This is a genomic window from Variovorax sp. W2I14, assembly GCF_050435205.1.
In the GTDB taxonomy this organism is placed as follows: Bacteria; Pseudomonadota; Gammaproteobacteria; order Burkholderiales; family Burkholderiaceae_C; genus Variovorax; species Variovorax paradoxus_C.
This window is the reverse complement of sequence record NZ_JBNDJX010000001.1, coordinates 282,617-506,306: the sequence shown is the minus strand read 5'-3', so window position 1 is coordinate 506,306 and position 223,690 is coordinate 282,617. Positions and strand designations below refer to the sequence as shown.

General features: G+C 67.6%; 208 protein-coding genes and 3 pseudogenes (1 of these 211 only partly in view). 86 read left to right on the top strand and 125 right to left on the bottom strand.

The window, feature by feature from the left end; translation table 11 throughout:
• Positions 1–25: 25 nt before the first annotated feature.
• Complete coding sequence (locus QF040_RS02395; protein ID WP_429609674.1) at positions 26–397, top strand: VOC family protein; 372 nt, start codon at positions 26–28, stop codon at positions 395–397.
• A gap of 158 nt (positions 398–555) precedes the next feature.
• Here the strand turns inward: QF040_RS02395 and QF040_RS02390 are convergent, their stop codons facing one another.
• Positions 556–1,260 (bottom strand): Crp/Fnr family transcriptional regulator, encoded by a 705-nt coding sequence (locus QF040_RS02390; RefSeq protein WP_429609673.1) that lies wholly within the window; start codon positions 1,258–1,260, stop codon positions 556–558.
• 163 nt (positions 1,261–1,423) lie between these two features.
• On the opposite strand from QF040_RS02390, the gene QF040_RS02385 reads away from it, so the two are divergent.
• The 6 genes from QF040_RS02385 (at position 1,424) to QF040_RS02360 (ending at position 8,334) form a co-directional block, all read left to right on the top strand.
• A complete protein-coding gene (locus QF040_RS02385; RefSeq protein WP_429609672.1) occupies positions 1,424–2,767 on the top strand; it encodes an ABC transporter substrate-binding protein in 1,344 nt (447 codons plus the stop codon).
• 16 nt (positions 2,768–2,783) lie between these two features.
• Positions 2,784–3,809 (top strand): AraC family transcriptional regulator, encoded by a 1,026-nt coding sequence (locus tag QF040_RS02380; protein WP_429609670.1) that lies wholly within the window; start codon positions 2,784–2,786, stop codon positions 3,807–3,809.
• Between the two features lie 128 nt (positions 3,810–3,937).
• A complete protein-coding gene (locus QF040_RS02375) occupies positions 3,938–5,641 on the top strand; it encodes an AMP-binding protein (protein ID WP_429609668.1) in 1,704 nt (567 codons plus the stop codon).
• A 14-nt stretch (positions 5,642–5,655) separates the two neighbouring features.
• Positions 5,656–6,807: an acyl-CoA dehydrogenase family protein gene (locus QF040_RS02370; RefSeq protein ID WP_429609666.1), complete on the top strand. Its 1,152-nt coding sequence runs from the start codon at positions 5,656–5,658 to the stop codon at positions 6,805–6,807.
• 61 nt (positions 6,808–6,868) lie between these two features.
• On the top strand, positions 6,869–8,116 hold the full coding sequence (locus QF040_RS02365; RefSeq protein WP_429609664.1) for a lipase family protein: 1,248 nt from the start codon (positions 6,869–6,871) through the stop codon (positions 8,114–8,116).
• A 68-nt stretch (positions 8,117–8,184) separates the two neighbouring features.
• On the top strand, positions 8,185–8,334 hold the full coding sequence (locus QF040_RS02360) for a hypothetical protein (RefSeq protein ID WP_429609663.1): 150 nt from the start codon (positions 8,185–8,187) through the stop codon (positions 8,332–8,334).
• Here the strand turns inward: QF040_RS02360 and QF040_RS02355 are convergent.
• The gene (locus QF040_RS02355; protein WP_429609662.1) at positions 8,331–9,005 is read right to left on the bottom strand and encodes a TetR/AcrR family transcriptional regulator; all 675 of its coding nucleotides are present in this window, start codon (positions 9,003–9,005) and stop codon (positions 8,331–8,333) included. The genes QF040_RS02360 and QF040_RS02355 overlap by 4 nt on opposite strands.
• A gap of 257 nt (positions 9,006–9,262) precedes the next feature.
• Between QF040_RS02355 and QF040_RS02350 the strand changes: the two genes are divergently transcribed.
• From QF040_RS02350 to QF040_RS02320, 7 genes are all read left to right on the top strand, one after another.
• Entirely contained in the window at positions 9,263–10,213 is a 951-nt protein-coding gene (locus QF040_RS02350; protein WP_429609660.1) for an aminotransferase class III-fold pyridoxal phosphate-dependent enzyme, read from the top strand.
• Complete coding sequence (locus QF040_RS02345; protein WP_429609659.1) at positions 10,153–10,551, top strand: hypothetical protein; 399 nt, start codon at positions 10,153–10,155, stop codon at positions 10,549–10,551. The genes QF040_RS02350 and QF040_RS02345 overlap by 61 nt, the downstream gene beginning before the upstream one ends.
• 22 nt (positions 10,552–10,573) lie before the next feature.
• The gene (locus QF040_RS02340; RefSeq protein WP_429609658.1) at positions 10,574–12,388 is read left to right on the top strand and encodes a flavin-containing monooxygenase; all 1,815 of its coding nucleotides are present in this window, start codon (positions 10,574–10,576) and stop codon (positions 12,386–12,388) included.
• A gap of 100 nt (positions 12,389–12,488) precedes the next feature.
• On the top strand, positions 12,489–12,875 hold the full coding sequence (locus tag QF040_RS02335) for a RidA family protein (protein ID WP_429609657.1): 387 nt from the start codon (positions 12,489–12,491) through the stop codon (positions 12,873–12,875).
• A 36-nt stretch (positions 12,876–12,911) separates the two neighbouring features.
• Positions 12,912–13,787 (top strand): MOSC domain-containing protein, encoded by an 876-nt coding sequence (locus QF040_RS02330; protein WP_429609655.1) that lies wholly within the window; start codon positions 12,912–12,914, stop codon positions 13,785–13,787.
• Positions 13,756–14,769, top strand: coding sequence for a PDR/VanB family oxidoreductase (locus tag QF040_RS02325; RefSeq protein ID WP_429609654.1), 1,014 nt, complete (start codon positions 13,756–13,758; stop codon positions 14,767–14,769). The genes QF040_RS02330 and QF040_RS02325 overlap by 32 nt, the downstream gene beginning before the upstream one ends.
• Positions 14,770–14,845: 76 nt before the next feature.
• Entirely contained in the window at positions 14,846–16,336 is a 1,491-nt protein-coding gene (locus QF040_RS02320) for an aldehyde dehydrogenase family protein (protein ID WP_429609653.1), read from the top strand.
• Positions 16,337–16,513: 177 nt separating this feature from the next.
• On the opposite strand, the gene QF040_RS02315 is transcribed toward QF040_RS02320, so the two are convergent.
• Positions 16,514–16,693 (bottom strand): hypothetical protein, encoded by a 180-nt coding sequence (locus QF040_RS02315; protein WP_429609651.1) that lies wholly within the window; start codon positions 16,691–16,693, stop codon positions 16,514–16,516.
• Here QF040_RS02315 and QF040_RS02310 point away from each other — a divergent pair.
• The 3 genes from QF040_RS02310 to QF040_RS02300 all read left to right on the top strand — a co-directional run bounded on the left by QF040_RS02310 (position 16,680) and on the right by QF040_RS02300 (position 19,983).
• Positions 16,680–17,267 carry an ABC transporter substrate-binding protein gene (locus tag QF040_RS02310; protein WP_429609649.1) on the top strand — a complete coding sequence of 196 codons (588 nt, stop codon included), beginning with the start codon at positions 16,680–16,682 and terminating at the stop codon, positions 17,265–17,267. The two genes, QF040_RS02315 and QF040_RS02310, sit on opposite strands and share 14 nt — an antisense overlap.
• 210 nt (positions 17,268–17,477) lie before the next feature.
• Positions 17,478–18,506: an alpha/beta fold hydrolase gene (locus tag QF040_RS02305; RefSeq protein WP_429609647.1), complete on the top strand. Its 1,029-nt coding sequence runs from the start codon at positions 17,478–17,480 to the stop codon at positions 18,504–18,506.
• 40 nt (positions 18,507–18,546) lie between these two features.
• On the top strand, positions 18,547–19,983 hold the full coding sequence (locus QF040_RS02300; protein WP_429609645.1) for an aldehyde dehydrogenase family protein: 1,437 nt from the start codon (positions 18,547–18,549) through the stop codon (positions 19,981–19,983).
• 15 nt (positions 19,984–19,998) lie between these two features.
• On the opposite strand, the gene QF040_RS02295 is transcribed toward QF040_RS02300, so the two are convergent.
• The 12 genes from QF040_RS02295 to QF040_RS02240 all read right to left on the bottom strand — a co-directional run bounded on the left by QF040_RS02295 (position 19,999) and on the right by QF040_RS02240 (position 33,360).
• Positions 19,999–21,210, bottom strand: coding sequence for a DUF1501 domain-containing protein (locus QF040_RS02295; protein WP_429609644.1), 1,212 nt, complete (start codon positions 21,208–21,210; stop codon positions 19,999–20,001).
• Positions 21,211–21,365: 155 nt separating this feature from the next.
• Positions 21,366–22,961, bottom strand: a complete 1,596-nt coding sequence (locus QF040_RS02290; RefSeq protein ID WP_429609643.1) for a DUF1800 domain-containing protein — start codon at positions 22,959–22,961, stop codon at positions 21,366–21,368.
• Positions 22,961–23,431: a hypothetical protein gene (locus tag QF040_RS02285; protein ID WP_306877304.1), complete on the bottom strand. Its 471-nt coding sequence runs from the start codon at positions 23,429–23,431 to the stop codon at positions 22,961–22,963. Before QF040_RS02285 ends, QF040_RS02290 begins: the two co-directional genes overlap by 1 nt.
• Positions 23,432–23,547: 116 nt before the next feature.
• The gene (locus QF040_RS02280) at positions 23,548–24,231 is read right to left on the bottom strand and encodes a DsbA family oxidoreductase (RefSeq protein WP_429609642.1); all 684 of its coding nucleotides are present in this window, start codon (positions 24,229–24,231) and stop codon (positions 23,548–23,550) included.
• Between the two features lie 53 nt (positions 24,232–24,284).
• The gene (locus QF040_RS02275; protein WP_429609640.1) at positions 24,285–25,697 is read right to left on the bottom strand and encodes an MFS transporter; all 1,413 of its coding nucleotides are present in this window, start codon (positions 25,695–25,697) and stop codon (positions 24,285–24,287) included.
• A gap of 54 nt (positions 25,698–25,751) precedes the next feature.
• The gene (locus QF040_RS02270) at positions 25,752–27,635 is read right to left on the bottom strand and encodes a bifunctional sugar phosphate isomerase/epimerase/4-hydroxyphenylpyruvate dioxygenase family protein (RefSeq protein ID WP_429609638.1); all 1,884 of its coding nucleotides are present in this window, start codon (positions 27,633–27,635) and stop codon (positions 25,752–25,754) included.
• 134 nt (positions 27,636–27,769) lie between these two features.
• The gene (locus tag QF040_RS02265) at positions 27,770–28,537 is read right to left on the bottom strand and encodes an alpha/beta fold hydrolase (RefSeq protein ID WP_429609637.1); all 768 of its coding nucleotides are present in this window, start codon (positions 28,535–28,537) and stop codon (positions 27,770–27,772) included.
• Between the two features lie 39 nt (positions 28,538–28,576).
• The gene (locus QF040_RS02260; RefSeq protein ID WP_429614604.1) at positions 28,577–29,734 is read right to left on the bottom strand and encodes an MFS transporter; all 1,158 of its coding nucleotides are present in this window, start codon (positions 29,732–29,734) and stop codon (positions 28,577–28,579) included.
• Between the two features lie 47 nt (positions 29,735–29,781).
• Positions 29,782–30,225 (bottom strand): carboxymuconolactone decarboxylase family protein, encoded by a 444-nt coding sequence (locus QF040_RS02255; protein WP_429609636.1) that lies wholly within the window; start codon positions 30,223–30,225, stop codon positions 29,782–29,784.
• Positions 30,222–31,433, bottom strand: coding sequence for a 3-carboxy-cis,cis-muconate cycloisomerase (gene pcaB, locus QF040_RS02250; protein WP_429609635.1), 1,212 nt, complete (start codon positions 31,431–31,433; stop codon positions 30,222–30,224). Before pcaB ends, QF040_RS02255 begins: the two co-directional genes overlap by 4 nt.
• A gap of 22 nt (positions 31,434–31,455) precedes the next feature.
• Complete coding sequence (locus tag QF040_RS02245) at positions 31,456–32,289, bottom strand: shikimate dehydrogenase family protein (protein WP_429609634.1); 834 nt, start codon at positions 32,287–32,289, stop codon at positions 31,456–31,458.
• A 147-nt stretch (positions 32,290–32,436) separates the two neighbouring features.
• A complete protein-coding gene (locus QF040_RS02240; protein ID WP_307606031.1) occupies positions 32,437–33,360 on the bottom strand; it encodes a shikimate dehydrogenase family protein in 924 nt (307 codons plus the stop codon).
• A gap of 200 nt (positions 33,361–33,560) precedes the next feature.
• Here QF040_RS02240 and QF040_RS02235 point away from each other — a divergent pair, with 200 nt between their 5' ends.
• A complete protein-coding gene (locus QF040_RS02235) occupies positions 33,561–34,364 on the top strand; it encodes an IclR family transcriptional regulator domain-containing protein (RefSeq protein WP_307606029.1) in 804 nt (267 codons plus the stop codon).
• Positions 34,365–34,445: 81 nt separating this feature from the next.
• Here the strand turns inward: QF040_RS02235 and QF040_RS02230 are convergent, their stop codons facing one another.
• Entirely contained in the window at positions 34,446–45,569 is an 11,124-nt protein-coding gene (locus QF040_RS02230) for an autotransporter-associated beta strand repeat-containing protein (protein WP_429609633.1), read from the bottom strand.
• A 145-nt stretch (positions 45,570–45,714) separates the two neighbouring features.
• Here QF040_RS02230 and QF040_RS02225 point away from each other — a divergent pair, with 145 nt between their 5' ends.
• From QF040_RS02225 to QF040_RS02195, 7 genes are all read left to right on the top strand, one after another.
• Positions 45,715–45,936: a hypothetical protein gene (locus QF040_RS02225; RefSeq protein ID WP_429609632.1), complete on the top strand. Its 222-nt coding sequence runs from the start codon at positions 45,715–45,717 to the stop codon at positions 45,934–45,936.
• Between the two features lie 65 nt (positions 45,937–46,001).
• Complete coding sequence (locus tag QF040_RS02220) at positions 46,002–47,006, top strand: Bug family tripartite tricarboxylate transporter substrate binding protein (RefSeq protein ID WP_429609631.1); 1,005 nt, start codon at positions 46,002–46,004, stop codon at positions 47,004–47,006.
• A gap of 188 nt (positions 47,007–47,194) precedes the next feature.
• Positions 47,195–47,860 (top strand): response regulator, encoded by a 666-nt coding sequence (locus tag QF040_RS02215; protein WP_429609629.1) that lies wholly within the window; start codon positions 47,195–47,197, stop codon positions 47,858–47,860.
• Between the two features lie 9 nt (positions 47,861–47,869).
• On the top strand, positions 47,870–49,270 hold the full coding sequence (locus QF040_RS02210; RefSeq protein ID WP_429609627.1) for a sensor histidine kinase N-terminal domain-containing protein: 1,401 nt from the start codon (positions 47,870–47,872) through the stop codon (positions 49,268–49,270).
• A 55-nt stretch (positions 49,271–49,325) separates the two neighbouring features.
• Positions 49,326–50,294, top strand: coding sequence for a tripartite tricarboxylate transporter substrate binding protein (locus tag QF040_RS02205; RefSeq protein WP_429609626.1), 969 nt, complete (start codon positions 49,326–49,328; stop codon positions 50,292–50,294).
• A gap of 20 nt (positions 50,295–50,314) precedes the next feature.
• Positions 50,315–50,719 (top strand): DUF6194 family protein, encoded by a 405-nt coding sequence (locus QF040_RS02200; protein ID WP_429609624.1) that lies wholly within the window; start codon positions 50,315–50,317, stop codon positions 50,717–50,719.
• A 163-nt stretch (positions 50,720–50,882) separates the two neighbouring features.
• A complete protein-coding gene (locus QF040_RS02195) occupies positions 50,883–51,359 on the top strand; it encodes a hypothetical protein (RefSeq protein WP_429609623.1) in 477 nt (158 codons plus the stop codon).
• 6 nt (positions 51,360–51,365) lie between these two features.
• On the opposite strand, the gene QF040_RS02190 is transcribed toward QF040_RS02195, so the two are convergent.
• The 3 genes from QF040_RS02190 to QF040_RS02180 are packed head-to-tail and all read right to left on the bottom strand — an operon-like array spanning position 51,366 to position 53,409.
• Positions 51,366–51,704, bottom strand: coding sequence for a hypothetical protein (locus tag QF040_RS02190; RefSeq protein ID WP_429609621.1), 339 nt, complete (start codon positions 51,702–51,704; stop codon positions 51,366–51,368).
• Between the two features lie 47 nt (positions 51,705–51,751).
• On the bottom strand, positions 51,752–52,645 hold the full coding sequence (locus QF040_RS02185) for an NAD(P)-dependent oxidoreductase (protein WP_429609619.1): 894 nt from the start codon (positions 52,643–52,645) through the stop codon (positions 51,752–51,754).
• Positions 52,646–52,647: 2 nt separating this feature from the next.
• Positions 52,648–53,409 carry an SDR family oxidoreductase gene (locus QF040_RS02180; protein ID WP_429609617.1) on the bottom strand — a complete coding sequence of 254 codons (762 nt, stop codon included), beginning with the start codon at positions 53,407–53,409 and terminating at the stop codon, positions 52,648–52,650.
• Between the two features lie 168 nt (positions 53,410–53,577).
• Here QF040_RS02180 and QF040_RS02175 point away from each other — a divergent pair, with 168 nt between their 5' ends.
• Positions 53,578–54,531 (top strand): 2-hydroxyacid dehydrogenase, encoded by a 954-nt coding sequence (locus tag QF040_RS02175; RefSeq protein ID WP_429609615.1) that lies wholly within the window; start codon positions 53,578–53,580, stop codon positions 54,529–54,531.
• A gap of 12 nt (positions 54,532–54,543) precedes the next feature.
• Positions 54,544–55,614: an L-idonate 5-dehydrogenase gene (locus QF040_RS02170; protein ID WP_429609613.1), complete on the top strand. Its 1,071-nt coding sequence runs from the start codon at positions 54,544–54,546 to the stop codon at positions 55,612–55,614.
• Positions 55,615–55,632: 18 nt separating this feature from the next.
• Here QF040_RS02170 and QF040_RS02165 read toward each other — a convergent pair whose 3' ends face one another.
• Positions 55,633–56,643 (bottom strand): LacI family DNA-binding transcriptional regulator, encoded by a 1,011-nt coding sequence (locus QF040_RS02165; protein ID WP_429614603.1) that lies wholly within the window; start codon positions 56,641–56,643, stop codon positions 55,633–55,635.
• 243 nt (positions 56,644–56,886) lie between these two features.
• On the opposite strand from QF040_RS02165, the gene QF040_RS02160 reads away from it, so the two are divergent.
• From QF040_RS02160 to QF040_RS02145, 4 genes are read left to right on the top strand one after another with little or no spacing between them, the layout of a single operon-like run.
• Positions 56,887–57,822 carry an SMP-30/gluconolactonase/LRE family protein gene (locus tag QF040_RS02160; RefSeq protein ID WP_429609612.1) on the top strand — a complete coding sequence of 312 codons (936 nt, stop codon included), beginning with the start codon at positions 56,887–56,889 and terminating at the stop codon, positions 57,820–57,822.
• 2 nt (positions 57,823–57,824) lie between these two features.
• On the top strand, positions 57,825–59,342 hold the full coding sequence (locus tag QF040_RS02155) for a sugar ABC transporter ATP-binding protein (protein ID WP_429609611.1): 1,518 nt from the start codon (positions 57,825–57,827) through the stop codon (positions 59,340–59,342).
• A complete protein-coding gene (locus QF040_RS02150) occupies positions 59,339–60,430 on the top strand; it encodes an ABC transporter permease (protein WP_429609610.1) in 1,092 nt (363 codons plus the stop codon). Before QF040_RS02155 ends, QF040_RS02150 begins: the two co-directional genes overlap by 4 nt.
• A 28-nt stretch (positions 60,431–60,458) precedes the next feature.
• Positions 60,459–61,598 (top strand): ABC transporter substrate-binding protein, encoded by a 1,140-nt coding sequence (locus tag QF040_RS02145; protein WP_429609609.1) that lies wholly within the window; start codon positions 60,459–60,461, stop codon positions 61,596–61,598.
• Positions 61,599–61,670: 72 nt separating this feature from the next.
• Here the strand turns inward: QF040_RS02145 and QF040_RS02140 are convergent, their stop codons facing one another.
• The 13 genes and pseudogenes from QF040_RS02140 to QF040_RS02080 all read right to left on the bottom strand — a co-directional run.
• On the bottom strand, positions 61,671–62,897 hold the full coding sequence (locus QF040_RS02140; RefSeq protein ID WP_013540711.1) for an ROK family transcriptional regulator: 1,227 nt from the start codon (positions 62,895–62,897) through the stop codon (positions 61,671–61,673).
• Positions 62,890–63,687 carry an ATP-binding cassette domain-containing protein gene (locus tag QF040_RS02135; protein ID WP_013540710.1) on the bottom strand — a complete coding sequence of 266 codons (798 nt, stop codon included), beginning with the start codon at positions 63,685–63,687 and terminating at the stop codon, positions 62,890–62,892. The genes QF040_RS02140 and QF040_RS02135 overlap by 8 nt, the downstream gene beginning before the upstream one ends.
• Positions 63,687–64,652 (bottom strand): ABC transporter permease, encoded by a 966-nt coding sequence (locus tag QF040_RS02130; protein ID WP_013540709.1) that lies wholly within the window; start codon positions 64,650–64,652, stop codon positions 63,687–63,689. Before QF040_RS02130 ends, QF040_RS02135 begins: the two co-directional genes overlap by 1 nt.
• Positions 64,653–64,682: 30 nt before the next feature.
• The gene (locus tag QF040_RS02125) at positions 64,683–65,696 is read right to left on the bottom strand and encodes a sugar ABC transporter substrate-binding protein (protein ID WP_429609606.1); all 1,014 of its coding nucleotides are present in this window, start codon (positions 65,694–65,696) and stop codon (positions 64,683–64,685) included.
• A 137-nt stretch (positions 65,697–65,833) separates the two neighbouring features.
• Positions 65,834–67,036: an MFS transporter gene (locus tag QF040_RS02120; protein ID WP_429609605.1), complete on the bottom strand. Its 1,203-nt coding sequence runs from the start codon at positions 67,034–67,036 to the stop codon at positions 65,834–65,836.
• Complete coding sequence (gene aroC, locus QF040_RS02115; RefSeq protein ID WP_429609604.1) at positions 67,036–68,148, bottom strand: chorismate synthase; 1,113 nt, start codon at positions 68,146–68,148, stop codon at positions 67,036–67,038. The genes QF040_RS02120 and aroC overlap by 1 nt, the downstream gene beginning before the upstream one ends.
• Positions 68,149–68,181: 33 nt before the next feature.
• Positions 68,182–68,379 carry a hypothetical protein gene (locus QF040_RS02110; RefSeq protein WP_429609603.1) on the bottom strand — a complete coding sequence of 66 codons (198 nt, stop codon included), beginning with the start codon at positions 68,377–68,379 and terminating at the stop codon, positions 68,182–68,184.
• Positions 68,380–68,426: 47 nt separating this feature from the next.
• A complete protein-coding gene (locus tag QF040_RS02105) occupies positions 68,427–70,001 on the bottom strand; it encodes an MFS transporter (RefSeq protein ID WP_429609601.1) in 1,575 nt (524 codons plus the stop codon).
• The gene (locus QF040_RS02100; RefSeq protein ID WP_429609599.1) at positions 69,998–70,360 is read right to left on the bottom strand and encodes a YciI family protein; all 363 of its coding nucleotides are present in this window, start codon (positions 70,358–70,360) and stop codon (positions 69,998–70,000) included. Before QF040_RS02100 ends, QF040_RS02105 begins: the two co-directional genes overlap by 4 nt.
• Complete coding sequence (locus tag QF040_RS02095) at positions 70,357–70,719, bottom strand: YciI family protein (protein ID WP_206178429.1); 363 nt, start codon at positions 70,717–70,719, stop codon at positions 70,357–70,359. The genes QF040_RS02100 and QF040_RS02095 overlap by 4 nt, the downstream gene beginning before the upstream one ends.
• Before the next feature lie 102 nt (positions 70,720–70,821).
• Positions 70,822–72,072 (bottom strand): RNA polymerase sigma factor, encoded by a 1,251-nt coding sequence (locus QF040_RS02090; protein ID WP_429609598.1) that lies wholly within the window; start codon positions 72,070–72,072, stop codon positions 70,822–70,824.
• Positions 72,069–72,542: an SRPBCC family protein gene (locus QF040_RS02085; protein WP_429609596.1), complete on the bottom strand. Its 474-nt coding sequence runs from the start codon at positions 72,540–72,542 to the stop codon at positions 72,069–72,071. Before QF040_RS02085 ends, QF040_RS02090 begins: the two co-directional genes overlap by 4 nt.
• A 149-nt stretch (positions 72,543–72,691) precedes the next feature.
• Positions 72,692–72,889: pseudogene (locus QF040_RS02080) on the bottom strand (ArsR/SmtB family transcription factor); the annotation flags it as partial.
• A 167-nt stretch (positions 72,890–73,056) separates the two neighbouring features.
• On the opposite strand from QF040_RS02080, the gene QF040_RS02075 reads away from it, so the two are divergent.
• Complete coding sequence (locus tag QF040_RS02075) at positions 73,057–73,479, top strand: cupin domain-containing protein (RefSeq protein ID WP_257859067.1); 423 nt, start codon at positions 73,057–73,059, stop codon at positions 73,477–73,479.
• 82 nt (positions 73,480–73,561) lie between these two features.
• A complete protein-coding gene (locus tag QF040_RS02070) occupies positions 73,562–74,500 on the top strand; it encodes a DUF2167 domain-containing protein (RefSeq protein ID WP_429609595.1) in 939 nt (312 codons plus the stop codon).
• A 79-nt stretch (positions 74,501–74,579) separates the two neighbouring features.
• Here the strand turns inward: QF040_RS02070 and QF040_RS02065 are convergent, their stop codons facing one another.
• From QF040_RS02065 to QF040_RS02040, 6 genes are read right to left on the bottom strand one after another with little or no spacing between them, the layout of a single operon-like run.
• Entirely contained in the window at positions 74,580–75,368 is a 789-nt protein-coding gene (locus QF040_RS02065; RefSeq protein WP_429609594.1) for an enoyl-CoA hydratase/isomerase family protein, read from the bottom strand.
• A 1-nt stretch (position 75,369) separates the two neighbouring features.
• A complete protein-coding gene (locus tag QF040_RS02060; RefSeq protein WP_429609593.1) occupies positions 75,370–76,200 on the bottom strand; it encodes an SDR family NAD(P)-dependent oxidoreductase in 831 nt (276 codons plus the stop codon).
• Positions 76,201–76,231: 31 nt separating this feature from the next.
• Positions 76,232–76,660 carry a MaoC family dehydratase gene (locus tag QF040_RS02055; RefSeq protein ID WP_429609592.1) on the bottom strand — a complete coding sequence of 143 codons (429 nt, stop codon included), beginning with the start codon at positions 76,658–76,660 and terminating at the stop codon, positions 76,232–76,234.
• A 14-nt stretch (positions 76,661–76,674) separates the two neighbouring features.
• Positions 76,675–77,115 carry a MaoC family dehydratase N-terminal domain-containing protein gene (locus tag QF040_RS02050; RefSeq protein WP_306877361.1) on the bottom strand — a complete coding sequence of 147 codons (441 nt, stop codon included), beginning with the start codon at positions 77,113–77,115 and terminating at the stop codon, positions 76,675–76,677.
• 14 nt (positions 77,116–77,129) lie between these two features.
• Positions 77,130–78,314 (bottom strand): lipid-transfer protein, encoded by a 1,185-nt coding sequence (locus QF040_RS02045; RefSeq protein WP_429609591.1) that lies wholly within the window; start codon positions 78,312–78,314, stop codon positions 77,130–77,132.
• 48 nt (positions 78,315–78,362) lie between these two features.
• The gene (locus QF040_RS02040) at positions 78,363–79,922 is read right to left on the bottom strand and encodes a long-chain-fatty-acid--CoA ligase (RefSeq protein ID WP_429609589.1); all 1,560 of its coding nucleotides are present in this window, start codon (positions 79,920–79,922) and stop codon (positions 78,363–78,365) included.
• A gap of 139 nt (positions 79,923–80,061) precedes the next feature.
• On the opposite strand from QF040_RS02040, the gene QF040_RS02035 reads away from it, so the two are divergent.
• Positions 80,062–81,126: an AraC family transcriptional regulator gene (locus QF040_RS02035; protein ID WP_429609587.1), complete on the top strand. Its 1,065-nt coding sequence runs from the start codon at positions 80,062–80,064 to the stop codon at positions 81,124–81,126.
• Here the strand turns inward: QF040_RS02035 and QF040_RS02030 are convergent.
• The 7 genes from QF040_RS02030 to QF040_RS02000 form a co-directional block, all read right to left on the bottom strand.
• Positions 81,123–82,232 carry an acyltransferase family protein gene (locus tag QF040_RS02030; RefSeq protein ID WP_429614602.1) on the bottom strand — a complete coding sequence of 370 codons (1,110 nt, stop codon included), beginning with the start codon at positions 82,230–82,232 and terminating at the stop codon, positions 81,123–81,125. The genes QF040_RS02035 and QF040_RS02030 overlap by 4 nt on opposite strands.
• 58 nt (positions 82,233–82,290) lie before the next feature.
• Entirely contained in the window at positions 82,291–83,253 is a 963-nt protein-coding gene (locus QF040_RS02025) for an NAD(P)H-dependent flavin oxidoreductase (RefSeq protein WP_306877366.1), read from the bottom strand.
• A gap of 82 nt (positions 83,254–83,335) precedes the next feature.
• A complete protein-coding gene (locus tag QF040_RS02020; RefSeq protein WP_429609586.1) occupies positions 83,336–85,126 on the bottom strand; it encodes an acyl-CoA dehydrogenase in 1,791 nt (596 codons plus the stop codon).
• 74 nt (positions 85,127–85,200) lie between these two features.
• Positions 85,201–86,133, bottom strand: a complete 933-nt coding sequence (locus QF040_RS02015) for an electron transfer flavoprotein subunit alpha/FixB family protein (protein WP_429609585.1) — start codon at positions 86,131–86,133, stop codon at positions 85,201–85,203.
• Positions 86,134–86,135: 2 nt separating this feature from the next.
• Complete coding sequence (locus tag QF040_RS02010; RefSeq protein WP_258351309.1) at positions 86,136–86,885, bottom strand: electron transfer flavoprotein subunit beta/FixA family protein; 750 nt, start codon at positions 86,883–86,885, stop codon at positions 86,136–86,138.
• 135 nt (positions 86,886–87,020) lie between these two features.
• Positions 87,021–88,301: a mechanosensitive ion channel family protein gene (locus QF040_RS02005; protein ID WP_429614601.1), complete on the bottom strand. Its 1,281-nt coding sequence runs from the start codon at positions 88,299–88,301 to the stop codon at positions 87,021–87,023.
• Positions 88,302–88,340: 39 nt separating this feature from the next.
• Positions 88,341–89,294: a histone deacetylase family protein gene (locus QF040_RS02000; protein WP_429609584.1), complete on the bottom strand. Its 954-nt coding sequence runs from the start codon at positions 89,292–89,294 to the stop codon at positions 88,341–88,343.
• Between the two features lie 80 nt (positions 89,295–89,374).
• On the opposite strand from QF040_RS02000, the gene QF040_RS01995 reads away from it, so the two are divergent.
• The 5 genes from QF040_RS01995 (at position 89,375) to QF040_RS01975 (ending at position 95,751) form a co-directional block, all read left to right on the top strand.
• Positions 89,375–90,295 (top strand): AAA family ATPase, encoded by a 921-nt coding sequence (locus tag QF040_RS01995; protein ID WP_307508500.1) that lies wholly within the window; start codon positions 89,375–89,377, stop codon positions 90,293–90,295.
• A complete protein-coding gene (locus QF040_RS01990; RefSeq protein WP_429609582.1) occupies positions 90,292–91,269 on the top strand; it encodes a DUF58 domain-containing protein in 978 nt (325 codons plus the stop codon). The genes QF040_RS01995 and QF040_RS01990 overlap by 4 nt, the downstream gene beginning before the upstream one ends.
• A 661-nt stretch (positions 91,270–91,930) precedes the next feature.
• Positions 91,931–93,952 carry a transglutaminaseTgpA domain-containing protein gene (locus tag QF040_RS01985; protein ID WP_429609581.1) on the top strand — a complete coding sequence of 674 codons (2,022 nt, stop codon included), beginning with the start codon at positions 91,931–91,933 and terminating at the stop codon, positions 93,950–93,952.
• A gap of 53 nt (positions 93,953–94,005) precedes the next feature.
• A complete protein-coding gene (gene mltB, locus QF040_RS01980) occupies positions 94,006–95,106 on the top strand; it encodes a lytic murein transglycosylase B (protein WP_429609580.1) in 1,101 nt (366 codons plus the stop codon).
• Between the two features lie 12 nt (positions 95,107–95,118).
• Positions 95,119–95,751, top strand: a complete 633-nt coding sequence (locus QF040_RS01975; RefSeq protein WP_429614600.1) for an HD domain-containing protein — start codon at positions 95,119–95,121, stop codon at positions 95,749–95,751.
• 20 nt (positions 95,752–95,771) lie between these two features.
• On the opposite strand, the gene QF040_RS01970 is transcribed toward QF040_RS01975, so the two are convergent.
• The 16 genes from QF040_RS01970 to glpD all read right to left on the bottom strand — a co-directional run bounded on the left by QF040_RS01970 (position 95,772) and on the right by glpD (position 111,260).
• On the bottom strand, positions 95,772–96,275 hold the full coding sequence (locus QF040_RS01970) for a hypothetical protein (protein WP_429609578.1): 504 nt from the start codon (positions 96,273–96,275) through the stop codon (positions 95,772–95,774).
• A gap of 100 nt (positions 96,276–96,375) precedes the next feature.
• Positions 96,376–97,449 (bottom strand): beta-ketoacyl synthase N-terminal-like domain-containing protein, encoded by a 1,074-nt coding sequence (locus QF040_RS01965; RefSeq protein WP_429609577.1) that lies wholly within the window; start codon positions 97,447–97,449, stop codon positions 96,376–96,378.
• Between the two features lie 102 nt (positions 97,450–97,551).
• Positions 97,552–97,782, bottom strand: coding sequence for an acyl carrier protein (locus tag QF040_RS01960; protein WP_429614599.1), 231 nt, complete (start codon positions 97,780–97,782; stop codon positions 97,552–97,554).
• A 49-nt stretch (positions 97,783–97,831) separates the two neighbouring features.
• The gene (locus tag QF040_RS01955) at positions 97,832–98,989 is read right to left on the bottom strand and encodes an ABC transporter permease (RefSeq protein WP_429609576.1); all 1,158 of its coding nucleotides are present in this window, start codon (positions 98,987–98,989) and stop codon (positions 97,832–97,834) included.
• A gap of 13 nt (positions 98,990–99,002) precedes the next feature.
• Positions 99,003–99,911, bottom strand: a complete 909-nt coding sequence (locus QF040_RS01950; RefSeq protein WP_429609574.1) for an ABC transporter ATP-binding protein — start codon at positions 99,909–99,911, stop codon at positions 99,003–99,005.
• A 3-nt stretch (positions 99,912–99,914) separates the two neighbouring features.
• Positions 99,915–100,895: a BtrH N-terminal domain-containing protein gene (locus QF040_RS01945; protein ID WP_429609573.1), complete on the bottom strand. Its 981-nt coding sequence runs from the start codon at positions 100,893–100,895 to the stop codon at positions 99,915–99,917.
• On the bottom strand, positions 100,892–101,287 hold the full coding sequence (locus tag QF040_RS01940; RefSeq protein ID WP_429609572.1) for a hypothetical protein: 396 nt from the start codon (positions 101,285–101,287) through the stop codon (positions 100,892–100,894). Before QF040_RS01940 ends, QF040_RS01945 begins: the two co-directional genes overlap by 4 nt.
• Positions 101,288–101,289: 2 nt before the next feature.
• Entirely contained in the window at positions 101,290–102,426 is a 1,137-nt protein-coding gene (locus QF040_RS01935; RefSeq protein ID WP_429609571.1) for a beta-ketoacyl-ACP synthase III, read from the bottom strand.
• Positions 102,416–103,447 (bottom strand): dialkylrecorsinol condensing enzyme, encoded by a 1,032-nt coding sequence (locus QF040_RS01930; protein ID WP_429609570.1) that lies wholly within the window; start codon positions 103,445–103,447, stop codon positions 102,416–102,418. The genes QF040_RS01935 and QF040_RS01930 overlap by 11 nt, the downstream gene beginning before the upstream one ends.
• Positions 103,448–103,606: 159 nt before the next feature.
• Positions 103,607–105,337, bottom strand: a complete 1,731-nt coding sequence (locus QF040_RS01925) for an ABC transporter substrate-binding protein (protein ID WP_013540670.1) — start codon at positions 105,335–105,337, stop codon at positions 103,607–103,609.
• 90 nt (positions 105,338–105,427) lie between these two features.
• A complete protein-coding gene (locus tag QF040_RS01920; RefSeq protein ID WP_013540669.1) occupies positions 105,428–105,736 on the bottom strand; it encodes a DUF2160 domain-containing protein in 309 nt (102 codons plus the stop codon).
• A gap of 12 nt (positions 105,737–105,748) precedes the next feature.
• On the bottom strand, positions 105,749–106,561 hold the full coding sequence (locus QF040_RS01915; RefSeq protein WP_013540668.1) for a carbohydrate ABC transporter permease: 813 nt from the start codon (positions 106,559–106,561) through the stop codon (positions 105,749–105,751).
• Positions 106,558–107,448 carry a carbohydrate ABC transporter permease gene (locus QF040_RS01910; protein ID WP_429609568.1) on the bottom strand — a complete coding sequence of 297 codons (891 nt, stop codon included), beginning with the start codon at positions 107,446–107,448 and terminating at the stop codon, positions 106,558–106,560. The genes QF040_RS01915 and QF040_RS01910 overlap by 4 nt, the downstream gene beginning before the upstream one ends.
• On the bottom strand, positions 107,445–108,515 hold the full coding sequence (locus tag QF040_RS01905; protein ID WP_429609567.1) for an ABC transporter ATP-binding protein: 1,071 nt from the start codon (positions 108,513–108,515) through the stop codon (positions 107,445–107,447). The genes QF040_RS01910 and QF040_RS01905 overlap by 4 nt, the downstream gene beginning before the upstream one ends.
• Before the next feature lies 1 nt (position 108,516).
• Entirely contained in the window at positions 108,517–109,590 is a 1,074-nt protein-coding gene (locus QF040_RS01900) for an ABC transporter ATP-binding protein (protein ID WP_429609566.1), read from the bottom strand.
• Positions 109,590–111,260, bottom strand: coding sequence for a glycerol-3-phosphate dehydrogenase (gene glpD / locus QF040_RS01895; protein WP_429609565.1), 1,671 nt, complete (start codon positions 111,258–111,260; stop codon positions 109,590–109,592). Before glpD ends, QF040_RS01900 begins: the two co-directional genes overlap by 1 nt.
• Positions 111,261–111,391: 131 nt before the next feature.
• Here glpD and QF040_RS01890 point away from each other — a divergent pair, with 131 nt between their 5' ends.
• Positions 111,392–112,162: a DeoR/GlpR family DNA-binding transcription regulator gene (locus QF040_RS01890; RefSeq protein ID WP_013540663.1), complete on the top strand. Its 771-nt coding sequence runs from the start codon at positions 111,392–111,394 to the stop codon at positions 112,160–112,162.
• A 24-nt stretch (positions 112,163–112,186) separates the two neighbouring features.
• Positions 112,187–113,686 carry a glycerol kinase GlpK gene (glpK, locus tag QF040_RS01885; RefSeq protein ID WP_429609564.1) on the top strand — a complete coding sequence of 500 codons (1,500 nt, stop codon included), beginning with the start codon at positions 112,187–112,189 and terminating at the stop codon, positions 113,684–113,686.
• Positions 113,687–113,699: 13 nt separating this feature from the next.
• Here the strand turns inward: glpK and QF040_RS01880 are convergent, their stop codons facing one another.
• A complete protein-coding gene (locus tag QF040_RS01880; RefSeq protein ID WP_429609563.1) occupies positions 113,700–114,164 on the bottom strand; it encodes an SH3 domain-containing protein in 465 nt (154 codons plus the stop codon).
• A gap of 176 nt (positions 114,165–114,340) precedes the next feature.
• Between QF040_RS01880 and QF040_RS01875 the strand changes: the two genes are divergently transcribed.
• Entirely contained in the window at positions 114,341–116,053 is a 1,713-nt protein-coding gene (locus tag QF040_RS01875) for a phosphoethanolamine transferase (RefSeq protein WP_429609562.1), read from the top strand.
• Between the two features lie 69 nt (positions 116,054–116,122).
• Complete coding sequence (locus QF040_RS01870; protein WP_429609560.1) at positions 116,123–117,280, top strand: hypothetical protein; 1,158 nt, start codon at positions 116,123–116,125, stop codon at positions 117,278–117,280.
• A gap of 27 nt (positions 117,281–117,307) precedes the next feature.
• Here the strand turns inward: QF040_RS01870 and QF040_RS01865 are convergent, their stop codons facing one another.
• The 4 genes from QF040_RS01865 to QF040_RS01850 all read right to left on the bottom strand — a co-directional run bounded on the left by QF040_RS01865 (position 117,308) and on the right by QF040_RS01850 (position 123,448).
• Positions 117,308–118,264, bottom strand: coding sequence for an alpha-E domain-containing protein (locus QF040_RS01865; RefSeq protein ID WP_042580506.1), 957 nt, complete (start codon positions 118,262–118,264; stop codon positions 117,308–117,310).
• A gap of 29 nt (positions 118,265–118,293) precedes the next feature.
• Positions 118,294–119,802, bottom strand: a complete 1,509-nt coding sequence (locus QF040_RS01860; RefSeq protein ID WP_429609558.1) for a circularly permuted type 2 ATP-grasp protein — start codon at positions 119,800–119,802, stop codon at positions 118,294–118,296.
• Between the two features lie 166 nt (positions 119,803–119,968).
• Positions 119,969–120,796, bottom strand: coding sequence for an oxepin-CoA hydrolase, alternative type (locus QF040_RS01855; protein ID WP_429609557.1), 828 nt, complete (start codon positions 120,794–120,796; stop codon positions 119,969–119,971).
• Positions 120,797–121,003: 207 nt separating this feature from the next.
• Positions 121,004–123,448 (bottom strand): DNA internalization-related competence protein ComEC/Rec2, encoded by a 2,445-nt coding sequence (locus QF040_RS01850; protein WP_429614598.1) that lies wholly within the window; start codon positions 123,446–123,448, stop codon positions 121,004–121,006.
• 141 nt (positions 123,449–123,589) lie between these two features.
• Here QF040_RS01850 and QF040_RS01845 point away from each other — a divergent pair, with 141 nt between their 5' ends.
• The 6 genes from QF040_RS01845 (at position 123,590) to QF040_RS01820 (ending at position 132,674) form a co-directional block, all read left to right on the top strand.
• On the top strand, positions 123,590–127,126 hold the full coding sequence (locus QF040_RS01845; RefSeq protein WP_429609555.1) for a DUF2126 domain-containing protein: 3,537 nt from the start codon (positions 123,590–123,592) through the stop codon (positions 127,124–127,126).
• 63 nt (positions 127,127–127,189) lie between these two features.
• Positions 127,190–129,961 carry a circularly permuted type 2 ATP-grasp protein gene (locus QF040_RS01840; protein WP_429609554.1) on the top strand — a complete coding sequence of 924 codons (2,772 nt, stop codon included), beginning with the start codon at positions 127,190–127,192 and terminating at the stop codon, positions 129,959–129,961.
• A 32-nt stretch (positions 129,962–129,993) separates the two neighbouring features.
• A complete protein-coding gene (locus tag QF040_RS01835) occupies positions 129,994–130,818 on the top strand; it encodes a basic amino acid ABC transporter substrate-binding protein (RefSeq protein ID WP_429609553.1) in 825 nt (274 codons plus the stop codon).
• A 15-nt stretch (positions 130,819–130,833) separates the two neighbouring features.
• Positions 130,834–131,793: a transglutaminase family protein gene (locus tag QF040_RS01830; protein WP_429609552.1), complete on the top strand. Its 960-nt coding sequence runs from the start codon at positions 130,834–130,836 to the stop codon at positions 131,791–131,793.
• Positions 131,790–132,248, top strand: coding sequence for a RidA family protein (locus QF040_RS01825; RefSeq protein WP_429609551.1), 459 nt, complete (start codon positions 131,790–131,792; stop codon positions 132,246–132,248). The genes QF040_RS01830 and QF040_RS01825 overlap by 4 nt, the downstream gene beginning before the upstream one ends.
• A 60-nt stretch (positions 132,249–132,308) precedes the next feature.
• Positions 132,309–132,674 carry a DUF2845 domain-containing protein gene (locus tag QF040_RS01820; RefSeq protein ID WP_429609549.1) on the top strand — a complete coding sequence of 122 codons (366 nt, stop codon included), beginning with the start codon at positions 132,309–132,311 and terminating at the stop codon, positions 132,672–132,674.
• Between the two features lies 1 nt (position 132,675).
• On the opposite strand, the gene QF040_RS01815 is transcribed toward QF040_RS01820, so the two are convergent.
• Positions 132,676–133,590 (bottom strand): LysR family transcriptional regulator, encoded by a 915-nt coding sequence (locus QF040_RS01815; protein ID WP_429609547.1) that lies wholly within the window; start codon positions 133,588–133,590, stop codon positions 132,676–132,678.
• Between the two features lie 164 nt (positions 133,591–133,754).
• Between QF040_RS01815 and QF040_RS01810 the strand changes: the two genes are divergently transcribed.
• Positions 133,755–134,894 carry a DSD1 family PLP-dependent enzyme gene (locus QF040_RS01810; RefSeq protein WP_429609546.1) on the top strand — a complete coding sequence of 380 codons (1,140 nt, stop codon included), beginning with the start codon at positions 133,755–133,757 and terminating at the stop codon, positions 134,892–134,894.
• 47 nt (positions 134,895–134,941) lie between these two features.
• Here QF040_RS01810 and QF040_RS01805 read toward each other — a convergent pair whose 3' ends face one another.
• The 3 genes from QF040_RS01805 to QF040_RS01795 form a co-directional block, all read right to left on the bottom strand.
• Entirely contained in the window at positions 134,942–135,601 is a 660-nt protein-coding gene (locus QF040_RS01805; RefSeq protein WP_429609545.1) for an aspartate/glutamate racemase family protein, read from the bottom strand.
• A gap of 20 nt (positions 135,602–135,621) precedes the next feature.
• Positions 135,622–137,076, bottom strand: coding sequence for an MFS transporter (locus QF040_RS01800; protein WP_429609543.1), 1,455 nt, complete (start codon positions 137,074–137,076; stop codon positions 135,622–135,624).
• A gap of 283 nt (positions 137,077–137,359) precedes the next feature.
• Positions 137,360–138,202, bottom strand: a complete 843-nt coding sequence (locus QF040_RS01795) for a MurR/RpiR family transcriptional regulator (protein WP_429609542.1) — start codon at positions 138,200–138,202, stop codon at positions 137,360–137,362.
• Between the two features lie 222 nt (positions 138,203–138,424).
• On the opposite strand from QF040_RS01795, the gene QF040_RS01790 reads away from it, so the two are divergent.
• The gene (locus QF040_RS01790; RefSeq protein WP_429609540.1) at positions 138,425–140,158 is read left to right on the top strand and encodes a GMC family oxidoreductase; all 1,734 of its coding nucleotides are present in this window, start codon (positions 138,425–138,427) and stop codon (positions 140,156–140,158) included.
• Here the strand turns inward: QF040_RS01790 and QF040_RS01785 are convergent.
• The 8 genes from QF040_RS01785 to QF040_RS01750 all read right to left on the bottom strand — a co-directional run bounded on the left by QF040_RS01785 (position 140,058) and on the right by QF040_RS01750 (position 146,912).
• Positions 140,058–141,083 (bottom strand): LacI family DNA-binding transcriptional regulator, encoded by a 1,026-nt coding sequence (locus tag QF040_RS01785; protein WP_429609538.1) that lies wholly within the window; start codon positions 141,081–141,083, stop codon positions 140,058–140,060. The genes QF040_RS01790 and QF040_RS01785 overlap by 101 nt on opposite strands.
• A gap of 124 nt (positions 141,084–141,207) precedes the next feature.
• Complete coding sequence (locus tag QF040_RS01780) at positions 141,208–142,191, bottom strand: 2-hydroxyacid dehydrogenase (protein ID WP_429609536.1); 984 nt, start codon at positions 142,189–142,191, stop codon at positions 141,208–141,210.
• Between the two features lie 5 nt (positions 142,192–142,196).
• Positions 142,197–143,150, bottom strand: a complete 954-nt coding sequence (locus QF040_RS01775) for a sugar kinase (protein ID WP_429609535.1) — start codon at positions 143,148–143,150, stop codon at positions 142,197–142,199.
• Positions 143,151–143,162: 12 nt separating this feature from the next.
• Positions 143,163–143,906 (bottom strand): sugar phosphate isomerase/epimerase family protein, encoded by a 744-nt coding sequence (locus QF040_RS01770; protein ID WP_429609534.1) that lies wholly within the window; start codon positions 143,904–143,906, stop codon positions 143,163–143,165.
• 10 nt (positions 143,907–143,916) lie between these two features.
• Positions 143,917–144,672, bottom strand: coding sequence for an amino acid ABC transporter ATP-binding protein (locus QF040_RS01765; protein ID WP_429609532.1), 756 nt, complete (start codon positions 144,670–144,672; stop codon positions 143,917–143,919).
• Positions 144,673–144,699: 27 nt separating this feature from the next.
• Positions 144,700–145,497, bottom strand: coding sequence for a transporter substrate-binding domain-containing protein (locus QF040_RS01760; protein WP_429609530.1), 798 nt, complete (start codon positions 145,495–145,497; stop codon positions 144,700–144,702).
• 64 nt (positions 145,498–145,561) lie between these two features.
• Positions 145,562–146,215: an amino acid ABC transporter permease gene (locus QF040_RS01755; RefSeq protein WP_013540637.1), complete on the bottom strand. Its 654-nt coding sequence runs from the start codon at positions 146,213–146,215 to the stop codon at positions 145,562–145,564.
• A gap of 25 nt (positions 146,216–146,240) precedes the next feature.
• Complete coding sequence (locus QF040_RS01750) at positions 146,241–146,912, bottom strand: amino acid ABC transporter permease (RefSeq protein WP_429609528.1); 672 nt, start codon at positions 146,910–146,912, stop codon at positions 146,241–146,243.
• 133 nt (positions 146,913–147,045) lie between these two features.
• Between QF040_RS01750 and QF040_RS01745 the strand changes: the two genes are divergently transcribed.
• Positions 147,046–148,749: a hypothetical protein gene (locus QF040_RS01745; RefSeq protein ID WP_429609526.1), complete on the top strand. Its 1,704-nt coding sequence runs from the start codon at positions 147,046–147,048 to the stop codon at positions 148,747–148,749.
• A 336-nt stretch (positions 148,750–149,085) separates the two neighbouring features.
• Positions 149,086–149,823, top strand: a complete 738-nt coding sequence (locus QF040_RS01740) for a metallophosphoesterase family protein (RefSeq protein WP_429609525.1) — start codon at positions 149,086–149,088, stop codon at positions 149,821–149,823.
• A gap of 3 nt (positions 149,824–149,826) precedes the next feature.
• Here QF040_RS01740 and QF040_RS01735 read toward each other — a convergent pair whose 3' ends face one another.
• Genes QF040_RS01735 through QF040_RS01725 form a run of 3 tightly spaced genes read right to left on the bottom strand, consistent with a single transcriptional unit; the run spans position 149,827 to position 152,415 of the window.
• On the bottom strand, positions 149,827–150,363 hold the full coding sequence (locus QF040_RS01735; RefSeq protein WP_429609523.1) for a cysteine hydrolase family protein: 537 nt from the start codon (positions 150,361–150,363) through the stop codon (positions 149,827–149,829).
• Positions 150,364–150,371: 8 nt separating this feature from the next.
• On the bottom strand, positions 150,372–150,785 hold the full coding sequence (locus tag QF040_RS01730) for a hypothetical protein (protein WP_429609521.1): 414 nt from the start codon (positions 150,783–150,785) through the stop codon (positions 150,372–150,374).
• A gap of 40 nt (positions 150,786–150,825) precedes the next feature.
• On the bottom strand, positions 150,826–152,415 hold the full coding sequence (locus QF040_RS01725) for an esterase/lipase family protein (protein ID WP_429609519.1): 1,590 nt from the start codon (positions 152,413–152,415) through the stop codon (positions 150,826–150,828).
• A 221-nt stretch (positions 152,416–152,636) separates the two neighbouring features.
• On the opposite strand from QF040_RS01725, the gene QF040_RS01720 reads away from it, so the two are divergent.
• Positions 152,637–153,758, top strand: a complete 1,122-nt coding sequence (locus QF040_RS01720) for an MBL fold metallo-hydrolase (RefSeq protein WP_429609518.1) — start codon at positions 152,637–152,639, stop codon at positions 153,756–153,758.
• Positions 153,759–153,779: 21 nt separating this feature from the next.
• Here QF040_RS01720 and QF040_RS01715 read toward each other — a convergent pair whose 3' ends face one another.
• From QF040_RS01715 to QF040_RS01700, 4 genes and pseudogenes are all read right to left on the bottom strand, one after another.
• Positions 153,780–153,971, bottom strand: coding sequence for a hypothetical protein (locus tag QF040_RS01715; RefSeq protein WP_013540629.1), 192 nt, complete (start codon positions 153,969–153,971; stop codon positions 153,780–153,782).
• Positions 153,971–156,365, bottom strand: a pseudogene (gene parC / locus QF040_RS01710) (DNA topoisomerase IV subunit A). Before parC ends, QF040_RS01715 begins: the two are co-directional and overlap by 1 nt.
• Before the next feature lie 34 nt (positions 156,366–156,399).
• Positions 156,400–157,326, bottom strand: a complete 927-nt coding sequence (locus QF040_RS01705) for a lytic transglycosylase domain-containing protein (RefSeq protein ID WP_429614597.1) — start codon at positions 157,324–157,326, stop codon at positions 156,400–156,402.
• Positions 157,327–157,349: 23 nt separating this feature from the next.
• Positions 157,350–159,338, bottom strand: a complete 1,989-nt coding sequence (locus tag QF040_RS01700) for a DNA topoisomerase IV subunit B (RefSeq protein WP_429609516.1) — start codon at positions 159,336–159,338, stop codon at positions 157,350–157,352.
• A 154-nt stretch (positions 159,339–159,492) separates the two neighbouring features.
• Here QF040_RS01700 and QF040_RS01695 point away from each other — a divergent pair, with 154 nt between their 5' ends.
• The 6 genes from QF040_RS01695 (at position 159,493) to QF040_RS01670 (ending at position 164,449) form a co-directional block, all read left to right on the top strand.
• Positions 159,493–160,716 (top strand): MFS transporter, encoded by a 1,224-nt coding sequence (locus QF040_RS01695; RefSeq protein ID WP_429609515.1) that lies wholly within the window; start codon positions 159,493–159,495, stop codon positions 160,714–160,716.
• Positions 160,717–160,739: 23 nt separating this feature from the next.
• Entirely contained in the window at positions 160,740–160,880 is a 141-nt protein-coding gene (locus tag QF040_RS01690; protein WP_429609513.1) for a hypothetical protein, read from the top strand.
• A gap of 16 nt (positions 160,881–160,896) precedes the next feature.
• Positions 160,897–161,466, top strand: coding sequence for a class I SAM-dependent methyltransferase (locus QF040_RS01685; protein ID WP_429609512.1), 570 nt, complete (start codon positions 160,897–160,899; stop codon positions 161,464–161,466).
• Positions 161,467–161,509: 43 nt separating this feature from the next.
• On the top strand, positions 161,510–162,436 hold the full coding sequence (gene dapA, locus QF040_RS01680) for a 4-hydroxy-tetrahydrodipicolinate synthase (RefSeq protein ID WP_429614596.1): 927 nt from the start codon (positions 161,510–161,512) through the stop codon (positions 162,434–162,436).
• A 139-nt stretch (positions 162,437–162,575) separates the two neighbouring features.
• Positions 162,576–163,667, top strand: a complete 1,092-nt coding sequence (gene bamC, locus QF040_RS01675; protein ID WP_306877447.1) for an outer membrane protein assembly factor BamC — start codon at positions 162,576–162,578, stop codon at positions 163,665–163,667.
• 5 nt (positions 163,668–163,672) lie between these two features.
• On the top strand, positions 163,673–164,449 hold the full coding sequence (locus QF040_RS01670) for an MBL fold metallo-hydrolase (protein WP_429609510.1): 777 nt from the start codon (positions 163,673–163,675) through the stop codon (positions 164,447–164,449).
• 74 nt (positions 164,450–164,523) lie between these two features.
• On the opposite strand, the gene QF040_RS01665 is transcribed toward QF040_RS01670, so the two are convergent.
• From QF040_RS01665 to QF040_RS01655, 3 genes are all read right to left on the bottom strand, one after another.
• Positions 164,524–164,790: a hypothetical protein gene (locus tag QF040_RS01665; RefSeq protein ID WP_198789487.1), complete on the bottom strand. Its 267-nt coding sequence runs from the start codon at positions 164,788–164,790 to the stop codon at positions 164,524–164,526.
• 94 nt (positions 164,791–164,884) lie between these two features.
• A complete protein-coding gene (locus QF040_RS01660) occupies positions 164,885–165,397 on the bottom strand; it encodes a hypothetical protein (protein ID WP_429609508.1) in 513 nt (170 codons plus the stop codon).
• Positions 165,387–166,529, bottom strand: a complete 1,143-nt coding sequence (locus QF040_RS01655; protein ID WP_429609506.1) for a JmjC domain-containing protein — start codon at positions 166,527–166,529, stop codon at positions 165,387–165,389. The genes QF040_RS01660 and QF040_RS01655 overlap by 11 nt, the downstream gene beginning before the upstream one ends.
• Before the next feature lie 14 nt (positions 166,530–166,543).
• Between QF040_RS01655 and QF040_RS01650 the strand changes: the two genes are divergently transcribed.
• Entirely contained in the window at positions 166,544–167,068 is a 525-nt protein-coding gene (locus tag QF040_RS01650) for an FKBP-type peptidyl-prolyl cis-trans isomerase (protein ID WP_306877453.1), read from the top strand.
• Positions 167,069–167,127: 59 nt separating this feature from the next.
• Here the strand turns inward: QF040_RS01650 and QF040_RS01645 are convergent, their stop codons facing one another.
• The 4 genes from QF040_RS01645 to coaBC all read right to left on the bottom strand — a co-directional run bounded on the left by QF040_RS01645 (position 167,128) and on the right by coaBC (position 169,941).
• The gene (locus tag QF040_RS01645; protein ID WP_429609504.1) at positions 167,128–167,628 is read right to left on the bottom strand and encodes a glycine zipper 2TM domain-containing protein; all 501 of its coding nucleotides are present in this window, start codon (positions 167,626–167,628) and stop codon (positions 167,128–167,130) included.
• 187 nt (positions 167,629–167,815) lie between these two features.
• Complete coding sequence (gene dut, locus QF040_RS01640) at positions 167,816–168,262, bottom strand: dUTP diphosphatase (RefSeq protein ID WP_306877456.1); 447 nt, start codon at positions 168,260–168,262, stop codon at positions 167,816–167,818.
• Positions 168,263–168,718: a hypothetical protein gene (locus QF040_RS01635; RefSeq protein WP_429609502.1), complete on the bottom strand. Its 456-nt coding sequence runs from the start codon at positions 168,716–168,718 to the stop codon at positions 168,263–168,265.
• Positions 168,718–169,941: a bifunctional phosphopantothenoylcysteine decarboxylase/phosphopantothenate--cysteine ligase CoaBC gene (gene coaBC, locus QF040_RS01630; protein ID WP_429609500.1), complete on the bottom strand. Its 1,224-nt coding sequence runs from the start codon at positions 169,939–169,941 to the stop codon at positions 168,718–168,720. Before coaBC ends, QF040_RS01635 begins: the two co-directional genes overlap by 1 nt.
• A gap of 123 nt (positions 169,942–170,064) precedes the next feature.
• Here coaBC and QF040_RS01625 point away from each other — a divergent pair.
• The 8 genes and pseudogenes from QF040_RS01625 to QF040_RS01590 all read left to right on the top strand — a co-directional run bounded on the left by QF040_RS01625 (position 170,065) and on the right by QF040_RS01590 (position 176,960).
• A pseudogene (locus tag QF040_RS01625) lies at positions 170,065–171,745 on the top strand (CTP synthase).
• 55 nt (positions 171,746–171,800) lie between these two features.
• Positions 171,801–172,658, top strand: a complete 858-nt coding sequence (gene kdsA / locus QF040_RS01620) for a 3-deoxy-8-phosphooctulonate synthase (protein WP_429609498.1) — start codon at positions 171,801–171,803, stop codon at positions 172,656–172,658.
• Positions 172,655–172,945, top strand: coding sequence for a DUF1330 domain-containing protein (locus tag QF040_RS01615; RefSeq protein ID WP_013540609.1), 291 nt, complete (start codon positions 172,655–172,657; stop codon positions 172,943–172,945). Before kdsA ends, QF040_RS01615 begins: the two co-directional genes overlap by 4 nt.
• Positions 172,946–172,971: 26 nt before the next feature.
• The gene (gene eno / locus QF040_RS01610) at positions 172,972–174,255 is read left to right on the top strand and encodes a phosphopyruvate hydratase (RefSeq protein WP_013540608.1); all 1,284 of its coding nucleotides are present in this window, start codon (positions 172,972–172,974) and stop codon (positions 174,253–174,255) included.
• A gap of 100 nt (positions 174,256–174,355) precedes the next feature.
• A complete protein-coding gene (gene ftsB / locus QF040_RS01605) occupies positions 174,356–174,634 on the top strand; it encodes a cell division protein FtsB (protein WP_306877462.1) in 279 nt (92 codons plus the stop codon).
• A 22-nt stretch (positions 174,635–174,656) separates the two neighbouring features.
• The gene (gene pnuC, locus QF040_RS01600) at positions 174,657–175,277 is read left to right on the top strand and encodes a nicotinamide riboside transporter PnuC (RefSeq protein WP_429609496.1); all 621 of its coding nucleotides are present in this window, start codon (positions 174,657–174,659) and stop codon (positions 175,275–175,277) included.
• On the top strand, positions 175,274–175,954 hold the full coding sequence (locus tag QF040_RS01595) for an AAA family ATPase (protein WP_429609494.1): 681 nt from the start codon (positions 175,274–175,276) through the stop codon (positions 175,952–175,954). Before pnuC ends, QF040_RS01595 begins: the two co-directional genes overlap by 4 nt.
• A 31-nt stretch (positions 175,955–175,985) precedes the next feature.
• Positions 175,986–176,960: a hypothetical protein gene (locus tag QF040_RS01590; RefSeq protein WP_429609492.1), complete on the top strand. Its 975-nt coding sequence runs from the start codon at positions 175,986–175,988 to the stop codon at positions 176,958–176,960.
• Positions 176,961–176,972: 12 nt separating this feature from the next.
• Here QF040_RS01590 and QF040_RS01585 read toward each other — a convergent pair whose 3' ends face one another.
• Positions 176,973–177,800: a helix-turn-helix domain-containing protein gene (locus QF040_RS01585; RefSeq protein ID WP_429609490.1), complete on the bottom strand. Its 828-nt coding sequence runs from the start codon at positions 177,798–177,800 to the stop codon at positions 176,973–176,975.
• 139 nt (positions 177,801–177,939) lie between these two features.
• Here QF040_RS01585 and QF040_RS01580 point away from each other — a divergent pair, with 139 nt between their 5' ends.
• A complete protein-coding gene (locus QF040_RS01580) occupies positions 177,940–178,707 on the top strand; it encodes an SDR family oxidoreductase (protein ID WP_429609489.1) in 768 nt (255 codons plus the stop codon).
• A 26-nt stretch (positions 178,708–178,733) separates the two neighbouring features.
• The gene (locus QF040_RS01575; protein WP_429609488.1) at positions 178,734–179,597 is read left to right on the top strand and encodes an NAD(P)-dependent oxidoreductase; all 864 of its coding nucleotides are present in this window, start codon (positions 178,734–178,736) and stop codon (positions 179,595–179,597) included.
• A gap of 23 nt (positions 179,598–179,620) precedes the next feature.
• On the opposite strand, the gene QF040_RS01570 is transcribed toward QF040_RS01575, so the two are convergent.
• Positions 179,621–180,619: an Hsp33 family molecular chaperone HslO gene (locus tag QF040_RS01570; protein ID WP_429609487.1), complete on the bottom strand. Its 999-nt coding sequence runs from the start codon at positions 180,617–180,619 to the stop codon at positions 179,621–179,623.
• A 31-nt stretch (positions 180,620–180,650) separates the two neighbouring features.
• On the bottom strand, positions 180,651–181,175 hold the full coding sequence (locus QF040_RS01565; RefSeq protein WP_013540595.1) for a gamma carbonic anhydrase family protein: 525 nt from the start codon (positions 181,173–181,175) through the stop codon (positions 180,651–180,653).
• A 37-nt stretch (positions 181,176–181,212) separates the two neighbouring features.
• Here QF040_RS01565 and QF040_RS01560 point away from each other — a divergent pair, with 37 nt between their 5' ends.
• Both QF040_RS01560 and QF040_RS01555 read left to right on the top strand, forming a co-directional pair.
• Complete coding sequence (locus tag QF040_RS01560; RefSeq protein ID WP_429609486.1) at positions 181,213–182,031, top strand: ferritin-like domain-containing protein; 819 nt, start codon at positions 181,213–181,215, stop codon at positions 182,029–182,031.
• Positions 182,028–182,717 (top strand): pentapeptide repeat-containing protein, encoded by a 690-nt coding sequence (locus QF040_RS01555; protein ID WP_429609485.1) that lies wholly within the window; start codon positions 182,028–182,030, stop codon positions 182,715–182,717. The genes QF040_RS01560 and QF040_RS01555 overlap by 4 nt, the downstream gene beginning before the upstream one ends.
• Before the next feature lie 10 nt (positions 182,718–182,727).
• Here QF040_RS01555 and QF040_RS01550 read toward each other — a convergent pair whose 3' ends face one another.
• The 12 genes from QF040_RS01550 to phnD all read right to left on the bottom strand — a co-directional run bounded on the left by QF040_RS01550 (position 182,728) and on the right by phnD (position 194,272).
• Positions 182,728–183,207, bottom strand: a complete 480-nt coding sequence (locus tag QF040_RS01550; RefSeq protein WP_429609484.1) for a MaoC family dehydratase — start codon at positions 183,205–183,207, stop codon at positions 182,728–182,730.
• Between the two features lie 54 nt (positions 183,208–183,261).
• The gene (locus tag QF040_RS01545) at positions 183,262–184,395 is read right to left on the bottom strand and encodes a thiolase family protein (protein WP_429609483.1); all 1,134 of its coding nucleotides are present in this window, start codon (positions 184,393–184,395) and stop codon (positions 183,262–183,264) included.
• A 95-nt stretch (positions 184,396–184,490) separates the two neighbouring features.
• Positions 184,491–185,087 (bottom strand): TetR/AcrR family transcriptional regulator, encoded by a 597-nt coding sequence (locus QF040_RS01540; protein ID WP_307508634.1) that lies wholly within the window; start codon positions 185,085–185,087, stop codon positions 184,491–184,493.
• A 51-nt stretch (positions 185,088–185,138) separates the two neighbouring features.
• Complete coding sequence (locus QF040_RS01535) at positions 185,139–186,125, bottom strand: Bug family tripartite tricarboxylate transporter substrate binding protein (RefSeq protein ID WP_429609482.1); 987 nt, start codon at positions 186,123–186,125, stop codon at positions 185,139–185,141.
• 12 nt (positions 186,126–186,137) lie between these two features.
• Positions 186,138–187,106: a Bug family tripartite tricarboxylate transporter substrate binding protein gene (locus tag QF040_RS01530; RefSeq protein ID WP_429609481.1), complete on the bottom strand. Its 969-nt coding sequence runs from the start codon at positions 187,104–187,106 to the stop codon at positions 186,138–186,140.
• A gap of 21 nt (positions 187,107–187,127) precedes the next feature.
• Positions 187,128–187,874 (bottom strand): DUF72 domain-containing protein, encoded by a 747-nt coding sequence (locus tag QF040_RS01525; RefSeq protein WP_429609479.1) that lies wholly within the window; start codon positions 187,872–187,874, stop codon positions 187,128–187,130.
• A gap of 26 nt (positions 187,875–187,900) precedes the next feature.
• Positions 187,901–189,361, bottom strand: a complete 1,461-nt coding sequence (gene phnY, locus QF040_RS01520; protein ID WP_429609478.1) for a phosphonoacetaldehyde dehydrogenase — start codon at positions 189,359–189,361, stop codon at positions 187,901–187,903.
• Positions 189,358–190,461, bottom strand: coding sequence for an iron-containing alcohol dehydrogenase PsrA (gene psrA, locus QF040_RS01515; RefSeq protein WP_307508646.1), 1,104 nt, complete (start codon positions 190,459–190,461; stop codon positions 189,358–189,360). Before psrA ends, phnY begins: the two co-directional genes overlap by 4 nt.
• 10 nt (positions 190,462–190,471) lie before the next feature.
• A complete protein-coding gene (gene phnA / locus QF040_RS01510) occupies positions 190,472–191,752 on the bottom strand; it encodes a phosphonoacetate hydrolase (protein WP_429609476.1) in 1,281 nt (426 codons plus the stop codon).
• Complete coding sequence (gene phnE, locus QF040_RS01505) at positions 191,749–192,570, bottom strand: phosphonate ABC transporter, permease protein PhnE (RefSeq protein WP_306877477.1); 822 nt, start codon at positions 192,568–192,570, stop codon at positions 191,749–191,751. Before phnE ends, phnA begins: the two co-directional genes overlap by 4 nt.
• Entirely contained in the window at positions 192,567–193,412 is an 846-nt protein-coding gene (phnC, locus tag QF040_RS01500; protein ID WP_429609474.1) for a phosphonate ABC transporter ATP-binding protein, read from the bottom strand. Before phnC ends, phnE begins: the two co-directional genes overlap by 4 nt.
• On the bottom strand, positions 193,409–194,272 hold the full coding sequence (phnD, locus tag QF040_RS01495; protein WP_307512749.1) for a phosphonate ABC transporter substrate-binding protein: 864 nt from the start codon (positions 194,270–194,272) through the stop codon (positions 193,409–193,411). Before phnD ends, phnC begins: the two co-directional genes overlap by 4 nt.
• A 252-nt stretch (positions 194,273–194,524) precedes the next feature.
• Here phnD and QF040_RS01490 point away from each other — a divergent pair, with 252 nt between their 5' ends.
• Entirely contained in the window at positions 194,525–195,409 is an 885-nt protein-coding gene (locus QF040_RS01490) for a LysR substrate-binding domain-containing protein (protein ID WP_429609473.1), read from the top strand.
• Between the two features lie 12 nt (positions 195,410–195,421).
• On the opposite strand, the gene xerD is transcribed toward QF040_RS01490, so the two are convergent.
• Both xerD and QF040_RS01480 read right to left on the bottom strand, forming a co-directional pair.
• Entirely contained in the window at positions 195,422–196,333 is a 912-nt protein-coding gene (gene xerD / locus QF040_RS01485) for a site-specific tyrosine recombinase XerD (protein ID WP_429609472.1), read from the bottom strand.
• Between the two features lie 67 nt (positions 196,334–196,400).
• Positions 196,401–197,375 carry a tripartite tricarboxylate transporter substrate binding protein BugE gene (locus tag QF040_RS01480; protein ID WP_429609471.1) on the bottom strand — a complete coding sequence of 325 codons (975 nt, stop codon included), beginning with the start codon at positions 197,373–197,375 and terminating at the stop codon, positions 196,401–196,403.
• A 118-nt stretch (positions 197,376–197,493) separates the two neighbouring features.
• Here QF040_RS01480 and QF040_RS01475 point away from each other — a divergent pair, with 118 nt between their 5' ends.
• Positions 197,494–198,411, top strand: a complete 918-nt coding sequence (locus QF040_RS01475) for an AEC family transporter (protein ID WP_429614595.1) — start codon at positions 197,494–197,496, stop codon at positions 198,409–198,411.
• Position 198,412: 1 nt separating this feature from the next.
• On the opposite strand, the gene QF040_RS01470 is transcribed toward QF040_RS01475, so the two are convergent.
• Complete coding sequence (locus QF040_RS01470) at positions 198,413–199,162, bottom strand: sulfite exporter TauE/SafE family protein (protein WP_429609470.1); 750 nt, start codon at positions 199,160–199,162, stop codon at positions 198,413–198,415.
• 65 nt (positions 199,163–199,227) lie between these two features.
• A complete protein-coding gene (locus QF040_RS01465; RefSeq protein WP_429609469.1) occupies positions 199,228–200,478 on the bottom strand; it encodes an MFS transporter in 1,251 nt (416 codons plus the stop codon).
• A gap of 89 nt (positions 200,479–200,567) precedes the next feature.
• Between QF040_RS01465 and QF040_RS01460 the strand changes: the two genes are divergently transcribed.
• The 4 genes from QF040_RS01460 (at position 200,568) to QF040_RS01445 (ending at position 203,762) form a co-directional block, all read left to right on the top strand.
• Positions 200,568–201,416 carry an AraC family transcriptional regulator gene (locus QF040_RS01460; protein WP_013540574.1) on the top strand — a complete coding sequence of 283 codons (849 nt, stop codon included), beginning with the start codon at positions 200,568–200,570 and terminating at the stop codon, positions 201,414–201,416.
• 81 nt (positions 201,417–201,497) lie between these two features.
• On the top strand, positions 201,498–202,208 hold the full coding sequence (locus tag QF040_RS01455) for a phosphatase PAP2 family protein (protein ID WP_307686135.1): 711 nt from the start codon (positions 201,498–201,500) through the stop codon (positions 202,206–202,208).
• Between the two features lie 100 nt (positions 202,209–202,308).
• Complete coding sequence (locus QF040_RS01450; protein ID WP_013540572.1) at positions 202,309–202,551, top strand: acyl carrier protein; 243 nt, start codon at positions 202,309–202,311, stop codon at positions 202,549–202,551.
• The gene (locus QF040_RS01445) at positions 202,548–203,762 is read left to right on the top strand and encodes a beta-ketoacyl-[acyl-carrier-protein] synthase family protein (RefSeq protein ID WP_429609468.1); all 1,215 of its coding nucleotides are present in this window, start codon (positions 202,548–202,550) and stop codon (positions 203,760–203,762) included. Before QF040_RS01450 ends, QF040_RS01445 begins: the two co-directional genes overlap by 4 nt.
• On the opposite strand, the gene QF040_RS01440 is transcribed toward QF040_RS01445, so the two are convergent.
• Positions 203,763–204,668: a LysR substrate-binding domain-containing protein gene (locus tag QF040_RS01440; protein ID WP_429609466.1), complete on the bottom strand. Its 906-nt coding sequence runs from the start codon at positions 204,666–204,668 to the stop codon at positions 203,763–203,765.
• Between the two features lie 130 nt (positions 204,669–204,798).
• On the opposite strand from QF040_RS01440, the gene QF040_RS01435 reads away from it, so the two are divergent.
• From QF040_RS01435 to QF040_RS01420, 4 genes are all read left to right on the top strand, one after another.
• The gene (locus tag QF040_RS01435; protein WP_429609464.1) at positions 204,799–206,151 is read left to right on the top strand and encodes a M20/M25/M40 family metallo-hydrolase; all 1,353 of its coding nucleotides are present in this window, start codon (positions 204,799–204,801) and stop codon (positions 206,149–206,151) included.
• A gap of 92 nt (positions 206,152–206,243) precedes the next feature.
• Positions 206,244–206,657 carry a DUF2501 domain-containing protein gene (locus tag QF040_RS01430; protein ID WP_429609462.1) on the top strand — a complete coding sequence of 138 codons (414 nt, stop codon included), beginning with the start codon at positions 206,244–206,246 and terminating at the stop codon, positions 206,655–206,657.
• A gap of 78 nt (positions 206,658–206,735) precedes the next feature.
• The gene (locus QF040_RS01425) at positions 206,736–208,454 is read left to right on the top strand and encodes a SulP family inorganic anion transporter (RefSeq protein ID WP_429609460.1); all 1,719 of its coding nucleotides are present in this window, start codon (positions 206,736–206,738) and stop codon (positions 208,452–208,454) included.
• Between the two features lie 19 nt (positions 208,455–208,473).
• Complete coding sequence (locus QF040_RS01420; RefSeq protein ID WP_429609459.1) at positions 208,474–209,358, top strand: LysR substrate-binding domain-containing protein; 885 nt, start codon at positions 208,474–208,476, stop codon at positions 209,356–209,358.
• 10 nt (positions 209,359–209,368) lie between these two features.
• Here QF040_RS01420 and QF040_RS01415 read toward each other — a convergent pair whose 3' ends face one another.
• Complete coding sequence (locus tag QF040_RS01415) at positions 209,369–209,947, bottom strand: DUF3299 domain-containing protein (RefSeq protein ID WP_429609457.1); 579 nt, start codon at positions 209,945–209,947, stop codon at positions 209,369–209,371.
• Positions 209,948–210,075: 128 nt separating this feature from the next.
• Here QF040_RS01415 and QF040_RS01410 point away from each other — a divergent pair, with 128 nt between their 5' ends.
• A complete protein-coding gene (locus QF040_RS01410; RefSeq protein ID WP_429609455.1) occupies positions 210,076–210,603 on the top strand; it encodes a hypothetical protein in 528 nt (175 codons plus the stop codon).
• Here the strand turns inward: QF040_RS01410 and arfB are convergent.
• The 4 genes from arfB to clpB form a co-directional block, all read right to left on the bottom strand.
• On the bottom strand, positions 210,572–210,979 hold the full coding sequence (arfB, locus tag QF040_RS01405) for an alternative ribosome rescue aminoacyl-tRNA hydrolase ArfB (protein ID WP_429609453.1): 408 nt from the start codon (positions 210,977–210,979) through the stop codon (positions 210,572–210,574). The genes QF040_RS01410 and arfB overlap by 32 nt on opposite strands.
• A gap of 25 nt (positions 210,980–211,004) precedes the next feature.
• On the bottom strand, positions 211,005–212,189 hold the full coding sequence (locus tag QF040_RS01400; protein WP_429609452.1) for an acetyl-CoA C-acyltransferase family protein: 1,185 nt from the start codon (positions 212,187–212,189) through the stop codon (positions 211,005–211,007).
• Positions 212,190–212,307: 118 nt separating this feature from the next.
• Positions 212,308–212,649, bottom strand: coding sequence for a hypothetical protein (locus tag QF040_RS01395; protein WP_373424300.1), 342 nt, complete (start codon positions 212,647–212,649; stop codon positions 212,308–212,310).
• A 9-nt stretch (positions 212,650–212,658) separates the two neighbouring features.
• Positions 212,659–215,280, bottom strand: coding sequence for an ATP-dependent chaperone ClpB (gene clpB, locus QF040_RS01390; protein ID WP_429609450.1), 2,622 nt, complete (start codon positions 215,278–215,280; stop codon positions 212,659–212,661).
• 141 nt (positions 215,281–215,421) lie between these two features.
• On the opposite strand from clpB, the gene QF040_RS01385 reads away from it, so the two are divergent.
• A complete protein-coding gene (locus QF040_RS01385; protein ID WP_429609448.1) occupies positions 215,422–216,417 on the top strand; it encodes a Bug family tripartite tricarboxylate transporter substrate binding protein in 996 nt (331 codons plus the stop codon).
• Between the two features lie 6 nt (positions 216,418–216,423).
• Here the strand turns inward: QF040_RS01385 and QF040_RS01380 are convergent, their stop codons facing one another.
• Positions 216,424–216,900 (bottom strand): molybdenum cofactor biosynthesis protein MoaE, encoded by a 477-nt coding sequence (locus QF040_RS01380; protein WP_429609446.1) that lies wholly within the window; start codon positions 216,898–216,900, stop codon positions 216,424–216,426.
• Positions 216,901–217,153: 253 nt separating this feature from the next.
• Here QF040_RS01380 and dapA (QF040_RS01375) point away from each other — a divergent pair, with 253 nt between their 5' ends.
• A complete protein-coding gene (gene dapA, locus QF040_RS01375) occupies positions 217,154–218,050 on the top strand; it encodes a 4-hydroxy-tetrahydrodipicolinate synthase (RefSeq protein WP_429609445.1) in 897 nt (298 codons plus the stop codon).
• On the opposite strand, the gene QF040_RS01370 is transcribed toward dapA (QF040_RS01375), so the two are convergent.
• The 6 genes from QF040_RS01370 to QF040_RS01345 all read right to left on the bottom strand — a co-directional run.
• Positions 218,037–218,288, bottom strand: a complete 252-nt coding sequence (locus tag QF040_RS01370) for a MoaD/ThiS family protein (protein ID WP_429609443.1) — start codon at positions 218,286–218,288, stop codon at positions 218,037–218,039. The two genes, dapA (QF040_RS01375) and QF040_RS01370, sit on opposite strands and share 14 nt — an antisense overlap.
• 7 nt (positions 218,289–218,295) lie before the next feature.
• Positions 218,296–219,585, bottom strand: a complete 1,290-nt coding sequence (locus QF040_RS01365; RefSeq protein WP_429609441.1) for a molybdopterin molybdotransferase MoeA — start codon at positions 219,583–219,585, stop codon at positions 218,296–218,298.
• On the bottom strand, positions 219,578–220,123 hold the full coding sequence (gene mobB / locus QF040_RS01360) for a molybdopterin-guanine dinucleotide biosynthesis protein B (protein WP_429609439.1): 546 nt from the start codon (positions 220,121–220,123) through the stop codon (positions 219,578–219,580). Before mobB ends, QF040_RS01365 begins: the two co-directional genes overlap by 8 nt.
• An 18-nt stretch (positions 220,124–220,141) precedes the next feature.
• Positions 220,142–221,557: a threonine synthase gene (gene thrC, locus QF040_RS01355; RefSeq protein ID WP_429609437.1), complete on the bottom strand. Its 1,416-nt coding sequence runs from the start codon at positions 221,555–221,557 to the stop codon at positions 220,142–220,144.
• Entirely contained in the window at positions 221,554–222,876 is a 1,323-nt protein-coding gene (locus QF040_RS01350) for a homoserine dehydrogenase (RefSeq protein WP_429609435.1), read from the bottom strand. Before QF040_RS01350 ends, thrC begins: the two co-directional genes overlap by 4 nt.
• 93 nt (positions 222,877–222,969) lie before the next feature.
• Positions 222,970–223,690, bottom strand: the 3' portion of a protein-coding gene (locus tag QF040_RS01345) for a pyridoxal phosphate-dependent aminotransferase (RefSeq protein WP_429609433.1). It continues 512 nt past the right edge of the window; the window shows 721 of its 1,233 coding nt (coding positions 513–1,233); its start codon lies off the right edge, out of view; its stop codon occupies positions 222,970–222,972.

Genomic DNA, 223,690 nt, shown 5'->3' with positions numbered 1-223,690 from the left:
CCCCATGCGCTTGCCAGGAGAGACCATGCAACTTCACACCGCACGCATCTTTGTCCGCGACCTTGCCGGCGCCTCCCGCTTTTATGAAGAAGTACTTGGCCTGCAACTGAAGGCCGATGGCCGCGAGCAGGGCTTCTGCGTGTTCGATGCCGGACCGATGAGCCTGGTGGTCGAGCGTGTCGAGGACGATGCGCCGGAAGAAGACCGGGTATTGGTCGGACGATTCACCGGGCTGTCTTTCGACGTGGAAGACATCCAGTCGAAGTACAAGGAACTTTCGTCGCTCGGCGTCGACTTCAGCGGGCTTCCGGAGCGGCAGCAATGGGGCGGTGTTCTTGCAACGCTTCGCGATCCTGCAGGCAATGAGCTTCAACTGGTGGAGCAGCCCCGGGGGTAGTGTGCGCGGCCTCAGTCATCCATTCTTCTGGAGACTGAGGCCGGCTTACCGCCAGAAGCGGCCCTTCCCCTTCATGGCTGTCGAGAAGAACGTCTGCTTCAGACTGCGTTAACGACTTTCGGCAGATGCCTTTGAACCAGTCTTCTCATAGAGTGCCTCTAGTCAGACGAGCGAAGGCCATCGAGCGAAAGCACCTTCAACACGCCGTACTCGACGCGGATCAAGCCCTTCTTCTGCAACGCGGCGAGCGCCGTGTTGACCCTGGGACGCGAGAGGCCCGCGATGGAAGCGATCTCCTGCTGCGTGATGCGCAGCATGTTGCCCACGCCCGGATACAGCACGGGGTTGAAAAGAGCCCAAAGCGTTCGGGCCACGCGGGCATCGATGTCGGTCATGCGGTCGATTTCCAGTGCGCCGATGAACTGCCCCAGCCGCTCGTTGAGCTGCCCCATCACGAAGCGATTGAAGCCGATCGAGTGATCGAGCAGCCAATGGAAGGTGTCGACGGGAAGCGCGCCCACGAGGCTGGGCCGCAAGGCCAGGGAGTCGTAGCGATAGGGCTCTCTTTTGATCATCGTGCCTTCGCCGAACCATCCACCGGGCGGCACGCCCAGGAAGGTCACGGTCTGGCCCGCCTTGTTGTTGCTGCTCATCTTGAGCAGGCCATGCAACACACCGAACCAATAGGTCGCCGGACGGCCGAGGCGGCACACGTGCTCGCCGGGAAGAACCTCTCCCACCACGAGTTCGGCCACCGCGCGCTCGCGCTCCTCCGCCGAGAGCGAGGGGAGCCACGGGATGCCTTCCAGTTCCGCCGATGTGGCGGGACGCCGCCTTGCGGGAAGGCTTTTTCCGGTGCTCATGAGAGATGGGGAAGTACGGATAGGGAACTCCCTTGGATTGTTATCGGCAATACAAGCGCCGGTCAAAGCGGTTTCTACCATCGGCCCGAATTTCGATGCGCAGGCACTTCATGCCGTCGAGATTTCGGAGCCCGATATCAAGTTACTTCACAAGGAGACAGCCATGAATCTGAAATCGCTCGCGCTGACAGCCGCTTTGCTCGCCGGTGCCTTCGGCACCGCCCTCGTGTCGACGCCCGCCAGTGCACAAGCCAGGGAGGCCAGGGAGCAGTTCTTTCCGCTGCTGGTGTACCGCACCGGCCCCTATGCACCCAACGGCACGCCGCTGGCCAACGGCAAGCAGGACTACATCAAGCTCGTCAATGCCCGCGACGGCGGCGTCAACGGCGTCAAGCTGACTTACGAGGAATGCGAAACCGGCTACGCGACCGACAAGGGCGTGGAATGCTATGAACGCCTGAAGGGCCGCCCCGGCGTGGCGCTCTTCGAGCCGCAGACCACGGGCGTCACCTTCGCCTTGACCGACAAGGTCCCTGCCGACAAGATGCCGCTCATCACACCGGGCTACGGCCTGTCGATCTCGCAGGACGGTCAAGCCTTCAAATGGAACTTTCCGCTGATGGGCAGTTACTGGACCGCGGCCGACATCATCGTGCAGGGCCTGGGCAAGAAGGAAGGCGGCATGGACAAGCTCAAGGGCAAGAAGATCGCGCTCGTCTATCACGACTCGCCGTTCGGCAAGGAGCCGATTCCGCTCCTGCAGGAGCGCTCGAAGATGCACGGCTTCGAGCTGTCGCTGATCCCGGTCACCGCGCCGGGCATCGAGCAGAAATCCGCATGGCTTCAGGTGCGCCAGCAGCGGCCCGACTACGTGATCCTGTGGGGTTGGGGCGTGATGAATTCGGCCGCGCTCAAGGAGGCCGTGGCCACGGGCTATCCGCGCGAGAAGATGTACGGCGTGTGGTGGTCGGGCGCCGAGCCCGACGTCAAGGACGTGGGACAGGGCGCGAAGGGCTACAACGCCCTCACGCTGCATGCCTCGGGCCAGCAGCTGAAGGTCATGCAGGACATCCTCCAGAAGGTGCACGACAAGGGCAACGGCAGCGGCCCGAGGGACGAGGTCGGCTCCGTGCTCTACGTGCGCGGCATGCTGATGCAGATGCTGGCCGTCGAAGGCGTGCGCCGCGCACAGGAACGCTTCGGCAAGGGCAAGGTCATGACCAGCGAGCAGGTGCGCTGGGGGCTGGAAAACCTGGCTCTGGATTCGAAGCGCCTGGAAGCCCTGGGGCTGGCCGACGTGATGCGTCCCCTTGCCACCAGTTGCGCCGATCACATGGGCTCGGCGTGGGCACGCGTTCAGACGTGGGACGGTGGCAAGTGGAATCCCGCCTCCGAGTTCGTGCAGGCGGACGAACAGATCATCAAGCCGCTGGTCAAGGCGAATGCCGACAAGTACCTGTCGGACAAGAAGATGACGCGCCGTGAAACGGCGGATTGCCAATCGTGATCCGGGTCGCCGTGCCATGAAAGCGCCGGAGCGCACGCGGGGCGGCGACACCATCGCGATGTGCTTCGTGCGCGAGGCGTTGCACGAGGCGATGCGGCGCGGCGTCGACATCAGCGCCATCCTCGGCGCGGCCGGCATTCCGGCCGGGCTGCTTCACCAGGACCAGGCGCGGGTGTCCCCCGAAAGTTATGGCCGCATGTGGCACCTGGTGGCCGAAAGAACGGGCGACGAATTCTTCGGCATGGACTCGCATCCGGTGCGCTACGGAAGCTTCACGCTCGCATGCCGCTGCGCGATGGGCGCGAAGAACCTGGGGCAGGCGCTGCGCCGGATCATGCGGTTCTACGGTTGCGTGATGGACGACATGCAGCCTTCCATCGAACGGCTGCCGCACGGCGAGGCCGCATTCCGTTTGAACGAGCGGCCCGGCTCGCAGCGGTTGTTCGCGCACGGCACGATCCTCGTGATCTTCTTCGGCGTGGCCTGTTGGCTGGTCGGCCGGCGCATTCCGATCCTGCGCGCCGAGTTCTCGCCCGAGGCGCCCGACAGCCCCGAGGAATACCGACTGCTGTTCGGCCAGGAGATCTGCTTCGGCGCCGAGCGCACCGCCCTCGTGTTCGACGAAAGTTTTCTCGAGCTGCCGGTGGTGCAGAACGCCGAGACGCTGCGGCGCTTTCTGCGCGGCGCGCCGACGAACTTTCTCGTCAAGTACCGCGACCAGGACAGCGCCGCGGCGCGGGTGCGCAAGGTGCTGCGAGACCTCGACGTATCGGCGTGGCCGGATTTGCCAGACATGGCGCGCAAGCTCCGGCTCGCGGAACGCACGCTGATCCGGCGGCTCGCGCAGGAAGGCGAACCCTTCCAGGCCATCAAGGACACGCTGCGGCGAGATCTGTCGATCGGCCTGCTGAGCGACTCGGGCCTCCCCGTCAGCGAGGTCGCGGCCCGGGTCGGCTTCGCCGAGCCCAGCGCGTTCCATCGCGCCTTTCGCAAGTGGACCGGCGCGAGCCCCGGCGCCTACAGGTCCACGCTGCCCGAATAGCGGGGTCGCCGCACACGCCGACATGGCAAATCCCGCCAATCACATTGGCGGGAACGCGCAATGCGCGATCGAAACCTGCGGCATAGAGTGCGGCCAAAGCGGCCTCCCCAGCACCGGATGAAGGCCGCATGAACGCCACTAGAGACAAAGGAAGCACCGTGCCATCGCCCCACCCTTCTTCGCCCCCCACTGTTCCGGACTACGCGTCCTTCGTCGAAGCCTTCGACCTCGCGAACATCAAGGCATTGTTCGCCGGCAGCTTCGAGCACGGCATCAACGCCTGCGTCGAGGCCTGCGACCGGCACGTCGCGCCGGGCCGCGTCGCGCTGCGCTGGGAAGACAAGGACGGCAACACATCGCAACTCGGCTACGAGGAGTTGCAGGCCAACGCGGCGCGTTTCGCCAACCTGCTCGCGAGCCGTGGCGTCAAGCCCGGCGACCGGGTCGCGGGCCTGCTGCCGCGGATTCCCGAACTGCTCGCGGTGATCCTCGGCACCTGGCGCGCGGGCGCGGTGTACCAGCCGCTCTTCACGGCCTTCGGACCCAAGGCCATCGAGCACCGCGTCACGGCTTCCGAGGCGGTGCTGATCGTCACCGACACGGCCAACCGCCACAAGCTGGACGACAGCGCAACGTGGCCGGGCATCGTCACGATCGCGCGCGACGTGGACGAGCGCGTGCCCTTCGGCGACATCGATTACCTGTTCGAGATGGCGCAGCAGGCGCCATCGTTCGAGCCCGTGATGCGCGGCGGCGACGACGCCTGCATGATGCTGTTCACCTCGGGCACCACCGGCCTCGCCAAGGGCGTGGCCGTTCCGCATCGCGCGTTGATGGCGATCGACATGTACATGCGCCTGGCCGTGGACCTGCGCGATGGCGAGTCCTACTGGAACATCGCCGATCCGGGGTGGGCCTACGGGCTCTACTTCGGCGCCATCGGTCCGCTGCTCAGCGGCAACACGACGCTCTTCTACGACGGCCCGTTCTCCGCCGAGACCGCCTACCGGCTGATCGAGAAGTACGACATCACCAACCTCGCCGGCGCGCCGACGGCCTTCCGCCTCATGATGGCCGCCGACCCGCAACTGGCCGCACGCATCCGCGGCAAGCTGCGCGTGGTCAGCAGCGCGGGCGAACCGCTCAACCCCGAGGTGATGCGCTGGTTCCGCGAAGCGCTGGACTGCCCCATCGGCGACCACTACGGCCAGACGGAGATCGGCATGGTGGTGTGCAACTTCCACGGCCTGAAGCACGCGGTGCATCCCGGCAGTGCGGGCTTTGCGCTGCCGGGCGTGCGCGTCGCGGTGCTCGACGACGAGGGCAAGGAACTCGCGCCGGGCATTCCGGGCACGCTGGCCATCGACCGCAGCCGCTCGCCGCTCTATTACTTTCCGGGCTACTGGAAACAGGCGGCGCAATCCTTCGTCGGCGACTACTACCTGACCGGCGACACCGTCGAACTCAACGAGGACGGCAGCATCAGCTTCGTCGGGCGCGGCGACGACATCATCACGTCGGCCGGCTACCGCATCGGCCCCTTCGATGTCGAGAGCGCGCTCATGGAGCACCCGGCCGTCGCGGAGGTGGCCGTCATCGGCAAGCCCGATCCCGAGCGCACCGAGATCGTGAAGGCCTTCGTCGTGTTGCGCGCGAAGGTGCAGGCGAGCGAGGCGCTTGCGGGCGAGCTGCAGCAACTGGTGAAGCGCCGGCTCGCCGCGCACGCGTATCCACGCGAGATCGCGTTCATCGCCGAGCTGCCCAAGACGCCGAGCGGCAAGATCCAGCGGTTCATCCTGAGGAAACAGGAAGCCGACCAGGTCGCGGCATAGGAGCGAAGAAGAACATGCTGCCCCGACTGCATCGCCATCGCTGGATGGACGAAGAGATCGACGCGTTCCGCGACCAGGTGCGCCGCTACATCGCCGGCGAGCTGTCGCCGCACCTCGACGAGTGGCGCCGCCAGGGCTTCATTCCGCGCGAGGTCTGGCGCCCGTTCGGGCAGATGGGCTTCCTGCTGCCGGAACTGGACGAAGCCTACGAAGGCGCCGGCGCCACGCTGGCGCATCAACTGGTCGTGCAGGACGAGCTGGCCAGGGCGGAGTTTCCGGCCAACGTGGCCGTGCATTCGATTGCCGCGCACTACATCCTCGACTACGGCACCGAGGCGCAGAAGCGGCGCTGGCTGCCCAGGCTCGCGAGCGGTGAGCTGCTGGCCGGCATCGCGCTCACCGAACCCGGTTGCGGCTCGGACCTGAAGGCGCTGCGCACCCGTGCCCGGCGCGAAGGCAACGACTACGTGATCGACGGCGCCAAGACCTTCATCACCAACGGCTTCACCGCCAACCTCTTGGTGGTGGCGGTGCGCACCGGCGATGCGGGCAGCCGCGGTGTGTCGCTGATGGTGCTGGAGACGGAGAACCTCCCAGGCTTTCGTGTCGGCCAGCGCCTGGAGAAGCTGGGGCAGCACGCGTCGGACACGGCCGAGCTGTTCTTCGACGGCATGCGCGTGCCGGCCGACCGGCTGCTGGGCGAGAAGGAAGGCGACGGCTTCGCGCAACTGATGAGCCAGTTGCCCTTCGAGCGCCTGCTGCTGTGCGTGCCCGCCGCTGCGGTGATCGAGCGCGCGCTCGAACTGACGGTGGAGTACACGCGGCAGCGCAAGGCCTTCGGCCAGACGGTGTTCGACTTCCAGAACACGCGCTTCAAGCTGGCGGAGTGCGCCACGATTGCGCACGTGGTGCGCAGCTTCGTCAACGACTGCACGCAACGCATGCTCGACGGCACGCTCGACGACGAGGCCGCCTACATGGCCAAGTGGTGGTGCACCGAGCAACAGGGCAAGGTCGTCGACGAATGCCTGCAACTGTTCGGCGGCTACGGCTACATGGCCGAGTACCCGATTGCCCGCCTGTACGCCGATGCGCGCATCCAGCGCATCTACGGCGGCACGACGGAAATCATGAAAGACCTGATCGCGCGAAAACTGGGCGCGTGACGCCATGGGCGCACGCCCCGAAGCCAACCGGATTCCACCTCACCGCAACGAAGGAATATCGATGAGCCGTCTGCCGACACGCATTGCAGGTTTCGCCATTGCCATCCGGCATGGCATCGGACGATTGGGCCTGGTTTTCGCGGTGCTCGCCGCTCTGCTTGGAGGCGCGACATCGGCAATGGCCGGTCCGCTGCAGGACCCGCGCGAGGATGCCTTCTACACACCGCCCGAAACGCTCCCCGACGGGCCGCACGGCACCTTGATCCGCTCGCGTCCGTTCATCCCGCTCGGGCTGCTGCTCGTCTCGGGTTGGCAGATCATGTACACGTCCAGCGACGTGAACGGCAAGGCCATTGCCGTCACCGGCACGGTGCTGGTGCCGTGGACCCCGTGGTTCGCGGGCCATCGTCCGGTCATTGCCTGGGCGCCCGGCACCCAGGGCGTCGCCGACAACTGCGCCCCTTCGCACCAGTACGCGATCGGCACCGAGTACGAGGCGATCGCGGGTGCCACACCACTGACGCTGGCGCGAGGCTGGGCCATCGCCATGACCGACTACCAGGGCCTGGGCACACCGGGCGATCATCCCTGGCTGGTCGGGAAATCCGAAGGACAGGCTGTGCTCGATGCGGCATTGGCGGCCCAGCAACTGACCGCGGCAAAGCTCTCGGCCGATGCGCCCGTCGGCATCGTGGGTTATTCGCAGGGCGGGCATGCCGCGGCCTGGGCCGCGCAACTGCAGCCCGGCTATGCGCCCACGCTCAAGCTCAAGGGCGTGTCGGCGGGCGCGGCGCCCGCGCGCCTCGATGGCAAGCTGTACACGCAGTTCAATGGAGGCCTCTTCGGCGGTCTTGTCGCGTACATGGCCATCGGCATGAATGCCGCATATCCGGAACTCGATCTCCAGTCGATCCTTACCTCCTACGGAAAACACGTCGTGGCCGATCTGCGCGACAAGAAGTGCACCGTCGAGGCCCTCGTCTATGCGGGCTTGAGCGACGCGATCCTGGTCGATCCGCCCGGTCTTCTGGAGCGCCCGGCCTGGAAGGCGCGCCTTGTCGAGAACCGGACCGGCACGATGGCCCCCGCCGTCCCCGCGCTGGTGTATGGCGGCCTGCTGGACGAGGTCGTGCCGCACCAGGACGTCAAGCAGCTGTTTGCCGACTGGTGCGCCCTCGGCGCGAAGGTCGACTTCCGCACGGTCGGCATCACCGAACACGCCACGGGCGGTGTGCTCAGCATGCCCCTCGTGCTCGACTGGATGGCGCATCGCTTTGCTGGCGACAAGGTGTCGTCCGATTGCCCCTGACAGCGCGCGACAGCCGCCATTGATTTTTCAGGGTATCGATCCATTCACTCGCCGCGAGCGCGCCAGAGGTGCTGGCTTCGACCAAGCTCGCAACCGACGGCAGCGTCAGCCTCGCCCGGCCCCTCTGCCGCTATCCGCAGTACCCGCGCTACACGGGCCCGGCCAACGACGCGGCAGCGGCCAGGCTCGCCGCGAACTTCAGTTGCACCTCGCCCTAAGGTGCCGGAGTTGGCTGCGGCACCTCGCGCGGCTCGATCACCTCGGGCAGGAAGGTGCGGCAGTACGACACCGCGGCGACCAGCGCGTCTTCCTCGAACTGCGGCGTGATCGTGCCGTGCTTGGCGAACGACAGGCTCAGCACCGCGTCGATCAGCGTGAGCGCCACCAGAAACTTGCGCTCGGCATCGCGCACATACGGCATGTGAAAGAGCCGCTCGTAATGCTCGAGGATGCGCCGCGCCAGTACGTCGTTGAAGCCGGCCTCGGACTGGACCACCTCGCGCGTGGTGTGGCTGCCGAGCAGCAGCTTGCGGATCGGCGGCGTGTCGTTGTACAGGCGCACCGCAGCGGCGATGCGCTGCTGCAGCCACGCCTGCCAGGTCGGTGCGCGCGGGACATCGATGTGATCGATGAGCGCATAGAACAGCTCGTGGTAGCGCTCCGCCAGTGCCAGCAGCACCGCATCGGGCGACGGAAAGAAGTGGTAGGCCGAAGCGGGCGGCACCTCGGCCTCTTTCGCGATCTGGTAGAGGCCGATCTCGTGCAGCTCCTGCCGCATCAACAGCGCATGGGCGGCATCGAGCAGCTTGTTGTAGCGCACCACGCCGCGCTCCTGCTGCGGGCGTTTGCGCGGCGGCGGTGCGGGGCTCGCGGGTTCCGTTTGATTCATTCCAACCATCGCATGTGACGAACAAAGGTGCGCATCTTCACATGGGTGCACCAGATTCCAGCACCGGGTGACCGCATGAGGTGCACTTTGCCATCATTTCTTTAAAAGTCGATACCAATCGATTTTCATGTTGCAGACACGCTGGTTGATCGCTATATTTCATTAATAACTCGATAAATATCGTTTTTAAGAGTCCTTGGCGAAAACCAGCCTTGGCATTCAGCGACCCGGAATTTCCACGCGAAGGAGAACCGACGATGGCTTGGAGCAACCCACGAGACAGTGCCCTGCGGGAGCGCGCGCAGCAGGTGATTCCCGGCGGCATGTACGGACACATGTCGACTTCGCTGATGCCCGATGCCTTCCCGCAGTTCTTCGAGCGCGGCCGGGGCTGCCGCATCTGGGATGTCGACGGCCACGAGTACGTGGACTTCATGTGCGCCTACGGCCCCAACCTGCTGGGCTACATCGATCCGGCCGTCGAAGCCGCCGCGAATGCGCAGCGCGTGCTGGGCGATGCGCTCAACGGTCCCGGTGAAGTGATGGTGGAACTGGCCGAGCGTTTCGTCGCCACGGTGTCGCATGCCGACTGGGCCATGTTCTGCAAGAACGGCACCGACGCGACCACGATGGCGATGGTCGTCGCCCGCGCCCACACGAAGCGCCGCGTGATCCTGGCGGCGCACAACGCGTACCACGGCGCGGACCCGTGGTGCGTGCCCGCGGTGCTCAGCGCCGGCACGCTGCCGGAGGACCGCGCCCACGTCGTCTACTACGACTACAACGACGCGCAGAGCCTGGCCGATGCGATGCAGCGCCACGCGGGCGATGTCGCCGCGGTGTTCGCGACGCCGTTCCGGCACGACGTCTTTCTCGACCAGGAAGCGCCCGACCTCGCCTATGCGCAGAACGCGCGCCGGCTGTGCGACGAAACGGGCGCGCTGCTGGTGGTCGACGACATCCGCGCGGGCTTCCGGCTGGCGCGCGACTGCAGTTGGTCGCTGATCGGCATCGAACCCGACCTGAGCTGCTGGGGCAATGCTTTGCCAACGGGCATCCGATCTCGGCGCTGCTCGGTGCCGAGCGGTTTCGCGCAGCGGCCGGCTCGATCTTCGTCACGGGCTCGTTCTGGTTCTCGGCCGTGGCAATGGCTGCCGGCATCGCCACGCTGCAGCAGATCAACGAGACCGACTACCTCAAGCGCCTGACTTCGGCCGGCCAACTGCTGCGCAAGGGCCTCGATGCGCAGGCGCGAACGCACGGCTTCGCATTGCGCCAGACCGGCCCGGCGCAGATGCCGCAGATCCTGTTCCACGACGACCCGGACTTCCGCATCGGCTACGCCTGGACCGCCGAATGCCTGAAGCACGGCGCGTACTTCCATCCCTTCCACAACATGTTCCTGTCGGCGGCCCACACGCCCGCCGACATCGATCGCGCGCTCGAAGCCAGCGACCGCGCCTTCGAGTTCGTGCGCCGCAAGCGCGACACGCTGGCGCCGCCCGAGCAACTGGCGCATTTCTTCGAAATGCTCGCGCACGCCTGATGCCTTTCAAGGAGACAAGACCATGACAACAACCACGCCCGCCACCGCAACGACCACCACCGAAGCCCACGACTGGCTCGCCCGCTTCGGCGACGCCCTCGCGCGCCAGGACATCGAGGGCGCCTGCGCGCTCTTCGACGCGCAGCAATGCTTCTGGCGCGACCTCGTCGCGTTCAGCTGGAACATCCTGACCTGCGAGAGCCAGGGCGCCATCCGCGAGATGCTCGCCGCCACGCTGGCGCACACGCGGCCCACCGCCTGGACGATCGAGGGCGTGCCCGAAGCGAAGGACGGCCTGCTCACCGCGAGCTTCCGCTTCGAGACCGCCACCGGCCGCGGCCAGGGCCTGCTGCGGCTGCGCGAGGGCCGATGCTGGACGCTGCTCACGGTGCTCGACGAGCTCAAGGGCTTCGAGGAGAAATCGCGCCATCGCCGCATCAAGGGCACCGAACATGGCGCCGATCCCGCGCGCGTCACCTGGCTAGAAAAGCGCCAGCGCGAGCAGGCCGAGCCGGGCGATGGCGAGCAACCCTACTGCGTGGTCATCGGCGGCGGCCAAGGCGGCATCGCGCTCGGCGCGCGGCTCAAGCGCCTGGGCGTGCCGACGCTGGTCATCGAGCGCCATGCGCGCGCAGGCGATACCTGGCGCAGCCGCTACAAGTCGCTGTGCCTGCACGACCCGGTCTGGTACGACCACCTGCCCTACATGCCCTTCCCCGACGACTGGCCGGTGTTCACGCCCAAGGACAAGCTGGGCGACTGGCTGGAGGCCTACACGCGCATCATGGAACTCGACTACTGGGGTTCCACGCTGTGCCGCAAGGCGCGCTACGACGAGGCCACGCAGACCTGGGAAGTCGAGGTCGAACGCGAAGGCCGCACCATCGTCCTGCGCCCGAAGCAACTGGTGTTCGCGCTCGGCGTCGCGGGCTATCCGGTGGTGCCGGAGATTGCCGGCGCAGCAGACTTCGAGGGCGAGCAGCACCACTCCAGCCGGCACGCGGGCGGCGATGCGTACCGCGGCAAGAAGGTGGTCGTGCTCGGTGCCAACAACTCCGCACACGACATCTGCGCCGACCTGTGGGAGCACGGCGCGGACGTGACCATGGTGCAGCGTTCCTCCACGCTGATCGCGCGTTCCGACACCCTGATGGAGCTGTTCTTCGGCGGGCTCTATTCCGAGACGGCGGTCGATGCCGGCATCACGACCGAGCAGGCCGACCTGATCGCAGCCTCGGTGCCGAACCGTGTCGCTCCCTACCTGAACATTCCGCTCACCGAGGCGATGGCCGAGCGCGACAAGGATTTCTACCAGCGCCTCGAAGCCGCGGGCTTCATGCTCGACTTCGGCGAAGACGGCTCGGGCCTGGGCATGAAGTACATGCGCCGCGCCTCGGGCTACTACATCGACGTCGGCGCTTCGGAGCTGATCGCCGACGGACGCGTCAAGCTGCGCAGCCGCACGAGCATCGAGCGCATCCAACCGCGCTCGGTCGTGCTGACCGATGGCACCGAACTGCCGGCCGACGTGATCGTCTACGCCACCGGCTACGGCTCGATGAACAGCTGGCTGGCCGACCTGGTCTCGCCCGAAGTCGCCGACCGCGTGGGCAAGTGCTGGGGCCTCGGGTCCGCCACCACCCACGACCCGGGCCCGTGGGAAGGCGAGCTGCGCAACATGTGGAAGCCGACGCAGCAGCCGGGCCTGTGGATCCACGGCGGCAACCTCGCCCAGTCGCGCTTCTATTCGCGCACGCTGGCACTGCAGATCAAGGCACGCATGGAAGACCTGCCCACGCCGGTGCATGCGCTGCAGCCGGTGCATCACACGCGCTGAAGCGCCGATGAGATTCGCGGAGACAAAAAAGAAACGCCGAGTCGGCACACCCACCGTCAATCCATTTCCATCCACCTCTATCTACCCAGGAATCCGAATCATGAGAGATGCCGTCATCCCCGTCGGTATGGAGCACTTCCATACGCACTACCACTTCGCGCCGGCCGTCCGTGCCGGCGGCCTGCTGTTCCTGTCGGGCCAGCTCGGCATCGGCAGCGACCTGACATTGGCCGACGGCCTCGCGGCGCAGATCGACCTCGCGCTGCACAACCTCGGCCAGGTGCTGGAGGCCGCGGGCCGCAGCTATGCCGATGTGGTGGAGATCAACTCGTTCCACGTCGGTCCGCTGAGCGATCACATGCCGCTCTTCGTCGATGCCCTCGCACGCTTCTTCACCGCGCCCTACCCGGCGTGGACCTCCGTCGAAGTGGCCGGCCTTGCGCTGCCGGGCGCGCTGGTCGAGGTCAAGGCGATCTCGCTCGGCTGAGCGCCTTCATTCACTCACCCACAGGAGCAGCGAACCATGCAACTCACGATCAAGGAACTCTGGAGATATCCGGTCAAGTCGATGCAGGGCGAACGGCTCGCCAGCGCCGACGTGAGCAAGGGCGGCGTGCGCTTCGACCGCGGCTGGGCCGTGCGCGACGACGAGGCGCGCACCATCCGCGGCGCCAAGTTCCTGGGCGAGCTGATGCAGTGCTCGGCCCGCTACCTCTCGGACCAGGTGGCAGACAACGGGCTGGTGCCGCACGCGCGCATCACCTTGCCCGACGGCACCGAGATGAACACCGACGACGACCGCATCCACGCGGCGCTGTCCGAACTGGTCGGCCGCCACGTCACGCTGTGGCCGCTGCGGCCGGCATCCGACGAGGACCACTACCGCATCAACAAGCTGGAAACCGGCGACATCATGTCGGAGGTGCGCAAGATGTTCGCGCTCAAGGACGACGAGCCGCTGGACCTGTCGCAGTTTCCGCCGGACCTGGTGCGCGAGCTCACGACCTACGTGGTGCCGCCCGGCACTTACTTCGATGCGTTGCCGATCAACATCCTCACCGAGGCATCGATGCGCCACCTGCGCACGCTGCTGCCCGAATCGAAGATCGACGTGCGGCGCTTCAGGCCCAACATCCTTCTGGGCGACGACGCCGGGACCACCGGCCTGCTGGAAGAGCAATGGCTGGGCAAGCGCCTGCAGTTCGGGGCGATCGACATCGAGATCGTGATGCGCTGCCCGCGCTGCGTCATGGTCACGCGCGAGGTGGACGAACTCCCGCGCGACACGTCGATCATGCGAACGATGGTGCGCGAGCTGAACCAGTGCTTCAGCGTCTACGGGCAGGTCAAGGCGGACGGCGTGCTGCATGTCGGGCAGGCCGTGTCGGTTCTTCATTGAATTCACGGCAACCGGGAACACCGCAGTGAACACGATCGAAGTCCGACTCCAGGCCATCCGCTTCGAGGCCGAAGGTATCCAGTCCTTCGAATTCACCACGCCGGACGAGCGCGAGCTGCCGGCCTTTTCGGCGGGCGCGCACGTCGACATCCACCTGGGCGACGGGCTCGTGCGCAGCTACTCGCTGTGCAACCCGTCGCATGAGCGGCATCGGTACGTGGTCGCCGTCAACAAGGACCTGCGCAGCCGCGGCGGCTCGCGGCAGATGCACGAACGGCTGCGCGTGGGCAGCAAGGTGCTCCTCGATGCGCCGAGGAACAACTTCGCGCTCGATGAAGCGGCCGAGCACACGATCCTCGTCGCCGGCGGCATCGGCATCACGCCGCTGCTGTCGATGATCGACCGGCTCGAAGCACTCGGGCGTTCGTGGGAGCTTTTCTATTGCGCACGAAGCCGGCGCACGGCCGCCTTTCGGTCCACGCTCGAAAAGCTGGCCGGCGCCCGCCCCGACAGGCTGCACTTCAACTTCGATCAGGAACCCGGCGGCGCGCTGCTGGACCTGAAGGCGGTGGTAGCGAATGCGCCGGCCATGGCGCATCTGTACTGCTGCGGTCCGGTCGCCATGCTCACGTCTTTCGAGGAGGCCACCAGCGGGGTGCCGCGCGAGCAGGTGCATGTCGAGTACTTCAGCGCGAAGGAGGCGCCGGCCGTCGTCGGCGGTTTCACGCTGCAGCTCGCGCGCTCGGGGATGACGGTGGCCGTCGAGCCCGGAAAGACGATGCTCGGCGCGCTGCTGGCGGCCGGCATCAAGGTGCCGTGGTCGTGCAAGGAAGGCGTGTGCGGCGCCTGCGAAACGATGGTGCTCGAAGGCACGCCGGACCATCGCGACCAGGTGCTGAGCACGAGCGAGCGGGCGCTCAACGACCGCGTGATGGTCTGCTGCTCGGGGTCGAAGTCCGAGACGCTCGTGCTGGATCTGTAGGTACTGCCGCTTTCCTTCGGCTTCGATCGCATCGCCCCGCATCGCACCGCACGCCCCAACCGATTTGGAGACAGACATGGCCAATCTCACCGATCTTCCCGACAGCGATTCGCTGGCGATCGCCGAACTGCAGGCGCTGTTCGCGCTGCAAAAGGAGGCGTTCCAGCGCAATTCCTATCCGTCCGCCCAACGGCGGCGCGACGACCTGCGCCGGCTCGCGCAAACGGTGCTGGACCACCGCGATGCGATCAACGAAGCCCTGGCGCTGGACTTCGGCGCCCATCCGCGCGTGGCCGGCGACCTGATCGAGGTTGCGGGCGTGGCCGAGGGCATGCTGGCCGCCGCCAGCCGCGTCGAAAAGTGGATGCGGCCGGAGCGGCGACACACGGACCTGCTGCAGTTCGGCACCGGCAAGGCGTTCGTGGCGCACCAGCCCAAGGGCGTGATCGGCAACATCGTGCCGTGGAATTTCCCGTTCCACCTCGCACTCTCCCCGCTGGGCGACATGCTCGCCGCGGGCAACCGCGTCATCCTCAAGCCCTCCGAGTACACGCCGCACAGTGGGGCCCTGCTCGCGCGCATGCTGGCCAAGGCATTCGACCAGGAGCAGGTGGCCGTGGTGAACGGCGGCGTGCCGCTCGCGCAGGCGTTCACCCGCCAGCGCTGGGACCATCTGCTCTACACCGGCAGCACGCAGGTCGGACGGCTGGTGGCTCTGGCGGCGGCGGAAAACCTGGTGCCCGTCACGCTGGAGCTTGGCGGAAAGAGCCCTGTCATCTTCGACCGCGATAGCGTCACGGCCGGCAATGTCGGCCACATGCTGGCGATCAAGCTGGTGAAGAACGGGCAGATGTGCATCGCGCCGGACTACTGCCTGGTGCCGCGCGCCGACCTCGAGAAGTTCGTGGCCTTCGCGCGTGCCCACTTCGAGGGCGAACTGGCCGGCTACTCGGGCGGCGAGGACTGCACGGGCATCATCAGCCAGCGCCACCTGCAGCGCAACCAGCGCCTGCTTGACGAGGCTCGGCGGCAAGGCACGCAAGTCATCCAGCTGGACGCGGCCGGCACGCTCGATCCGCAGACCCGGCGCATGCCGGTGTCGCTGGTGGTGGACCCGCCGGACGACCTGGCGATCATGCAGGAGGAGATCTTCGGCCCGATGCTGGTGGTCAAGCCCTACGACGATCTCGACGAAGCGCTGTCGACGATCAAGCGCGGCGAGCGGCCGCTGGCGCTCTATCTTTTCTCCGACCAACCCGCCGTGATCGATCGCGTGCAGCGCGAAACCACGTCGGGCGGTTTTTGCGTGAATGCGTGTGCGGTCCAGGGCATGGTGCATTCGCTGGGGTTCGGCGGTGTCGGGCACAGCGGCACGGGCCGTCATCATGGCTTCGATGGCTTTCGCGAATTCTCGAATCCACGCGGCGTCTTCGTGCGCGGACGCGGCGGCGTGTTCGAGGTGCTGGCACCGCCCTACGGAAGAAAGGCGAATCGCATGGCCGGCCTGGCACTGTCCGCTGCAAGGCTGAAGGCCCGCGGCCTGTGGGGGACGATCTTCGGACCTTGAGTTGGTCAGAGCGCGGATCGGGTGGGATGCGCGCTGGAAAGATATGGCAGCGGATGGATGCGATTACGCCGAAAACCGGGTGGATCCATCTCGTTTTTCACGCTGTTCGAAAGTACGCGGGCCTGCGAACAATTGTGGCGGTTCGTTTCTTCCCCGCCACGTACTCACCACCCCTCTTCAATGAAATACCTGCTCGCCCTTGCCGCCCTGACCGTCACGCTGGTCGCCTCGGCGCAGGAGAAGATCCTGATCGGCCAGTCGGCGCCTCTCACCGGCCCCGCGGCTGCGGCGGGCACGGCGTTCGTCGGCGGTGCCCGGCTCGGAGATTCCCGAATCCAAGGTGATGTTCGACCACATGGGCGGGCTGCTCGGCAAGGGTGGGCAGAAGTTCTTTACCGCCGTCAACCAGCCGCCCGGCAAGGTCGACCTGAAGAACGCGGCCGAAGAACTCAAGCCGAAGGAGGTGCAGGCCATCGTGATGTTCTGCCCCGGAAAGATGTGCGCGGACCTGGTCGGCGAAATCCGCAAGCAAGGCGGCGCGCCGACCTTCTACACCATCTCCTCGGCCGGCGACGTGTTCGGCGAACTGGCTGCCCAGGGCGTGAGCATCGCGGTGACGCAGGTCATGCCCTACCCGTGGACCGTGGGTGCGTTCCCGATCGTCGCCAAGTACCAGCAGGCGATGAAGGCCGCCGACAACACCCGCATCGGCTACTGGAGCCTGGAGGGCTACATCAGCGCCCAGGTGCTGGTCGAAGGGCTGCGCCGGATCAACGGCACGCCTTCGCGCGCATCGATGCTCGCGGCCATGCAGAACCTCGGCCATCTCAACCTGGGCGGCTTCGACCTGACGATCGACCAGAACGACCGCAGCGGCTCGCACTTCACCGACCTGACGCTGGCACGCAGCGGGGGCAAGTACATCCGCTGAGCAGCCCCGAGGGGTAGGCATCGCTCCGTCAAGCGGCCGCGATTGAAATTTATTGTTGGCCCACGCAGCCCAGATACAGAGGCATACGAAAGCCGATCGCCGAGCCGCCTTCGCATCGAAGAATCGCGCCATCCCTTCGGAGAGCGCGCGGCAACTGGCTGACGACTGCGCCTCCGGAGTGCCTCAACACACACGTCCAGGAGTTCCCCGATGACCGCTTCCTCCCCGCTGCTTCGCCGCTCGTTCCTCGCCAAGGCCGCGCTCGGCGTGGCCGCCGCCCAGATGACTTCGATGGTCCCCGCCTTCGCCCAGTCCGCCGGCACCGCCGCGGGCGGCGCGCGGCGCCTCGAGCCGCTCAAGCGCATCGAGGCCAACGGCCTGAGCGTCGGCTATTACGAAGCCGGCCCGGCCAATGGCGCGCCGGTGATTCTTCTGCACGGCTGGCCCTACGACATCCACATGTTCGTGGACGTCGCGCCGCAACTGGCCGCCGCGGGCTTCCGCGTGATCGTGCCGTTCCTGCGCGGCTATGGCGCCACCCGCTTCCTGTCGGCCGACACGCCGCGCAACGGCCAGCAGTCGGTGGTGGCGGTGGACATCATCGCGCTGATGGATGCGCTGAAGATCCAGACGGCCACGGTCGCGGGGTGCGACTGGGGCGCGCGCACGGCGTGCATCATGGCCGCGCTGTGGCCCGAGCGCGTGAAGGCGCTGGTGTCGGTCAGCGGCTATCTCATCGGCAGCCAGGAGGCCGGCAAGGCGCCGCTGCCGCCCGCGGCCGAGCTGCAGTGGTGGTACCAGTACTACTTCGCGACCGAGCGCGGCCGCGCCGGCTACGAGAAGAACCGCCACGATTTCGCCAAGCTCATCTGGCAGATCGCATCGCCGAAATGGAACTTCGATGCGGCCACCTTCGATCGCAGTGCCGTCGCCTTCGAGAACCCCGACCACGTGGCCATCACGGTCCACAACTACCGCTGGCGCCTCGGCCTCGCCGACGGCGAGGCGAAGTACCAGGCGCTGGAAGACCGGCTCGCCAAGGCGCCGGTGATCGGCGTGCCGACCATCACGCTGGAAGGCGACGCCAACGGGGCGCCGCACCCGGAACCCAGCGCGTACGCAAAGAAGTTCTCGGGGCGCTACGAGCACCGGCTGGCGAGCGGCGGCATCGGCCACAACCTGCCGCAGGAAGCGCCCGAGGTGTTCGCGAAGGCCGTGATCGACGTCGCCCGCTTCTGAGTCATCGGCTATCGGCAACCCCACCGCAGGAAGAACGAACATGTGGAACCTCGATCAGGCCTACATCGACGGCGCCTTCGTGCCCGTGCAGGGCACCGAACGGCTGGACATCGCCAACCCCGCCACCGAGCAATCGATCGGCACGGTGACGCTGGCCAACCGCGACGATGCCAAGCGGGCGATCGCCGCCGCGAACCGCGCGCAGCCGGGCATGGCAAGCAGCACCAGAGCCGAGCGCATCGAGATGCTCAGGCGTCTCGAAGCCGCGGTGCTGGCGCGCACCGACGAAATCCGCGACGCCACCATCGAGGAATACGGCGGCCCGCTGTCGCGCTCGCAATGGGTCAGCAACTACGCCTCGCAGTGCTTCGCGAGCACCGCGCAGGTGCTGCAGGACTACGCCTTCGAACGCCGGCTGGGCGAAGCCACGGTGGTGATGGAGCCGGTGGGCGTGTCCGGCCTCATCGCGCCGTGGAACAGCGCCGCGGGCAGCATCTGCAGCAAGCTGGCTTCGGCGATTGCCGCAGGCTGCGCATCGGTCATCAAGCCCAGCGAACTGGGGCCGCTGCAGGCGCAGGTGGTGACACAGGCACTGCATGACGCGGCGCTGCCGGCCGGCGCGGTGAACGTGCTGCTCGGGCGCGGCGCGGATGTGGGCGACGAGATCGCCACCAGCGCGGGCATCGCGAAGATTTCTTTCACCGGCTCCACGCAGACCGGAAAGCTCATCGCGCGCGCCGGCCTGGACACGATGAAGCGCGTGAGCCTCGCGCTCTCGGGCAAGTCGGCCACCGTGGTGCTGGACGACGCCGACATGCCGACCGTGCTGCCGATGGCGCTGAACGCCGCCTTCATGAACAACGGCCAGGCCTGCGTGGCCGGCACGCGCCTGCTGATTCCGAATGCATGGATGCCCGACGCCATCGAGCGCATTCGGGCGATCGCCGCCTCGATGCGCGTGGGCGATCCGCGCGACCCTGCCACCGCGGTCGGGCCGCTCGCGAGCAAGGCGCAGTTCGAGCGCGTGCAGCATTTCATCCGCCGCGGGCTGGCGGAAGGCGCGACCCTCGTGGCCGGCGGCGAGGGACGGCCCGAAGGCCTGGACAAAGGCTGGTTCGTGCGTCCCACGGTGTTCGCTGGCGTGCGCAACGACATGGAGATCGCGCGCGAGGAAATCTTCGGGCCGGTGCTCTCGGTGATCGGCTATGGCGACGAAGCTGAAGCCATCGCCATCGCGAACGACTCGCCGTATGGCCTGCAGGCCTACGTGTTCTCGTCGCAGCCGCAGCGCGCGCTGCGCGTGGCCGCGCAACTGCGCGCGGGCTCGGTGCTGGTGAACCGCATCGCGCCCGAGCTGACCGCGCCCTTCGGCGGCGTCAGGCAGTCGGGCATCGGCAGGGAGTTCGGCGTCTTCGGCATGGAAGCGTTCCTGGAGCCTAAGACGATTGCCGCGGAGAACGGCCCGGCGCCCACATGAGTTGCCGCCCTGCGGTCAGACCAGCCGCAGTTCGCGCGGCGACACGCCCTCGAACACCCGCCCGAGCTGCGCGGGCGAGAGCCCGTACATCCGCTTGAACAACCCACCGAACACCGCCCGGTATTCGTTGAGCACCGGGTAGTCGCGGTTCTGGAACAGCGTGGCCTGCGTCAGCGCCTGCTGCTCGCCGACGATGCGCCCGCCCGCCTCGGCCGAGAGGCCGCCGCCGAGCACCCAGTAGACGGTGCCATGCCCATGGTCGGTGCCGCGGTTGCCGTTCTCGCGGAAGGTGCGGCCGAATTCGCTGATGACGACCACCACGGTCTGGCGCCAGGCGTCCTCGCCCATCTCCTGTGCGAAGCCGGCGACGCCGCGGCCCAGTTCTTCGAATCGGTTGGCGAGGTAGCCGGTGGCGGCGCCCTGCCCCACGTGCGTGTCCCAGCCGCCGACGTCGACAAAGCCCAGATCGAAACGCTCGCGCATCAGCACGGCCATGCGGCGCGCGACGAGCTCGAAGTCCTTGGCGCTCATCGCATTGCGGCTGGCCGCGTCCATCTCGGCCTGCACCGCGCGCATGACTTCGTCGCGCACCTGAAAGCCTTCGGCCACCGGCTGCGCGAGCGACGTGTTTCGGTACATGGCCGCGATGATCTGGCTCTGCCGTGCATCGATGCCCGGGCGCGCGTTGCCCGCGAGCGCCATGTTGGCGGCCTTGGCGTCGCCGCGCAGCGCAATGGGCAACTGGTCGGTGAAGGCGATGGGCGACACGTCGGTCACCGGGCCGCCGCCGAGCACGCCGGCCAGGCGATTGAGAAAACCCGAGCGGTAATCGCGTCGCTTGTCGAGCGCCTGGCCGAGCTCGATGGAGTCCTGCGTCTCGAAGTGGCTGCGCGTGAGGTCGTCGGTGCCGGCGAAGGCGATGAACGATGCCTGCTTCTGCTGGAAGAGCGGCATCACGCTCTGCGCGAGCGCCGGGTGCAGGCCCCAGTCGCCATCGAGCGGCAGCGCGCCGTTGGGCTGGCCCGGTCGTGCGATGGCGATGTTCGGGCGCGAGGCGTAATAGAAATCGCTGGCGGTCGGCACGAGCAGGCTGGTGCAGTCGTAGGCGCCGCGCAGGAACACGACGAGCAGCTTGGCGCCCTCGGCGGCGGGCGCGGCGATCAATTGGCCGGCGGCGCCTGCGAGCGGTGCGGCGGCCATCAGCTTCAGGAGTTCTCGGCGTTGCATCACATGTGTTCCTTTCTTCTGCCTTGCTCCTTCCCCCTCTGGGGGAAGGTTGGGATGGGGGCTCGACGGCATTCGATCCGCCACGGCGCTTCATCGAACGCCGCTTGCCCCCACCCCTGCCCTCCCCCAGAGGGGGAGGGAGAAAAAACAAAACCTCATCGGCGCATCAGCTCGGGCGATGCGAGCAGGAAGGTGTTCCATTCCTGCGGGGTCTTCGCCTGCGCGAGCGCTTCGCGCGTGTCGGTGCTCAGGCCGAGCTGCATGGCGCGGACCGCACTCGATTCGGCCAGTTGCGGAAACGCGGGCTTCTCCAGCGACGCCTTGTCGTCGGCGCGGAACAGCACGGCACCGTTCGCTCCGATGGCCCGCGCGATTTCGAAGCGCGTGTTCATCTGCCCCGCGCTCGCCCACGCGGCCTCGTTGAGCGGATAGCCGTCGGGCGTCTCGTGCCCATACAGCGGCTCGCCCATGCGGTTGATCCAGTTGAGCATCGGGTTCACGTTGAGCACCACGCGGTCGTCGTACGCGAGCCGCACGCCGGCCATCACGTAGTGCACCGGGTCGCGGAACTTGCGGCCGAGCGAAGCGGCGAACTCGGGCGATTCGAACAGCGCCTTCAATGTGATTGCGATGTCGCCATCGCTGCGCGTGAAGGCGGCAGCCATGCGGTCGATCAATGCAGGCGGCGGCTCGTCGGCGACGAAGTACACAGCGAGCTTGCGCGAAATGAAGCGCGCGGTGGCGGGCGCACGCGCCAACCGGTCCAGCGCCTCGTCGGCTTCTGCGAGACCGCGCGCCTGTATCGGCTGGCCCAGCAGCGTCTTGGCACCGTAGTCGTGCCGGTTCGGGTTGAACTCGAAGAGCCCCTTGCGCACATAGTCCGCGCGCACCGCCGGCCGGATGTTCGGCGGCGCCGCATCGAGCGGCTGCTGGCTCACGCCCACGCCGGTGAGCACGCGCGCGAGCTCCTGCACATCGGCCTGCGAGTAGCCGCCGCCCACGCCCAGCGTGTGCAGCTCCATCAGCTCGCGCGCGTAGTTCTCGTTGATGCGGTTGGCGGCGTTCTGCGCGTTGTCCAGGTAGCGCAGCATCGCGGGGTGGTGCAGCGTGGCGCCGAGCAGGTCGCGGAACTTGCCGAGCGCATGCGGGCGGATCGCGTTCTCTTCGTAGTCGCCGACCAGCGCGCGGATGTTGTCCTTGCGCAGGTTGACGTTGAAGTGGTTCATCCAGAACCAGGTCATCTGCTCCTGCAGCTGGTTGGGCGAGTACAGCGCGCGCAGCACGAAGCGTTGCTGCGCCTCACGCGCGAGCCGGGTCAACTCCTGCTGGTAGGCCTGGCGCGCGGCCTTCTTCTGTTCTTCGTCGGGCAATGCATCGGCGGCCTTGCGCTGGGCGTCGAGGCCGATGACGAGCTGGTCGAGCGGCGTGCGCGTGATCGTCATCGCATCGATCTGCGCCTGTGCCGCGGGCGGCAGCGGCGCCGGGCGTGGGTTCAGTTGATCGCGCATCCACAGCACGAGGCCGCGTTGCGCGAGCTGCGCTTCGCTGCCGGTGTTGGCGCCCCAGCTCACCCGGTCGAGCCAGCGCAGGCGCGTGGCTTCATCGGCCGGCGCGGACGGCAGCGAGACCGAGACGAGTGCCCGCCCGCTGCCCGGCGCGGTTGCGCAGGCCGCCAGCAGTGCCAGGGCACACGCGCCGAGCGCCATCGACGCCCTGCGGAACGGCCACGAGTCGGCGAATGCCACCGGCATCACTCCCTGCGCATGTCGTGGCGGCGAACGTCGCCCACGGCGTGCTGCGCCGCGTTGAGCGCCACGTCGACGTGCGCCAGGCCGCGCTGCTGGAACGACCGCGAGCGCGGATCGTCTTCTTCGCGCGCCACATCCGAGCGCACCTTGCGCAGCAGGTCGATGGCCGCATGCAGCCGGCCTTCGCGCGGCAGCCAGACATCGGTCGGCTCGCGCCATTCGATGGGCTTGCCGTCGAGCCACGCGGCGCGCTGCAGATCGCCGATGGCCGCGCGGATCTCGTCGTGCACCACCAGCTCGTCCTGCGAGACCTGCCCGTCTTCGGGACGGCGATGGTCCACCTGCCAGGCGGCCGTGCGCAGGTCGGACAGTGCGTGCAGGTAGAACGGGTGCTTGCCGTATTCGTCGGCCAGGGCCGGCAGGGACACCGCGGCCATCAGGGCGAGCGCGGCGAACAGGTTTTTCTTCTTCATGGGGACTCCTTGGGGGCAGTGACGAGGATGCTCCTCTCAACTGCCGCACCCCGCCCCGAGTTGACGCTCTTTACTTTCGTAACGCTGCGCAAAGAAGGCGCCCGCGCGCCGCGCGGTCAGGCCACGGACAGGGTCGGCGGGGCAGCGCCGGCGATCTGCTTGAGCGCCCGCTCGAAGACCTCGACCGGCTGGCCGCCGGAGATCAGGTGCTGGTCGTTGATGATGATCGCGGGCACCGAGTGGATGCCGGCGTCGGTGTACATGCGCTCGCGTTCGCGGGTCTCGGCGGCGTACTCGTCGCTCGCCAGGATCTCGCGGGCCCGTGCCGCATCGAGGCCCGCCTCGGTCGCCGCGCGCACGAGCACCTCGGGGTCCGAGGGGTTCTGGCTGTCGGTGAAGTAGGCCTTGAGCAGCAGCTTCTTGAGCGCCGCCTGCTTGGCCGGGCTCTCGAGCTCGGCCCAGTGCAGGAGCCGGTGTGCGTCGAAGGTGTTGTAGACCCGGGGCCGGCCCTCGGGGCTGAACTCGAAGCCGACGGCCGCGCCGCGCTGGCGGATCATTTCGCGCGCCTCTGCTTGCTGTTCGCGCGAGGAGCCGTACTTCTGGTTCAGGTGCTCGAAGGTGTCCTGCCCTTCGGGCGGCATCTGCGGATTCAGCTCGAAGGGCTGGAAGTGCAGTTCCGCGGTGACCTCCGGTGCCACCCGCTTGAGCGCCGCCTCGAGCGAACTCAGGCCAACGGCGCACCAGGGGCAAGACACATCGGAGACGAAATCGATCTTGAGGTGGGATGAAGAGGTGGTCATGGCGCCATTCTTCATGGCGCCACAACCCTTGGTGCGGGCAAGGTTTTCGGGCTTCAGGCCGACACGACCTTGCCCAGCCGCGCGTCCGACAGCGTCTTCTCGCGGAGGCGCTCGTATTCGTCCTTGTCCACCGGCACCGCATTCGGATCACCCAGGTCGCGCATGTGGATGCGGTAGGTCTCCCGCGCGCTCATCGCAGCGAGGGCCGCGAGGATGGTCACCGCGAAGGTGATCGCGCCCACGGTGAACCACACATTGGTCGAGCCCGGAGGCGCCACGGCGGCGAACAGCGCGGGCAGGAGCGCGGTGAAGGTGGTGCCGATGTTCTGCGAGATGGCCATGGCCGACACGCGGTTGCGGGTGCGGAACAGCTCCGGATAGAAGCTCGGAAAGGTCGCGTTGTAGCCCTGGTACACGATGCCCCACATCAGGAGCGACATGCAGATCGCGAGCGGCACGTTCTTGATGCTGATGGCGTACAGGTACACGAACGACAGCAGCCCCGAGGCCAGCGCGCCCACGATGATCGGCGGCTTGCGGCCGATGCGGTCCGAGAGGTTGCCCACGAACGGAATCACCAGCACCGCGAGGATGTTGCCGAGCACCGGAATCCACAGGTACACGTCTTTCTGGAAGCCGATGCCGTAGGCCGCCTGCACCGCATAGGCCGCGCCGAACACGGTCGCCACCACCGGAATCACGTTCATCAGCGCCATGCAGACCACGCGCAGCATGTCGGCCCAGCTGTCGGTGAAGGCCTGCACGATGGGCGACTTCGCCACTTCGCCCTTCTTGTCGACCTCGGCAAAAGCGGGCGTCTCGTCGACCTCGCGGCGGATGATGTAGCCGGCCACGATCACGAGGAAGCTCAAGAGGAACGGAATGCGCCAGCCCCACGAGTTGAAGGCGTCTTCGGGCATGTAGTGCGCGAGCGGCAGGAACACCGCGGCCGCCAGAATCTGGCCGGCCTGCACGCCCTGCAGCGTGAAGCTCGCGAAGAAGCCGCGGCGCCCGAAGGGTGCGTGCTCCAGGATCATGGAGCTCGCGCCCGAAATCTCTCCGGCCACCGCGAAGCCCTGGATGAGCCGCAGAATCACGAGCAGCACCGGTGCCAGCAGGCCGACCTGGTCATATGTGGGCAAGAGGCCCACGGCCACGGTCGAGAAGCCCATCAGGAACATGCACAGCACCAGCACTTGCTTGCGACCGTGCGTGTCGCCCCAGTGGCCGAGCACGAAGGCGCCGATGGGACGCGCGACATAGCCCACGCCATAGGTCGCGAGCGACGCGACGATCGCGGTCGTCGGGTCGCCCTTCGGAAAGAAGATCTGCGGAAAGATCAGCGCCGCCGCGGTGGCGTAGATGAAGAAGTCGTAGTACTCCAGCGCCGAGCCGATCCAGCCGCTTGCGGCGGCTTTCTTCGACTGGTGCCTGCCTTGGGGCTCTTTGGCTGTTGTAGTGGCCATGGGGTTGTCTCCAGTGATGTCCAGTGGTGAGTCAGTGTCGAACGGGGAAAGAAATCAGTCCTGCGCCTGCGAGGCCATGCGCGCGGGTGCGTTGAGCGCACCGTAGGCGTCGTAGGCGCCCATGCGCTGCGCGACCTCGAAGAACAGGCCGCCTTCAAAGCTCTCGGTGTAGATGTGCAGGTAGTCGCCGGCCGGCGAGCGGTCGAACAGCACGCCCGCGGCGCGCATGCGTTCCAGCAGCTCGGGCGCGAGGTCGATGCGCGTGGCGAGGTCGTCGTAGTAGTTGTCCGAAATCGGCACGAAGCGCGTGCCGTTGGCGCGCAGCTTCGCGGCCGTCTCGAAGATGTCGTCGCAGCGCAGCGCGATGTGGTGCACCGCGCCGCCGCCGGTCACGCTGAGCGTGCGCGCGGTGCGGGTGCGCTGGCTCAGCGACACGTTGAGCACGAGGCGCACGCTGCGCTCCGCATTGGCGACGCCGCGGCTGCGGATCAGGCCGAAGGGGTCGGCCAGTTCGAGGCTTTCGCCGGGCTCCAGGCCGAGCACGGCGCGCGTGAAGAGCACCCAGGTGTCGAGCTGGTCTACCGCAAGGCCGAGGGCGACGTGGTCGATCTGCTGGAGGCCCGCATCGTTGGCTTCGGGCGCATCCTCTTCGAGGATGAAGTCGGCTTCGTACAGGCCGTTCGCACCCAGCGACTCCGCCACGAAATGAATGAGGTTGCCGCCCGGCGCCACCACCGCCGGCACGCGCAGCTCGTTCGGGCCGACCGGGCTGTCGTGGCGCTTGGAGCGCATCGCGGTCGCGCGCTCCACCGCTGCAAGCGGTTCGGCGCAGCGCACGCCCAGCGCGCACACCGAGGTGCCGTGCGCCTCGAAGCGGCCGCGCGCGAAGGAGTCGGGCTGCGCGTTCACGATGAAGTTGATCTCGCCCTGCCGGTACAGCGTCACGGCCTTGGAGCGGTGCTTGCCGATGCGGCGAAAGCCGAGCTGCCGCACCAGCGTGTCGAGCGTGAGCGCCGAGGCTTCGTCCGCCGCGAACTCGATGAACGACAGGCCCGAGAGCGCGGCCACCGGCGGCGGATTGAAGAGTTCCAGGTGCTGCTGCGGCGGCGGCTGCACCGCGGCGAGCCGCTGGCGCGCCTCGCTTTCCAGGTACAGCAGCGAGCGCATCGCATCGACGGCGGTGCGGCGGTTCGGCGTCTCGCGAAAGATGTCGTTGAAGATCTCCAGCGACAGCGGCCCGGTGTAGCCCGCGCGCAGCACCTGCGTGAAGAACCCGGTCACGTCGAAATCGCCCTGCCCCGGAAACGAGCGGTGGTGGCGCGCCCACTGCAGCACATCCATCGCGAGCAGCGGCGCATCGGCCATCTGCAGGAAGAAGATCTTCTCGCCCGGGATGTCGGCGATGCCCGCCGGATCGTCCTTCAGCGACAGCGTGTGGAAGCTGTCCAGGATCAGCCCGAGGTGCGGGTGATCGGCCCGCTTCACGATGTTCCAGGCCTGCCCGTAGAGCGAGGTGTGCCGGCCCCAGGCCAGCGCCTCGAAGCCGACACGCAGGTTGCGGCGCGCGGCGCGCTCGGCCAGTTCGTGCAACTGCGCGGCGGCGAGAGCCGGGTCGTCCATGGCCAGCGGCGAGGTGTTCGAGCAGCACAGCACCATCGGCGCGCCCATCGCCTCCATCAGGTCGAACTTGCGCTCGGCGCGCTCCAGGCTGCGGCGGAACTGCGGCTCGGGCATGCCTTCGAAATCGCGGAAGGGCTGGTAGAGGTCGATCGACAGGCCGAGGTCGGCCACGATGCCGCGCAGCTCGGTGGCCGTGCCCTTGAAGTTGATGAAGTCGGCCTCGAACAGCTCGATGCCGTCGAACCCGGCGGCCGCGACGGCTTCGAGCTTCTGGCGAAGGGTGCCGCTGAGCGAGACCGTGGCGATGGAGCGATGCATGGGAGTGGACTTTAGGAACCCAGGCCCTGCGCCACAACCAATTCGAGCCTTCTTCGGGCGATTAACGAACGCCTTCGTTCATTAATCGCACGAAATACGGGATTCACCTAGGTCCGAGCCGCCTTCGCTGGCGCTCAGAGGCTGCGCCAGTAATCGATCAGCAGTTGCGCGAATTCGGTCGGCCGCTCCACGGCGCTCAGGTGCGCTGCATTGATGGTCGCGAGGCGCGCATCGGGAATCGCCGCGGCCATGGCCCGCGACATGTCCATCGGCGTGGCTTCGTCCTGCAGTCCGCCGACCACCAGCGTGGGAACGGCGATGCGGTGATTGCTCTCGCGGAAATCGATGGCGGCGACCGCATTGCAGCTCTCGATGTAGCCCTGCGCGTCGGTCGCGACCAGCACCTCGTGCAACGACTTGGCCGCGGCAGCACCTTCGGGCGTTGCCGCATAGGCGGGCGTGAGCCAGCGCGCCACGGCGCCCGACGCGATTGCGCCCACGCCCTTCGCCGCCACCGTCTCGGCCCGCGTGCGCCACGGCGTCTGGTCGGGATAGTGGGCAGACGAGTTGGCGATCACCACGGTCTTGAGCAGTTCGGGGTGCCGCACCGCGAGCGCCTGCGCGGTCATGCCGCCCATCGAGAGGCCGACGAAGTGCACCGGCTCGCCGCCCGCCTCGCGCTGGATCAGTTCGGCCGCGTCCTGCGCCAGCGTCTCGATGCGCAAGGCGCCCGGCACCACCTCGGAGCCGCCGTGGTTGCGGTGGTCGTAGCGGATCACGGTGTGCGCGCGCGCAAGCTGCGCGGCCACGTCGTCCCACATGCGCAGGCTGCAGCCCAGCGCATGGCTGAGCACGACGAAGGGGCCTTCGCCTTCGCGAACGACATTCAGGCGGATGGTCATGGTGCGGTTTCCTTTTTACGGATCTTTTTACGGATCTTTTTATGGGTGCTTTGGAGGTTGAAGACGCGGGAGCCAGAGGAACGCGATGGCCAGCAGCACGGCGCCAGCCACCAGCATCGGCACGACCATGGGCCACGCGCCATGGGAGTAACCGGTATCGACGAACAGCGCAGCGATTTGACCCACGCAGAACGCGACCATCATCATGCCGAAGCCCGACCACGACACGGCCCGCCCCGCAAGATGCGGCAGGTCGCCCACCGCGCCCGCTTGTCCGCAGGGCTGGTGGATGCCGTGTCCCAGGCAGTACACCGCGTGGCCCACGAGCAGCGGCACGGCGCTCAGGGGCATGAGCCAGCAGCCCAGCGCCTGGATGATCGCGCCCGTCATGCTCAGCGATGCGCCGAGCCGCACGGTGCGCACCGGTCCGTAGCGCCGCAGCAGCGTGCGGCACATGGTGGTGCTGAAGATGTAGACCAGCGAACCGCCGGCCGGGATCCACCCGTACCACGCGGGCGACCAGCCAAGGTAGCCGATGTAGACCATCGGCGAGAGCAGCAGGAAGCAGAAGAGCCCGCCGTAGGTCGTCGCGGCCACCGAGGCCCAGGCGCGGAACGAGCGGCTTGCGAACACCGCGCGCGTGCTGCCGCGCGGCGCGGACGATTCGCCGGTGAGCGGCTTGCGCGTTTCGCCGAACGAGCGCCAGCACATCGCGAACAGCAGCGAGGCATACACCGCCATCGCCACCATCACCCAGCGCCAGCCCGCGCCCTGCACAAGCCATGCGCCGAGCAGCGGCGCGATCAGCCCGACCACGCCCAGCCCCGTGAGGCCGCGCGCCATCACATGCGGGCCCTCGTGCGCGGGATAGAGATCGCGCACCGCCGCGCGCGAGCACACGAGGATCGCGGCCATCGAAAAGCCCTGCAGGGTGCGCCAGCCCGCGAGCAGCGCCACGCTGCCGGCGAACGCACCGCCGATTGCGGCGATCGCATAGCAGGCAAGCCCTGCGAGCAGCACGGGCCTGCGTCCGAATCGGTCGGCCAGCGGGCCGCACAGCAACTGCGCAAAGCCGAAGGCCAGCACGAACAGCGTGAGGCTGGTGCTGGCCGAGCCGAGCTCCTTCGCGATGGCGGGAAGCGCCGGCAGGTAGCTGTCGGTGGCGACGGGCTGCGCTGCCAGGAGCAGCGGCAGCATCAAGGTGAAGCTGACGTCGAGGCGGCCCTTCAGGGCGACCGGCGCGCTCACTGCGCGGGCGTCGCAGGCGATGCGGGGGCCGCGGGCAGCAGCCCCTTCTCGCGCAGGATGTTGGTGGCGATGCCGAACGCATGGTTGGCCACCGGCACGCCGCAGTAGATGGCGGCCATCATGATCACTTCCTTGACGTCGTCGGGCGTGAGGCGCGACTCGGGCGGGCCGTCGAGCGCGGCGCGCACATGCATCGCGAATTCTTCGTACGCGTGGATGCCCAGCATCATCGACAGCACCATGTAGCGGCGCGTCTTGTCGCCCAGCGCGGGGCGCCCCCAGATGTCGTTCCACGCATGGCGCGTGATGAGTTCCTGGAACTCGGCGTTGAAGCCGTTGCGGTTGGCGAGCGACTTGTCGACCCAGGCATCGCCGAGGACGCGGCGGCGATTCACGAGGCCGTCTTCGTAGTCTTTGTTTGGGGTTTCGGGGGCGGTCATTGCGAGAGTTCCTTGTCCTTGAGTTGGGCTTGCAGCGCTTTCACTTCTGCCAGCGCGGTCTGGCCCGCGCCGACGGCGAGCGCGGGGTCGAACCATTCGTCGGCCGCATCGCGCGGCAGCTCGGCGCGCAGCCGGTCGATGTTGGCGCGCATGCGCGCGGCGTCCACCTGCAGGCCGGGCAATGCGCCGGCCATCGCGCGCACGCTGCCGTGCGCCGACATCAGGAGCTGCGGCCATTCGGCCAGCTCGGCCTGCCAGGCGCCGAGGGCGCGTTCATGCTGCTGCGGCATCGCGCCGAGCAAGGCGGCCACGCGCTGCGGTGCGCGGTGCGCGGCGGCGATGGCGACCATCGAGGCCACGGGGTTGCGTTTGTGCGGCATCGCCGACGAGCCGCCGCGGCCAGGCTCGCTGGGCTCGGCGACTTCGGCGACTTCGTACTGGCCGAGCAGCGCGATGTCGACGGCGATCTTGCCGAGGCTGCCTGTCATGAGCCCGAGCTCGCAGCCGAGCGCCACCCATTCGTCGCGCTGCGTGTGCCAGGTCGCGCCGGGGTCGCCCAGGCCCAGTTCCTTGGCCATGCGTTTGCGCACCGCGGCGCCCTGCCCCTTCATCTGCGCGAGCGTACCGACGGCGCCGCCCAGTTGCAGTTGCAGCGCGTGCTTCGCCGCACTACGCAGACGCAAGCGGCTGCGCACCAGCGGTGCCGCCCAGCCCGCGCACTTGAAGCCGAAGCTGGTGACCGAGGCCGGCTGCATCAGCGTGCGCGCGAGCATCGGCGTTTCGGCGTGCTGCGTGGCAAGGCGCAGCAGCGCATCGGCGGCCTTGGCAAGGTCGGTCTCGACGAGCGCCACCGCCTCGCGCGTGACCAGCGCCATCGCGCTGTCGATCACGTCCTGACTGGTGCTGCCGAAGTGCACGAAGGGCGCGGCCTCGGCATTGAAGAGGCCCACGGCTTCGCGCAGCGCCTTGACCAACGGAATCGCCACGCTGCCCGCGCGGCCGCTTTCGCGCACGATCTTGGCGACATCGAACAGTTCGACCTTGCAGCTCCCGACGATGGAGTGCGCGGCGCTCTCGGGAATCAACCCTTCGGCCGCCTGCGCGCGTGCGAGCGCGGCCTCGAAACGCAGCATGGCGTCGACAAACGCGCGGTCGCTGAAGGCGCCGAGCGTTTCGGATGTGGAGAGGAAGCCTTCGAAAATGCTCATGCGGGGACCTGGTTGTTCATCGTCAATATTTCAGTTGGGCCACGGCGCGCAGTTCCTCGGGGGATGCGGTGCCGAAGCCGAAGAATTCGAGGTAGGCCGGGATCATCTCGAACAGCATGTCGGTGCCGACCTGCACCGCGCAGCCCTTGGCCTTGGCGGCCTGCAGCAGCGGCGTGTATTCGGTCTTCATCACGACTTCGCCGACGAAAGTTTGGGGGTCGATGCGGTCCACGTCGAAGGGCAGCGGATCGCTGTCCTTCATGCCGAGCGGCGTGGCGTTGACGACCACGTCGTAGCCGGCCGGGTCCTTCGAGCCCGTGGCGACCTTCATCTGCGGGTAGTGCTCGCGCAGCCGTGCGGCCAGCGCCTCGGCCGATGCATCGCTCATGTCGAACAGCATCAGCTCCGCGGCGCCCGCGGCGGCGATCGATGCCGCGATGGCCGAGCCCACGCCGCCCGTGCCCGACACCAGCACCCGCGTGCCCCTGAAGAGCCGGCCCTTGCGCTCCACGCCGCGCACGAAGCCCGCGCCATCGAACTGGTCGCCGAGCAGCGTGCCGTCGGGGCGCTTGAGGATGGCGTTGCATGCGCCCGCGACGCGCGCGGTGGGCGTGACCTCGTCGACCAGCCCCATCGTCGTGACCTTGTGCGGCATCGTGACCAGCGCGCCGCGGAGGTTCGAGAACCTGAACACCTGCGGCAGCGTGGCCGCGTAGTCCTCGGGCTTCACGCCCATCGGCACCACCACCGCATCGATGCCCTGCTTGTCGAACCAGGGGTTGTAGATCATCGGCGCCTTGAAGGCCTCGGTCGGATAGCCGAGGTGGGCGATGAGCGTTGTCTTGCCGGAAATCATGAAAGTCGTTTTCTCAAGAAAAAGTGAGGCTCAGACCAAGTTGCGTTCGAAAAGATAAAACCGTTCACGCTGAGCTTGTCGAAGCGCCGCGCGAAGCTTCGACAAGCTCAGCCCGAACGGTGCTTGTGGATTGATCGCCAATTCGCATCAGGCCACGCTGGGCGAGTGGTAGCGCAAGGGGTTCGCGATCTCGGCCTGCATCGCCGGCGGATAGACGATTTCGCGCAGGAAATTCGCATCGGCCTGAAGCGCATCGGCCGCATCGAGGTGGCCGAAGTAGCGCAGGTAGTGCGGCATCTGCTGGATCAGCATCTCGAAGCCGGCCTGCGCATTGAGCCCGCGCGCACGCGCCGCACGCACCAGCGGCGTGGGCTGGTTGCGCAAGAGGATGTCGAACAGCGCCGCGTGGCTTTCCATGCGCGACACGTCGAGCGGCAGCGCATCGCCCTCGACCAGCCCGAGCGGCGTCGCGTTGATCACGAGGTCGTAGCCTTCGGGCGCGTTGCTCTCGACCGCGACCACGGTCGCATCGAAGAAGGCATCGAGCTTGGCCGCCACGCCCGCCGCCTTGCCCGCCGCCGTGTCGAAGAAGGCGATGTGCTCCGCGCCGTTCACCGTGCCGCCCTCGGCCAGCGCCACGCCGATGGCCGCGGCGCTCACGCCCGCGCCGAGGATCAGCACGCGCTTGCCGCGGAAGGGAATGTTGCAGTGGTCGAGCGCACCGATGAGGCCTTCACCGTCGAACAAATCGCCTTCGAGCTGGTCGCCTTCGGTGCGGCGCACCACGTTGACCGAGCCCGCCACGCGGCCGAAGAGGCCGCAGCCGTCGAGCAGGTCGACCACCAGCGGCTTGTGCGGCGGGGCAATCACCATGCCGCGCACGTTGCGTGCGAGAAAGGCCGACTTGAAGAACACCGCGAAGTCGCGCACCGGCACCTGCATCGGCAGCAGCACCGCGTCGATGCCGAAGCGCTCGAAGGCGGCGTTGAACATGCGCGGCAGCCGCACATTGCGAACCGGATCGCCCGGGATCAGGTAAGCCTGGGTGCTGCCGCTGATGGAATGGCTCATGTGCTTGCTTTCCGTTCGTCAATCGCTCTTTGGGAGGCCGGATGCCGAGCTTTATAGTCCCTTCGGCCCTTTTCCACAGCGCCAGGAAGGGCAAAACGGTCGATCATCGATCTTTGAAATTCGATAATCGTTCAAACCGAGGGTTTTCACCGTCCACGAATGCAACTTGCCGGCGATCGACCGGCGGCACACTTCCGACCATGAGCAAAGAGAGCAAGGACAACAAGGACGACTCGCCCGCACCCGCGGGCCTGGACAAGCGCGACTGGATCGCAGGCCTCGAGCGCGGCGTGAGCATCATCGAGGCCTTCGACGATGCCAACCCGCGCCTCACCGCCAGCCAGGCCGGTCAGCGCACGAACATGACGCGCACCGCCGCGCGGCGCTACCTGCTCACGCTGCAGCACATGGGCTACGTGGCCAGCGACGGCAAGCTGTTCTGGCTCACGCCGCGCGTGCTGCGGCTGGGCCGGTCGTACCTCGAATCGGCCCGGCTGCCGCGCGTGGTGCAGCCCTTCCTGCAGCGGGTGGCGGCCGGCACCAACGAGATCGCGTACCTCAGCGTGATGGACGGCGACGAGGTCGTCTACATCGCGCGCAACGGCCCCAACCGCAGCATGAGCACCGGCTATGTGCTGGGCGCGCGCGTGCCGGCGCAGGTCACGGCCTCGGGCATGTTGATGCTGGCGCTGCGCAGCGATGCCGAGCTGAACGAGTGGCTGGCGACGCGGCAGCTCACCGTGTTCACCTCGCACACCATCGCGAGCATGGAGCGCATGAAGCTCGAACTGGCGCGCATCCGCGCACAGGGCTGGGCGCTGTCGGAGCAGCAACTCGACCTCAACTCGCGCGGCATCGCGGTGCCGCTGCGCGACCGGCACGGCACGCTCGTGGGCGCACTGAACATCACCATGCCGATGGGGCACGAGAGCTCCGAGGACGCGGTGGCGCGCGTGCTGCCGGTGCTGCGCGAGACGGCGCAGGCGATGCGCAACCTGATCTGAGCCGGACCGGTTGCGCCTCAGCCGTGCCGGCGCTTTCTTTCGAAGCGGCGGCGGCAGGCAGCCCCGCCGCGCCGCTTCACCTCACCACTTCACCCGCACACCCGCAGCCGCATTGATCGAACTGCCTACGCGCGCATCGCCACCCGAAGCCCACTGCTTGCCGAGTTCGCCGTAGAGGCTCGTGCGCTGGCTCACCGACAACGTGAAGCCCGCGGCCAGCTCGGTGCTGGTGCCGCCGATCGGCGCACCCACCGGCGTGATCGCCGCCGGGTTCACGAAGCGCGCAACGTCGTTGCCCTTGGCACTGCGATAGACGTTCAGGCGCGCATAGGGCTGCAGCGTGCCGGCGCCGGTCGCGAAGCTGCCCTTGATGCGCACGCCCGCACGGCCGATCCAGCCGCTGTCGGCGTCCTGCTGCACGAGCGCGCCCGGAATGGACACGTCGTCCAGCCGCAGCCGCTGGTGGATCAACTGCAGTTGCGGTTCCACTGACCAGCCGCCCGAGCCGATCGCAAACGCCTTGCCCACTTCGATCGATGCCAGGAAGCTGTTGCCCTTGCCCTCGACGCCGCCGCTCAACAGCGGCTGCACCGTGTAGCGATGACGGCCGGCCTGCAGCACCGCGTCGGCATAGAAGCCGTCTTCGGTGGCGAAGGTGCCGTAGAGGCCCAGGTACTGGCTGCGCAGGTCGTTGCGGCCGGTGGGGGTGTTCAAAAGCCCGCTGCCGAAGCCGCTCGTGCGGGTGTCGCCGTCGAGCTGGCCCACGTAGATGCCGGCGCGCCAATCCGGGTTGGCCCACAGGTCGGTGCCGGCCTGCAGCCCGGTCAGGCGGCCCTCGCTGTGCGGCGAGACGGTGCCGCCCTGGCGGATGTCCATGTCGGTGGAGATCAGCCGGCCCCAGGCGCGGCGGTAGCTGCCGTCGGTGCCTGGCGTCGCTCCGGCACCGCTGCTTGCACCGCCGCGCACATCGTCGTCGCCGACGCGCTGGCTGCGGCTCGCGAGCATGCCCAGGTTGCTCTGGCGCAGCTGGTTCGGCAGCGCCGCGAACAGCGAAGCCTCGGCGCGGTAGGTCGGAAGTCCGGTGCCGCCGGGATTACCGGGATTGCCCGGCGTACCTGGTTCGGCCTCGGTGCGCAGGTACCAGTTCTCGCCGCCACCGCTGGCGTCGCCCGCGTGCAGCCGGTATTCGAAGGCACCGGCGTCGACATGCCCGCCTGCGAGCACGAAGGCGTCCCTGGTGGTCTGCGCGGTGGTGGTCGCACCGTTGCGCGCGTTCACCACCTCGATGCCCGCGCCGCTGGTGCGCGCACCCAGGCCGCCGATGTTGGCGATCTGCACGCTGGTCCTGCCGCTGGCCGCGCCGCCATCGATCACCAGCCGGTCCGATGGCCCCGCGCCGCCGTTGAGCACGGTGCCCAGCTTCAGCACGCCGTTGTTGCCGACGTAGTTGCCCTTGACCGTCAAGGTGGTGCCGGGCGCGGCGCCCGCCAGTGCCACGGTGCCGCTGTTGGCGAGGCCGGCCACGGTCTGGCTGAAGCCCGCGAGGTCGAGCGTGGCGCCGCTGGCCACCACGGCGCTGGAAGCCGCGCTGAAGGCGTTGGCCGCGCCGGCCTTGAGCGTGCCCGTGGCCACGCGCGTCTCGCCGCTGTAGCTGGCCGTGCCCGCGAGCGTGAGCGTGCCCGCGCCGACCTTGACCAGCGAACCGCCGCCGCCGGTGATGGCACCCGAGATCGTGCTGTCGCTGCCGACAGCGCCGGTGGTGAGCGCCTTCGCGCCGAGCACCACGTCGCCCGCGCCGCCGAGCGCGCCGATGCTCGCGCCGGTGGTGGCCAGGTCGATGCGCACCTGCGCGCCGGCGGCGTTGGTCACGGTAGCGCTGGCGGCATTCGCGCCGTCCTGCAGCCGCAAGGTGCCCTGGTTGGCGATGGCGAGCTTGCCCGCATCGGCCTTGCCGCCGAACTGCAGCGCCGCGCCCGAGGCGATGCTCACCGCGCCCGTGCCCAGTGCGCCGCTGGTGTCGGTGGCGAGCGTGCCCGCATCGACCAGCGTGCCGCCGCTGTAGCTGTTGACGCTGGCCAGCGTCAGGGTGCCTGAGCCGATCTTGCGCAGCTTGCCGGTGCCGCTCATCGCGCCCGCGTAGATGCCGGCGGTCTTGTCCTGGTCGAACGCGACCTCGGCGTTGTTGACGATGGCGCCCTGCAGGCTGGTGGCGCTGCCCTGCAACACGCCGCCCTTGACGGTGGTGCCGCCGGTGTAGGTGTTGGCACCGCCGAGGATCAGCCGGCCCGCGTCTTCCTTCGAGAGGCCGCCCGTGCCCGAGAGCGCGACATTCATCGTGGCGGTCATGTTCGCGCCGGCGGCCGTGCCGTCGCCCACGCGAATCACGGAGTTGGCGTTGTCCAGCGTGATGCCGTCGCCCTGCACCGTGTAGCCGTCGACCGCGAACTGCGCGCCGGCGATGCGCACCGCCCCGCCGCCGCCATCGACCGTGACGGTGCCGGCCTTGCCGCCGAACACGGCGAACTGGTTCTGCGCCCAGTTGGCGTTGAGCTTGCCGTCCATGTCGGTCCAGCCATCCTGCGAGGGTTGCGGGCTGCCCACGCGCCAGGTGCCGTTGCCGCCGGCCACCTGGCCGTCGTTGTATTTGCTGCTATCGCCGCCGTCCCAGAAGTTGAGCGACAGGCCCGCGCGGTTGACCAGGTTGACCTGGTTCGCCACCGAGGTCTGCACCTGCAGGTCGGCCAGCTTGGCGCCGGTCGGCGCGGTGCCGATGTCCAGCCCGTTGTCGGTGAACGTGCCGCCGTAGCTCATGAGGCGATACAGCCCTGGCCCGAAGGTGCCGCCCGCCGACTGCGCGATGTTCAGCGTGCCGTCCAGTTGCAGGTTGCCCGTGACGTTGATCAGGTCGTTGAGCGCGCCGCCGGGCACGCCGGCCTGGCCGAGTTCGTAGTTGAGCGTGGCGCCGCCGGCCAGCGTGAGCGCGCCGAGCGTCAGCGTGCCGGGGCTGTTGCCCGCGGCGAGGATGCCGCCCTTGGCGATGGTGACCGCGCCCGCGATGCTGCCGCTGCCCGCGAGCGTGGCGCCCGACTGCACCTGCACGCTGCCGGTGCCCGTGCCGCTGCCGCTCGTGTTGTTCACGCGCAGCGTGCCGGCGGCCACCGTGGTGGCGCCGGTGTAGGTGTTGGCGCCTGTCAGGGTGAGCGTGCCGGCGCCGACCTTGACGACCGAGCCGCCGGTGCCGCTGACGGTGCCCGACAGGGTGTTGTCGCCGCCGCTGCCGCCCAGCGTGAGCGCCTTGGCGCCGAGCACGACATCGCCCGCGCCGCCGAGCGTGCCGAAGCTCACGCCGGTGGTCGCCTGGTCGATGCGCACCTGGGCGCCGGCCTGGTTGATCACCGTGGCCTTGTCGGCCGAGGCGTCGCCGGCAAAGGCCAGCACGCCGCCTGCGGCGTTGGTGATGGTCGATGCACCGGCGCTCGACTTGTCCTGCAAGCGCACCGTGCCCTGGTTGCCGATGGCGGTGGTGCCGGCATCGAATCCGCCACCCAGTTGCAGCGTCGCGCCCGTGGCCACGTTCGCCGCGCCGCCGCCCAGCGCACCGGTGACGTCGGTGGCCAGCGTGCCCGCATCGACGAAGGTGCCGCCCGCATGGCTGTTGGCCGCACCGAGCCGCAAGGTGCCCGCGCCGGTCTTGCGCAGCTTGCCGGTGCCGCTCATCGTGCCCGCGTAGGTGCCGGCGGTCGTGCCCTGGTCGAACGCGACTTCGGCGTTGTTGACGATGTCGCCCTGCAGGCTCGCCGCGCCGCCCTGCAGCACGCCGGCCTTGACGGTGGTGCCGCCGGTGTAGGTGTTGGTGCCGCCCAGCACCAGCGTGCCCACGTCTTCCTTCACGAGCCCGCCGGTGCCGGTGAGCGCGACATTCAGCGTCGCGCTGCGCGTGGTGTCGGTGCCCGAGCCATCGCCCACGCGCACCACCGTGCCCGAGGCGCCGAGTTCGATCGCGTCGCCCTGCAGCACATAGCCGTCGGCCGCGAACTGCGCACCGGTGATGCGCACCGTGCCGCCCGCGTTGCTGACGTTGACCGTGCCGCCCGTGCCGCCGAACACCGCGAACTGGTCCTGCACCCAGGCCGCGTTGATCTTGCCGTCGGCGCCCGTCCAGCCATCGCCCGGCACGCCCACGCGCCAGGTGCCCGAGCCGCCGGCGATCTTGCCGTCGTTGTAGTTGCCGGCGTCGCCGCCGTCCCAGAAGTTCAGCGCGAGGCCCGCGCGGTTGACCAGGTTGATCTGCTGGGCCACCGAGGTCTGCACCTGAAGGTCCTTGGACGCGACCGGCGCGCTGCCGATGTCCAGACCGTTGTCGGTGAGCGTGCCGGTGTAGTCGATCAGGCGGTAGATGCCCGCGCCGAACACGCCGCCCTTGGACTGCGCCACGTTGAGCGTGCCGTCGAGCTGCAGATTGCCGTTGACCTTGACCAGGTCGTTGAGTGCACCGCCGGCGGTGCCGGCCTGGCCCAGGTCGTAGTCGAGCACCGCGCCGGCGGCGAGATTCAGGCTGCCCGTGGTGAGCGTGCCGGCGCCGCCGTTGCCGGCCGACAGGATGCCGCCCTTGGCGATCGTCACCGTACCAGCCACCGCGCCAGTGCCGGCCAGCGTTGCGCCGCCCTGCACCTGCACCGCGCCCGTGCCGGTCGCGCTGCCGCCGACGTTGTTCACGGCGAGCGTGCCGGCCGCCACCGTGGTGCCGCCGGTGTAGGTGTTGGCGCCGCTCAGCGTGAGCGTGCCGCTGCCGACCTTGACGACCGAGCCGCCCGTGCCGCTGATCGTTCCCGACACCGTCGTGCTGGTGTTCAGCCCGCCCGTGGTCAGCGCCTTCGCGCCGAGCAGCACACTGCCCGCGCCTTCGAGCGAGCCGATCGACAGGCCCGCATTGGTGAGGCTGCCGATGCGCAGTTGCGCACCCGCGTTGTTGACCACGGTGGCCTGGTCGGCGCTCGTGCGGTCGGAGAAGCTGATCGCCCCGCCGCTCTCGTTGACCAGCCGCGCCTGCCCGGCGCTCGCGTCGTCGAGCAGGTCGATGCGCCCGCCATCGAAGTTCGTGATCTGCGCCTTGCCCGCGCTCGCGTTGAACCACAGCGTGGTCAGGCCGCCGCGGTTTTCGATCACCGCGTTGCCCGCGCTGGAGGTGTCGCGGAACTCGACCGAGGCGCCCTTGTTCGTCGTGATGGTCGCGTTGCCGGCCGAGCTGCTGTCGCGGAACGCGACGAAGCCGCCGTTGTCGGTCGGCGCACCGCCGCGCGCGGCCACGGTGATGGCGAGCTTGCCCGCTTCGGCCGTGTTGGCGAAGGCCAGCGATGCGTTGTCGGCCACCGACACCGGTCCGGCGCCCAGCGCGCCCGTGACCAGCGCCTCGAGCGAGCCCGCCGCGACTTCGGTGCCGCCTGCGTAGAAGTTGGCGGCGCCCAGCTGCAAAGTGCCCGCGCCTGTCTTGCGGAGGCTACCCGCGCCGGTGACCACGCCGTTCAGTGCCAGCGTGCGGATCGGGTCGATGTCGAAGGTGTCGACGCCTGCGCCCAGGCTCACGACACGCGTGCTGGCGGTGTCGCCGGTCACGCGCAGCGTGGCGCCGCCTTCGAGCGCAAGGCCGCCCGCGGCCGTGCCGAGGTTGGCGTCGGAGGCGATCTGCAGGATGCCTGCTTTGACCAGCGTGCCGCCGCTGTAGCTGTTGATGCCGTCCAGCACCAGCGTGCCCAGGTCTTCCTTGACCACGCCACCGGTGCCGGTGAGTTCCGAGGCGATCGTGGCCGTCATGCCCGCGCCGGCCGCGGTGCCATCGCCCACGCGCACAGTGGTGGCTGCGTTGGCCAGTTCGATGGCATCGCCCTGCACGCGGTAGCCGTCGGTGGCGAACTGCGCGCCGGTGATGAGCACCCTGCCGCCGAGTCCGTCGACGCTGACGGTGCCGGCCTTGCCGCCGAACACCGCGAACTGCCCCTGCGCCCAGGCGGCGTTGATCTTGCCGTCGATGCCGGTCCAGCCGTCGCCGGGTGTGCCCACGCGCCAGGTGCCGCTGCCGCCAGCCACCTGGCCATCGTTGTACTTCGTGCTGTCGCCGCCGTCCCAGAAGTTGAGCGACAGGCCCGCGCGGTTGACCAGGTTGACCTGCTGCGCGACCGAGGTCTGCACCTGCAGGTCGCCCACGGCGCCCGGCGCGATGCCGATGTCCAGGCCGTTGTCGGTCAGGCCGCCCGTGTAGCTGATGAGCCGGTACAGGCCCGCGCCGAAGGTGCCGCCCGCCGACTGCGCCACGTTGAGCGTGCCGTCCAGTTGCAGGTTGCCGTTGACCTGGACCAGGTCGTTGAGCGGACCGCCCACGGTGTTGGCCTGGCCCAGTTCGTAGTTCAGCACCGCGCCGTCGGCCAGGTTCAGGCCGCCCAAGGTCAACGTGCCGGGGCTGTTGCCCGCGGACAGGATGCCGCCCTTGGCAATGCTCACGGTGCCCGCGATGCTGCCGTTGCCGGCCAGCATCGCGTTGCACAGGATCTGCACCGCGCCCGTGCCGGTCGCGCTGCCGCTGGCGTTGTTCACGTTCAGCGTGCCGGCTGCGATCGTGGTGCCGCCGGTGTAGGTATTGGCACCGCTCAACGTGAGCGTGCCGGCGCCGACCTTGACGATCGAGCCGCCCGTGCCCGAGCCCGGCGGCGCGAAGATGCTGCCCTTGTCGCTGACGGTGCCCGAGATCGTGTCGCTGTTGCCCAGGCCACCGAGCGAGAGCTGCGTGGCGCCCAGCACCACGGCGCCCGCGCCCGAGAGCGAGCCGAGCTCCACCGCGGGCTTGCCGCCCGTCGCGCCCGACACGTCGAACGTGGCGCCCACGGCGTTTGTGACCGAAGCGTTCGTGCCCGTCGCGGTATCGACAAAGCGCACAACACCGCCGGCCGTGTTGGCGATCTGCGCGCCGCCGGCCGTGGACTTCTGGCTGAAGACAACCAGGCCGTTGTTGCCGTTCGTGAACGTTGCCGTCCCAGCGCTGGCGTTCTCGAAGAAGTTGATCGCGCCGCCGGCGTTCGCGATGGTCGATGCACCGGCGCTCGAATCGCCGCTGAACTGCAGGCCGTTTGCGCCCGGCGTCTGCCAGCCCGCGCCGTTGAGCGTGATCTTCGAGGCGGCGGCCGTGGCGCTCTGCGAGAACGACAGCGTGTTGCCGCTGTCCGTGCTCGCGGCGCGGCCCACGGTGTATTCGTTGCTGCCGGCGCTCGCCGTGCCGAGCAACGACAGGAGCGTGCCGTTGCCCTGTTGTTGCACTGCGCCGCTGCCCAGCACGCCGCTCGCGGTGGTGGTGATGCTCGCGCCGTCTTTCAGCAGCGTGCCGCCGCTGTAGCTGTTGGCCGCCACAAGGCCGAATGTGCCGCCCTTGCCGGTGATGGTGAGCAGGCCAGTGCCGGTGATGGGGCCGCCCACGCCGTACAGGCTGTTCGACAGATCGATGGTGCCGCCGCCCGCGCCCAGCGAGAGCGCGCGCATGCTGAAGAACGGCGCGGAACCCGTGGCGATGCGCAGGGTGCCGCCGTCCAGCGCCAGGCCCGTGCCGTACGCGCCGAGGTTGGCGTCGGCCGAGATCTGCAGGATGCCGCCGTTGACCGTCGTGCCGCCGGTGTAGCTGTTGGTGCCGGTCAGCACCAGGGTGCCGCCCTCTTCCTTGACCAACCGGCCCGTGCCGCCGATCGCCGCGTTGATGGTGGCGGTCATGCCCGCGCTCGCGGCGGTGCCGTCGCCCACGCGCACCGTGGTGTTCGCTGCGCTGATGGTGAGCGGGTCGCCGTTGACCAAGTAGCCGTCCACCGCGAACTGCGCGCCGCCGATGCGCACCGCGCCGCCCGCGCTCTTGTTGTCGACCGTGACGGTGCCGGCATTGCCGCTGAAGATCGCAAAACCGTCCTGCTGCCAGCCCGCGTTGAGCTTGCCGTCGATGCTGGTCCAGTTGGCGGTCGAGCCACCCGCGCGCCAGGTGCCGCTGCCGCCGGCGATCTTTCCGTCGTTGAAGTTCGCCGGATTGCCGCCATCCCACAGGTTGAGCGTCGCGCCGTCGAAGTTGACCAGGTTCACCTGGTTGGCAATGCTGGTCTGCACCTGCAGGTTCTTGCTGTCGGTCGGCGCGGTGCCGATGTTCAGGCCGTTGTCGGTCAGCGTGCCGGTGTAGTCGATCAGACGGTACAGGCCCGCGCCGAACTTGCCGCCGGCGGACTCGGTCACATTGAGCGTGCCGTCGAGCCGCAGATTGCCGTTGACATGGATCAGGTCGTTGAGCGCACCGCCCGCCACGCCAGCCTGGCCGAGCTCGTAATTCAGAACGGAGTCGGGGCCGAGCCTCAGTTCGCCGACGGTCAGCGTGCCCGCAGCGCCATTGCCCGGCGACAGCAAGCCCGTGCCCACGGTCACCAAGCCAGCAATGCTGCCGCTGCCGGTGATCGCTCCGCCTGCCTGCACCCGCACGGGGCCACTGCCGGTGGCGCTGCCGAGCGGATTGACGACCGCTAGCGTGGTGCCCGAGACGATCGTGATCCCGCTGTAGGTGTTCGCCCCGGCCAGCACCACCGCCCCGGGGCCGGTGAGCGTGAGCGCGCCGCCGCCGTCGATCGTGCCGGTCAGCGCCAGCGGATTCGTGCCGTCCACGTTGAGCGTCGTGCCGGTGCCCAGGGTCACGGCGTTGCCCAGCACGGTGCCTGGCGCGCTGGCCCGCAAGGTGGCGCTGCCGGTCACCGCGAGTGCGCCTTGGCCCAGCGCGAAGTTGTCGCCGACGTTCAGCGTGCCGCTCTTGAGCGTGGTTCCGCCGGTCCAGAAGTTGGCGTTGGCCAGCGTCAGCGTGCCGCTGCCGCTGCCGCTGTACGAAAGGGGGCCGGTGCCCGAAATGACCGCGCCAAGTCGGATGTTGTTCGCGCCGCCGATGTCCAGGCCCGCGTTGAGCACCACCGCGTTGCCCAGGTTCACGTCCGCGCTCGCGTCGAGCGCGGCGTTGCCGTTCACCGTCAACGTGCCCAGGCCCAGCGAAGTGTTAGTGCCCACGCGCAGCGCGCCGCCCTGCAGGTTGACTCCGCCGAAGAAGGTGTTCGCACTACCGAGCGTGAGGCGGCCCGTGCCGTTTTTCGTCAGCCCGCGCAGGCCGCCGATCGCGCCGTTGAGCGCGAGGTCGTTGCTGCCGCCGATGGTGAGCGCCGCGTTGAGGTTGAGGTTGTTGGTCAGGCTGACCGTCTTGTTCGAATCGAGCGAACTCGCACCGCTGACCGTGACGTTGCCGAGGCCCAGCGCGGAATCGTTGCCCACGGTGAGCGCACCGCCGCCGATGTTGAAGCCGCCGGTGAAGGTGCTCGCACCGTTGAGCGTGACGCCCGGCGCGCCGGCCAGGCTGATGCCCCCCGCGCCGCTGATGGCTCCGTTGAGCGTGAGCGCGCCGCCGCTGCCGCCAGCCCCGAAGTTCAGGGTGCTGTTGAGCACCACGTTGTTGGCGAGCGCGACGCCGGCCGCGCCGGTCATCACGGAGGCGCCGTTGATGGTGAGGTCGCCGGTGCCGAGCGCCGTGTTGCTGCCCACGTCCAGCCTGCCGCCGCCCAGCGTCGTGCCGCCGCCATAGGTGTTGCTGGCGGCCAGTGCAAGGTTGCTGCCGTTCACCGTCAGGCTGCCAGCCCCCGAGATGACATTGCCGAAGGTCAGCGTGCCCGTCCCGTCGAGCGTCAGCGCGCCGTTGAGCTGCACCTGGTTGTTGAGCGTGCCGGTGAAACCGGTGTTGAGCGCGACATTGCCGCCGACCAGGAACAGGCCCGTGCCGAGCGCACTCGCGTTGCCCAGCGTCAAGCCGCCGCCGTTGAGCGCAAAGCCACCGCTGAAGTTGTTGATGCCGTTCAGCGTGAGCGTGCCGGTGCCGTTCTTGATGAGACCGGCGCCGCCGCTGACGGTGCCGCCCAGCGTGAGGTCGTTGGCGCCCTGCACGACGAGGCCTCCGATGAGGTTCACGTCCTGGGCTAGCGTGAGACCGCCCACCAAAGCCTCGATCGCGCCGCCCTTGCCCGTCAGCGTGCCGGTACCGAAGGCGCCTGCGTCGTCGAAGAGCGCGACGCCCCCATTGAGCATGGCGCTGCCGCTGGCCACCGCACCGTTCAGCGTCCAGGTGCCGCTGTCGACCTGGAGGTTCTCGAAGTTCAGGTACTGGCTGGCCGCGATCGTGCCCAATCCGGCGTTGCCCGAGCCGGGACCGTTAGCCACGTTGCGCAGCGTCAGCGTGTCGGCCCCGCCGACGCCCGCGTCCACCGTGCCGCCCGTGGCAAAGGCGAGCGACGTGCCTGCCGGTGTCGGCACCGCGATGCCGGGCAGCGGAACCCCTCCGCTGCTCACGCTCGAGCCGGTCACCGCGATGAAGGTGTCGCTGCTCGCGCCGGCGCCCAGCGAGACGCTGCCGTTGATCGTGCCCGCATTGACGAAGCGGTTGCCGCCGGTGGCCGCGCCCTCGAACGCGATGCGGCCGGTGATCGTGCCCGTTTTCGCGTTCGTGAAATCGACGTTCCCCCCGCCGTAGATCCCGATGGCCATGCCGTTGGCCGGCGTCAGGAGTCCGAGCGGCGCCAGTCCGATCACGCCCGCGTTGTTGACCGTGGTCGTGCCCTGGTTGGCAATCACCATCGCGGCGCCGTTCAGGCTGAAGGTGCCGTTGAAGGTGCCTTCGATCGAGCCCTGGTTGTTCACCGCCAGCGCCCCGCTGCCGGGCGTGAGGAGATTGCCCATGGCCAGCGCGCGCGCCAGGACCAGCGAACCGGCGGCATTGGCGTCGATGGCGCTCAGGTTGGTGAGCGTGACCCCCGTGCCGCCCAGCGTCATCGCGGTGCCGCCCGGCAGCGTGCTCATGATCGCGCCAGGCTGCACCGTGACATTGAGGTTGTTCGCGTTGCTGAGGAAACTGTTGGGATTCGGCGGCAGCAGGATCGGCACGCCGGTGCAGCTGACCGCGTCGCCGTCCGCCGGCGCAGCAGGTGCGCAAGCGCCCCACGCGGGCAATGTCATGGCGAAGCCGGTGGCGGCAAGCAACGACCCTGCGAGACGTGCCGTGCGACCCGCGCGCCGGCTGGTGCTTCGCTTGCCGCGCGCACACGTCGCTTCAGAGACAGCCACCCATGCGCCGATCGCGGCGTTCCAGATCGTCTTGTACGCAGTATTCATCGACGGTTCTCCTCCGTAGGCAGCGAGCAGAAAGCGCTGCATTAAAAATCCAATGCGGCCGAGGACCCAGGCGCACCGGGGCGCTGCCTGTCGTACTGCTGTTCATGGGTCCCCTCCTGCCACGCCATCGCAAGGAGCGCATGGCATGTGCGGCATCGCTGCGCTGCCGCTTCGAGCGAAATTCTCAAGCTCGGCTCTCTTATTTGCACCTTACATTTTCTTGCAACAGAGTCTGTTGGCACCTACGGAAAACAGTGGTTTTGCCGAGAGAAAACCGGCCGGACCCGCGCGTGGTTCCAGGCTTGCGGTGATGCGTAAAAGCGGCGTCGCCACGAGCACCTTGCTTTTTTATTTCATCCCGCACTGACAGCATTCCGACAGCCACCTCCGGGCACGATGCGACCTTCCCCAAAAAATCACGGAGACGCATTCATGCACGCCAAGCCCTTTTCCCTGCCCTCCAGCCGCCGCCAGTGGCTGCAATCCGGCTCCGCCCTCGCCTTGGGCGGCCTGCTGCCCTCCCTGGCCTCGGCACAGGACGCCTGGCCCAGCAAGTCGGTGCGCTTCGTCGTGCCCTTCGCACCGGGCGGCAGTTCGGAAATCGTCGCGCGCTCCACCGCCGCCGAGCTCTCGCGCACGCTCGGCCAGAGCGTCTTCGTGGACAACAAGCCGGGCGCCGCCGGCAACATCGCGATGAGCGAAGTGGCACGCGCCACCGACCAGCACACGCTGATCCTCGGCCACATCGGCACGCTGGCCGTGAACCCGTACATCTTTGCCAAGCTGCCCTACGACCCGAACAAGGACTTCAAGCCCGTGAGCCTCCTGGCCAAGGTGCCGAGCCTGTACGTGGTGCACCCCGATGTGCCGGCGAAGAACCTCAAGGAATTCATCGCCTACGCCAAGTCGAAGCCGGGCAAGCTGAGCTATGGTTCCGCGGGCAACGGCAGCGCGGGCCACCTGGCCTTCGAGTACCTGAAGATGACCGCCGACGTGTTCATGCTGCACGTGCCCTACCGCGGCACCGGCCCGATGGTCACCGACCTGCTCTCGGGCCGGCTCGACGCCTCGGCCATCGGCGCGGCGGCGATCATTCCGTTCATCAAGGCCGGCAAGGTGCGCTGCATCGCGACCGGCTCGGCCAAACGCCTCGCGCAGTTGCCCGATGTGCCGACCGTCGCCGAGCAAGGCTTCCCCGGCTTCGAGATGACGCAGTGGTACGGCATGCTCGCGCCCGCCAACATGACGCCCGCGAACCTCGCCAAGCTCTCGGCCGAGACGATGAAGGCGGTCAAGTCGCCCGACTCGATGCAGCGGCTCACGGCCGATGCGGCCGAGGCTGCCGGCGGCACGCCGGAGCAGTTCGCGCAGTTCATCGCGGCGGAACAGGCGCGCTGGCAGAAGGTGATCGCAAGGGCAAACATCAAGCCGGACTGAGCCCCGCAGGCTCAGTACGCCGCCCCGGAGATTTCGAAACATGACGAAAGCGATGGATTCGCGCCGAGGGCAAGGCGCAAACCGCAGCGATACCCGCAGGTATCGCGAGGATTTGCAACGCCGCCGTCGGTGCGAAGACGCGCTTTCGTGTTTCGAAATCTCCGGGGCGGCGTACTAGCATCGGCGCCATGCGCATCCTGCTGGCCGAAGACGAACACACCCTGGGCACCTGGCTCTGCAAGGCGCTGGAGCATGCGGGCATCCAGGTCGAATGGGTGGACGACGGGCGCCTGGCCGACCGCGCGCTGCAGCAGCGCGACCACGATGCGCTGGTGCTCGACCTGGGCCTGCCCGGCATGGACGGCCACACGGTGCTGCAGCGGCTGCGCGAACGCGACCAGCGGCTGCCGGCGCTGATCCTCACGGCGCGCGACTCGCTGAACGAGCGCGTCGCCTCGCTGAACGCGGGCGCGGACGACTTCCTTGCCAAGCCCTTTGCGCTGGCCGAGCTCGAAGCGCGGCTGCATGCGCTGGTGCGGCGTGCGCGCGGCGTGGAGCATCCGCGTCTGGCATGCGGGCCGCTGGTGTACGACAGCGCGCGCCGGCAGTTCGTGCTGAACGGCGAAGCGCTGGCGCTCTCGCCGCGCGAGCAGGCGGTGCTGCGCGCGCTGGTGCAGCGCAGCGGCGAGCCGTTGTCGAAGCAGCAGATTCTGGAACGCGTGTTCTCCGACGATGAGGAGGTGCACCCCGAAGCGGTCGAGGTGTTCGTCTATCGCCTGCGCAAGCGGCTCGATGGCACCGGTGTGCGCATCGTCACGCTGCGCGGCCTGGGCTACGTGCTGGAAGCCGACTAGGTGCGCGCGATGCCGAGCTTCCTGCGCCGCGCGAGCCTCTGGCAGCGGCTCGCGCTGCTGCTGTTTCCTGCCCTCTTGGTAGTGACCGGCCTCGAACTCTGGATGACGCGGCACGACGCGCTCGCCGCCGCCAACGCGGCCTACGACCGCTCGCTGCTGGGCGCGCTCAAGTCCATCGACGCCAACATCTCCACCGCATCGGGCGGTCTCTCGGTCGAGCTGCCGTACACGATGTTCGAGTTCTTCGAACTCACGGCGAGCGGCCAGGTGTTCTTTCGGGTGGCGACTTCCGACGGCCTCGTCGAACTCGGCAGCGCCGATCTGCCCGCGCCGCCCGCCGAACTGAAGATGGGCGTGCCGGCCTTCTACGACGCAACCTACTTCGGCGAGGCCGTGCGGCTCGCGGCCTACCGGCGCGACCTGGACCGTGCACCGGCCGGCAGCACCGGGCGCAGCGTGCTGATCCAGGTCGGCGAGAGCACGCGCTCGCGGCAGGAGTTCACGGCGCGCTTCGTGCGCAGCGCGGCGTTGCGCGACGGGCTGGTGCTCGCGTTGCTGCTGTGCGGCACCGCCATCGTGCTCGCCGCGGCGCTGCGGCCGTTGTCGCGGCTCGCGCGCGAGGTCGAGGCGCGCACGCCCGACGACCTGACGCGCATCGCCGCGACCGACCTGCCCGCCGAAGTGCGACCGCTGGTGGATGCGGTCAACCAGCAGATGTCGCGCACGCAGGATCTCGTGACGCAGCAGCGGCAGTTTCTGGACGACGCCTCGCACCAGTTGCGCACGCACCTCACGACGCTGCAGATGCAGGCCGACTACGCAAGGCGCGAGGAAGACCCCGCGCAGGTGCGCGCCGCGCTCGATGCGCTCGGCATCGAGATCGGCCGCGCGACGCGCAGCGCACAGCAACTGCTTGCGCTCGGCCGCAGCGACACGGTGGCGGTGGAGCCGGCCGAGTTCGACCTCGCGGCGCTGCTGCGCGAAGTGGCGATCGACCTGTTGCCGCTCGCGCGCGCCAAGCGCATCGACCTGGGCATTCATGCGCCCGCGCCCGAGTTCTTCGCGGTCGCGGACCGCGGGCTGCTGCGCGAGGCCTTGAGCAACCTCGTGGCGAACGCGATCACCTACACGCCCGCCGAAGGAACCATCACCCTCTTTGCTGCGGGCGATGCCGCGGGCTGGAGCCTCAACGTCGAGGACAATGGCCCGGGCTTGAGCGACGAAGAACGCGCCGCGCTGGGCCAGCGCTTTCGGCGCGGCGCGCGTGCGGGCAAGGGCGGCTTCGGTCTCGGGCTGGCGATTGCGCGGTCGATCGCGCAGCGGCACCGGGGCGAACTGCGGCTCGAGGCGCGGGAAACCGGCTCAGGGCTGCATGCCATCATCTGGTGGCCCCGGCCGGCGGCCAGCTAGCGGCGCAAATTTCATGCAGTTCCCCCTCTTCACCCGACGCGTTGTGCTTCGTGCAATGCCTGCACTGCTCGTGCCCGGCACCGCCACAGCGCAGTCCGGCGACCCGTCTCTGGCCGCGGCCGATTGCGTGATTCCCGCCAAGGCCGGCGGCGGCTTCGACCTCACCTGCACCCTCGCGCGCGATGCGCTGCAGGCGGTGCGCCCTTCGCGCTCGCCGCTCGGCCAGCGCTACCTGCCGGGCGGCATCGGCGCCGTCGCCTTCGACCGCATCGCCACCGGCCAGCTCGGCGGCGCAGGCACGCTGGTCGCGTTCTCCAGCGGCTCGCTGCTCAACCTGGCACAGGGCCGTTTCGGGCCGCACCCGCCGTCGGCCGTGCGCTGGATCGCCACGCTCGGCACCGACTACGGCGTGATCGCCGTGCACCGCGACTCGCCCTACAAGCGCCTGCAGGACCTGGTCGCCGCGCTGCGGCAAGACCCTTCGCGCATGACCTTCGGCGCGGGCGGCACGGTCGGCAGTCAGGACTGGGTGAAGGCCGCGCTGCTGGTGCGCGCCGCGGGCCGCGACCACAAGGCGATGCGCTTCGTTTCGTTCGAAGGCGGCGGCGATGCGCTGGGCGCGCTGCAGGGCAAGCACGTCGATGTGTTCCCCGGCGATGCGGCCGAGGCGCTGCAGGCCATCGCGGGCGGCGCGGCGGTGCGCCTGTTGGCCGTGCTGTCGGAAGCGCGGCTGGGCGGCGCGCTCACCGGCGTGCCGACCGCGCGCGAGCAAGGCGTGGACATCGTCTGGCCGACCGTGCGCGGCCTGTACCTGAGCGCGAACGTGCCCGAAGCTTCTGTGCGCGCCTGGACCGTCGCATTCGCCGAAGCCACGGCCGCGCCGGGCTATGCGGCGCTGCGCGAGCGGCACAGCCTTTATCCTTTCGCGCTCACCGGCGCCGCGCTCGACGACTACGTGCAGGCCCGCATCAAGACCTACCAGGCGCTCGCGGACGAGCTCGGATTGCGCCGCTGGAAGCCCTGAGCACACGAAGCAGCATCTCCATGACCGAAGACGACATCACCCAACACATCATCGACATGCTCGGCGGCGGCCACTTCCAGGTCGCCGACGACAACACCTTCTTCTTTCATGGCGCGGACAACAAGTTTCCCTTCGCGACCATCGTGACGAAGGACCACGAATCCGACAACGCTTCGAAGCTGAACCGGCCGGGCGTCTTCCGCCTGAACATCGGCGTCGGCAAGGAGAGCTTTCGCGCGCTGTTCGGCGAGCAGGAACCGACAGGCATCGACTACGCCGCGCTCGACCGGCTGATGCCGCATCCGGTGTACGGAAAGATGCACTGGGTCAGCGTGATCAACCCGAGCGACAGGACCTTCGAGACGGTGAAGCCGTTGATCGCCGAAGCCCGCAACCTCGCGGCCGCGCGAGACAAAACCAAGTAACCCGTCGGCGGCCGACCCTTGGTGCGCTCACGCCAAGTGGCGGGACAGCGATCTTCTCCGTAGCGGTTTCGGGGTGGATTCCGTCAAGACGCATGGCGCAGGCCTACAGCGGCGCGCAGTCTCCGCCGCTTACAACTGCAGGACACGAATAAGGAGCCGCGCCATGAGCCTGCAACACACGATCGACACCTTCGAGCCGCGCAATGCCGCGCCGTCCCGCGCCGGCTCCGAACGGTACTGGGCACCGTGCCTGGCCGTGGCGCTGGTGGCGATGTCTCTCTTCTACGTGACGTTGAAAGACCTGGTGCACGAGAGCGCGGCGCGCACGCCGGCCCCGCCACCTGCGGTCATGCCCGCCTATGTCGAGGCCACCCAATCGGCCGGCCGCCTCGGGTTGCCGGATTCGGTGAAGCGTTCATCGGTGGAGCCGGCCATGCCGGTGTTCCATCGCGCAGCGCCGGCGGACACCAACCTCGAGGCTTCCGTCGAGCCCGCCAAGGCGGCACCCTCCGTCACCGTGGTGATCAAGTGCGTCATGCCCGAGGGCGATGCGATCTATTCCGACGGCCCCTGCCCCGAGGGAGCCAGCGCGAGCACGCTGCGGCTGCCGCGCGACCTGCACGCATCGGCGAGCCAGTGAGCGCAGTCAGGCGGCAGGGAGCGGGAACTCCTCCGCACTGAAGACCGTGTGGAAAACGGTCCCGTCGAACATGTCGAAGAGCGCCTTGGATGCTTCGCGGCTTTCGTAGCGAACGGGTGAATCGAGCGCCCGCGCAATGTCCTCGCGGCTCGCGTAGCGGATGGACAGCACCATCGCGAGTTCAGGATCGCCCACATCGCTTTCCAGCTGGCGCAGCACGCGCACTTCGAGAGCGCCGGGAAAGCGGGTCCACAACGGCACGAGCGTCTCGTGCACATGGCGGTTGAAGGCCTGCTCCATGCCGGGCTTGACCTGCCCCTTGAAAAACGCGCAGCGGATGAACATGATTTTTCGCTTCCTGGATTGAATTCGATGGATGTGAATCGGTGCGTTCAGCCGCGGGCATAGCCGTCGAACTGCCGCATCATGGCCGCGGTGTCCTCGGACCCCAGCCCGGCCGCCACGAAGGTGCGATGCAGCTCCGAGACGATGCCCGCGAGCGGCAACGGCAGGCGTTGGCCTTGCGCAAAACCCTGGACCGCTTCGAGGTCCTTGAGCATGTTGTCGATGCGGCCGGTGGGCGTGTAGTCGCGCGCGGCCATCTTGGGACCGAACTCGCGCAGGATCTGGCTGTCGGCGCGGCCGCCGGCGAGGGCCGCGGGCAGCTTCGAGGCATCGACGCCGCCGGCTTCCGCGATCCGCACCGCCTCGGCCACGGCCTGGAAGCCGATGGCGCAAAGCAGCTGGTTGACGAGCTTGGTGGTCTGCCCGGCGCCGCTCTCGCCCATGTGGGTGTAGTTGGCGCACAGGCTGCCCATGACGGCGCGGGCGCGCGTCACGTCCTCCGCGCTGCCGCCCGCCATCACCGTCAGTTGCCCGAGCAGCGCCTTGGGCGCGCCGCCCGAGAGCGGCGCATCCACGAATCCCATGCCGGTGCGTTCGCGCAGCGTCTGCGCGATCCGGCGTGTGGACGGCGGATCGATGGAGGACATGTCGATCACCAGGCGTTGCGCATCCGCCGGTGCATCGGCCACGCCGTTCTCACCGAAGAGTGCGCGTTCGACCACGGCGGCCGCGTTGAGGCTCGTGATCACGAAATCGCTCGCAGCCGCTGCATCGGCCGCGGTCGGCGCGGCATGGGCGCCCTGCGCCTGCAGGGCCTGAACCTTGGCCTTGTCGAGATCGAACACGCTCACCGCGTGTCCGCACTCGAGCAATCGACGCGCAATGGCCGATCCCATGATGCCGACGCCGATCACGGCGACGCGCTGGCGGTTGAACGTCATGGTCAGAGACTGGCGGTGATGCCGCCGTCGACGTAGAGGATGTGGCCATTGACGAAGCTAGAGGCATCCGAGGCCAGGAAGATGGCCGCGCCGCCCAGCTCCTGCACATCGCCCCAGCGGCCGGCCGGCGTGCGGCCCGAGAGCCACGCGGTGAAGGCTTCGTCGTTCACCAGCGCTTCGGTGAGTTCGGTCTTGAAGTAGCCGGGGCCGAGGCCGTTGACCTGGATGCCGTGCTTGCCGAGGTCGATGGCCATGCCCTTGGTGAGCATCTTCACCGCGCCCTTGGTGGCGGCGTAGGGCGCGATGTTGGGCCGGCCCAGTTCGCTCTGCACCGAGCACACGTTGATGATCTTGCCGCGCTGGCGCTCGATCATTCGCTGCGCCACGAAGCGGCCGACGAGGAACACGCTGTCGATGTTGGTGGTGGTGATCTTGTGCCAGGCATCGATCGGAAACTCGGCGAAGGGGCCGCGGTGCTGCATGCCGGCGTTGTTGACGAGGATCTCGATCGGGCCGATCTCCGCTTCGATGCGGGCCACGCCGGCTTCCACGGCAGCGGCGTCGGTGACGTCGAAGGACACGGCCTCGGCCGCCACGCCCTGGGCGCGCAATGCATCGCGGGCCGCGGTGAGCCAGGCGGCATCGCGCGCATTGAGCACGACGCGCGCACCGGCTGCACCGAGCGCCGCCGCCAGCGCGAAGCCGATGCCCTTGCTGGAGCCGGTGATGAGGGCGATGCGCCCGGACAGGTCGAACAGTTTCAAGAAAAGCTCCTTGCGAAGGAAAGCGGATGCGGGGTTGGTGCGTGACAGCTTTTTTAAGTTACCGGTATCTTCAAAAGCCGTCAATGGGTGAAACCTGCATTCCATCTCTCCCTTGCGGCCACTAGAGTTACCGATACCTTATTTGCGATAGCACCGCAGGAGAACCGTTTGACCGCTGCCACCCCATCCCCGCACGTGCTGATGCCCGGCACCTACCCCGAATGGGACATGGCGCCCCTGCGGTCGCAGTACACGCTGCATCGCTTGTGGGAGGCGCCCGACCGGAAGGCCTTCATCGCCGAACACGCGCCGAACATCCGCGCGGTGGCCACGCGCGGCGAACTGGGCGCGAACGCCGAACTCATCGCCGCCCTGCCCGCCCTGGAGCTGATCGCCTGCTACGGCGTCGGCACCGACGGCATCGACCTCGCCGCCTGCCGCGCGCGCGGCATCCGCGTGACCAACACGCCCGACGTGCTCAACGGCGACGTGGCCGACCTCGCTGTCGGGCTCACGCTGGCGCTGCAGCGGCGCATTCCGGCCGGCGATGCCTTCGTGCGCAGCGGTGCCTGGGCCAACGGCGGCATGCCGCTGACCACGCGCGTCTTCGGCCAGCGCATCGGCATCGCGGGCTTCGGGCGCATCGGCAGTGCCATCGCGCGGCGGCTGTCGGGCTTCGATGTCGAGCTGGGCTACTTCAACCGCACGCCGAAGGCGGACAGCCCGCACCTCCACTTCGCCAGCCTGACGGCCATGGCCGACTGGTGCGATGTGCTCATCGTCATCCTGCCGGGCGGCGAGGCCACGCGGGGCATCGTCAACGCGGAAGTGCTGCAGGCGCTGGGGCCCGCCGGCTGGCTTGTGAACGTGTCGCGCGGCACCACGGTCGACGAGGGCGCGCTGCTGCAGGCGCTCGAGGAGAAAGCCATTGCTGGCGCTGCGCTCGACGTGTTCCTCAACGAGCCGCGCATCGACCCGCGCTTCGCGGCGCTCGACAACGTGGTGCTGCATCCGCACCATGGCAGCGGCACCGAACAGACGCGCCGCGCCATGGGCGAACTGGTGCGCCGCAACCTGCAGGCGCACTTCGGCGGCCTGCCTCTCATCACCCCCGTGGCCTGAAGGAAAAATTCCATGCGTATGCGTTGTATGTGCCTCGTGATCCATGCGCCGGACGACCTCCGGCTCGACGAACAGGACGCCGGCGAAATCGGCCCCGGCCAGGTGCTGGTGAAGGTCGGCATGGGCGGCATCTGCGGCTCCGACCTGCACTACTTTCACAACGGCGGCTTCGGCACGGTGCGCATCAAGGAGCCGATGGTGCTGGGCCATGAAGTGGCGGGCACCGTGGCCGCGGTGGCGCCGGGCGTGGAGAGCGTGCGCATCGGCGACAAGGTCGCCATCAACCCGAGCCGGCCGTGCGGCGCCTGCAAGTTCTGCCTCGAAGGCCTGCCCAACCAGTGCCTGGAGATGCGCTTCTACGGCAGCGCGATGCGCACGCCGCACGTGCAAGGGGCGTTCCGCAACATGCTGCTGTGCGAGGCCACACAGTGCGTGAAGGTGGCCGACCATGTGCCGCTTCGCCTCGCGGCGTTGGCCGAGCCGTTCTCGGTGGGGCTGCACGCGGTGTCGCGTGCCGGTTCATTGCTGGGCAAGCGCGTGCTGGTGTCGGGCTGCGGCCCCATCGGCGTGCTGGCGATTGCGGCGGCGCGCGTGCACGGCGCGGCCGAGATCGTCGCGACCGACATGGTCGACGAGCCGCTCGCGATCGCACGCGCCATCGGCGCCGACGGCACCATCAACGTCGCGCAGGACAAGACGTGGGTGTCGCGCTACGCGGCCGACAAGGGCACGTTCGACGTGATGCTCGAATGCTCGGGCAACGAACGCGCGCTGCGCGATGGGCTCGAGGTGATGCGCCCGCGCGGCATCGTCGTGCAACTGGGCCTGGGTGGCGACGTGAGCATTCCGCAGAACATGGTGGTCGCCAAGGAGCTGAGCATCTGCGGCTCGTTCCGCTTTCATGCGGAGTTCGCGCTTGCGGTGCGGCTCATCAACGAAGGGCGGATCGACCTGTCGCCGGTGGTGTCGCACACCTTCCCGATGCTGAAAGCGCGCGATGCCTTCGAGCTGGCGAGCGACCGGAAGCAGGCGATGAAGGTGCTGATCGATTTTGCGGACGTCGGGGAAGCCGCAACCGCCTGAGCCTGTGCGGGAGCGGCCTCAGGAACTCTCGCGCTGGGTGATCTGGAACGGGATCATCACCGTCTCCGGCGGCGGGCGATGGCCGTCGACGGCGCCATCCATCACGCGCAGCAGCAGCTCGCCCGCCGCCTTGCCAAGGCCCACGCAATCCACCGCCACGGTGGTGATGCGCGGATGGCAGGCGCGCGCGACTTCGAAGTCGCCGAAGCCCGCGATCGCGATGCGGCCCGGCACATTCCAGCCGCGGCGCTGGCATTCCATCAGGGCGCCGAACGCCGAGAGGTCCGACACGCAGAGCACCGCGTCCACGTCGGGCCATTGGCGGATCAACTGCGCCACCGCTTCGCCGCCCTGCGCCATCGAGATCGGCGGCTGGCCGAAGCTGATCACGCGGCTGTCGGGCAGGCCGAGTTCGCGGATCGCCTGCGCATAGCCGCGCTGCCGGTCGGCACCGCGCGTGTCGCGGTTCGAGGTGCCGCCGATGAACGCGATGCGCCGGTAGCCCTGGCCATGCAGGTGCCGCACCATGGCGCCGGCCGCCTCCGCATTCGAGAAGCCGACCGTGTGCTCCACCGGTTGGTCGGGCAGGTCCCACGTCTCGACCACCGGCACGCCGGCCGCTTGCAGCATGGCGCGCGCGGCGGGGGTGTGCGAGCCGCCGGTGAGGATCACGCCTTCGGGCCGGCGCGCAAGCATCGCGCGCAGCAGGCGCTCTTCGTTCTCCACGCGGTAGTCGGTGTAGCCCAGCAGCACCTGCAGGCCGCGCGCTTCCACGGCCGCGGTGATGCCCTGCGCCGTCTCTGAAAAGTTGGAGTTGTTCAGCGACGGAATCAGCACCGCGATGAAGCCCGAGCGCTTGCTGGAGAAGGTGCGCGCCGTCTGGTCGATCACATAGCCCATGTCCTCGCAGGCCTGCAGGATGCGCTGGCGCAGCGCCTCGGAGGTTGCGCGGTCACTGCCCGCGCTGCGGTTGAGCGCGCGCGACACCGTCATCTTCGAGACGCCCACGCGCGCGGCCACATCGGCCATCGTTGCCGGGCGGGACGGGGGAACGGGGGCTTTGGTCGGGGGCAAGGTGCTCTCTCTGGAATGGGGTCTGAGGATATGCGAGGGATGCGAATGAGTCGGCAGATACCGATAACCAAAAATCCGCTTCCTTGATTCGATCCTCCGACCTCTGAAATTGCGGAAATTCTAGAGTGATGACCGGCTGCATCCGTGTTCGGGAAAAGCCTAGGTTACCGGTATCACTTTCGATGCCAGACTTCGGCCATGACCATCGAAGTCTTCGACGCCCGTTTCGCATCCGTGGCCCATGGCTCACCCGCGCTCGAACGCCTGTGCACCGGGGCCGCATGGAGCGAAGGCCCCGTGTGGATGCGCGAGGACGACTCGGTGCTCTGGAGCGACATTCCCAACAACCGCATGCTGCGCTGGCACGCCGAGAGCGGCATGACCGTGTGGCGCGAAGGCGTGGAGTTCACCAACGGCCACACGCGTGAGGCCGATGGCGCCCTGCTCCATTGCTCGCACGGCCGGCGCGCCATCGTGCGCACGCGCTTCGGCCCCGACCTCGTGCCATTGGCCGACGAGGTGGTCGTCGACCGCTACCAGGGCCGGCGCCTCAACTCGCCGAACGACGTGGTCGTGAAGCGCGACGGCAGCATCTGGTTCACCGATCCGCCCTACGGCATCGTCTCGGACCATGAAGGCCACAAGGCCGAGAGCGAACTGGGCCGCAACCATGTCTTTCGCTTCGACCCCGCCAACGGCGCGCTGCGCTCGGTGAGCGACTTCATCGAGGAGCCGAACGGCCTGGCCTTCTCGCCCGACGAAAGCATTCTTTATGTGAGCGACACCTCGGCCGCGCTGCGCACCGACGGCTCGGGCCACCACCACATCGTCGCCTTCGATGTGATCGGCGGGCAGGACCTCGCCAACCCGCGCGTGTTCGCCGTGGTGAACCCGGGGCTCTCCGACGGCTTTCGCGTCGATGTGAACGGTTTTCTCTACACGAGCAGTGCCGACAGCGTGCAGGTCTACCACCCCGACGGTACGCGCATGGCGCGCATCGCAGTGCCGGAGAAGGTGGGCAACCTGACCTTCGGCGGCAGCGGCGGCAGCGGCGGCAGCGACGGCAACGAGCTCTACGTGTGCGCCTCTACCTCGCTTTATCGCATCCGCCTCCACACACGCGGAGCGACGTGACCATGAACGCGCCCTTGCTGCAATTCCAGTCCCTGTGCAAACGCTTCGGCGGCACGCAGGCCGTGGACCACGTGACGCTCGATGTGCACGCCGGCGAAATCCTCGCGCTGCTCGGTGAGAACGGCGCGGGCAAGTCCACGCTCATCAAGCTGCTCGCGGGCATCTATCCCGCGGACCAGGGCGAGATTCTTTTCGACGGCCAGCCGCAAGCCGCATGGCGTCGCACCGACCGCCGCGAGCAGCCCGTCGCGTTCATCCACCAGGACCTGGGCCTTGTCGAATGGATGACCGTCGCGGAGAACGTGGGCCTGGGCACCGGCTACCCACGCCGCTTCGGGCTCATCGACTGGTCCGCCGCGAACGACACCGCGCGCCGCGTGATGGCGCGCGTGGGCTGCGACATCGACCCCGGTCGCCGCGTGTTCTCGCTCACGCGGGCCGAGAAATCGTTGCTCGCCATCGGCCGCGCGCTCGAGGTCAAGGCCCGCCTGCTGGTGCTCGACGAACCCTCGGCCAGCCTGCCGATGAGCGACGTGGAGCGCATGTTCGGCGTGCTGCGCGAACTGCGCCGGCAGGGCATGGCGATGCTCTACGTGTCGCACCGGCTGGACGAAGTGATGGCCATCTCCGACCGCGCGGCCGTGATGCGCGACGGCAAGCTGGTGGCGGTGAAGACCACCGCCCACACCAACGAAGGCGAGCTGGTCGGGCTGATCGTCGGCAAGGCGCTGTCGGCCTCGGTGCCCAAGGCGAACGTTCCCGCAGACAGCGCGCCGGTGCTGCAACTGGACGGCGCGGCCAGCGGCAATGCCGGCCCGCTGAGCCTCTCTGTGCACCGCGGCGATGTGCTGGGCCTCGTCGGCCTGCGCGGCGCGGGGCACGAGGCCATCAGCCGCGCGATCTTCGGGCGCGAGCCGTTGTCGGCGGGGCGGATGCGGCTGCTCGGCAAGGAATGCGATTTCACCTGCCCCGCCGATGCGATTCGCGCGGGCGTGGCGTATGTCGCCGGCGAACGCCTTGAAGAAAACCTCGCCGGCTCGATGACAGTGCTGGAGAACCTGTTCCCCAACGCCGCGCTGCATGGCGATCGCGGGCTGGCCTTCGACCGCCCGCGCCGCGAGAACGACAACGCGCTCTCGTTGATCCGCCGCTTCGACATCAACCCGCCCGCGCCGTCGGCCGAGGTGCAGCAGCTTTCGGGCGGCAACCAGCAGAAGGTGGTGCTGGCGCGATGGTTCCATCTCGACAAACCGCTCGTGGTGCTCGAAGAGCCCACGGCTGGCGTCGACGTGGGTGCCAAGCGGCAGATCTACGGCGTGCTGCGCGAGCGCGCGGAGGCCGGCACCGCGCTGGTGGTGGTCTCCACCGATTTCGAGGAAATCGCGACCGTGTGCACCCGCGTGCTCGTCTTCCGCGACGGGCTGATCGCCGCCGAACTGACGGGCGATGCGATCACGGTGGAAAAACTTTTGGCATTGGCAGCAGGCGCCGTCGTGGCGCACGAGGAAATTTCCGCATGAGCAGTTCAATCAAATCCACCGCCCTCGAGCCCGACAAGTCGCTCGACGGCGAGGCCGTTTCCCTCGCGCAGCGCATCGGCCGCGCGATGCCGGTCTACGGACTCGTGGCGCTGATGGTGGGCCTCGCCCTGCTGTTCTCGCTGCTGCTGCCCGACACCTTTCCGACGCTGTTCAACCTGCGCGCGATCCTGGCCGACAAGTCGGTGATCGCGCTGCTGGCGCTCGCGGCGACCATTCCGATGATCACCGGCAAGATCGACCTCACCGTGGGCTACGGCATCGTGCTGTGGCACATCCTGGCGATCAGCCTGCAGACGCAACTGGGCCTGCCGTGGCCCGCGGCGGTGCTCATCGTGTTGCTGTGCGCGGCCTTGTTCGGCGTGCTCAACGGCCTCCTGGTCGAGCTCGCGCAGATCGATTCCTTCATCGCCACGCTGGGCACCGGCACGGTGATCTATGCGGTCGCGATGTGGCACAGCGGCGGACGCCAGGTGGTCGGCGACCTGCCCGACGGCTTCGTCGGCATCGCGGGCGGCAGCCTGCTGGGCCTGCCCGTCGGCGCGTTCTACGTGGTCGCGGTGAGCGTCACGCTCTGGGTCGTTACCGAGTTCACGCCGCTGGGGCGCGCGCTGTACGTGATCGGCGCCAACCCGAAGGCGGCGCAGCTCAACGGCATCGCGGTGCGCAAGCACGTGATGGGCGCCTTCGTCGCCTCGGGCCTGCTCTCGGGTTTTGCGGGTGTGCTGCTCGCCTCGCGCCTGCAGATCGGGCAGGCCAGCGTGGGACTCGAATTCTTGCTGCCGGCGCTGGTCGGCGCCTTTCTCGGCTCCACCACCATCCGGCCGGGCCGGGTGAACGTGTGGGGCACGCTGGTGGGCGTGGCGATTCTGGCGATCGGCATCTCGGGCATCCAGCAGTTCGGCGGTGCCTTCTATGTCGAGCCGCTGTTCAACGGACTCACGCTGCTGGTGTCCATCGGCATCGCGGGCTGGGCGCAGCAGCGGCGCAACCGCTCGATCAAGCGGCGCATCGCCGAGCGCCAGCTCGACCATGCGCAACAACCGGTTCCCTCAACGCCGTCGAAGTGACGGTTCACCGCAACGACTGGAGACAAGCATGAAGAAGAAGAGTGAGAAGCGTGTGGTTCCCGCGCGCACCGTCGCCGCCGCCGTGCTGGCGCTGTGCGCCGCCGCGCTGGCGCCCAAGGCGATGGCCGACGACTTCCTGGACGCCGCGAAGAAGAAGGTCGAGATCGCCACCATGACCAAGGAAAAATGGGACGGCCCCACCACCGGTCCCAAGGCCGCCGCAGGCAAGACCATCGTCTTCGTCGCGGGCGACATGAAGAACGGCGGCATCGTGGGCGTCAGCAAGGGCGTGGAGGAAGCGGCGCGCGCCATCGGCTGGACGGTGCGCGTCATCGACGGCCAGGGCACGGTCAGCGGACGCACCGCGGCGCTCAACCAGGCACTGGCCGTCAAGCCCGCGGGCATCGTGGTCGGCGGCTTCGACACCACCGAGCAGAAGGCGGCGTTCGCTGGCGCGGCCAAGTCGGGCATTCCGCTGGTCGGCTGGCACTCGGGCGAGCAGCCCGGGCCGAACGACAAGGCCGGCCTCTATGCCAACGTGACCACCGTGACCGACGACGTGGCCGATGTCGCCGCCTCGTGGGTGGTGGCCGATTCGGGCGGCAAGGCCGGCGTGGTGATCTTCACCGACTCGCAGTACGCCATTGCGCTCTACAAAGCGCGCGCGATGGAAGCGGTCATCAAGAAGTGCGGCGGCTGCACCGTGCTGAGCTTCGAGGACAGCCCGATTTCCGAAAGCTCCACCCGCATGCCGCAGCTCACCACCTCGCTGCTGCAGCGCTTCGGCGACAAGTGGACGCACTCGCTGGCCATCAACGACCTGTACTTCGACTTCATGGGCCCCTCGCTCACCGCGGCAGGCAAGAAGGGCGACGGATCGCCCAAGGCTGTGTCGGCCGGCGACGGCTCCGAAGCCGCCTATCAGCGCATCCGCACACAGCGCTACCAGGCCGGCACGGTGCCCGAGCCGCTCAACATGCAGGGCTGGCAGATCGTCGACGAACTCAACCGCGCGTTCGCCAAGGAGAAGTGGTCGGGCTATGTGCCCAAGGTGCACCTGGTGACGACGGGCAACGTGGGCAAGGACGGCGGGCCGAAGAACGTGTTCGATCCGGACAACGGCTACCGCGCGCAGTACAAGGCGGTGTGGGTGCCCGCGCCGAAGTAGGCGCCATCGGTGGCGATGGAACGACCCACGCCACCAGCGAAGCTTGCGCTTCGCAAGGCCTGCAGGCCGCGCTCAGGCCGCCTTCAGGAACACGTCATGGTCGGGCGCGAAGTTGGCATGCAGCGGCAGCATCGCGCCGCCGAGCGCACATGCCTGCGCGCCCACCCTGCCACCATGCAACTGCGGAGGCCATAGCCCCTCCCAGTTGCATTGCGCGAGCGCGGCGCGCGTCTGGTCGAGCAAGGCCTGCAGCAATGCACGCGACATGGAACCGTCCATCACCACGTCGGCCAGATCGAGCACCGCGGTGCTGCTGACGATGGCGTGCGCCAGTGCCAGCGATGCGGAGCCGAGCCAGGCCTGCGTCGCCGCAGCAAACGGGGGCTGCAGCGCGCGGTCGTCGTAGGCCGCGGTGGGATCGAGCCCTTCGCCTTGCAGGCGCTGCTCCAGCTCCCACAGCGAGGCCTCGGCCATCACCTGCGGCGGCAGTGCGCCATCGGCCCGCACCGACTGCATCGGCAATGAAGCCAGCGCGCCCGCGTTGCTGTGCGCGCCCGTGTGCAGGTGCGAGTTGATGACCAGCCCGCCGCCCACGAAGGTGTCCACGAAGATGTAGAGAAAGCTCTTCAGGTCGTGCCCGCGTCCGCCGACGAGTTCGGCCACGCAGGCGGCCACCGTGTCGCGCGCGAAGCTCACCGGCACTTCGGTGCGCGCCCGCACTTCGGCCAGCAGGTCCATCTGGTTCCACTCGTCCGACTGCGCCTTCGAGAGGCCCAGGGTGCGATGCCAACCGCCGAGCAGGAACGGCGCGGCCAGGCCCACGCCGACGTTGCGCGCGGCCAGCGGGCCGAGCCCATCACGCAGCCGATGGATGTGCTCGGCAATCGCCGGCAGCAGCGCATTCGCATCGGGGAAGTCGTAGCTCATCGCGTGGCGCTCGCGCACCTGTGCGGTGAAATCGATCAGCAGCCATTCGGCGCCGCGCCGCCCCACCTTGATGCCGACGGCGAATGCGCCATCGGGGTTCAGCGCCAGCGGCACCGAGGGCTGCCCGATGCGCCCGCGCACCCGGCTCTGCTTGACGATGAGTTGGTCTTCCTCGAGCCGCGCGGTGATGAGCCCGATGGTCTGCGCGCTCAGCCCCGTCAGCCGCGCGAGGTCGGCCTTGGGCAGGCTCGTGTGAACGCGCAGCGCCTGCAGCACCACGCGCTCGTTGAACTGGCGCATGCCGACCTGGTTGGAGCCGCGCGGACGCAGCAGGTCGGGCGGGCGCGCAGAAGAAACTTCTGCATCAGGCATGCGCCTCCGCGGGCAGTTGGTCGGCAGTCATGGCGCCGGTCATCACGGCCACCGTGTCGCTCATGCTGATCTTCTTGGGGTTGAGCACCGCCGCGCGCTTGCCCAGCCGCGCGACGTGAATGCGATCGGCCACCTCGAACACATGCGGCATGTTGTGGCTGATGAGCACCACCGGCAGGCCGCGGTCGCGCACGCGGCGGATGAGTTCGAGCACCATGTTGCCCTCCTTCACACCGAGCGCGGCAGTGGGCTCGTCCATGATGACCACGTGCCGCGCGAAGGCCGCGCTGCGCGCCACCGCCACGCACTGGCGCTGGCCGCCCGAGAGGGTTTCGACCGCCTGCGTCATCGACTGGATGCCGACCTTCAGGTCCGCCATGCGCGCGGCGCTTTCCTGCAGCATCTTCTTCTTGTCGAGCATGCGCAGCACGTTGCCGAGGAACCCGGGACGACGCAGTTCGCGACCGAGGAAGAGGTTCTCGTAGATGGTCATCGCGGGCGCGACGGCCAGGTCTTGGTAGACCGTCTCGATGCCCGCACGCCGCGCATCGAGCGGATTGCGAAAGTGCACCGGCGCGCCGTCGAGCAGGATCTCGCCCTCGTCGGGAATGGTCGCGCCCGAGAGCGCCTTGATGAGCGAGGACTTGCCCGCGCCGTTGTCGCCGATCACCGCGAGGATTTCGCCCTCGCGCAGTTCGAAGTCGACGCCATCGAGCGCGGTGACCTGGCCGTAGCGCTTCACGAGCCCCTTGGCCTGCATGACGATCTTTGGGTTGGCTACGGTGTTCATCAGCGTGCCCCCTTGCGCGAGAGTTGATCGGCCGCCACCGCAAGAATCACGAGCACGCCCGTCACCAGCACCTGGTAGATCGACGACACGCCCATCAGCGTGAGCCCGTTGCGGAACACGCCCACGATCAGCACACCGATGAGCGAGCCCAGCACGATGCCGCGGCCGCCGAAGAGGCTGGTGCCGCCGAGCACCACGGCCGTGATGGCGTCCAGGTTCTCGGTCTGCCCCGCATTCGGATCGCCCACGCCGGTGCGCGCCACCGACAGCAGCGAGGCGATGCCGTACAGCACGCCCGCCGCCACGTACACGCCCAGCAGCACGCGCTGCGTCGGAATGCCCACGAGGCGCGTGGCCTCGGCGTTGTTGCCCACCGCATAGATGTGGCGGCCCGCGCCCGTCTCGCGAAGCACGAACCACGCGAGCCCGTAGAGCGCCACCATCAGCACCGAGCCCCACGCCACTTCGGCGCTGCCGATGGCGAAGGTGGTGCCCAGCCCCGTGAGGCCGGCGGGCAGATCGGTGATGGTCTGCGACGACGAATAGAGCTGCGTGATCGCGAACGCGATGTTCAGCGTGCCCAGCGTCACGATGAAGGGCGGCAGCTTGATGCGCGTGACCAGGAGGCCGTTGATGAGGCCGAACAGCGTCGTCACGCCGATGCCGCAAAGAATGGCGATCGGCACCGGCATGCCGAGTTCGGTCGCGAACTTCGTCATGATGATGCCGCCCAGCGCCATCACCATGCCGCACGACAGGTCGATGCCGGCCGTGAGGATGATCAGCGTCTGGCCGATGGCGATCACGCCGACCACCATCACCTGCTGCAGGATGAGCGACAGGTTCTCGCCGGTCAGGAACCGGTCGGACTGCGTCGCGAAGAAGATGCATGCGCCGAGCAGGGCCAGCCACGGCCCCAGGGCGCCCCACGGAATGTGGTGCGTTGCTGCTGCGGATTTCGCCATCGATGTGTTCTCTCTGGGACTACCCGCCGCTTACTTCTTGCCCCAGCACAGCTCGGCGCCGGTCTTGGTGTCCTTGCTGTCGACGCCCGCCACGCTCTTGCCGGCGATCAGCGTCACGCCGGTGTCGACGTAGCCCGAAGCCTTCTTGCCGGTCTTGGCGAACTCGACGCCCGCCGCCACACCCATCGCGGCCATCTTCAGCGGGTACTGCTGCGAGGTCGCGGCGATGATGCCGGCGTGGGTGTCCTTGATGCCCTGGCAGCCGCCGTCCACAGAGACGATCAGCACGCCCTTCTCCTTGCCCGCGCGCTTGAGCGCGTTGTAGGCACCGGCCGCGGCGGGCTCGTTGATCGTGTAGACCAGGTTCACCTCGGGCGCCTTCTGCAGGCAGTTTTCCATCACCGTCTGCGCCTTGGCCTGGTCGCCGAAGCTGTCCGCCATGCAGACGATTTCGGGCGCCTTCGAGAGTTCGTTCGACTTCGCGTCGTTGGCCGGGAGGCCGAAGCCCTTCATGAAGCCGTTGTGGCGCTGCGCGCCGACCGGGTGGCCCGGCAGCAGGTCGAGCGCGACGATCTTGGGCGTCTTGCCGGCCATCGCGGCCTTGGCGTATTCGCCGATGAGCACGCCGGCGGTGTAGTTGTTGGTGGCGAAGAGCGCGTCGGTCGCATCCGGCGGATCGGCCGGGCTGTCGAGCGCGATCACCATGATCCCCTTGTCGCGCGCCTTCTTGATCGCCGGCACGATCGCCTTGGCGTCGCTCGGCGTGATGAGGATGGTCTTGGCGCCGGCCGCGATCATGTTTTCCATCGCGGTGATCTGGCCCGCGTTGTCGCCATCGGCCTTGCCCGCACCGGAGAGCAGCTTGGCGCCGAGCTTCTTGGCTTCTTCCTGCGCGCCCTCTTTCATTTTCACGAAGAAGGGGTTGGTTTCGGTCTTGGTGACGAGGCCGATGACCGGCTCGCCGGCGGCGAAAGCCGTGGATGCGGCAACGGAGAGGATGGCGAGGGCCAGGGTGGAGCGGCGGCGGCTGCGCGAACTGAACATGGTTGGTCTCCTTGGCAGGCAATGCGCCTGTGGCTTGTTGAACGGGGCCAACTATGTTTCAGGGAGCCGACTAAATCAAGTGCTTGTAGTTATCGGAAACCCGCACTTGCGGCGCACCGCGAAAGTCAACTCACCGCTCAGCCACGGCCTGTCGCGCCGCTTCGTTCGACCTGCTCCAGTTTCACCACGCGCCATGCGCAAAGGCTGCCCACCACAGCCAACACCGCCGCCGCGGTGAACATCGCCCGATAACCAAGTTCCTGCGCCACGGCCCCACCAAGCAACACACCCAGCACCCCGCCGAACCCATAACCGATCACCGTAAAGAGCGCCTGCCCTCTCCCCCGCAACCGCCCTGGAAAGCGCCGCGACACCACGGCGATGCACGTCGTGTGATGCGCCGCGAAGCTCAGCGCATGCAGCCATTGCGCGACGACCAGCGCGGCGATGAAGCCACCCAGCCCTGCGGTGAGCCCCAGCCGCGCGACGGCCGCGATGCTGCACACCAGCATCCAGCGCGGCATCGGCAACAAGCCGATGAGCCGGCCCTGCAAAAAGAACCAGACGATCTCCGCCACCACCGACAGCGCCCACAGAAGGCCGATGGTGCTCTTGCCGTAGCCGATCGAGTCGAGGTAGAGCGAGAAGAACGCGTACACCGAAAAGTGCGACATCACCTGGAAGAACAGCGACGCGAAGAACCACCGCACCACCGGGTTGCGCAGCACGGGGCCGATGGGCTCCTTCACGGCATCGTGCGCCGCCACGGGTTCGCGCACGTCGGGCAGCTTCAGGGTGGCGATGAGCACGATGACCAGCGTGCCGGCCGCCCAGGCCGGAAAGTGCTTCATGCCGAAGCGCTCGAACCACTCGCCCGCGAAGAACACCGTGACGAGGAAGCCGGCCGAGCCGCAGAGCCGGATGCGCCCATAGCGCCCCCAGTCGCCAGCCACCAATTGCGCCATGGCCGCTTCGGTGAGCGACATCATCGAACTGGTGTGGGTGAACATCACGAGCAGCACCAGCGCGAGCCACCATGCGCCGCCGTGCCACCAGAGCCCGAAGGAGCTGACCAGCGCCACGGCCGCGCTGAAGCGCAGCAGCATCACGCGGTGGCCGGTGTGGTCGCTGAGCGCGCCCCAAGCGTAGGGTGCGAACACGCGCGTGACCGATTGCACCGAGGCCAGCAGGCTGATCGTGAAGATCGGCAGCCCCAGGTCCTTGAGCCACAGCGGCAGGTAGGGGTTGAAGAAACCGATGTGCGCGAAATAGCTGGCCGACAGACCAGCGAATGCCAGCAGGTGGCCGCGCTGGGCGGCCACGGGTGGCGGGGCGGACACTAGAGGAAGGACGCCTGCGGGGACGCGGCTTCGGTCTTCTGCGCGTCGGTCTGCACGTCGCCGCATTGGGCGCGGTTGCGCAGCACGTGCTCCATCACCACCAGCGCGAGCATCGCCTCTGCAATGGGCGTCGCGCGGATGCCCACGCAGGGGTCGTGGCGGCCCTTGGTGACCACCTCGACGGGGTTGTTGTGGATGTCGATCGATTGGCGCGGGCTGATGATCGAGCTCGTGGGCTTGATCGCGATGCTCACCTCGAGGTCCTGCCCCGAGCTGATGCCGCCCAGGATGCCGCCCGCGTTGTTGGTGACGAAGCCGGTCGGCGTGATCGAGTCGCCGTGCGTGGTGCCGCGCTGGGTGACGCTGTCCCAGCCGGCGCCGATTTCCACCGCCTTCACTGCGTTGATGCCCATCATCGCGTAGGCGATTTCGGCGTCGAGCTTGTCGAAGAGCGGTTCGCCCAAGCCGATGGGCACGTTCGTCGCGGTGACGCGGATGCGCGCGCCGCACGAATCGCCGGCCTTGCGCAGGCGGTCCATGTAGTCCTCCAGCGCGCTCACATCGGCGATGGGGGCGAAGAAGGGGTTGTGGGGCACGTGGTCCCAGCTTTCGAAGGGAATCGCGATTTCACCGATCTGCGTCATGCAGCCGCGAAACACCATGCCGTATTTTTCGGCCAGCCACTTCTTGGCGACCGCGCCGGCCGCCACCATCGGCGCCGTGAGCCGCGCCGAGGAGCGCCCGCCGCCGCGCGGATCGCGGATGCCGTATTTCTTCCAGTAGGTGAAGTCGGCGTGCCCGGGGCGGAACTGCTCGGCGATCTTGCCGTAGTCCTTGCTGCGCTGGTCGGTGTTCTGGATCAGGAGGGCGATGGGGGTGCCGGTGGTCTTGCCTTCGTACACGCCGGAGAGGATCTGCACCGCATCGGGTTCGTTGCGCTGCGTGACGTGACGGCTGGTGCCGGGGCGGCGGCGGTCCAGATCGCCCTGGATGTCGGCCTCGCTCAATGCCATGCCCGGGGGGCAGCCGTCGATGACGCAGCCGATGGCCGGGCCGTGCGATTCGCCGAAATTGGTGACCGCGAAAAGTGTTCCGAAAGTGTTGCCGCTCATGGCCGGGATTATCCCTACAAAGCGGCCGCCCCCTCAGCCGGTCGTGCTTTCGGACGTGTTCTCGAGGCGCTTCGTGAGCGCGCCCACCTGCAGCTCGATGGCGAAGAGCCGCTCGTTCAGCACGGCCGTCTGCAGGCGGAGGGCCTCGACGATGGCCTTGGTCTGCGGGTCGGTGGTGTTCTCGGCCAGTTCGGCCAGGTCGTGCAGCTTCTTGCGCAGTTCGTTGCTCATGGGAGGCTCCGTTGGTCTCGTCGTGGAAGCCCCAGTATGGGTGTTCGTCAGCGCTCCGGCAATGCGGCGGCACCCGGTGTTCGAGGGGCATTGGCCTCCCCCGCCCCGCGCAATCGGAAGGCGACGAGCCCGGCCACGACCAGCAGCACGGCCGCGCAGATGCCGGCCGTCAGGCGCAGGCCGTGCAGCAGCGCGGCGCGGCCCGCGTCGAGCAGTTCGGCGCCCGCGCTTCCGGTGAGCTGGGAGGCCAGCGCCACCGCGCCGCCGAGCGTGCTGCGCGCCGCTTCCACCTCGGCCGCACCCGCCAGCCCCGCAGGCACCGCATCGGCCATCGTGCTGCGGTAGATCGCCGCGCCGATGCTGCCCAGGATCGCGATGCCCAGCGCCCCGCCGAATTCGGAACTGGTTTCCGAAATGGCCGAGGCCACGCCGGCCCGCTCGGGCGGTGCGCTGCCCACGACCACGTCGGTGGCCAGCGTGAACACCGGCGCGAGGCCGAGCGACGAGATGACCGCGCTCCCCACCATCCAGGCCAGCCCGCCTTGTGCAGGGAGCACGATGAGCATCGCGAAACCCATGGCCGCCACGGCGAGGCCGCCGCCCATCACATAGGCCGGCCGCATGCGCCGCACGAGCGCGGACACGACCATCGACCCCACGATGAAAGCCGCCGCGCTCGGCACGCTCCAAAGTCCCGCATGCAGCGGCGACAAGCCGAGCACAAGCTGCAGGTACTGGGCGTTGTAGAGAAAGAGCCCGAACATCACGAAGCACGCGAGCATGTAGGCCGCGAGCGAGACGGTGAAGGCCGGCAGGCGAAAGAGCTGCAGGTCGATCATCGGATTGGCGAGCCGCTTCTGCCGGCGCGCGAACATCCAGCCAAGGGCCGCGCCCACCATGATCGACAGCGCCGGCTCCACGTCGGGCCCGTGCTCGGCGATCTGCTTGATGCCGTAGATGACGGCCAGCACCGCCGCCAGCGACAGCGCCACGCTGGCCAGGTCGAGCCGCCCCGCCTCCGGGTCGCGGTACTCGGGCAGAAGGAGCGGTCCGAGCACCAGCAAGAGCACCATCACCGGCACGCCGATGAGGAACACCGAGCCCCACGGAAAGAACTGCAGCAGCACCCCGCCCAGCACCGGCCCGATGACGGCACCGGCCGAATAGCTGGAGATCCACACGCCGATGGCCACGGTGCGCTGCGCCGGGTCGAGGAACATGTTGCGGATCAGCGAGAGCGTCGATGGCGCGAGCGTCGCGCCCGCCACGCCGAGCAGCGCGCGCGTGGCGATGAGCATGTTCGCGCTGGTCGAAAAAGCCGCCAGCATCGAGGCGATGCCGAACGCGGCCGCGCCGATGAGCAGCAGCCGGCGCCGGCCGATGCGGTCGCCCAGCGTGCCCATGGTGACCAGGAGGCCCGCGACGAAGAAGCCGTAGATGTCGACGATCCAGAGCAACTGCGAGGCTGTGGGCTTGAGCTCCTCGCTGATCGCCGGGATCGCGAGGTTCAGCACCGTGAGGTCCATCGAATAGAGCATGCACGGCAGCGCGATGACGGCCAGGCCGGTCCATTCGCGCACCGTGGCGCGGGGGGGCGGCGACGCGGGATGCGCGCCGCTCATGGCGTTCGCGCTCCGCCGCCCCTGACCCGCCGCACCTCGATGCTGCTGAAGCGCGCGGATGGAATTCCGGCGGCGAGCTCCAGTGCTTCCTCGTCGCTCCCGGCTTCGACCAGATAGAAGCCACCGAGGTATTCGCTGGTCTCGGCAAAGGGGCCGTCGGTGACGGAGAGCTTGTTGCGGCGCATGCGCACGACGGTCGCCGTCTCGGCGGGCTGCAGCGCTTCGGAGGCGACGAGCTTGCCGCGGGCCTGCAGGGCCAGGTCGTAGTCGAGGTGTTCGTTCACGTAGTTGTCCATTTCGCGCGGTGAGAAGTGAGAGGTCTGATCGTCGGTGCCGTAGATGATGCAGAGGTACCTCATGCCGCTCTCCTTTGAAGGGTTTCTACCGGCCGCACCTCGATGGCCCCGTAGCGCGCCATGGGAATGCGCCCCGCCAACTGGATCGCGGCATTGAGGTCGCGCGCCTCGATCAGGATGAAGCCACCGAGCTGCTCGCGCGCCTCGGCGTACGGGCCGTCGACGTGCGAGCGCTTGCCGCCCCGCACCTGCACGACCTTGGCGGTCTTCACGGATTCGAGCGCGTTCGAGGCGATGTAGTGGCCGGCCCTTTCGAGCTCGCGGTCGTAGGCGTGGGACTCGTCGCCCAGGGCCTTGAGTTCGTCGGGCGGCATCGTGTCGATCACCGCTTCGTCGTAGTGAACGAGGCAGAGGTATTTCATGGCGCTATCTCCTTGAAGTCCTTGAAGATGGAATGTGGACACCACTGGTCGATTGGCGATGGCGGAAATCGACATGCCCGGCACGAGCGGCATCAAAAAAATCTACTTGAGGTGCAGCAGGGTCAGTTGCCGCTCCAGGAATTGCCGCTCGGGCAACTGGCGCGCCAGCGACAGCGCGCGCTCGTAGGCGGTGCGCGCTTCGCCGATGCGGCCCAGGCGTCGGCACAGCTCGGCGCGGGCGCCGTGGGCCAGGTGGTAGTCGGCCAACTCGCCGCGCGCGAGCAGCGCATCGATGAGCGCCAGCCCCGCCGCGGGGCCGTCGCGCATGGCGATGGCGGCGGCACGGTTGAGCTCGGCCACTGGCGATGGATCGAAGCGCAGCAGCACGTCGTAGAGGCCAACGATCTGCGGCCAATCCGTGGCAGCAGCCTCGCTGGCTTCCGCATGCACGGCGGCGATGGCGGCCTGCAGCGCATAGGGGCCGAAACGGCGTGACAGCAATGCGCGCTCGACCAGCGCGGCGCCCTCCCCGATCTGCGCCCGGTTCCAGAGGCTGCGGTCCTGCGCGTCGAGCAGCACGAGCTCGCCTTGGGGCGACGTGCGGGCCGCGCGGCGCGAGTCGTGCAGCAGCATCAGCGCAAGCAGGCCAATCGCCTCGGGGTCGGGCAGCAGGTCGACCAGCAGCCGGCCCAGCCGGATCGCTTCGGCCGAGAGATCGGCGCGCGTGACGCTCTCGCCCGACGAGGCCGCATAGCCTTCGTTGAACACGAGGTACACCACGCGCAGCACCGCATCGAGCCGCTCTGGCAACTCGGCCAGCGACGGCACCTGATACGGAATGCGCGCATCGCGGATGCGGGCCTTGGCGCGCACGATGCGCTGGGCGATGGTGGGCGCGGGCACGAGAAAGGCACGCGCGATTTCCTCGGTGGCGATGCCGCAGACCTCGCGCAGCGTGAGCGCCACCTGCGCATCGGGCGCGAGCGCGGGGTGGCAGCAGGTGAAGACGAGGCGCAGGCGGTCGTCTTCGAGGTCTTCGACGGTGTCGTCGTCCCATGCCAGCGCGGGGTCTGCGAGCGCCGCGGTGTGCTCGACCGCGTCGTCCCACGCGGTGAAGCGCGCCTGCCGGCGGATGCCGTCGATGGACTTGAATCGCCCCGCCGACACCAGCCAGGCGCGCGGGTTCGCGGGGACGCCATCGCGCGGCCATTGTTCGAGGGCGCTGCGGAAGGCGTCGTGCAGCGCCTCTTCGGCCAGGTCGAAGTCGCCGAGCAGCCGCACCAGCGTGGCGAAGATGCGGCGCGACTCGGTGCGGTAGATCGCGTCGATGGCGTCGGCGACCGCTGCGGTCATGCGGTGGCGCTGCCCAGCCAGTCTTCGAGCTTGACGAGGGCGCCGCTCCAGCCGTGGTTGTGGCCGTCGCGCGCCGCTTCATCGAAGAACTGTTCGTGCATGAGCACGAGTTCGCAGCCGTCGCCGTCGGGCTCGATCTGCACCGTGACGCGCGATTCGCGCTCGGGCGTGCTGCGCCAGGCCCAACTGAAGACGAGCTTGCGGTTCGGCACGACCTCCAGGTAGGTGCCGCTCACATCGTGCGTCTCGCCGTCGTCGGCCAGCATCGTCACGCGAAAGCGGCCGCCGACGCGCAGGTCGACGTCCACGAGCGGCACCGAGACGATTTCGCCAGGTCCGAACCAGAGCTTCAGCGCTTGCGGGTCGGTCCAGGCGCGCCAGACTTTGTCGGGCGCGACGCGGTAGTGCCGGCGGAGGGTGAGCGAGGGACGCTCCTTGTCGGGGGGGTCTCGGTCGGCAGGTGGTGCCATTCGGTCTGCTCCTGGTGGTAGAGAAAGCGCGCCAGTGCATCGAGGCGCCCGGTCCAGAATTTCTCGTAGCGCGACAGCCACGCCGCAGCTTCCTGCATGGGACGGGGCGAGAGCTCGCAGCGCACGATGCGGCCCTCTTTCGTGCGCGAGATGAGGCCGGCGTTCTCCAGCACGCGCAGGTGCTTCATGAAGCCGGTCAGCGACATGCCATGCGGCTCGGCAAGCTCCGTCACGCTGAGGCTGCGCTCGCCCAGGGTTTCGAGCACGGTGCGGCGCGTCGAATCGGACAGCGCGGCGAAGACGGCGTCGAGGGTCGCGGCTTCAGGAGGGGCGGTTGGGTGAACCATGCGGTTGAGTATGGAAAGCGCCCACCGAGGCGTCAAGGATTGACCCCAGCCGCTGGCGAGCGCGGAGAAAAGTCACGGATGCCTTTGCCCACAAACCAAAGACCTCGGCTCAGGAACGCTTTATGCGTGCTGCGGCGCAACACAACCACCCTGCGAAGGAGCGCCCCATGCTGGACCGTACCGCCACCCAGTTCTCCCACGTCAAGCCCGGTGACACAGAGTTCGTCTCGGGGGGGCTGCGCGATTTCTTCCTCTACCGCGACCTGGGCGTGGCCGAGGCCACCAACGGCAAGGTCATCGCGCATCTGGTCAAGGCCAACATGGCACCGGAAACGGGCACCGGCTGGCACCGCCACGAGGCGGACTTCCAGATCGTCATCATGCTCAAGGGCTGGGCCCGCTTCATGTACGAGGACAAGGAAACGCTGGTCGAGGCCGGCGACGTGGTGCACCAGCGCCCGGGCATCCGGCACTTCCTGTTCGACTACTCGCCCGACATGGAGTACCTGGAGATCGTTTCGCCAGCGGACTTCAAGAGCATCGACGTCGAACCGGTGTGCGAGATTCCGCCGCCCACGCCCTGGCCCTGAAAACGCACTGTTGGGCGCCCGCAAGGGCACCGATAAACTCCTCGCGTCTCACCAAAACCGACAACAACCGAGGAGAGAGAACTTGCGTATTCATACTGCCCGCCTGACGGCCGGCTTGCTGCTCGCGTGCGCCCTTGCGGCCACCAACACCGGCAACGCTGCATCACCGACCACTTCAACGGCTCCGGCCACTGCCTCTACAGCGAACTCGCTGGAAGCCGAGCAGGAAGCCGCCTTCAAGGCCGCCAGGGCCGTGCAGAAGGCCGGCCCCGCCGACATCCCCTTGCGCGACCAGGCCCACTTGAAGCTGCCGGCCGGCTACATCTGGGTGCCGACGCCAGCGGCCGCGCAGCTCATGCACAGCATGGGCAACCGCACCGACGACACCTTCATCGGCGCGATCTTCCCCGCCAACGACGACGCCGGCTGGATGGCCGTCGTCAAGTTCGTGAAAGAGGGCTACATCAAGGACGACGACGCGAAGGACTGGAACGCCGACGACTTGCTCAAGAGCCTGAAGGAAGGCACCGAGGCCGCGAACGAAGAGCGCGCCAAGCGCGGCATCGACGGCATCGAGGTCACGGGCTGGGCGCAGAAGCCGCAGTACGAGGCCGAGACGCACCGCCTCGTGTGGTCGGCCCTCTCGAAGAAGAAGGGCAGCACGGGCGACAACCAGGGCGTCAACTACAACACCTATGCGCTGGGCCGCGAGGGCTACCTGAGCCTGAACCTCATCACCAACGCCAAGGACCTGGACACCTACAAGCCCGACGCAGCGAAGCTCCTGGCCGCGCTGCAGTACGACGACGGCAAGAAGTACGCGGACTTCAACTCCTCCACCGACAAGGTCGCGGCCTATGGCCTCGCCGCGCTGGTGGCCGGCGTGGCGGTCAAGAAGCTGGGCCTGTTCGCGCTCGCGCTGGCGTTCCTCGCCAAGTTCGCGAAGATCGCGGTCGTGGCCGGCGGCGCTGCGCTCTGGGGCATCGCCAAGATCTTCAAGAAGAAGACGCCCGAAGCCTGACGAGCGCCGGGGCGCCGGTGCCGGGCATGGCCAAGCTGCTGCCATTGGGCGGCAGCCCGCCCGGCGGTCGAGGTGGGCCTCAGCGGCCCGTGAAGCGCGGCGCCCGCTTCGCGACGAATGCCGCCACGCCTTCGCGCGCATCCGCACTGCCCGCGCGTTCGTGCAGCAGCTTCTGCTCCATCGCGAAGTGTTCCTCGATCGGCCGGCCCGGCGCGCCGCCGCACAGGGCCTTGATGCCCGCGAATGACGCGCTCGCACCAGCGGCCAGCCGCCTGACCAGCGCCTCGGCTGCAGCAGCGAGCTCCGCATCCGGATAGACCGCATCGACCGCACCCGTCGCCAGGCAGCGCTGGCTGTCGATGGGTTCGCTGAGCATCAGCCACTGCTGCGCCCGCACCGGCCCCACGCGGCGCGACAGGAAGTACGAGGCGCCCGCGTCCGGCGAGAGGCCGATGGCCGCATAGCCGGTGCGCAGCTTCATCGACTCCGCCGCCAGCACGAAGTCGCCGCAGAGCGCGAGCCCCACGCCCGCGCCGCCCGCCGGGCCGTTCACCGCAACGACCAGCGGCGCCGGGCTCGTCACCAGGCGCAGCAACGCGGGATGAAGCCCGTCGAGAATTTCGTTCACCAGTTCGGGCAGCCGCTCGCCGGCCGCCACGAACTCGTCGATGTCGCCACCCGCGCAGAAGGTCTTGCCCTCGCCGGTCAACAGGATGGCGCGCGGCTTCTGTTCGAGCACCCCGTCGATGGCGCGGACCAGGGCCCGGGCGCTCGGCGATGTCAGCGCGTTCGCACTCCCGGGCCGCTTGAGCACGATGCGGCCGATGTCGTCGCGTACGCCCCAGGCAATGCCTTCGACAATGTCCACGTCAGATACCAGTCAAGCCGCCGGTGCACATGAGCGTCTGGCCGCTCACGTAGTCCGACTCGGGCGCGCACAGCAGGTACACCGCGCCGGCCGCTTCCTCGGGCGTGCCGCCACGGCCGAGCGGGATCGACTGCTCCATCATTGCGAGCAGCCCGGGGTTCACGCCGACCTTGATCTCGCGGCCCTCGATGTTGGCGGTGGACGCATCGGCGGTGCTCGCGGTCAACCGGGTCTGGATGAAGCCGAAGGCCACGCAATTGACCGTGACGTTCATGCGCCCCCACTCCTTGGCGAGCGTCTGCGTCATGCCGACGATGCCGGCTTTCGCGGTCGAGTAGTTGGTCTGTCCGGCATTGCCGAAGAGCCCCGCCACCGACGAGATGTTGACCACCTTGCGCACCACGCGCCGGCCGGCTTCGCCCTCGGCCTTGGAGAGCGCACGGATCACCGGCTGCGCCGCGCGCAGGATGCGGAACGGCGCGGTGAGATGCACGTCGATCATGGCGTACCACTGCTCGTCGGTCATCTTCTGCACGACGCTGTCCCAGGTGTAGCCGGCGTTGTTCACGACGATGTCGAGGCCCTTGTATTCGCTCACCGCGGTGCCGACGAAGCGCTCGGCGAAGTCCGGCGCCGAGACGCTGCCGACGCAGGCCACGGCCTGCCCGCCCGCGGCACGGATGGCCTCGACGGTTTCTTCGGCGGGTTCGGCATCGAGGTCGTTGACGACGATGCGCGCGCCTTCGGAAGCGAGCTTGAGCGCGATCGCGCGGCCGATGCCGCGGCCCGAGCCGGTGATGAGGGCGACCTTGCCTTCGAGCTTGAGTGTCATGTTGATTTTTTCTTTCGTTGGAATGGATCGATCAGCGCAGCGCCACCAGCGCTTCGCCGGCGATGCGGGCCTGGCCGTACTGGTTGGCGCTCTGCACCTCGACGCGCACGCAGCGCTCGCCGTTGTGTTCCAGCTTCTCGACCACACGGCCGGTGCAGCGCACCGCATGGCCGATGTGGGTGATGCCCTGGAAGCGCACGTCGAAGCGGCGCAGTTGCGACTGCGGCGCCCATTGCGTGACGAGCCGGCCGAGCCAGGCCATGCCCAGCATGCCCTGCGCGAACACATCGGGCATGCCGGCCTTGCGCGCGAAGTCGGTGTCGATGTGGATCGGGTTGTGGTCGCCCGAGGCGCCCGCAAAAAGCGCGAGCGTGGTGCGGTTGACCGGCGCAAGCTGCAATGCGGGCAGCTCGTCGCCGATCTTGACGTTGTCGTAGGTGATGGTGGCAGCGGTGGTCATCGTGCGTTCCTTCGTCAGTGGCGGCACACGATCACCGTGCGCAGCTCCGCCACGAGCTCGTCGCGCTGGTTGGTGGCGCGCGAGGTCTTCACGACGAATTCGAGTGCGCCGTTCTTCTTGTCGTAGATGTCGCTGATGGTGGAGCGCACCGTCACCGTGTCGCCCACGCAGGCCGGCCGGTGATAGCTGAAGCTCTGCTCGCCGTGCAGGAGCTTCGAGAGCGGAATCTGCAGGTCGTCGAGCATCCGGCCCGAGGCGCCCGAATCCAGTTCGGCTGCGAACAGGAAGGTGGGCGGCGCGGGCAGGTCGGGGTAGCCCGCATCGCGTGCGGCGGCGGCATCGGTGTAGACCGGATCGGTCTCGCCGATGGCCTTGGCGAAGAACTGCAGCCGCGTGCGCTCGATGGGCAGCACCGAGGCGGGCAGCTCGTGGCCGATCCATTTCTTGTCGATCATGTTCTGCCTTGTCCTCAGACGCGTTCGTACAGCGTGACCACACACGCGCCGCCCAACCCGAGGTTGTGCTGCAGCGCCATCCGCGCGCCTTCGACCTGCCGTTTGTCCGCTGTGCCGCGCAGCTGCTGAACCAGCTCCGTGCATTGCGCGAGCCCCGTCGCCCCGAGCGGATGCCCCTTCGACAGCAGCCCGCCCGACGGATTGGTCACCACCTTGCCGCCATAGGTGTTGTCGCCGTCGACCACGAATTTCTCCGCGCCGCCGACCGGGCAAAGGCCCAGCGCCTCGTAGCTCAGAAGCTCGTTGTGCGCAAAGCAGTCGTGCAGCTCGACCACGTCGATGTCCTGCGGGCCGACGCCGGCCGCGTCGTACACCTTCTGCGCGGCTTCCTGCGCCATGCTGAAGCCGACGACCTCGCGCATGTCGCGGCTCTCGAAGGTCACGGCGCGGTCGGTGGTCATGGCCTGCGCCTTGATGCGCACGCTGCGGTCCAGGCCATGGCGCTCGGCGAATCGCGGCGAGCACACGATGGCCGCGGCCGCGCCGCAGGTGGGCGGGCAGGCCATGAGCCGCGTCATCACGCCGGGCCACATGACGGGCGCGGCCATCACTTCGTCTTCGGTGACGACGGTGCGGAACAGCGCCACCGGATTGTTCGACGCATGGCGGCTCGCCTTGGCGCGGATCTTCGCGAAGGTGGACATCTGCGTGCCGTACTGCTGCATGTGCGCGAGGCCGGCGCCACCGAAGTAGCGCAGCGCGAGCGGCACCTGCTCGTTGCCGACCAGCTCGTCGGTGATGGTCTCGAAATTGTCGAAGGGACTCGGGCGGTCGTTGAACACCGCGCCCAGTGCGCCCGGGCTCATGTGCTCGAAGCCGAGCGCGAGCACGCAGTCGACGGCGCCGCTGGCCACGGCCTGGCGCGCGAGGAAGAGCGCGGTCGAACCGGTCGAGCAGTTGTTGTTGACGTTGACGACCGGAATGCCCGTCATGCCCACCTCGTAGAGCGCGCGCTGGCCGGCCGTGGAGTCGCCGTACACATAGCCCACATAGGCCTGCTGGATCAGCTCGTAGCCAATGCCCGCGTCCTTGAGCGCGGCATTCGTCGCGTGCGCGGCCATCTGCGGATAGGGCTGGTTCGCGCCCGGCTTGGTGAAGGGGATCATGCCGACCCCGACCACATACACGTCTTGACTCATGAAGGTCTCCTTGATGTCCGGATTGGAAAAATGGTTTGCAAAAACATGTCAGGCCACGCTGCGTTGGCGGCCCTGCCAGAACGGTTCGCGCAGCTTGGTCTTCAGCACCTTGCCCGCACCCGAGAGCGGCAGCGCATCGACGATGGCCACGCTGCGCGGGCACTTGTAGCCCGCGATCAATGTCTTGCAGTGCGCGATGAGCTCCTCGTCGCGAATGCCCTGCCCCGGCTTGAGCACCAGCGCCGCATGCACCGCCTCGCCCCACTCCTCGCTCGGGATGCCGATGACCGCGCAGGCCGCCACCGCGGGATGCTGGGTGATCGCGTTCTCTACCTCGGCCGAATAGATGTTCTCGCCGCCGCTGATGATCATGTCCTTGAGCCGGTCGACCACGAAGACGTAGCCGTCGTCGTCCATGTAGGCGCCGTCGCCTGTATGCATCCAGCCGTCGCGCACGGCGGCGGCCGTTTGCTCGGGCTTGTTCCAGTAGCCCTGCATCACGTTGGGGCCGCGCACCGCGATCTCGCCCACGGTGCCGCGCGGCAGCTCGGCGCCCTCGGCATCGACGATGCGCACCTCGGTGCAGTAGCTCGCACGGCCGGCCGAGCGCAGCTTTCCGAGCTTGCGGCCCTCAACTGTGTGGTTGCGCGCGGGGTTGATGGTGGCCAGCGGCGAGAGCTCGGTCATGCCGTAGGCTTGCACGAAGTCCACGCCCGGGAAAGCATCCATCGCGCGATTGAGCACCGCCTCGGAGATCGGCGATGCGCCATAGGCGATGCACTTCAGGCTCGCCAGGTCGCGCGGCTCCCGCATCGCCGGGTGGTCCACCAGCATCTGGATCATGGTGGGCACCAGCAGGATGTGGGTGACGCGGTCTTTCTCGATGGCGTTGAGCACGCCCTCGGGGCTGAACATGGGAATGATCGAGTGCGTGTTGCCTTCGAGCCAGTGCGGCGTGGCCAAGCCCATGTCGGCCAGGTGGAACATCGGCGCGGCGTGCAGGTAGCAGCCGCCGGGCGGCGCCAGGCGCTCGGCATGCAGGGCAAGGCCCGAGCTGCCCATGTTGGTGTGGCTGAGCATCACGCCCTTGGGGAAACCGGTGGTGCCGCCGGTGTAGAAGATGCCCGCCAGGTCTTCGTCGCGGCGGGCTGCGTCGGGCACGGGCGCTGCCGTGTCGAGCAGCGCTTCGTAGCCGTGCATGCGCGCGGGCAGCGCGCCGTCGCCGCAATAGATCACCTCGCGCAGGCTCGTGGCCTGCTCGCGCATCTGCTCGACCATGGGGCGGAAGGTCTCGTCGACCAGCAGGATGGTCGAGCCCGAGTCTTCCAGCGAATAGAGGATTTCCGCGGCCGACCAGCGGATGTTGCAGGGGTTGAGCACCCCGCCGCCCCAGGGCACGGCCATCTGGTATTCGAGGTAGCGGGCCGAATTGAGCGAGAGCATCGCCACGCGGTCGCCCGTCCGCATGCCCAGCTTCTGCAGCGCGCCCGCCAGGCGCGCGACGCGTTCTCCGTATTCGCGAAAGCTGAGGGTGCGGCCGGCAAATTGCACGGCCGGTTTGTCGGGGTGCTGCTGCAGGCTGCGGTGCAGCGGCTGGGTCATGTACATGGCGATGTCTCCGTCTCTCTTTGGTGTTGCCGGATGGTAGAAATCCGCCCCCCGCCCGGCGATTGCGCTTCGCTTCGATCGCATTGCAGAAAACGTCAATCGACACGGTGGCTTGCTTGGTGTCTGATCGCTGCGTCCCATGCTGCAACCACCCGTCACCATTCCGATCGCTTTTGTCCAGGGCATGCTGTCGGGCATCCGTGCCCGGGGCGCCGATGCGCCCGTCGACATCGGCACCGCGCTGGAAGACGCCGGCATCGCGCCGTCGCTGCTCGAAGAAACAGCGTCGCGCGTGACCGCCGAGCAGTACGTCGACCTGTTCGCCCTGCTGATGAAGCGGCTGGATGACGAGGCCCTGTGCTTCCTCACGCGGCGCCTTCGCTGCGGCAGCTTCGCGCTGATGCTGCGTTCCACGCTGGGCGCACCGACCTTCGAAGTGGCGCTGCGGCGCGTGGCGCACACCTTCAGCCTGCTGCAGGACGACCTCTCGCTGGTACTGCTGCACGAGGGCCCGCTCGCGGGCTTCGGCCTGCGGCTGAACAACCTGCAGGCGCCGCACCAGAACTTTCTGCACGAGCTGATGCTGCGGGTGTATTGGCGGCTCTTCGCGTGGCTGCATGGCGGCCGGCTGGTGGCGCGGCGTTTTGATTTCGGCTTCGAACTGCCGCCGTATGCCGACGGCTACGCCAAGGTGTTTCCCGGCCCGCTGCAGTTCGGCCAGCCGCTGACGGCCATGTGGTTCGACGCGAGCGCGCTCGCCACGCCGATGCATCGCGACGCGCACGCGATGCAGGTCTTCCTCTCGGCCTCGCCGGCCAACGTGATCCTGCCCCGGCTGGCCGAGCAGGCCGTGAGCGCGAAGGTGCGGGCGGTGCTGCAGCAGAACCGGCCCGCGTGGGCCGATCTCGCCACCACGGCGAGCAGCCTGCACATGTCGGTCAGCACGCTGCAGCGCCACCTGGCGACGGAAGGTACGTCGTTCCAGTCGCTGAAGGACCAGTTGCGGCGCGACGTGGCCATCGTGCGGCTCAACACCAGCAGCGTGCCGCTCGCGGCGCTGGCCGAGGAACTGGGCTTTGCCGACAGCGCGGCCTTCCAGCGGGCTTTCAAGACATGGACCGGCGGTGCGCCGGGCTCGTACCGATCGGCGGCGGCGCGCGCGGCGCCTCGTGCAGGCAACGGCCCGCCCGCGGGCTCGGGCTAGAGCGAAACGACGATGCCGCTGAGCAGCAACGCGGCGAACAATGCGAACACGCCGCGCCACGATGCCGGGCGCGCCTCGACCCAGCGGTAAAGCAATGCGGCCGCCGCCACCGACAGGCCAAAGGTCGCCACCATCCCCAACAGGTCGACCCACGGCCCATGCGGCGCGAGGTTCGCGACGAGGGCATTCATCGCGAGAAGCACCGGAAAGTGGATGAGGAACAGCGAGTACGACATGCGCCCCAGGCGCTGCAACGGCACCGCTGCCAACGGCCACTTCGCAGGCGACAGCCAATGCCTGTGCTGCGCGAGTGCGATCAGCAGCGCCGTGACTAGCGCAGTCGCGATGCGGCTGCGCCATTCGATCGCCAGCGCGCCCGCCCCGACCAATACCAGCATCGCCACTGCGCCCTGCCAGGTGCTGGCACGCGTCGCGCGGCCGATCCAGAACACCAGCATGCCGAGCCCGTAGGCACCGAAGAAATACAGCGCGGTATCGTCGAGGGCGGCATTGCGGTTGAAGAGCACCAGCGAAGTCACGGCCAGCGCGAGCACGAGCAGCACGGGCATCCATCGCGACGATGGATTCACGACACCCGGTGCGGGCGGGCTCAACATGGCCGGCAGGCCGACCAGCATCAGTGCGAGCGCGAACAACTGGAAGTCAATCGCCACGTACCAGACGCCGGTGGAGAGCGACTCGTAGCCCAGCAGGTCCTGCAGCAGAAACCCGTGCGCGAAAAGCTGCCCGATGCTCGGCGATGCCGGCACCACGTCTTCATCGAGCCATGGCCGCACCAGCGCGGCCACCAGCACGCAGACGGTGAGCGCGGCCAGGTACGGCATCACCAGCCGTCCATAGCGCTGCAGGATGCGCGCGATGGGCCGGTCGACGCGCAAGAGGCCGTCGGGCGCAAGGCTCGCCGCCGCGAGGAATCCCGCGATCACGAGGAACACCTGCACCGCGAGCCGGCCGTCGTCCGCCAGCCAGCCGAAGAAATCGGGCGCGAGCCCGTAGGCGCCCGCCGGCATCGGTCCATAGCGCGAGAGGTGATGCCCCACGATCACCGCGCAGGCGATGCCTTTCGCGGCGTCGAGCAGCGGCATGCGCCCCGGCGACGGGGGCGCGATGGCGGAAGCCATGGTCGGGTCGGTCAGCCGAGGCTCAGAGCGCGAGCCGCTGCCGTGCTTCCTGGTATTCGCGCTTGAGCTTCTCGATGAACGCCGCGGCGCTGGCCACTTCGGTCACGGCGCCGATGCCCTGGCCCGAGCCCCAGATGTCTTTCCAGGCCTTGGCCTTGCTGCCATCGCCGCTCGCGAAGTTCATGGTCTTGAGATCGCCTTCGGGCAGGTTCGCGGGGTCCATGCCCGCCGCGACGATGCTGGGCGCGAGGTAGTTGCCGTGCACGCCGGTGAAGAGGTTCGAATAGACGATGTCGTCCGAGTTGCCGTCGACGATGGCCTGCTTGTACTCGTCGCTCGCACGCGCCTCTTCGGTGGCGATGAAGGCAGTGCCGATGTAGGCAAAGTCGGCGCCCATGGCCTGCGCCGCGAGCACTGCACCGCCGGAAGCGATGGAGCCCGACAGCGCGATCGGGCCGTCGAACCACTGGCGGATTTCCTGCACCAGCGCGAACGGGCTCTTCACGCCCGCATGGCCGCCGGCACCGGCTGCCACGGCGATGATGCCGTCGGCGCCCTTCTCGATCGCCTTCTGCGCGAACTTGTTGTTGATGATGTCGTGCAGCGTCACGCCGCCGTAGCTGTGCACCGCGTCGTTCACGTCGGTGCGCGCGCCCAGCGAGGTGATGACGATCGGCACCTTGTACTTCACAACCATCTCCATGTCGTGCTCGAGGCGGTCGTTGCTCTTGTGCACGATCTGGTTGATGGCGAACGGTGCAGCGGGCTTGTCGGGGTTGGCCTTGTTGTAGGCCGCGAGTTCTTCGGTGATCTCGATCAGCCACTCTTCGAGTTGCGCCGCGGGGCGTGCGTTGAGCGCCGGCATCGAGCCGACCACGCCGGCCTTGCATTGCGCGATCACGAGCTTGGGGTTGCTGATGATGAACAGCGGCGAGCCGATGATCGGCAGCGGCAGGTTCGCGAGGACGGGGGGCAGCTTGGACATGTTTGTTGTCTCCGGGAATGGGTTCGGTTTTATAAGAGAGAAGGCCCGTGCCGCCGGTCAGGTGGGCGACACGGAACGCGGCTCAGAACGCGTCGAGCGCGAGGGCCGTGACGCTCTCGGCGCCATCGACGATGCTGTCGCGGATGCCCGGCGCCTTGTTGAGGATGTGCTCGGCGTAGAAGCGCGCGGTGGCGATCTTGGCGAGCATGAAGTCGGTGTCGAAGCTGCGCGAGGCGAGGTCTTCCGCAATGATCAGCGAGCGCGCAAGCTGCCAGCCGGCCACGAGGTTGCCCGCGAGCATCAGGTACGGCACGCTGCCCGAGAACACCGCGTTCGGCGATGCCTTGGTCTGGCCTGCGACGAAGTCGACCACTTCGATGAAGGCTTCGCGTGCGGCCTTCAGGCGCCTGTGCACCGAGGCTGCAGCGACGCTTTCGCTCTTGGCGAGCTCGGCTTCGGTCTTCTCGATCTGTGCGGCAATCGCCTTGGCCGTCTGCCCACCGTCGCGCGCGGTCTTGCGGCCCACGAGGTCGTTGGCCTGGATCGCGGTGGTGCCTTCGTAGATCGTGAGGATCTTCGCGTCGCGGTAGTACTGCGCCGCGCCCGTCTCCTCGATGAAGCCCATGCCGCCGTGCACCTGCACGCCGAGCGAGGTCACTTCGAGGCTCATCTCGGTGCTGTAGCCCTTGACCAGCGGCACCATGAATTCGTAGAACGCCTGGTTCTGCTTGCGTGCGTCCGCATCGGGGTGGTGATGCGCGGCGTCGTACGCGGCGGCGGCCACCGAGGCCATCGCTCGGCAGCCTTCGGTGTAGGCGCGCATCGTCATCAGCATGCGCTTGACGTCGGGGTGGTGAATGATCGGCGCGCTCGCGTTGATGGAGCCGTCGACCGGGCGGCTCTGCACGCGGTCCTTCGCGTAGGCCACAGCGTGCTGATAGGCGCGCTCGGCGATCGCGATGCCCTGCATGCCCACGGCGTACCGGGCCGAGTTCATCATGATGAACATGTACTCGAGGCCGCGGTTCTCCTGGCCGACGAGGTAGCCCACCGCACCGCCGTTGTCGCCGTACTGCAGCACGGCAGTCGGCGAGGCCTTGATGCCCATCTTGTGTTCGATGCTCACGCAGTGCACGTCGTTGCGCTCGCCGAGGGCGCCGTCCTTGCCGACCATGAACTTGGGCACCACGAACAGGCTGATGCCCTTCACGCCTTCGGGCGCGCCGGTCACGCGGGCCAGCACGAGGTGCACGATGTTCTCGGCCATGTCGTGCTCACCGTAGGTGATGAAGATCTTGGTGCCGAACACCTTGTAGGTGCCATCGGGCTGCGGCTCGGCGCGGCTGCGCACCATGGCAAGGTCGCTGCCGGCCTGCGGCTCGGTGAGGTTCATCGTGCCGGTCCACTGGCCGCTCACGAGCTTTTCGAGGTACACGGCCTTGAGCTCGTCGGAGCCGGCCGTGAGCAGCGCTTCGATCGCGCCATCACTCAGCAGCGGGCACAGGGCGAAGCTCATGTTGGCCGAGTTGAGCATCTCGCCGCAGGCCGCGCCGATGGTCTTCGGGAGGCCCTGCCCGCCGAAGTCCGCCGGATGCTGAAGACCTTGCCAGCCGCCCGAGACGTACTGCGCGAAGGCGTCCTTGAAGCCCGGCGTGGTGGTGACTTCACCGCCCTTGAACGACGAGGGATTGCGGTCGCCTTCGATGTTCAGCGGCGCGACCACATCCTGGTTGAAGCGGGCGCATTCCTCGAGCACGGCCTGTGCGGTCTCGAGGCCAGCGTCTTCGAAGCCCGGCAGCTTGGCGATCTCGCCGATATTGGCCAGGTGCTCGATGTCGAACAGCATGTCCTTGAGGGGGGCGGTGTAGCTCATGTCTTGTCTCCAGATACAGCGGATACGAAAAGGGCATCGCGAACGATGCCCTCCGGCTCAATGCAGCGATGCGGTCAGAGCGCCTTGACCAGCTCGGGCACAGCCACGAACAGGTCGGCGACGAGGCCGTAGTCGGCCACCGAGAAGATCGGCGCTTCCTCGTCCTTGTTGATCGCAACGATCACCTTGGAATCCTTCATGCCGGCCAGATGCTGGATCGCGCCCGAGATGCCCGCTGCGATGTACAGCTGCGGCGCGACGATCTTGCCGGTCTGGCCCACTTGCCAGTCGTTCGGGGCGTAGCCGGCATCGACGGCTGCGCGGCTGGCGCCCAGGCCTGCGTTGAGTTTGTCGGCCAGAGGCGCCATCACTTCGGTGAACTTCTCGGCGCTGCCCAGGGCGCGGCCACCGGAGACGATGATCTTGGCTGCCGTCAGTTCGGGGCGTTCGCTCTTGGTGACTTCGCGGCCGACGAAGCTGCTCTTGCCGCTGTCGGCGACGCCTTCGGCGGTTTCGACAGTGGCGCTACCGCCCGTTGCTGCCGCGGCGTCGAAGCCAGTCGTGCGCACGGTGATCACCTTGGTGGCATCGCTGCTCTGCACCGTGGCAATCGCGTTGCCGGCGTAGATCGGACGCTCGAAGGTGTCGGGGCTGTCGACCTTGGTGATGTCGCTGATCTGCGCCACGTCCAGCTTGGCGGCCACGCGCGGGGCGACGTTCTTGCCGTTGGCGGTCGAGGGGAACAGGATGTGGCTGTAGTTGCTGGCGATGGCCAGCACTTGAGCGGCCACGTTCTCTGCGAGGTTCTCGGCCAGGCTCGGGCTGTCGGCTGCGATGACCTTGGTCACGCCAGCGATCTGTGCTGCGGCCTTGGCAGCTTCAGCGGCGTTGGCACCAGCCACCAGCACGTGGACGTCGCCACCGCAAGCCAGCGCTGCAGTCACGGTGTTGAGGGTTGCCGGCTTGATGCTGGCGTGGTCGTGTTCGGCAATAACAAGTGCGGTCATGTTCAGATCACCTTCGCTTCGTTCTTCAGTTTGTCCACCAGGGTCGCCACGTCGGGCACCTTGATGCCGGCACCGCGCTTGGGCGGCTCGCTGACCTTCAGGGTCTTCAGGCGCGGCTTGACATCCACACCCAGGTCCTCGGGCTTGAAGACATCGAGCTGCTTCTTCTTGGCCTTCATGATGTTGGGCAGCGTGACGTAGCGCGGCTCGTTCAGGCGCAGGTCGGTCGTGATGACGGCCGGCAGGCTGAGGGAGATGGTTTCCAGGCCGCCGTCGACTTCGCGGGTCACAGTGGCCTTGTCGCCAGCGACTTCGACCTTGGAGGCGAAGGTGGCTTGCGGCAGATCAGCCAGCGCAGCCAGCATCTGGCCGGTCTGGTTCGCGTCGTCATCGATGGCTTGCTTGCCGAGGATGATCAGTTGGGGCTGTTCCTTGTCGACCAGCGCCTTCAGGAGCTTGGCGACAGCCAGGGGCTGCAGCTCTTCGGTGGTCTCGACCAGGATGCCGCGATCCGCACCGATGGCCATCGCGGTGCGCAGCGTTTCCTGGCACTTCGCGTCACCGCAGGAGACGGCGATCACTTCAGTGACCACGCCCTTCTCTTTCAGACGCACCGCTTCTTCGACAGCAATCTCGTCGAAGGGGTTCATGCTCATCTTGACGTTGGCAATGTCCACCCCGGTGCCGTCGCTCTTCACGCGCACCTTCACGTTGTAATCGACGACCCGTTTGACAGGCACAAGAACCTTCATTGACTTGACTCCATTGGATTGCAAAAAGGGGGCTTCGAGGGCAACCGGTCATTCTAGGACGCGACCTTTGCAGCCTCTCCGTTCTTCCTGTCGGCACTGCGGACCCGAAAAAAGAACGATCGTGCTTTTCAGCGATTATAAAACAGCGTCGGGCGCTGGCGCGATGCCAGGCGGCAAAGATTCCACACGCAGCACGCGCTGCGGATAGGGAATGTCGATGCCCGCCCCGCGCAGCCCTTCGAGGATGGCGATGTTGATGGCCGAGCGCAGGTTGTCCTTGCCCTTGTCCGGGTCGGCGACCCAGAAATGCAGGCTGAACTCCAGGCCGTCGGGCGCGAAGTTCATCAGATAGGCGATCGGCTCCGGATCGGTCATCACGCGCGCCTGCGACTTCGCCGCCGCGCACAGGATGGCTTGCACCTGCGCCACGTCGCTCTCGTAGCCGACCACGATGTTGGTCGTGATGTTGAACTTGCGGTCCGCCAGCGAAAGGTTCTCCACCCGGCTGGTGATCAGCGATTCGTTCGGCACGATGGCCTCGCGCCCGTTGCCTGCGCGGATGAGCGTGTAGCGCGTCTTGATGTCGGTGATGCGGCCCTCGAAGGTGTCGACCTTCACGTTGTCGCCGATGCGGATCGATCGCTCCAGCAGGATCACGAACCCGCTCACATAGTTGGCCGCCAGCTTCTGCAGCCCGAAGCCCAGGCCCACCCCGAGCGCACCGCCCAGCACCGAGAGCGCCGTCAAATCCACCCCCACCGCCGACAGCGCGAACAACAAACCGATCAGCAGCAGGAAGGCACGCACCGCGTTCGACGCCACCTTGCGCATCGAGAGGTCGGTGACGGCCTCGCGCAGGATGCGCTTCTCGATGGTCGAGGCAATCCACAGCGCGATCACCAGCACCAGCCCGGCCGACAGCACGCCCTGGAAGATGGTCTGCACGCTCACGCGCGTCTTGCCGAAGGCCAGTGTGATGTTGTCGAGTTCGGCCAGCACGGGCGGCAAGAGCCCGACGATCCAGAGCACGGCCGCGATCCACGCGAGCCACGAGATCGTGCGTTCGATCAGCCGCACCAGGTTGGAGGTGGGAAACACCGCCCTGAGCACCCGCGCGAAGAGCCGGATGACAGCGAGCGAAAGGAACACCGACACCGCGATGCGCAGCACCAGCACCGCCTGGAAGTCGATCACCACGCGCCGCGCGAGGTCGGTGAACACCAGCGACAGCAGCGGGAACAGCAGACCGTCGAAGGTGCTTTCGCCGAACCAGATCGAGTCCTTGGGCTGGTCGCGCCCGAACCATTTGCAGATGGCCCAGGCCAAGGCCACGCAGGCCACGAGCACGCTCAGTTCGATGCCGATGCCGGTCGCATCGACCAGTTTCAGGCGTTGTAGGAAGTCGTTGAAATTCATCGGTTCGGAAAACATGGCGCCGTGCGCGCGCCCTTGGCGTTACAGATCGGCCAGGACGCGGATGTGCGCTTCCACGCTGCGTGCCAGCGCATCGAGGTTGTAGCCGCCCTCGAGCATCGACACGATACGGCCGCGCGCATGGCGCTTGGCGACATCGTGGATGCGGCTGGTGATCCAGGCAAAGTCGTTCTCGGTCAGGCCGAGCTGTCCCAGGTCGTCCTCGCGGTGGGCGTCGAAGCCCGCGCTGATGAACACCATCTGCGGACGGAATTCTTCGAGCCGCGGCATCCATGTGGCTTCGATGAGCTCGCGCACATCCATGCCCCGCGTGTACGCCGGGATCGGCAGGTTCAGCATGTTCGACGCCGGGTGCTCGGTGCCGCTGTACGGATAGAACGGGTGCTGGAAGAAGCCGACCATGAGCACGCGCGGATCGTTCGAGAGGATGTTCTCGGTGCCGTTGCCGTGGTGCACGTCGAAATCGACGATCGCGACCCGGTCGTAGCCATGCACTTCGAGCGCATGGCGCGCAGCGATGGCGATGTTGTTGAAGAAGCAGAACCCCATTGCCCGCTCGCGGCAGGCGTGGTGACCCGGCGGACGCACCGAGCAGAACGCGTTCTCGATATCGCCGGCGATCACCGCATCGGTCGCGGCGATGGCCGCGCCGGCACCGCGGCGCGCGGCCAGCAGCGTGAAGCGGTTCAGGGAGGTGTCGGGGTCGAGCTGCGCGTGGTCGGGGCCGCCGGCGGGCTCGTCGGCCACCAGGCGCATATGAAGCTCTTCGAGGAGTTCGACGTGCTCGACGCTGTGGGCCCGGGTGAGCTGCTCCAGGGTGGCCAACGGCACTTCGCAGTGCTCGAGCGCATCACTGACGCCCGTAAGCAGCAGCCGGTCTTCGATGGCATCCAGCCGCTCGGGGCACTCGGGATGACCCCGGCCCATGTCGTGCTTCCAGAAGTCGCGGTGTGTGAAGTAGCCTGTCTTGCCCATGTGTCTCTGTCGCCACGTCTAGACCTCACGCGGCATGGGGCCGCCAGGTCTTACGGTATCGTTTGCATATGGATACAAATATGGACGTTGCTGCGAAGCTTGCCACTTTGCTGAGTCAGCTTAACACGGTGATTGTCGGCAAAGAGGCGCAGGTGCGCGACTGCGTGGCCTGCCTGCTCGCTGGAGGACACCTCCTGATCGAGGACGTGCCAGGGGTCGGCAAGACCACCCTCGCCCATGCGCTTTCGCACACATTCGGTTTACAGTTTTCGCGGGTTCAGTTCACCGCGGACCTGATGCCGGGCGATCTTTCGGGGGTCGCGATCTACGACCGGGGCCAGCAGGCCTTCGTCTTCCACCCCGGTCCGATCTTTGCGCAGGTGCTGCTGGCCGACGAAATCAACCGCGCGAGCCCCAAGACCCAGAGCGCCCTGCTCGAGGCGATGGAAGAAAAGCAGGTCACCATCGAAGGCGAGACCCGCCCGCTGCCGACGCCCTTCTTCGTGATCGCCACACAGAACCCGCAGGACCAGCTTGGCACTTTTGCGCTGCCCGAATCGCAGCTCGACCGCTTCCTGATGCGCATCTCGCTCGGCTACCCCGACCGCGCCGCCGAGCGGCTGCTGCTCTCGGGCGCCGACCGGCGCGAGATGCTCGCGAGCCTGCCCGCGATGCTGACCGCCGGCGAACTCACCGCCATCCAGCAGCGCGTGCAGCAGGTGCACGCCTCCGAGCCGCTGCTCAACTATGTGCAGGACCTGATCGCCGCCACCCGCTCGGGCCGCTGGTTCCTGCAGGGCCTGTCGCCGCGCGCCGGCATCGCGGTGCTGCGCGCCGCCAAGGCGCAGGCACTCTTGGCCAACCGCAACTATGTAGCGCCCGACGACGTGCAGTCCGTGCTGCCGCAGACCATCGCGCACCGGCTCACGCCCGTGGGCGATGCGGGCCGGGGCGCCGTCGAGCAGGTGCGCGCCATGATCGCGGCGGTGCCATTGCCGTGAGTCCGGTCGGCGCCCTGCGCGCGCGCATCGACGGCTGGTTCCTGTCCCGGCGGCCGCCGTCTGACACGCTGGAGCTCACCCAGCGCAACGTCTACATCGTGCCCACGCGGGCCGGCTGGACGCTGGCGGCCACGTTGCTCGTGCTGCTGGTCGCGTCGATCAACTACCAGCTCAACCTCGGCTACCTGCTGACCTTCTTGCTGGCCGGCAGCGTCGCTGTTGGCATGCACGTGTGCCACGCCACGCTGCGCGGCCTCGCGATGCGCATGATGCCGCCCGAGGCGCATTACGCCGGTGCGGCCGCCGTCTTCCGCGTCGTGCTGCACAACGAGCGGCGCAGCGTGCGCTATGGCATCGGGATGGCGGTGCGCGGCAGCGGGCAGTGGGCCTGGACCGATGTGCCGGCCGAAGGCACCTCCACCGTCGAGATCGCGTTCCTGCCCGAGCGGCGGGGGCTGCATCCGGTGCCGCCGCTCACCGCCGAGACGCGCTTTCCGCTCGGCACTTTCCGCGTCTGGACGGTCTGGCGGCCCGCGGCGCAGATGCTGGTGTATCCGGCGCCCGAGGCGCATCCGCCGCCGTTGCCGGCCGGCGAGCCCTTGTCGGGGCCGGCGGCCATTTCGGCTGCGCAGCGCGCGCATGGGGCTGGGGAGTACGACGGCGTGCGTGCGTACCGGCGCGGGGATCCGCTCAAGCTGGTGGTCTGGAAGAAGGCTGCGCGTGCGCAGGCGACTGGGTCGGAAGACCTCGTCAGCCGCGATACGCAGCACACGCAGCGCGAGGAGCTCTGGCTCGATGCGCAGGCTGCTGGGCTTGCTGACACCGAGGCACGGGTGTCGCGGCTTTGTGCGTGGGTGTTGATGGCGGATCGGCTGGGGGTGGACTATGGGGTTCGGGTTGCTGGGCGGGTGGTGAAGCCCTCTCAAGGGGAGGCTCATCGGAGGGCTTGCCTGGAGGCGTTGGCTTTATGTTGAGGTTTTGTGGGTTTTCTTTCCGAGGCCGGGTCTCGCCCCGGCAGGCGACCTACTTTTCTTTGCTTCGCCAAAGAAAGGTAGGCAAAAGAAAGGCGACCCTGCTGTCTGCGTCCCTCCGCTTCGCTTCGGGCAACCTGCGGTGCTCACGTTCCGCGGGGTCTCGCCCAAACTCGCTTCGCTCAAACAAGGGCGAACCCTTGTCCGCGAAACGCTGCGCTCCTCGGCGCATACAGAAGGGCTTTCGGCCGCGCCATCGCTGCGCTCGGCGTTCAAGCCAGACCGGGCCGTCGCTGCGCTCGGCCTTTGCGGCATCCAACAAACCAAATAAGCACAAGCACACAACCGATTCAAGGCGGACGCGCGCTCGCGCGTGTCCGCCCTTCGGGCCGAGCGAGGCAATGGCCCGTTCGGTGCCCAAGCCCCTCTGGCTGCGCCGAGGAGCGCAGCGGTTCGCGGATCAGGGCTCGCCGCTGTTTGAGCGCAGCGAGTTCGGCGAGACCCCGCGAACCGCGAGCACCGCAGGTTGCCCCGTAGCGCAGCGCAGGGGTCGCAGCCAGCGGGGTCGCCTTTTCTTTGCTTACTTTCTTTTGGCGAAGCAAAAGAAAGTGAGTCGCCCGCCGGGGCGAGACCCGGCCTCAGCCCCCCGCCAGGGTCACCCCGCATGAACAAGCTGATGCTCAAGCTCGCAGCCCTCCCAAGGGATGCAAGAGACACCCTCTTCCTCCTGACAGTCATCGCATTGATAGTCCTGCCGCAAGTAGAAAACTTGCCTTGGTGGTGCACAGCCCTGACAGCCTTGGTCCTGCTCTGGCGCGGCTCGCTCGCCATCGAGGCCCGCCCGCTCCCCGGCAAATGGTGGCGAATCGCGCTGCTCGCCCTCGCACTCGCGGGCACCTACGCCACCCACCGCACCCTGCTAGGCCGCGACGCCGGCGTCACGCTGATCGTGATCCTGCTGGCCCTCAAGACACTGGAGCTGCGCGCCCGCAGAGACGCGTTCGTCGTTTTCTTCCTGGGCTTCTTCGCGATGCTCACGAACTTCTTCTATTCGCAGTCGCTGCTGACGGCCTTCACGATGCTGCTCGCGCTGCTGGGCCTGCTCACGGCGCTGGTCAACGCGCACATGCCCGTCGGCAAGCCATCGCTGCTGCAGGCCGCGCGCACGGCCGGATGGATGGCCCTGGCCGGCGCGCCGATCATGCTCGCGCTGTTTTTGCTGTTCCCGCGCTTCGCGCCGCTCTGGGGCACGCCGAGCGATGCGATGGCCGGGCGCATGGGGCTCTCGAACACGATGCGCGTCGGCACCATCGCCGAGCTGGCGCTGGACGACAGCATCGCGGCGCGCATCAAGTTCGAAGGCGATCGCTCGCCGCCGCAGAGCCAGCTCTACTTTCGCGGCCCGGTGCTCGGGCAGTTCGATGGCCGCGAGTGGTCGGCATTGCCAGCGTGGGCACGCGGCGGCCAAGGCTCTGCCAACCTGCGCGTGATCGGCGAGCCGGTGCGCTACGAAGTCACGCTCGAACCCAGCAACCGCCCCTGGCTGCTGACGCTCGATGCAGCGCAGAAGGCGCCCGAAGCCCCCGGCCTCGAAGTCATGGGCACGCCCGACCTGCAGTGGCTCTCGAGCCGCCCCGTCACCGACCTGCTGCGCTATCGCGCGGAGAGCTATCCGCAATTCCAGAGCGGTCCGGTGCGGCGCATGGGCGGGCAGTTGCAGGCTTACCTCGCCTTGCCGCCCGGCACGAACCCGCGCACCGCGGCGCTCGCGGCGGAAATGCGCAACGACCCCGCACTCGCCGGTGCCGCCACACCCGCCCTTGTCCAGGCCGCGCTGCGACGCCTGCGCACCGGCGGCTACACCTACACGCTGGAACCCGGCGTCTACGGCAACGACACGGCCGACGAGTTCTGGTTCGACCGCAAGGAGGGCTTCTGCGAACACATCGCCTCGGCCTTCGTGGTGCTGATGCGCAACCTGGGCATCCCCGCTCGCATCGTGACGGGCTACCAGGGCGGCGAGCTCAACAGCATCGACAACTACTGGATCATTCGCCAACGCGACGCGCACGCCTGGGCCGAGGTCTGGCAGGAAGGCGCCGGCTGGGTGCGCGTGGACCCAACGGCCTCGGTTGCACCCGGTCGCATCGGCCAGTTGCAACGGCTCGTGCCGCAGCCGGGCCTCTTCGCCGGCGCGTTCGGCGCAATGAGCCCGACGCTGGTGCAGAACCTGCGCGCCGCCTGGGAGGCGGTGAACAACGGCTGGAACCAGTGGGTGCTCAGCTACACCCAGAGCCGCCAGCTGAACCTGCTGAAGAACCTCGGCTTCGATGCACCGAGCCTCGAAGACCTGGCCTATGTGCTGCTCTACCTGGTGATCGCCGCGAGCCTCGCCGGCGCGGGCTGGACGCTGTGGGAACGCAGCCGGCACGACCCGTGGCTGCGCCTCCTCGGCCAAGCCCGCGCGCGCCTCGCGAAAGCCGGCCTCGCGGTGCCCGAGACCGCCCCGCCGCGCCAGATGGCCGCCCAGGCCGATGCACGCTTCGGCCCCGCCGCGCAACCGGTGCGCGACTGGCTGCTCAAGCTCGAGGCACAGCGCTATGCAGAGGCCGCGCCCGAAACGCTCGCGGCCCTGCGCGCGGAGTTCAGGCGGCTCGCCTGGCCGGTCGCAAATCCACGCGGCTGAAACCACATGTGTCCCGCCGGCAGCCTCGCGCGGGCGGGCGGCACAATCGGCCGATGCGATTCCTTCTCCCCAAGCCCTCTCGCGCCACCGCCGCCATCGTTCTTCTCATCGCTTGCTGCGTAGGTTCCACGGGGGCTTCGGCCCAGAAATCGGGCAATGGCCGCAACGGCGCCTCGAACCCCGTGCGCGGCAGCATTCCCTACGCCACGCGCGACGATGCGATGCAGTTCGCGGACGATGTGGCAGCACGCCGCGGCCTCGATCGCGAATGGGTGCGCGCCACCATCGGCAGCGCGCGCTTCCTGCCCAACGTGCCGCGGCTGATGCTGCCCGGCCCGGTAGGCACGGTAAAGAACTGGCAGACCTACCGCAGCCGTTTCATCGACCCGGTGCGCATCGCGGCCGGCGTGCGCTTCTGGCGCGACAACGCGGCCACTCTGGCGCGGGCCGAGCAGGTGTACGGCGTGCCGCCCGAAATCGTCGTCGGCATCATCGGCGTGGAAACCATCTACGGCCGCAACATGGGCAACTTCCGGGTGATCGATGCGCTGGCCACGCTGTCCTTCGATTTCCCGCAGGGCCATCCGCGCGCGGCCGAGCGCGAAGCCTTCTTTCGCGGCGAGCTCGAAAGCTTTCTCAGCACCGAGAGCCGCACCGCCGAAGACCCGCTGGTTCCCCTCGGCAGCTACGCCGGTGCCATGGGCATGCCGCAGTTCATGCCCAGCAGCATCGCCAAGTACGCGGTCGATTTCGATGGCGACAGCCGCATCGATCTGGTCAACAACCCCGCCGACGTGATCGGCTCGGTCGCTAGCTACTTCAAGGGCTTCGGCTGGACGCCCGGCATGCCCGCCACCTACCCGGTGCATTTCGAGGAAGCGCGGCTGAAGAAGTCGCTGCTGCTCGCGCCCGACATCCTCCCCACCTTCAGCGCCGACAGCTTCGTGGCCGCCGGTGCGGTGCCCGAGGGCGAAGGCATCCGCCACAAGGGCCTGCTCGCGCTCGTCGAGTTGCAGAACGGCGCCGACGCACCGCCGACCTACGTGGCAGGCACGCGCAACTTCTACGTGATCACGCGCTACAACTGGAGCAGCTACTACGCGATGTCGGTGCTCGACCTCGGCCAGGAGGTCAAGGCCGCCATGGACCAATAGCGCTCACCCATGATGAAGCCCGAGGCGCTGCTTGCGAACTGGACCGAGGCCTGGCGTGCCCTGGGCATCGAAGCGCCCGACCTTGCCCTGTGCGCCGAGCTGCAGCGCCGCTATGGCGAGCCGCAACGCCACTACCACACGATGCAGCACCTCTGCGAATGCCTCGCCTGGTTCGAGCGCGAGAAAGCGCTGGCCGAACGCCCCGGCGAAGTGGCGCTCGCCCTCTGGTTCCATGACGCGATTTACGACGTGCATGCGCACGACAACGAAGCACGCAGCGCCGACTGGGCGCGTGAAATCGTGCGGGCTGCGGGAGCGAGCGACGAAGCGGCCGAACGTATTCATTCCCTCGTGATGGCCACGCGCCACGACGCGGTGCCCGAAGGCCGCGACGCCGAACTGCTGATCGACATCGACCTCTCCATCCTCGGTGCCGAGCCGGCGCGCTTTGCCGAATACGAGCGCCAGGTCCACGCCGAGTACGCCTTCGTGCCCGACGAAGTGCGCCTGCCGCGCCGGCGCGCAATCCTGCAGCGCTTTCTCGATCGAGACGCCATCTACGCCACGCCCCGGATGCACGCGCTGCTCGAGGCCCGCGCGCGCATCAACCTCCAGCAGTCCATTTCCCAAGCGCCGCGGCGCTGACCGGCTCGCAGCGCGAAGGCTCAGGCCGGCACCAACCGCCACCACTCGGTGCGCGGCAATTCCTCGTTGCGCTCTTCTTCGACGATGCCGAACAGCAGGCCGTCGCGCGAAGCGCCGAGCTTCGCCAACTGCAGCAAGCGCTCGGGATCGCGGCACAGCATGAAGCTCGCATCGCCCTGCCATTCGAGGCAGCGGCCGACCTCGGCGAGCATCAGCGCCGGCTGGCTCTGCATGAAGGTGAACGGCATCGGGAGACCCGCGTCGAGCTGCTCCAGCCCCGTGTAGGTGGCGCCCCATGCGCCGCGTTTGCTGGCGACGCGCAGGCGCGCACCCTGCGGCAGCGCGGCTTCGTCCGCCATGTCGAGACAGCGGCGCGCGCCGTACATCGCCAGCTCGGTCCACAGGCCGACGCGGCGCGGCCGACGGCCCAGGCGGCGTGCAAGTTCGTCGCGCCAGTCCGCGGGCGGCGGATGAACGACGAAATGGGCGACGGTGCGCCAGACGGTTTCGGCCCCGGCATTCATGGCGATATCTCTAGGCAAGGCATTCATTGATGCACCCTTGGCGCTACGCGCCTTCCCGCCAAGCGGGAGCGAGCTTGCTTGGGGCGGCCCGGCGCGGCGCTCATGCGTGGCAATCCTTCAGCAGCAGCGAGGCATGCCCGCCGCCGAAGCCGACCACGTTGAGCAGGATGTTGCGCAGCTTCGCGGGCGGTTCGGTGCTCAGCGTGATGCCCAGCGTTTCGTCCAGCGGATAGTCGGTCGAGGGCCAGGCGCCGCCCTCGATGCAGCCGACCAGGAGGGCCAGCTCGGCGGCACCCGCCGCGCCGAGCGTGTGGCCGAGCGACGACTTGAGCGACACCAGCGGCGGCAACCGGTCGAACACCTGCTTGAGCGCCTCCACCTCGATGGCGTCGTTGACCGGGCTGCCCGCGGCCTGCACCTTGATGAGGTCGATGTCTTCCGGCCGCAGCCCGCTCTGCGCGAGCGCCGCCTGGCACATGGCGCGCACCGCGCTGGCTTCGGTGCCCGACGGGTTGCGCCCGTCGACCACGTTCGCGCCGCCCGTGATGCGCCAGCGCGTCGGCCGCGAGCCCAGCCGCAGCGCCGCCACGGCTTCGCCGAGCACCAGCCCCCTGCGCTCCGCGCCGAAGGGCTGGGCGTTGCCCGGTGCGAGCAGCTGCATCGCGCGAAAGCCGGCCGCGGTGAAGCGGTTGTCCAGCTCGGCGCCGAGCACCAGCGCCTCGTCGGTGCCGCCGCTCCTGATCAGGTCGGCGGCCGCCAGCACCGCGTTCAGCGCCGAGGTGCAAGCCGTGGAAATCGTGAAGACCGGACCCTGCCAGTCGAGCGCCTCGCAGACGATGGTGGCGAAGTCCTGCAGGTCGCCGCCCAGCCGCAGGTCGGGCTTCGCGTGCTCCATGTAGCCGATGTCCAGCGAGGACGACGCGACGAAGAGCGGCGCGGTGCGGTCGCCCCACTCGCCAGTCTGCGCGACCACGTTGCGTATGGTGCGCCGCACGCGCTCGAGCCAGTTGCCCTCCTGCGGCGGCAGCTTGTAGACCGGCCAGCCGTTCCCCTTGGCGATGGTCACCGGCGTCGGCGGGACGCCGCCGCGCCGCAATGCATCGAGCGCGCCGGGCATGTCGTTGCCGAGCACGCAGGCAAGACCCGTGGCGGCCAGGTAGACGCCGCCGCTCATGGGTGCACCCTTGGCGCTGCGCGCCCTCCCGCCAAGCGGGAGCGAGCTTGCTTGGGACGGCCCTGCGCGGCGCTCATGGGTGCACCCGTTGCGCTGCTGTGCTCATGCTTTCCCCGCCTGCACGAGGTGTTCCGCCAGATGGGCGATGGAGGTCAGCGCGCGACGCGTTTCCTTGCTGTCGGGCATGCGCACGCCGAACTGCTGCTGGATCGCCATCGACACCTGCAGTGCATCGAGCGAGTCGAGGTCCAGCCGCGCCTCGGGGCCGAACAGCGGCTCGTCGTCGCCGAGGCCGCCGGGGGGCGCATCCCGCTCGACGGCTTCGAGCACCATCGCCTTGAGGCTGGCTATGAATTCAGGGGTCACGCTACTCACGGAGTACTCACGATGTGCGCCTGCGAAACAGAAAGACTGCGAGAAGGAACATGGCGGCCGCAAACGCGACCAGCCGGCCAACCTGCGGCAATGCATCAATCACGCCGCCGCCGCGCAACAGCACGGTCAGCAACGCCTCGAGGCCCCAGTTCATCGGCGAGACCTCGACCAGCCGCTGCATGAAGCCCGGCATGACGAACTTGGGCACCATGATGCCGCCTGCCGCCGCCATCAGCACGTTGACCATCGGTCCGAGCGTAGCCGCTTGTGCATGGGTTCGCACGAGGCATGCCAGCGCGAGCGACAGGCTCACCGCGGCAAGGCTCACGGCCGCGAGCGACAGCAGCAACGCGGCCCAATGGATGCCCGCGAGCGAGAGCGCATCGCCGCCGATCAGCGGCATGAACCAGATGCCGGCCGCGAGCATGAGCAGCGCCTGCAGCGCGTTCACGCCCAGGTACGGCAAAGCCTTGGAAGCGAGCAGCATCGTGCGCGACACGCCCAGGCTCTGCAGCCGGCCGAGCGCGCCCGAGCCGCGCTCCTGCACGAACAGGCTGGAGAGCGAGGCCACCACGAAGAACATGCCGAAGACGAGCCAGGCCGGCACGTTCTGCTGCACCGAAGTGGGCCGCGGGCCGGCGGTGGAGAAGCGCTCGGCCTGCACCATCGCCTGGATGGAGGCATCGGGCGCCGGGCTGGCGGTGCCGGGCACAGCGAGCGCGAGGCGCGCCTTCAGCTCGCCCGATGCGCCGATGAGTTCCGCGCGCAGTGCATTGAAGAGATTGGCGTCAATGCCCGGCTCGGCCAGCAGCCGGATGTGCGCGCGGGTCGAGAGCGCAGCCGATTCCAGCTCTTCCGAGAGACCCGGCTCCAGCACGATCACGTACTTGAGCGACCCGTTGCGAAGGCGCTCCTGCCAGTCCGCGCCGAGCGGCTGCGGCGCACCATGGCTGCGCTGCCAGATCTGCAGCAGCCACTTGGCGGGCGTCGCGGTGTCGCGCGCGTCGACCGCGTAGGTGAGTTCGGCAAGCGGCGGCCGGTAGATGTCCTTCAGCGTGAGCGACATCAGCACGATGAAGACCATCGGCATCAGGAACAGCACGGCGAGGCCGTGCATGTCGCGCACGAGGGCGAGCAGTTCCTTCTTGATGAGCGCGGGCAGCATGCGGTTCGGTCGGTCAATCTCGCAATGAGCGGTGGGTCAGTGCCATGAAGAGTTGCTCGAGGTCATGCCGGCCGAACTCGGCGTGGCGCACCGCGATGCCCGAGGCTTCGAGTGCCGCCAGCACCGGGCCGGGGCCGCTGCCGGGGTTCAGGTGGATGCGCCACTGCGCGGCCCCCTGCTCCACCGTGCCGAAGCGCGACAACATGTCCACATCGAGCCCGTCGGCGGCCAGCGTGAGAAGCATCGCACTCCTGGACAGCAGATCGTCGAGAGACCCTTCACGCAGTACGCGGCCATGGTCGAGGATGGCCACGCGGTCGGCGATGGCCTCGATCTCTTCCATGTAATGCGAGGCGTAGATCACCGCCGCACCCGCTTGCGCAAGGCTCTTGATGGCATCGAGGATGAACGCGCGCGACTGCGGATCGACGCCGACGGTCGGCTCGTCGAACAGCATGAGCTCGGGCTCGGGCAGCAACGCGATGGCAAGGTTCAGCCGACGCTTGAGGCCGCCCGACAGCCGGTCGGCGCGCACGCCAGCGAACGACTCGAGCTGCGAGAAGCGCATGCAGGCGTCGATCCGCTCGCGCTTCCGCGCACCGGAGAGCCGGCTCGCCGCGGCAAAGCAGGCGAGGTTCTCGGCCACCGTGAGCATCGAATAGAACGCCTGGTCCTGCGGCGCGACCGCGATGCGGGTCGGCGTTTTCGCGCGCACCTGCTGCAGCAGCCTGCCGTCGATCAGGATCTCGCCCGATTGCACGGCGAGCGCGCCCGAGAGGTGCGAGATCAGCGTGGTCTTGCCCGCGCCGTTCGGACCGAGCAGCCCCAGCACGCAGCCCCGCGGCACGGCGAGCGAGACATCGGCCAGCGCGGGGGCCGTGGCGTGCGGGTAGCGGTGTCCGAGATGCTTCAGCTCAAGCATTGTTCAGGCGACGGCAGCCTTCAGATCGCGGAAGAAGGTCTCTTCCTGCTGCGCCTGCTCACGCAGCTTGCCCGCGAGCGCGGCCGGATCGACGGGTTCTCGCCCCTTCACCATGCGCGCCGCCTTGAGCGCGAAGGCACGCCAGTCGTCGCCGATGGCAATGAGCCGCTCCGACATCTGCGTGAGCTGCGGCTTGCCGAGCAGTTGCGCGGCCTCCTGCAGGAAGCCCGCGTAGATGAAGCGAAAGCCCGCGCCGCCCGTGCCGATTTCTTCCTGCATGCGCACCAGGTGGCCGATGAAATCGACGCTGCGCGGATCGGTTGCCGACAGCCGCTGCATCCGGTTGGCCAGCGTGCGCATGCCGCGCACGCCGACGATGGGAATTGGCGCGAGCATGTTGCGCACCGTCTTGCGGATGGCCTTGGTCACCGAGGCCGGATCGACCGCCTTTCGATCGATGGCCTGCGGGTAGTACATGAGGCCCTTGGGCGCGAGCACGCCCTTGGCGAAGCGCGCGCGCGAGAGGTCGGCGCTCGCGCAGCGCACGGGCTCCTCGAACACCGGGTCGCTGATGAGGTAGTCGTCGCCGTCCTTGCCGTAGACCAGGAGGTTGTGCGCGTTGAAGTGAAAGCGCATGTTCGGCGGAAAGTACGGCAGCCAGTACACCGAGGTCTGCAGGCCCACGAGCCGGCCGTCGGCCAGCAGCGCATCGAGCCGCTGCTGCCCGGCCTCGGGGCTGCGGAAGGTCTCGAAACTGAAGCGCGCGGCCATCGGCGCCAGCAGGCCCTTGATGATGGCCTTGGGCGGCATGCGGTACGAGATGAGCGGCAGGCCGGACAGCTTGATGAACGGCAGGTAGGCGAACGACAGCGCCGACGACAGTCCCAGCGCCATGCTCTCGGTCATCGGCGCGCCGTGGTGGCGCATGAGGCTGGAGATGACGCCGCTTTCGCAGTGCGCCGCCTGTTGGTGTTGAAAGTTCACGGCAGGGCCTGCAAGGTGGAAATCGGAAGGCCCAGCGCCTCGGCATAGCGCGCCAGGTGCGCCTGCGACAGCGCGGCGAAATGCCGCGGCTGCAGGTGGCGCCGCACGCGCCATTGCCAGAAGCCGCTGGTCTGCGAGAGCAGCGCCACGTCCATGCGGCGCTCGTACATCCAGTATTCAAGCGGCGATGCGAGGCCGGCCTTCGCCCGCTCTTTCGCTTCCTTCGCCTGCTCGACCAGCACGTCGACCGCATGGCTGGTGACGATCTCTTCCGCCTCCCAGCCGCGCGAGGTGGTCGTGACGACGCGGCCCTCTGCATCGCGCGCGTACATCAGCTTGGAATGGCCGTCGAGGGTCGCGTTGCCCTCCTGCGGAACAGCGTCTAGATCCATGGCTACACCGCTTCCATGTGGATGAAGCCGCTGGAGAAGCGGCCGCTTTCCGGAACGAACATCAGGAGCTTGTGGCCGGGCTTTATGCGCCCGGAACGGAACAGCTCGTCGAGCATGATGTAAGGCGATGCCGACCCGGTGTTGCCCTTGCGCGCGAGGTTGCTGAACCATCGCTCACGCGGAATCGAAAAGCCCATCTCATCGAGGCAGCGGCTCACGGGCTCGACGAAATAGTTGGACGAGAGGTGCGGCAGGAACCAGTCGATGTCCTGCGCCTTGAGCCCGCGCTTCTCGATGACGGCCGCGAGCGGCTCGGCGAGCGTGGCGCGCACGATGTTGTCGTTGAGCAAGCGCACGTCCTGCTTGACGGCGAAGGTCGAGTCGCGGTGCCAGTCGGCGGCGTCGGTGCGAGCCCAGCCGTCGAGGCCGCCTTCGGCGTTCTTGTCGGCGCCGGCGTACATGCACACCGGCAGTTCGTGCGCGGCGGACGACAGGTCGATCCAGTCGATGCGCAGCGAAAGCGGCCCGCGGGCTTCGCGCTCCAGCAGCACCGCACCGGCGCCGTCGGACAGCATCCAGCGCAGGAAGTCTTTCTCGAAGGCCAGCTCGGGCCGTTCTTCGAGGGCTTCGAGCTTGTGCTCGAGCTCGGCCTCGAAGCGGGAGCCGCGCATCACGGCCGATGCCAGCTCCGAGCCCGTGGCGACCGCGCGGCGCGCATCGCCCGAGCGCACCGAGAGCCATGCGTGCTTGAGCGCCGCGGTGCCCGCGAGGCAGATGCCCGCGCAGGCCACCACTTCGAGCCGCGGCCAGCCGAGTTCGCCGTGCACCATCACCGCGTGGTTGGGCATGAGCTGGTCGGGCAGCGAGGTGCCGGTGGCCAGGCAGTCGACCGGGCCGATGTCGTCGCCCAGCCCGCGAATGGCCGAGGCGGTGAGCTGCGCATTGGTCATGGCCAGTTGGCCGGTCGCGCGGTCGATGGCGTAGTGGCGCGACTGGATGCCGTTGCTGCGAAGAATCAGCCGCCGCGCGCGCGACGCCTTGCCGCCGATGCGGCCGAGCACTTCTTCGATGTCTTCATTGCTGACCGGGGAAAAGGGCAGGAAGGCGGCGGTGCGGGTCAGGAAGACATCAGTCGTCATAGAGATGGGAGCGGTCCGTGGCGGAGCCCGACGGGCACTCGAATTGGGCCGTCATTTTAGTCAGCCACCCCTTGAACAAAGGTCGCAGAAGCGCCTGCAGCGCCAGGCTCACCGGCACGACCGTGACGATGAGCGCGAGCAGAAACACCACATAGAGCAACAGCAGCGGCTTGCGCGCCCAGGCGCCGGGTCCGCCGGCCGCCATGATGAGCTTGCCCCAGAGGAAAAAGCTGCGGGTGCCGGCCTTCTCGCTGATGAGCAGGCGCGCATTGGCCTGCACCGCGCCGAGGCCCGCCAGCAGCGGCCCGGTGCCGCGCTCCAGGTCGCCGTGCAGCGCATCGCGCAGCGCGCGGCCGAAGCGGCCCGAACTGCGAATTTGCGTAGCACTGAGCCCCGCATCGGGCATGCCCCAGAAGCCGCGCTTGCGGCCCCATATGAGCCACGCCGGCGTGGTGAAGAAGGTGGCGAGCGTCGGGCCAGGGTCGGTCAGCACCACGTTGTCGATGAGGCGCGCGCCCACGTCGTCGAGCATGCCCTTGAGCTTTTCATGCGCCAGCAGCCACATGTTGCGGCATGCAATGACGGTGACCACGGGTTTGCCCTGGAGCAGCCGTGCGGCCAGCGGATGCTTGAGGAAGGCCGTGACCGGCTGCGATGGCGCCAGGAACCACACCTGGTACGGGAGGATGACGAGGTCGAAATCCTCGTCGCCCGTGAGCGAGAGCGGCGCGAGCGGCGGCGGCTTCAGGTGGGCCGATTCCGGGAACGCGTCGAAGAATGTGATGAAGGGCCAGGGGAACGGAAACGGCGCCAGCGGACGCAGGGTTTCCTCGTGCACCTCGATGGCCGGGTCGGCCCGCAGTGGCGCGACGATCTGCTCGGCGACGCTGTCGAGCTGCCCGGATTGGGAGTAGTGGATCACCAGGACGCGTTTGGGACGTGCGGCAGGGCTGGCGGAACTGGGAGAACTGAAGGTCACTGGGTGGGCGGTTTCGAGGGCCGTCGAATGTAAGCCAAGCATTAGCAAAACGCATCTGCCATTGGTCATGCCGTCGCGCCGATCCCACGGCCGGGCGCGCGACCCGTGTTGTTCCCGATAGCTCCATTAGCAAAAAAGGGGCCGCACCCTCCGGCGCGGCCCCTTTCACTGGGAGATCAGGCAGTTCGGGCAGACGCGCGCTCAGCGCACCTTGCCTTCCTTCCAGGCACCCAGCAGCTTGTTGTAGTCGATGGTCTCGCCCTTGGGCTTTTCGTTGGCCAGCTTCTTCCACGGTGCGTGCTGGTCGCTCAGCCACTTGTTCGGGTCGCCCTTGGCGTTGAGCTTGGGCGCGCAATGGGCCATGCCAGCGCGTTCCAGGCGTGCCATCACGGCGTCCATCTCGTCGGCCAGGTTGTCCATTGCCTTCTGCGGAGTCTTCTCGCCGGTCACGGCCTCGGCCACGTTCTTCCACCAGAGCTGCGCGAGCTTCGGATAGTCGGGCACGTTGGTGCCGGTGGGCGTCCACGCCACGCGCGCCGGGCTGCGGTAGAACTCGACCAGGCCGCCCAGCTTGGGCGCCATGTCGGTCATCGCCTTGCTCTGGATGTCCGATTCGCGGATCGGGGTCAGGCCCACGATGGTCTTCTTGAGCGAGACGCTCTTGGAGGTCACGAACTGGGCGTAGAGCCAGGCGGCTGCCGTCTTGTTGGCGTCATGGCCATTGAAGAACGACCACGAACCCACGTCCTGGTAGCCGTTCTGCATGCCCTGCTTCCAGTACGGGCCGTTCGGGCCGGGCGCCATGCGCCACTTGGGCGTGCCGTCCTCGTTCACCACCGGCAGGCCCTTCTTGGTCATGTCGGCGGTGAAGGCCGTGTACCAGAAGATCTGCTGGGCGATCTGGCCCTGCGCCGGCACCGGGCCCGATTCGCCGAAGGTCATGCCCATGGCTTCCTTGGGCGCGTACTTCTTCATCCAGTCGATGTACTTGGTGAGCGCGTACACGGCGGCCGGCGAATTGGTCGCACCGCCGCGCGAGACAGCGGCGCCCACGGGCGTGCACTTGTCGTCGGCCACGCGGATGCCCCACTCATCGATCGGCATGCCGTTCGGATTGCCGATGTCGGCGGTGCCGGCCATCGAGAGCCACGCATCGGTGAAGCGCCAGCCGAGCGACGGGTCCTTCTTGCCGTAGTCCATGTGGCCGTAGATCGGCTTGCCGTCGATGGTCTTGACGTCGACGCTGAAGAACTCGGCGATGTCTTCATACGCGCTCCAGTTGAGCGGCACGCCCAGCTCGTAGCCGTACTTGGCCTTGAACTTGTCCTTCAGGTCCTTGCGCGCGAACAGGTCGGCGCGGAACCAGTAGAGGTTGGCGAACTGCTGGTCGGGCAGCTGGTAGAGCTTGCCGTCGGGCGCGGTGGTGAACTTGGTGCCGATGAAGTCCTTCAGGTCGAGGCCCGGGTTGGTCCACTCCTTGCCCGCGCCGGCCATGTAGTCGGTCAGGTTCATCATCTTGCCGTAGCGGTAGTGCGTACCGATCAGGTCGGAGTCGGAGATCCAGCCGTCGTAGATCGACTTGCCCGACTGCATCGAGGTCTGCAGCTTCTCGACCACGTCGCCTTCCTGGATCAGGTCGTGCTTGACCTTGATGCCGGTGATTTCCTCGAAGGCCTTGGCCAGCGTCTTCGATTCGTACTCGTGCGTGGTGATGGTCTCCGACACGACCGAGATTTCCTTGACGCCCTTCGCCTGCAGCTTCTTGGCCGCGTCGATGAACCATTTCATCTCGGCCGCCTGCTGGTCCTTGCTCAGGGTCGACGGCTGGAACTCGCTGTCGATCCATTTCTTGGCTTCGGGCTCTGCGGCCCAAGCACCGTGCGCGGCGAACATCGCCGCTGCCATTGCCAATGCCGTGTAGCGCATCTTCATGAATGTGTCTCCTCGGTTGTGCTTCCCCGGTTTTTTCATCGCGGCTCCGGGGAGGCGGAGAGCCGGACGCGTTTGCGAAATTGGTAGGGTTTAGCCTTTGCGCATCACAAGGGCCAGCACGAACATCGACAGCACGAAGCTGATCCAGATCGAGGGCTCCGCCTCCAGGCTCATCCATTCCTGGAACTTGCCGGCCAGGCCGATGAAGATCAGGTTCACATAGGCCGCCGACAGCAGGCCGATGAAGAGCCGGTCGCCGCGCGTGGTGGCAATCGGCAGCCAGCCGCGCCGCATCGTGGTGGGCGACTTGAATTCCCATACCGTCATGCCGACCAGCATGAGCGCGATGCAGATGAAGAACACGGCCACCGGGGTGGTCCAGACCATCCAGTCGAACATCTCCAGCCCTCCTTAAACGCGGCCCATCGCGAAACCCTTCGCGATGTAGTGACGCACGAACCAGATCACGATCGCGCCCGGCACGATGGTGAGCACGCCGGCCGCCGCAAGCGTCGCCCAGTCCATGCCCGAAGCGCTCACCGTGCGCGTCATCGTCGCGACGATGGGCTTGGCATTCACGCTGGTGAGCGTGCGCGCCAGCAGCAGCTCGACCCAGCTGAACATGAAGCAGAAGAACGCCGCCACACCCACGCCCGCCTTGATGAGCGGCAGGAAGATCGTCGCGAAGAAGCGCGGGAACGAGTAGCCGTCGATGTACGCCGTCTCGTCGATCTCGCGCGGAATGCCGCTCATGAAGCCTTCGAGAATCCACACCGCCAGCGGCACGTTGAAAAGCAGGTGCGCAAGCGCCACGCCCAGGTGAGTGTCCATCAGGCCGACCGTGCTGTAGAGCTGGAAGAACGGCAGCAAAAACACCGCGGGCGGCGTCATGCGGTTCGTCAGCAGCCAGAAGAACACGTGCTTGTCGCCGAGGAACGAATAGCGCGAGAACGCATAGGCCGCCGGCAGTGCCACGGCGAGCGAGATCACCGTGTTGATCGCCACGTAGATCAGGCTGTTGATGTAGCCCGAGTACCACGACTCGTCGGTGAAGATGCGCGCGTAGTTGGCCCAGGTCAGGTGCTGCGGGAAGAACGAGAAGCTCGAAAGAATCTCCTCGTTCGTCTTGAAGCTCATGTTGATCATCCAGTAGATGGGCAACAGCGCGAACAGGATGTACAGCACCAGGAAGATGCTGCGCTTGTGGAAGCGTTTTTCGTTCATTGTTCTTTCTCCACTTCTTGCGTACCGACACGCTGCATCCAGTTGTAGAGCACGAAGCAGAACAACAGGATGATCAGGAAATAAATCAGCGAGAACGCCGCCGCCGGCCCGAGGTCGAACTGCCCCACGGCCTTCTGCGTGAGGTATTGGCTCAGGAAGGTCGTCGCATTGCCTGGCCCGCCGCCCGTCAGCACGAAGGGCTCGGTGTAGATCATGAAGCTGTCCATGAAGCGCAGCAGCACCGCGATCATCAGCACGCCGCGCATCTTGGGCAGCTGGATGTAGCGGAACACCGCGAACTTGCTCGCGCCGTCGATGCGGGCGGCCTGGTAGTAGGCGTCGGGAATGGAGCGCAGGCCCGCGTAGCAGAGCAAGGCCACCAGCGGCGTCCAGTGCCACACGTCCATCACCAGCACGGTGAGCCATGCGTCGGTCGCGCTGCCGGTGTAGTTGTAGTCCACGCCCATCTTCTGCAGCGCATGGCCCAGGAGGCCGATGTCGGCGCGGCCGTAAATCTGCCAGATGGTGCCGACCACGTTCCATGGAATCAGCAGCGACAGCGCCACCACCACCAGCACCGCCGACGACTTCCAGCCCTTGGCCGGCATCGAGAGCGCGAGGCCGATGCCCAGCGGAATCTCCACCAGCAGCACCGACAGCGAGAAACCCAGCTGGCGCCACAGCGCCTGGTGCAGCTCGTCGTCGCGCATCACCGCGGCGAACCATTCGGTGCCCACGAACACGCGGCGCTCGGGCGAGATGATGTCCTGCACCGAGTAGTTGACCACCGTCATCAGCGGCACGATGGCCGAGAAGGCCACGCAGATCAGCACCGGCAGCACGAGCCACCAGGCCTTTTGATTGATCGGCTTGTTGGTGGCGTTCATGCGACCAGTTCCTCGTCTTTGTAATAGCAGGTGTGCGTGTCCAGCACCCGCAGCCACACCGTGTCTCCGACTGCAGGCGGCTGCTCGTCGGAGTGCAGCCGCACCTTGACGACGATGCCGTCGACTTCGGCGCTCAGCATCGCGTGCGTGCCGACGTCCTGCACCTGCTTGACCACCGCCGGCACGGCGCCGGCGGCACCGGCGTTCGACAGCCGCAGGTATTCAGGACGAATGCCGATCTTGAGCGCGCCTTGCGGCAGCTCGCGCGTCGGCACCAGCGGCGTACCTGCCACTTCGAGCGCGCCGTTCGCGCTCGTGGCCGAGAGGAAGTTCATGCCCGGCGAGCCGATGAAGTGACCGACGAAGGTGTGGGCCGGCCGCTCGAACAGCGCCTCGGCGCTGCCCACCTGCACGGCCTTGCCGCGCGTCATGACCACCACCTCTTCGGCGAAGGTGAGCGCCTCGACCTGGTCGTGCGTCACGTAGATCAGCGTGAGCTTGAGCTCGCGGTGGATCTGCTTCAACTTGCGACGAAGCTGCCACTTCAGGTGCGGATCGATCACGGTGAGCGGCTCGTCGAAGAGCACGGCTGACACGTCGCTGCGCACCAGGCCGCGGCCCAGCGAAATCTTCTGCTTGGCATCGGCCGCAAGACCTGCCGCGCGCTGGTTGAGCTGGCCGCTCATGTCGAGCATTTCGGCGATTTCGCCGACGCGCTTCTTGATCTGGTCTTCGGGCACCTTGCGGTTGCGCAGCGGAAACGCGAGGTTCTCGGCCACGGTCATCGTGTCGTAGATCACCGGGAACTGGAACACCTGCGCGATGTTGCGTTCCTGCGGCGTGGCGTGCGTCATGTCGCGGCCATCGAACTTCACCGAGCCATGCGATGGCACGAGCAGGCCCGAGATGATGTTGAGCATGGTCGTCTTGCCGCAGCCCGAGGGGCCGAGCAAGGCGTAGGCGCCGCCGTCGCGAAAGCTCATCTTCAACGGCAGCAGCGCGTAATCGCTGTCCTGCGTCGGGTTGGGGCGGTAGGCGTGGGCCAGGTCGAGATCGATGCGTGCCATCTCAGTTTCCCTTGCGCCATGCAGGCGCGAGCGCCAGCTTTTCGCCGGCATCGAACACATAGGCTTGCGACGCGCTGAAGTACAGCGTGATCGAAGCGCCCAGCTCGAAGCGGTGAACGCCGGTGAGCTGCGCCACCAGCTCGCCCACCGCGGTGTGCACGTGCACGAAGGTGTCGGAGCCGGAGATTTCGGCCAGCTCGACCTTGCCGGGCAAGGCGATGTCGCCCTCGCCCGCATTCACGTTCAGCGCGCTCGCGCGGAGGCCGACGGTGACCGCGCCCGACACGCTTTCGGGCAAGGCCATCGCCAGCGCCGGGCCGCCCGCCAATTGCACCTGGCCGGCGCTTGCGCTGGCGGCCAAGAGGTTCATCGGCGGATCGCTGAAGGCGCGCGCCACGCGCAGCGATTGCGGCGCATGGAACACCTCGGCGGTCGGGCCGTATTGCAGCAGTTCGCCCGCGTCCATGACCGCGGTGTAGCCGCCGAGCAGCAGCGCTTCGCCGGGTTCGGTGGTCGCGTAGATCACTGTCGAGTCGCCGGTGGCGAAGAGCTGCGTGAGCTCTTCGCGCAGGCCCTCGCGCAGCTTGTAGTCCAGGTTCACCAGCGGCTCATCGAGCAGCATCAGCGGTGCGTTCTTGGCGAGCGCGCGCGCCAGCGCCACGCGCTGCTGCTGCCCGCCCGACAGCTCGGCCGGCAGGCGGTCGAGGAACATGCCGATATGCAGCTTGTCGGCCAGCGCCTTCACGCGCGCATCGATGTTCTTCTCGCCGCGCAGCTTGAGCGGCGAGGCGATGTTGTCGCGCACCTTGAGCGAGGGGTAGTTGATGAACTGCTGGTAGACCATCGCGACGTTGCGCTCGCGCACCGGCATGCCGGTCACGTCCTTGCCGTCGACCAGCACCCTGCCCGTCGTCGGCGTGTCCAGCCCCGCCATCAGGCGCATCAGGCTGGTCTTGCCGGCCTGCGTGGCGCCCAGCAGCACGGTCACCGCGCCGCTCTTGGGGGCGATGCCCTGTTCATAGAGCCATGTCTGCGCGCCGACCTTCTTGGTGACGCGCTCCAGAGTCAGCTGCATCAGCTCACCTCCACTTCCACTTTGTCGTTGTTCTTCGCGTTGGCCTGGAGCCAGGCCGCAACCTGTTCGCGCTCGGCCGGCGTGTAGTGCAGGCCGAGCTTGGAGCGGCGCCAGAGCACGTCGTCCGAGCTCACGGCCCACTCATGGGTTTGCAGGAAGCGCAGTTCGCGCTCGTGCAGGTCGGGCGCCACCGCGGGGCCCAGGTCGGCGAGCGACTTCGCATCGCCGAGCAGTTCGGACACCCGCGCACCGTAGGCCCGCGCGAGGCGGCGCGTGAGCTTGCCGTAGAGCCAGGGGTACTTGGCCTGCACGGCCGAGACGAAGCGCTCGAAGTCGTCGTCGGGCCGCTTCGCAGCGCCGATCCACGCCGAGAGGTCGCCGCCGGCGAGGAATGCGCCGTCGGTCCACGCGGGACGCTGCGCGTTCGACTGGCCCAGCATCTTGCCGACCTCGTCGGCCGCGTCTTCCGCGAGCTTGCGGAAGGTGGTGATCTTGCCGCCCCACACCGACAGCAGCGGCGCGGCAGTGGTGTTCGACTCCAGCATGTAGTCGCGCGTGACCGCCGAAGGGTCGCCCGAGGCGTCGTCCAGCAGCGGGCGCACACCCGAGTAGGTCCACACCACGTCGGCCGGCACGATGGGCTTCTCGAAATAGCGGCTGGCCTGCGTGCAGAGATAGTCGATCTCTTCCTGCGCAATGCGCGCGGCGCCGGGGTCATCGCCGTTCAGTTCGATGTCGGTGGTGCCGATCAGCGTGAACTCGTCCTGGTAGGGAATGGCGAAGATGATCCGCTTGTCGGGGTTCTGGAAGATGTACGCGTGGTCGTGCTCGAACAGGCGCGGCACGATGATGTGGCTGCCCTTCACGAGCCGCAGGCTCTTCGTGGCCAGCGATTCGCCCTTGGCCGATTGCGCGACGCCGCGCAAGAACGATTCGGCCCATGGCCCGGCGGCATTCACCACGGCGCGGGCGCGAACGGTGCGTGTGCCCTGCGGGCTTTCGAGCGTGGCGGTCCAGCCATCGGCATCGCGCTGTGCATGGGTGCAGCGGGTGCGGGTGAGCACCTCGGCACCGCGCGCCTTTGCATCGAGCGCGTTCAGCAGCACGAGGCGCGCGTCGTCGACCCAGCCGTCGGAATAGACGAAGCCGCGCTTGTACTGGTCCTTCAGCGGCTTGCCGGCCGCATGCTTGCGCAGATCGACGCTGCGCGAGCCCGGCAGCACTTCGCGTTTGGCGAGGTGGTCGTACATGAACAGGCCGATGCGGATCATCCAGGCCGGGCGCATCGAGGGGTCGTGCGGCATCACGAAGCGCAGCGGCCACATGATGTGCGGCGCGCTCTTGAGCAGCACCTCGCGCTCCTGCAGCGCCTTGCGCACCAGCGAGAACTCGTAGTACTCGAGGTAGCGCAGGCCGCCGTGGATCAGCTTGGTGGAGGAGGAAGACGTGTGCGAGGCGAGGTCGTCCTTCTCGCACAGCACGACGCGCCAGCCGCGGCCGGCGAGGTCGCGCGCGATGCCGCAGCCGTTGATGCCACCGCCGACGATCAGCACGTCGCAATCGGTGGTGGGCAGCGGCGGATTGGAGGAGGAATCGCTCACAGGCAATGGGTCCGTAGAAGCGTGACTTTGGTCACTGAAGGGCGCCATTGTATTTTCGTGTTTTTTCATTTGGATTCCTTTTGACGCGATTTTCCTCCGAGTTTTCCCTTACTCGGGTTCGTTTTGGTTCGCTTTAAAGTGACGCGCCCTGTACCCTCCCCTGCACTCCCCGCAGTCTTTACGCACTCCACGACGCTTTTGTGAATTCCAACCCGCGCCAGATCAACCTCCTGGACACCGTGCGCACGCGCGGTTCCGTCACCGTCGAGCAACTCGCCGACATGCTGGGCGTGACCCTGCAGACCGTGCGGCGCGACGTGCAGCGGCTGGCCGACGAGGGGCTGCTCACGCGCTTTCACGGCGGCGTGCGCATGCCGAGTTCGACCACCGAGAACATCGGCTACCAGCAGCGCGAAACCCTGAATGCCGAAGGCAAGGCGCGCATCGCGCAGCGCGTGGCCGAGCTGGTGCCCAACGACTGCTCGCTGATCCTGAACATCGGCACCACCACCGAGGCCATCGCCAAGGCGCTGATGCGCCACACGGGCCTGCGCGTGATCACAAACAACCTGAACGTCGCCACCATCCTGAGCGGCAACAGCTCGTGCGAGGTGATCGTGGCCGGCGGCTCGGTGCGCGCGCGCGACCGCGCCATCGTGGGCGAGGCCACCATCGATTTCATCCGCCAGTTCAAGGTCGATATCGCGCTGATCGGCGTTTCGAGCATCGAGGCCGACGGGTCGCTGCGCGACTTCGACCTGCGCGAGGTGAAGGTCGCGCAGACCATCATTGCGCAGGCGCGCGAGGTGTGGCTCGCGGCCGATGCGAGCAAGTTCAACCGGCCCGCGATGATCCAGTTGGGCACGCTCTCGCAGATCGACCGGCTGTTCACCGACGCCGCGCCGCCCGCGCCCTTCGCCGACCTGCTGCATGCGGCGCAAGTGCGCCTGGAAATTGCGCGCGGCCACTAGCAGACAAGCAACGAGATTCGAAGAATGACGACCACTTACCTCCTCGCCCTCGACCAGGGCACCTCCAGCTCCCGCAGCATCGTGTTCGACCACGCAGGCCACATCGTCGCCATCGCGCAGAAGGAGCTCACCCAGATCTACCCGCAGCCCGGCTGGGTCGAGCACGATCCGATGGAAATCTGGCGCAGCCAGCTCGCCACCGCGCGCGAAGTGCTCGTGAAGGCGAAGCTCAAGCCCACCGACATCCACGCGATCGGCATCACCAACCAGCGCGAGACCACCGTGCTGTGGAACCGCAAGACCGGCCAGCCGGTGCATCACGCCATCGTCTGGCAGGACCGCCGCGCCGAGCCGCTGTGCGCGCAACTGCGCGACGAAGGCATGACGGACACGATCCGCGAGAAGACCGGCCTCGTGATCGACGCGTACTTCTCCGGCACCAAGCTGCGCTGGCTGCTCGACAACGTGCCCGGCGCGCGCGCCGAGGCCGAGCGCGGCGAACTGGCCTTCGGCACCGTCGACAGCTGGCTCATGTGGCAGCTCACCGGCGGCAAGGTGCATGTGACCGACGTGAGCAACGCCTCGCGCACCATGCTCTTCAACGTGCACACGAACGAGTGGGACGCCGACCTGCTGGCCGCGCTGAAGATCCCCGCCGCGCTGTTGCCCGAGGTGCAGCCTTCGAGCTCGCACTTCGTCGACACCGATGCCGCGCTGCTCGGCCACAGCCTGCCCGTGGGCGGCGTGGCGGGCGACCAGCAGAGCGCCCTCTTCGGCCAGGCCTGCTTCGAGGCCGGCATGGCCAAGAACACCTATGGCACCGGCTGCTTCCTGCTGATGCACACGGGCGCCGCGTTCCAGCCCTCGCACAACGGCCTGCTCGTGACCAGCGCGGCGCAGGTCGATGCGACGCCGCAGTACGCGATGGAAGGCAGCGTGTTCGTCGGCGGCGCCGTCGTGCAGTGGCTGCGCGACGGGCTCAAGGCCATCAAGGGCAGCGCGGAGGTGCAGTCATTGGCCGAGAGCGTGCCCGATGCGGGCGGCGTGATGATGGTGCCGGCCTTCACCGGCCTCGGCGCGCCCTACTGGGACGCCGATGCGCGCGGCACGATCACCGGCCTCACGCGCGGCACGACCGTCGCGCACATCGCGCGCGCCGCACTGGAAAGCATCGCCTACCAGAGCGCCGCGCTGCTGCAGGCCATGAGCCGCGATGCAGTGGCCGCCGGCGGCAAGCCGGTCGCCGAGTTGCGCGTGGACGGAGGCGCGAGCGTCAACGATCTGCTGATGCAGTTCCAGGCGGACCTGCTGGGCATTCCGGTGGTGCGGCCCGAAGTCATCGAGACCACCGCGCTCGGCGCTGCGTACCTCGCGGGGCTCTCGACGGGCGTCTACACCGACGCGCGGCAGCTCTCGAAGCTGTGGAAGGTGGAGCGCCGCTTCCTGCCGACCATGGGCCGCGCGCAGGCCGAGGAATCGATGGCGCGCTGGGAGCGCGCCGTGCGTCAGGCCACGGCGACCTGAGACTTCTTGCCGGCTACCAGCCCCAGACCAGGCGCCGCGCCACCCACCCGGTGCCGCCACCTTCGTGCGTGACCTTGACCCAGTCGCCGCGGCGTTGCAGGGTTCGCAGCACATCGCCGTAGGCTGCGCGGCGCACGACCGGGCTGCGCGCATTCGGCGACTTGCGCAGCACGACGGCCTTCGCCTTCACCACGTGATGCGGCGTCTTGCTCGTCATTGGCCGGTAGATCCAGGCCTTGTCGTTCTCGAAGTCGCGGACATGCAGCCAGTTGCCCTTGCGGCCGATCACGCGGAACGGATAGCCCTTGCTCACCGTCCAGTGGGATTCGTAGCGCTGGCCGGGGCCGGTGCGCATGTTCAGTGTGCCGACCGCGGCGCTGACCATCTGTCTTTGGGTTGCGGCCGACGCGGAAGGCAAGGCCATCCAGGCAAGGGCGAAGGCAAGCAGGAGCGCGGGCAGGCGGCTGAATCTGGACATGGAGAGAGGGTTCCTTTCTAGGAGGATCGGGAATTTCCGGCGAGGTCGAGCCTTGCCGGGCGAGCCCGTCTGGGACCATCGGGCGCGATAAGTTCCGTGAGGGATATCCCCGACTCATCCTCGACTCGCGGCTGCCATGGCCCCCTCGGGCATCGGGACACTGGGCCTTGCAACGGATGCGCGGACGCAGAATCCGCACGCCTTCGACTGTTGCGCCGTCTCGTTTGACTTCTTACTCCTCTGACACAGCCGCCCCGCGCCGCACCTCCCGCAACAGCGCCCTGCTCGCCTGCGGCGTGGTCGGCGCCACCTTGCTTGCGCTGATCGCGCTCGGCCACGACGGCCGCCGCATCGCCCAGCTCGCGGTGCTCGCCTCACCGATGGTGCTGTGGCTCGCGTGGCCGCTGCGCAGCGCGCGGATGCGAAACGTGCGCACGGTGCTCGTGTGGCTCTGGGCCATGGGCTTCGCGCTCGACGCCGCGGTGCGCGCCTACCTGCTCGACACCTACCAGGCTGCGCCCGATGGCGCGATGGTGCTCGGCGCCGCGGCCAACACCAATGCGCGCGAGACCACGGAATACCTGTGGATGCATTGGCGCTCCGCGGTCATCTGGTCGGGCGCGCTCGCGGTGGCCGGCGTGCTCGTGGGCATGTTCGCGCGGCGCGGCGCGGCCGTCGATGCGAGTGCGTCTTCCACGCGCGCAAGGTCACCGTTCTGGCTTCGATCGCTGGTTCTCGTTCTCTTGCTGGTGGCCTGCGTGGCCTATGCGAGCAAGCCGTGGCGGCGGCTGCATCCCGCGATCTTCTGGGCCGGCTGGTCGCAGTCGGTGCACGCGCAGCGCGCCGCCTGGGCCGGCCAGGAGAAGGTGCGCGACCGCTTGATGGCGCAGGCGAAGGCCATCGCCCCAGTTGCACTGCAGGCCGGCCCGTCAACGGTGGTGCTGGTCATCACCGACAGCATCAACCGCGACAACATGGCGCTCTACGGCTACGGACGCCCGACCACGCCGCGCCTCCTGGCGCACAAGGCGCAGGCCGGCGAACAGATGGCGGTGCTGAAGAACGCATGGTCGGTGGACGCGAGCACCCTGCCCGCGCTGCGCAACATGTTCCATTTCGGCCTGCCCGAAAGCGAAAACCCGCCGCATCTCTTGGCACTGGCGCGCGCCGCCGGCTACAAGGTCTGGTGGATCAGCAACCACGACGACCTCGCCATCGAGCAGCAGCATGCGCGCCTGTCCGACGTGGTGGACATGGTCAACCGCACGCCGGGCCGCGCCAGCGCCTCGCTGGACGGCGAGATCCTCGACTGCGTGCAGGAAGCCTTTGCCGACACGAGCACCGACCGCAAGCTCATCGTGGTCCATCTGATGGGCGCGCACCCGCACTACAGCCTGCGCTTTCCCGAGAACGCCAACCCGTTCGACGACGATGTCGATGCCGTCGAGAACGGCCTCGTGAAAGACGGCCGCTCGGCCTGGGTGCGGCGCTTTCGTCAGGAGTACGACGCGGCGCTGCTGTATCACGACTTCGTGGTGTCGGAGCTTTTGCAGCAGACGCGCAGCGCAGGCAAGCCGGGCGAGGACCGTGCCTGGATGTACCTGTCGGACCACGGCCAGGAAGTCGGCCACGGCAGCGACCGCGCGGGCCACAGCCCGTCGACCGCTTCGGGTTATCGCATCCCGACGGTCATCTGGCGCAATCGGGAGCCGCTGCCGAATGCCGCCGCGCAGCAGCAGCCCTTTCGCGCGGATTGGACGGGGTGGGCGCTGATGGACCTGCTCAAGATCCAGTGGAGCGGGCAGGTGCCGGAGCGCAATGTGCTGGGCGATGCCTACCGTTGGCAGGCACCGGCGATTCCGGTGGCGGTAGAGTCGTTCTCGCGCTGAGCGCGCTGGCAACATTGCCACCGGGCTTCATGCCCGATCCGATTCATCGACGTTCCGGAGCATCCTTTCATGACCCGCATCCGCGTTCTTCTCGACCCCGCCGGCAAGACATGGGCCACGCGCTGCGAAGGCGCAGACGTGATCGTTCGCGCCGGCGCGCCCGGCAAGGAAAAGGAAAGCACCAAGTCGCAAGCCGATGCCAAGGCCGCCATCGCCTATGCGCAGAAGGAGGAATGGTCGCGGCTCAAGAAGGGCTTCCTGCTCATCAACCCAGAAGCCCGCGCCGGCGAGCCGCGCATGCACCGCTACCTTGGCCAGGGCTACACGGGCGCGATGCCGGTTGCCGACTTCAAGGGCCAGCTCCTGTGCAGCCGCAATCTCGCTTCCGACATGCATCCTCAAGCCGCTGGCAGAGATCAACTGGTGGTCATCGACGCGCAGGCGCAAGAGACCGATGCCTTCGAGGCCCCAGAGAACACGCTGATCTGGAACGCCCAGTACGCGCCGGCGCTCGATCGCTTGCTCGTGCAGGCCGATCACGGCGTGCTGGCCTGGTCGCCCGCCACGCGAACTTTCGAAGCCCTTGCCAAGGAGAACCGCACTCCCGCGAGCTTCCTGAGCGTGGCGGGCACGCGCGCCGCGTGGTTTGCGCAACCGGAGCTGGTGGTGCGCGATCTGTCGGTTTCGGCAGGCGGCGCCGACTTGCTCAGGCACGAAGCGCACCCCCAGCTTCACGGCGGGCACACGCCGCAGATGGAAGGCGCGCTGTCCTCACGGGGCGTTCTCGCCTTCTGCGTGAAGGCCGGCGAAGTGCAGTTCCTGGACGTGGCCGGCGGCACCGCCAGACCCGCATGGACAGGCGATTTCGAAATGGTCACCAAGCTGTGCTTCACCCCCGATGGGCGCTGGCTGCTCGCCAAGGAGCAATACGGCGGCTGGACCCTTCGCTGCTTCGACCTGGAAACCGCCGCCCCGCGCGCGGACTGGCCGGAGCTCGGCAACCTGGCGAACAGCGATTTCGCGCTCGACCCGTCAGGCGAACGCCTGGCCGTGGCGCATCGTGGCCACATCGAAGTGTTCGAGTTCGCGACGATGAAATCGCTGCTGCGCTTTGCGGTCGACCATGTGATCAAGCGCTGCGCCATCGCCTGGATCGGCAACGACGCGATCGGCGTGCGCACCGACTACGGATGCGCGAGCCTCTACGCGGTGAACGCGGCGGGCTGAGAGCGGCGCCCGTCCACCCGCCCGCGCTCAGTGCGCGGGAACCAGAAAGTCCTGGCTGATGCGCCCGCCCAGTTCATTCACCCGGTCGAGGAACTGCGTGAGGTACGCATGCAGCCCGGTCGCCAGTATCTCGTCGACCCGCGCGTACTGCAGGTCGGCCAGGAGCTTGCCGGCGCGGCGCTGGGTTTCGGCGCTCTGCTCGTTCTGCACCTTCGCGAGGTTGTTGACCACCTCGACCAGGCTCGCATGCAGCGAGCGCGGCATGTCGGCGCGAAGAATCAGGAGCTCGGCCACGCGCTCGGGCTTGATCACGTCGCGGTACACCTTGCGGTAGACCTCGAAGGCCGAGACGCTGCGCAGGATCGCGCTCCAGTGATAGAAGTCGTACTCCTGGTCTTCCTCGGTGGCGGCGCCGAAGAACTCGCTGTTGAGCGCGTGGAACTTCACGTCCACCAGCCGGGCGGTGTTGTCGGCGCGTTCAAGGAAAGTGCCCAGGCGCGAGAAGTAGAAGGCCTCGTCCTGCAGCATCGTTCCCAGCGTCACGCCGCGCGAGAGGTGCGAGCGGAACTTGACCCATTCGAAGAACTGGCCCGGGTCGCGCTCGAAGTCGCCTTGACGCAGCATACGGTTCACTTCGAGCCAGGTCGTGTTCTGCGTTTCCCACGCTTCGGTGGTGAGCGCGCCGCGCACGGCACGCGCGTTCTCGCGCGCGGCCTTGAGGCACGAGACGATCGACGAGGCATTGCTCTCGTCCTTGACCATGAACTCCATCACCTCGTTGGGCGTGATCTGCTCGTACTTCTTGTTGTAGAGCGGCAGCAGTTCGCTGATGGACAGCACGCCCTGCCAGCCGTACTTGGCCACTTCGGCCGACTGCGGAAGCAGCGAGGTCTGGTAGTTGACGTCGAGCATGCGCGCGGTGTTCTCGGCGCGCTCGGTGTAGCGGGACATCCAGTAGAGATGATCGGCGGTGCGTGAAAGCATCGTTTGTTCTCCTAAATTCTTGCTTGCACTCAGGCCGATGCCGATGGGCTCTGCGACTGGGATTGGGACTGTGATTGCGCCTTGGGCGCACGCTCGGCTTCGAGGATCCAGGTGTCCTTGGTGCCGCCGCCCTGCGACGAGTTGACCACCAGCGAACCTTCCTTCAGCGCCACGCGCGTGAGGCCGCCGGGCACCATCTGCACCTCCTTGCCCGAGAGCACGAAGGGCCGCAGGTCGATGTGGCGCGGCGCGATGCCGGCATCGACGAAGGTCGGCGAAGTCGACAGGCTCAGCGTGGGCTGTGCGATGTAGCCATCGGGCTTGGCGATCACGGCCTTCTTGAAGTCCTCGATCTCGGCCTGCGTGGCGGCCGGGCCGATCAGCATGCCGTAGCCGCCTGCGCCGTGCACTTCCTTCACGACCAGGTCCTTCATGTTGTCGAGCGTGTACTGCAGCTCGTCCTTGTTGCGGCACATGTAGGTGGGCACGTTCTTCAGGATCGGCTTTTCGCCGAGGTAGAACTCGATCATCTTGGGCACATAGGGGTAGATCGACTTGTCGTCGGCCACGCCGGTGCCCACTGCATTGCAGATCACGACGTTGCCCGCGCTGTAGGCGCGCATGAGGCCGGCCGTGCCGAGCGTGGAGGTGGAGCGGAACACGTCGGGGTCGAGGAAGTCGTCGTCCACGCGGCGGTAGATGACGTCGACGCGCTTCGGGCCGCGCGTGGTGCGCATGTAGACGAAGTCGTCCTTGACGAACAGGTCCTGCCCCTCGACCAGCTCGATGCCCATCTGCTGCGCGAGGAAGGCGTGCTCGAAGTAGGCGCTGTTGTACATGCCCGGCGTGAGCACCACCACCGTGGGCTCGGCCGTGGCGGGCGGCGCGCTGGCACGCAGGGTTTCGAGCAGCAGGTCGGGGTAGTGGGCGACCGGCGCGATGCGGTTCTGGTTGAACAGCTCGGGAAAGAGCCGCATCATCATCTTGCGGTTCTCCAGCATGTAGCTCACGCCGCTGGGCACCCGCAGGTTGTCTTCGAGCACGTAGTACTCGCCGTTGCCCTGTGCATCGGGCGCTCGCACGATGTCGATGCCGGCGATGTTCGAGTAGACGTTGTGCGGCACGTTGACGCCCATCATCTCGGGGCGGAACTGCGCGTTGTTCAGGATCTGCTCGGCCGGAATGATGCCGGCCTTGATGATTTCCTGATCGTGATAGACGTCGTGCAGGAAGCGGTTGAGCGCGGTAACCCGCTGCACCAGCCCTTTTTCCATGCTGTCCCACTCGTGGGCGGGAATGATGCGGGGCAGCAGGTCGAACGGAATGAGCCGCTCGGTGCCCGAGCCGTCCTCATCCTTGGCGCCATACACCGCGAAGGTGATGCCGACCCGGCGGAATATCAGTTCCGCCTCTTCGCGCCGCGATCGCATCACCTCGCCGGGTTGCTTCGCAAGCCATTGGTCGTAGCGCTTGTAGTGCTGTCGGATTGCAGCCCCCGCATAGGGCAACTGCTCATACATCTCATCGAATTTGTGCATGGAACGACCAATCTCCTTGTTCCATAGCTTAGCAAGTTCAAGGCCAAAGATCGGCACACCCCCAGTCTTCGCGCACTTCGTGTCGCTTCGCCAACCCCCTCGCCGGGGGCAACACCAGCGGCCCGGCGAAGCCGGTTCCGCGGTGTTCCCCGAACAGAGCCCTCTGTTATTCCTTCTTCCGGGCAGCGAGGAATTCCTTGATCCGCTTGCCGCTTTCGTCGCTGTAGAGGCTCTCGACGAGCACGCCGCGCTCGGCGTCGAGTTGTTCGCGGCGGCTCCGCCCGCGGGCCGAATGGACCAGTTCCTTGATGCGCGCCTGCACATCGAACGGGCCTTGTGCGAGCTTCTGCGCCCAGGCGAGCGCGGCGGCGTACGCGGTACCGCGCGGCACGATGCGGTTCACCACGCCCCAGTCGTGCAGCCGCCGGGCGTGCTGGACCGAGCCGCCCAGCAGGATCTCGATCACCGCCTGCGGTGGCAGCGAGCGCGCCAGCGAATCGGTGCCACCGCCGTCGATCGACAGGCCGAAGTTGACGTTCGACATCACAAACTCCGCATCGTCGGCCGCGACGATCAGGTCGCAGGCCAGGCAGAGCGAAAAGCCGCTGCCCGCCGCCGTGCCCTCCACCGCGGCAATCACCGGCTGGGGCGCTTCCTGCATTGCCATGACCCATTCGTTCAGGGCGTCGGAGTGCGCCATCTGCTCGGCCTGCGGGAGCTTGCGCTGCCGCACGAGCCGCCGCAGGTCGCCGCCGACGCAGAAATGCTCGCCCTCCCCGGTCAGCACGATGGCGCGAACGGTGCGAAAGCCTGAAGTGGCGCGTATCGCCTTGGCGGCGGCGCGATAAATCGAGGGATTGACGGTGTTGCGCGCCGCCGGATTGCTGATGGTCAGCACCAGCACCGCCCCCTCGCGGTGCATCTGGAGTTTGGCGGCGGGGGCGGAAGAAGCCGCTCCGGCGCTGGTGATGGCGGGCACGGCGGCGGACGTCATGACGCCTGCCTTCCGAGGAACCCAAGGAACCTGCGCTGAAGCTTGTCTCTGCCGTGCATGGCGCCCCTCCGTGTTGTTTCCGGACGATACAACGCATCAGGCGCCTCAAAGCGCGACGTGGCAACCGGTCCGCGGCCTTCCGTTTAACAATTTGTTCACGATTTTGAAGAGTTCTCCGGTGCGGTTCCACCGACGTGTCGGCAGGTTTCAGGGCATGCGGTGGTGCCAGTAGCGGGCACGGCGCTCGCGCTCGCAGGCCAGCTCGGCGGGCCGCTCGCTGACCCAGTGCGCCGCGCCGCAACGCGCGCTTTCCACCAAGCGCACGCCCCGCTCCGTGTAGCGCGCGACCACCTCCCCGGCGGGGTGCCCGAAGCGGTTGCGATAACCCGCCTGGACCAGCCCGATGCGCGGGCGCACCGCATCGAGCAGCGCCTCGCTCGACGATGTCTTGCTGCCATGGTGAGGCACCAGCAGCACGTCGGCCCGCAGGTGCGCCTCGGCCGTTCGCGCGACCAGCGCGGCCTCTTGCAGCCGCTCGATGTCGCCGGCCAGCAGCACCGTCGCCCGGCCGTTGCCGATGCGCAGCACGCATGAGACGGCATTGGGCCGGGTGAAGCTGCGGTAGTCGGTATCGAAGGGATGCAGCACCTCGAAGCTCACCCCGTCCCAAGTCCAGCGCTGGCCTGCTTCGCACCGCTCTGTCGGGCGCAGCGCCTGCAGCGGATGGGTGGCTTCGATGGAACTGAGCAACGCGGCCTGCGGCTGCATCGCAAGCACCGCGGGTGCGCCGCCGGTGTGGTCGGAGTCGCGGTGGCTCAGCACCAGCATGTCGAGCCGCTCGTCGAAGGCGCGCAGCAGCGGCACGAGCACGCGGTGGCCGGCATCGCTCTCGAGGCTGTAGCGCGGTCCCGTGTCGTAGAGCAGGCTGTGCGTGGCGGTGCGGACCAGCACCGCGTTGCCCTGCCCGATGTCGGCCGCGAGCAGTTCGAATTCGCCGGCGGCGGGCCGCGGCATCTGCCACAGCAGCACGGGCAAGAGCAGCGGCAGGCCGAGCGCACGCATCGGCCAGGGCAGGTGCATCACGAGCAACGCGCCGCCCGCCACACCGCAAGCGGCCATCCACCACGGCGGCGCGGCCATCGAGACCGTGGCGAAAGGCAGCCCTGCCAACCATTGCAGCAGGACGGCAAGTGCCTGCACGGCCCAGGCCGCGACGTCCCACAGCGGCGCCACGACCGCGCCCAACATGGCCAGCGGCGTGACCACGAGCGTGACCCACGGAATCGCGAGGGCGTTGGCCAGCAGGCCGACCAGCGACACCTGCTGGAACAGCAGCAGGCTCAACGGCGTGAGCGCAAGCGTGATCACCCATTGCTCGCGAAAGAACAGGAACAGCCGGCTCGCGGCCGTCGGCTTTCTTCTCTCGCCCGCTTCCGTTGTTGACGAATCGGTGGCGAAGAGCACGCCCACCGCCACGAAGCTGAGCCAGAAGCCCGCCTGCATCAGCGCCCAGGGATCGAGCGCCACCACCACCGCGGCGGTCAACAGCCAGACATGCGGCCACGGCCAGCGCCGGCCGGTGAGGCGCAGCAAGGCGATGGTGGCGAGCATCCACACGGTGCGCTGCGCGGGCACGCCCCAGCCGCTGAAGAGCGCATAGAGCGTGGCGAGCAGCACGCCGCCGATCAGTGCCGCCTGCGGTGCGGGAAGCCGCAGCATCAACCGGCCGCTGCGCCGCCAGAGCGCGCCGACGACGTGCGCCGCGAGCCACGCGAACATCGTGATGTGCAGGCCCGAGATCGACATCAGGTGCGCCACGCCGGTCGCCCTGAACACGTCCCAGCCGGCACGGTCGATGGCACGCTGGTCGCCGGTGACCAGCGCGGCGATCACACCCGCCTGATTGCGGTCGGCCACGCGCTCGAACACGGCGTCGCGCACCGCCTCCCGCGCGCGCTCGATGGGGTGCCGCCATGTGCTCGCCACATACGCCGGCGCGGCATCTCGCGTGCCGGTCCGCACATAGCCATTGGCATGCACACCCTGCTCCCACATCCAGAGCTCGCTGTCGAAGCCATGCGGATTGAGATTTCCGTGCGGAGCCCTGAGCCGCACCGTGAGCTGCCATCGCTCGCCGGCATGCAGTTCGCCGACGACGGCTGAGGAAGTTGCCCGCCCCTCGACGGCATGCCCCCAGATCCCGGTGTTCTCGCCATACCAGCCCAGCGCGATGCGCGCTGGCACTGTGGGTGGCGCGTCGTCGCGGGCATCGGCCCATCGGACGGATTCGACATCGAGATGAAACCGCGTTCCGGTCTCGTTGCGCTGCGGCATCTGCGAGACCACACCGGTCACGCGCAGGTCGCGACCTTCTAGCGACGGATCGAGCGCACCGCCCGCATAGGCAACGGCACGCCAGCCCGCGAGCCCCGCACCGGCCATCGCGCCGCACACCAGCGCAGCGACCAGCAGCAGCAGCCCGAAAGCACGCCGCCACCACAGTCCCGCCGCGCCTGCAAACAGCAGGGCCACATAGACGCCCATCGCCCACAACGCAGGCTGATGAAGCTGCAACGCCGCACCGGCCAGCGACCCCGCCAACGCCACAAACGCCCACGACCCGCCCCTGCCGGACGCACGCGACGGCGTCAGCACACAACCTCACGACACATGATGCAAACCCTCCCCGAACCCGCGCTCGATGGCGCGTTAATTGCTTGTTATCTCGGCTAGTATGCGTCTCACAAGAGACATCTTTTCGATGCAATCTCGCAGTACTGCACACAAAAACGCATGTCCATTCACGCCGCACTCCACCACGTCACCCACTACAAATACGACCGCCTGGTGCAGTTGGGCCCGCAGGTCGTGCGCCTGCGGCCCGCGCCGCATTGCCGCAGCAACGTGATCTCGTATTCGCTCACGGTCGAGCCGGCCGAGCACTTCGTCAACTGGATGCAGGACCCGTTCGCGAACTACCAGGCGCGGCTGGTGTTTCCCGAGAAGACGCGCGAATTCAAGGTCACCGTCGACCTCGTGGTCGAGATGGCGGTCTACAACCCCTTCGACTTCTTCCTCGAGCCGCAGGCCGAGAACTTTCCGTTCAAGTACACCGCCTCGCAGGCCGAGGAACTCGCGCCCTACCTCGTGGCCGACCCGGTCACGCCGCTGGTGGAGGCCTACCTCGAAAAAATCGACCGCAAGGAACAGCGCACCATCGACTTCCTGGTCGGCCTGAACCAGCAGGTGCAGCAAGACGTCAACTACCTCATCCGCATGGAGCCCGGCGTGCAGACGCCGGAAGAAACGCTCACCAACGGCAGCGGCTCCTGCCGCGACTCGGGCTGGCTGCTGGTTCAGCTGCTGCGCCACATGGGCCTGGCCGCGCGTTTCGTCTCGGGCTACCTGATCCAGCTCACGCCCGACGTGAAGGCCCTCGACGGTCCGAGCGGCACCACGGTCGACTTCACCGACCTGCACGCCTGGTGCGAGGTGTTCCTGCCGGGCGCCGGCTGGATCGGCCTCGATGCCACCTCGGGTCTGATGGCGGGCGAAGGCCACATCCCGCTCGCCTGCACGCCCTCGCCGTCGAGCGCGGCGCCCATCGAAGGCGGCGTCGATGAGTCCGAGGTCGAGTTCGGCCACGAGATGAAGGTCACGCGCATCTACGAATCGCCGCGCGTCACCAAGCCCTACACCGAAGAGCAATGGGCCGAGGTTCTTTCGCTCGGCGACGCCGTCGATGCGCGCCTGAAGGCCGGCGACGTGCGCCTCACGATGGGCGGCGAGCCCACCTACGTGGCCACCAGCGACCGCGACGCGCCCGAGTGGAACACCGACGCGCTCGGCCCCACGAAGCGCGGCTATGCCACCGAGCTCGTTCACAAGCTGCGCGCCGAATACGGCAACGGCGGCTTCCTGCATTTCGGCCAGGGCAAGTGGTACCCGGGCGAGCAGCTGCCGCGCTGGGCGCTCTCGATCTTCTGGCGCGCCGACGGCCAGACGCTGTGGCACGACCCGGCGCTCTTCGCCGACGAGCGCTTCCCCACGCACTACACGAGCGAAGACGCCCAACGCTTCACCACCACGCTGGCCAGCAACCTCGGCCTCACCGAGCGCTACATCCAGCCAGGCTACGAAGACACCTACTACTACCTCTGGCGCGAACGCCGCCTGCCGGTGAACGTCGACCCCTTCGAATCGAAGCTGGACGACGAACTCGAACGCGTGCGCCTGCGCCGCGTGTTCACGCAGAAGCTCGATGCGGTGATCGGCTACATGCTGCCCATCGAGCCAGGCAATGCGGATGGCGACGCGCCCGCGCTCGCCGGCCCCGGCTGGAAGACCGGCCCCTGGTTCCTGCGCGACGACCGGCTCTATCTCATTCCGGGCGACTCGCCCATGGGCTACCGCCTGCCGCTCGACTCGCAGCCGTGGGCCAGCAAGGGCGACTACCCCTACCTGATCGAGCGCGACCCGACCGCGCCGCGCGGTGCGTTGCCGAGCGCGGCCGACTACCGTGCGCGCTACAGCACGGGCGCTGCCGGTGTGGCCGGCGCAGTCGGTGCGACCCTCGGCGACGTGCCCTACACCTTCGGCACACCGCCGGTGGTGCCCGCCTCGCTGCGCATGCAGAGCCCCGGCGATGCATCGAACGGGGATGCGGCAGCAGCGGCGGCAGCGGCCTTCGCAGCCGCGAACGCCAGCGCCACGCCTGTGACCCGCCAGCCCCTGCGCGGCGAATCGGCCCACTGGGTCACGCGCACCGCGCTGTGCGTCGAGGTGCGCGACCCGCGCCGCGCCAACGGTCCGTCGGCCGAGAAGAAGGGCAGCGCCTCGGGCGTGCTCTACGTCTTCATGCCGCCGTTCGCGCGCCTGGAGGACTACCTGGACCTCGTCGCCGCCGTCGAAGCCACCGCGCGGCAGCTGGGCATGCGCATCGTGATGGAAGGCTATCCGCCGCCGCGCGATCCGCGTCTGAAGATGCTGGCCGTGACGCCCGACCCGGGCGTGATCGAAGTCAACATTCATCCGGCGCACAACTGGAAGGAACTGGTCGCGCACACCGAGTTCCTCTACAACGCCGCGTTCGAGACGCGCCTGTCGGCCGAGAAGTTCATGACCGATGGCCGCCACACCGGCACCGGGGGCGGCAACCACTTCGTGATGGGCGGCGCCACGCCGGCGGACAGCCCCTTCCTGCGCCGACCCGAACTGCTCGCGAGCCTGCTGCTCTACTGGCACAACCATCCGTCGCTGAGCTATCTTTTCTCGGGCATGTTCATCGGCCCGACCAGCCAGGCGCCGCGCGTGGACGAGGCGCGCAACGACCAGGTCTACGAACTCGAAATTGCCCTGCAGGAAATCGCGAAGAACCGCGAGATCTACGGCCAGAACATGCCCGCATGGCTGGTCGACCGCACGCTGCGCAACATCCTGATCGACGTGTCGGGCAACACGCACCGCAGCGAGTTCTGCATCGACAAGCTCTACTCGCCCGATTCGAGCACCGGCCGCCTCGGCTTGCTGGAGCTGCGTGCGTTTGAAATGCCGCCGCATGCGCGCATGAGCATCGCGCAGCAGCTCCTGATTCGCGCGCTGGTCGCCCGTTTCTGGGACGAGCCTTACAAGGCGCCGGTCACCCGCTGGGGCACCGAGCTGCACGACCGCTTCCTCTTGCCGACCTTCGTGAAGATGGACTTCGACGACGTCATCAGCGAGATGCGCCAGGCCGGCTTCGCGTTCGACCCGGACTGGTTCGCGCCGCACTTCGAGTTCCGCTTCCCGCTCGTGGGCCAGATGCAGGCGATGGGCGTCGAACTCTCGCTGCGCAACGCGCTGGAGCCATGGCACGTGATGGGCGAGGAAGGCTCGGCGGGCGGCACGGTGCGCTATGTCGATTCGTCGCTCGAGCGCATCGAGGTGCGCGTGACCGGTCTCAACGAGAGCCGCCACGTCGTCACCGTCAACGGCAAGGTTCTGCCACTGCAACCCACGGGCGTGACCGGCGAATTCGTCGCGGGCGTGCGCTACAAGGCATGGAACCCGCCCTCGGCGCTGCATCCGAGCATCGGCGCCCATGCGCCGCTGACCTTCGACCTGGTCGATACCTGGATGAAGCGCTCGCTGGGCGGCTGCCAGTACTTCGTGGCCCATCCGGGCGGACGCAACTACGACAGCTTCCCGGTCAACGCCTACGAGGCCGAGAGCCGCCGCCATTCGCGCTTCACGCGAATGGGCCACACGCCCGGCCTCATGCGCACGCCGCCGGCCACCATCGAGCTGCCGGGCAGCCGCGAATTCCCGTTCACCCTCGATCTGCGGCGATAAGGGGCCATTTAGCACACTGCCGGAGCGGCCTCGCCGTGACGGCGGTGTGACAATCCCCCACCTGTGGAACCTTTGAACGAATCCCTGTTCGACGCCCAAGCCCTGGAGTTTCCAGCGGCCTTGGCGTCGACGCTCGCGCCGCCCGCCCTGCCCGGCCACTTCGATGAATTGCGTGGCGGGGCCACGCCGGCGGCGCCTCTGCGGCCTGCTCCACCGGGTACCCCGGCGGCAAGTGCCCCGCTGCTGTACGACGCGGCGGCGGAGCGTCCGGCTGCAACTCAATCGCCATCCCAGTCCCAGTCTCAGTCCCAATCTTCCGCATCGCAGTCCCAGAGCCAATCGCAGTCGCAGCAACCGGCCGCGCCTGGCGAAACCCCACCGCTCACCCCCGCCTGGAACGCCTTCTTCGACCAGCTCGGCCCGGGCGGCTTCAACGACCTGCCGCGCCGCGCGGTCAGCCTCGAGCGGCAGATCCGCGACAACGGCGTCACTTACAACGTCTACGCCGATGCCACCAACGGTCCGCAGCGGCCCTGGTCTCTCGACCTGTTCCCGCTGATCGTCTCGCCCGAGAGCTGGAGCCAGATCGAGGCCGGCGTCCTGCAGCGGGTGCGCGTGCTCGACCGGGTGATGGCCGACGTCTACGGTCCGCAGCAGTTGCTGAGCGAAGGGCTCATTCCGCCGGCGCTGGTGCGCGGCCATCCGGGCTACCTGCGTGCACTCCACGGCGTGAAGCCGCCGGGCGATACCTGGCTGCACATCGCGGCCTTCGACCTCGCGCGCGGCCCCGACGGCAACTGGTGGGTGGTGTCGCAGCGCACCCAGGCGCCTTCGGGCCTGGGCTACCTGCTGGAGAACCGGCTGGCCATCACGCGGCAGTTTCCGCAAGCCTTCGAGGCGCTGCATGTGCAGCGCCTGGCCGCTACCTACAGCGCCATGATGGACGGCCTTCAGCGCATGTGCCCGGCCGGCGTGCCGCCCCACATCGCGCTGCTCACGCCCGGCCCGTACAACGAAACCTACTTCGAGCACGCGTACCTCGCGCGCTACCTGGGCGTGACGCTGGTCGAGGGCAGCGACCTCACGGTGCGCGACCAGCGGCTCTACCTGAAGACCCTGCAGGGCCTGCGTCCGGTGCACGGCCTCATCAAGCGACTGGACGATCAGTTCCTCGACCCGCTGGAGCTGCGCCCCGATTCCACGCTCGGCGTGCCCGGCCTGCTGCAGGCGATTCGCGCCGGCAACGTGCTGGTGGCCAACATGCCGGGCTCGGCTTTTCTCGAATCGCCCGCGCTCCTCGGTTTCCTGCCGGGCCTCGCGCGCCGGCTGATCGGCGAAAAGCTCAAGCTGCCAGCCCTCCCCACCTGGTGGTGCGGCGAGCGCGCCGCACTCGAGGCGGTGCTGCCGCAACTGGGCGACTGCTTCATCAAGCCCACCTACCCCGGCATCGACGGCCGCACCAGCTTCGATGCGGTGCTCGGCAGCCAGCTCGGGCGGCGCGAACTCGACGAGTGGGCCGGCCGCATCGTGCGCGAGGGCGATGCCCACACGGTGCAGAGCTACCTGCCGCTGTCGCAGATCCCGACCTGGGCCAGCGATCTCGGTCCCGGCCACATCGCGCCGCGCGCGGTGCTCCTGCGGGTGTTCGCGGTGAGCGACGGCGCGCAGTCGTGGCGCGTGCTGCCCGGCGGCCTCGCCCGGCTCGCGGGCGCCGATGCGCAGATCGCCTCGATGCAGCGCGGCGGCAGCAGTGCCGACGTGTGGGTGCAGACGCACGGCGAGGTCGATCGCACCACGCTGCTGCAGCCGCACGCCACACCCGCTTCGCTCGCGCGGCATCGCGCGCCGGTCACCAGCCGCGCCGCGGAGAACATGTTCTGGCTCGGCCGCTACACCGAGCGCGCCGAGAACGCGGTGCGTCTGGCGCGCCTCACGCTCAACCTGCTGGGCGGCGAAGACCAGTCGTCGCGTCCGCTGCTCGAATGGCTGCACCGCATGGCCGTGCGCAATGCGCTGGTGCCGGCCGAGGCGCCGAGCGCGCCGCAGTCGCGACGCGTGTTCGAGCGCGCCCTGGTGGCCGAGCTCGGCGATGTCGATGGGGGCGGCAGCGTCGGATACAGCCTGCGCTGCATCCGCCAGGCCGCGGCCGCGGTGCGCGAGCGGCTGTCGCAGGACAACTGGAACCAGATCGTGCGCGCCGAAACCGAGTTCCTGCGGCGTGCCGCCGAGCAGGCCGGCGAAGGCAGCTTCGCCGCCAGCGCCGCGTTGCGCGCGCTCGAATCCGCCAGCACCGCGCTGGCCGCCATGACCGGCGCGCAGACCGACCGCATGACGCGCGACGACGCCTGGCGCCTGCTGTCCATCGGCCGCCACATCGAGCGGCTGGGCTTCTTGTCGAACGCGCTCGAAGTCGGCTTCGGCAACGGCGCGGTGCATGAGGTCAGCGGCTTCGAGGCGATGGTGGCGCTGTTCGACAGCACCATCACCTTCCATGCGCGCTACCAGCAACGGCGCGACGTCGCCACGCTGGTCGACCTGTTGGTGCTCGATGCAGAGAACCCGCGCTCGCTGGCCTGGGTCACGCAGACCCTGCGCGGGCGCATCGCCCGGCTCGCAGGCAGTGCACCTGGCAAGCTCACCGCGCTCTCGTACGAGCTGCCCGATCCGGTCACCTGGACGCTCGAGCACCTGTGCGCCGCGGGGCCGGAGGCCAACTATCCCGCGCTGATCCAGTTGCTCGCCAACTGCGAGACCGCGGCCTACCATGTGTCGGACGCCATCGGCACGCGCTACTTCACGCTCACATCCGAATCGCTGCGCTCCGTCGGCGCGTGATTCCACAACGATATTTCGAAGGAGGCATTTCCATGTCGGGCATCGCCATCAATCGCCGTCTCACACTCTCCGCTGCTGCACTTCTCGTCGGCCTCGCGCTCGCCGGCTGCGGCAAGCAGGAAGCCGCCGCACCCGCCGCCGCTTCTTCGACACCGCCACCGCCCGCCGCGGCGCGCGTGCTGGTCGTGGGCACCGACGCAGCCTATGCGCCCTTCGAATCGCAGAACGAAAAGGGCGAAGTCGTGGGCTTCGACATCGACGTGGTGAAAGCCGTCGCGCAGAAGGCCGGCATCGAAGTGAAGTTCGTCAACACGCCGTGGGAAGGCATCTTCAATTCGCTCGACCAGGGCGACCGCGACCTCTTGGTGTCGTCCATCACCATCACCGACGAACGCCGCCAGACCATGGACTTCTCGCAGCCCTACTTCGAAGCCAGGCAGCTCATCGCGGTCAAGAGCGATTCGCCCGTCGCGAAGTTCGACGACATCAAGACGCTGAAGGTCGGCGTGCAGAACGGCACCACCGGCGACGAAGTGGTGGGCAAGCTGCTCGGCAAGTCGAACACCGCCATCAAGCGCTTCGAATCGACGCCGCTCGCGCTGAAGGAGCTCGAAGCCGGCGGTGTGCAGGCCGTGGTGGCCGACAACGGCGTGGTGGCGCACTACCTCGCGAACAACGCGGGTGGCGGCTTCAAGACAGTGAGCGATGCCGGCTTTCCATCCGAGCAGTACGGCATCGCGGTGAAGAAGGGCAATGCCGAACTCCTGGCGAAGATCGACAAGGGCCTCGCGGACATCAAGGCCGACGGCACCTACGCGAAGATCTACGCGTCGCACTTCGGCACTGAGTCGAAGTAAATCATCGGCTTCGCCATGCTGCTGCACGTCACCCACGAAACCCGCTACGAATACGCGCCGCCTGTCGAGACGGCGCAGCACCTGGCCCACCTGAAGCCGCTGGCCACCGGTTCGCAGCGGCTCGTGAGCCACCTGCTCACGATCGATCCGCCGCCGGCCCAGCGCGGCGAGTTGCCCGACGTTTACGGCAACACCCGCGCCTTCTTTGCGCTCGAGGCCACGCACGACCGGCTGGTGGTCACGGCCGAGAGCGTGGTCGATACCTCGGTGCCGGTGCTCTCGGACGCCATCGCCCGCGAGCTGCCCTGGGAGACGGTGCGCGAGCGTTTCCGCTTCCGCAAGGACGCCACGTTCGACGCGGCTTCCGAGTTCGTCTTTCCCTCGCCCTACGTGCCGCGCCACGACGACTTTGCCGCCTATGCGCGCGCGAGCTTCGCGCCCGGACGCCCCACCTTCGACGTGGCGATGGATCTCACCGAGCGCATGTACCGCGACTTCGACTACGACGCCGACAGCACCGAGATCAACACCCCCGCCGTCGAGGCGCTGGCGCAGCGCAAGGGCGTGTGCCAGGACTTCGCGCACATCATGATCGCGTGCTTTCGCACGCTGGGCCTGCCCGCGCGCTACGTGAGCGGCTACCTGCTCACGCAACCGCCCCCGGGCCAGCCGCGCCTCGTGGGCGCCGATGCCTCGCACGCGTGGGTGTCGGTGTACCTGCCCGGCGAGAGCAAGGACGGCGACGGCGGCTGGGCCGACTTCGACCCCACCAACGGCCGCCAGCCCGGCGAGGACTACGTCACGCTGGCCATCGGCCGCGACTACTCCGACGTTTCGCCGATGCGCGGCGTACTGCATGGCGGCGCAAGGCACACGCTCAGCGTCGGGGTGACCGTGCAGCCGGTGGGGGAAGTGATCGAGCTGGCATCGCAAAGCCAGACACAATCGACATCCCAAGACAAGGAGTCTCCATGAGCGTTTACGACAAACTTTCCAGCCTCGGCATCACCCTGCCCCCAGTCTCGGCCCCCGCCGCCGCCTACGTGCCTTTCGTGCAGACCGGCAACCTCGTGTTCCTGTCGGGCCACATCGCCAAGAAGGACGGCAAGGTCTGGGCCGGCCAGCTCGGCGTGAACATCACCACCGAGGAAGGCAAGCAGGCCGCACGCGCCATCGCCATCGACCTGCTGGGCACGCTGCACGCGGCCGTGGGCGACCTCAACAAGGTCAAGCGCATCGTCAAGGTGATGAGCCTCGTGAACTCGGTCGGCACCTTCACCGAACAGCATCTCGTGACCAACGGCGCGAGCGAATTCTTCGCCGAAATCTTCGGCCCCGAAAAGGGTGCGCATGCGCGCAGCGCGTTCGGCGTTGCACAGGTCCCGATGGGCGCCTGCGTCGAGATCGAGCTGATCGCCGAGGTCGGCTGATCCGGTAGAGAAAAAATGCCCCGCCGGTCGGGGCTTTTTCTTTTTGAAGCCTTCAACGCCATGAACATCGTCCTGCGCACCTTCGCCTCGACTGCGCTTTTTCTCGCCGCCCTGCAACCGGGCGGCGCGTCCGCGCAATCGCTCAGCTGCGGCGGTTTTCTCGCAGGCGTCGGCGAATCGAAGTTCTCCGTGCTCAACAAATGCGGCGAGCCGGTCCTGAAGGACATCGTCTGCGTTCCTCGCCCGCAGGTCGAAGTGATCGTCGCGCCGGGCCTGCGCGGCGGCGGCACGCGGCAGATCATCAGCCAGCAGTGCATTCCGATGGAAGACTGGACCTACCACCGCGGCCAGGGCAACTTCCTCGGGATCGTGCGGTTCTACAACGGCGCCGTCGAGTCTGTGCGCGACGGCGACCGGGTGCAGTGAGCTAGCTGCCGAAGCTCTCCCCCAGAAACTCGATCAACGCCTGCACGCGCGCCGTGCGCCCCTTGCGCGTCGGCACCAGCAGCACGACCGGTGCGCTGTCGAATTCCCAGTCCTTCAGCACCCGCACCAGCGAGCCTCGTGCGATCGCGTCCGCCGCGTCCCACTCGGAGCGCAGCACCAGCCCCATGCCCTGCTCGGCCCAGTGCCGGGCCACGCTGCCGTCGTTGGTGACGAAGGCCGGCGCGATGCGCAGCGTTTCGCGCGCACCGACGCGTCGTTGCGCCTTCGGCTTTGCCGCGCGGCGCACATGCCACAGCGTCACGTCTTCGTCGTTCTCGCGGATGACGATGCAGTCGTGCCCCACCATCACGTCGCGTGGAACGCGGGGCGTGCCGCGCGCGCGCAGGTAATCGGGACTCGCGCACAGCCAGCGCTCGTTGGCGCTCAGCGTGCGCGCGACCCAAGACGAATCACGCACCGTGCCGATGTGGATGATCGCGTCGGCATCGTGCCGGTCGGGCCACGGCGTCTCGCGCAGGTCGAACTGGATGCGCAGGCCTGGGTGCAGCCGGGCGAAGCGCGCGAGCATCGGCGCCACGTACTGCCGGCCGTAGCCGAAGGGCGCGGCAATGCGCAAGGTGCCGGTGAGGCGGCGGTCGTCGCGCTGCATCGATTCGCGCAGGCCCTCGATCTGTCCGAGCAGCGCCGCGGCCTCGCGCGCGAAGCGTTCGCCCTCGGCCGTGAGGCTGAGGCGCCGTGCGGTGCGGGTGGCCAGCGACAGGCCGAGCGTGGCTTCGAGCTTGCGCAGCCGCATCGACAGCGCGGGCGGCGTGACGTCGAGCGAGCGCGCCGCGGCGCTCAACGAAGGCTCTCGCAGCAGGGCCGCTGCCAGTTGCATGTCTTCGATCTGGATCATTAAGCTGTGCTGAACGATTGATGAGTTCGCATTGAAGCACAACGACGGCTTTGAAACGTACAGTCCGTGCCCATGAAAGCCTCACATCGCCCGATCGAGCACCTGCGCTCGCGACATGTTCGGGGCGCCGATCTTTCGCCTCGTTCACCTGACCGGACAACGCAATGACCACCCTCACCCTCGCCACCATCGACACGCCCGCCGCCATCGTCGAGCAGCCGCGCATGCAGCACAACATCGCGCGGATGCAGGCGCGCATGAACGCACTCGGCGTGCGCTTCCGTCCGCATGTGAAGACCAGCAAGTGCATCGACGTGGCGCGTGCACAGCGCGATGCGGGCGCGCAGGGCATCACCGTTTCCACGCTGAAAGAGGCCGAGCAGTTCTTCGCCGCGGGCTTCACCGACATCCTCTATGCCGTGGGCATGGCGCAGCACCGTCTGCCGCATGCGCTCGAGTTGCGCCGCCGCGGCTGCGCGCTGTCGATCATCACGGACGGTGTCGCCTCGGCACGCGCCATCGCCGAGTTCGGCCGCGCGAACGGCGAGGCCTTCGACGTGCTGATCGAAGTCGACACCGACGGCCACCGCTCGGGCATCCGCCCGGACGACGACGTGCTGCTCGAAGTCGCGCAGGTGCTGCATGACGGCGGCATGCGCCTGGCCGGCGTGATGACGCACGCCGGTTCCAGCTACGACCTCGACACACCGGAGGCGCTCCAGGCCATGGCCGAGCAGGAGCGTGCCGGCTGCGTGCGCGCCGCGCAGCGGATTCGCGATGCAGGCCTGCCCTGCGCCGTCGTCAGCGTGGGCTCCACGCCCACGGCGCTGATGGCCCAGCGCCTCGATGGCGTGACCGAAGTGCGGGCCGGCGTCTACGTGTTCTTCGACCTCGTGATGCGCAACGTCGGCGTCTGCAGCACGGACGAGATCGCGCTGAGCGTGCTCACCACCGTGATCGGCCACCAGGTCGAGAAAGGCTGGGCCATCGTCGATGCGGGCTGGATGGCGATGAGCCGCGACCGTGGCACGCAGAAGCAGAAGCGCGACTACGGCTACGGCCAGGTCTGCGGCCTCGACGGTGCAGTGCTCGAGGGCTATGTGCTCAGCGGTGCGAACCAGGAGCACGGCATCCTGTCGCGCGAAGGCGCGCCCGACACCGACATTGCGACGCGCTTTCCGATCGGCACGCGCCTGCGCATCCTGCCGAACCACGCGTGTGCGACAGGCGCGCAGTTCCCCGAATACCAGGCGCTTGACGAAGACGGTGCGTTGCAGACGTGGGGACGCTTCCACGGCTGGTGACTGCGCGCATCGCCGCGGTGACCGTGCTCGTGCGGCGCACCGGGTGTTCAGGGCGCGACATCGAGCCGCGCGCACAGCTGCCGCATCGCGGCGGAAATCGGCGCGATCACCGGCACGCAAAAGCGCGGTGCCAGCGCCAGAGCCGCTTGGCCTAGCGGCCCGCCGCCGATGATCACGGCCTGCGCACCGTCCTCGTCGATGCAGCGTTGCACCGCGTGTGCCAGCGCTTCCTCCAGCGCCTGTGGATGGGCCGCGAGTTCGCGCGGGTCGCCCGGCGTCAGGCGGATGCCGGTGTACAGGCCCAGCAGCCCGAGCGCGCGTGCGCGCTGCTCGATAGGTGCCACCAGGTCGGGCGTGACCGTGGCGATGCCGAAGCGCCGCTTCCCTTCGCTCGCCTCCCGCATCGACGCTTCCGCGATGCCGACGACCGGCACCTGCGCGTTCGCGCGCACGAGGTCGATGCCGGGGTCGCCGAAGGCGCTGACGATCACGCCGCTCCAGTGTGCGCCATCGGCCTCGCGCCACACCTTCAGCACCTCGCCGGCCGCGGCTTCGAGCTCTCGTTCGTTGACGATCATCGACGGACCGCCCAGCGCGGTGCGGCCGGTCACGCGGCATCCGGCGGGCGCCTCGCCGTTGGCGATCTTCACCATCATCTCGGTGGTGGCCGTCGACGAATTGGGATTGATGAGCAGGATGTCCGTCATGCGCTGCGCTTTCTGGAAATTCAGCCCGGCTGTGCGGCCTTGGCGGGCGGGGCGGCATCGGCCGCGAGGCTTTCGCCGGGCAGGGGCAGCGCGTCGGGCGATTGGCCGTAGGTTTCCGGCACGCTCTGCACGCTGATCACGAACACCGCGTACATGCCGGCGGCCAGCCCGAACACGCCGACGAGGCCGAAGGCGTCGAACAGGCGTCCGGCCACGAGCGGCATCAGCGCGCCCGCGGCGGTGCCCGTGGCCAGGATGAACGCGGTGCCGAAGGCGCGCACGCGCGTGGGGTACAGCTCCGGCGCAAAGATCCAGATGGTCGTGTTCAGCAACAGCACGAAGAACTGGAATGTCGCACCCGCGATCAGGATCACGACGATGCTCTTCGCCACGAAGCCGATGGTCAGGGCCGCAAGACAGGCGCACACCGCGCCGGCCGTCAGCACGCGCTTGCGCGGAAAGTGAAAACCCAGCAGCGAGGCCGCAATGGCGCCCAGCAGGCTGCCGCCCTGCATCACCATCGTGAAGAGCAGGCTCTTCGACATGCTGTAGCCCAGGGCGACGAGGATGGTCGGCATCAGCGTGAGCACCGAGATCTGCGCGCCGTAGGTCATCCAGATCGTGATGCACAGAGGAATGGTGCGACGCGCCAACGCACCGCGAAAGATCTCGGTCACGCGCACCTTGACCTTCGCGGCCTGCGCCGTGGTGCCGTCGTCGGTGATGTACTGCTGCTGCGGCACGTTCTTCGCCGAGAGGCGGCCCGATGCCAGCCGCGACAGCGCCGAATTGACTTCCTTCACCTTGCCCTGCGACAGCAGGAAACGCGGCGTCTCCGGAATGTAGCGACGGTAGAACGCGCCCAGCAGCGCGGGCACCATGAGGCAGGCGAACAGCCAGCGCCATGCGTTGTCGCCCGGGAACATCCAGAACACCAGCAGGCCGAAGCCCGGTGCGAGGAAGTTGCCGAGCCCGCCCGCCCCCACATTCACCAGCCCGACGGCCGTGCCGCGGAACTTGGTGGAGCAGAACTCGGACAGCATGGTCACCGCAATGGCGATCTCGCCGCCGAGGCCGAAACCGACGATGGCGCGACCCAGCGCCATCACGGTGAAGTTCGGCGCCATCGCGCAAACGCCCGCGCCCAGCGTGAACAGCAGCAGGTCGATCGACAGCATCACGCGGCGCCCGTAGCGGTCGGCAACGAAGCCCGAAATGATCCGTCCGATGGCCGCGCAGGCGAAGGTCACGGTGTTGAGCAAGCCGATGTCCGATGCGCTCAGGCCCCACTGCTCGCGCAGCATGGGTCCCACGATGCCGACGGCGTTCTGCTCGAAGCTGTCGAACAGGCAACCGATCAGGATCAGAAAAATGATCGTGTGGTGCGACCGAGTGACGCCGATCTTGTCGAGCGCGCGATCGAGCTCGGCGACCCGGGGTGAATCGGGCCCGGATGAAAGTGCAGGTCCAGCCATGGAAAACTCCTTGGGAAAGGAAGAAATGCTTGCTCGGTGCTGTTCGGAATCGCGTGTCGCATGCTACCGACGACTCCTTCAGCATGACATATGGATTTCACTAGTATTAAATTCGTGAAATCCAAATTTCAGAAAAGAACAGCAGAAAGCAAACGGCGTGCCCGGGTTCTGGCAACGCCGCGATGGCAATTTCGTGGGGAATGCACCGTCGGCGGACAGCCGTGCACTGTTGAAGTGCGGCCTGGCGCGCCGTGCCGGGAAGATCAGGCCGGGCCGGTGCGGCTCAGAGCTCGCCGTTTTCCTCGTGGCCGAGTTCGATGGCGGCCAGCCGCTTGCGGCCGGCGGAACCGGAGGCTTCGATCACCATCGTGGCGAGCAGGTCGCACACCCCCATCACCGCGGTGTGGTTGTCCAGCAGGCCCGGGCCGCGGCAATCGCATTGCAGCGACCAGGTGGCGCCGGAAAAGTCGGGGGAGGCCTGGTCGCTGATGTAGAGAATGCGCGCGCCGATGCGGCTCGCGGCCTCCAGCAACAGGCCCATCTGCCGCGTCTGCCGGCGCATGCCGAAGACGATGACGCAGTCGCGCGTGCCCAGCCCGGCCACGTGCTCGGACAAAGTTTCCCCCGCCCCCGGAATCGCCGTGACGCGCGGCACCACCTGAATGATCTGCCAGCGCAGGTACTGCGCAAAGGCATGGCTGCTGCGGCTGCCGAAGATCAGCACCTGGCCCGCGCCGATGATCGCCTTGACGATCTCCGCCATCTGCCGATCGTCGAGCCGGTCGAAGGTGCTGGCCAGGTTGGCCTGCGACTGCTGGAAATGCGTCGCGACGAGCTGGCCGCGCTTGGACGCCTGCGTGGCGCTCTGGAACAGCGGCGAACCCGTCTGCTTTTCTTCACGGACGTGGCGACGGGCCTCCTCGTAGTTCTCGTACCCGAGGCGGCGGGTGAAACGGCTCACCGTGGAGGGCGACACCCCGGCCAGTTCCGCCAGCTCGTTGCCTGCATAGCTTGCCAGCTCGCCCGGGAACTCCAGCACGAAGTTGGCGAGCTGGCGCTCCGTGGCGGACAGCTGGTCGAGCTGGCTGCGCACGCGGCGAACGAAGGAATCGGCGGCTTGGGGCATGGCGGAGGAGGACGCACGATGATGCCACGGTGCGCGTGCAGCATTTCACGCGCCTGCGCAGCTTGGCAGCAGGATTGCGGCACGCGTGCCGATGCGGCGAACCCATGCGGGCCCCTTCACGATGTCCGGGCGCCGGCCAGCGGGAAAACGCTAGGCACCGGCACCTGCTTCGTTCCTACAGTTCAGCGTCGTGCGGCAAGACACAACAAAAGGAAGACACGCATGGAATTCGACTACGTGATCGTGGGCGGAGGCTCCGGCGGCGCCACGCTGGCCTCCCGCCTCAGCGAAGACCCAGGCGTGACGGTCTGCCTGATCGAAGCCGGTGGGGACGGCCGCGGCATCCTGGTGCGGGCACCCGCCGCCACCGTGGCGATGCTGCCGGGACGCCCGCCCATCAACAACTACGCCTACAAGACCGTGCCGCAGCCAGGCCTCGGCGGGCGCAGCGGCTACCAGCCGCGCGGGCGCGGCCTCGGCGGATCGAGCGCGATCAACGCGATGCTCTACGTGCGCGGCCATCGCGACGACTACGACGACTGGGCGCGCGCCGGCTGCGAGGGCTGGTCGTTCAACGAGGTGCTGCCGTACTTCAAGCGCGCCGAGGGCAACGAGCGCGGCGAGAGCGCGCTGCACGGTGCCGACGGGCCGCTGCAAGTCTCCGAGCAGCAGAGCCCCCGACCGATCACTGAAGACTTCATCCGCGCGGCTGCGGAATGCGGTATTCCGCGCAACGACGATTTCAACGGCGCCGAGCAGGAAGGCGCGGGCCTCTACCAGGTCACGCAGTTCCATGGCGGGGCGAAGAACGGCGAGCGCTGCTCGGCCGCCGCGGCGTACCTGCATCCGGTGATGCATGCGCGGCCCAACCTCACGGTGCTGACCGGCGCACAGGCCCTGCGTGTGGTGCTCGACGGCAAGCGCGCCACCGGCGTGGAAGCGCGGCGCGGCGGCGGCACCGAGGTCGTTCGCGCCCATCGCGAAGTGGCGCTGTGCGGCGGCGCCTTCAACTCGCCGCAGCTGCTGATGCTTTCGGGCATCGGCGACCCGGCCGAGCTGGGCCGCCACGGCATCGCCGTGCGGCATGCGCTGTCGGGCGTCGGCCAGAACCTGCAGGACCACACCGATTTCATCCTCGCCTACACCTCGAAGGACATCGACCTCTTCGGCATCGGCGTGAAAGCCGGCCTGAAGCTGACGAAGGCGATCTTCGAATGGCGCAAGAGCGGCAAGGGCCTAGTCGCGACGCCCTTCGCGGAAGGCGGCGCCTTCATCAAGTCGTCGCCCGAGCTGCGCCGGCCCGACCTGCAACTGCACTTCGTGATCGCGATCACCGACGACCATGCGCGCAAGCTGCACATGGGCTTCGGCTTCTCATGCCACGTGTGCGTGCTGCGCCCGAAGGGCCGGGGCGACGTGCGGCTGAACGATGCGAACCCGCTGTCGGCGCCGCGCATCGACCCGCGGTTTCTGTCCGATGCCGAAGACATGGCGCTGCTGCTGCAGGGCGTGAAGAAGATGCGCGAGATCCTGCGCGCACCGGCGCTGCAGAAGTACCGGCACCGCGAGGTCTATACGGCCGATGCGCACACCGACGAAGAACTCGTGCAGCACATCCGCGCGCGCGCCGACACCATCTACCACCCGGTGGGCACCTGCAAGATGGGCGTGGATGCGATGGCGGTGGTCGACGCGCAACTGCGCGTACACGGCATCGAGAACCTGCGCGTGGTCGATGCCTCGGTGATGCCGACGCTGATCGGCGGCAACACCAATGCGCCGACGATCATGATCGCCGAGCGTGCGGCCGACTGGATGCGCGGGGCGATCACCTTCGACCGCGCGGTAGTGGACGCTAGAGCGCCTGCGACGATCCCCGCACCATCAGTTCCCCTGGAAGCAGCAGTTGGCGCGGTGCTGAATCCAGCCCCCGCAGCCGCTCGATCAGGCATGTAGCGGCGGTGCGGCCGATGGCGTCCGTGGGCTGCGCCACGGTGCTCAAGCCCGGGCCGATCAGCGAGGCCCATTCGGGATCGTCGAAGCCCACGAAGCCCAGGTCATTACCGAACTGCAGGCCGAGGCGCGCCATGGCCTGCGCGACGCGCAGCGTGACCACGGCATTGCCCGCAACCACGGCGGCACGGCGACCGCGCTTGGCGCGCTTGCGCAAGGCGGTCAGCGCGGCATCGAGCGCATCGTTCTCACCCTCGACCGATTCGAACACCTCGCCCGCCACGCGCGGCTCGTGCGCGGCCACGCAGGCGCCGAACGCGGCCGTGCGCTCGCGCCGCGAGCTCACACCCTTCTGCGGCTCGGTGACGTAGAGCAGTTCGCGATAGCCGCCTTCCAGCAGATGCCCGCAGGTGGCCTGCATCGCCGCGTGGTTGTCGAGCGAGACGAAGTCGGTGTGCATGCCGGTGTGGCGCCGGTCGACCAGCACCGCGGGCTTGCCGTGCAGCGTGACCGCATCGACCACATTGCTGCCGCGCCCGAGCGTGTTGAGGATGAAGCCGTCGACCTGGTAGCCCGCGAGCGCATCGATGGCCTCGCGCTCGCGTTCGCTCTCGTTGCCCAGGTTGAACAGCATCACGAGGTAGCCGGCGTCCTGGCAGGCCTTCTCGGCACCGCGCAGCACCGCGACCGAATATGGGTTCGTGATGTCGGCGACGATCAGGCCGATGAGCCGCGAACGGCCATGGCTCAGTGCCTGCGCCATCGGGCTCGGCGAGTAGGCCAGTGCCGCAATGGCCACCTCGACGCGCGCGGCGATGTCGGGGCTGAGCAGCCGCTCTCGGTGATTGAGGAAGCGCGAGACGGTGGCTTTGGAAACGCCCGCCGCTTCGGCGACATCGGCGATCGTGGCGCGGCCGGTGGGCTTCATGGTCTTGCTCCTTCCCCCTCTGGGGGAGGGTTGGGATGGGGGCAGGCAGAGCGCTCGATAGGTGCGCCGCTTGCCCCCACCCCAGCCCTCCCCCAGAGGGGGAGGGAGAAAAGCAGGGTCGCAGTCATGCCGCGGTCGTGTCGTAGGGCGCGGTCGGCTTCTCGCCGGCCAGTACCTGCAGCAGATTGGTCGTCGCGAGCTCGGCCATCGCGTGGCGCGTCTCGTGCGTGGCCGAGCCGATGTGCGGCAGCGGCGTCACGCGCGGGTGCGTGCGCAGCGGCGAATCGGCGGGCAGCGGCTCCTTCGCGAACACATCGAGGCCGGCGGCGCGCAGCGTGCCGTGGTCCAGGGCATGGAGCAGTGCCTCTTCGTTCACCGTGGCGCCGCGTCCACCATTGATGAACGATGCGCCCGGCTTCATGCGCGCAAAAAAGGCGGCGTCGATCATTCCGCGCGTGGCATCGGTCAGCGGCAGCATCGCAAGCACGATGTCGGCGCGCGCGAGCAAATCGTCCAGCGGCGTGTGCGTGGCGCGGCCTTGCAGCTCGGGCGCCTGCGTGGCCAGGTCGACCGGGCGGCGCGAGTGATAGAGCACCGGCATGCCGAAGCCCAGCGCCGCGCGCCGTGCCACTGCCTGGCCGATGCGGCCGAAGCCGAGGATGCCCAGCGTCTTGCCGTGCACGTCGGTGCCGAAGAGTTCTTCGCCGATGTTCTTCGTCCAGCGGCCTTCGCGCACGAGGTTCGAGAGCTCGACGACGCGGCGCTGCGTCGCCATGAGGATCGCGAACACCGTGTCGGCCACGGTCTCGGTGAGCACGTCGGGCGTGTGGCACAGCACGATGCCGCGCTTGTGCAGCTCGGCCAACGGGTAGTTGTCGACGCCCACCGACACGCTCGAGATCACCTCGAGCTTCGGCGCCGCGTCGAGCAGCGCTGCATCGACCGTGTGGCTCGATCCGATCAAGCCGTTCGCGGTGGCGAGCGCGGCGGCGAAGGCGTCGGGCTCCTTGCGCGGATCGGCCACGGTGACGTGGTGCGCGGCCTGCAGGCGCGCCAGTTGGTCTTCGGGCAAGGGCCGGAAAACAAGCACGTTCTTTTGCTGTGTCATGGTCTTCAGAGTCCTGCTTCTTCAAGTTCGGCCCGCGTCGGCAGGCCTTCGGTATCGCCCAGCACCTGCACCGCGCGGGCGCCGATCCAGGCGCCGCGGCGCACCGCCTCGGGCACGCTCCGGCCTTCGAGCAAGGCGCTCACCACGCCGGCCGCGAAGCCGTCGCCTGCGCCCACGGTGTCGATCACTTCCTTCACCGGAAAGCCTTCGACGCGGCCGGTGCCGGCCACGTCGCTGTCGTAGTAGGCGCCCTCGGCGCCGAGCTTGACGACCACCAGCTTTGCGCCGCGCTCGCGATAGAAACGTGCGACGGCCTCGGGCTCGCGGTGGCCGGTGAGCAGCAGTCCTTCTTCGATGCCGGGCAGCACCCAGTCGGCGCGCGAGGCGAGTTCGTTGATCCAGTGGCGCATCGTCTCGGTCGAAGACCACAGCGTCGGCCGCAGGTTGGTGTCGAACGAGATCGTGCGGCTGGCCGCGCGCATCACGTCCATGGTCTTGAGCGCGGCCTGCAGGCTGGTCTCGGAGATCGCGGCGAACACACCGGTGGCATGCAGGTGACGCGCCGAGCGCAGCCAGGCTTCATCGATATCGGCCGGGCCCATCTGGCTCGCGGCCGAGCCCTTCCGGTGGTATTCGACCGGTGGATCGCTGCCGTCGGTGACGCGGCCCTTGAACTGGAAGCCGGTGCGCTGCGTCGGATCACAGATGACGTGCGAGCAGTCGATGCCCTCGCCCTTCATCGTCGCGAGCAGCGCGCGCGCCATCGAGTCGGTGCCCAGGCGGCTGGCCCAGCCCACCTTGAGGCCCAGCCGCGAAAGGCCGATGGCCACGTTGGTCTCGGCGCCGGCGGTGCGCTTGTGGAACGCCTCTGCGTTCTCCAGCGGCCCGGGCCGGTCCGCCACGAGCAGCAGCATGGCCTCGCCGAACAGGGCGACATCGAAAGCGGTGGGTTCTGGCATGTGTGGTGGGTTCTACGCCCGTGCGGCGCGGATGAATTCGATTTGCGAGCGGGTGACGGCCAGCAGGTCGTCGCCCACCAGAGGGTATTCGATGGCGTGCGGCACGTCGGCGGGCAAGGCGCGCAACACCGCGCGCCACGGCGCGACCGAATCGCCGAGCGGCACCGCCACCCATTTGTGCGGCAGGCGCTGCGCGCCCTTGCAGTGCACATAGCGCACGCGGTGGCCGAGCGCCTGTGCCGCCTGCAGCGGGCATTCGCCGAGCCAGTGCCAGTTGCCCATGTCGAAGGTCATGCCGAGCGGGATACCGGCGCGGTCTGCCGCATCGAAGAAGGCCTGCAATGCGGGCAGCGTGCCGGCGCGCACGGTCTGGTCGTTCTCGATCAGCAACTCGACGCGGGTCTCGGCAAGCTCCACTTTCAAGCCCCAGAGCGAGCCATGCGACGAAGGCTGGAAATCGCCGATGGACATCTTGAGCCGCTTCGCACCGACGCGCGTGGCGGCGGCGATGCCGCGTTTGAGCGCCGCGCTGTCGAGCCAGCCGCCCTCGGCCCACAACCCCTCGGGGCTGGAGTACACGGAAGCAAGACCTTTGAGCGCAGGCAACTCGGCCTCCGCATCGCGCAGCATCTCGCCGCGCACTTCCACCGAATCGGCGCCAGCGGTGCGCGCAAGCTGCGAGCACCAGAGCTGGCCGTGCCGCCCCACCTCGGCCGCGCCGAAGGACGACAGAGAAATCAGGACCTCGAAGGACATCGGCGGGCGATCAGTGGGCTTGGTGGGAACTGAGAATCTGGCCGAGGAACTGGCGCGTGCGCTCGTCCTTCGGGTTGCCGAAGAATTCTTCGGGCGGTGCCTGTTCGACGATCTTGCCTTCGGCCATGAAGATCACGCGATCGGCCACGCTGCGGGCAAAGCCCATCTCGTGCGTCACGCACAGCATGGTCATGCCGTCTTCGGCCAGGCCGATCATGGTGTCGAGCACTTCCTTGACCATCTCCGGGTCGAGCGCCGAGGTGGGCTCGTCGAACAGCATGATCTTGGGCGCCATGCACAGCGCGCGCGCAATCGCCACGCGCTGCTGCTGGCCGCCCGAGAGCTGGCTCGGGTACTTGTTCGCCTGCTCGGGAATGCGCACGCGCGTGAGATACTTCATCGCCACCTCTTGCGCCTCTGCCTTCGTCATGCCGCGAGAGCGCATCGGCGCGAGCGTGCAGTTCTGCAGGATGGTGAGGTGCGGGAACAGGTTGAACTGCTGGAACACCATGCCGACTTCGGCGCGCACCGCGTCCACGTTCTTGCCACCGGCCGTGAGGTCGATGCCATCGACCACGATGCGGCCCTTCTGCACCGTCTCCAGCCGGTTGATGCAGCGGATGAGCGTCGACTTGCCCGAGCCCGAGGGCCCGCAGATCACGATGCGCTCGCCCTGGCGCACCGACAGGTCGATGCCGGTCAACACCTGGAATTCACCGTACCACTTGTTGACCGCTTCCATGCGGATGATCGATTCCGTCGTCATGCCAGGGTTTCCTTCAAGCGCTTTGGCTTATTGCATCTTCGGCAGGTCGGCCTGCAGCCACTTTTGATAGAGCTTGTTCAGTTCGCCATTGGCGGTGTTCTTCTGCACGAACTCGTTGACCGCCTTGGTCAGCTCTTCCTGGCCCGGACGCATCGCGATGCCCATCGACTGCTGCACCAGCGTGAACTTGTTTTCGTAGGTGCCGGCGGGCACGCGCTTGGCGATCTGCGCAGCGACGGTGACCGAGCAGCCGATCGCATCGACCTGGCCCGAAATCAGCGCCTGCATGGCCGAGGCGTCGTCGTCGAAGCGACGGATCTCGGTGCCTTCAGGCGCGGCCTTGGTCACGGCCACGTCTTGCGTCGACGCACGGGCCACGCCCACGCGCAGGCCCTTGAGGTCGGTGGCGGCCTTGATGGGCGTCTTGGTCGCGCCGTACAGCACGATGGTCGCGGCTGCGTAGGGCTGCGAGAACTGCACCTGCTTCGCACGTTCCGGCGTGATGGCCAGTGAGGCGACCAGCAGGTCGACCTTGTTGGTCAGGAGGAACGGAATGCGGTTCGGGCCTGTCACCGGCACGATGTTGGCCTTCACGCCCCAGTCCTTGGCCAGGAGCTTGGCCACGTCGGCGTCGTAGCCGTCGGGCTGGTTCTTCGCGTCGGTGGTGCCGTAGGGCGGGAAGTCGACCAGCATGCCGATGGTGATCTCGCCCTTCTTCTTGATGTCGGCCACGCTCTGCGCCGAGGCGAAGGGTGCGAACACGGTCAATGCGGCGCCGAGGCCGAGGGCTGCGAGCGCTGCGCGGCGGGTAGAGGTACGGGTCATGGGTTGTGTCTCCTGAATAAAGAAAGGAAGCGACGAGAAAACGAAAACGAAAAACGAAATTGGGTCAGCGTGCGAGGGCGCGAGCGCGCTTGCGCTCCATGCGTGCGGCCAGCAAAGACAGCGGCCAGCAGATCACGAAGTAGATCGCCGCCACCACCGAGAACACGATGAGCGGCTGGAAGGTGGCGTTGTTGATGATCTGCCCCGCGCGGGTGATCTCGGTGAAACCGATGATGGCCGCGAGCGAGGTGCCCTTGATGATCTGCACGAGATACCCCACCGTGGGCGCGAGCGCGATCTTGAAGGCCTGCGGCAGCACCACGTCGCGCATGCGTGCGCCGTACTTGAGGCTCAGCGCCTCGGCAGCCTCCCACTGGCCGCGCGGAATGGCCTCGATGCAGCCGCGCCAGATCTCGCCGAGAAAAGCCGCGCTGTTGAGGATGAGCGCCACGCCTGCGGCGATCCACGGGTTGATGTCCAGCCCCAGCACCGGCGCGCCGAAGAAGATCAGGAAGAGCTGAAGCAGCAGCGGCGTGCCCTGGAACACCTGGATGAAGACCATCGACGCGTTGCGCGCCCAGGTCGAGTCGGAGGTGCGCATGAGCGCGATGATCAAGCCCAGGATCGCGCCGCCGACGAAGGCGATGGCCGACAGCGCCAGCGTCCACTGGGCCGCTTCGAGGATGAAAAGGAATTCGGGAAAGCCGAAGGTACGCATGATGTTGTCTTCCGTGCGGCTCGCGTTACCGGCGGTCCGGATAGTTGAGCGTGCGCTTGTAGATCAGCTTGAACATCGCCGAGAAGGCCAGCGCGAGCGCGAGGTAGATGGCGGCCACCACGATGTAGATCTCGAAGCTGCGGAAGGTCTGCGACTGCAGGTTGGCGGCCACCGAGGTCAGGTCGTCGGCCGAGATGACCGACACCACCGCCGAGCTCAGCATCAGCAAGATGAACTGGCTCGTGAGCGCCGGATAGATCGCCTTCAGCGCGGGCTTGATGATGACGAAGCGGAAGATTTCCCAGGGCTTGAGGTTGAGCGCCCTGCCCGCCTCGATCTGCCCCTTGGGAATCGACTCGATGCCCGCGCGGATGATCTCGGTCGCATACGCGCCCAGGTTCACCACCATCGCCACCAGCGCGGCCGTCTGCGGCGACCAGCGCAGCCCGATGGCCGGCAGCGCGAAGAAGAAAAAGAACAGCTGCACGAGGAACGGCGTGTTGCGGATCACCTCGATGTACGCATTGACGACGAAGCGCAGCCACCCCGGCCCCGAGGTCTTTCCCCAGGCGCAAAAGATCGCGACGACAAGGCCCAGCACCGTCGCGATGAGCGAGAGCTGGACCGTGATCCACGTGCCCTTGAGCAGCAGCGGCCAGGCAGCGAAAACTGCGTCGAATTGAAACTGGTAGTTCATGGTTTGGCGTGCACGGCAGGGCCGTGCACAGGCCTCCAAAGGAATGCTTGCAGCTTATATGAAACCGGTTTCAGACTTGCCTAGGGATTCCCCTAGGTGGGCGTTTTGACCTACCTTCTGCCTAAACTGAGTGATGCTGAACCCACACGCAGCCGCCCTGCCCACAGAGGCTCATGCACCTGTCTCGGGTGCGCCCGTTGTTCAGCATTTCAGGCAGGCACTGCTCTGGCCCCTTCGGCTGATGCCCTCGCCCGATGCCAAGCCCACGCACCACGGCCCCTGGCAAGTACTGCGCGACATGGGCGATGCCTCGCCCTGGCGCGAAGAGGTCGACGAATACACCGGCGACAGCAGCCGCTTCCACGAGCGGCACTACAACGAGTTCGTGAGCTTCCTGCCGTATGTGCAGCGCTTCCTGTACGGCGAAGGTCGCTCGCGCAACAAGGGCGACGACTCCGCTTCCGGCAACGATGGCGATTCGCCGATGCGCATCTTTCGCCGCCACGACATCACCGCCGTGCGCGTGGTGTCGCAGCCCGGCGATGCGCCGATCACGCTCGACGTGGTGCACTGCGACCTTTACTTCTTTTTCGACATCGACGTGGTGCTGCTCAACCTCGAAGTCGGCGTGAACAACCTGAGCCTCGCAGAGGCGCAGGACATCCTCTACCGCTTCGGCCGCGCCTACCCCTCGGGCTGGGAGCCCGACGGCTCCGCGCTGCATTGCATGGCGAGTGTCGAATGGCTGGGCGCGGACGGCCGCGTGCTCGCGAGTTCCGATGCGCAGCAGCGCGAACACTTTCTCTCGCATGTGGCGCAGCATCGCGCGCCGCGCATCTCCTCGCACTGGGCCTACCTGATGCAGCCGCTGGTCAGCGACCATTCGGAAGACCCCGGCACGCTGCGCTATCGCCAGATCGAGTACTACTGCATGCCGGTGATGGCGTACCTGTCGATGGACGATCCGCGCCGCCTCACGCGCGACGACTTCGTGCGCCTCGCGCTGGTCACGGGCGCGGGCACGACCGATGCCCACCTGCCCTACGCCGACCACCACCTCGCGGACTTCGAGCACAAGTACTGCTACGACCGCTTCTGGGTCGACGCGGGCGCCGCACCCAACACGCGCTACCTGTGCAACGGCCACGCGCTGATCGTGGTGGGCGATGCGCACTCCGAGTTCTTCTGCTGCCGCGACCGCGGCGTGCTCGCGCAGTTCAGGCACCAGCACTTCCTGCTGTTTCTCATCGCGCATTTCCAGAAGGCGTCGCTCCTGATGTTCTCGGACCAACTGGTCGAGGCGCTCAAGCGGCTGGACATCCGCAGCACGCCGAGCGTGAAGCAGTTCAAGCGCGCGATCCGTTCGAGCTTCGAGCGGTTCCTGCGCTTCACGCACCGCTATTGGTTCCACGAAATCTCCGAGCAGGCGCAGGTGCGCGCGCTCTCGCACATGTGCGCCGCGCACCTCGGGCTCGATCCGCTGTACGACGAGGTCAAGGCACGCATCGCCGACATGAACACGTATCTAGACGCCGACAGCTTGCGCCGGCAAGCGAGCACCGTCGTGCGGCTCACGGTGGTCACGCTGTTCGGGCTGATCGGCACCGTCACCACCGGCTTCCTCGGCATGAACCTGCTGGCCGAAGCCGATGCGCCGCTCTGGCGCAAGGCGATCTGGTTCGGCGTGGTGTTCGTCGCGACGACCTGGCTCACGATCTACACGATGGTGAAGTCGCAGCGGCTGTCGGACTTCATCGATGCGCTGTCGAACGACCGGCTTGGGTTTCGCGGAAAGCTGGCTGCGCTGGCGCGGGTGTGGCGACCTGGGTCTGATTAAGTCCGCCCCTGTTCAAGGCGGCGATCACGCCGACGGGGTACCTTGCTCCGCGAATGTCCCCCGGGGCTTCGCCCTCCTCCTTGATTTCGCTGCGCAAGGCACCCCGTCGGCGTGCTCACGTTCAGAGCACCGGTCGATCGGCCAGCACCACGACAGCGCCTTGTGCGCGCAGGGCATCGGGTGCTCCCCGCAGCGAAATCAAGGAGGAGGCGAAGCCGGGGGACATTCGCGGAGGGGAGTACCCGGTGGCCTGTGCGCACGCCCCGAACACCCATGCGAGCAAGACCGAACGCGAACTAAGATCGCGCCCTCCCCGCTTCCTGCACAGGCCCAAGAATGCGCATCGCCTTCGTCTCCGACATCCACGGAAACCTCCCCGCACTCGAAGCCGTGGTCGAGGACATCGAACGCCGCGGTGTGGACGACATCGTCAACCTGGGCGACAGCCTCTCGGGCCCGCTGATGCCGCTGGAGACCGCCCAGTTCCTGATGGCGCAGGACTGGGTGCAGCTCGCCGGCAACCATGAGCGCCAGTTGCTCACCGTACCCCCAGACAAGCGCGGCGCATCCGATGCATTCGCGCACGCACGGCTCGGTGCGAAGGAGTTCGATTGGATGGCATCGCTTGGGCACACACACCGCTTCAGCGCGGACGTGATGCTCTGCCACGGCACACCGGCGAGCGATCTCGAATACTTCCTGGAGACCGTCGAGCCCGGCGACTTCCGCGCGGCCACGCAGGCGGAAATCGATGCGCGGCTCGGCGATGTCGATGCTGCGCTGGTCGCCTGCGGGCACACGCACGTGCCGCGCGTGGCGCGTGCGTCCAGCGGACAACTGATCGTCAACCCCGGCAGCGTCGGCCTGCCGGCGTACGACGACATCCATCCCTATCCGCACGCCGTCGAAACCGGCTCGCCGCTTGCGCGCTACGCCATCGTCGAGCAGCGCGACGGAGACTGGACCGCCAGGCTCATCACCGTTCCGTACGACCACACGGCCATGGCGAAACTTGCATTGGAGAACGGGCGGCCGGACTGGGCCCATGCGCTCAAGACAGGGCGCATGCCCTGAAGATCAATCGCTCAACCCGACCTTCGCGCTGTCGACCGCGCTGATGCGCACGCCGAAGCTCGTGATGTCCGACAGCGTCGCGTTGTGGTGCGCGCGGATGAGGGCGCCGGTGGCATGCGGCTTGTCGTGCGAGGTGTGCGCATCTGCCGCGAGCACCACTTCGTAGCCCAGTGCGGCCGCGCGGCGGACGGTGGTGTCCACGCAGAATTCCGACGAGTAGCCGCAGACCACCACACGTCGCACGCCCTGCCCCATGAGCCACGCTTCGAGCGGTGTGCGGAGGAACGAGTCGGGCGTGGTCTTGCGGATCCGGGTGTCGGCTGCATCGACCTGCAGCGCATCGGCAAGCTGCCAGCGTTCGGAATCGAACTCCAGGTCGATTGCGTTCTCGTGCTGGATGAAGGCCACCGGTGCGCCGGCCGCGCGGGCCCGCACGGTGAGGGCGTTGATGCGCTCGATCACTTCTCCGGCCTCGTGCGGTCGCGGCGGGTCGTCGCAAAGGCCGCGTTGCACATCGATGACGAGAACTGCAGTTTTCATGGTGCCAGCTAGAAGGCAATGCCCTTGACCGACCAGAGGATGGCACCGGACAAGAGAGTGGAGATGATTGCGACGACCGCGCTGGCACCGAACGAGGTGCCGATGCCGATCTGGAAACCCAGCGTGTAGGCCACGAACAGCCCCGCCATCACCGCGATCGCGGGCAGCCCCTCGACATGGTGAATGCCGGTTCCGCTGGAGAAGCTCATGTAGGCCAGCAACACCAGCGCCACGAGCAGGGAGGCATAGAACACCGACCTGAACGACTCGCCCAGGCTCGGCGACACACCCGCCACGACCTGCGCCGAGACCTTCACCACCACGGTCACGAACAGCACCAGCGCGCAGACCGCGATCGCGAGCTTGAGCGGCGTCATGAACGCGAAGAAGATGAGCGCGCCGACGAAGAGGAGGTAGTGCATGTGAGGTGCGATTGTGGGGCCCGCCGTCGGATTCATGACCTCAACTCCAGGCGCTCACTTCCAGCCGCACCTTGCCGGAGATGCCGGGCGCCGCCGCTGCGGCACCGAGGCTGGAGAGCGGCACGATGAACTGCAGCTTGCCGCCGGCCAGCTGCTTCGGACTGATCGGCAGCGACGCCTGCCCTGCCGTGTCGGTCTGCCAGCCGTATTTGAGGTTCCAGTTCTGCGTCGGGTCGTCCGCCTGGGGCGGCGCGATCTCGATGACGAGCGTGTCGCGGAAGAGCGAACTTCCCTCGTAGTGCCCGTCGAGCCAGAACTTCTTGTTCACCTGGTAGTCGGGCACGCGCACGCCCAGCGTCATGGCATAGGCGAGCGTCGGGCGGTCCTGGTTGACGCGGGCCTTGTTGGCAAGGAACACGGTCGAGAGATAGATCGAGCGGCGCTCGGGCTTCTTCGCATCGGTCAGCTCCTTGTGCGTGCGGCAGGCGGGCGAGTCTTCCTCGGCCACGCGCCGGCTCAGGTACCAGCGCTTGCCGCGCGGCGCGGCCAGCAGTTCGACCTGGTAGAGCGCATCGATGTCGGCGTCCTTGGGCAGATCGGGGGGCAGGGTCACGCCGTCGACGTCGAACCAGAGGTCGACGCGCACATCGCCGAAGAGAAAGCGCACGAGGTTCTGGTACGCCTCCTCGGAGTTGACGATGCCGAAGTAGCCCGAATGCGAACGAAAGGCGTAGGCCGTGGCCACGGGCTGCGTCTTCTTGTTCGCGTCGATGGACCAGAGGGAGGCGTTCTCGATGCGCACCAGCCCGTCGCTGCCGTGGCCCGCGAACATGCGCGAGAGCCCCTTGGCGGTTTCGTAGTCGCCGCGGTTGGAGCCGACCATGCAGAAGAAGCGCTCGGCCGGGAAGGCCGAGGCCGGCAGATAGTCCATGCGGCCGTCGATGGCGGGTGTGGCGAGGAACTCGGACATCTTCTCGCGGTTGAAGGTGTTCATCTCGTTGGCCGTGAGCCAGGCCGGGATGTTGACGCCGCCCATGTCGATGCCGTTGTGCGGCGTGGCATAGGTGAACACCTTGTCGACGCAGGCCCGCGCGGCGGCATCGCCCAAGGCCGGGTTTTGCAGGAAGGCACGCACCACCAGCCCGCCCATCGAATGCGCCACGAGGTAGCAGCGGAAATCGGCTGCCGCGGCAGCCCCCTCGCGCTGCCCCACGAGGTCGCGCACCCGCAGGATCAGCTTGCTCAAACCCTGCGCGTAGAACTTGATGTTGCGCGCCTTGCCATCCCCCAGCAACTCGGAGCCAGTGTCGTAGTAGCGGTAGATGATGACCGAGGCGGAGGGGATGCCGTCGACATCCTTGCCGGTGGCATCGGGCGAGGGCTTCCAGTCGTCGTCCAGGATGTCCAGGCCGTTCTGATAAACGCTCTGGTACTGGAAGTCGGCCAGGAGGCGCACCACCGGCGACTCGAAGACGAACTTCTGCGCGGGCGCGTCTTTCTTGACGGTGGCGCGGTAGACCGTGGAGCCCACGTTGAAACCGCAGAACGGATCGGCCGCGGTCTCGTCGCGCTCGGATTCGGTCATGGCGTAGCCACGCACGTAGATGATGGGATAGCGGTTGCCGCTCATTTTTGTATCACCTTCTCCTGGCCCATGAAGGCCCCGAGTGTGCCGCGCCGAAGCGGTGCGTGCCATAGGGCGCATGGCCTACGGACGGGCCTGGCTGGGCATGGCGCGCCCGCCTTGAAAATTCCCTTGCCCGCCGAATGTTTCTGTCGCTGAAACCATTGAAACATCCGCCCGGGATAGTCTCGCGCCTCACCACAAACACACGTCCAGAGGTTCTTTCCATGGCTGACGATTCGGCTTCGCAGGGGTCCTACCTGCCCCAACTCCTGCGCCGGGGCACGGCGCTCGCCGCGGCCGGCTGCGCCTTCGTCGCGGGCTGCAGTGCCGCTGGTGGCGGTGAGACACGCTACGAGAACTCGCCGCAGTTCCGGGACGGCGTGTTCCAGAACATGGCCAACCCCGACGAGAAGCCCTCGGCCAGCGCCTGGCGCATCTGGTCGCGGTTCATCGTCGGCAGCAAGGTCGACACGGTGCCGGTCGATGCGATCCCGGTCCGTGAGATCAGCGCGAAAGACCTGGACGCGCTCGACGCCAAGGCCAACCACGTGGTGCGCCTTGGTCACTCGTCGCACCTGCTCAAGCTGCAGGGCAAGTACTGGCTGATCGACCCGGTGTTCAGCGAGCGCGCCTCGCCCGTGCAGTGGGCCGGGCCGAAGCGCTTTCACAAGCCGCCGCTCACGCTGCAGCAGTTGCCGCCCATCGAAGGCGTGATCCTCTCGCACGACCACTACGACCACCTCGACGTGGCGACCATCGAATACCTCGCCAAGAGCGTGAAGCGTTATTTCGTGCCGCTGGGCGTGCGCTCGCGGCTGGTGGTGATGGGCGTGCCCGCCGAGCGGGTGACCGAGCTCGACTGGTGGCAGGACGCCGAGCACGACGGCGTGAAGCTCACCGCCACGCCCGCCCAGCATTTCTCGGGCCGCACGCTCTCCGACCGCGGCCGAACGCTGTGGGCCTCATGGGTGGTGCAGAGCGGCGAGCAGCGCATCTTCTACAGCGGCGACTCGGGCTACTTCCAGGGCTTCAAGCAGATCGGCGACCGCTTCGGCGGCTTCGACCTCGCGCTGATGGAAAACGGCGCCTACGATGCCTACTGGCCCGGCGTGCACATGACGCCCGAACAAAGCGTGCAGGCCTTCGAAGACCTGCGCGGCAAGGTGTTCTTCTCGGTGCACAACAGCACCTTCGATCTTTCCTTCCACACCTGGCACGACCCGCTGGACCGCATCGCGAGCCTCACGGAAGCCAAGAAGATCGAGCTGGCGACGCCGGTGATCGGCGAAGTGGTGACGGTGGGGCAGGCGCGGACCAATACGCGGTGGTGGCAGGGGCTGCGCTAGCCCCTTGCCTGCACGCCCGGCCTACCTGCCGCCTTCGCGCCGCTCGCGCGCCCGCCGCACCTGCCGCGTCTCGATGGCCTGCGCCGCGGCGCGGTCCTTCTCGCGCCGCTTGGCTGCGCGCTTCATCCGGAAGTGCCGGCCCACCAGGAAGCTGGCGAGGCCGGTGACCACCGCGATGAACAGGCCGATGACGCTGATGTCGATGCCGCCCATCACAGCACCCGCACGATGCTGGCCGGCTTGAAGCCCAGGTCGGCCGCCTTGCCCTTGCGCGCGCGGGTGCCGCGTGCGTTGTTGAGGGTGCGGATTTCCAGCGTCTCGTCGCGCTCCTTGCCGCCGCGGCCGATGCCTTCGATCTTCACGCTGCGCGTGTAGGCCGCGGCGCCCGCGAGGGTGTCCTTGGGTTCCAGGTCGATCAGCGTGAGGCCGCGGCCGCCCTTGGGCAGGCTCTTGAGCTCGGCGATGTCGAAGGTCAGGATGCGGCCGCCGGTCGAGGCGCAGGCCACGTGCGTGGCGGCCGGCATCGGCTCGGCACCGCTCGCGCCCGCCCACCAGCGAAGGACGGCAGAGCTGTTCGCCCTCGCCCACGTCGATGAAGGCCTTGCCGCCGCGCTGGCGCGACATCATGTTCTCGACCGTGGCGATGAAGCCGTAGCCGCCGGTGTTGGCCAGAAGCACGCTGGCGCCCACCGGGCCCGCGAAGAAATGCGTGACGTGCGTGCCGGCATCGAGCTCGATGAGCGTGGTGACGGGCTGGCCGTCGCCGCGCGCGCCGGGGAGCGACGCCACGGGCACGGTGTAGACGCGCACGCTCTTGTCCTTGGAGGAGCCGAACACGAGCAGCGTGTCGACGCTGCGGCATTCGAAGGCGCCATAGAGCGTGTCGCCCGACTTGAAGCTGTACTCCGGTGCCGCGCCTCCGTTGCCGGCGGCCTTTTCGCTCGCCCAGCCCTTCTGCGCGCGGACCCAGCCCTTCTGCGAGACGATCACGGTCACGGGCTCGTCGACCACCTTCACTTCGGCCACGGCGCGCTTCTCGGCCTGGATCAGCGTGCGGCGCGGGTCTTCGAAGGTCTTGGCATCGGCCTCGATTTCCTTGATCAGCAGTCGGCGCAGCGTGGCCGGGCTGCCGAGGATGTCTTCGAGCTTCTTCTGCTCTTCGCGCAGGCCCTTGAGCTCCTGTTCGATCTTGATGGCTTCGAGCCGCGCGAGTTGGCGCAGGCGGATTTCAAGAATGTCCTCGGCCTGCCGTTCGCTGAGATTGAAGCGCGCGATGAGCGCCGCCTTCGGATCTTCCGCCGCACGGATGATCGCGATCACCTCGTCGATGTTCAGCAGCACCAGCTGCCGGCCCTCGAGGATGTGGATGCGCTCCAGCACCTTGTTCAGGCGATGCCGCGAGCGCTTCTCGACGGTGATCTCGCGGAACGCGATCCACTCGTTGAGCATCTGGCGCAGCGACTTCTGCGTGGGCTTGCCGTCGATGCCGACCATCGTGAGGTTGATCGGCGAAGAGGTTTCGAGCGAGGTCTGCGCGAGCAGCGTCGTGATGAATTCTTCCTGGCTGATGCGCGAGGTCTTGGGCTCGAACACCAGCCGCACTGCGGCGTCCTTGCTCGATTCGTCGCGCACCACGTCGAGCACAGAAAGCATCGCGGCCTTCAGTTGCGTCTGGTCGGCCGAGAGCGCCTTCTTGCCGGCCTTGACCTTCGGATTGGTGATTTCCTCGATTTCCTCGAGCACCTTCTGCGTGCTGACGCCGGGCGGCAGTTCGTTGACGACGAGCTGCCACTGGCCGCGCGCGAGGTCTTCGATCTTCCAGCGCGCGCGCACCTTGAGCGAGCCGCGGCCGGTGCGGTAGGCATCGGCGATGTCGCTGGCACCGCTGATGATCTGTGCGCCGCCCGGGTAGTCGGGGCCGGGCACGATGGCGAAGAGCTCTTCTTCGCTCAGCTTGCCGTTCGACTTGATCAGCGCGACGCAGGCGTCGGCGATCTCGCGCAGGTTGTGGCTCGGGATTTCGGTGGCCAAACCCACGGCGATGCCGCTCGCGCCGTTCAGCAGCGTGAACGGCAGCCGCGCGGGCAGGAGGCGCGGTTCTTCGGTGCTGCCGTCGTAGTTGGGAATGAAATCGACCGTGCCTTCGTCGATCTCGTCGAGCAAGAGGCTGGTGATGCGGGCCAGGCGCGCCTCGGTGTAGCGCATGGCCGCGGCGCCGTCGCCGTCGCGGCTGCCGAAGTTGCCCTGGCCGTCGACCAGCGGGTAGCGCTGCGAGAAGTCTTGCGCCATGCGCACCAGCGCGTCGTAGGCGGCCTGGTCGCTGTGCGGGTGGAAGCGGCCGAGCACGTCGCCGACCACACGCGCGCTCTTGACGGGCTTGGCGCCCACGGTGCCGTTGGTGCCGCCGAAGCCCAGGCCCATGCGCGACATCGAATACAGGATGCGCCGCTGCACCGGCTTCTGGCCGTCGGACACATCAGGCAGCGCGCGGCCCTTGACCACGCTGAGCGCGTATTCGAGGTAGGCGGTCTGCGCGTAGTCGGCCAGTGTGAGGGTGGTGTCGCCGTCGGTCGGGCCGCCGAGGTCGAGCGGAGGTTGGGAATCCATCGTCTGTCGTTTCCGGAAGATTTTTGTTGCTTGTTTATTCGGACATGGCCACCGAAGGCGCGCCCGTCATGGACGAGACCGGCACTTCGGGCATGTAGGGAGAGGTCGGCACATCGGCCGGCTCCATCAGCGCAGGCACGGCAGGCTTGGTGGCCGGCGAAGCGGCCGGCAGCCAGGGCCGGTCGGGCGGCATGTTGCCGCGGCCGACGGCACCGCCCATTTCCATGCGGATGCGGCCAGGCGACTTGCCGCCGCCACCGATGCGCCCCCCGGTCGCACCGGGCTTCAGGTACGCGTAGAGCTGCAGCACTGTCTGCACGTAGTTCTGCGTTTCCTTGTAGTTCGGGATCTTGTTGCCCGCGCGCTGCACCGCCCCTTCGCCCGCGTTGTAGGCGGCAAGGGCCAGTTCGATCTGCCCAGGGAACATCGCGATCAGGTCGCGCAGGTAGCGGGAACCGGCGGCGATGTTGATGCGGGGGTCGAACAGCTTCTTCTCGATGCTCGTGCGCTTGTCCGCCGCAACGCCGTAGCGCTGTGCGGTCGCGGGCATGAGCTGCATCAGGCCCATCGCGCCCTTGGGCGAGACGGCCTGCGCATCGAAGCCGGATTCGGTGGCGATCAGCGCCTGCAGCAGTTCGTAGTCGATCGAATGCTTGTTCGACGCATCGCGCAGCGCTGCCTTGGCCGTCTTGTAGCTGGGCGAGGCCTCGAAGAGCGCCAGCAGGCTCTGCGACGCCGGCGGCACCTTGCCGTCGAACTTGCGCCCGCTGCGCGAGAGCGGCGAGATGCCCTGCGCGGTGTCGAAGCTCTGGCCGCCGCGAAAGAAGATCTGGTAGCGCTCATCGACCTTCTCGGCGGCGAAGTGCGCGACGCCTTTGCTGTCGATGTAGCCGTAGATGTCAGCGGCGTGCGCCATTCCCTGCTGCAGGCACAGCAGCAAAGCCAACAGCAACGGACGCATGAAATCTGTGAGGGTCACGGGGGTCAAACATCGATGTCGACGTCATCGGCGCGCAGTTCCATCAACTCGCGCCGGGCGGCCGCTTCGCCCTTGCCCATGAGCTTGGTGATCTCGCCTTGGGTGGAGGTGAAGTCGAAGCGTCCCAGCTGCACCTGCATCAGGCGCCGGGTATCGGGATTGAGCGTGGTTTCCCACAATTGTTCCGCGCTCATCTCGCCCAGGCCCTTGAAGCGGCTGATGCTCCAGGCGCCTTCGCGCACGCCGTCTTTACGCAGCTTGTCGAGTGTGGCGGTCAGCTCGCCCTCGTCGAGCGCGTAGACCTTGGAGGCCGGTTTCTTGCCGCGCGCGGGCGCATCGACCCGGAACAGCGGCGGCTTCGCGACATACACGTGGCCGGTTTCGATGAGTTTCGGAAAGTGACGGAAGAACAGCGTGAGCAGCAGCACCTGGATGTGCGAGCCGTCCACATCGGCATCGGAGAGGATGCAGATCTTTCCGTAGCGCAGGCCGCTCATGTCGGGCGAGTCGTTGGGGCCGTGCGGATCGACGCCCACGGCCACCGAGATGTCGTGGATTTCGGTGTTGGCGAAGAGCCGGTCGCGCTCCACTTCCCAGGTGTTGAGCACCTTGCCGCGCAGCGGAAGGATGGCCTGGCTTTCCTTGTCGCGGCCCATCTTGGCGCTGCCGCCGGCGGAGTCGCCCTCGACCAGGAAGACCTCGTTGTGGCTGATGTCCTTGCTCTCGCAGTCGGTCAGTTTGCCCGGCAGCACGGCCACGCCGGAGCCCTTGCGCTTCTCGACCTTCTGGCCGGCGCGCTGGCGGGTCTGTGCGGCCTTGATGGCGAGTTCGGCGAGCTTCTTGCCGTAGTCGACGTGCTGGTTGAGCCAGAGTTCGAGCGCCGGGCGCACGAAGCTGGACACCAGCCGCACCGCGTCGCGCGAATTCAGGCGCTCCTTGATCTGGCCCTGGAACTGGGGATCGAGCACCTTGGCGCTCAGCACGTACGAAGCGCGCGCGAACACGTCTTCGGGCAACAGCTTCACGCCCTTGGGCAGCAGCGAATGCAGTTCGATGAAGCCCTTCACCGCAGTGAAAAGGCCGTCGCGCAGGCCGCTTTCGTGCGTGCCGCCGGCGCTGGTGGGAATCAGGTTGACGTAGCTCTCGCGCACCGGCTGGCCGTCTTCGGTGAAGGCCACGCACCAGTCGGCGCCCTCGCCTTCGGCGAAGTTGTCGGCGTTCTTGTCGGCATGGCCGCTGCCCTCGAAGAGCGGGATCACCGGATCGCCGTTGAGCGTCTGCATGAGGTAGTCGCTCAGGCCGCCCTTGTAGAGCCACTGCTGCGTTTCCTTGGTCTTCTCGACCGTGAGCGTGACGCTCACGCCGGGCATCAGCACCGCCTTGCTGCGCAGCAGGTGCGTGAGCTCGCTCATCGGGAGCGCGGCGGTTTCGAAGTACTTGGCGTCGGGCCAGGCGCGCACGGTGGTGCCCTGCTTACGTTCGCCGGCCTCGAGCTTTCGGATTTCGAGCGCCTCGATCACGTCGCCGGCGCTGAAGGCCAACCTGGCGATCGAGCCTTCGCGGTGGGAGGTGACTTCGAGCCGCTTCGAAAGCGCATTGGTCACCGACACGCCCACGCCGTGCAGGCCGCCTGAGAAGCTGTAGGCGCCGCCGGAGCCCTTGTCGAACTTGCCGCCGGCGTGCAGGCGGGTGAACACCAGTTCGACCACGGGGGCTTTTTCCTCGGGATGCAGGCCGAACGGAATGCCGCGGCCGTCGTCTTCGATGCTCACCGAGTTGTCGGCATGCAGCGTGACCTTGATCTTCTTGCCGTAGCCGGCCAGCGCCTCGTCGGCCGCGTTGTCGAGCACTTCCTGGATGATGTGCAGGGGGTTGTCGGTCCGGGTGTACATGCCCGGGCGCTGCTTGACGGGCTCGAGGCCCTTGAGCACGCGGATGGAGCCTTCCGAGTAGCCGGAAGCGGATTCTGAGGTTGTCTTGAGAGGAGTCGCCATGGGGGCGGATTGTAGTCAGTCGCCGCCAAACAACTGGATACCCATACAGCAGGCGCTTTGATGCCGGATGCGCATTGAAACGGCGCCGATAAATCATCAATGGCTTTGGCCGCCCGCGCGCCTGCCGCAGCACGCAATGGCTACATTCGACGGCATGCAAGCCTCCACCCCCACCCTCTCGATCAAGCAGGTGCTGTTCTGCGGCGCCATGATCGTCACGCTCTCGATGGGCATCCGCCACGGCTTCGGCCTCTGGCTGCAGCCGATCACGCAGGCGCAGGACTGGAGCCGGCAGACCTTCTCCTTCGCGCTCGCGATCCAGAACCTCTCCTGGGGCATCTTCGGCGTGTTCGCCGGCATGCTGGCCGACCGCTTCGGGGCGTTCCGGGTGCTGATCGGCGGTGCGATCTTCTACGGGCTGGGGCTGCTGGGCATGGCGCATTCGCCGACGCCGCTGCTGTTCACCCTCAGCGCGGGCGTGCTGATCGGCGCGGCGCAGGCGGGCACGACCTACGCGGTGATCTACGGCGTGATCGGGCGGCAGATTCCGGCCGAGCGGCGCTCCTGGGCGATGGGCGTGGCGGCGGCGGCCGGCTCGTTCGGCCAGTTCCTGATGGCGCCCATCGAGGGACGCCTGATCGGCCAGCTGGGCTGGCAGACCGCCTTGGCCGTGCTCGCGGTGCTGGTTCTGGTGATCGTGCCGCTGGCCTTCGGCCTGCGCGAGCCGAAGACGGCGGCGCTCGCCGGGCACCGCGACCAGTCGGTACTGCAGGCGGTGGGCGAAGCCTTCCGCTATCCGAGCTTCGGCCTCCTGATGGCGGGCTATTTCGTCTGCGGCTTCCAGTTGGCCTTCATCGGCATCCACATGCCGACGTACCTCCGCGACCGGAGCCTGTCGGCCGACGTCGCCGGCTACGCGCTGGCGCTGATCGGGCTCTTCAATGTGTTCGGCACCTACACGGTCGGCCTGCTGGGGCAGACCCTCGCCAAGCGCAAGATCCTCGCGGCGATCTACTTCGCGCGCGCAATCTCGATCGCGCTGTTCCTGATCGTGCCGATCTCGCCGATGAGCGTGTATGTCTTCTCGGCGGCGATGGGCTTCCTCTGGCTCTCGACCGTGCCAGCGACGAATGCGATCGTGGCGGGCATCTTCGGGGTGGCGCACCTGTCGATGCTCAGCGGCTTCGTGTTCCTGAGCCACCAGGTCGGCTCGTTCCTGGGCGTGTGGCTCGGCGGCTACCTGTACGACACGACCGGCAGCTACAACATCGTCTGGTACATCGCCATCGCGCTGGGGGTGTTCGCGGCGCTGATCAACCTGCCGGTCAAGGAGCACGCCATCGCCCGTGCGGTGCGGCCGGCGGCTGTGCCGGGTTGATTGCGGGCGAACACAATCGGGCCATGACTCGCCAGATGCGCCACCACCTCGCACACGCCGGCTGGCTTGCGGCCGTAGCGGCGGCGCTGGCGGGCGTGTTCATGCTCTATACGCATCCGGAATTTCTCGTGACGCTGGTCGACCAGGTGTGGTCGTGCTTCTGAAGCAGGCTGAATTGCTATGAAAGATGTAGCACCATTGCATGGCGCGGGCACGCCTTCGGAATGGATCGTGCGCTGGTCGCACTTGCTGGCCGCCGATGCCACGGTGCTCGATGTGGCCTGCGGCGCAGGCCGGCACATGCAGTGGTTTGCCGGGCGCGGGCATCCAGTTACGGGCGTCGACCGGTCACCGGAAGCGACCGAGGCAGCCGGCGCCTTCGGACAGGCCATCACGGCCGACATCGAATCGGGCCCCTGGCCCTTCGCAGGCCAGACCTTCGGCGCAGTGGTCGTCACCAATTACCTGTGGCGCCCCCGCATGGCCGACATCGTGGCCGCCGTGGCCCCTGGCGGCGTGCTGCTCTACGAGACCTTCGCCGCCGGCAACGAAACGGTGGGCAAGCCGTCGCGGGCCGACTTCCTGCTGCAGCCCGGCGAACTGCTAGCGGCCTGTGCGGATCTGCGTGTGGTGGCCTACGAGGACGGGTTCCTCCCCGAACCAGCGCGCTTCGTGCAGCGCATTGCCGCCATCCGTGCGCCCGCGCCCCTTGCGGGCCCTCCGCTGCGCGCCCTCCTTAAGGGAAACTGAGGGGGCCGGGCGCGACGCCTTGGCGACGCCCGGAGTAAGTAGAATCGGCGCTTTCGTCCACCGACAAAGAGATTCCCCCTTGGAGCAACTGACAGGCAGCATCGTCGCGCTCGTCACGCCGATGCACGACGACGGCAGTGTCGACTACCCCGCCCTGCGGCGACTCATCGACTGGCACATCGACGAAGGCACCGACTGCCTTGGCGTGGTCGGCACCACCGGCGAATCGCCGACGGTCGATGTCGAAGAGCACTGCGAAATCATCCGCGTCTCGGTCGAGCAAGCCAAGGGCCGCGTGCCCGTGATGGCCGGCTGCGGCGCCAATTCGACCAAGGAAGCCATCGAGCTGGCCAAGTTCGCCAAGGGCGTTGGCGCCGATTCGCAACTGCAGGTCGTGCCCTACTACAACAAGCCCACGCAAGAGGGCCAGTACCAGCACTTCAAGGCCATCGCCGAGGCCGTGGGCGACCTGCCCATCGTGCTGTACAACGTGCCCGGCCGCACCGTCGCCGATATGGCGCACGACACGGTGCTGCGCCTCACACAAGTGCCCGGCATCATCGGCATCAAGGAAGCCACCGGCAACATCGAACGCGCCCAGTGGCTCATTCGCGATGTGCCCAAGAACTTTGCCGTCTATTCGGGCGACGACCCGACCGCCGTTGCGCTCATGCTGTGCGGCGGCCAGGGCAACATCAGCGTCACGGCCAACATCGCGCCGCGCAAGATGCATGAACTGTGCGTGGCTGCCATCGCCGGCGACGTGAAGCGCGCGATGCAGATTCAGTTCGAACTCATGCCGCTGCACCGCAACCTGTTCGTCGAACCCAACCCGATTCCGCTCAAGTGGGCCATGGCCCGGCTCGGCCTCTGCGGCGGTGCCCTCAGGCTGCCGCTCACCGAACTCGGCGAAGCCAGCCGTCCGGCGGTCGAGGGCGCCCTGCGCGCCACCGGCCTGCTCAAGAACTGAGCCAATCCCCAATACGCCTGCGATCCGCTTTTTCCCTGGCCGCAACAAGGTTAAGCAACCTTTTGCCCGAACCGTGCTCAGAGATGGCGGGCACTGCGGCCCATAGATTGATCGAACCATTCCAACAAGGAAGACGACGTTGAAGAACCTTTCGCAACTTTCGCGATATGCACTGCTGACCACCCTGGTTGCCAGCCTCGCCGCCTGCTCCGTGCTCGAGAGCGACAAGATCGACTACAAGAGCGCCGGCAAGGCCCCAACGCTCGAAGTCCCGCCCGACCTGTCGCAACTCTCGCGCGACAACCGCTATGCGGTGCCCGGCGGCGCAGTCAGCGCCAATTCGTACCAGACCGGCATCGCCAATGCGCCGGGCGTGCCCACCGCCGTCGCCAACATCGGCGATGTGCGCATGGAACGCGCGGGCACGCAGCGCTGGATCGTCATCAACCGCACGCCCGACCAGCTCTGGGAGCCGGTGAAGGACTTCTGGCAGGAAAGCGGCTTCCTGCTGACCACCGAGCAGCGCAACCTCGGCATCATGGAAACCGACTGGGCCGAAAACCGCGCCAAGCTGCCGCAGGACATCATCCGCGGCACGCTGGGCAAGCTGGTCGACTCGGTCTACTCCACCGGCGAACTCGACCGCTTCCGCACCCGCATCGAACGCACGACCAACGGCACCGAGATCTTCATCAGCCACCGCGGCATGCAGGAGGTCTACAACAACTCGCGCCAGGACCAGACCGTGTGGCAGCCGCGCCCGAGCGACCCTGAACTCGAAACCGAGTTCCTGCGCCGCCTGATGGTGAAGTTGGGCGTCTCGCAAGAGCAATCGAAGATCCTGGCCGCCACCTCGGCGCCGGCAAAGACCGCCACCATCGCCAGCGTGGGCAACCAGCCCGTGGTGCAGATCAGCGAAGGCTTCGAGCGCGCATGGCGCCGCGTCGGCCTTGCGCTCGACCGCACCGGCTTCACCGTGGAAGACCGCGACCGCAGCGCCGGCATCTACTACGTGCGCTACGTGACGCCGAACCCCGACAAGAAGGAAGAAGGCTTCTTCGGCAAGCTGTTCAGCAGCTCGTCCAAGGACGAAAAGCCGATCAAGTTCCGCATCCTCGTGAAGAGCCAAGGCGAATCGACCACCGTCTCGGTGCAGAACGAAGCCGGCGCGCCCGAAACCTCGGCCAACGCGCAGCGCATCGTCAAGGTCATTGCCGACGACCTGAAGTAACCCGCATGCTCCGCTTCCGAAGCCTCGGTAGCGGCAGCACGGGCAATGCCGCGCTGGTCGAGGCGACCAGCGCCGGCCGCACCTCCCGGCTCCTCGTCGACTGCGGCTTCGGCATCCGGCAGCTCGATCAGCGGCTGGCCCAGGCGGGCCTCGCCGCCGGCGACATCGACGCCATCTTCATCACCCACGAGCACGGCGACCACATCGGCTGCGCCCACACGCTCTCGCGGCGCAACCGCATTCCCGTCTGGATGAGCGAAGGCACCTGGCTCGCCACGGGCGGCCGCGACTTCGAGGGCCGGCTGAACCTGGCGCGCGACGACGCGGAGTTCGCCGTCGGCGACATCGGCGTGCAGCCCTTCACCGTGCCGCACGATGCGCGTGAGCCACTGCAGCTTCGCTGCACGGACGGCGCACGCACGCTCGGCGTATTGACCGACCTGGGGCATGCCACGGCCCATGTGCTGAATCGCCTGGCCGGCGTGCATGCGCTGCTGCTCGAGTTCAACCACGACAGCGAGCTCCTGGCCAACTCGGCCTATCCACCTTTTCTCAAGCTGCGCGTCGGCGGCAACTACGGGCACCTGTCGAATGCAGCGGCGGCGGAGATAGCGCGCGCGGTGCGCCACGACGGCCTGCGCCACGTGGTTGCAGCGCACTTGAGCGAGCAGAACAACCGGCCCGACATCGTGCGGCGCCTTATGGCCGAGGCGCTGGGTGGCCATGAGGCGGAAATGCTTACCGCCACCGCGGCCGAGGGCTCGCCCTGGCTGGATGTCTGACCGCCAGCTGACCGGTCAAAGATCCAAATAGAAAAGCCGCCCTGGGGCGGCTTTCTGCTGTGTGAAGACCCGGCTTATTGCTTGGGTGCTTCGTTCTTCTTCGCGGCTTCCGTCGCTGCGTTCGCGTTGTCCAGGGCCGACGAAGCGCCAGGCGACGGCGCGCTTGCGGCCGGATCTGCAGAAGGTGCCGGCGCGGCTGCGGGGGGCGGTGCCGCGGGCTCGGTCACGGGCGCGGGCGGCGGGGTCACGACTGCCGGTGCGGCGTCTTCTTTCTTGCCGCAGGCAACGAGTGCGGCAGCGGCGATCAACGAGGCAATCAGGACGGACGACGACTTCTTCATGAGAACTCCTTTGGCAAAGAATGTCTGGAACGAAAAAATTCTAGACCCGCATCTCCGCCTGAATATGTCTCGCGGCCGCATTCGCGGCATTGGCTTACAAGCCGAGTGTCGATGCCGGAAATGCCGGCCGCCCCACGCGCCAGCTCTCGTCGATGGCTTCGCGCAGTTCGCGGCGGGCGCGCGGATCGGCGCCGCAGACGCCGCGGCAGCGCTCGGGGTCGATGCGGTGCGCGAACCAGTTGGGTGTCCAGATCGCGCTCGGCACCTCGGCCCCGACCTTGCCGGTGGCCCGGCATTCGATGATGTGGTCCCACATGCGGCGCCACGGCACGAAGCGCGCGTGGCTGCGCGCGATCACGTCGAAGCGCTGGGCCAGCAGCACGAAGCGCCGGCCGCTGGCCAACCAGGCCTGCAGCGCCTCGATGCTGGCGCGTTCGCCCAGCGGCCAGTCGGCGAAGTCTGGATCGCTGAAGACGATCTCCTTCCAACCTTCGCGCGCGGCGGCCGAAAGCGCATGGCGAACCATCCCGCCGAAAGCCTCGCGGCCGTCGAACCGGCCTTCGGGCAGCAGCGGCGGCGGCGAAGTGCTGTTGTCGTCAGTCGGCATGAACCCAGCCCGCCTCGCACCACTCGCCCAGCAGCGCCAGCGCCCCTTCGCTGGCCCGCGCCAGCTCGCGCGGGCCAAGTGAGCGCCGGTCGGCCAGCTTGCGCATCAGCGCGGCATCAGCGCCGCCCGCGCGGAAGCTCTCGCCGTTGATGTAGATGTGGCGCGTGTCGTAGAGCATGCGCGTGCGGCGGTCGAGCGCCACCTGCTGCGTCGCGTCGGGCACGTCGCCGCCTTCGTCGAACCAGATGTTGGCCTTGGGCTCGGTCAGCGATTCGCCGAGGGCGCGGTCGATGGCATCGGGGTCGCGCAACGCGGCCTCGACGGCCTTGCGTGCGAAGTCCTGCAGTGCAGTGGGCATTGCGGCCGGCGTATCGACCGCGGGCTGCGTCGGGTCGCGGTAGCGCGCCAGTTCCGTGTGGCCGGCGTCCTCGAGGTCTTCCGAATAGGCCTGCGCCATGCGCGCGAGCAGATCGGCGCCGAGTTCGCCCAGGGCGGACGAGCGCAGGCCGATGGAAAAGGTCATGCAGTCGTCGCCCACCGCCACGCCTTCATGGGCGTACTTGGGGGGCAGGTAGAGCATGTCGCCGGGCTCGAGCACGAAGGTCTCTTCCGGCTCGAAGTTCTCGAGGATCTTGAGCGGCACGTCCGGCTGCAGGCGCAGGTCGCCCTGCTTGCCGATGGACCAGCGGCGGCGGCCCTGGGCCTGCAGCAGGAACACGTCGTAGCTGTCGAAATGCGCACCGACCCCGCCGGTGTCGCTCGCGTAGCTGATCATCAGGTCGTCCAGGCGTGCATCGGGCAGGAAGCGGAACTGCCGCAGCAGGTCGTGCACGCCGTCGTGGTGCAGGTCGACGCCTTGCACCAGCAGGGTCCAGGCGGGTTGCTTCAAGGGCGGCAGGGCCCGCCGCGGCAGCGGGCCGTGCTTGAGCGACCAGCCGGCCTTGCCATGGCGGATGAGGCGCGATTCCACCTCTTCGCGCTCGGCCAGCGCAAACAGCGCGCTGCGATCGATCGGTGGCACCATGGCGGGAATGGCCTGGCGGACCAGCAGCGGCTTCTTCTGCCAGTACCGCCGCATGAACTGCGCGGCGCTCAGGCCGCCGAGCAACGGCAGCGGTTGTGTAATCTCCATGGGAGAATTCTGCAATGGAAATCTCTGAACAATGCGTGGTCGGTTTGACCTGGACGATGAAAGACACGCTCGGCGACGTGCTGGATGTGCTCGACGAGCCGGTCGAATTCATGGTGGGCGGCGACGATCTTTTCGACGTCATCGAGGCGGCCTTGCAAGGCCATGAGCCTGGCGCCCGTGTGCAATTGCAGGTCGAGCCCGAACAGGGCTTCGGCGACTTCAACGACCAGATGCTCTTCCTCGAGCCGCGCTCGTTGTTTCCCGAGGGCACGGAAGAAGGCATGACCTTCGACGGCTCGGCATTGCCGAAGGGCGTGAGCGACAGCATCCCTCGGGACGCGCTCTACACGGTCGCCGAAATCTACCCCGACCACCTGGTGCTCGACGGCAACCATCCGCTGGCCGGCATCGCGATCCGCCTGGACATCACCGTACGGTCGGTGCGCGAGGCGACGGAGGAAGAAGTCGGGCGCGGCACCGCGGGTACGGCCTTCTTCAAGGTGCCGCCGATGGCACCGGGCAACCAGATGCTGCACTGAGGACTGCAGACATAAAAAAACCGGGCGCTGCCCGGTTTTTTTGTGCCCGCATGGGCGGCTTACATGCGCGAAATCTGGCCATTGTCGATGCGCACCCGGTCGCCGATGCGCAGGTCGCCGGGGCTTTGCACGTCGAACGCCCGATAACCGCCGTGATCGGTCTGCACCGACACCCGATAGCTCTCGTAGACACGCGGCCCGTTCTGCTGCGCCTCGATGGTGTTGCCCAGCAAGGCACCGCCCACGATGCCCAGCGCGGTCGCCGCGGCCCTGCCGTTGCCGCGCCCGAACTGGTTGCCGACCACGCCGCCGATGACACCACCGGCGACAGCACCGCCGCCGGAAGTACCGGTGCCGGCAGTCTCGCTGCGCAGCACCTCGATGTTGGCCACATGGCCGTATTCGACGTGGGAGGCCTCGCGGTACTGAATGGCTTGCGGCGGCGCCTGGTAGGGGTAGCGCGAGGTCTGGTAGACCGGCATGGGGGCAACACAGGCCGTGAGCGTGGCCACGGCCAGCACGGAAGCGGTGACGGATACGAAGCGCATTGAGATCTTCATGTTGAGAGGCTCCTCGAATAGAACTGCGCGAGAAAGTGCGCTGCCTGTGAATAACGCCACAGCTTTCGCTGCGATGACGCAAGACACATGCTGAAACTTTCGAGCGCGGCGCCTCTGCGGCGGTTCCGCTCTTTACCCCTCGCTTACCTGGCAGTTACTCAGGCTGGCTTCAGCTTTCGGTGCTCGCTCAGTGCTTGCCCGTGGAGCCGTAGCCGCCCTCGCCGCGCTGCGACGCCTCGAATTCCGTCACCACCCGAAACTGCGCCTGCACCACCGGCACGATCACCAGTTGTGCGAGCCGCTCCATCGGCTGCAGCACGAAGGGCGTGTCGCTGCGGTTCCAGGCGCTGATCTTGAGCTCGCCCTGGTAGTCGCTGTCGATCAGCCCGACGAGGTTGCCCAGCACGATGCCGTGCTTGTGGCCCAACCCCGAGCGCGGCAGGATCAGCGCCGCGAACGCCGGGTCGGCCAGGTGGATCGCGATGCCGGTGCCCACCAGCTGCCAGCCGTTGGGCTCCAGCGTGATCGGGGCATCGAGGCAGGCCCGCAGGTCGAGGCCGGCGCTTCCGGGGGTGGCATATGCGGGCAATTGATCCACCATGCGTGGATCGAGGATACGAACGTCGACTTTCACTTACTTGCCTTGCTTTTGTTGTTGCTGTTCTCTTTGCTTGCGGGCGGCCTCTTCGAGCACCTGCTGCCACTTGGCCACGCCAGGCGTCAGCTTCAAACCCTTGAAAAAACTCTTGCCGAACCAGGCCGCCACAGCGAACCCTGCGACCAACACGAAGAACGGCACACCGATCGACCAGAGCACCACGAATACGAGCGCTCCCACCGCGCCCAGCACCTTGAGCAGCACCGGGTCGAACGAGCCCGGCTCCCGCTTCGGCACCGCGCCGTTCGGCAGGTCGGCGCGCTGCATTGCGGCCGAGACTGGACCCTGCTGGCCAGGCGACTGGTTCATGCCGACATCCAGGCCGGGCTCCCCCGGCTGCGCCGGCCGTTTCGGCAGTGCCGCCCGCGCCGAAAGCTGCTCGACGTAGCGGGCGAAGTCGCCATTGGGCGGCGTGTTCGATTCGGTGTTCATCAGGCTCTCCAGTCGGGAAGTCGTGCGGCAATCTCCGTCATCAGTTCACGCGCCAGCGTGAGCTTGGGTGCGCGGGGCAGTTCGCGCACGCCGTTGGCGTCCACGAGCAGCAGTGCGTTGTCGTCCTGGCCGAAGGTCAGCGGGCCGATGTTGCCCACCAGGAGCGGAATGCCCTTGCGCTCGCGCTTGGCCTTGGCGTGTTCGACGAGGTTCTCGCTCTCGGCCGCGAAGCCGACGCAGAACAGCTTCTTGGCCTGCGCCCGCTCGCTCTTGGCGACCGTCAGCAGGATGTCGGCGTTCTCCACGAAATTGAGCACCGGCGTCTTGCCGCTGCCGTCCTTCTTGATCTTCTGGTCGCGGTGCGTGGCCGGGCGCCAATCGGCGACGGCGGCGGTAGCTACAAAAATGCTAGCGCCCTGCGCTGCGCGGGTGGTGGCTTCGAGCATGTCCTGGGCGGAGAGCACATCGACGCGGGTCACGCCGCGCGGCGTCGGCAGGTGCACGGGGCCAGCCACCAGCGTGACTTCGGCACCGGCCTCGCGCGCGGCGCGGGCAATGGCAAAACCCATCTTGCCGGACGAGTGATTGGTGATGCCGCGAATCGGGTCCAGCGCCTCGAAGGTCGGGCCCGCGGTGACCAGCACCTTCTGCCCTGCCAGCAACTTGGGCTGGAAGAAGGCCGTGATGTCCTCGAGGAGTTGCGCCGGCTCGAGCATGCGCCCGTCGCCGGTCTCCCCACAGGCCTGCCAGCCGCTGCCCACGCCCAGCACGGTCGCGCCGTCGGCCGACACCTGCATCAGGTTGCGCTGGGTGGCCGGATGGGCCCACATCTCTCGGTTCATCGCGGGGGCGATCAGGAGCGGAATGCGGTCCATCGGGCGGGCCAGGCACATCAGGCTCAGCAGGTCGTCGGAGCGGCCCTGCACCAGGCGGGCGATGAAGTCGGCGCTGCACGGCGCCAGCACGATCGCATCGGCCTCTCGGCTCAGGTTGATGTGCGGCATGTTGTTGGGCTCGCGGGTGTCCCACTGCGAGGTGTAGACGGTGCGGCCGGAAAGCGCCTGCATCGTCACCGGCGTGATGAACTGCTCGGCCGCCTCGGTCATCACGACCTGGACGGTGGCGCCGGCCTTCACGAAGAGCCGGCAAAGCTCGGCCGACTTGTAGCAGGCGATGCCGCCCGTGAGTCCCAGGACGATGTGTTTTCCGGCGAGATCTTGCATGGGCCGTATTGTTGCTCATAGGTCATCGAACAAATGGCAACAAGCCTTTGGCGGAAGGTGTCGCAAAGGGCACACCTATAATCGCAATTTCCCACTGCCCGGATTCACGCATCCGGAACTGGCATGACCAAATTTGTCTTCGTCACCGGTGGTGTCGTATCTTCCCTTGGCAAGGGAATCGCCTCCGCCTCTCTCGCTGCGATCCTCGAATCGCGCGGCCTCCAAGTCACCCTCATCAAGCTTGATCCGTACATCAATGTCGATCCCGGCACGATGTCGCCCTTCCAGCATGGCGAGGTGTTCGTCACCGATGACGGCGCCGAGACCGACCTCGACCTCGGCCACTACGAGCGCTTCATCAACACGCGGATGCGCAAGGCCAACAACTTCACGACCGGCCAGATCTACAAGACCGTGCTCGAGAAGGAACGCCGCGGCGACTACCTCGGCAAGACGGTGCAGGTGATCCCGCACATCACCAACGAAATTCAGGAATACATCAAGCGCGGCGCCGGCATCGGCACCTCGCACGAGGTCGACGTGGCCATCGTCGAGATCGGCGGCACGGTCGGCGACATCGAGTCGCTGCCCTTCCTCGAAGCCGTGCGCCAGATGAGCCTGCGCAACGGCCCGAACAACTCCGCTTTCGTGCACCTGTCGTACGTGCCCTGGATTGCCGCCGCCGGCGAGCTCAAGACCAAGCCGACGCAGCACACGGCCAAGGAACTGCGCGCCATCGGCATCCAGGCCGACGTGCTGCTGTGCCGCGCCGACCGCCCGATCCCCGACGACGAGCGCGCCAAGATCTCGCTGTTCTCGAACGTGCCCGAATGGGGCGTCATCTCCATGTGGGACGTGGACACCATCTACAAGGTGCCCCGCATGCTGCACGAGCAGGGCCTGGACGGCCTCATCTGCGACAAGCTGCGCATCAACACCCCGCCCGCCAAGCTGCAGCGCTGGGACGAACTGGTTTACGAGGTCGAGCATCCGCAGCAGGAAGTCTCGATCGCCATGGTCGGCAAGTACGTCGATCTGTCGGACAGCTACAAGTCGCTCAACGAGGCGCTGCGCCACGCCGGCATGAAGAACCATGCGCGCGTGAAGATCGACTACATCGACTCCGAAACCATCTCGGCGCAGGACGTCTCGCGCCTCGCGAAATACGACGCCATCCTCGTGCCCGGCGGCTTCGGCCAGCGCGGCGTGGAAGGCAAGATTTCCGCGGCCCGCTTCGCCCGCGAAGGCAAAGTGCCGTACCTGGGCATCTGCCTGGGCATGCAGGTGGCCACCATCGAATACGCGCGCCATGTGGCGGGCCTGAAGAACGCCAACAGCACCGAGTTCGACCCCGAGACCCCCACCCCCCGTGATCGCGCTGATCACCGAGTGGAAGGACGCCGACGGCACAGTGAAGACGCGCGACGCGAAGTCCGACCTGGGCGGCACCATGCGCCTGGGCGCGCAGAGCTCCGACGTCTCGCCGGGCACCTTGGCCCACAGCATCTACGGCGACGTGGTCACCGAGCGCCATCGCCACCGCTACGAAGCCAACGTGAATTACCTGGACGAACTGCGCGCCGCCGGCCTCGTGATCTCGGCGCTCACGCAGCGCGAGCACCTGACCGAAATCGTCGAACTGCCGCAAGACGTGCACCCGTGGTTCATGGGCGTGCAATTCCACCCCGAGTTCAAGTCGACGCCGTGGGGCGGCCACCCGCTCTTCAATGCGTTCATCAAGGCAGCGCTCGATCACAAGGCCCAGGGCGCGGGCGGCTCGAAGAGCCTGAAGGCTGTTGCATGAGCCGTTGGGCCGTTTCGAAGGCGAACACCGCAGTGCGCAGCGCGGAGGCGTCCGAATGAGGCTCTGCGGGTTCGACGTCGGGCTGGACCAGCCCTTCTTCCTGATTGCCGGCCCCTGCGTGATCGAATCCGAGCAGCTGCAGATGGACACCGCCGGGACGCTGAAGGAAATCACTTCGGCGCTGGGCATTCCGTTCATCTTCAAGAGCAGCTTCGACAAGGCCAACCGCTCCTCGGGCACGAGCTTTCGCGGCCCGGGCCGTGACAAGGGCCTTGAAATCCTCGCCAAGGTGAAGCGCGAACTCGGCCTGCCGGTGCTGACCGACGTGCACACCACCGAAGACATCACCGAGGCCGCCAAGGTGGTCGACGTGCTTCAGACGCCCGCGTTTCTCTGCCGCCAGACCGACTTCATCCACGCCGCGGCGCAGTCGGGCAAGCCGGTGAACATCAAGAAGGGCCAGTTCCTCGCGCCGCACGACATGAAGAACGTGATCGACAAGGCGCGCGCGGCCGCCAAGGAAGCGGGCCTGGACGAAGACAGCTTCATGGCCTGCGAACGCGGGGCGAGCTTCGGCTACAACAACCTCGTCTCGGACATGCGCTCGCTAGCGATCATGCGCGAGACCCAGGCGCCGGTGGTGTTCGACGCCACCCACTCGGTGCAGCTTCCCGGCGGCCAAGGCACGACCTCGGGCGGCCAGCGCGAGATGGTGCCCGTGCTCTCTCGCGCGGCCGTGGCCGTGGGCGTGGCCGGCCTCTTCATGGAAACGCACCCCGATCCCGCCAAGGCATTGAGCGACGGCCCCAACGCCGTGCCGCTCAAGCACATGAAGGCCCTGCTCGAGACGCTCGTCGCGCTCGACCGGGTCACCAAGAAAAACACTTTTCTCGAGGACATCTTTCAGCAATGACCAGCGCCTACATCATCGCCAACGTCGAAGTCACCAACCCGGTCCAGTACGAGGACTACAAGAAGTGGTCCACCGAAGCCATGAAGGCGCACGGCGCCGAGGTGTGCGCGCGCGGCGGCAAGGTCGAAGTGCTCGAGGGCGACTGGGCGCCGCAGCGCATCGTGATCCTCAAGTTCCCGAGCGTCGAAGCCGCGAAGAAATTCAATGAATCGCCCGAATACGGCAAGGCGCGCACAGCGCGTCAGGGCGCCGCGATCATGCGCATGATCGTTGTCGAAGGTGTGTGATCCGTTTTATTTGAGAAAGACAAAAGATGAGTGCAATCGTTGACATCGTCGGCCGCGAAATTCTCGACAGCCGAGGCAATCCCACCGTCGAGTGCGACGTGCTGCTGGAGTCGGGCACCATGGGCCGCGCGGCCGTGCCCTCGGGCGCATCGACCGGCTCGCGCGAAGCCATCGAACTGCGCGACGGCGACAAGAGCCGCTATCTCGGCAAGGGCGTGCTGAAGGCCGTCGAGAACATCAACACCGAGATCTCCGAAGCCGTGCTCGGCCTGGATGCCAGCGAACAGGCCTTCCTCGATCGCACGATGATCGACCTGGACGGCACCGACAACAAGGCGCGCCTGGGCGCCAACGCCACCCTCGCCGTCTCGATGGCCGTGGCCCGCGCGGCGGCCGAAGAGTCGGGCCTGCCGCTGTACCGCTACTTCGGCGGCATGGGCGGCATGCAGCTGCCGGTGCCGATGATGAACGTCATCAACGGCGGCGCGCACGCCAACAACAGCCTCGACCTGCAAGAATTCATGATCATCCCCGTGGGCGCCAAGAGCTTCCGCGAGGCCGTGCGCTATGGCGCCGAAGTGTTCCACGCGCTCAAGAAAATCCTGGGCGACCGCGGCATCAGCACGGCAGTCGGCGACGAAGGCGGCTTCGCCCCCAGCGTCGAGAGCCACGAAGCAGCCATCCAGCTCATCCTCGAAGCCATCGACAAAGCCGGCTACACCGCGGGCGAACAGATCGCCCTCGGCCTCGATTGCGCAGCCAGCGAGTTCTACAAGGACGGCAAGTACGTGCTGTCGGGCGAGAACCTCTCGCTGTCGGCAGAGAGCTGGACCGACATGCTCGCCAACTGGGTCGACAAGTACCCGATCATCAGCATCGAAGACGGCATGCACGAAGGCGACTGGGACGGCTGGAAGCACCTGACCGAGCGCCTGGGCAAGCGCGTGCAGCTGGTGGGCGACGACCTGTTCGTCACCAACACCAAGATCCTGCAGGAGGGCATCGACAAGGGCATCGCCAACTCGATCCTGATCAAGATCAACCAGATCGGCACGCTGACCGAAACCTTCGCCGCCATCGAGATGGCCAAGCGCGCGGGCTACACGGCCGTCATTTCGCACCGCTCGGGCGAAACCGAGGACAGCACCATCGCCGACATCGCCGTGGGCACCAACGCCGGCCAGATCAAGACCGGCTCGCTCTCGCGTTCGGACCGCATCGCCAAGTACAACCAGCTGCTGCGCATCGAAGAAGACCTCGGCGACATCGCCAGCTACCCCGGCCGCGGCGCGTTCTACAACCTCAAGTGATGCCAGCCACCCGGCTCGCCAGGCCACGCACTTCGCCGCTCCCTTTGGAACGGCAGCGCGGCGGCCTCGGTGAGCGGGTGGCGTAGACAGGCACTCATTCATGCGCGCGCGCTTCGTTCCTCCCATCGTCCTGCTGCTCCTGCTGGTCGTTCTCCAGTGGCAGCTGTGGAACGGGCGCGGCAGCGTGCGCGATGTCGCGCAACTGCAGACCAAGCTGACCGACCAGAAGGAAGCGAACGCCAAGGCCACGATCACCAACGAGCGCCTCGCCTCGGAGGTCAACGACCTGAAGGACGGGCTCGAAATGGTCGAAGAACGTGCGCGAGCGGAACTCGGCATGGTCAAGCCGAACGAAGTGTTCGTGCAAATCGCGCACTGATCCTTCAACACCCCGCCTGCTGATGCCCGAGTTCCTCTCGGCCCCCGCCTTCGCGCTCTGGGGCTCTCCCGTCAGCTGGCTCGAACTCGTGGCCGCCGTCCTGGCGCTTGCCATGGTCGGCTGCAACATGCGCGAGATCCACTGGGGCTGGCCGCTGGCCATCGTCAGTTCGCTGCTCTACGTCGTGGTCTTCGCCAAGGCGCGCATTTACGGCGATGCGTCGTTGCAGGTGTTTTTCGCCTTCGTCGCGCTGTGGGGCTGGTTCCAATGGCTACGCGGCCATCGCAGCGACGGCAGTGTGCTGCATGTCAGCCGGCTGTCGTCGCGCGGCATCACGCTGACCCTGGCCGCCTGCGCCATCGCATGGCCCGCGGTCGCCCTCTTCCTTCGCCGTTTCACCGACACCGATGTGCCATGGTGGGACGGTTTCGCCACCGGCCTCAGCCTCGTCGGCCAGTTCCTGCTCGGGCGCAAGTTCATCGAGAACTGGCTCATCTGGCTGGCGGTGAACGTCGTGAGCGTGGGCCTGTTCATCCACAAGGGCCTGTGGCTCACCGTCGGCCTGTACGCCGTGTTCGCGGTGCTCAGCGTGGCCGGCTACCTGGCATGGCGGCGGCGCCTGCCGGCGCTGGAGCGCGCATGACACCGATGCTGCCGACCGGTTGCGTCATCGCGGTGCTGGGCGCCGAGAGCACCGGCAAGACCGAACTGGCGCGCGCCATCGCGCAGCGCCTGCAGGAGCGCGGCATTCCGGTGACGCTCGTGGGCGAGTACCTGCGCGAATGGTGCGATCGCGAAGGCCGCACGCCGCGACCCGACGAGCAGCAGGCCATCGCCGACGAGCAGACGCGCCGCATCGACGCCGCCGCCGCAACCGGCGTGGCGATCGCCGACACCACCGCGCTCATGACCGCGGTCTACAGCGAACAGCTCTTCGACGACCGCTCGCTCTACGCTGGCGCCCTCGCGGCCCAGCGGCGCTACGCCATCACGCTGCTGACCGCACTCGACATTCCCTGGGTCGGCGACCACCTGCGCGACGGCCCCCATGCCCGCCAGCCGACCGACACGCTCGTGCGCGCCGCGCTGACGGGCGCGAAGCTCTCGTTCACCGTCGTGCACGGCACCGGCGGCGAGCGCCTGGCCAACGCGTGGAACGCCATCAACTCGATCGCAAGTGGCGAAGACCGCGAAACCCGCGCGCGTGCACGCGGCAAGGCCGACGCAAAGCCCGCCGCGTGGACATGGCCTTGCGAGAAGTGTTCCGACCCGGAATGCGAACATCGGCTTTTCACAGACCTGATCGGGCGGCGCGAATAAGCAGCCGCCGCTCTTCTCCCACGGAGACCTGATGCCCCTGCACCCCGCCCCGCGCACCGCCTCCTTCCTGCCCCTTTTTATCGCCGCGCTACTGTCGGCCGGCCCTGCCCTCGCAGCCCCCGTCGCCGCCACCGTCGAGAACGGCACCACCACCACCGCCTGCGCCGAGGAAGACAACGTCTCCATGGTGCTGCGTGGCGAGGGCATCCGCCACATGCGCATCGAGGCGCTGCAGCCCGACTACCTCGACAAGATCGGCAACGACGTCACCGCGCCTGATTTTTCGGGCTGCAATTTCGATGGCGGCGCGCATCCCACCGATCCCGCGCACCGCTTCAAGAAGCGCACCGTGGTGCTGCTGGACAACACCGAGTGGCGCATCGTCGGCATGACACTGCCCACCTTCTGGCGGCCGCAGCGCGTGCCGGTGCAGGTGGGCAACCGCAGCGATCGCGGCTTTCACCTGCTGCAGGTGTTCAAGAAGGAGAACGGCAAGGCGCTCGAGGCGATCGTGCTGTACCCGTCCGACGGCTACTGGCGCCTGAAGCCACTGCCCGAGGCCCGCTTTGGCGATGGTGTGTACGGCTCGTCGTTCCTGTTGGGGCCGGTCGAACAGGCCGGGCGGCCGGTGGTGAACATCGCATCGATCCGCGTGGTGCCGAAGCCGCTGGCGATTCACCTGCGCTTCACGAACGGCGGCAGCGCGGTAGCGCGCGTGGACGAGATCAGCCGCAAGCGCACGGCGCTGGATGTGATGCTGTCGAAGCCCACCGCGAGCGCGCAACCCTTCGCAGTGTTGCGCTCGATGTACGTCACGCCCGACAACGCCGATATGAGCGAAGTGCGCTGGCAGGAGTCGCCGGGCGCCGCGTCGCAAGCCAAGCCTTTGCCCGAAGTGAAGTCGCTCAACGCCACACAGGTGCGCTTCGGCCGCAGCCTGCCTTCGAAGCACAACACGAGCGCGCCGGACATCGAATTCAGCGGCTTCGACGACGAAGCCCGCTGAGCGCAGCAGCGGTCAGCCCGCGCGCCGCACCTCGCCCGGCGTCACGCCGAGCACACGGCGCATGCACCGCGCCATGTGGCTCTGGTGCGAGAAACCGCTCTCCAACGCCACGAGGCTCGCCGGCATGGCGCTGCGCAGCAGCAGGCCGCGCGCCCGGTCCACACGCCGGTGCACCACGTACTCATGCACCGGCAGGCCGGTGGAGCGCTTGAACTGCGTCTTGAGGTGCGAGGCGCTCAGGCCCGCGATGGTGGCCAGCGTCGACAGCGACAGGTCGCCGTCGAGGTTCGCCTCGATGTACTCCGTCACACGCCGCAGTTGCGGCCGCGACAGCCCCTGCACGGGCGCCGCCTCGACCTTCTGTCCCGCAATCAAGTGCACTGCCAGCGCAGTGCCCAGGCTGTCGGTGTACAGCGTGCCGTTCGGAAAACCCGCGCGCCGCTCGGCATCGAGCGCGAGGGCGATGTGCTCGATCTGCGCATCGCGGAACTGGTGGCGTTCGCCGAGCCGCGCACGCTCGGCGGGCAGGCCCATCTCGTCGGCGGTGCGCTGCAGCAGCGAGGGCGCCATGCGTACGACGATCGAGGTGCTGGGCGCCTCCTCGTGCCAGACGTCGGTCGCGCCGGCCGGCAGGATGTCGAGGTCGCCGCGCGTGTAGAGAAACTTGTGCAGCCGGCAGGCGCCCGGCACCGGTGCGCCCGCGTGCAGCTTGATGCGATGGTCGGGCAAGGCCTCGTAGCCGACCACGCCGGCCGGGGTCTGGCGCATGTCGACGCGCAGGCCGGAGGGTGCGGGCATCACGAAGCTGTCGGCCGTCAGTGCCAGGTCGTTGTAGCTCATCGGAAAGATTATCTGCCGCGACCGCACCGCATGCCATCGTCCGTTTGTGCTCCCGCACAGCCGAATGTGCGCGACCGTTGGCGCGGCAATCCCGATCATTCGCAGCCATGAACTCCACTCGTTTCAAGGCATGCAAATCATGAACAAACCCTACGCGGGCAAGAAGGCCGTCATCACCGGCGGCACCATCGGGATGGGCCTGGCGACGGCACGGGCGCTGATCGACGGCGGCGCCGAAGTGCTGGTGACCGGGCGCAATCCGGAGAACCTCGAAGCCGCGCGCCGCACGCTGGGCCCGGGCGCCCATGTGCTTGCGTCCGATGCGGCCTCGCTCGCCGACATCGACGCCCTCGCCGCCACGGTGCGCGAGCGCTTCGGCCGCATCGACCTGCTGCACATCAACGCCGGCATCGCGACGCTGGAGCCCTTCGAGCAGGTGACCGAAGCGGGCTACGACCGCGCCTTCGCGATCAACACCAAGGGCCCGTTCTTTACCGTGCAGCGCCTTGCGCCGTTGATGCCGCAGGGCAGCGCGATCGTCTTCACCTCGTCCATCGCCGACGAGGGCGGCATGCACGGCATGAGTGTCTACAGCGGCACCAAGGCCGCGCTGCGCTCGTTCGCCTCGGGCTTCGCGGCCGAGTTGGTGACGCGCGGCATCCGCGTCAACGTGGTGAGCCCCGGCTTCATCGACACGCCCACGCTCGGCATCGCCGATGCGACGGCCGAGGAGCGTACGGAGTTCATCCGCGTGGGCGACCAGATCACGCCGATGCGGCGGCATGGCACGGCAGCCGAGGTGGCGCGCGCGGTGCTCTTCTTCGCCTTCGAGGCGACCTTCACGACGGGCGCCCGGCTCACCGTCGATGGCGGCCTGGGGCAGAAGCTCACCCCGGCCGCCGCCTGAAATCCGCACCCAAAGGAACACACGACATGACCGACGTTTCCCTCATCGGCCTCGGCCCCATGGGCATCGCCCTCGCGCGCGCCCTGCAAACGAAATTCACGCTGACGGTGTGGAACCGCACCGCCGAACGCGCGAAGCCTTTACTGAACCAGGGCACGGTGCTCGCACCCGGTGCGCTAGCCGCGGTGCAGGCCAGCCCTGTCGTGCTGGTCTGCGTCGCGGACTACACGGCTTGGCGCGCCATCCTCGCCGCGCCCGGCGTGGCCGACGCGCTGCGCGGCAAGGTACTGGTGCAATTGAGCACCGGCACCCCGCAGGACGCGCGCGACGACTGGGCAGCCCTCGGCGGCGTCGCGTATCTCGACGGCGCCCTCCTCGCCACGCCCGGTCAGATCGGCCGGCCCGACACGCCGCTCTTCATCTCCGGCGAAGAACGTGCCCTCGCGGCCTGCCGTCCGGTGCTCGAAGCCATCGCGGGAAACATCCAGTACATGGGCGAGCCCATCGGCAACGCGGCCGCGTGGGACCTGGCAACGCTCTCTTGCATGTTCGGCGCGATGAGCGGGTTCTTTCACGGCGTGCGCATCTGCGAATCCGAAGGGCTCGGCGTGGACGCCTTCTCGCAGATGATCGGCGCGATCTCGCCGGTGCTCGGCGAAATGATCAGCGCCGAGGGCCTGGCCATCCACGCCAACCGCTACGGCGAACCCGAGAGCTCGATGGCCACCTGCGCGGGCTCGGGGCGGCTCTTCGTGAAGCAGGCGCGGGAAGCCGGGCTCGATGCGAGCTTTCCGGATTTCCTGATGGGGTTGTTCAAGCGGTCGCTGGATGCGGGCTTTGCGAACGAGCGGTTGGCGGCGATGGTGAAGGTGATGCGCCAGCCCGCCTGAAACGGGGGCCGACGCGGCACGTCTTACTGAACGATCGAACTGCCCGGAATCTGATCCGTAGGCGGTCTGAAAATCTGCGCCGCATCGACCGCATCGAAGCGGTACTGCTTGCCGCAGAAGTCGCAGCCCACCTCGATGTCGCCGCGCTCGGCCAGGATCTCCTCGGCCTCTTCAACGCCGAGCCCGCGGATCATCTGCGCCACGCGCTCGCGGCCGCAGGTGCATGCGAAGTGCGGACCCTGCGGGCCGGCCTGCGGCTCGAAGCGCAGCAGCTTTTCTTCCCAGAACAGGCGGCGAAGAATGGTCTCGATGTCGAGCGTGAGCAGCTCGTCGCGCGTGAGGCTGGAGGCGAGGATCGAAATGCGGTTGTAGTCTTCGTTCAAGCCGATCTGGTCTTCGTTGGCCTGATCGCGGTCCTTGTCGGACGTGCCTTCCAGGTTGCCCTCGCCCTTCACGGGCAGGCGCTGGATCAAGAGGCCCGCCGCGACCTTGTCGTCGGCCGCAAGCACCAGCGTGGTGTCCAGCTGCTCGCTCTGCAGCATGTAGTGCTGCAGCACGTCGCTGAGCTTGCCGAGCTTCTCGCCTTCGTCGTCGAAAAGCGGCACGACGCCCTGGTAGGGGGTGGCGCCCGGGAGCTTGTCCTTCGGATCGAGCGTGATCGCACAGCGGCCCTTGTTGCTCACGTTGACCATGTCGGGCAGGCGCGCATCGGCCGGCAGGTCGCCGATCACCTTGGCGGTGGCGCGCAGGCTGAGGTCTGGCTTGGCCTCGGCCACGGCAACCTTGACGGGGCCGTCGCCGAAGATCTGCAGGATCAGCGCGCCGTTGAACTTGATGTTGGACTGCATCAGCGTGGCCGCGGCGGTCATCTCGCCGAGCAGCTCGGCCACGGGCGGCGGGTAGGCACCGGTGGAGGTGTTGGAGGCGCGCCGCGCAAGGATCTCCTGCCACGCATCTGTCAGGCGCACGATCATGCCGCGCACCGGCAGGCCATCGAACAGGAATTTGTGCAGCTCGCTCAAAACGGATTCTTTCTGTTGGGCCTGCGCGGGGTCAGGCGATTTTCTTGAGGCCCTTCGCATAGCGAACGGCGTTTTCGACGTAATGGTCGGAACCATGGCGCAGGCGGGCGGCGTCTTCGTCGCTGATCGTGCGCATCACCTTGGCGGGCGAGCCGAAGATGAGGGAGTTGTCAGGAAACTCCTTGCCCTCGGTGACCACGCTGCCGGCGCCAACGATCGAATTGCGGCCGATCTTCGCGTTATTCAAGACCACTGCCTGGATGCCGATGAGCGAGTTGTCGCCGATGGTGCAGCCGTGCAGCATGACCTGGTGGCCGATGGTGACGTTCTCGCCCACGGTGAGCGGGCTGCCGGGGTCGGAATGCAGCATCGACATGTCCTGCACGTTGCTGTTGCGGCCGATGGTCATGGTCTCGTTGTCGCCGCGCAGCACGGCGCCGAACCAGATGCTGGCGTTCTCGCCCAGCTTCACGTTGCCGATCACTTCGGCGCTGTCGGCGACCCAGGCGCCTGTGCCAAGTTGCGGCGCAACGCCATCGAGTTCGTAGAGGGCCATCGTGGGGTCTCCGGGGGCAAAAACTAGAATTGTAGGGATGCACCCCCGATTGAGCGCGCTGGCCGCGCTGCGACTGACCGATCCTGAACAAAAGGTGGCTGCAACACGCGCCATCGCAGCGCTGGTCGCTACCGATTCCATAGCAGCCGCCCCGATCCGCGCCGAAGGCGACGACCTGGGCGTGCCGGGCCGCCCCGAGAAGCCCGTGCGCGTGTCCGCCACCGCGGTGCAGAAGCGCTCGCCGTTCACACCCGAAGGCCGCGCCTCGCTGATCCATTCGATCTGCCACATCGAGTTCAACGCGATCAACCTCGCGCTCGATGCGGTCTGGCGCTACGACGGCATGCCCGAGGCCTACTACCGCGACTGGCTGCGTGTGGCCGACGAAGAGGCGCTGCATTTCACGCTGCTGCATGCGCACCTGCAGGACATGGGCTGGCGCTACGGCGACTTTCCCGGCCACGACGGCCTGTGGAACATGTGCGAGAAAACCAAGGACGACGTGCTCGCCCGCATGGCGCTGGTGCCTCGCACGCTCGAGGCGCGCGGGCTCGACGCCACGCCGCTGATCCAGGCGAAGCTGCGGCGCGTCAACACGCCCGATGCGCTGCGCGCGGTGGAGATTTTGGACATCATCCTGCGCGACGAAGTGGGCCATGTCGCCATCGGCAATCACTGGTATCGCTGGCTCTGCGACCGCGCGGGGCTCGATGCCGAAGCGAACTATCCGGTGCTCGTGGCGCGCTACGACGCGCCGCGCATCAGGCCGCCATTCAATCTCGAAGCCCGCCAACGCGCCGGCTTCACCGCCGAAGAACTGCGCATGCTGGCAGCCGGCTCCGACACATCGACATGACCTCAACTGCCTCCGTGATTTCCGACCAGACCTGGTCACGCGCCGATCTCGTCGCCTGCCTGCAAGACCGCAACGCGCCACTGCACTTCGAACGCTGCAACTTCGACGAAGCGGACCTGTCCCGGCTCGACCTGCGCGGCGCGCAATTTACGCTGTGCAACTTCGCCGAAACGTCGTTCGACCGCGCCCTGCTGTCGGAAACCCGTTGGGCTGGATGCCGGGCACGCCAGGCCGACTTCGGCCTCGCAGACCTCACGAACGCACGCTTCCAGGACTGCGACCTCAACAACACGCAGTGGACCCGCGCCAAGCTGGCTTCCGCGCTCTTCAGCGGCGTGAAGCTCACGGGCGCGCACTTCGCTGAAGTCTCCGCGCTGGGCATCGTCTTCAAAGACTCACTGCTGGTCGATGCGCGCCTGCGCAGCCTGTCGTTCCGCAAGCAAACGCTCGCGCAACTGGACTTCTCCGAAGCCGACCTCTCGGGCTGCGATTTCCGCGAGGCCGTGTTCGAAGGCGGGAGCCTGCGCAACGCGCACCTGAAGCTCGCACGCTTCGAAGGTGCGGACTTGCGCGATGCCGACCTGGGCGGCCTGCGCCTTGCCAACGCCGCGCAGTTCAAGGGCGCGACCATCTCGCACCGGCAGGCCGCATCGCTGGTCGAGGAACTCGGCCTGCGCGTGGTCTGAGCCTGGAGGGTCAGGCCGCTGTGGGCCTGCTGTGCACCACCAGCTTCGGCGTGAAGTACTGGACCACCTCGCCGCGCTGATTGCGCGTCTGGCAGCGCATCGTCACCATCGCGCGGCCGGGCTTGGAACGCGAGGGCGTGATGTCGACCACCTCGCTCACCACATGCAGCACATCGCCGGGCCGCGTCGGCTTGGGCCACTGCAACTCGCCACCCGAGCCGATGATGCCATCGGCCAGCGGCACGCCGCTCTCCACCAGCAGCTTCATCGTGAGCGCGGCCGTGTGCCAGCCGCTCGCCGCGAGGCCGCCGAAGAAGGTGTGCTTCGCGGCCTCTTCGTCGGTGTGAAAGGGTTGCGGATCGAACTGCAGCGCGAAGGCCTTGATCTGCGCCACGTCGAGCGTGTGCTCGCCGCTCTGGAAGCGGTCGCCGACCGACAGGTCTTCGAGGTACAGCGCGCGCCTGGCGCCGGTGTCAGTGGGTGCGGTCATGGGGTCTCCTTGTCGTGGGTTCGCGCATGAGCGCATTCTCGAACTTTCCTTCGGTCAGACGCGCTCCAGGATGGTCGCGATGCCCTGCCCGCCGCCGATGCACTGCGTGGCCAGCGCGTAGCGGCCCTTCTCGCGCACCAGCAGCGACGCCGCCTTGCCCGTGATGCGCGCGCCGGTCGCGCCCAGCGGATGGCCGATCGAAAGACCGCCGCCGTCGAGGTTGATCTTCGACGGGTCGAGGCCCAGGTCGCGGATGCACGCGAGTGCCTGCGACGAGAAGGCTTCATTGATCTCGATCACGTCGAGGTCCGTCGCAGTCAGCCCGGCACGTGCCAGCGCCTTGCGCGTCGCGGGGATCGGACCGATACCCATGATGGCCGGGTCCACGCCCACGGTAGCGAACGACTTGATGCGCGCGAGCATCTGCAGGCCGTGCTTCGCGGCGAAGGCATCGCTGGTCACAAGCACGACGGCCGCGCCGTCGGTGAGCGGCGACGAGGTGCCGGCCGTCACCACGCCGTCGGGGCGGAAGGCGGGCTTGAGGTTGGCCAGCGCTTCGGCGGAGGTGCTCGGGCGGATGCAGCCGTCGGCATCGACCACGTCGCCCGAGGCCAGGCGCACCGGCACGATCTCGCCAGCAAGCCGGCCTTCCGCGCGCGCGGCGGCCGCCTTGCGGTGCGAGTCGACGGCGAAGGCCTCCTGGTCGGCTCGGCTCACGTTCCAGCGCTGCGCGACGTTCTCGGCCGTCTCGCCCATCGAGATGTAGGCATCGGTGTTCGCCAGCAGCTCGGGGCTGGGCGAAAAGTTGAAGCCGCCCTGCGGCACCATCGTCATCGACTCGACGCCCACGCAGAGGAACGCCTCGCCCATGCCCGCCTCGATCTGCGCCGCGGCGATGTGCACGGCCTGCATCGACGAGCCGCAGAAACGGTTCACCGTCATGCCGCCCACCTCGTGCGGCAGCCCGGCCAAAAGGCCGACGATGCGCGCGACGTTGTTGCCCTGCGAGGCTTCGGGGTACGCGCAGCCCAGGATGATGTCTTCGAGCAGCGCGGGGTCGAGGTCGGTTCGCTGCAGCAGGCCCTTCACCACGCCGGCGGCCAGCGTGTCGGGGCGCATCTCGGCGAGCGCGCCCTTCTTTGCGAAGTGGAACGGCGAGCGGGCGTAGGCGGAAATGACGGCTTTCATGAAAATGCTCCTTGAGAAAATCTACCATTCAATCGGTAGGCTGATGGGTCAAAAAATAGGCACGTCGATGCGTGCCTTGCGATGCCGCCCGGCCGTCAGCCGGGCAATGAACTCCTGAGTTGCGCGATGGCTTCGTCGAAGTCTTCGACACGCCCCGTCATGCGCGATGCGAGCAGCGCGCCCTGGCACACCGAGAACACATAACTGGCCTGCGCAGCAACTGAGGGAGCGCCCTTCTTCCGCGCCCCTGCCGGTGCCAGCGCGCCCAGCACGCCGGTGAGCCACAGCACCTGCGTGTGGCGCAGCTCCTGCACCGCCTGGCGCAGCTCTTCGTTGATGCAATCCCACCCTGGCGCCAGCGAGCCGGCGGGACACATGCCCGAGCCGGCCTTCAGCGTGTTGCGGTACATGCGGAAATACGAGTCGAGCGCGTCCTGGGGTTCGCGCTCGCGGGCCGCATCCCAATCCTTGAAGTACTGCGTGGCCTGCCGGATCACCGCGATGCCCAGCGCTTCCTTGGTCGGGAAGTGGTGGTACAGGCTCGCCTTGCGAATGCCGACCGCGTTGGCCACGTCCTGGAAGCTGAAGCCCAGGTACGAGCGGGTTTCGATAAGGCCGCGCGCCACGCCGAGGATCTGGTCCCGGGTGCTGCCGGCGGCAAGCGCGGCGGGGGTGGCGGTGGCGTCGTTCATCTACCTACTATAAGGTAGGGAAACTCCAAGCACAAGCCTCAGGGTCATTCCTCAATCCGCCTTGATGTTCGCGGCCTTCACGATGCGCCCGTTGCTCTCGAACTCCGAGGCGATCTCCTTGGCGAAGGCCGCGGCCGTGCCGCCGGTCGGCACGTTGTCGGTGGCCGTGAGCTTGGCGCGCAACTCGGGGCTCGCCAGCGCCTTGTTGATCTCGGCGTTGTATTTCGCGACCAGTGCGGGCGGCGTGGCGGCAGGTGCGAACACGCCGAACAGCGAGTTGATGTTCGCCGCGTTGTAGCCCAGCTCGCCCAGCGTGGGCACCTGCGGCAGGCTGTCGAGCCGGGCCGGAGCGCCCACGGCCAGCGGCCGCAGCTTGCCCGACTGGATGTGCGAGGTGAGCGTCGGGCTCGCGTTGGTCGAGAGGATCTCGAACTGCCCGCCCAGCGCATCGTTGAGCTGCTGGCCACCTCCCTTGTAGGGCACATGCGTGATGTCCACGCCCGTCGCCGCCCTCACCTGCTCCAGCACGATGTGCCCGAGCGACGCCGGCCCCGACGTGGCCCAGCGCACCGCGCCGGGCTGCGCCTTGGCATCGGCAATGAGTGCGCGGAAATCCTTCGCCTTGCTGGCCGGCGTGGCGATCAGCAGCACCGGCGAATACATCACGCTCGCCACCGGCGCGATGTCCTTCAGCGGATCGAAAGGCAGCTTGCCCAGGTGCGGGCTCAGCACCAGCGGGCTGATGGCCGAGAAGCCCAGGGTCGCGCCATCGGGCGCGGCCTTGGCCACGGCATCCATGCCGATGGCGCCGCTCGCGCCGGCGCGGTTGTCGACGACCACCGTGGTGCCCATCTGCGCGGCGAGCCTGTCGCCGAGCGCGCGTGCGACCACGTCGCTCACGCCGCCTGCGGGGTACGCCACGATGAGGCGGATGGTCTTGGGGATGGATGGGGCCTGTGCCTGCGCGCCGGCAGCGCAGAGCGCGGCCGGCGCGAGAAGAAGCCACGACGGCTTGAACTTGAAATGCATGTCTGTCATGAGGAGGAAAAATCAGTCGAGTTGCAGCTTGCGCTCGCGGATGAGCTTGGACCACTTCTCATTGTCCGACTTGACGAAGGCCGCGAACTCGGCCGGGCCGAGCGAATGCACCTCGGCACCCGCGGTCGCGAACTTGGCCTTGATCTCGGGCTGCGCCAACGCGCGGGCCAGCTCGTTCGACAGCCGCTCGACCACGTCCTTTGGCATGTTGGCCGGCCCCACCAGCCCCTGGAAGCCCACCGACTCCATGCCCGCCAGGCCCAGTTCCTTCACCGTCGGCACGTCGGGCAATTGCGGATCGCGCACCGGCCCGGTCACGGCCAGCGCCTTGAGCTTGCCGCCCTTCACCTGCGGCAGCAGCACGCTGCCCGCGTCGATGAGGATCTGCGTCTGCCCGCCGAGCAAATCCTGCACCGCGGGCGCGCTGCCCTTGTAGGGCACATGGGTCATGTCCAGGCCCGTCACCTGGTTCATCAGCTCGCCGTTCAGGTGGGTCGAGGTGCCGTTGCCGCCCGAGGCGAAATTGACCTTGCCCGGCTGCCCCTTGGCCCAGGCGACGAACTCCTTGAGGTTCTTCGCGGGGTGGTCGGGCCGCGTCACCGCGATGTAGCTGCCCTGGCTGATCTGCCCGATGTAGGTGAACTGCTTGATGGGGTCGTACGGCGGCTTGCTCTGCAGGTACGGCGCGATCGCGAAGGGGCCGGTGTTGGCCAAGAGCAGCGTGTAGCCGTCGGCCGGCTGGCGCGTGAGCTCGGTGGCCGCGATCATGCCGCTCGCGCCGGGCTTGTAGTCGACCACCACCTGCTGCTTGAGCGCCTCCTGCAGCGGCACCTGCACCGTGCGCGCCGCGAAGTCGATGCCGCCGCCGGGCGGGTAGCCGACGATCAGGCGGATGGGCTTGGCGGTGGGAAAGCCTTGCGCCGCAGCGAGCCCGGCGGCGGCAGCCAGCGCAACGCCGGCGCAAAGTCTGTTGAGTTTCATGTGCATGTCTCCTCGAATGAATCAGCGATTTTGTAGCAGCCGCGCCAAGGTCATCGCGTTGCCGACCGCTGCGCCGCCCGCCGTGTTGTCGAGGATGCACCAGCACGCGGCGCCCTCCTCGCGCGCGCGCTGCAGGCGCGATGCGAGCCGCTCCAGCAGCGCATCGTCGTAGGCCGACCAGTAGCGGCGCGGCGACCCGTGCAGCCGCAGGTAGACGAGCCCCGGCCATCCGCCGGGCGCCGCCGCTTCGTCGAACAGCACCGGATCGGCCAGCACGCGACCGACCTCGAAGCGCGACAGCAGCGACTCGGCCACCGGCACGAACCAGCTGCGATGCCTCGGCTCCAGAGCCACGGGACCGGCGTGCCTTTGCCGCACATCGGCGAGAAACTGACGAACCACGGCAGCATCGAACGCGAGGCTCGGCGGCAGTTGCACGACCAGGCAACCAAGCCTGTCGCCCAGCCCCACGACCTGCGACAGAAATTCATCAAAGGCCGGCATCGCGCCAACCAGCCGCTGCTCGTGCGTGACGGTCTTCGGCAACTTGACCGCGAAGCGAAATCCGTTGGGCGTGCTCGCGGCCCAGCGCTCGTAGGTCTCGCGCTTGTGAGGCCGATAGAACGAGGTATCGATCTCCACCGCATCGAAGCGCTGCGCATAGCGCTCGAGGTGCGAACCCTCGGCGGGAAACGCCGGCCACAGGTCGCGCGGCAGGCTCCAGCCCGCGCACCCGATGCGCGGCATTCCGGGAATGATCTGCGTCATCCCCGCATCGTAAGCAAGGCGCTCGCTCAGCCCCAGGGCATCGTGAAGGTCTTGCCGTTGGTGAACGACTTGATCGCCTCCTGCACCCCTTCCTTGTAGCCCAGCCCCGAGTCCTTGATGCCGCCGAAGGGCGTGAGCTCGATGCGGTAGCCCGGCACCTCCCACACGTTCACCGTGCCCACCTTCAGCTCGTTGGCGAAGCGGGTCGCGTAGTCCATGCGGTCGGTGCAGATGCCCGACGAGAGACCGTAGGCCGTGCCGTTCGAGATGGCGATCGCCTCGTCGATGCTGCCGAAGCGGATGATCGGCGAGACGGGGCCGAAGGTCTCCTCGCGCACCACCGTCATCTCGGGGCGCACGTTGTCCAGCACGGTCGGCGAATAGAGCGCGCCCTCGCGCCGGTTGCCCACGAGCAGCCGCGCACCCAATGCCACCGCCTCGTCCACCAGCAATTCGAAGCGGCGGGCCGCGGCCTCGTCGATCACCGTGCCCATGTCGTTGTTGGCATCTGCGGGGTCGCCATATTTCCAGCGCCTGGTCTTCTCGACCACGCGCTGGGTGAATTCGCTCGCCACATCCTTGTGCACCAGCATCCGCTTCATCGCCGTGCAGCGCTGGCCCGAATTCTTGTACGAGCCCTGCACCGCGAGGTCGGAGGCGCGGTCGAGATCCGCGTCTTCCATCACGATCAGCGGATCGTTGCCGCCCAGTTCCAGCACGATGCGCCGATAGCCGGCCTTCGCCGCGATGTACTTGCCGATGGCCACGCCGCCGGTGAAGGTGACCAAGTCCACCTGCGCGTTCGTGATGAGTTCGTCGGCAATCTCGCGCGGGTCGCCCGTCACCACCTGGAACATCTCGGGCGGCAAGCCGGCCTCGTAGAGGATGTCGGCCAGGTAGAAGGCCGAGAGCGGCACCTTCTCCGAAGGCTTGAGCACCATGCGGTTGTTGGTCGCGATGCTCGGCACCACCTTGTGCGCGACCTGGTTCATCGGATGGTTGAACGGCGTGATCGCGGTGATCACGCCCAGCAGCGGCTCGCGCAGCGTGATGACCTTGCGCTTCTTGCCGTGCGCCGTGAGGTCGCACGAGAACACCTGTCCGTCGTCGCGCAACGCCTCGGTGGCGCCGAAGGTCAGCACATCGGCGACGCGGCCGATTTCGTACAGCGCGTCTTTCATGCACAGGCCCGATTCCATCGTGATGATCGCGGCCCCTTCGTCGGCGCGTGCGCGCAGCAATGCGCAGGCCCGCTGCAGGATGCTGGCCCGCTCGTAGCGCGACAGGGTCGAGCGATACGCATGGCCGATGCGGAAGGCCTCGCGCACATCGTTCACCGAAGCGAGCGGCACGGTGCCCACGCGCTCGTTGGTGTAGGGGTTGAACACATCGAGCGTGCGCTCGCGCCGCACGCGCTCGCCGCCGATGCGCAGGGACTCGGCGCGAAACGCTGCGCTGTCACGGTGGGGTGTCGAAACAGTCGTCATGCCTGGTTCTCCGCAAGGTCGTTGCCGATGAAGTTCTTGCCGCGCGCACCGCCCTGGGCATGCAGCAGCATCTCGCGGGCTTCGTCGTCGCCCACGCCGTAATCGGCGAAGCGCGTCTTCACGCCCAGCGATTCGATGAAGGCCGCCAGTTGCTGCGGCGCCTCCGCGAGCGGCATGCCGAGGGCTTCGCGCAGCACCGCGTCGCGGTCGGCACGCCGGCCGATCGCACGCTCCAGCACCATCGGCAGCAGGAACGAACAGGCGATGCCGTGCGGCAGGCCGTAGCGCAGCGTCATCTCGTAGGAGATGGAATGCGCGAGCGCCGTCTTGGTGTTGGAAAACGCCATGCCGGCCTTGAGCGCCGCGAGCGCCATGCGGCCTCGCAGTTCAACGTTGTCGAGCTGGCCCATCAGCTGCGGCAGCACCTCCAATGTGTCGCGCACGGCCGAGACAGCGAAGGTGTCGGACAGCGGATTCGCATTGACGTTCCAGATGGCCTCGAGCGCATGCGACAGCGCATCGAGCCCGCTCTGCAGCGTGACGGCCGCGGGCAAGGACAGCATCAGCTCCGGATCGACCACCGCATAGCGCGGCCAGGTCTCGGGCAGGTGCAGCGAATACTTCTTCTGCCGCTCGCGGTCCCACACCGTGGCCCAGGGCGTGACCTCGCTGCCGGTGCCTGCAGTCGTGGGCACGGCGATCAGCATCTTGCTGCGTGTGGGCACGAACGGCCGCTCGCCGGCAAGGCCTGCGACGAGATCGGAAAAGCTCGCCGCATCGTTCGCCACCATGAGCGCCTTCGCGGTGTCGATGGCGCTGCCGCCGCCGACCGCGATGAGCACTTCCACATCCGCATGCTCGCGCCAGAACCACTCGTAGAGACTCGCGAGTTCAGCGACATCGGGGTTGGGCCGCGTCTGATCGATGGTGCAGGCCAACGCGCCCTGCAGCACCGACTCCAGCCGGCCCAGCAGGCCGATGGCACGGGCCTCCGGAAAGGTCACCAGCGCGGCACGGCGGCCGTCGAGCAGTTTCGGCAGGGACGACAGGGCCCCTGCCCCGTACACGCTCTGTACGGGGTTGTGGTAATTGGCGCTCATGGGTTTCTCGTCAGGTGGCGGCAGGTGCCGCGTGGGCCGCAGGGATCGCGTGATTCAGTGCGAGGTCGAAGATGTCGAAGTTGCGCAATCGCCGCTTCGGATCGACGCCCTGCAGTTGCCGGTTGAACAGCAGCGGCACCTTCTGCTCGGACAGCCCGCCGTGAGAACGCAGCGGCACCGTGAGGCCGCTCAGGTCGTGCTCCGAGGCACGCGTGCCGATCACGGCGAGATGGTCGGACACCACCACGAGATCGCCGATGCGGTCGGGTGGCAACTCGAAGCGTTGAGCCGCTTCGTCGCGCGTGAGTACCTGTTCGATGCCATCCGTTCCGCGCAGCGCTTCGATCAGCGCGGGCACATCGACACCCGCTTCGAGGTACACGGTCGCAAAGGAACCGAGCGCGCCGTGATGCACCACGTACGGATCGGTGATCGGCAGGATCACCCGGCCGAGCCCCGCGCCCAGGCGCTCATCGAGCACCTCCTGCAGGAACACGATGCGCGGATTGCCGGCCGCATCGGTCTTCGGGCTCATGCCGTGGTCGGCGGTGAGCGCGATGGTCGCGCCCAGCGCGTCGAGTTGCGCGAGGTAGCCGTCCATCATCGCGTAGAAGTCGTTGGCGCCGGCGGTGCCGGGCGCGCACTTGTGCTGCACGTAGTCGGTGGTCGAGAGGTACATGAGGTCGGGCCGCTCGGTCTCCATCAGCTTCACGCCGGCCGCGAACACGAACTCGCTCAGGTCGGCGCTGTAGACCGAGGGCATGGGCTTGCCGACCAGCGCCAGCACATCGTCGATGCCGCCGTTGGCGCGCGTCGCCTGGTCGGCCTTCTCGGCCGAGAAGCAGATGCCTTCCATGCGGTGGCCCAGGAGCGTGCGCAGCTTGTCCTTGGCCGTGATCACCGCGACCTTCGCGCCGGCCTTGGAGAACACCGCCAGCAGCGTCTCGGCGCGCAGGTAGGCGGGGTCGTTCATCATCACTTCCTTGCCCTGGGCGGTGTCGAGGAAATAGTTGCCGCAGATGCCGTGCACCGAGGGCGGCGCACCAGTCACGATCGAGAGGTTGTTCGGGTTCGTGAAGCTGGGCACCACGCAGTCGCCCACCAGCGAGGTGCCCGAACTTCCCGCCGCCAGCATCTTCTTCATGAATGGCGCGACGCCGGCCTGGATCGCCTGCGTGATGTAGTCGGGCTCGCAGCCATCGACGCACACCACGACGACGGGCTGCGAAGGCGACCTGTAGGCGCGGCCGTTCACCGAGACATCCGGAAGGGTCGGCTTGCTGCTTGTCATTGATGCGCTCCTTGTTGAATCCATGCGCGCAACTTGGTCGACAGGTAGTCGGCCGTCATCACCATGACGACGATCACCAGGATGCAGGTCGCGGTGTCCTGGTACTGGAAGAGCTTCATGCTCCCCACCAGTTCGAAGCCGATGCCGCCCGCGCCCACCATGCCCAGCACCGTGGCCTGGCGCAGGTTGGTCTCGAAGCGGTAGACGATGACGCCGATCCACGCGGTCACCACCTGCGGGATCACGCCGAAGATGATGGTCTGTATCGGCCCGGCACCGGTGGCGCGCAATGCCTCGAGCGGACCCTGGTCGATCTCTTCAATCGATTCGGCGAAGAACTTGCCGAGCATGCCCGCGCCGTGCAGCGCGAGGGCCAGCACGCCGGGGAACGGCCCCAGGCCCACGGCAGCCACGAAGATCAGCGCAAGGATGATCTCGTTGATGCCGCGCGTGATGTTCAGCACCTGCCGCATCGCATGGAACACCGCGAGGTTCGGCGAGATGTTGCGCGCCGCGAAGAAGCACAGCGGCACCGCAAGAATCACCGACAGCAGCGTGCCCCAGAGCGCGATCTGCACCGTCTCGATGGCCGGCTTCACCAGCCGCTGCATGAACTCCCAGTTGGGCGGCAGCATGCGGCCGAGGAAGTCGGCGATCCACGGCATGCCCTTGGCCAGTTCGCTGAAGCTCACCTGGCTGCCGATGGCGGCCCACCACATCACGCCCAGCGCAGCCAGGCCGACGAGGGCGTACTTCCACCAGCCCGGGTTGCCGCCGCTCTTGGCGACCAGCAGGTTGTAGCGTCCGATGGCGATCATGATTGCTCCAGGGCGAGTTGCTGGGCGGGACGCACCGCGGCCACGGGAGCGGCCACGGGAGCGGCTGCGGGCGATGCGGCGGGTGCGGTCGGCTCGATCGGGCCGTCTTCCAGGCCACCCGGGTAGATGCGTTGCAGCACCTCTTCGGTCAGTTCGTCGGGCCGGCCTTCGAACACCACGCGGCCGCCCGCGACACCGATCACGCGCTGCGCGAATTCACGCGCGTAGTCCACCTGGTGCAGGTTGCAGATGACGGTGATGCCCGCCTCGCTGCTGGCTTGCTTCAGGTAGTTGAGCACCTTGCGCGAGGTCTTCGGATCGAGGCTGGCCACGGGTTCGTCGGCCAGAATCACCTTGGGCTGCTGCGCCAGCGCACGGGCGATGCCCACGCGCTGCTTCTGGCCGCCAGAGAGCGTGTCGGTGCGCAGGTCCGACTTGTGGTCGAGCTCCACGCGGCGCAGGCATTCGCGGGCAATCGCGATGTCCTTCGCGGGGAAGATCTGGAACCACGAAGCGATGGCCGGCATCGAGCCGAGCCGCCCGGTCAACACGTTCTTCAGCACCGACAGCCGAGGCACCACGTTGTAGTGCTGGAAGATCATCGCGACGTCGCGGCGCACCTTGCGGAGGCCCGCACGGTCACCGCGCGAGCGCTCGCCATCGACATGGATCTCGCCCTCGCTCGGCTCGGCCAGGTGGTTGATGCAGCGAAGCAAGGTGGACTTGCCCGCGCCCGATGCGCCGAGGATGACGACGAACTCGCCCTTGCCCACCGTGAGGTCGACGCGGTGGAGCGCGGTGAAGTCGCCATAGCGCTTGCAGAGGCCGCGGATCTCGATCATTTCATCTTCCTCAGGTCGAGGTTCAGCACCTTGGCCGTGTCGCGGATGATGTTGTAGGCCGCGTCGTTGGTCGGGTGGAAACCGTTGAGCTCGCCCTGGTCGGACCAGGGAATGTTCTTCACCTGCAGGAAGGCGGCCTGCACGCGCGTCTTGAGGTCGGCGGGCAAGTCCTTGCGCCAGACGGTGGGCGACTCGGGAATCGGGTCCGACTTCCACACTTCGACCAGGTCTTCGCGCTTGACGAGGCCCTTGGAAACCGCGGCATCGAGGATGCGGTCGGCGATCGCCGCGGCGTCCACCTTCTTGTTCTGCACCGCGATCGCGCTCGAGTCGTGCGAGCCCGAGAAGATCACGCGGCCGAAGTCCTTGTCGGTGTTGAAGCCCAGCTTCATCAGCCCCGCCTTCGGGAACAGATGGCCCGACGTGGAACTCGGATCGACGAACGCGAAGGTCTTGCCCTTCAGGTCGGCCACCGTCTTGATGCCGGTGTCCTTGTGCGTGACGATCTGGCTGTAATAGAAGGTGCGTCCGGCCTTCTTGGTTTCGGCGACGGCGAAGGCCTCGATGTCGGCGACGGTGGCACCCAGCACATACGAGAACGGGCCGAGGTAGGCCACGTCGAGACGCTTGGAACGCAGCGCTTCGATCACGCCGTTGTAGTCGGCCGCCACGAAGGGCTTGACCGCGAATCCCAGGGCCTTGGACAGCATGTCCATCATGGCCTGGCTGTTGGCGATCATGGCGCGCGAATCCTCGGATGGGATCAGCCCGACAGTGAGAACCTGCTGTGCCCGTGCCATCGGCACGAAGGCGGACGCTGTGACGGCGGCAGTGCCGAACAGCAACTTTCTGCGCTTCATCATGGTTGTCTCCAGTGGTCTGTGTTGCATGAATTCCTCCTGGTGTTTTCGAAGGGCAAAAGCGCCCGTTCCGAGTCTTCCAGTGCTTCGTGTCGTGGTCATGACATCGAGAGGATTTCGGGACGTCCGGCGTATTTCTGTCGCTGCCTGGTCCGTCTTGAAGCGGAGTAAATCACCGAGGCTCGTATCGAACAAATTCAAATTTTTTCGATGATCTATATACTGAATCTATAGATTCAAAGGGTCTTCCCCATGCGCCTCACACAGCTGCGCTCCTTCTATGCCGTGGCCCGCGAGGGCAGCTTCACCAAGGCCGCCGAACACCTGCATGTGAGCCAGCCCACCATCACCACGCAGGTGCGGTTTCTCGAAGAGGCCTATCAGGTCGAGCTCTTTCACCGGCGCGGCCGGCGCGTGCAGCTCACCGAAATCGGCGAGCAGCTGATGCAGCTCGCGCAGCAGATCTTCAGCCTCGAAGGCGATGCGGTCGCGCTGCTCGGCGATGCCGGCACGCTGCGCACCGGCCACCTGCGCGTGGCGGCGGTGGGGCCGTACCACGTGACGAAGATGCTGGTCGACTTCAGCCTGCGCTACCCCGGCGTGAAGGTCACCGTGAGCACTGGCAATTCGCAGGACGTGCTCGACAGCCTCGTGGACTACAGCGCCGATGTCGGCGTGCTCGCGCAGATGGTGCGCGACGACCGGTTCCTGTCGGTACCTTTCAGCCAGCATCCGGTCGTGATGTTCGTGCCTGCCACGCACCGCTTCGCGCGTCGGCGCAACATCCGACTTGCGGAGTTGCAGGGCGAGCGGCTCATCATGCGGGAGCAAGGATCGACCACGCGCAAGGCGCTCGAACTCGCGCTCGCCAAGGCGAAGGTCGAGGTCGATGTGGTGATGGAGATCAGCAGCCGCGAGGTGATTCGCGAAGCCGTGTCGCAGGGCCTGGGCATCGCGGCGGTGTCGAGCGTGGAGTTCGTGCCGAGCCCCGACCTGCGCATGGTGGGCTTCAGCGACACCGAGATCTTCACGTACGCGCACGTGCTGTGCCTCGCGGAGCGGCGCGAGATGCGCATGGTCAGCGCGTTCTTCGACACGCTGGTGCCCGCCATCGAGGCGCGCAAGCGCAAGGCCTGAACGGTCGCGGATTCAACCGCGCGGATGGTGCGCCGCGTGCAGTTGCTTCAGGCGCTCGCGCGCCACGTGCGTGTAGATGGTGGTCGTTGATATGTCGGCATGGCCGAGCAGCAGTTGCACTGCGCGCAGGTCCACACCGTGGTTCAAGAGGTGCGTGGCGAAGGCATGCCGCAGCGTGTGCGGCGACAGCGGCACATGGATGCCGGCGGCCGCGGCCTGCTTCTTCACGATGATCCAGAACATCACGCGCGTCATGCCAGCGCCGCGTGCGGTCACGAAGAGGTCGGGGGTCTGCTGTCCATCGAGGATGACCGGGCGCGACTCCTCGAGGTAGCGCTCGATCCAGCGCCGCGCCTCGCCGCCGAAGGGCACGAGCCGCTCCTTGCTGCCCTTGCCGAGCACGCGCAGCACGCCGTCGTTGAGGCTCATGTCGATGACCTTGAGCGCCACCAACTCGCTCACGCGCAGGCCGCTGGCATACATCAGCTCGAGCATCGCGCGGTCGCGCAGGCCCAGCGGCGTCTCGACGTCGGGCGCGCCCAGCAGGTCGTCGACCTGTTTCTCCGACAGCGTCTTGATCGCACGCGGCATCTGCCGTGCGGGCGCGAGCCGGATCGTCGGGTCCGCCGTGATGCGGCGCTCGCGCAGCGCCCATCGGTAGTAGCGCTTGAACACCGTGAGCCGCCGGTTGGCCGAGGTGGCCTTGCCCTTGGTCGAGAGGCGCACGCCCATGTAGGCCTGCACGTCGGACTCTTGTGCGGTGTCGAGCGCGACGCCGCTGCGCTGCTTGCGCAGCCATTGCGAGAACAGCGCAAGGTCGCGGCGGTAGGCGGCCAGCGTGTTCTTCGAGAGCCCGTCCTCGAGCCAGAGGGCGTCGATGAACTCGTCGATTTCGGGGGTGGGTGCTGCGGCGGCCTCGGTCATGCGGTGCAAGATAACAAAAGAAAAAGCCGCCCTGAATGCGGGGCGGCTTTTGCGGGGTGAAGGCCGATCAGTCGAGCTTCAGGTTCTGCTTCTTCACGACCTGCTTGTACACCTCGTACTCGGCCTTGATCTGCGCTGCGAACTGCTCGGGCGTGTTGGCCACGATCAGCGAGCCGGTGTCCTCGATGCGCTTCTTCACCGCAGGATCTTCCACCGCCTTCTTCACGCCCGCGGCGACCTTGTCGATCACGTCCTTCGGTAGGCCCTTGGGGCCGAGGATGCCGTAGTAGGCCATGCGGTTCACTGGCTCCAGGCCGACTTCCTTGAAGGTCGGCACGTTCGGCAGGGCGGCCAGACGCTGGGGCGCCGAGACCACGATCGGGATCAGCCGGCCGCTGGTGATGAAGGGCATCGCCGAGGGGATGTTGTCGAACATGATCGGCACCTGGCCGGCCACCACGTCGTTCAGCGCCGGGCCCGCGCCGCGGTACGGGATGTGCGTGACGAAGGTGCCGGTGAGGCTCTTGTAGAGCTCCATCAGCAGGTGGCCGATGCCGCCCGTGCCCGACGAGGCGTACGAATACTTGCCGGGGTTCTTCTTCAACTCGGCCACGAACTCGGCGTAGTTCTTCGCCGGGAAGCTCGGGTTCACCGCAATGATGTTCGGCGTGGCCGCGATGTTGGTGATCGGCGTGAAGTCGTTGATCGGGTCGTACGGCACCTTGGGGTTGATGGCCGGATTGGCGGCCGTGCTCGACACGGTGGCCACGCCGAGCTTGTAGCCATCGGGCGTGGCGCGTGCGGTTTCGGCCGCGCCGACGATGCCGCCGCCACCGGCGCGGTTGATCACCACCACCGGCTGGCCCAGGATCTTGCCCAGCGGATCGGAAATGACGCGCGCCACGATGTCCGTCGTGCCGCCCGGAGCGAACGGCACGCTCAGTTCGACCGGCTTGTTGGGATAGCCCTGCGCAAAGCTCTGGCCCGCGACTGCGGCCAGGGCGACTGCCCCCATCAGGGCGCTCCATTGACGACGTTGCATCGAATAACTCCTTGAATTGACTGGCTTTGACTGACGGATGTCGAAAAAAGCGAAGCCCGGATGCTAGCGGCTCCGGCGCCGGCCTCGTGCTCTGGATTACCCATGGTCCGTGCGGTTTATGCTCGAAACGGTGAACTACGCGCAACTGCTTTTCCCCGACTTCTCCCTCATCGCCATCGGCTGGCTCCTGTGCCGCTACACCGCGCTCGATCGCCGCGTGTGGGACCAGGTCGAGAGCCTCGTCTACTACTTTCTTTTTCCGGTGCTGCTGTTCCATTCGATCGTGCGCAGCCCGCTCGACTTCGGCGCCACCTCGAGCCTGCTGACGGCGGGCGTCGGCGTCGGTCTCTGCGGCATCGCGCTGGCCTACGCCCTGCCCTTCGTGCCCGGGCTCGGTTCGCACATCGACCGGCGTGACCATGCGGCGAGCGCGCAGGTCGCGTTCCGCTTCAACTCCTTCATCTGCCTCGCGCTGGCCGACCGGCTCGCGGGCCCCGAGGGCCTCTTGCTCATCGCGGTGCTGATCGGCGTGTGCGTACCGATGTTCAACATCGCCGCCGTGTGGCCGATGACGCGGCATGCGCAGACCGGCTTCGTGCGGCAACTGGTGCGCAATCCGCTGATCGTGGCCACGGTGGCCGGGCTGCTGGCGAACCTGCTGGGGTTCACGGTGCCGACCTGGCTCACGCCGACGCTCACGCGCATCGGCGCAGCCTCGCTCGCGCTGGGCCTCCTGGCCGCCGGCGCGGGAATGCAGTTCGCGACGCTGGGGCGCGGCAAGGTGCTCGCGGTGTCGGTGCTGGCGATACGGCACCTGATCCTTCCTCTGGTGGCGTGGGGGCTGGCGCGCGCGCTGCGGCTCGATGGCGTGCAGGCATCGGTGCTGATGGCGTTTTCGGCGGTGCCGACCGCTTCGAGCGCCTATGTGCTCGCGGCGCGCATGGGCTACAACGGGCCGTATGTGGCGGGGCTGGTGACGCTGTCGACGGTGCTGGGGGTGGCGAGCCTGCCGTTTGCGCTGGCGTTGCCGAGATAGCTCAGCGCTGCAACAACGCTGGCATCGCCGACGCCAGCATCGCAACGCCCGATGCCGTTAGCAACCCCAGTACGAGCTTGCGAAACGCGGTCTCGCTGATCCCGATATAAAGCCGCGCCCCAAGCAACACCGGCACCGCGACGGCCAGCGCCACGAGCCCCAGCAGCGGCACCATCGACGCCACGATGCTCCCGCTGAACAGGTGGATCGCAAACGCCACCAGCAGCATCGACAGGTTGAAGTTCTGGATCACCGCGCGCTGCGTGTCGCGTTGAAAGCCGCGCAGCGTGCACCAGAGCGTCGGGATCGTCCCGGAGAAGCCGCCGATGCCCGCCATCGCGCCGCCGATGGTGCCGACGATGCCATCCGCCATGCGGCCACCGAAGGTGATCTTGGGCAGGTGCTGCGACATCAGCATCGCCGGGCACCACAGCACCAGCAGCGTGCCCAGGCAGACCTTGAAGACCACGAGATCCAGATGCGGCAGCAGCCAGACGCCGAACGGCACGCCGACCAGGCCGCCGAGCACGAACGGCCACAGCAAGGACTTGTCGAAAGCTCGCCGCACCGTGATGGCCGCGATCACCTGCCCGGTCAACGCACCGAACAGCGCGAGCACCGCGGCGAGTTGCGGCTCCAGCGTCCAGGCCCAGACCGACATCGCGACCAGCCCGAACGCAAAGCCCGAGAGGCCCTGCACGAATCCCGCCAGCACGGCGCCGGCGATCACATAGACATACAAGGCTTGCATGCGGCCGATGATAGAAGCCGCCGCACTGCGCCCGCCTCAGCGCGCGGGCGCTGGAGATATTGCTATCAGGCCGAAGCCGGCACCAGCGCCGTGCGGCGCACCCGAGTGACGTTGAACGCGCTCGCGATCAGCACGCCTTGCACCAGCGCCAGTCCGACGATCACGCTCGTGTACTGGCCATGGTCCATCAGGCGGCCGAACACCAGCGGCGCAAGCGCCTGGCCGATGTCGAGCCCTGCGTACACCACGCCGTAGACGCGGCCCGTGGCGTTGGGCGGCGTCGAGCGCTTGACCAGCAGATCGCGCGACGGGCCGGCCACGCCCGAGACGAAACCCATCGCGCCGAACAGCACCGGCACGAGGATCGGCGGGAACTGCGCGAAGGCCAGCACCAGCGCGAGTGCCGCCGCGATGCCGAAGCCCGCGCCCACGATGCGCTCGCAGCGCGACGGGTCGGAGGCAAGGAAGCCGCCCACCACCATGCCGGCCGCGCTCGCCACCATGTAGACCGTGAGGCACACGGCCACCAGCGCCACCGGCACCGCGTGCAGGTGGCCCGCGGCCACTGGCGCGAAGGTCTGCACCACGCTGATCACCGCGGCATAGAAGAAGAAGAAACCGAAGCACATCCACACGGCCGGGATGCGCAGGAAATCGAACTCGCCGCCGATAGGCGCCGGCTCGCCCTGCCCCGTCGCCTTGTGCACGGCCGCGACGTCGAGCGACAGCACGCTGCGGTAGACCCACAGCACCAGCAGCACCAAGATGGCCAGCACGCCGGCCGATGCCAGCGCCACGCGCCACGAGAACGCAATGGCGATCGGCACGACGAAGGCCGGCGCGAGCGCCCAGCCCAGGCTGCCGGTGATGCCGTGCACGCTGTACGCATGGCCCAGCCGCGTGGGCGCGACCTTGCGGTTGAAGAGCGTGTAGTCGACCGGGTGGAACACGCCGTTGCCGATGCCGCCGACCACTGCGCACACCAGCAGCATCCAGTAGCTCTGCGCCATCGCATAGCCGAAGGCGGCGAGGCCGAGCGCGCCGAGGCCGACGAAAAGCACCGGGCGCGGGCCCAGCTTGTCGACGATAAAGCCAGAGGCCGCCTGCACGATGCACGAGACCACGAAGAACACCGTGAGCACCGCGCCCAGTTCGGTGTAGCTCACGTTGAAGGCGTCCTTGAGCCATGGGAACAGCGGCGCCAGGATGAGCTGGCTGAAGTGGCTGATCGCGTGGGCCAGGCCGACGAGGCCGATGAGCTTCGCGTCGGTGCGCAAGGAGGTCGCTGGGGAGGTGGTGGTCGCGTGGGAAGACATGGATTGCTACAAAAAACCGGGGCAGGCACCGATGCTATGCCCGCGGGGCGCGGCAGAATGGCGATACAGCGACAACATTTGTCGAAACTATGCCACGCACCGCTTCCGCCTCCTTTCCCGCTCCGGTCACCAGCGTTGCCTCGCTCACGCCGCACCTCTTCGCACCCGACGCGGTGCGCCCGCTGCGCGCCAAGGAACACTTCCTGAGCGCCGACACCTTCGTCGAACTGCACCAGCATCCGTGGCCGCAGCTGACCTTCTCCACCCGCGGCGTGATCCGCCTGAGCACCGAGGACGGCAGCTACATCGTGCCGCCCTCGCGCGCGCTCTGGGTGCCGGCGAACATGCCGCACAGCATCATGCTCATCGAAGACGCGGAGCTGCGCACCATCTACCTGCACGCCTGGCTCGCGCCCTCGTGGGAGAAATGCGAGGTGCTCGAGATCAGCCCGCTGATGCGCGCCCTGATGCTCGCGCTGGACACCACGCCCGACGGCATGCCGCCGGCCGATCCGCAGGCACCGCAGCGCGAACGCATGATCGCGCCGCTCCTGGTCGACGAGATCGAGCGCGCCACGCAGATCCGCATCGACGTGCCGCTGCCCACCGACAAGCGCCTGCGCCAGCTGTGCGAGGCGCTGCTGCGCAACCCGGCCGACCGCTCCACGCTGGCCGAGCGCGCGGCCACCATCGGCGCGAGCGAGCGCACGGTGGCGCGGCTTTTTCGGGATCAGCTCGGCATGAGCTGGCAGCAATGGCGCCAGCAGGCGGTGATGGCGCATGCGCTGCCGCTGCTCGCGCGCGGCATGGCGGTGAGCCAGGTGGCGGCGGCCAGCGGCTATGCCACCGACAGCGCGTTCTGCGCGATGTTCAAGGCGGCGACGGGGCGCTCGCCCACTTCGTTCCAGCACAAGAAGCGATCCGCCGCGACCGCTTGAGCCTTTGAAATGCAAGGGCGTCACGACGCTCTGGCAAGATCGGCGAGCCCCAAGAACCACGGACCTTCCATCGATTCGCACATGGCATCGCCTCCCCGACCGCAGACCTGGACCGCCGACATCGGCCTGCGCATTCGCCGCCTTTTCCTGCTGAAGGCGGTCGGGACCACGGCCTTCACCTGGCTGTTCTTCATCGGCTACTTCCACCTGCTGCGCAATCCCTCCTACCCGGTCGCGGTGATGCCGCTCACCGCGCTGGACCATCTGATTCCTTTCCAGCCCTACACGCTGGGCGCGTACCTCTCGCTCTGGGTCTATGTGGGCATCGCGCCGGGGCTGCAGCTCACCTTTCGCGAACTGGTGGTCTACGGGCTGTGGATCGGCGGGCTGTGCCTCACCGGCCTGGGCCTCTTCTATTTCTGGCCGACCCAGATACCGCCGCTGACCATCGACGTCTCGGGCTATCCCGGGTTCGCGATGCTGCAGGGCGTGGATGCTGCCGGCAACGCCTGCCCGTCGATGCACGTGGCGGTCGCGATCTTCACGGCCCTGTGGATCGAGCATTTGCTGCGGCAGGCGCGCACGCCCATCGTGCTGCGCCTCATCAACTGGACCTGGTTCGCGGCCATCGCCTATTCGACGCTGGCGGTCAAGCAACACGTGGTGCTGGACGTGGTGGCCGGCGCGCTGCTCGGCATGGCGTTTGCATTTCCTTCGCTGTACTGGCGGCCGGGCAAGCGTTTGCGAGGGGATTCCCCTCTGGTTGGAGCGGATATCATTGGCCATCACTGACCAACACAGGCCGAGCGAGGAAGGGATCGACCCCATGGCACACCCCGCAAGGGTTGCCATCGATCGATCAACGGCGGCACAAGACGACAGGCATCGCACGATGAGTTCGCTGAAGGAATTGCAGGACCTGATTCACGAGAAGTACGGCATCGAACCGTCCAAGCTCGACCCCAACGCCTCGATGCGCGAAACCGGCGGTCTCGATTCGCTGGCGCTGGCTGAATTCCTCTTTGCCATCGAAGACCACTTCGGCATCACCATGCCCGACGAGGACGCAAGCATCGACACCCTGGCCGAGCTCGCGCAACTGGTCGACAAGGTCCGGGCCGCGAAGCCAGCGTGAACCGCCACGAGGTTGCCGTCACCGGGCTGGGCGTCATGGCGCCCCATGGCGACGAGCCCGGCGCGCTGTTCGAGGCGCTGCTGCAGGCCCGATCGGCCATCCAGCCCGTTTTTCCTGAACTGCCCAAGCCGGCCGCCGCCGCCACGGTGGCTTTCGACGAGACGCGCTGGTTCACCAAGCTGCAGCTCGCCGGCGTCGACCGAGTCAGCCAGCTCGCGGTGGCCGCGGCCGATCTCGCGCTGCGCGATGCGAATCTGCCCCTGGCCGATGCCGACCTCGAACGCGTCGGCGTCTACGCCGGCTGCGGCATGGGCGGCGCGGCGGCGCTCGAAGCGGCTTATCGCGGCAACGGGCGCGTGTCGCCGCTCACCATTCCGGCCTTCATGCCCAACGCGCCTGCGGCCCACGTGGCGATGCGCAATGGCGTGCTCGGCCCGGTGCTCACCTATTCCGTCGCCTGTGCCTCGTCGTCGGTGGCCATCGCCGAGGCAGCCAAGGCAATCCAGCGCGGCGAGGTCGACATCGCCATTGCCGGCGGCAGCGAAGCGCTGATCGTGCCGGGCGTGGTGCTGGCCTGGCAGGCGATGCAGACGCTGGCCACCTTCCAGCCCGGCGAAGCAGCGGGCGCGGTGCGGCCGTTCGCGAGCGACCGCAGCGGCTTCGCGCTCGGCGAAGGCGCGGCCTTCCTGGTGCTCGAATCCGCGGAGCGCGCACGCAATCGTGGTGCCCGCAGCTACGCCACGCTGGCCGGCTGGGGCCTGAGCAGCGATGCCACCCACCTCACCAAGCCCGACGCACCCGGCCAGGCACGCGCATTGCGCCAGGCGCTGCGGCAAGCCGGCTTGCAACCACGCGACGTGGGCTACTGCAATGCGCACGGCACGGCCACGCGCATCGGCGACGTGGTCGAGCGCAATGCGCTGGCAGAAGTGTGGGGCGGCGATTTCGACGGTCTGCGCGTGAGCTCGACCAAGGCGCTGCACGGCCACATGCTCGGCGCGGCGGGGGCCATCGAGGCGCTGATCACGGTGCTCGCGCTGCATCGCCGCCAACTGCCGCCCAACGCGAACTGCCGCGAGATCGATCCGGCCTGCCGCATGAATCTCGTGATGCAGGACGACAGCGCCGCACCGGCGCTCGAAGCGGCGATGAGCAATTCCTTCGCCTTCGGCGGCACGAACTCGGTGCTGCTTTTCCGCCGCGCTGGCTAGCTAAGCCGGCGGCTGCGACGCGGCCCCCGCCTCGCAGAGCCATTCGACGAACGCCTCCGCCAGCGGATCGGCCGTGCGGTTTGGCGCCATGAACACGCTGTAGCCGCGGCTCGACGGCGCCCGGTGCGCACATGCGAGCTGCAGCTCGCCCGAACGCAGTTCGCGCTCGACGTAGTACAGCGGCACCAGCCCCACGCCAAGATCGGCCCGCACCGCGGCGACCAGCGAAGAGAAGAGATCGAAGCGGTGTCCGGTCACCAGGTTGTCGGGCGGTTGCGCGTGCGGCGTCTGCGCGAACCATTCTTCCCACGCGCCCATGCCCGTGCGCAACTGGAGCAGCGGCGCGACGCGAAAGTCGCCGCGCGCCATCGCGGCCCGGCCCTTCGCGCGCGGGGAACACACGGCCACGCAGAACTCGCCCATCAGCGGCCGCGCATCGGCGCCGGGCCACACCGCGTCGTCGTACTGCACGCCCACGTCGAACGGCATGTCGGCCATATAGAAATCGGTCGGGAACACCTGCAGATGCAGGCTGCAGCCCGGATTCCGTGCAATGAACTGCGGCAGCAGCGGCGTGAGCCAACCCTCCGCCAGCACAGGCACCGCGCCGACGATCAGCCTGAGGCCGTCGACGCGCTGCGCCATCGCTTCGAGCGTGTGGCTCTGCAGCCGCATCAGGTCGCCCGCGATCTGCCCGTGGTAGCGGCGCCCTGCGTCGGTGAGCTCGGTGCCGCGCGCGGTGCGCTGCACCAGTCGCACGCCGATCTGCGATTCGAGCAGCCGCAGTTGCTGGCTCACCGCGCTGTGCGTGAGGCACAGCTCCTCGGCCGCCTTGCCGACGCCGTGATGGCGGGCCACCGCATCGAAGATCAAGAGCGCTCGGGTGCTCGGAATATGGCGGCGCATGGCGGTGCTCGTAAGAAAAACTGACAAGGCCGAAGATTAAACCAGAGCAGGCGGCTCACTTGCCCCTAAGAATGCTGACGGCGCCGCGCCGGCGGCGCCCCTCTTTCACCTTCAGGGACCACCCACCGCCATGCCTCGCTCCGCGTCTTTCCGCCTTGCCCCGATCGTCCTCGCCCTGGCCTGTGCCACGGGCATCGCCCAGGCACAGAACACTGCCGTCGCGGCCACGTCCGCACAGGTCCGGCCCGAGATCGACAAGGCCTACACGCAGCTGATGGCAGCGCCCGCAATCCAGAAGCTGCTCGATGCGGTGAAGGCCGACCACGAGCGCTCGGTCGAAGACCTGAAGATGCTCACCGAAATCGAAGCGCCTCCGTTCAAGGAGCAGAAGCGCGCCGAAGCCTTCCTCGCGCGCATGAAGGCGCTGGGCCTGAGCGACGCGAAGATCGACGCGGAAGGCAACGTCGTCGGCCTGCGCAAGGGCACGGGCAACGGACCGAAGCTGCTGATCTCCGCGCACCTCGACACCGTGTTCCCCGCCGGCACCGACGTGAAGGTGAAAGAGCGCGACGGCAAGCTCTATGCACCCGGCATCTCCGACGACACGCGCGGCCTCGCTGTGCTGCTCTCGTGGCTCAAGGTGCTCAACGACAACAAGATCCAGACCGTGGGCGACCTCCTGATCGTCGGCAACGTCGGCGAAGAAGAGCTGGGCAACCTGCGCGGCATCAAGGCAATCTTTCGCGACCACCTGGACATCGACGGCATGGTCGGCCTCGAACCGGCGCCCGACGGCGCGGTGGTGATGCTGGGCACGGCCAGCCATTGCTACGAAGTCACCTTCAAGGGCCCGGGCGGCCACAGCTTCGTTGCGTTCGGGCAAGTGCCGAGCGCGATCCACGGCATGGGCCGCGCGATCGCGAAGATCTCCGAAGTCCGCACGCCGACGTTCCCGAAGACCACGTTCACCGTCGGCACCGTGGGCGGCGGCACCTCGGTGAACACCATCGCGCCGGACGCACGCATGGCCATCGACATCCGCTCCGACGAAATGGCACCGCTGCTGGAGACCGAGAAGAAGATCCTCGCGGCCATCGACGAAGCGGTCGAGGAAGAGAACAAGCGCTGGAACGTGACCACGCTGAGCGCGAGCCGCAAGCTGATCGGCGACCGGCCCGGCGGCCGCACGCAGTCCGACACGGTGATCGTCGAGGCCGCCACGCGCGCGAACAGCGCCTTCGGCCACAAGACCCTGCTGAGGGGCGCGAGCACCGACGCCAACGTGCCGATGTCGCTGGGCATCCCGGCCATCATCATCGGCGCCGGCGGCAAGACGGGCGGCTTGCACGCGCTGTCGGAATGGATCGACGTGACCGATGGCTGGAAGGGCGCGCAGAACTCGCTCGTGACGGTGCTGGGCCTGGTCGGGGTTCAGGGCACCAGCGAGCCCCTGCTGGAAAAGCGCGCGCCCCGCAAGAACTAGCGCGAGCCCCCGGGGCCATGCCCCCGGTAACACCGGGGACTCTCCGGTATGCTGGCGGGCGCTTCTCCCCTTTGCTTTCCAAGGAGACCACCATGCATGCCCGCTCCACACTCATTGCCCTGGCCCTGCTCGCCGCAGGCGCCTCGGCAGAGGCCAACGACCTGCTCGACCAGCTGAAGGAAAAGGCCGGCGCCGCCGCCGGCTCCCAAGGCAGCAACCTCGGCTTCAAGATGCCCGCCATCGGCTCCAGCACCATCGGCAGCGCTGCCGGCGTGCTGCAGTACTGCGTGAAGAACAACTACCTCGGCGGCGACGCGGCCTCGGTGAAAGACAAGCTCCTTGCCAAGATCACCGGCCAGAAGCAGCAGGAGAAGAACTTCGAAAGCGGCGCGAAAGGTTTGCTGAAAGGCGGCGACGGCAAGACGCTCAACATGAAGATCCTGTCGTCGAAGGTGAAGGAAAAAGCCTGCGACTACGTCCTGAAGAACGCCACCTCGCTGATCTGATACCGCTCCCCGCATTGCCCCCGCGCGGCGCACCGCGCATGTGCTTGCCGTTTCTCCCTGTGCGCGCGTAACGACTCCATGACCCCGGCTGCCTCCCCCTCTTCCCTGCGCCAGCGCATCGCGCGCTGGGTTCCCTGTCTTGCATGGCCCCGTCCTTCCGCGGGGCTGCTGCGCAGCGAGGCGATGGCCGGCATCACCGTGGCGCTGATGGTCATTCCGCAAGGCGTGGCGTATGCGGCGCTCGCCGGCATGCCGCTGGTCACCGGCGTGTATGCAGCGCTGTTCCCCGCGCTGATCGCGGTGATGTTCAGTTCGTCGCAACGGCTGTCGGTCGGGCCCACGGCGCTCACCAGCCTGCTGGTCGGCGCCTCGCTCGCGCCGCTCGCGGTGGCGGGCAGCGACGAATGGGTGGCGATGGCGGTGTGGCTCACGCTGATGTCCGGAACGATCCAGATCGTGCTGGGCGCGGGGCGCTTCGGCTGGCTGCTGCGGTTGGTCAATTCACCGGTGCTGATCGGCTTCACGCAGGGCGCGGCGGTGCTGATCGCGATCTCGCAGTTGCCGTCGCTGCTGGGCTTCACGGGGCGCACCATTCCGCAGGTGCTGCAGGGCGGGCCGCTGCCCGATCTCGTGGCCATCGCCTTCGGCCTGGGCAGCATCGCGGTCCTGTGGCTGGGCAAGCGGTTCGTGCCGCGCTTTCCGACCACGATGGCCTTGGTGGCGGGCGCCGCGGCCATCAGCTGGGTCATGAACTACGCGCTGCGCGGCGGCGCGGTGGTCGGCAGTCTCCCTTCGGGCCTGCCCTCGTTCTACTGGCCCGGCCTGCTCCCGTTGAGCACCTTCAGCGCGCTGGTGCTGCCCGCGCTGATGATCACGCTGGTGAGCTTCCTGGAGACCGCCTCCAGCGCCAAGGTCGACAACGCGCGCGCCGGCACGCTGTGGAACGAAAACCAGGACCTGATCGGCCAGGGTCTCGCCAAGCTGGCCTCGGGTTTCACGGGCGCATTCCCGACCAGTTCGTCGTTCTCGCGTTCGGCCATCACGCTGTATGCGGGTGCGCAGACCGGGTGGGCGACGCTTTTCAGCGTGGTCGTTGTGGCCGGTGCGCTGCTGTGGCTGATGCCGCTGCTGTACCACGTGCCGCAGGCGGTGCTGGCGGCGGTGGTGGTCACGGCCATCCTCGGGCTGGTGAAGCCCGCGAGCTTCACCGCGCTCTGGCGCGTCTCGCGCATCGAGGCGGGCATCGCCTTCGGCACCTTCGTGCTGACGATCGCGACCGCGCCCAGCATCTACTGGGGCGTGCTCGGCGGCCTGCTCGCGAGCATGGCGCACTACATGTACCGCCACCTGCATCCGCGCATCATCGAAGTGGGCCTGCACCCCGACGGCAGCCTGCGCGACCGCAACCTCTGGAAGCTGCCGCCGCTCGCGCCGCAGCTCTATGCGCTGCGCATGGACGCCGAACTCGACTTCGCCTCCGCCTCCACGCTCGAACGCGCGCTCACCGTTGCGCTGGCCGAGCGCCCCGACCTCACCGATGTGTGCCTCTTCGCGCAGCCCATCAACCGCATCGACATCACCGGCGCCGAAGTGTTCGGCTCGATCCGCCGGATGATGGAAGCCAAGGGCGTGCGCCTGCACCTCAGCGGCATGAAGCTGCCGGCGATGGAGGTGCTGGAGCGCGCCGGCCTGCTCGCGCCGGGGCCGATGCTCTTCAGCTACCGAACCGACGGCGAAGCGCTTGCGGCGCTGATGCCGCGCATCGAGGTGCCGACAGAGGCCGAGACCGCGGGCTGACGGCACGAGCAGCGGCCCCATGAAAACCACCATCGAAGAACTCGTCGCGTTTCGCACGGTGGTGGACACCGGCTCGATCACCGCCGCGGCCGAGCAGCTCGGCCACACGGTCTCGGGCATCAGCCGCGCGTTGAGCCGGCTCGAACAGAAGCTCGATACCACGCTGATGCGCCGCACCACGCGACGCCTCGAACTCACCGAAGAAGGCGCGGCCTTTTTGCAGCGCACCCGCGCGATCCTCGATGCGATCGACGATGCCGAGGAGCAGATGGCCGCGCGCCGCGAGCAGCCTGCCGGCCGTCTGCGCGTGAACGCGGCTTCGCCCTTCATGCTGCACGCCATCGTGCCGCTGGTGCCCGAATTCCGGGCGCTCTACCCGCAGATCAGCCTGGAGCTGGACACCGACGACCTGCCCATCGACCTCCTGGAGCGCCGCACCGACATCGCCATCCGCATCGGGCCGCTGCGCGACTCCACGCTGCATGCGCGGCCGCTGGGCACGCACCGCCTGCGCGTGCTTGCGAGCCCGGCGTATCTGGAGGCGCATGGCAAGCCGCGCACCGCCGCCGAGCTGGCCGATCACGCCCTGCTGGGCTTCACGCAACCCGAGTCGCTCAACCGCTGGCCGCTGCGCGGGGCGCATGGCGACGAATGGGCCATCGCCCCGACACTCGCCGCATCGAGCGGCGAGACGCTGCGCCAACTCGCCTTGGCCGGCGCAGGCATCGTGTGTCTCGCGGATTTCATGACTGCCGCCGACCGCGCGAGCGGTGCGCTGGTGCAGGTGCTCGCGAAGGAAACGGTGGATGTGCGCCAGCCAGTGAACGCGGTGTACTACCGCAACACGCAACTGTCGGCGCGGATCACGTCGTTCCTCGACTTTTTGTCGCAGCGAATGACGTGAATGCGGGCGCTTATTTCGGCTGGGCCGGAACGAAGCGCTCCACCGCCGCCGACTTGATCTCGTACCCGCTCACGCCCATGTCCGCCGAAGCGTAGCGCGCGGCCTTCAGGACGCCGCTGACCTTCACCGTGTCCATTGCGTGCAGGCCCTTGAAGGCCTGGTCGGCGATCACGTGCACGATCTGGTTGGCGGGCGGGGGCGGCGTATGGATGCAGGCGCCGAAGTACGGCACGAGAAGGAATTCGCGGATGCCGTCCTGCGTGCTGTCCAGCGGCACGACAAAACCCGCGAGCTTGGCCGCGGTGCCGTCGAGTGCCACGTTGACCGGGGCGTTGTCCCAGACGGCGCGCATCTCGTCGAGCATCTGGATCGCGCGGGGGTCGTTGTCGCGCAGGGCTTCAAGGCTGATGTTGCGGTAGCGCTTGGTCGGGTCCCAGCTCTTGGGGATGAGTTCGTCCCAATTGAGCTCCGGGGCCGAGGCGACGCTCGCATTGCTGGCGGTGGCGGACCCGGGTCCGCAGCCCGCGAGCCCGAAGGCCGTGAGCGCGAGGAACAGCGCCGTCAGGGCACGCGCGAGGAAAACTGTCATGGCGTCAATTGTGCTTGGAAGATGTTTCAGACCCATAACGCGGGGCCGAGTTGCCTCTTTTTGAAGCAAATGGCACAAATTCCGGTCAACGCGCCAGAATGCCGCACCACGATATCGAGGAGATCCGCATGGCAGCTACAGGATGGCTGGGACTCACGTCCCTCGGCTTGATTCACACCGCGATCAGCCTGATCGCCGTCTTCGCGGGGATCGTCGCCCTGCTGCGCTACAAGGAAATCACCCTGCGCACCGGATGGGGCCAGGTCTTCGTCTGGACCACCGTGCTCACCTGCCTGACCGGCTTCGGCATCTTCCAGCACGGCGGCTTCGGCAAGCCGCATGCGCTGGGCATCATCACGCTGGCCGCGCTGGCGGTCGGTGCACTGGCCGGCCGGGGCAGCCTCGGAAAGAACTCGCGCTACATCGAGGCCGTCGCCTATTCGGCGAGCTTTCTCTTTCACTGGATTCCGGCCTTCACCGAGACGCTGACGCGCCTTCCGCTCGGCGCGCCGCTGCTGTCGAGCGCCGAGGCGCCCGAACTCAAGGCGATCACCGGCGTGCTCGGCGCGCTGTATCTGGTCGGCGTGACGCTGCAGATCAAGCGGCTGCGCGGCGACAAGCCGGTCAGTCCCGCACCGGCCCGCGCAGGTTCTTGATCTGCGAGCGCTGGCTCTTGCCTTCGAGCCGGCGCTGCTTCGAACCGTAGGTGGGCTTGGTGGCGCGCCGCACGCGCGGCGGCGTGGCCACGGTGTCGACCACCGCCTGCAGGCGCGCAAGCGCATCGGCGCGGTTCATCTCCTGCGTGCGGTGCTGCTGCGCCTTGAGCACGAAGACGCCCTCCTGCGTGATCCGGCTGTCGCGCAGCGCGAGCAGCCGCTCCTTCACGTCGGCGGGCAGCGAACTCGCATGGATGTCGTAGCGCAGGTGCACCGCGCTCGACACCTTGTTGACGTTCTGCCCGCCCGCGCCCTGCGCACGGATGGCGCTGATCTCGACTTCGTCGGGGTCGATCAGGATGGGTGGGCGGAGCATGTCCGCAAGTGTGCCCCGAACGCGCTCAGACGCGCTCGAACACCGCAGCAATGCCCTGCCCGCCGCCGATGCACATCGTGACCAGCGCATAGCGCCCGCCCGTGCGGTGCAGCTCGGCGATGGCCTTCGTCGTGATGATCGCGCCGGTCGCGCCCACCGGATGGCCGAGCGAAATGCCCGAGCCGTTCGGGTTCACCTTGGCCGGATCGAAGCCCAGCTCCTTGATGACCGCGCAGGCCTGTGCCGCGAAGGCTTCGTTCGACTCGATCACGTCGAAGTCGTTGACCTTGAGCCCCGTGCGCTCCAGCACCTTGCGCGTGGCCGGAACGGGGCCGATGCCCATGTAGGCGGGTTCGACGCCCGCGTGCGCGTAGCCGACGAGGCGCGCGAGCGGCTTCAGGCCCAGCGCCTTCACACGGCCGCCTTCGGCCAGCACGACGGCCGCCGCGCCGTCGTTGATGCCCGAGGCATTGCCTGCGGTGACGAGCCCGTCCTTCTTGAATGCGGGCTTCATCTTCGAGAGCGTGTCGACGGTGGTGTCGGCGCGCACGTGCTCGTCGGTGTCGAACACGACGACACCCTTGCGCGTCTTCACCTCGACCGGAACGATCTGTTCCTTGAAGCGGCCAGCGGCAATGGCGGCGGCCGCGCGCTGCTGGCTGGTGGCGGCCAGCTCGTCCATTTGCTCCCGCGTGATGCCGTAGCGCGCAGCCACGTTCTCGGCGGTGATGCCCATGTGGATCTTCTCCCACGGGTCGTGAAGGATGCCCAGCATGTAGTCGACCAGCACCGCGTCGCCCATGCGGGCGCCATAGCGGGCGGAAGTGTCGAAATACGGGCCGCGGCTCATCGATTCCGAACCGCCGCCGATGGCGATGTCGCAATCGCCCAGCGCAATGGCCTGCGCCGCCGACACGATGGCCTGCAGGCCCGAGCCGCAGAGGCGGTTGACGTTGAAGGCCGGCGTCTCGATGGGGCAGCCCGCATCGATGGCGGCCACGCGGCTCAGGTACGCGTCCTTCACATCGGTGGGAATCACATTGCCCATCACCACATGGCCGATGGCATCGGCCGCGAGGCCGCTGCGTTCGATGGCGGCCTTGACGGCGGTGGTGGCCAGTTGGGTGTTGGGCACGTCCTTCAGCGCGCCGCCGAAGGTGCCGATGGCGGTGCGGGCGGTGCCGACCACGAAGATGTCGCGTTGGGTCATGAAAACGTCTCTCCTGGATGAAAGCGCGCCGCCGATGATGGCGGCGCAGGAGGACGATTTTGACGGCGAATGGCAGAGGGGCTGTCGCCCCTGCCCCGGAGCCGTCAGCGCGGGCGGATCAACCCCGCGGAGCGGGCTTCGGCGAGACGTCGGTCACGTCGCTGGCGCTGCCGCGGATGCGTTCGGGGCGCACCACCGATTCACCGCGCGCACGCGCATTGGTGACGTCGGCGGCGTTGGGCTCGGCCGGTTTTGCCGCATTGCGGAATCGATCGAAGCCCGAGCGCGGATTGAAGCGCCCGCCCATCGAAGTCATCCAGGGGGTCACGGGCTTGCCCGTGAGACGCCCCCAGGCGTAGCGCACGCCCCACACGGCGGCCAGCAGCATGACCGCGACGGCGAGGCTGGCCGCGAAAACCAGCCCCAGGAGCAGAAGAATGACGCGAAGAATGAAGTTCATCATCCGACTTTAGGCCGAGGCCGCCGCCGTTGGTTCCCCGCCCTTGCTGAACGAGAACTGGCCCGGCGACTGGATCGGGTCGGTGTTGACCTCGATCGTGTCCTTCGGCCCGAAGCTGCCGTCGAGCAGCAGCCGCGAGAGCGGGTTCTCGATGCGCTGCTGGATCGCACGCTTGAGCGGCCGCGCGCCGAACACCGGGTCGAAGCCGACCTTGGCGATCTCGGCCAGCGCCGCGGGCGATACGTCCAGGCCCAGGTCCATCTTCGCGAGACGCGCCTTGAGCACCTTCAGCTGGATCGCGGCGATCGATTCGATGTTCTTCGCGTCGAGCGCATGGAACACGACCGTCTCATCGATGCGGTTCAGGAACTCGGGGCGGAAGTAGTTCTTCAGCTCGTCCCACACCGCTTCCTTGATCTCTTCGGAAGGCTTGCCCACCATGGCCTGGATGATCGGCGAGCCGATGTTGCTGGTCATCACGATCACCGTGTTCTTGAAGTCCACGGTGCGGCCCTGGCCGTCGGTGAGGCGCCCATCGTCGAGCACCTGCAGCAGCACGTTGAAGACGTCCGGATGCGCCTTCTCGACCTCGTCGAGCAGCACCACGCTGTAGGGCTTGCGGCGCACGGCTTCGGTGAGGTAGCCGCCCTCTTCGTAGCCCACGTAGCCCGGCGGCGCGCCGATGAGGCGCGCGACCGAATGCTTCTCCATGAACTCGCTCATGTCGATGCGGATCAGGTGGTCTTCGCTGTCGAACAGGAAGCCCGCGAGCGCCTTGCACAGCTCGGTCTTGCCCACGCCCGTGGGGCCGAGGAACAGGAACGAGCCCGTGGGGCGGTTCGGATCGGACAGACCCGAGCGCGAGCGGCGGATCGCATTCGCGACCGCACCGATGGCCTCGTCCTGGCCGACCACGCGCTCGTGCAGCTTGTCTTCCATCACGAGCAGCTTGTCGCGCTCGCCTTGCATCAGCTTGGCGACCGGGATGCCGGTGGCGCGCGCCACGACCTCGGCGATTTCTTCCGCGCCGACCTGCGTGCGCAAGAGCGTGGGCGCGCTGGACTTGCCCTTGCTCGCCTCGTTGGCCTCGGCTTCCTTCAGGCGCTTCTCCAGCGCGGGCAGCTGGCCGTATTGCAGCTCGGCCAACTTGTTGAAGTCGCCCTTGCGCTCCCATTCCTTGATCTCGGTCTTGAGCTTCTCGATTTCCTCGCGGATGTGCGCGCTGCCCTGGGCCTGGGCCTTCTCGGCCTGCCAGATCTCGTCGTAGTCGGCGATTTCCTTCTGCAGCTTGGCGATCTCGTCCTCGATGAGGCCGAAGCGCTTCTGCGAGGCCTCGTCCTTCTCGCGGCGCACGGCTTCGCGCTCGATCTGCAGCTGGATGAGGCGGCGGTCGAGGCGGTCCATCACCTCGGGCTTGGAGTCCATCTCGATCTTGATCTTGGCCGCGGCCTCGTCGATCAGGTCGATGGCCTTGTCGGGCAGGAAGCGGTCGGTGATGTAGCGGTCACTCAGTTCGGCCGCGGCCACGATGGCCGGGTCGGTGATCTGCACGCCGTGGTGCACTTCGTACTTCTCCTGCAGGCCGCGCAGGATCGCGATGGTGGCCTCGACGCTCGGCTCGCCCACGATGATCTTCTGGAAGCGGCGCTCCAGGGCTGCATCCTTCTCGATGTACTTGCGGTATTCGTCCAGCGTGGTGGCGCCCACGCAGTGCAGCTCGCCGCGCGCGAGCGCAGGCTTGAGCATGTTGCCCGCGTCCATTGCGCCCTCGGCCTTGCCGGCGCCGACCATGGTGTGCAGCTCGTCGATGAAGACGATGGTCTGGCCTTCGTCCTTCGCGAGTTCGTTGAGCACGGTCTTCAGGCGCTCCTCGAACTCGCCGCGGAACTTGGCGCCGGCCAGCAGCGAGGCCATGTCGAGCGACAGCACCCGCTTGCCCTTGAGCGAATCGGGCACCTCGCCCGCGACGATGCGCTGCGCGAGGCCTTCGACGATGGCGGTCTTGCCCACGCCGGGTTCTCCGATGAGCACCGGGTTGTTCTTGGTGCGGCGTTGCAGCACCTGGATGGCGCGGCGGATTTCCTCGTCGCGACCGATGACCGGGTCGAGCTTGCCGAGACGCGCGCGCTCGGTCAGGTCCATCGTGTATTTCTTGAGCGCCTCGCGCTGGCCTTCGGCATCGGCGCTGTTCACGCCCTGCCCGCCGCGCACGGCGTCGATGGCCGACTCGAGCGACTTGCGGCCGAGGCCGTTTTCTTTCGCGATCTTGCCGATGTCGGACTTGCTGTCGGCCACGGCCAGGAGGAAAAGTTCGCCGGCGATGAACTGGTCATTGCGCTTGATGGCTTCCTTCTCGGTGGCCTGCAGCAGCTTGCCCAGCTCGGGGCCGACCTGCACGATGTCGTGGCCCTGCACCTGGGGCAGCTTCTTGATGGCGGCCTCGGCCGCCTGTGCGAGACCCGGCACATTCACGCCGGCACGCTCCAGCAATGCGCGGGGGCCGTCGTCCTGGCGCAGCATCGCGACCAGCAGGTGGGCCGGCTCGATGTAGGCGTTGTCGTTGCCGAGCGCCAGCGTCTGCGCGTCGCTCAGCGCTTCCTGAAATTTGGTGGTGAGTTTGTCTTGTCGCATGGTGGTATTCCTGCATCCAAAATAGGGCCGTTCGGGCACGATTCAAGGTTGCAAACCGGGCTCGTGCCTTGGGCACGGGTATTGCACGGTGCCCCGCACCTTTCTGCCGTAGGCATTTCTCTCTCTCGAATGGAGTCGATCATGGTTTTTTCAATGCAGCGCGTCCAGCCGGTGCGCCGCGCACTCAGCGTGGGACTTTTCGCGGCCGCCATGGGCATGACCGGACTGGCGCAGGCCCAGAGCGGCACGCCGGTCCGCATCCTGGTCGGCTTCCCCGCCGGTGCCGGCACCGACGCCATTGCGCGCACATTGGGTGAAAAGCTCAAGGACGTGCTGGGCGTGCCGGTGGTGGTCGAGAACCGCGGCGGCGCGGGCGGCCAGATCGCCGCGACCGTGCTGAAGTCGTCGCCCGCCGACGGGCACACGCTGTTCCTCTCGCACGACCACACGATCTCGATCCTGCCGCAGGTGGTGAAGAACCCGGGCTTCAATCCCGCCACCGATTTCGTGCCCGTGGCCGGCTTCGCCACCTTCGCCAACGTGCTGGCCGTCTCGGGCGGCACGCCGGCCCAGAGCATCGACGACTACATCAAGTGGGTCCGCACGCAGAAGGGCGGCAAGGAAACGATCGGCATCCCGGCGCCGGCCTCGATCCCCGAATTCCTGGTGAAGATGATCTCGGACAAGTACAAGATCGACGTGCAGCCCGCGCCCTACCGCGGCAGCGCGCCGATGGTGGCCGACATGCTGGGCAACCAGATCACCGCGGGCATCGCCTCGGTGCCGGACTTCATCGAGAACCACAAGGCGGGCAAGGTGCGCATCGTGGCCTCCATCGGCGCCAAGCGCCAGGCGGTGATTCCGAACGTGCCGACCTTCACCGAGCTGGGTTTCTCGAACCTGGAAGACCTGCCCTACTACGGCATCTTCGCGCCGGTGGGCACGCCGCAGCCGATCATCGACAAGTACGGCGATGCGCTGCAGAAGGTGCTGGCGATGCCCGACGTGAAGCAGAAGCTCACGACGATGGGCCTGACAGTCGGCTACGAGCCACAGGGCCAGTTCGCAGGCCGCGTGCGCTCGTACACGCAGACGTGGGAACGGATCATCCAGGCCAGCGGGTTCAAGCCGCTTTGAACTGCTTCAAGCGTTCGGGGCAGAGATGCCCCAGCGCGCCAACGCCGCGTCGTCGCTGACGCGCGCATCGACCCAGCGGGCGCCTTCGGGCGTCTGTTCTTTTTTCCAGAACGGGGCCTGGGTCTTCAGGTAATCCATCAGGAACTCGCAGGCCTCGAAGCTCTGGCCGCGGTGGGCCGAGATCACCGCCACCATCATGATCTGGTCGAGCGGCTGCAGGAGGCCGACGCGGTGGATCACGCGGGCGCCCAGGATGTCGAAGCGCTTGTGCGCCTCGTCGATCATGGCCTCGATGGCTTTCTCGGTCATGCCCGGGTAGTGCTCCAGCTCCATCGAGGCGACGGTGCTGCCGTCGTTGCGGTCTCTCACGGTGCCGATGAAGCTGCAGACGGCGCCCACGCGCTTGTCGCCCGCGCGCAACGCGGCCAGCTCCTGGCTCAAGTCGAAATCATTCGTCTGGATCGAAACACGCGCAACGCTCATGTCCGGATTGTGTCATCGAGATAGACTGCGTTCATGCCTTGCCTCGCCACGCTCTCCACGGTGCCTTCGCACCCCGAGAGCCGTTGCGCGCGCCAGGGCAGCAAAGCCAAAAAACCAAAGCTCGTCTGACCGGAGCTGCGGTTCCGTCGTCGGATGAGCGACGGAACCTGCCCAGAGGCTTTGACCCCAGCATGGTTGTGCGCGCATCGGATGGTGGTTCTTTCCATCGGTTGATTCCTGAAAGGAAGCCTGCGTGCCACAACAACAAACCACCGCCCCCGTCCCTGTTTTTTCGGGTCTCTGGATTCCGCTCGTCACGCCGTTCCGCGACGGCGCAGTCGACCACCCTGCGCTCGCCGCGCTGACCCGGCGCCTCGCCGCCGACGGCGTGGCCGGCTTCGTGGTCTGCGGCTCGACCGGCGAAGCCGCCGCGCTCGACGAGGCGGAGCAACTGGCTTCGCTCGATACCGTGCAAGCCGCCGCCGGTGGCCTGCCGGTCGTCATGGGCCTCTCGGGCTACCACCTGGGCAAGACCACTGCCTGGGTGCGCAAGCTCTCGGAACGGCCCCTGGCGGGCCTGCTGGTGCCCGCGCCGCACTACATCCGACCATCGCAGGCCGGGTTGCTCGAATGGTTCCGCGCGATTGCCGATGCGAGCGCGGTGCCGGTGCTGATCTACGACATTCCGTACCGCACAGGCGCCACCCTCTCGCGCGAGACGCTGCTCGCGCTGGCCGCACATCCGCGCATCCAGGGCATCAAGGACTGCGGCGGCGACATGGCCAAGACGCGCGCGCTGATCGCCGATGGCCGGCTGCAGGTGCTGTCGGGCGAAGACCACCAGATCTTCTCGACGGTCGCCGAAGGCGGCGTGGGCGCCATCGCGGCGAGCGGGCATGTGCAGACCAAGCGCTTCGTCCAGGTGCTGCGCCTCCTGGCCGACAACCGCGTGGCCGAAGCGCGCGCCGAGTGGCAGCCGTTGCAGCCGCTGATCGAGATGCTGTTCGCCGAATCGAACCCCGGCCCAGTGAAGGCATTGCTCGCTCATGCCGGTGCGCTGCGCGACGAACTGCGTTCGCCGATGACGCGCGCCTCCGACGGTCTTCGCGAGCGCCTCGTGGCGCTGGACGCGCGGCTCAGCCGCCCGTAACCGGCGGGAAGAACGCGACCTCGCAGCCTTCGTGCAGGGCTGCGGCTTCGTCGCTCATGACCTGGTCGAGCGCCATGCGCACCGCCTTGCCGCGCGCAAGGGCGGTGGCGTGCGCGCCGCCGCGTGCGATGAGTTCGTCGCGCAGCGCGGCGAGCGTTGCGGCGCGGGTGTCGACGGTTTCGTTGCTGCTGGAGAGCGCCTCGCGCACCGAGGCGAAATAACGGATCTGGACCTTCATGGGAATGTCAGGCGAGCAGCGAGGCGAAGGGAATGAAGTTCACGGTGTCGCCCGACTTGATCGTCTGGCCCGAGGGGTTGTCGACGAGGCCGTCGCCCCAGACCATCGAGGTCAGCACGCCCGAACTCTGGTTGGCGAACAGGTCGAGCCCGCCCGCGGCGTTGCGCCGTGCGCGCAGGAACTCGCGGCGCTTGTCGGCGCGGAGCCAGTCGAAATCGGCGCGCATCTGCACGGCCTCGGGCATCACGCGCTCGGCGCCCTGCAGCGTCAGCAGGAACGGGCGCACGAGCATCAGGAAGGTGAGAAAGCTCGACACCGGATTGCCGGGCAGCCCCGTGACATGGCACACGCCCTGCCCGCTGCTGCGCGCGATGGACCCATAGGCGAAAGGCTTGCCGGGCTTCATCGACAGCGACCACAGCTGCAACTCGCCGAGCGTCTGCAGCGCGGCGCGGATGTGGTCTTCCTCACCGACGGAGACGCCGCCGGTGGTGATGATCAGGTCGCTCGCCTCGGCCGCGTCGCGCAGTGCCGCGATGGTGGTCTCGCGGTTGTCGGGCACGATGCCCAGGTCGTTCACCTCGCACCCCAGCCGGTGCAGCAAGGCGCGCATGAAGAAGCGGTTGGAGTTGTAGATCGCGCCGGGCTTCATCGCATCGGGCGCGACCTCGCCTGGCATCACCAGCTCGTCGCCGGTGGAAAGCATCGCCACGCGCGGCTTGCGCGCCACCTGCAGTTTGTGGAAGCCGACGCTGGCCGCGAGGCCGAGCGCAGCGGGCGTGAGGCGTTCGCCCTTCTTCAGCACGACGTCGCCGGAGGCCACGTCCTCGCCCGCACGGCGGACCCATTGGCCGGCCGCGGGAACGATCGCGATGCGCACGGAACCCAGGCTGCCTTCCTGCGGCGTGGCGGTCGTGTCTTCCTGCATCACGACGGCGTCGGCGCCCTCGGGAATCTGCGCGCCGGTGAAGATGCGCGCCGCGGTGCCGGCCGCGAGCGGCGTGCCGACGATGCCGGCGGGAATGCGCTGCGTCACCTGGAGCACGGCACCGGGCGCGACGCAATCGGCCGCACGTACCGCATAACCGTCCATTGCGCTGTTGTCGCGCGGCGGCACGGTGAGGCCCGAGACGAGATCCTGCGCGAGCACGCGGCCGTCGGCGTCGAAGGTGACGACGCTCTCGTCGGGAAGCTTCGGTGCGGCCTTGGCCAGCAACTGCGCGATGGCCTCGTCCAACGGCATCAACGGAGGCCGCGCGTTGGACGCGGAGAACGGAACGGGAGGTGTGTCAGCCATGTTGTTCCGGGTTGTACTCGAAGCGCTCGCCATTGGCGATGAGCCACTGCGCGATGGCCTCGGCGTCGTTGAGGTCGAACAGCGGCCGGGCCGTGGGCTCCGGCAAGCTGCCCGGCGCATCGGTCGCGATGGCGGTGACGAACGGATCGTCCGGATAGAGCACCGGCCGCAGCGTCTCGCCCGCCTCGGGCACGCGCCAGACCTCGATCTTGTGCACGTTGCTGTGGCGAAAACCCTCGACCAGCACCCAGTCGGCGGCCGGGTGCAACTCGGCCAGCAACTGGTGCACGCTGAGCTCGACCGGCGTTTCGAATTCGCGCATCACCGCCAGGCGCTTGTCGGAGGCCACGACCACCTCGAAGGCGCCCGCCTCGCGGTGGCGGTAGGTGTCCTTGCCGGGATGGTCGATGTCGAACTTGTGATGCGCATGCTTGACCACCGAGACGCGCTGGCCGAGCCGCTTGAGCACGGGGATCAGCTTTTCGACCAGCGTGGTCTTGCCCGCGCCCGAGTAGCCGGCGAAGCCGACGACTTTCATGCCGGTTCCTCGCTGCGATCAGTCACAGTTTTGTGCGATGTAGGCCTTCACGGCTTCGGCGTCCGCCGGCAGCTTGACCACGCGCTTGGGCAGCGCCTCGATGCCCTCGAACTTTGCAGGCCGGTCGGGTTCGTGGCCCAGCGCTTCGACGATCGTCGCGGCGAACTTGATCGGCAGCGCCGTTTCGAGCACCACCATCGGCACGCCCGGCGCGAGGAATTCGCGTGCGGCTTTAAGACCGTCGGCTGTGTGCGGATCAACCAATGTGGCAAAGCGCTTCTCGGTGTCGCGGATGGTGGCCAGGCGGTCGGCGTGCGTGCTGCGGCTGCTCACGAAACCGAAGCGCCCGGCCGCGTCCTTGAACGCCGCATCGGCGCTCAGATCGAAGCGGCCTTCCAGGCCCAGGTCTTCGACGAAGAGCTTGCGCAGCTTGCCGGCATCGCGGCCCACCAGGTCGAACACGAAGCGCTCGAAGTTGCTGGCCTTGCTGATGTCCATCGACGGGCTGGAGGTCTCGTGCGTGTCGGCCGCGCCGCGCACGCGGTAGATGCCGGTGCGGAAGAACTCGTCGAGCACGTCGTTCTCGTTGGTGGCGACCACCAGCGTCTGGATCGGCAGGCCCATCATGCGGGCCACGTGGCCCGCGCAGACGTTGCCGAAGTTGCCCGAGGGCACGGTGAAGCTCACCGGCTTGTCGTTGCTGGCCGTGGCCTGGAAATAGCCGGCGAAGTAGTAGACGACCTGCGCGAGCAGCCGCGCCCAGTTGATCGAGTTGACCGTGCCGATGCGGTACTTGCGCTTGAAGCCCAGGTCGTTGGACACCGCCTTCACGATGTCCTGGCAGTCGTCGAACACGCCGGTGATGGCGATGTTGTGGATGTTCTCGTCCTGCAGGCTGAACATCTGCGCCTGCTGGAACGGGCTCATGCGGCCGTCCGGCGAGGTCATGAAGACGCGCACGCCCTTCTTGCCGCGCATCGCGTACTCGGCCGCGCTGCCTGTGTCGCCGCTGGTGGCGCCCAGGATGTTGAGCTCGGCGCCGCGGCGGGCCAGTTCGTACTCGAACAGGTTGCCCAGGAGCTGCATCGCCATGTCCTTGAAGGCCAGCGTAGGGCCGTTGGACAGGGCTTCGATGTACACGCCGTCCTCGAGCTCGCGCAGCGGCACGATCTCGTCGGTGCCGAACACCTCGGCGGTGTAGGTCTTGGCGCAGATGGCCTTCAGGTCGGCCGCGGGAATGTCGTCGATGTAGAGCGAGAGGATCTCGAAGGCCAGCTCGGCATACGGCAGCTCGCGCCATTTGGCGAGCATGGCGGCATCGACCTGCGGGTAGGTTTCCGGCAGGTACAGGCCGCCATCGGGCGCGAGGCCTTCGAGGAGGATTTCGCAGAAACGCTTGCGGTCGGGGTGACCGCGGGTGCTCAGGTAGTTCACTTCAACTCTTCCTTGCGAATGCGCACGATGGGTTCGAGCACGGTAGGCAGCGCCTGCAGCTCGGCCAGCACATCGTCGACGGTGCCTTCGCGCGCATCGTGCGTGAGGATGATGAGGTCGGTCTGCGTGGAGCCCTCGCCGCCCACTTCGTCGGCTTCGCGCTGCAGCACGGCGTCGATGCTGATGCCGGCGGTGGCCAGGAGGCCCGTCACCTTGGCGAGCACGCCGGCCTGGTCGGCCACGCGCAGGCGCAGGTAGTAGCTGGTGACGACCTCGGCCATCGGCAGCACCTTGAGGTCGCTCATCGCGTCGGGATGGAAGGCCAGGTGCGGCACGCGGTGCGCGGCATCGGCGGTGTGCAGGCGGGTGATGTCGACCAGGTCGGCGATCACGGCGCTCGCGGTCGGCTCGCTGCCGGCGCCCTTGCCGTAGTAGAGCGTGGTGCCGACGGCGTCTCCGTGCACGACCACCGCGTTCATCGCGCCTTCGACGTTCGCCAGCAGGCGCTTCGATGGCACCAGCGACGGGTGCACGCGCAGCTCGATGCCCTTGGCCGTGCGCTTGGTGATGCCCAGGAGCTTGATGCGGTAGCCGAGTTGCTCGGCGTACTTGATGTCCTGCGCGGCGAGCTTGGTGATGCCCTCGATGTGCGCCTTGTCGAACTGCACCGGGATGCCGAACGCGATGGCGCTCATCAGCGTGACCTTGTGGCCGGCGTCGACGCCTTCGATATCGAAGGTCGGGTCGGCTTCGGCGTAGCCGAGGCGCTGGGCTTCCTTCAGCACGGTGGCGAAGTCCAGGCCCTTGTCGCGCATCTCGGAGAGGATGAAGTTCGTGGTGCCGTTGATGATGCCGGCCAGCCACTGGATGCTGTTGGCTGTGAGGCCTTCGCGCAGCGCCTTGATGATCGGGATGCCGCCGGCGACGGCCGCTTCGAAAGCCACCATCACGCCCTTGGCGTGCGCAGCCGCGAAGATCTCGGTGCCGTGCACCGCGAGCAGCGCCTTGTTGGCGGTGACCACGTGCTTGCCGGCCGCAATCGCTTCGAGCACCAGTTGCTTCGCGACGCCGTAGCCGCCGATCAGCTCGATGACGATGTCGATGTCGGGGTTGGCGATGATCTCGCGCGCATCGGCCACCACCTTGACGCCTTCGCCGGCCACTTCGCGGGCGCGGGCGGTGTCCAGGTCGGCCACCATGGTGATCTCGATGCCGCGGCCGGCGCGGCGCTTGATTTCTTCCTGGTTGCGCTGGAGCACCTTGAAGGTGCCGCTGCCGACCGTGCCTGCGCCGAGGAGGCCTACTTGGATGGGTTTCATTGGGAGAGTCGCGCTCATGGCGTTGGTGATTTGGAGGAGGCAGGCTTCAGGTGTCGCCAGCAAGGCCACGGCACACGCCGTGACCGGCAGATTTCAGGATGCCGTCTTGCGGCGCAGTCGGTACTGCTCGAGGAACTTCGCAATGCGGTTGATGGCCTCGCGCAGGTCGTCTTCGTGGGGCAGGAACACGATGCGGAAATGGTCCGGCGTGGCCCAGTTGAAGCCGGTGCCCTGCACCAGCATCACGCGGGTTTCCTTCAGCAGTTCGAGGAAGAACTGGCGGTCGTCGGTGATCGGGTAGACCTCGGGGTCGAGCCTCGGAAACATGTAGAGCGCGGCGCTCGGCTTGACGCAGGTCACGCCCGGGATGGCGGTGATCAGTTCGTAGGCCAGGTCGCGCTGGCGGCGGAGACGCCCGCCGTCGCAGACCAGGTCATTGATGCTCTGGTAGCCCCCCAGCGCCGTCTGGATCGCCCACTGGCCCGGCACGTTGGCGCACAGGCGCATGTTCGAGAGCATGTTCAGGCCCTCGATGTAGTCCTGTGCGGCACGCTTGTCGCCCGAGACAACAACCCAGCCGGCGCGGTAGCCGCACGAGCGGTAGCTCTTGGAGAGCGAATTGAAGGTGAGCGTGAGCACGTCGGTCGACAGGCTGGCAATGGCGGTGTGCTTCACGTCGTCGTACAGCACCTTGTCGTAGACCTCATCGGCAAAGATCACGAGGCCGTGTTCGCGGGCGATGGCCACGATGCTCTTGAGCAGATCGTCGGAATAGAGCGCGCCGGTCGGGTTGTTCGGGTTGATGACCACGATG

What these genes read in the sequence shown, in the direction of transcription:
- QF040_RS01775 (WP_429609535.1), bottom strand. Translation starts at nt 143,150, where the DNA reads ATGCCAGAACCCACCGCTTTCGATGTCGCCCTGTTCGGCGAGGCCATG.
- QF040_RS01780 (WP_429609536.1), bottom strand. Translation starts at nt 142,191, where the DNA reads ATGACACAGCAAAAGAACGTGCTTGTTTTCCGGCCCTTGCCCGAAGAC.
- QF040_RS01785 (WP_429609538.1), bottom strand. Translation starts at nt 141,083, where the DNA reads ATGAAGCCCACCGGCCGCGCCACGATCGCCGATGTCGCCGAAGCGGCG.
- QF040_RS02020 (WP_429609586.1), bottom strand. Translation starts at nt 85,126, where the DNA reads ATGAGCTACACCGCCCCCCTCAAGGACATGCTGTTCGACATCGAGCAC.
- QF040_RS01795 (WP_429609542.1), bottom strand. Translation starts at nt 138,202, where the DNA reads ATGCCCCAAGCCGCCGATTCCTTCGTTCGCCGCGTGCGCAGCCAGCTC.
- QF040_RS02285 (WP_306877304.1), bottom strand. Translation starts at nt 23,431, where the DNA reads ATGAAGAAGAAAAACCTGTTCGCCGCGCTCGCCCTGATGGCCGCGGTG.
- QF040_RS01770 (WP_429609534.1), bottom strand. Translation starts at nt 143,906, where the DNA reads ATGTCCTTCGAGGTCCTGATTTCTCTGTCGTCCTTCGGCGCGGCCGAG.
- QF040_RS01480 (WP_429609471.1), bottom strand. Translation starts at nt 197,375, where the DNA reads ATGCAACGTCGTCAATGGAGCGCCCTGATGGGGGCAGTCGCCCTGGCC.
- QF040_RS01905 (WP_429609567.1), bottom strand. Translation starts at nt 108,515, where the DNA reads ATGGCACGCATCGATCTCGACCTGGCCCACGCCTACCGCCCCAACCCG.
- QF040_RS02325 (WP_429609654.1), top strand. Translation starts at nt 13,756, where the DNA reads ATGTCGGGCAGGCCGTGTCGGTTCTTCATTGAATTCACGGCAACCGGG.
- QF040_RS02130 (WP_013540709.1), bottom strand. Translation starts at nt 64,652, where the DNA reads ATGGCGAAATCCGCAGCAGCAACGCACCACATTCCGTGGGGCGCCCTG.
- QF040_RS01940 (WP_429609572.1), bottom strand. Translation starts at nt 101,287, where the DNA reads ATGGATCTAGACGCTGTTCCGCAGGAGGGCAACGCGACCCTCGACGGC.
- QF040_RS02315 (WP_429609651.1), bottom strand. Translation starts at nt 16,693, where the DNA reads ATGTGGTCGAACATCACCTTGGATTCGGGAATCTCCGAGCCGGGCACC.
- QF040_RS01760 (WP_429609530.1), bottom strand. Translation starts at nt 145,497, where the DNA reads ATGACCCGTACCTCTACCCGCCGCGCAGCGCTCGCAGCCCTCGGCCTC.
- QF040_RS02165 (WP_429614603.1), bottom strand. Translation starts at nt 56,643, where the DNA reads ATGGCCGATGTGGCCGCGCGCGTGGGCGTCTCGAAGATGACGGTGTCG.
- QF040_RS02090 (WP_429609598.1), bottom strand. Translation starts at nt 72,072, where the DNA reads ATGACCGCAGCGGTCGCCGACGCCATCGACGCGATCTACCGCACCGAG.
- QF040_RS01750 (WP_429609528.1), bottom strand. Translation starts at nt 146,912, where the DNA reads ATGAACTACCAGTTTCAATTCGACGCAGTTTTCGCTGCCTGGCCGCTG.
- eno (WP_013540608.1), top strand. Translation starts at nt 172,972, where the DNA reads ATGAGTGCAATCGTTGACATCGTCGGCCGCGAAATTCTCGACAGCCGA.
- QF040_RS02015 (WP_429609585.1), bottom strand. Translation starts at nt 86,133, where the DNA reads ATGACCGCACTTGTTATTGCCGAACACGACCACGCCAGCATCAAGCCG.
- QF040_RS01395 (WP_373424300.1), bottom strand. Translation starts at nt 212,649, where the DNA reads ATGAACTTCATTCTTCGCGTCATTCTTCTGCTCCTGGGGCTGGTTTTC.
- QF040_RS02055 (WP_429609592.1), bottom strand. Translation starts at nt 76,660, where the DNA reads ATGACCACCGCTGCCACCATCACCTACGACAACGTCAAGATCGGCGAC.
- QF040_RS01490 (WP_429609473.1), top strand. Translation starts at nt 194,525, where the DNA reads ATGCGCCTCACACAGCTGCGCTCCTTCTATGCCGTGGCCCGCGAGGGC.
- aroC (WP_429609604.1), bottom strand. Translation starts at nt 68,148, where the DNA reads ATGAGCGGCAACACTTTCGGAACACTTTTCGCGGTCACCAATTTCGGC.
- QF040_RS02280 (WP_429609642.1), bottom strand. Translation starts at nt 24,231, where the DNA reads ATGACCACCTCTTCATCCCACCTCAAGATCGATTTCGTCTCCGATGTG.
- QF040_RS01915 (WP_013540668.1), bottom strand. Translation starts at nt 106,561, where the DNA reads ATGAACGAAAAACGCTTCCACAAGCGCAGCATCTTCCTGGTGCTGTAC.
- QF040_RS01800 (WP_429609543.1), bottom strand. Translation starts at nt 137,076, where the DNA reads ATGGCTGGACCTGCACTTTCATCCGGGCCCGATTCACCCCGGGTCGCC.
- QF040_RS02240 (WP_307606031.1), bottom strand. Translation starts at nt 33,360, where the DNA reads ATGAGCCATTCCATCAGCGGCAGCACCCAGGCTTACCTGATCCCGGGC.
- QF040_RS01820 (WP_429609549.1), top strand. Translation starts at nt 132,309, where the DNA reads ATGAACATCGTCCTGCGCACCTTCGCCTCGACTGCGCTTTTTCTCGCC.
- QF040_RS01740 (WP_429609525.1), top strand. Translation starts at nt 149,086, where the DNA reads ATGCGCATCGCCTTCGTCTCCGACATCCACGGAAACCTCCCCGCACTC.
- QF040_RS01965 (WP_429609577.1), bottom strand. Translation starts at nt 97,449, where the DNA reads ATGAGCGGCGGCGTCTACCTGGCCGCCACGGGTCTTGCCTGCGTGCTC.
- QF040_RS01565 (WP_013540595.1), bottom strand. Translation starts at nt 181,175, where the DNA reads ATGGCCCTCTACGAACTCGATGGCGTTGCGCCGCAACTTGGCACAGGC.
- QF040_RS01365 (WP_429609441.1), bottom strand. Translation starts at nt 219,585, where the DNA reads ATGGCTGACACACCTCCCGTTCCGTTCTCCGCGTCCAACGCGCGGCCT.
- QF040_RS01975 (WP_429614600.1), top strand. Translation starts at nt 95,119, where the DNA reads ATGAAGCCCGAGGCGCTGCTTGCGAACTGGACCGAGGCCTGGCGTGCC.
- kdsA (WP_429609498.1), top strand. Translation starts at nt 171,801, where the DNA reads ATGAGGCTCTGCGGGTTCGACGTCGGGCTGGACCAGCCCTTCTTCCTG.
- QF040_RS01685 (WP_429609512.1), top strand. Translation starts at nt 160,897, where the DNA reads ATGAAAGATGTAGCACCATTGCATGGCGCGGGCACGCCTTCGGAATGG.
- QF040_RS01700 (WP_429609516.1), bottom strand. Translation starts at nt 159,338, where the DNA reads ATGGCGACTCCTCTCAAGACAACCTCAGAATCCGCTTCCGGCTACTCG.
- QF040_RS01385 (WP_429609448.1), top strand. Translation starts at nt 215,422, where the DNA reads ATGGTTTTTTCAATGCAGCGCGTCCAGCCGGTGCGCCGCGCACTCAGC.
- QF040_RS01415 (WP_429609457.1), bottom strand. Translation starts at nt 209,947, where the DNA reads ATGACAGTTTTCCTCGCGCGTGCCCTGACGGCGCTGTTCCTCGCGCTC.
- QF040_RS02210 (WP_429609627.1), top strand. Translation starts at nt 47,870, where the DNA reads ATGCCGAGCTTCCTGCGCCGCGCGAGCCTCTGGCAGCGGCTCGCGCTG.
- QF040_RS02305 (WP_429609647.1), top strand. Translation starts at nt 17,478, where the DNA reads ATGACCGCTTCCTCCCCGCTGCTTCGCCGCTCGTTCCTCGCCAAGGCC.
- QF040_RS01690 (WP_429609513.1), top strand. Translation starts at nt 160,740, where the DNA reads ATGACTCGCCAGATGCGCCACCACCTCGCACACGCCGGCTGGCTTGCG.
- QF040_RS01635 (WP_429609502.1), bottom strand. Translation starts at nt 168,718, where the DNA reads ATGAACACCGAATCGAACACGCCGCCCAATGGCGACTTCGCCCGCTAC.
- QF040_RS01930 (WP_429609570.1), bottom strand. Translation starts at nt 103,447, where the DNA reads ATGCTTGGCTTACATTCGACGGCCCTCGAAACCGCCCACCCAGTGACC.
- QF040_RS02385 (WP_429609672.1), top strand. Translation starts at nt 1,424, where the DNA reads ATGAATCTGAAATCGCTCGCGCTGACAGCCGCTTTGCTCGCCGGTGCC.
- QF040_RS01350 (WP_429609435.1), bottom strand. Translation starts at nt 222,876, where the DNA reads ATGAAACCCATCCAAGTAGGCCTCCTCGGCGCAGGCACGGTCGGCAGC.
- QF040_RS01735 (WP_429609523.1), bottom strand. Translation starts at nt 150,363, where the DNA reads ATGAAAACTGCAGTTCTCGTCATCGATGTGCAACGCGGCCTTTGCGAC.
- QF040_RS01725 (WP_429609519.1), bottom strand. Translation starts at nt 152,415, where the DNA reads ATGAGCGGCAACCGCTATCCCATCATCTACGTGCGTGGCTACGCCATG.
- QF040_RS01665 (WP_198789487.1), bottom strand. Translation starts at nt 164,790, where the DNA reads ATGAAGAAGTCGTCGTCCGTCCTGATTGCCTCGTTGATCGCCGCTGCC.
- QF040_RS01955 (WP_429609576.1), bottom strand. Translation starts at nt 98,989, where the DNA reads ATGCTGCCCGCGCTCATCAAGAAGGAACTGCTCGCCCTCGTGCGCGAC.
- QF040_RS01765 (WP_429609532.1), bottom strand. Translation starts at nt 144,672, where the DNA reads ATGACGACGGAATCGATCATCCGCATGGAAGCGGTCAACAAGTGGTAC.
- QF040_RS01615 (WP_013540609.1), top strand. Translation starts at nt 172,655, where the DNA reads ATGACCAGCGCCTACATCATCGCCAACGTCGAAGTCACCAACCCGGTC.
- xerD (WP_429609472.1), bottom strand. Translation starts at nt 196,333, where the DNA reads ATGACCGAGGCCGCCGCAGCACCCACCCCCGAAATCGACGAGTTCATC.
- QF040_RS01455 (WP_307686135.1), top strand. Translation starts at nt 201,498, where the DNA reads ATGGCATCGCCTCCCCGACCGCAGACCTGGACCGCCGACATCGGCCTG.
- QF040_RS01410 (WP_429609455.1), top strand. Translation starts at nt 210,076, where the DNA reads ATGGCAGCTACAGGATGGCTGGGACTCACGTCCCTCGGCTTGATTCAC.
- QF040_RS02275 (WP_429609640.1), bottom strand. Translation starts at nt 25,697, where the DNA reads ATGGCCACTACAACAGCCAAAGAGCCCCAAGGCAGGCACCAGTCGAAG.
- QF040_RS02150 (WP_429609610.1), top strand. Translation starts at nt 59,339, where the DNA reads ATGAGCAGTTCAATCAAATCCACCGCCCTCGAGCCCGACAAGTCGCTC.
- QF040_RS01810 (WP_429609546.1), top strand. Translation starts at nt 133,755, where the DNA reads ATGACCACCCTCACCCTCGCCACCATCGACACGCCCGCCGCCATCGTC.
- QF040_RS01470 (WP_429609470.1), bottom strand. Translation starts at nt 199,162, where the DNA reads ATGCAAGCCTTGTATGTCTATGTGATCGCCGGCGCCGTGCTGGCGGGA.
- QF040_RS01835 (WP_429609553.1), top strand. Translation starts at nt 129,994, where the DNA reads ATGTCGGGCATCGCCATCAATCGCCGTCTCACACTCTCCGCTGCTGCA.
- QF040_RS01560 (WP_429609486.1), top strand. Translation starts at nt 181,213, where the DNA reads ATGCACCCCCGATTGAGCGCGCTGGCCGCGCTGCGACTGACCGATCCT.
- QF040_RS01985 (WP_429609581.1), top strand. Translation starts at nt 91,931, where the DNA reads ATGAACAAGCTGATGCTCAAGCTCGCAGCCCTCCCAAGGGATGCAAGA.
- QF040_RS01430 (WP_429609462.1), top strand. Translation starts at nt 206,244, where the DNA reads ATGCATGCCCGCTCCACACTCATTGCCCTGGCCCTGCTCGCCGCAGGC.
- QF040_RS02245 (WP_429609634.1), bottom strand. Translation starts at nt 32,289, where the DNA reads ATGATTTCCGGCAAGACAACGCTCATCGCCCACCTCGGCTATCCGACC.
- QF040_RS01805 (WP_429609545.1), bottom strand. Translation starts at nt 135,601, where the DNA reads ATGACGGACATCCTGCTCATCAATCCCAATTCGTCGACGGCCACCACC.
- QF040_RS02395 (WP_429609674.1), top strand. Translation starts at nt 26, where the DNA reads ATGCAACTTCACACCGCACGCATCTTTGTCCGCGACCTTGCCGGCGCC.
- QF040_RS01435 (WP_429609464.1), top strand. Translation starts at nt 204,799, where the DNA reads ATGCCTCGCTCCGCGTCTTTCCGCCTTGCCCCGATCGTCCTCGCCCTG.
- QF040_RS01755 (WP_013540637.1), bottom strand. Translation starts at nt 146,215, where the DNA reads ATGCGTACCTTCGGCTTTCCCGAATTCCTTTTCATCCTCGAAGCGGCC.
- QF040_RS02160 (WP_429609612.1), top strand. Translation starts at nt 56,887, where the DNA reads ATGACCATCGAAGTCTTCGACGCCCGTTTCGCATCCGTGGCCCATGGC.
- phnE (WP_306877477.1), bottom strand. Translation starts at nt 192,570, where the DNA reads ATGATCGCCATCGGACGCTACAACCTGCTGGTCGCCAAGAGCGGCGGC.
- mobB (WP_429609439.1), bottom strand. Translation starts at nt 220,123, where the DNA reads ATGAAAGTCGTCGGCTTCGCCGGCTACTCGGGCGCGGGCAAGACCACG.
- QF040_RS01550 (WP_429609484.1), bottom strand. Translation starts at nt 183,207, where the DNA reads ATGACCGCACCCACTGACACCGGCGCCAGGCGCGCGCTGTACCTCGAA.
- QF040_RS02270 (WP_429609638.1), bottom strand. Translation starts at nt 27,635, where the DNA reads ATGCATCGCTCCATCGCCACGGTCTCGCTCAGCGGCACCCTTCGCCAG.
- QF040_RS01400 (WP_429609452.1), bottom strand. Translation starts at nt 212,189, where the DNA reads ATGACCCAACGCGACATCTTCGTGGTCGGCACCGCCCGCACCGCCATC.
- QF040_RS01465 (WP_429609469.1), bottom strand. Translation starts at nt 200,478, where the DNA reads ATGTCTTCCCACGCGACCACCACCTCCCCAGCGACCTCCTTGCGCACC.
- arfB (WP_429609453.1), bottom strand. Translation starts at nt 210,979, where the DNA reads ATGCTCCGCCCACCCATCCTGATCGACCCCGACGAAGTCGAGATCAGC.
- QF040_RS01370 (WP_429609443.1), bottom strand. Translation starts at nt 218,288, where the DNA reads ATGAAGGTCCAGATCCGTTATTTCGCCTCGGTGCGCGAGGCGCTCTCC.
- QF040_RS02340 (WP_429609658.1), top strand. Translation starts at nt 10,574, where the DNA reads ATGACAACAACCACGCCCGCCACCGCAACGACCACCACCGAAGCCCAC.
- QF040_RS01860 (WP_429609558.1), bottom strand. Translation starts at nt 119,802, where the DNA reads ATGCACAAATTCGATGAGATGTATGAGCAGTTGCCCTATGCGGGGGCT.
- QF040_RS02040 (WP_429609589.1), bottom strand. Translation starts at nt 79,922, where the DNA reads ATGTACATGACCCAGCCGCTGCACCGCAGCCTGCAGCAGCACCCCGAC.
- QF040_RS02100 (WP_429609599.1), bottom strand. Translation starts at nt 70,360, where the DNA reads ATGAGGTACCTCTGCATCATCTACGGCACCGACGATCAGACCTCTCAC.
- QF040_RS01425 (WP_429609460.1), top strand. Translation starts at nt 206,736, where the DNA reads ATGACCCCGGCTGCCTCCCCCTCTTCCCTGCGCCAGCGCATCGCGCGC.
- QF040_RS02135 (WP_013540710.1), bottom strand. Translation starts at nt 63,687, where the DNA reads ATGAACACCGTAGCCAACCCAAAGATCGTCATGCAGGCCAAGGGGCTC.
- QF040_RS01825 (WP_429609551.1), top strand. Translation starts at nt 131,790, where the DNA reads ATGAGCGTTTACGACAAACTTTCCAGCCTCGGCATCACCCTGCCCCCA.
- QF040_RS02010 (WP_258351309.1), bottom strand. Translation starts at nt 86,885, where the DNA reads ATGAAGGTTCTTGTGCCTGTCAAACGGGTCGTCGATTACAACGTGAAG.
- QF040_RS01540 (WP_307508634.1), bottom strand. Translation starts at nt 185,087, where the DNA reads ATGAACGACGCCACCGCCACCCCCGCCGCGCTTGCCGCCGGCAGCACC.
- QF040_RS01530 (WP_429609481.1), bottom strand. Translation starts at nt 187,106, where the DNA reads ATGAAACTCAACAGACTTTGCGCCGGCGTTGCGCTGGCTGCCGCCGCC.
- QF040_RS02125 (WP_429609606.1), bottom strand. Translation starts at nt 65,696, where the DNA reads ATGTTCAGTTCGCGCAGCCGCCGCCGCTCCACCCTGGCCCTCGCCATC.
- QF040_RS01670 (WP_429609510.1), top strand. Translation starts at nt 163,673, where the DNA reads ATGCTCCGCTTCCGAAGCCTCGGTAGCGGCAGCACGGGCAATGCCGCG.
- QF040_RS01650 (WP_306877453.1), top strand. Translation starts at nt 166,544, where the DNA reads ATGGAAATCTCTGAACAATGCGTGGTCGGTTTGACCTGGACGATGAAA.
- QF040_RS02060 (WP_429609593.1), bottom strand. Translation starts at nt 76,200, where the DNA reads ATGACACTCAAGCTCGAAGGCAAGGTCGCCCTCATCACCGGCTCGGGC.
- QF040_RS01715 (WP_013540629.1), bottom strand. Translation starts at nt 153,971, where the DNA reads ATGGGCGGCATCGACATCAGCGTCATCGGCCTGTTCATCGCGGTGGTC.
- psrA (WP_307508646.1), bottom strand. Translation starts at nt 190,461, where the DNA reads ATGAGCGCCAATTACCACAACCCCGTACAGAGCGTGTACGGGGCAGGG.
- QF040_RS01745 (WP_429609526.1), top strand. Translation starts at nt 147,046, where the DNA reads ATGCTGAACCCACACGCAGCCGCCCTGCCCACAGAGGCTCATGCACCT.
- QF040_RS02140 (WP_013540711.1), bottom strand. Translation starts at nt 62,897, where the DNA reads ATGCCTGATGCAGAAGTTTCTTCTGCGCGCCCGCCCGACCTGCTGCGT.
- glpD (WP_429609565.1), bottom strand. Translation starts at nt 111,260, where the DNA reads ATGAAAAAACACGAAAATACAATGGCGCCCTTCAGTGACCAAAGTCAC.
- QF040_RS02380 (WP_429609670.1), top strand. Translation starts at nt 2,784, where the DNA reads ATGAAAGCGCCGGAGCGCACGCGGGGCGGCGACACCATCGCGATGTGC.
- QF040_RS01950 (WP_429609574.1), bottom strand. Translation starts at nt 99,911, where the DNA reads ATGCTTGAGCTGAAGCATCTCGGACACCGCTACCCGCACGCCACGGCC.
- phnY (WP_429609478.1), bottom strand. Translation starts at nt 189,361, where the DNA reads ATGACGACTGTTTCGACACCCCACCGTGACAGCGCAGCGTTTCGCGCC.
- QF040_RS02300 (WP_429609645.1), top strand. Translation starts at nt 18,547, where the DNA reads ATGTGGAACCTCGATCAGGCCTACATCGACGGCGCCTTCGTGCCCGTG.
- QF040_RS02215 (WP_429609629.1), top strand. Translation starts at nt 47,195, where the DNA reads ATGCGCATCCTGCTGGCCGAAGACGAACACACCCTGGGCACCTGGCTC.
- QF040_RS01580 (WP_429609489.1), top strand. Translation starts at nt 177,940, where the DNA reads ATGAACAAACCCTACGCGGGCAAGAAGGCCGTCATCACCGGCGGCACC.
- QF040_RS02375 (WP_429609668.1), top strand. Translation starts at nt 3,938, where the DNA reads ATGAACGCCACTAGAGACAAAGGAAGCACCGTGCCATCGCCCCACCCT.
- QF040_RS01420 (WP_429609459.1), top strand. Translation starts at nt 208,474, where the DNA reads ATGAAAACCACCATCGAAGAACTCGTCGCGTTTCGCACGGTGGTGGAC.
- QF040_RS02095 (WP_206178429.1), bottom strand. Translation starts at nt 70,719, where the DNA reads ATGAAATACCTCTGCCTCGTTCACTACGACGAAGCGGTGATCGACACG.
- QF040_RS01900 (WP_429609566.1), bottom strand. Translation starts at nt 109,590, where the DNA reads ATGCAGCTGACTCTGGAGCGCGTCACCAAGAAGGTCGGCGCGCAGACA.
- QF040_RS01960 (WP_429614599.1), bottom strand. Translation starts at nt 97,782, where the DNA reads ATGGTGCTCGAAGCCGTCGAGCGGGATGCGCCCCCCGGCGGCCTCGGC.
- QF040_RS01655 (WP_429609506.1), bottom strand. Translation starts at nt 166,529, where the DNA reads ATGGAGATTACACAACCGCTGCCGTTGCTCGGCGGCCTGAGCGCCGCG.
- QF040_RS01870 (WP_429609560.1), top strand. Translation starts at nt 116,123, where the DNA reads ATGACCCGCATCCGCGTTCTTCTCGACCCCGCCGGCAAGACATGGGCC.
- QF040_RS01705 (WP_429614597.1), bottom strand. Translation starts at nt 157,326, where the DNA reads ATGCGTCCGTTGCTGTTGGCTTTGCTGCTGTGCCTGCAGCAGGGAATG.
- QF040_RS01815 (WP_429609547.1), bottom strand. Translation starts at nt 133,590, where the DNA reads ATGATCCAGATCGAAGACATGCAACTGGCAGCGGCCCTGCTGCGAGAG.
- pcaB (WP_429609635.1), bottom strand. Translation starts at nt 31,433, where the DNA reads ATGAGCATTTTCGAAGGCTTCCTCTCCACATCCGAAACGCTCGGCGCC.
- QF040_RS02225 (WP_429609632.1), top strand. Translation starts at nt 45,715, where the DNA reads ATGTGCGGCATCGCTGCGCTGCCGCTTCGAGCGAAATTCTCAAGCTCG.
- QF040_RS02000 (WP_429609584.1), bottom strand. Translation starts at nt 89,294, where the DNA reads ATGGGCAAGACAGGCTACTTCACACACCGCGACTTCTGGAAGCACGAC.
- QF040_RS02370 (WP_429609666.1), top strand. Translation starts at nt 5,656, where the DNA reads ATGCTGCCCCGACTGCATCGCCATCGCTGGATGGACGAAGAGATCGAC.
- QF040_RS01935 (WP_429609571.1), bottom strand. Translation starts at nt 102,426, where the DNA reads ATGACGACTGATGTCTTCCTGACCCGCACCGCCGCCTTCCTGCCCTTT.
- QF040_RS02295 (WP_429609644.1), bottom strand. Translation starts at nt 21,210, where the DNA reads ATGCAACGCCGAGAACTCCTGAAGCTGATGGCCGCCGCACCGCTCGCA.
- QF040_RS02355 (WP_429609662.1), bottom strand. Translation starts at nt 9,005, where the DNA reads ATGAATCAAACGGAACCCGCGAGCCCCGCACCGCCGCCGCGCAAACGC.
- QF040_RS02330 (WP_429609655.1), top strand. Translation starts at nt 12,912, where the DNA reads ATGCAACTCACGATCAAGGAACTCTGGAGATATCCGGTCAAGTCGATG.
- QF040_RS01460 (WP_013540574.1), top strand. Translation starts at nt 200,568, where the DNA reads ATGCCACGCACCGCTTCCGCCTCCTTTCCCGCTCCGGTCACCAGCGTT.
- QF040_RS01830 (WP_429609552.1), top strand. Translation starts at nt 130,834, where the DNA reads ATGCTGCTGCACGTCACCCACGAAACCCGCTACGAATACGCGCCGCCT.
- QF040_RS01595 (WP_429609494.1), top strand. Translation starts at nt 175,274, where the DNA reads ATGACACCGATGCTGCCGACCGGTTGCGTCATCGCGGTGCTGGGCGCC.
- QF040_RS02255 (WP_429609636.1), bottom strand. Translation starts at nt 30,225, where the DNA reads ATGACCGCCCCCGAAACCCCAAACAAAGACTACGAAGACGGCCTCGTG.
- QF040_RS01475 (WP_429614595.1), top strand. Translation starts at nt 197,494, where the DNA reads ATGCTCGAAACGGTGAACTACGCGCAACTGCTTTTCCCCGACTTCTCC.
- QF040_RS02170 (WP_429609613.1), top strand. Translation starts at nt 54,544, where the DNA reads ATGCGTATGCGTTGTATGTGCCTCGTGATCCATGCGCCGGACGACCTC.
- QF040_RS02290 (WP_429609643.1), bottom strand. Translation starts at nt 22,961, where the DNA reads ATGCCGGTGGCATTCGCCGACTCGTGGCCGTTCCGCAGGGCGTCGATG.
- QF040_RS02190 (WP_429609621.1), bottom strand. Translation starts at nt 51,704, where the DNA reads ATGTTCATCCGCTGCGCGTTTTTCAAGGGGCAGGTCAAGCCCGGCATG.
- QF040_RS01925 (WP_013540670.1), bottom strand. Translation starts at nt 105,337, where the DNA reads ATGAAGATGCGCTACACGGCATTGGCAATGGCAGCGGCGATGTTCGCC.
- QF040_RS02185 (WP_429609619.1), bottom strand. Translation starts at nt 52,645, where the DNA reads ATGACGTTCAACCGCCAGCGCGTCGCCGTGATCGGCGTCGGCATCATG.
- QF040_RS01380 (WP_429609446.1), bottom strand. Translation starts at nt 216,900, where the DNA reads ATGAGCGTTGCGCGTGTTTCGATCCAGACGAATGATTTCGACTTGAGC.
- QF040_RS01695 (WP_429609515.1), top strand. Translation starts at nt 159,493, where the DNA reads ATGCAAGCCTCCACCCCCACCCTCTCGATCAAGCAGGTGCTGTTCTGC.
- QF040_RS02265 (WP_429609637.1), bottom strand. Translation starts at nt 28,537, where the DNA reads ATGACCATCCGCCTGAATGTCGTTCGCGAAGGCGAAGGCCCCTTCGTC.
- QF040_RS02390 (WP_429609673.1), bottom strand. Translation starts at nt 1,260, where the DNA reads ATGAGCACCGGAAAAAGCCTTCCCGCAAGGCGGCGTCCCGCCACATCG.
- phnA (WP_429609476.1), bottom strand. Translation starts at nt 191,752, where the DNA reads ATGACAAGCAGCAAGCCGACCCTTCCGGATGTCTCGGTGAACGGCCGC.
- QF040_RS01450 (WP_013540572.1), top strand. Translation starts at nt 202,309, where the DNA reads ATGAGTTCGCTGAAGGAATTGCAGGACCTGATTCACGAGAAGTACGGC.
- glpK (WP_429609564.1), top strand. Translation starts at nt 112,187, where the DNA reads ATGACGACCACTTACCTCCTCGCCCTCGACCAGGGCACCTCCAGCTCC.
- QF040_RS02200 (WP_429609624.1), top strand. Translation starts at nt 50,315, where the DNA reads ATGACCGAAGACGACATCACCCAACACATCATCGACATGCTCGGCGGC.
- QF040_RS01995 (WP_307508500.1), top strand. Translation starts at nt 89,375, where the DNA reads ATGGACGTTGCTGCGAAGCTTGCCACTTTGCTGAGTCAGCTTAACACG.
- QF040_RS02145 (WP_429609609.1), top strand. Translation starts at nt 60,459, where the DNA reads ATGAAGAAGAAGAGTGAGAAGCGTGTGGTTCCCGCGCGCACCGTCGCC.
- QF040_RS02110 (WP_429609603.1), bottom strand. Translation starts at nt 68,379, where the DNA reads ATGAGCAACGAACTGCGCAAGAAGCTGCACGACCTGGCCGAACTGGCC.
- QF040_RS02220 (WP_429609631.1), top strand. Translation starts at nt 46,002, where the DNA reads ATGCACGCCAAGCCCTTTTCCCTGCCCTCCAGCCGCCGCCAGTGGCTG.
- QF040_RS01970 (WP_429609578.1), bottom strand. Translation starts at nt 96,275, where the DNA reads ATGAATGCCGGGGCCGAAACCGTCTGGCGCACCGTCGCCCATTTCGTC.
- QF040_RS02045 (WP_429609591.1), bottom strand. Translation starts at nt 78,314, where the DNA reads ATGAGTCAAGACGTGTATGTGGTCGGGGTCGGCATGATCCCCTTCACC.
- QF040_RS01920 (WP_013540669.1), bottom strand. Translation starts at nt 105,736, where the DNA reads ATGTTCGACTGGATGGTCTGGACCACCCCGGTGGCCGTGTTCTTCATC.
- QF040_RS02350 (WP_429609660.1), top strand. Translation starts at nt 9,263, where the DNA reads ATGGCTTGGAGCAACCCACGAGACAGTGCCCTGCGGGAGCGCGCGCAG.
- QF040_RS01440 (WP_429609466.1), bottom strand. Translation starts at nt 204,668, where the DNA reads ATGCGCCGCCATATTCCGAGCACCCGAGCGCTCTTGATCTTCGATGCG.
- QF040_RS02260 (WP_429614604.1), bottom strand. Translation starts at nt 29,734, where the DNA reads ATGCTGCCGCTGCTCCTGGCAGCGCAGCCCGTCGCCACCGACAGCTAC.
- mltB (WP_429609580.1), top strand. Translation starts at nt 94,006, where the DNA reads ATGCGATTCCTTCTCCCCAAGCCCTCTCGCGCCACCGCCGCCATCGTT.
- QF040_RS02230 (WP_429609633.1), bottom strand. Translation starts at nt 45,569, where the DNA reads ATGAATACTGCGTACAAGACGATCTGGAACGCCGCGATCGGCGCATGG.
- QF040_RS02025 (WP_306877366.1), bottom strand. Translation starts at nt 83,253, where the DNA reads ATGTCCAAGCTGCCCCCCGTCCTCGCGAACCTGCCGCTGCCGATCATC.
- QF040_RS02235 (WP_307606029.1), top strand. Translation starts at nt 33,561, where the DNA reads ATGAGCAAAGAGAGCAAGGACAACAAGGACGACTCGCCCGCACCCGCG.
- QF040_RS01545 (WP_429609483.1), bottom strand. Translation starts at nt 184,395, where the DNA reads ATGAAAGCCGTCATTTCCGCCTACGCCCGCTCGCCGTTCCACTTCGCA.
- QF040_RS01590 (WP_429609492.1), top strand. Translation starts at nt 175,986, where the DNA reads ATGCCCCTGCACCCCGCCCCGCGCACCGCCTCCTTCCTGCCCCTTTTT.
- phnC (WP_429609474.1), bottom strand. Translation starts at nt 193,412, where the DNA reads ATGATCGAGATCCGCGGCCTCTGCAAGCGCTATGGCGACTTCACCGCG.
- QF040_RS02050 (WP_306877361.1), bottom strand. Translation starts at nt 77,115, where the DNA reads ATGATCGACAAGAAATGGATCGGCCACGAGCTGCCCGCCTCGGTGCTG.
- QF040_RS02205 (WP_429609626.1), top strand. Translation starts at nt 49,326, where the DNA reads ATGCCTGCACTGCTCGTGCCCGGCACCGCCACAGCGCAGTCCGGCGAC.
- QF040_RS02345 (WP_429609659.1), top strand. Translation starts at nt 10,153, where the DNA reads ATGGCTGCCGGCATCGCCACGCTGCAGCAGATCAACGAGACCGACTAC.
- QF040_RS02085 (WP_429609596.1), bottom strand. Translation starts at nt 72,542, where the DNA reads ATGGCACCACCTGCCGACCGAGACCCCCCCGACAAGGAGCGTCCCTCG.
- QF040_RS01910 (WP_429609568.1), bottom strand. Translation starts at nt 107,448, where the DNA reads ATGAACGCCACCAACAAGCCGATCAATCAAAAGGCCTGGTGGCTCGTG.
- QF040_RS02335 (WP_429609657.1), top strand. Translation starts at nt 12,489, where the DNA reads ATGAGAGATGCCGTCATCCCCGTCGGTATGGAGCACTTCCATACGCAC.
- QF040_RS01645 (WP_429609504.1), bottom strand. Translation starts at nt 167,628, where the DNA reads ATGAAGATCTCAATGCGCTTCGTATCCGTCACCGCTTCCGTGCTGGCC.
- QF040_RS01575 (WP_429609488.1), top strand. Translation starts at nt 178,734, where the DNA reads ATGACCGACGTTTCCCTCATCGGCCTCGGCCCCATGGGCATCGCCCTC.
- phnD (WP_307512749.1), bottom strand. Translation starts at nt 194,272, where the DNA reads ATGAAGCGCAGAAAGTTGCTGTTCGGCACTGCCGCCGTCACAGCGTCC.
- QF040_RS02320 (WP_429609653.1), top strand. Translation starts at nt 14,846, where the DNA reads ATGGCCAATCTCACCGATCTTCCCGACAGCGATTCGCTGGCGATCGCC.
- QF040_RS02365 (WP_429609664.1), top strand. Translation starts at nt 6,869, where the DNA reads ATGAGCCGTCTGCCGACACGCATTGCAGGTTTCGCCATTGCCATCCGG.
- QF040_RS01790 (WP_429609540.1), top strand. Translation starts at nt 138,425, where the DNA reads ATGGAATTCGACTACGTGATCGTGGGCGGAGGCTCCGGCGGCGCCACG.
- coaBC (WP_429609500.1), bottom strand. Translation starts at nt 169,941, where the DNA reads ATGCAAGATCTCGCCGGAAAACACATCGTCCTGGGACTCACGGGCGGC.
- QF040_RS01555 (WP_429609485.1), top strand. Translation starts at nt 182,028, where the DNA reads ATGACCTCAACTGCCTCCGTGATTTCCGACCAGACCTGGTCACGCGCC.
- QF040_RS01880 (WP_429609563.1), bottom strand. Translation starts at nt 114,164, where the DNA reads ATGTCCAGATTCAGCCGCCTGCCCGCGCTCCTGCTTGCCTTCGCCCTT.
- QF040_RS02310 (WP_429609649.1), top strand. Translation starts at nt 16,680, where the DNA reads ATGTTCGACCACATGGGCGGGCTGCTCGGCAAGGGTGGGCAGAAGTTC.
- QF040_RS01875 (WP_429609562.1), top strand. Translation starts at nt 114,341, where the DNA reads ATGCGCGGACGCAGAATCCGCACGCCTTCGACTGTTGCGCCGTCTCGT.
- ftsB (WP_306877462.1), top strand. Translation starts at nt 174,356, where the DNA reads ATGCGCGCGCGCTTCGTTCCTCCCATCGTCCTGCTGCTCCTGCTGGTC.
- QF040_RS01865 (WP_042580506.1), bottom strand. Translation starts at nt 118,264, where the DNA reads ATGCTTTCACGCACCGCCGATCATCTCTACTGGATGTCCCGCTACACC.
- QF040_RS01855 (WP_429609557.1), bottom strand. Translation starts at nt 120,796, where the DNA reads ATGACGTCCGCCGCCGTGCCCGCCATCACCAGCGCCGGAGCGGCTTCT.
- QF040_RS02195 (WP_429609623.1), top strand. Translation starts at nt 50,883, where the DNA reads ATGAGCCTGCAACACACGATCGACACCTTCGAGCCGCGCAATGCCGCG.
- QF040_RS01535 (WP_429609482.1), bottom strand. Translation starts at nt 186,125, where the DNA reads ATGACAGACATGCATTTCAAGTTCAAGCCGTCGTGGCTTCTTCTCGCG.
- QF040_RS01720 (WP_429609518.1), top strand. Translation starts at nt 152,637, where the DNA reads ATGGCTGACGATTCGGCTTCGCAGGGGTCCTACCTGCCCCAACTCCTG.
- clpB (WP_429609450.1), bottom strand. Translation starts at nt 215,280, where the DNA reads ATGCGACAAGACAAACTCACCACCAAATTTCAGGAAGCGCTGAGCGAC.
- pnuC (WP_429609496.1), top strand. Translation starts at nt 174,657, where the DNA reads ATGCCCGAGTTCCTCTCGGCCCCCGCCTTCGCGCTCTGGGGCTCTCCC.
- QF040_RS01845 (WP_429609555.1), top strand. Translation starts at nt 123,590, where the DNA reads ATGTCCATTCACGCCGCACTCCACCACGTCACCCACTACAAATACGAC.
- QF040_RS01730 (WP_429609521.1), bottom strand. Translation starts at nt 150,785, where the DNA reads ATGCACTACCTCCTCTTCGTCGGCGCGCTCATCTTCTTCGCGTTCATG.
- QF040_RS02035 (WP_429609587.1), top strand. Translation starts at nt 80,062, where the DNA reads ATGCTGCAACCACCCGTCACCATTCCGATCGCTTTTGTCCAGGGCATG.
- QF040_RS02155 (WP_429609611.1), top strand. Translation starts at nt 57,825, where the DNA reads ATGAACGCGCCCTTGCTGCAATTCCAGTCCCTGTGCAAACGCTTCGGC.
- QF040_RS02105 (WP_429609601.1), bottom strand. Translation starts at nt 70,001, where the DNA reads ATGAGCGGCGCGCATCCCGCGTCGCCGCCCCCCCGCGCCACGGTGCGC.
- QF040_RS02075 (WP_257859067.1), top strand. Translation starts at nt 73,057, where the DNA reads ATGCTGGACCGTACCGCCACCCAGTTCTCCCACGTCAAGCCCGGTGAC.
- QF040_RS01660 (WP_429609508.1), bottom strand. Translation starts at nt 165,397, where the DNA reads ATGCCGACTGACGACAACAGCACTTCGCCGCCGCCGCTGCTGCCCGAA.
- QF040_RS02005 (WP_429614601.1), bottom strand. Translation starts at nt 88,301, where the DNA reads ATGAATTTCAACGACTTCCTACAACGCCTGAAACTGGTCGATGCGACC.
- QF040_RS02030 (WP_429614602.1), bottom strand. Translation starts at nt 82,232, where the DNA reads ATGCCGCTGCTCGACGCCGCGAAAGGCATCGCCTGCGCGGTGATCGTG.
- QF040_RS01585 (WP_429609490.1), bottom strand. Translation starts at nt 177,800, where the DNA reads ATGAGCTACAACGACCTGGCACTGACGGCCGACAGCTTCGTGATGCCC.
- QF040_RS01525 (WP_429609479.1), bottom strand. Translation starts at nt 187,874, where the DNA reads ATGACGCAGATCATTCCCGGAATGCCGCGCATCGGGTGCGCGGGCTGG.